This window comes from Ktedonobacter sp. SOSP1-85, assembly GCF_016587415.1.
Classification (GTDB): domain Bacteria; phylum Chloroflexota; class Ktedonobacteria; order Ktedonobacterales; family Ktedonobacteraceae; genus Ktedonobacter.
In genome coordinates, this window is the sequence record NZ_BNJI01000002.1 from 1326447 (window position 1) to 1556418 (window position 229972).

213 protein-coding genes, 13 pseudogenes and 1 riboswitch (1 of these 227 running past the window's edge) are annotated in these 229972 nt (G+C 51.9%); of the genes and pseudogenes, 101 read left to right on the forward strand and 125 right to left on the reverse strand.

The features are described 5' to 3' along the window. Positions 1–355 precede the first annotated feature (355 nt). The 3 genes from KTE_RS34050 to KTE_RS34060 all read left to right on the forward strand — a co-directional run bounded on the left by KTE_RS34050 (position 356) and on the right by KTE_RS34060 (position 1894). Positions 356–862 carry a hypothetical protein gene (locus KTE_RS34050; protein WP_201389534.1) on the forward strand — a complete coding sequence of 169 codons (507 nt, stop codon included), beginning with the start codon at positions 356–358 and terminating at the stop codon, positions 860–862. A gap of 89 nt (positions 863–951) precedes the next feature. Continuing rightward, positions 952–1461, forward strand: coding sequence for a pyridoxamine 5'-phosphate oxidase family protein (locus tag KTE_RS34055; protein ID WP_201389536.1), 510 nt, complete (start codon positions 952–954; stop codon positions 1459–1461). After that, positions 1451–1894, forward strand: a complete 444-nt coding sequence (locus KTE_RS34060; protein WP_201389538.1) for a hypothetical protein — start codon at positions 1451–1453, stop codon at positions 1892–1894. Before KTE_RS34055 ends, KTE_RS34060 begins: the two co-directional genes overlap by 11 nt. 512 nt (positions 1895–2406) lie before the next feature. Here KTE_RS34060 and KTE_RS34065 read toward each other — a convergent pair. The 6 genes from KTE_RS34065 to KTE_RS34090 all read right to left on the reverse strand — a co-directional run bounded on the left by KTE_RS34065 (position 2407) and on the right by KTE_RS34090 (position 6044). Then, positions 2407–2760, reverse strand: a complete 354-nt coding sequence (locus KTE_RS34065; protein WP_236600788.1) for a hypothetical protein — start codon at positions 2758–2760, stop codon at positions 2407–2409. Between the two features lie 448 nt (positions 2761–3208). After that, on the reverse strand, positions 3209–3400 hold the full coding sequence (locus KTE_RS34070) for a carbon storage regulator (RefSeq protein WP_201389540.1): 192 nt from the start codon (positions 3398–3400) through the stop codon (positions 3209–3211). Between the two features lie 252 nt (positions 3401–3652). Then, positions 3653–3805, reverse strand: a complete 153-nt coding sequence (locus tag KTE_RS34075; RefSeq protein ID WP_201389542.1) for a hypothetical protein — start codon at positions 3803–3805, stop codon at positions 3653–3655. A gap of 1075 nt (positions 3806–4880) precedes the next feature. Next, entirely contained in the window at positions 4881–5261 is a 381-nt protein-coding gene (locus tag KTE_RS34080) for an integrase core domain-containing protein (protein ID WP_201389544.1), read from the reverse strand. Then, positions 5215–5721 carry a hypothetical protein gene (locus KTE_RS34085; protein WP_201389546.1) on the reverse strand — a complete coding sequence of 169 codons (507 nt, stop codon included), beginning with the start codon at positions 5719–5721 and terminating at the stop codon, positions 5215–5217. Before KTE_RS34085 ends, KTE_RS34080 begins: the two co-directional genes overlap by 47 nt. A gap of 14 nt (positions 5722–5735) precedes the next feature. Next, complete coding sequence (locus KTE_RS34090) at positions 5736–6044, reverse strand: transposase (RefSeq protein WP_201377694.1); 309 nt, start codon at positions 6042–6044, stop codon at positions 5736–5738. Positions 6045–6331: 287 nt separating this feature from the next. On the opposite strand from KTE_RS34090, the gene KTE_RS34095 reads away from it, so the two are divergent. Then, a complete protein-coding gene (locus KTE_RS34095; protein WP_201389560.1) occupies positions 6332–7483 on the forward strand; it encodes a PAS domain-containing sensor histidine kinase in 1152 nt (383 codons plus the stop codon). A 102-nt stretch (positions 7484–7585) separates the two neighbouring features. Here KTE_RS34095 and KTE_RS34100 read toward each other — a convergent pair. After that, positions 7586–7978 (reverse strand): annotated as a pseudogene (locus KTE_RS34100) (IS200/IS605 family accessory protein TnpB-related protein); the annotation flags it as partial. Between the two features lie 590 nt (positions 7979–8568). Between KTE_RS34100 and KTE_RS34105 the strand changes: the two are divergent. Then, positions 8569–9732 carry an RNA-guided endonuclease TnpB family protein gene (locus tag KTE_RS34105; protein ID WP_201389562.1) on the forward strand — a complete coding sequence of 388 codons (1164 nt, stop codon included), beginning with the start codon at positions 8569–8571 and terminating at the stop codon, positions 9730–9732. Between the two features lie 335 nt (positions 9733–10067). On the opposite strand, the gene KTE_RS34110 is transcribed toward KTE_RS34105, so the two are convergent. From KTE_RS34110 to KTE_RS34120, 3 genes and pseudogenes are all read right to left on the reverse strand, one after another. Continuing rightward, positions 10068–11723 carry a diguanylate cyclase gene (locus KTE_RS34110; RefSeq protein WP_236600790.1) on the reverse strand — a complete coding sequence of 552 codons (1656 nt, stop codon included), beginning with the start codon at positions 11721–11723 and terminating at the stop codon, positions 10068–10070. A 5-nt stretch (positions 11724–11728) separates the two neighbouring features. Then, on the reverse strand, positions 11729–12808 hold the full coding sequence (locus tag KTE_RS34115) for an APC family permease (RefSeq protein WP_201389574.1): 1080 nt from the start codon (positions 12806–12808) through the stop codon (positions 11729–11731). After that, a pseudogene (locus KTE_RS34120) lies at positions 12769–13065 on the reverse strand (RNA-guided endonuclease InsQ/TnpB family protein); the annotation flags it as partial. The gene KTE_RS34115 and the pseudogene KTE_RS34120, both read right to left, overlap by 40 nt. A 57-nt stretch (positions 13066–13122) precedes the next feature. Between KTE_RS34120 and KTE_RS49075 the strand changes: the two are divergent. Together KTE_RS49075 and KTE_RS49080 are read left to right on the forward strand one after the other, a co-directional pair. Continuing rightward, positions 13123–13629 (forward strand): IS630 family transposase, encoded by a 507-nt coding sequence (locus KTE_RS49075; protein WP_236600299.1) that lies wholly within the window; start codon positions 13123–13125, stop codon positions 13627–13629. Further along, positions 13560–14135, forward strand: a complete 576-nt coding sequence (locus tag KTE_RS49080) for an IS630 family transposase (protein ID WP_236600298.1) — start codon at positions 13560–13562, stop codon at positions 14133–14135. The genes KTE_RS49075 and KTE_RS49080 overlap by 70 nt, the downstream gene beginning before the upstream one ends. Here KTE_RS49080 and KTE_RS34130 read toward each other — a convergent pair. Both KTE_RS34130 and KTE_RS34135 read right to left on the reverse strand, forming a co-directional pair. Continuing rightward, the gene (locus tag KTE_RS34130) at positions 14132–15031 is read right to left on the reverse strand and encodes a transposase (protein WP_236600791.1); all 900 of its coding nucleotides are present in this window, start codon (positions 15029–15031) and stop codon (positions 14132–14134) included. The genes KTE_RS49080 and KTE_RS34130 overlap by 4 nt on opposite strands. Positions 15032–15244: 213 nt before the next feature. Next, the gene (locus tag KTE_RS34135) at positions 15245–15448 is read right to left on the reverse strand and encodes a hypothetical protein (protein ID WP_201389576.1); all 204 of its coding nucleotides are present in this window, start codon (positions 15446–15448) and stop codon (positions 15245–15247) included. 1212 nt (positions 15449–16660) lie between these two features. Here KTE_RS34135 and KTE_RS34140 point away from each other — a divergent pair. Both KTE_RS34140 and KTE_RS34145 read left to right on the forward strand, forming a co-directional pair. Continuing rightward, positions 16661–16979: pseudogene (locus KTE_RS34140) on the forward strand (DDE-type integrase/transposase/recombinase); the annotation flags it as partial. Between the two features lie 402 nt (positions 16980–17381). Next, positions 17382–18440, forward strand: coding sequence for an NAD(P)-dependent alcohol dehydrogenase (locus tag KTE_RS34145; protein ID WP_201389578.1), 1059 nt, complete (start codon positions 17382–17384; stop codon positions 18438–18440). On the opposite strand, the gene KTE_RS49985 is transcribed toward KTE_RS34145, so the two are convergent. From KTE_RS49985 to KTE_RS49990, 3 genes are read right to left on the reverse strand one after another with little or no spacing between them, the layout of a single operon-like run. Beyond that, positions 18365–18718 carry a helix-turn-helix domain-containing protein gene (locus KTE_RS49985; protein WP_374226854.1) on the reverse strand — a complete coding sequence of 118 codons (354 nt, stop codon included), beginning with the start codon at positions 18716–18718 and terminating at the stop codon, positions 18365–18367. The two genes, KTE_RS34145 and KTE_RS49985, sit on opposite strands and share 76 nt — an antisense overlap. A gap of 4 nt (positions 18719–18722) precedes the next feature. Next, positions 18723–19112, reverse strand: a complete 390-nt coding sequence (locus tag KTE_RS34150; RefSeq protein ID WP_201389580.1) for a hypothetical protein — start codon at positions 19110–19112, stop codon at positions 18723–18725. A gap of 41 nt (positions 19113–19153) precedes the next feature. Then, positions 19154–19342: a TIR domain-containing protein gene (locus KTE_RS49990; protein WP_374226855.1), complete on the reverse strand. Its 189-nt coding sequence runs from the start codon at positions 19340–19342 to the stop codon at positions 19154–19156. A gap of 288 nt (positions 19343–19630) precedes the next feature. On the opposite strand from KTE_RS49990, the gene KTE_RS34160 reads away from it, so the two are divergent. Next, on the forward strand, positions 19631–20419 hold the full coding sequence (locus tag KTE_RS34160; RefSeq protein ID WP_201389584.1) for an IS5 family transposase: 789 nt from the start codon (positions 19631–19633) through the stop codon (positions 20417–20419). 779 nt (positions 20420–21198) lie between these two features. Here KTE_RS34160 and KTE_RS34165 read toward each other — a convergent pair. From KTE_RS34165 to KTE_RS48070, 3 genes are all read right to left on the reverse strand, one after another. Further along, entirely contained in the window at positions 21199–22455 is a 1257-nt protein-coding gene (locus KTE_RS34165) for an MFS transporter (RefSeq protein ID WP_201389586.1), read from the reverse strand. 105 nt (positions 22456–22560) lie between these two features. Continuing rightward, complete coding sequence (locus KTE_RS48065; RefSeq protein ID WP_236600253.1) at positions 22561–23139, reverse strand: IS630 family transposase; 579 nt, start codon at positions 23137–23139, stop codon at positions 22561–22563. After that, positions 23076–23567, reverse strand: coding sequence for a winged helix-turn-helix domain-containing protein (locus tag KTE_RS48070; protein WP_236600252.1), 492 nt, complete (start codon positions 23565–23567; stop codon positions 23076–23078). The genes KTE_RS48065 and KTE_RS48070 overlap by 64 nt, the downstream gene beginning before the upstream one ends. A gap of 246 nt (positions 23568–23813) precedes the next feature. Between KTE_RS48070 and KTE_RS34175 the strand changes: the two genes are divergently transcribed. The 5 genes from KTE_RS34175 to KTE_RS34195 all read left to right on the forward strand — a co-directional run bounded on the left by KTE_RS34175 (position 23814) and on the right by KTE_RS34195 (position 28817). After that, entirely contained in the window at positions 23814–25358 is a 1545-nt protein-coding gene (locus KTE_RS34175; protein ID WP_201389588.1) for a DNA-3-methyladenine glycosylase 2 family protein, read from the forward strand. A gap of 300 nt (positions 25359–25658) precedes the next feature. Beyond that, positions 25659–26282 (forward strand): TetR/AcrR family transcriptional regulator, encoded by a 624-nt coding sequence (locus KTE_RS34180; protein ID WP_201389590.1) that lies wholly within the window; start codon positions 25659–25661, stop codon positions 26280–26282. 154 nt (positions 26283–26436) lie between these two features. After that, positions 26437–27231: an ABC transporter ATP-binding protein gene (locus tag KTE_RS34185; RefSeq protein ID WP_201389600.1), complete on the forward strand. Its 795-nt coding sequence runs from the start codon at positions 26437–26439 to the stop codon at positions 27229–27231. After that, the gene (locus tag KTE_RS34190) at positions 27228–28049 is read left to right on the forward strand and encodes an ABC transporter permease (protein ID WP_201389602.1); all 822 of its coding nucleotides are present in this window, start codon (positions 27228–27230) and stop codon (positions 28047–28049) included. Before KTE_RS34185 ends, KTE_RS34190 begins: the two co-directional genes overlap by 4 nt. An 18-nt stretch (positions 28050–28067) precedes the next feature. Then, the gene (locus KTE_RS34195; protein ID WP_201389604.1) at positions 28068–28817 is read left to right on the forward strand and encodes a hypothetical protein; all 750 of its coding nucleotides are present in this window, start codon (positions 28068–28070) and stop codon (positions 28815–28817) included. A 993-nt stretch (positions 28818–29810) separates the two neighbouring features. On the opposite strand, the gene KTE_RS34200 is transcribed toward KTE_RS34195, so the two are convergent. The 5 genes from KTE_RS34200 to KTE_RS34220 form a co-directional block, all read right to left on the reverse strand. Further along, positions 29811–30701, reverse strand: a complete 891-nt coding sequence (locus KTE_RS34200; protein ID WP_201389606.1) for an alpha/beta fold hydrolase — start codon at positions 30699–30701, stop codon at positions 29811–29813. A 569-nt stretch (positions 30702–31270) separates the two neighbouring features. Continuing rightward, positions 31271–31438 (reverse strand): hypothetical protein, encoded by a 168-nt coding sequence (locus tag KTE_RS34205; protein ID WP_201389608.1) that lies wholly within the window; start codon positions 31436–31438, stop codon positions 31271–31273. Continuing rightward, on the reverse strand, positions 31439–31660 hold the full coding sequence (locus KTE_RS34210) for a hypothetical protein (protein ID WP_201389610.1): 222 nt from the start codon (positions 31658–31660) through the stop codon (positions 31439–31441). Between the two features lie 257 nt (positions 31661–31917). Next, positions 31918–32547, reverse strand: coding sequence for a GNAT family N-acetyltransferase (locus tag KTE_RS34215; RefSeq protein WP_201389612.1), 630 nt, complete (start codon positions 32545–32547; stop codon positions 31918–31920). A gap of 458 nt (positions 32548–33005) precedes the next feature. After that, on the reverse strand, positions 33006–34487 hold the full coding sequence (locus tag KTE_RS34220; protein ID WP_201389613.1) for a PD40 domain-containing protein: 1482 nt from the start codon (positions 34485–34487) through the stop codon (positions 33006–33008). A 354-nt stretch (positions 34488–34841) separates the two neighbouring features. Here KTE_RS34220 and KTE_RS34225 point away from each other — a divergent pair, with 354 nt between their 5' ends. Beyond that, positions 34842–35315, forward strand: a complete 474-nt coding sequence (locus tag KTE_RS34225) for a MarR family winged helix-turn-helix transcriptional regulator (RefSeq protein ID WP_374226836.1) — start codon at positions 34842–34844, stop codon at positions 35313–35315. 675 nt (positions 35316–35990) lie between these two features. Next, positions 35991–36695, forward strand: a complete 705-nt coding sequence (locus tag KTE_RS34230; RefSeq protein WP_201389617.1) for a DinB family protein — start codon at positions 35991–35993, stop codon at positions 36693–36695. Positions 36696–36897: 202 nt separating this feature from the next. On the opposite strand, the gene KTE_RS34235 is transcribed toward KTE_RS34230, so the two are convergent. The 3 genes from KTE_RS34235 to KTE_RS34245 all read right to left on the reverse strand — a co-directional run bounded on the left by KTE_RS34235 (position 36898) and on the right by KTE_RS34245 (position 39374). Continuing rightward, positions 36898–37386, reverse strand: coding sequence for a DinB family protein (locus KTE_RS34235; RefSeq protein WP_201389618.1), 489 nt, complete (start codon positions 37384–37386; stop codon positions 36898–36900). A 720-nt stretch (positions 37387–38106) separates the two neighbouring features. Further along, on the reverse strand, positions 38107–38877 hold the full coding sequence (locus KTE_RS34240) for a bifunctional 2-polyprenyl-6-hydroxyphenol methylase/3-demethylubiquinol 3-O-methyltransferase UbiG (protein ID WP_236600792.1): 771 nt from the start codon (positions 38875–38877) through the stop codon (positions 38107–38109). After that, complete coding sequence (locus tag KTE_RS34245; protein WP_201389620.1) at positions 38874–39374, reverse strand: hypothetical protein; 501 nt, start codon at positions 39372–39374, stop codon at positions 38874–38876. The genes KTE_RS34240 and KTE_RS34245 overlap by 4 nt, the downstream gene beginning before the upstream one ends. A gap of 235 nt (positions 39375–39609) precedes the next feature. On the opposite strand from KTE_RS34245, the gene KTE_RS34250 reads away from it, so the two are divergent. Continuing rightward, positions 39610–41217: an ISL3 family transposase gene (locus tag KTE_RS34250; protein ID WP_201389622.1), complete on the forward strand. Its 1608-nt coding sequence runs from the start codon at positions 39610–39612 to the stop codon at positions 41215–41217. A 6-nt stretch (positions 41218–41223) separates the two neighbouring features. On the opposite strand, the gene KTE_RS34255 is transcribed toward KTE_RS34250, so the two are convergent. The 3 genes from KTE_RS34255 to KTE_RS34265 form a co-directional block, all read right to left on the reverse strand. Continuing rightward, a complete protein-coding gene (locus KTE_RS34255; RefSeq protein WP_201389624.1) occupies positions 41224–41742 on the reverse strand; it encodes an NUDIX hydrolase in 519 nt (172 codons plus the stop codon). A gap of 263 nt (positions 41743–42005) precedes the next feature. Further along, on the reverse strand, positions 42006–42389 hold the full coding sequence (locus tag KTE_RS34260) for a nuclear transport factor 2 family protein (RefSeq protein ID WP_201389626.1): 384 nt from the start codon (positions 42387–42389) through the stop codon (positions 42006–42008). 572 nt (positions 42390–42961) lie between these two features. Further along, positions 42962–43861 (reverse strand): LysR family transcriptional regulator, encoded by a 900-nt coding sequence (locus KTE_RS34265; RefSeq protein WP_201389628.1) that lies wholly within the window; start codon positions 43859–43861, stop codon positions 42962–42964. A gap of 167 nt (positions 43862–44028) precedes the next feature. On the opposite strand from KTE_RS34265, the gene KTE_RS34270 reads away from it, so the two are divergent. Then, positions 44029–44973 carry an aldo/keto reductase gene (locus tag KTE_RS34270; RefSeq protein ID WP_201389631.1) on the forward strand — a complete coding sequence of 315 codons (945 nt, stop codon included), beginning with the start codon at positions 44029–44031 and terminating at the stop codon, positions 44971–44973. Between the two features lie 111 nt (positions 44974–45084). Here KTE_RS34270 and tnpB (KTE_RS49995) read toward each other — a convergent pair. After that, a pseudogene (gene tnpB, locus KTE_RS49995) lies at positions 45085–46267 on the reverse strand (IS200/IS605 family element RNA-guided endonuclease TnpB). Between the two features lie 262 nt (positions 46268–46529). Further along, positions 46530–46784: a hypothetical protein gene (locus tag KTE_RS34280; protein ID WP_201389633.1), complete on the reverse strand. Its 255-nt coding sequence runs from the start codon at positions 46782–46784 to the stop codon at positions 46530–46532. Positions 46785–46866: 82 nt separating this feature from the next. On the opposite strand from KTE_RS34280, the gene KTE_RS34285 reads away from it, so the two are divergent. Continuing rightward, positions 46867–47292, forward strand: coding sequence for a hypothetical protein (locus KTE_RS34285; RefSeq protein ID WP_201389635.1), 426 nt, complete (start codon positions 46867–46869; stop codon positions 47290–47292). 86 nt (positions 47293–47378) lie between these two features. Here KTE_RS34285 and KTE_RS34290 read toward each other — a convergent pair whose 3' ends face one another. Continuing rightward, entirely contained in the window at positions 47379–48542 is a 1164-nt protein-coding gene (locus KTE_RS34290; protein WP_201389637.1) for an RNA-guided endonuclease TnpB family protein, read from the reverse strand. A 78-nt stretch (positions 48543–48620) separates the two neighbouring features. On the opposite strand from KTE_RS34290, the gene KTE_RS34295 reads away from it, so the two are divergent. Continuing rightward, entirely contained in the window at positions 48621–49136 is a 516-nt protein-coding gene (locus tag KTE_RS34295) for a DUF6585 family protein (RefSeq protein WP_201389638.1), read from the forward strand. A 78-nt stretch (positions 49137–49214) separates the two neighbouring features. On the opposite strand, the gene KTE_RS34300 is transcribed toward KTE_RS34295, so the two are convergent. After that, positions 49215–49700, reverse strand: coding sequence for a GNAT family N-acetyltransferase (locus KTE_RS34300; protein ID WP_201389640.1), 486 nt, complete (start codon positions 49698–49700; stop codon positions 49215–49217). Positions 49701–49756: 56 nt separating this feature from the next. Between KTE_RS34300 and KTE_RS34305 the strand changes: the two genes are divergently transcribed. Next, the gene (locus tag KTE_RS34305) at positions 49757–50101 is read left to right on the forward strand and encodes a hypothetical protein (protein ID WP_201389642.1); all 345 of its coding nucleotides are present in this window, start codon (positions 49757–49759) and stop codon (positions 50099–50101) included. 572 nt (positions 50102–50673) lie between these two features. On the opposite strand, the gene KTE_RS34310 is transcribed toward KTE_RS34305, so the two are convergent. Both KTE_RS34310 and KTE_RS34315 read right to left on the reverse strand, forming a co-directional pair. Next, entirely contained in the window at positions 50674–51708 is a 1035-nt protein-coding gene (locus tag KTE_RS34310; RefSeq protein ID WP_201389644.1) for a cellulase family glycosylhydrolase, read from the reverse strand. Positions 51709–51994: 286 nt separating this feature from the next. Further along, positions 51995–53029 (reverse strand): LacI family DNA-binding transcriptional regulator, encoded by a 1035-nt coding sequence (locus KTE_RS34315; RefSeq protein WP_201389646.1) that lies wholly within the window; start codon positions 53027–53029, stop codon positions 51995–51997. A gap of 546 nt (positions 53030–53575) precedes the next feature. Here KTE_RS34315 and KTE_RS34320 point away from each other — a divergent pair. The 4 genes and pseudogenes from KTE_RS34320 (at position 53576) to KTE_RS48085 (ending at position 57673) form a co-directional block, all read left to right on the forward strand. Then, positions 53576–54756: pseudogene (locus tag KTE_RS34320) on the forward strand (IS3 family transposase). Between the two features lie 555 nt (positions 54757–55311). After that, positions 55312–56634, forward strand: a complete 1323-nt coding sequence (locus KTE_RS34325) for an IS701 family transposase (RefSeq protein ID WP_201389648.1) — start codon at positions 55312–55314, stop codon at positions 56632–56634. A 56-nt stretch (positions 56635–56690) separates the two neighbouring features. Next, positions 56691–57152, forward strand: a complete 462-nt coding sequence (locus KTE_RS48080; protein WP_236600793.1) for a helix-turn-helix domain-containing protein — start codon at positions 56691–56693, stop codon at positions 57150–57152. Then, positions 57041–57673, forward strand: a complete 633-nt coding sequence (locus KTE_RS48085; protein ID WP_236600794.1) for an IS630 family transposase — start codon at positions 57041–57043, stop codon at positions 57671–57673. The genes KTE_RS48080 and KTE_RS48085 overlap by 112 nt, the downstream gene beginning before the upstream one ends. A gap of 397 nt (positions 57674–58070) precedes the next feature. Here the strand turns inward: KTE_RS48085 and KTE_RS34335 are convergent, their stop codons facing one another. Then, positions 58071–58772, reverse strand: coding sequence for a trypsin-like serine protease (locus KTE_RS34335; protein WP_201389650.1), 702 nt, complete (start codon positions 58770–58772; stop codon positions 58071–58073). A gap of 501 nt (positions 58773–59273) precedes the next feature. Here KTE_RS34335 and KTE_RS34340 point away from each other — a divergent pair. Next, positions 59274–60236: a phosphotransferase family protein gene (locus KTE_RS34340; protein WP_201389652.1), complete on the forward strand. Its 963-nt coding sequence runs from the start codon at positions 59274–59276 to the stop codon at positions 60234–60236. A 281-nt stretch (positions 60237–60517) separates the two neighbouring features. Here the strand turns inward: KTE_RS34340 and KTE_RS50000 are convergent. Next, positions 60518–61696 (reverse strand): annotated as a pseudogene (locus KTE_RS50000) (RNA-guided endonuclease InsQ/TnpB family protein). Between the two features lie 337 nt (positions 61697–62033). Then, positions 62034–62813, reverse strand: a pseudogene (locus tag KTE_RS34350) (TlyA family RNA methyltransferase); the annotation flags it as partial. A gap of 1136 nt (positions 62814–63949) precedes the next feature. On the opposite strand from KTE_RS34350, the gene KTE_RS34355 reads away from it, so the two are divergent. The 6 genes from KTE_RS34355 to KTE_RS34380 all read left to right on the forward strand — a co-directional run bounded on the left by KTE_RS34355 (position 63950) and on the right by KTE_RS34380 (position 68414). Then, positions 63950–64297 carry a hypothetical protein gene (locus KTE_RS34355; RefSeq protein WP_201389654.1) on the forward strand — a complete coding sequence of 116 codons (348 nt, stop codon included), beginning with the start codon at positions 63950–63952 and terminating at the stop codon, positions 64295–64297. Continuing rightward, positions 64294–64749 (forward strand): hypothetical protein, encoded by a 456-nt coding sequence (locus KTE_RS34360; protein WP_201389656.1) that lies wholly within the window; start codon positions 64294–64296, stop codon positions 64747–64749. Before KTE_RS34355 ends, KTE_RS34360 begins: the two co-directional genes overlap by 4 nt. Positions 64750–64915: 166 nt before the next feature. Further along, positions 64916–65737 (forward strand): nucleotidyltransferase domain-containing protein, encoded by an 822-nt coding sequence (locus tag KTE_RS34365; protein ID WP_201389658.1) that lies wholly within the window; start codon positions 64916–64918, stop codon positions 65735–65737. Positions 65738–66188: 451 nt separating this feature from the next. Continuing rightward, on the forward strand, positions 66189–66995 hold the full coding sequence (locus KTE_RS34370; protein ID WP_201389660.1) for a nucleotidyltransferase domain-containing protein: 807 nt from the start codon (positions 66189–66191) through the stop codon (positions 66993–66995). 14 nt (positions 66996–67009) lie between these two features. Then, positions 67010–67552, forward strand: a complete 543-nt coding sequence (locus tag KTE_RS34375) for a GNAT family N-acetyltransferase (RefSeq protein ID WP_201389662.1) — start codon at positions 67010–67012, stop codon at positions 67550–67552. A gap of 478 nt (positions 67553–68030) precedes the next feature. After that, on the forward strand, positions 68031–68414 hold the full coding sequence (locus KTE_RS34380) for a transposase (RefSeq protein WP_201389664.1): 384 nt from the start codon (positions 68031–68033) through the stop codon (positions 68412–68414). A 140-nt stretch (positions 68415–68554) separates the two neighbouring features. Here KTE_RS34380 and KTE_RS34385 read toward each other — a convergent pair whose 3' ends face one another. Both KTE_RS34385 and tnpA (KTE_RS34390) read right to left on the reverse strand, forming a co-directional pair. After that, positions 68555–69775, reverse strand: a complete 1221-nt coding sequence (locus tag KTE_RS34385) for a transposase (protein ID WP_236600798.1) — start codon at positions 69773–69775, stop codon at positions 68555–68557. Continuing rightward, positions 69772–70170: an IS200/IS605 family transposase gene (tnpA, locus tag KTE_RS34390; protein ID WP_201379051.1), complete on the reverse strand. Its 399-nt coding sequence runs from the start codon at positions 70168–70170 to the stop codon at positions 69772–69774. Before tnpA (KTE_RS34390) ends, KTE_RS34385 begins: the two co-directional genes overlap by 4 nt. A 297-nt stretch (positions 70171–70467) precedes the next feature. Here tnpA (KTE_RS34390) and KTE_RS34395 point away from each other — a divergent pair, with 297 nt between their 5' ends. Beyond that, positions 70468–70848 carry a transposase gene (locus KTE_RS34395; RefSeq protein WP_255553047.1) on the forward strand — a complete coding sequence of 127 codons (381 nt, stop codon included), beginning with the start codon at positions 70468–70470 and terminating at the stop codon, positions 70846–70848. 301 nt (positions 70849–71149) lie between these two features. On the opposite strand, the gene KTE_RS34400 is transcribed toward KTE_RS34395, so the two are convergent. The 6 genes from KTE_RS34400 to KTE_RS34425 form a co-directional block, all read right to left on the reverse strand. Then, positions 71150–72235 carry a family 16 glycoside hydrolase gene (locus tag KTE_RS34400; RefSeq protein ID WP_201389665.1) on the reverse strand — a complete coding sequence of 362 codons (1086 nt, stop codon included), beginning with the start codon at positions 72233–72235 and terminating at the stop codon, positions 71150–71152. A gap of 42 nt (positions 72236–72277) precedes the next feature. Continuing rightward, positions 72278–73195, reverse strand: a complete 918-nt coding sequence (locus KTE_RS34405) for a hypothetical protein (protein ID WP_201389667.1) — start codon at positions 73193–73195, stop codon at positions 72278–72280. Positions 73196–73523: 328 nt separating this feature from the next. Beyond that, positions 73524–73952 (reverse strand): sugar phosphate isomerase/epimerase, encoded by a 429-nt coding sequence (locus tag KTE_RS34410; protein WP_201389669.1) that lies wholly within the window; start codon positions 73950–73952, stop codon positions 73524–73526. A 364-nt stretch (positions 73953–74316) separates the two neighbouring features. Continuing rightward, entirely contained in the window at positions 74317–75282 is a 966-nt protein-coding gene (locus KTE_RS34415; protein ID WP_201389670.1) for a HEAT repeat domain-containing protein, read from the reverse strand. A 112-nt stretch (positions 75283–75394) separates the two neighbouring features. Further along, entirely contained in the window at positions 75395–76387 is a 993-nt protein-coding gene (locus tag KTE_RS34420) for a HEAT repeat domain-containing protein (RefSeq protein ID WP_201389672.1), read from the reverse strand. 55 nt (positions 76388–76442) lie between these two features. Beyond that, entirely contained in the window at positions 76443–77168 is a 726-nt protein-coding gene (locus KTE_RS34425; protein ID WP_374226837.1) for a tyrosine-type recombinase/integrase, read from the reverse strand. A 171-nt stretch (positions 77169–77339) separates the two neighbouring features. Between KTE_RS34425 and KTE_RS34430 the strand changes: the two genes are divergently transcribed. Both KTE_RS34430 and KTE_RS34435 read left to right on the forward strand, forming a co-directional pair. Then, complete coding sequence (locus KTE_RS34430; RefSeq protein ID WP_201389684.1) at positions 77340–78557, forward strand: RNA-guided endonuclease TnpB family protein; 1218 nt, start codon at positions 77340–77342, stop codon at positions 78555–78557. Between the two features lie 197 nt (positions 78558–78754). Next, a complete protein-coding gene (locus KTE_RS34435; protein ID WP_201389686.1) occupies positions 78755–79150 on the forward strand; it encodes a DUF1801 domain-containing protein in 396 nt (131 codons plus the stop codon). A 25-nt stretch (positions 79151–79175) separates the two neighbouring features. On the opposite strand, the gene KTE_RS50005 is transcribed toward KTE_RS34435, so the two are convergent. From KTE_RS50005 to KTE_RS34450, 3 genes are all read right to left on the reverse strand, one after another. Then, on the reverse strand, positions 79176–79496 hold the full coding sequence (locus KTE_RS50005; RefSeq protein ID WP_374226838.1) for a YdeI/OmpD-associated family protein: 321 nt from the start codon (positions 79494–79496) through the stop codon (positions 79176–79178). Positions 79497–79909: 413 nt separating this feature from the next. Beyond that, positions 79910–80410: a GNAT family N-acetyltransferase gene (locus KTE_RS34445; RefSeq protein ID WP_201389690.1), complete on the reverse strand. Its 501-nt coding sequence runs from the start codon at positions 80408–80410 to the stop codon at positions 79910–79912. Positions 80411–81582: 1172 nt separating this feature from the next. Continuing rightward, positions 81583–82836 (reverse strand): RNA-guided endonuclease TnpB family protein, encoded by a 1254-nt coding sequence (locus KTE_RS34450; protein WP_201389692.1) that lies wholly within the window; start codon positions 82834–82836, stop codon positions 81583–81585. A 284-nt stretch (positions 82837–83120) separates the two neighbouring features. On the opposite strand from KTE_RS34450, the gene KTE_RS34455 reads away from it, so the two are divergent. Then, positions 83121–83510 carry a hypothetical protein gene (locus KTE_RS34455; protein WP_201389694.1) on the forward strand — a complete coding sequence of 130 codons (390 nt, stop codon included), beginning with the start codon at positions 83121–83123 and terminating at the stop codon, positions 83508–83510. Positions 83511–83749: 239 nt separating this feature from the next. Then, positions 83750–84922, forward strand: a complete 1173-nt coding sequence (locus KTE_RS34460) for an RNA-guided endonuclease TnpB family protein (protein WP_201389696.1) — start codon at positions 83750–83752, stop codon at positions 84920–84922. Positions 84923–85083: 161 nt separating this feature from the next. Here the strand turns inward: KTE_RS34460 and KTE_RS34465 are convergent, their stop codons facing one another. After that, the gene (locus KTE_RS34465; protein ID WP_201389705.1) at positions 85084–85584 is read right to left on the reverse strand and encodes a dual specificity protein phosphatase family protein; all 501 of its coding nucleotides are present in this window, start codon (positions 85582–85584) and stop codon (positions 85084–85086) included. 55 nt (positions 85585–85639) lie between these two features. Next, positions 85640–85948, reverse strand: a complete 309-nt coding sequence (locus tag KTE_RS34470) for a hypothetical protein (protein WP_201389707.1) — start codon at positions 85946–85948, stop codon at positions 85640–85642. An 804-nt stretch (positions 85949–86752) separates the two neighbouring features. Here KTE_RS34470 and KTE_RS48110 point away from each other — a divergent pair. Beyond that, positions 86753–86917 (forward strand): hypothetical protein, encoded by a 165-nt coding sequence (locus tag KTE_RS48110; protein WP_236600800.1) that lies wholly within the window; start codon positions 86753–86755, stop codon positions 86915–86917. Positions 86918–86926: 9 nt separating this feature from the next. Next, positions 86927–87937 carry an IS256 family transposase gene (locus KTE_RS34475; RefSeq protein WP_236600886.1) on the forward strand — a complete coding sequence of 337 codons (1011 nt, stop codon included), beginning with the start codon at positions 86927–86929 and terminating at the stop codon, positions 87935–87937. A gap of 150 nt (positions 87938–88087) precedes the next feature. Here the strand turns inward: KTE_RS34475 and KTE_RS34480 are convergent, their stop codons facing one another. Further along, positions 88088–88600 (reverse strand): DinB family protein, encoded by a 513-nt coding sequence (locus KTE_RS34480; RefSeq protein ID WP_201389716.1) that lies wholly within the window; start codon positions 88598–88600, stop codon positions 88088–88090. 1236 nt (positions 88601–89836) lie between these two features. Then, positions 89837–91762, reverse strand: a complete 1926-nt coding sequence (locus tag KTE_RS34490; protein ID WP_236600801.1) for a hypothetical protein — start codon at positions 91760–91762, stop codon at positions 89837–89839. A gap of 1569 nt (positions 91763–93331) precedes the next feature. Between KTE_RS34490 and KTE_RS34495 the strand changes: the two genes are divergently transcribed. From KTE_RS34495 to KTE_RS34505, 3 genes are all read left to right on the forward strand, one after another. Further along, entirely contained in the window at positions 93332–93682 is a 351-nt protein-coding gene (locus tag KTE_RS34495) for a YciI family protein (protein WP_201389720.1), read from the forward strand. A 16-nt stretch (positions 93683–93698) separates the two neighbouring features. After that, positions 93699–94883 carry an RNA polymerase sigma factor gene (locus tag KTE_RS34500; protein WP_201389722.1) on the forward strand — a complete coding sequence of 395 codons (1185 nt, stop codon included), beginning with the start codon at positions 93699–93701 and terminating at the stop codon, positions 94881–94883. Between the two features lie 154 nt (positions 94884–95037). Continuing rightward, complete coding sequence (locus KTE_RS34505) at positions 95038–96468, forward strand: IS701 family transposase (protein WP_201379600.1); 1431 nt, start codon at positions 95038–95040, stop codon at positions 96466–96468. A gap of 90 nt (positions 96469–96558) precedes the next feature. On the opposite strand, the gene KTE_RS48115 is transcribed toward KTE_RS34505, so the two are convergent. Genes KTE_RS48115 through tnpA (KTE_RS34520) form a run of 4 tightly spaced genes read right to left on the reverse strand, consistent with a single transcriptional unit; the run spans position 96559 to position 99173 of the window. After that, on the reverse strand, positions 96559–97152 hold the full coding sequence (locus KTE_RS48115) for an IS630 family transposase (protein ID WP_236600802.1): 594 nt from the start codon (positions 97150–97152) through the stop codon (positions 96559–96561). Next, positions 97047–97508 (reverse strand): hypothetical protein, encoded by a 462-nt coding sequence (locus tag KTE_RS48120; protein WP_236600803.1) that lies wholly within the window; start codon positions 97506–97508, stop codon positions 97047–97049. Before KTE_RS48120 ends, KTE_RS48115 begins: the two co-directional genes overlap by 106 nt. Before the next feature lie 49 nt (positions 97509–97557). Next, positions 97558–98778, reverse strand: coding sequence for a transposase (locus KTE_RS34515; protein WP_236600798.1), 1221 nt, complete (start codon positions 98776–98778; stop codon positions 97558–97560). Then, a complete protein-coding gene (gene tnpA, locus KTE_RS34520; protein WP_201379051.1) occupies positions 98775–99173 on the reverse strand; it encodes an IS200/IS605 family transposase in 399 nt (132 codons plus the stop codon). The genes KTE_RS34515 and tnpA (KTE_RS34520) overlap by 4 nt, the downstream gene beginning before the upstream one ends. 132 nt (positions 99174–99305) lie before the next feature. Between tnpA (KTE_RS34520) and KTE_RS34525 the strand changes: the two genes are divergently transcribed. Then, on the forward strand, positions 99306–99815 hold the full coding sequence (locus KTE_RS34525; RefSeq protein WP_201389724.1) for a hypothetical protein: 510 nt from the start codon (positions 99306–99308) through the stop codon (positions 99813–99815). A 55-nt stretch (positions 99816–99870) separates the two neighbouring features. Here KTE_RS34525 and KTE_RS34530 read toward each other — a convergent pair whose 3' ends face one another. Beyond that, positions 99871–101337, reverse strand: coding sequence for an IS66 family transposase (locus tag KTE_RS34530; protein WP_201389734.1), 1467 nt, complete (start codon positions 101335–101337; stop codon positions 99871–99873). 76 nt (positions 101338–101413) lie between these two features. On the opposite strand from KTE_RS34530, the gene KTE_RS34535 reads away from it, so the two are divergent. Next, complete coding sequence (locus KTE_RS34535) at positions 101414–103018, forward strand: ISL3 family transposase (protein WP_201389735.1); 1605 nt, start codon at positions 101414–101416, stop codon at positions 103016–103018. A gap of 82 nt (positions 103019–103100) precedes the next feature. Here KTE_RS34535 and KTE_RS34540 read toward each other — a convergent pair whose 3' ends face one another. The 3 genes from KTE_RS34540 to KTE_RS34550 all read right to left on the reverse strand — a co-directional run bounded on the left by KTE_RS34540 (position 103101) and on the right by KTE_RS34550 (position 106727). After that, positions 103101–103922, reverse strand: coding sequence for an IS3 family transposase (locus KTE_RS34540; protein ID WP_201389737.1), 822 nt, complete (start codon positions 103920–103922; stop codon positions 103101–103103). After that, positions 103919–104218 carry a transposase gene (locus tag KTE_RS34545; protein WP_201389740.1) on the reverse strand — a complete coding sequence of 100 codons (300 nt, stop codon included), beginning with the start codon at positions 104216–104218 and terminating at the stop codon, positions 103919–103921. Before KTE_RS34545 ends, KTE_RS34540 begins: the two co-directional genes overlap by 4 nt. 613 nt (positions 104219–104831) lie before the next feature. Next, the gene (locus KTE_RS34550) at positions 104832–106727 is read right to left on the reverse strand and encodes a PAS domain-containing sensor histidine kinase (protein ID WP_201389742.1); all 1896 of its coding nucleotides are present in this window, start codon (positions 106725–106727) and stop codon (positions 104832–104834) included. Between the two features lie 331 nt (positions 106728–107058). On the opposite strand from KTE_RS34550, the gene KTE_RS48125 reads away from it, so the two are divergent. Further along, the gene (locus tag KTE_RS48125) at positions 107059–107226 is read left to right on the forward strand and encodes a hypothetical protein (RefSeq protein WP_236600804.1); all 168 of its coding nucleotides are present in this window, start codon (positions 107059–107061) and stop codon (positions 107224–107226) included. Between the two features lie 63 nt (positions 107227–107289). Here the strand turns inward: KTE_RS48125 and KTE_RS34555 are convergent, their stop codons facing one another. Beyond that, a complete protein-coding gene (locus KTE_RS34555; protein ID WP_236600805.1) occupies positions 107290–107583 on the reverse strand; it encodes a hypothetical protein in 294 nt (97 codons plus the stop codon). A gap of 346 nt (positions 107584–107929) precedes the next feature. On the opposite strand from KTE_RS34555, the gene KTE_RS48130 reads away from it, so the two are divergent. The 10 genes and pseudogenes from KTE_RS48130 to thiE all read left to right on the forward strand — a co-directional run bounded on the left by KTE_RS48130 (position 107930) and on the right by thiE (position 118407). After that, on the forward strand, positions 107930–108385 hold the full coding sequence (locus tag KTE_RS48130; RefSeq protein WP_236600806.1) for an alpha/beta fold hydrolase: 456 nt from the start codon (positions 107930–107932) through the stop codon (positions 108383–108385). 462 nt (positions 108386–108847) lie between these two features. Then, positions 108848–110098 carry a thioester reductase gene (locus KTE_RS34565; protein WP_201389744.1) on the forward strand — a complete coding sequence of 417 codons (1251 nt, stop codon included), beginning with the start codon at positions 108848–108850 and terminating at the stop codon, positions 110096–110098. 137 nt (positions 110099–110235) lie between these two features. Further along, complete coding sequence (locus tag KTE_RS34570) at positions 110236–112002, forward strand: MFS transporter (RefSeq protein WP_201389746.1); 1767 nt, start codon at positions 110236–110238, stop codon at positions 112000–112002. Between the two features lie 495 nt (positions 112003–112497). Beyond that, positions 112498–112986: pseudogene (locus tag KTE_RS34575) on the forward strand (zinc ribbon domain-containing protein); the annotation flags it as partial. Between the two features lie 654 nt (positions 112987–113640). Beyond that, positions 113641–113874, forward strand: a complete 234-nt coding sequence (locus tag KTE_RS34580; protein WP_236600807.1) for a transcriptional regulator — start codon at positions 113641–113643, stop codon at positions 113872–113874. Positions 113875–114016: 142 nt separating this feature from the next. Continuing rightward, positions 114017–114889, forward strand: a complete 873-nt coding sequence (locus KTE_RS34585) for an LLM class flavin-dependent oxidoreductase (RefSeq protein ID WP_201389750.1) — start codon at positions 114017–114019, stop codon at positions 114887–114889. A gap of 217 nt (positions 114890–115106) precedes the next feature. Next, a riboswitch (TPP riboswitch) is annotated at positions 115107–115220 on the forward strand. Between the two features lie 109 nt (positions 115221–115329). Next, positions 115330–116043, forward strand: coding sequence for a thiaminase II (gene tenA / locus KTE_RS34590; protein ID WP_201389759.1), 714 nt, complete (start codon positions 115330–115332; stop codon positions 116041–116043). Further along, positions 116043–116894, forward strand: coding sequence for a bifunctional hydroxymethylpyrimidine kinase/phosphomethylpyrimidine kinase (thiD, locus tag KTE_RS34595; RefSeq protein WP_201389767.1), 852 nt, complete (start codon positions 116043–116045; stop codon positions 116892–116894). The genes tenA and thiD overlap by 1 nt, the downstream gene beginning before the upstream one ends. A 38-nt stretch (positions 116895–116932) precedes the next feature. Continuing rightward, positions 116933–117736: a hydroxyethylthiazole kinase gene (gene thiM / locus KTE_RS34600; RefSeq protein WP_374226856.1), complete on the forward strand. Its 804-nt coding sequence runs from the start codon at positions 116933–116935 to the stop codon at positions 117734–117736. After that, a complete protein-coding gene (gene thiE, locus KTE_RS34605; RefSeq protein WP_374226857.1) occupies positions 117736–118407 on the forward strand; it encodes a thiamine phosphate synthase in 672 nt (223 codons plus the stop codon). Before thiM ends, thiE begins: the two co-directional genes overlap by 1 nt. 215 nt (positions 118408–118622) lie before the next feature. On the opposite strand, the gene KTE_RS34610 is transcribed toward thiE, so the two are convergent. Then, entirely contained in the window at positions 118623–118886 is a 264-nt protein-coding gene (locus tag KTE_RS34610) for a DUF2278 family protein (protein ID WP_374226858.1), read from the reverse strand. A 31-nt stretch (positions 118887–118917) separates the two neighbouring features. Here KTE_RS34610 and tnpA (KTE_RS50010) point away from each other — a divergent pair. After that, positions 118918–119163 (forward strand): annotated as a pseudogene (tnpA, locus tag KTE_RS50010) (IS200/IS605 family transposase); the annotation flags it as partial. Here tnpA (KTE_RS50010) and KTE_RS50015 read toward each other — a convergent pair. Further along, positions 119136–119411 carry a helix-turn-helix domain-containing protein gene (locus tag KTE_RS50015; RefSeq protein ID WP_201391069.1) on the reverse strand — a complete coding sequence of 92 codons (276 nt, stop codon included), beginning with the start codon at positions 119409–119411 and terminating at the stop codon, positions 119136–119138. The pseudogene tnpA (KTE_RS50010) and the gene KTE_RS50015 overlap by 28 nt on opposite strands. A gap of 125 nt (positions 119412–119536) precedes the next feature. On the opposite strand from KTE_RS50015, the gene KTE_RS34625 reads away from it, so the two are divergent. Further along, on the forward strand, positions 119537–120898 hold the full coding sequence (locus KTE_RS34625) for an RNA-guided endonuclease TnpB family protein (protein WP_201389777.1): 1362 nt from the start codon (positions 119537–119539) through the stop codon (positions 120896–120898). On the opposite strand, the gene KTE_RS34630 is transcribed toward KTE_RS34625, so the two are convergent. After that, complete coding sequence (locus KTE_RS34630) at positions 120783–121406, reverse strand: DUF2278 family protein (protein WP_201389779.1); 624 nt, start codon at positions 121404–121406, stop codon at positions 120783–120785. The genes KTE_RS34625 and KTE_RS34630 overlap by 116 nt on opposite strands. 448 nt (positions 121407–121854) lie before the next feature. Between KTE_RS34630 and KTE_RS34635 the strand changes: the two genes are divergently transcribed. Both KTE_RS34635 and KTE_RS34640 read left to right on the forward strand, forming a co-directional pair. Beyond that, positions 121855–122235 (forward strand): VOC family protein, encoded by a 381-nt coding sequence (locus KTE_RS34635; RefSeq protein ID WP_201389789.1) that lies wholly within the window; start codon positions 121855–121857, stop codon positions 122233–122235. A gap of 469 nt (positions 122236–122704) precedes the next feature. After that, positions 122705–123940 (forward strand): RNA-guided endonuclease TnpB family protein, encoded by a 1236-nt coding sequence (locus KTE_RS34640; protein ID WP_201389791.1) that lies wholly within the window; start codon positions 122705–122707, stop codon positions 123938–123940. A gap of 32 nt (positions 123941–123972) precedes the next feature. On the opposite strand, the gene KTE_RS48135 is transcribed toward KTE_RS34640, so the two are convergent. Together KTE_RS48135 and KTE_RS34650 are read right to left on the reverse strand one after the other, a co-directional pair. Further along, a complete protein-coding gene (locus KTE_RS48135; RefSeq protein ID WP_236600808.1) occupies positions 123973–124743 on the reverse strand; it encodes a hypothetical protein in 771 nt (256 codons plus the stop codon). Positions 124744–125680: 937 nt separating this feature from the next. Beyond that, positions 125681–125941: a hypothetical protein gene (locus tag KTE_RS34650; protein ID WP_201389793.1), complete on the reverse strand. Its 261-nt coding sequence runs from the start codon at positions 125939–125941 to the stop codon at positions 125681–125683. A gap of 227 nt (positions 125942–126168) precedes the next feature. On the opposite strand from KTE_RS34650, the gene KTE_RS34655 reads away from it, so the two are divergent. After that, on the forward strand, positions 126169–126684 hold the full coding sequence (locus tag KTE_RS34655; protein WP_201389795.1) for an SMI1/KNR4 family protein: 516 nt from the start codon (positions 126169–126171) through the stop codon (positions 126682–126684). A 116-nt stretch (positions 126685–126800) separates the two neighbouring features. Here the strand turns inward: KTE_RS34655 and KTE_RS34660 are convergent, their stop codons facing one another. The 6 genes from KTE_RS34660 to KTE_RS34685 form a co-directional block, all read right to left on the reverse strand. Then, the gene (locus KTE_RS34660) at positions 126801–127565 is read right to left on the reverse strand and encodes a winged helix-turn-helix domain-containing protein (RefSeq protein ID WP_201389798.1); all 765 of its coding nucleotides are present in this window, start codon (positions 127563–127565) and stop codon (positions 126801–126803) included. 101 nt (positions 127566–127666) lie between these two features. Further along, positions 127667–128248, reverse strand: coding sequence for a hypothetical protein (locus KTE_RS34665; protein WP_201389800.1), 582 nt, complete (start codon positions 128246–128248; stop codon positions 127667–127669). 41 nt (positions 128249–128289) lie between these two features. Continuing rightward, complete coding sequence (locus tag KTE_RS34670; protein WP_201389802.1) at positions 128290–129486, reverse strand: class I SAM-dependent methyltransferase; 1197 nt, start codon at positions 129484–129486, stop codon at positions 128290–128292. Then, on the reverse strand, positions 129483–130421 hold the full coding sequence (locus KTE_RS34675) for a class I SAM-dependent methyltransferase (RefSeq protein WP_201389804.1): 939 nt from the start codon (positions 130419–130421) through the stop codon (positions 129483–129485). Before KTE_RS34675 ends, KTE_RS34670 begins: the two co-directional genes overlap by 4 nt. A 63-nt stretch (positions 130422–130484) precedes the next feature. Then, entirely contained in the window at positions 130485–131390 is a 906-nt protein-coding gene (locus tag KTE_RS34680) for a phospholipase D-like domain-containing protein (RefSeq protein ID WP_201389806.1), read from the reverse strand. Positions 131391–131435: 45 nt separating this feature from the next. Further along, positions 131436–131933, reverse strand: coding sequence for a hypothetical protein (locus KTE_RS34685; protein WP_201389808.1), 498 nt, complete (start codon positions 131931–131933; stop codon positions 131436–131438). A gap of 355 nt (positions 131934–132288) precedes the next feature. On the opposite strand from KTE_RS34685, the gene KTE_RS34690 reads away from it, so the two are divergent. From KTE_RS34690 to KTE_RS34700, 3 genes are read left to right on the forward strand one after another with little or no spacing between them, the layout of a single operon-like run. Next, positions 132289–132618 carry a helix-turn-helix domain-containing protein gene (locus KTE_RS34690; RefSeq protein WP_201389811.1) on the forward strand — a complete coding sequence of 110 codons (330 nt, stop codon included), beginning with the start codon at positions 132289–132291 and terminating at the stop codon, positions 132616–132618. Continuing rightward, positions 132615–133844, forward strand: a complete 1230-nt coding sequence (locus tag KTE_RS34695; RefSeq protein WP_201389813.1) for a hypothetical protein — start codon at positions 132615–132617, stop codon at positions 133842–133844. Before KTE_RS34690 ends, KTE_RS34695 begins: the two co-directional genes overlap by 4 nt. 12 nt (positions 133845–133856) lie before the next feature. Then, entirely contained in the window at positions 133857–134399 is a 543-nt protein-coding gene (locus KTE_RS34700) for an NUDIX domain-containing protein (RefSeq protein WP_201389815.1), read from the forward strand. A gap of 287 nt (positions 134400–134686) precedes the next feature. Here KTE_RS34700 and KTE_RS34705 read toward each other — a convergent pair whose 3' ends face one another. The 6 genes from KTE_RS34705 to KTE_RS50020 all read right to left on the reverse strand — a co-directional run bounded on the left by KTE_RS34705 (position 134687) and on the right by KTE_RS50020 (position 140518). Continuing rightward, complete coding sequence (locus KTE_RS34705) at positions 134687–135361, reverse strand: hypothetical protein (RefSeq protein WP_201389817.1); 675 nt, start codon at positions 135359–135361, stop codon at positions 134687–134689. Between the two features lie 376 nt (positions 135362–135737). Beyond that, a complete protein-coding gene (locus KTE_RS34710) occupies positions 135738–136751 on the reverse strand; it encodes a hypothetical protein (RefSeq protein ID WP_201391124.1) in 1014 nt (337 codons plus the stop codon). Positions 136752–136973: 222 nt separating this feature from the next. After that, a complete protein-coding gene (locus KTE_RS34715) occupies positions 136974–137285 on the reverse strand; it encodes a hypothetical protein (RefSeq protein ID WP_201389819.1) in 312 nt (103 codons plus the stop codon). A 168-nt stretch (positions 137286–137453) separates the two neighbouring features. Beyond that, the gene (locus KTE_RS34720) at positions 137454–138428 is read right to left on the reverse strand and encodes a hypothetical protein (protein ID WP_201389821.1); all 975 of its coding nucleotides are present in this window, start codon (positions 138426–138428) and stop codon (positions 137454–137456) included. A gap of 212 nt (positions 138429–138640) precedes the next feature. Beyond that, positions 138641–139363 (reverse strand): SDR family oxidoreductase, encoded by a 723-nt coding sequence (locus tag KTE_RS34725; protein ID WP_201389823.1) that lies wholly within the window; start codon positions 139361–139363, stop codon positions 138641–138643. Positions 139364–139570: 207 nt separating this feature from the next. Further along, positions 139571–140518: an alpha/beta hydrolase family protein gene (locus KTE_RS50020; protein WP_374226859.1), complete on the reverse strand. Its 948-nt coding sequence runs from the start codon at positions 140516–140518 to the stop codon at positions 139571–139573. A gap of 138 nt (positions 140519–140656) precedes the next feature. On the opposite strand from KTE_RS50020, the gene KTE_RS34735 reads away from it, so the two are divergent. From KTE_RS34735 to KTE_RS34750, 4 genes are all read left to right on the forward strand, one after another. Further along, positions 140657–141268: a TetR/AcrR family transcriptional regulator gene (locus KTE_RS34735; protein WP_201389826.1), complete on the forward strand. Its 612-nt coding sequence runs from the start codon at positions 140657–140659 to the stop codon at positions 141266–141268. A 415-nt stretch (positions 141269–141683) separates the two neighbouring features. Beyond that, on the forward strand, positions 141684–142334 hold the full coding sequence (locus KTE_RS34740; protein WP_201389828.1) for an IS607 family transposase: 651 nt from the start codon (positions 141684–141686) through the stop codon (positions 142332–142334). After that, positions 142294–143457 carry an RNA-guided endonuclease TnpB family protein gene (locus KTE_RS34745; protein ID WP_201389830.1) on the forward strand — a complete coding sequence of 388 codons (1164 nt, stop codon included), beginning with the start codon at positions 142294–142296 and terminating at the stop codon, positions 143455–143457. Before KTE_RS34740 ends, KTE_RS34745 begins: the two co-directional genes overlap by 41 nt. A gap of 1075 nt (positions 143458–144532) precedes the next feature. Then, entirely contained in the window at positions 144533–145834 is a 1302-nt protein-coding gene (locus KTE_RS34750; protein ID WP_201389833.1) for a WD40 repeat domain-containing protein, read from the forward strand. 135 nt (positions 145835–145969) lie between these two features. On the opposite strand, the gene KTE_RS34755 is transcribed toward KTE_RS34750, so the two are convergent. Next, a complete protein-coding gene (locus tag KTE_RS34755) occupies positions 145970–147097 on the reverse strand; it encodes an RNA-guided endonuclease TnpB family protein (RefSeq protein ID WP_201389835.1) in 1128 nt (375 codons plus the stop codon). 74 nt (positions 147098–147171) lie between these two features. On the opposite strand from KTE_RS34755, the gene KTE_RS34760 reads away from it, so the two are divergent. The 6 genes and pseudogenes from KTE_RS34760 to KTE_RS34785 all read left to right on the forward strand — a co-directional run bounded on the left by KTE_RS34760 (position 147172) and on the right by KTE_RS34785 (position 153624). Further along, positions 147172–147363, forward strand: a complete 192-nt coding sequence (locus tag KTE_RS34760; RefSeq protein WP_201389837.1) for a ribbon-helix-helix domain-containing protein — start codon at positions 147172–147174, stop codon at positions 147361–147363. Positions 147364–147554: 191 nt separating this feature from the next. Next, positions 147555–150107 (forward strand): carbohydrate-binding protein, encoded by a 2553-nt coding sequence (locus KTE_RS34765; RefSeq protein ID WP_201389839.1) that lies wholly within the window; start codon positions 147555–147557, stop codon positions 150105–150107. Positions 150108–150271: 164 nt separating this feature from the next. Next, positions 150272–151138: pseudogene (locus tag KTE_RS34770) on the forward strand (RNA-guided endonuclease InsQ/TnpB family protein); the annotation flags it as partial. A gap of 397 nt (positions 151139–151535) precedes the next feature. Beyond that, complete coding sequence (locus KTE_RS34775; protein WP_201389841.1) at positions 151536–151691, forward strand: hypothetical protein; 156 nt, start codon at positions 151536–151538, stop codon at positions 151689–151691. Next, positions 151684–152853 (forward strand): RNA-guided endonuclease TnpB family protein, encoded by a 1170-nt coding sequence (locus KTE_RS34780; RefSeq protein ID WP_201389843.1) that lies wholly within the window; start codon positions 151684–151686, stop codon positions 152851–152853. The genes KTE_RS34775 and KTE_RS34780 overlap by 8 nt, the downstream gene beginning before the upstream one ends. Before the next feature lie 162 nt (positions 152854–153015). Beyond that, entirely contained in the window at positions 153016–153624 is a 609-nt protein-coding gene (locus KTE_RS34785; RefSeq protein WP_236600812.1) for a plasmid pRiA4b ORF-3 family protein, read from the forward strand. A 196-nt stretch (positions 153625–153820) separates the two neighbouring features. Here the strand turns inward: KTE_RS34785 and KTE_RS48160 are convergent. The 5 genes and pseudogenes from KTE_RS48160 to iscB all read right to left on the reverse strand — a co-directional run. Beyond that, a pseudogene (locus tag KTE_RS48160) lies at positions 153821–153988 on the reverse strand (IS3 family transposase); the annotation flags it as partial. A gap of 193 nt (positions 153989–154181) precedes the next feature. Further along, the gene (locus KTE_RS34790) at positions 154182–155201 is read right to left on the reverse strand and encodes a LacI family DNA-binding transcriptional regulator (RefSeq protein WP_201389847.1); all 1020 of its coding nucleotides are present in this window, start codon (positions 155199–155201) and stop codon (positions 154182–154184) included. 71 nt (positions 155202–155272) lie between these two features. Then, complete coding sequence (locus KTE_RS50025; RefSeq protein ID WP_374226860.1) at positions 155273–155410, reverse strand: transposase; 138 nt, start codon at positions 155408–155410, stop codon at positions 155273–155275. Continuing rightward, positions 155346–155669, reverse strand: a complete 324-nt coding sequence (locus KTE_RS34800) for a transposase (protein ID WP_201389864.1) — start codon at positions 155667–155669, stop codon at positions 155346–155348. Before KTE_RS34800 ends, KTE_RS50025 begins: the two co-directional genes overlap by 65 nt. Next, positions 155618–156883, reverse strand: coding sequence for an RNA-guided endonuclease IscB (iscB, locus tag KTE_RS34805; protein WP_201391073.1), 1266 nt, complete (start codon positions 156881–156883; stop codon positions 155618–155620). The genes KTE_RS34800 and iscB overlap by 52 nt, the downstream gene beginning before the upstream one ends. 622 nt (positions 156884–157505) lie before the next feature. On the opposite strand from iscB, the gene KTE_RS34810 reads away from it, so the two are divergent. From KTE_RS34810 to KTE_RS34830, 5 genes are all read left to right on the forward strand, one after another. Continuing rightward, positions 157506–159323, forward strand: coding sequence for a sulfatase (locus tag KTE_RS34810; protein ID WP_201389865.1), 1818 nt, complete (start codon positions 157506–157508; stop codon positions 159321–159323). A gap of 155 nt (positions 159324–159478) precedes the next feature. Further along, positions 159479–160873, forward strand: coding sequence for an MFS transporter (locus KTE_RS34815; protein WP_201389867.1), 1395 nt, complete (start codon positions 159479–159481; stop codon positions 160871–160873). Between the two features lie 86 nt (positions 160874–160959). Then, the gene (locus KTE_RS34820) at positions 160960–162108 is read left to right on the forward strand and encodes an anaerobic sulfatase maturase (protein ID WP_201391075.1); all 1149 of its coding nucleotides are present in this window, start codon (positions 160960–160962) and stop codon (positions 162106–162108) included. Between the two features lie 143 nt (positions 162109–162251). After that, the gene (locus KTE_RS34825; RefSeq protein ID WP_201389869.1) at positions 162252–164729 is read left to right on the forward strand and encodes a glycoside hydrolase family 3 C-terminal domain-containing protein; all 2478 of its coding nucleotides are present in this window, start codon (positions 162252–162254) and stop codon (positions 164727–164729) included. An 808-nt stretch (positions 164730–165537) separates the two neighbouring features. After that, positions 165538–166140: a plasmid pRiA4b ORF-3 family protein gene (locus KTE_RS34830; RefSeq protein WP_201389871.1), complete on the forward strand. Its 603-nt coding sequence runs from the start codon at positions 165538–165540 to the stop codon at positions 166138–166140. Here KTE_RS34830 and KTE_RS34835 read toward each other — a convergent pair. The 11 genes from KTE_RS34835 to KTE_RS34885 all read right to left on the reverse strand — a co-directional run bounded on the left by KTE_RS34835 (position 166117) and on the right by KTE_RS34885 (position 175283). Further along, a complete protein-coding gene (locus KTE_RS34835; protein ID WP_201389874.1) occupies positions 166117–166479 on the reverse strand; it encodes a hypothetical protein in 363 nt (120 codons plus the stop codon). The two genes, KTE_RS34830 and KTE_RS34835, sit on opposite strands and share 24 nt — an antisense overlap. A 206-nt stretch (positions 166480–166685) precedes the next feature. Beyond that, positions 166686–168323 (reverse strand): zinc ribbon domain-containing protein, encoded by a 1638-nt coding sequence (locus tag KTE_RS34840; RefSeq protein ID WP_201389876.1) that lies wholly within the window; start codon positions 168321–168323, stop codon positions 166686–166688. Between the two features lie 229 nt (positions 168324–168552). After that, positions 168553–168993: a YdeI/OmpD-associated family protein gene (locus tag KTE_RS34845; protein ID WP_201389878.1), complete on the reverse strand. Its 441-nt coding sequence runs from the start codon at positions 168991–168993 to the stop codon at positions 168553–168555. Between the two features lie 53 nt (positions 168994–169046). After that, entirely contained in the window at positions 169047–169859 is an 813-nt protein-coding gene (locus tag KTE_RS34850) for an alpha/beta fold hydrolase (RefSeq protein ID WP_201389880.1), read from the reverse strand. Between the two features lie 12 nt (positions 169860–169871). Then, the gene (locus KTE_RS34855) at positions 169872–170372 is read right to left on the reverse strand and encodes an SRPBCC domain-containing protein (RefSeq protein WP_201389887.1); all 501 of its coding nucleotides are present in this window, start codon (positions 170370–170372) and stop codon (positions 169872–169874) included. Beyond that, positions 170365–170715: a helix-turn-helix transcriptional regulator gene (locus tag KTE_RS34860; protein WP_201372757.1), complete on the reverse strand. Its 351-nt coding sequence runs from the start codon at positions 170713–170715 to the stop codon at positions 170365–170367. Before KTE_RS34860 ends, KTE_RS34855 begins: the two co-directional genes overlap by 8 nt. 296 nt (positions 170716–171011) lie before the next feature. Continuing rightward, the gene (locus KTE_RS34865) at positions 171012–172106 is read right to left on the reverse strand and encodes an RNA-guided endonuclease TnpB family protein (protein WP_201389890.1); all 1095 of its coding nucleotides are present in this window, start codon (positions 172104–172106) and stop codon (positions 171012–171014) included. Continuing rightward, positions 172103–172501 carry an IS200/IS605 family transposase gene (tnpA, locus tag KTE_RS34870; protein WP_201389891.1) on the reverse strand — a complete coding sequence of 133 codons (399 nt, stop codon included), beginning with the start codon at positions 172499–172501 and terminating at the stop codon, positions 172103–172105. The genes KTE_RS34865 and tnpA (KTE_RS34870) overlap by 4 nt, the downstream gene beginning before the upstream one ends. 80 nt (positions 172502–172581) lie before the next feature. Next, positions 172582–173328 (reverse strand): hypothetical protein, encoded by a 747-nt coding sequence (locus KTE_RS34875; RefSeq protein WP_201389907.1) that lies wholly within the window; start codon positions 173326–173328, stop codon positions 172582–172584. A 26-nt stretch (positions 173329–173354) separates the two neighbouring features. Next, positions 173355–174053, reverse strand: a complete 699-nt coding sequence (locus KTE_RS34880; protein WP_201389909.1) for a CHAP domain-containing protein — start codon at positions 174051–174053, stop codon at positions 173355–173357. 21 nt (positions 174054–174074) lie between these two features. Next, positions 174075–175283: a hypothetical protein gene (locus tag KTE_RS34885; protein ID WP_236600816.1), complete on the reverse strand. Its 1209-nt coding sequence runs from the start codon at positions 175281–175283 to the stop codon at positions 174075–174077. Positions 175284–175663: 380 nt separating this feature from the next. On the opposite strand from KTE_RS34885, the gene KTE_RS34890 reads away from it, so the two are divergent. The 3 genes from KTE_RS34890 (at position 175664) to KTE_RS34900 (ending at position 178018) form a co-directional block, all read left to right on the forward strand. Next, complete coding sequence (locus KTE_RS34890; protein ID WP_201389912.1) at positions 175664–176452, forward strand: SDR family oxidoreductase; 789 nt, start codon at positions 175664–175666, stop codon at positions 176450–176452. Positions 176453–176483: 31 nt separating this feature from the next. Next, on the forward strand, positions 176484–176903 hold the full coding sequence (locus KTE_RS34895) for a hypothetical protein (RefSeq protein WP_201389914.1): 420 nt from the start codon (positions 176484–176486) through the stop codon (positions 176901–176903). Between the two features lie 233 nt (positions 176904–177136). Next, positions 177137–178018, forward strand: a complete 882-nt coding sequence (locus KTE_RS34900) for an RNA polymerase sigma-70 factor (protein WP_201389916.1) — start codon at positions 177137–177139, stop codon at positions 178016–178018. A 118-nt stretch (positions 178019–178136) separates the two neighbouring features. Here the strand turns inward: KTE_RS34900 and KTE_RS34905 are convergent, their stop codons facing one another. The 3 genes from KTE_RS34905 to KTE_RS34915 form a co-directional block, all read right to left on the reverse strand. Then, positions 178137–178730: a dihydrofolate reductase family protein gene (locus KTE_RS34905; RefSeq protein ID WP_201389918.1), complete on the reverse strand. Its 594-nt coding sequence runs from the start codon at positions 178728–178730 to the stop codon at positions 178137–178139. Between the two features lie 45 nt (positions 178731–178775). Continuing rightward, a complete protein-coding gene (locus KTE_RS34910; protein ID WP_201389920.1) occupies positions 178776–179489 on the reverse strand; it encodes a helix-turn-helix domain-containing protein in 714 nt (237 codons plus the stop codon). Between the two features lie 564 nt (positions 179490–180053). Further along, positions 180054–180353 (reverse strand): hypothetical protein, encoded by a 300-nt coding sequence (locus tag KTE_RS34915; RefSeq protein WP_236600817.1) that lies wholly within the window; start codon positions 180351–180353, stop codon positions 180054–180056. 116 nt (positions 180354–180469) lie between these two features. Here KTE_RS34915 and KTE_RS34920 point away from each other — a divergent pair, with 116 nt between their 5' ends. Next, on the forward strand, positions 180470–181144 hold the full coding sequence (locus tag KTE_RS34920; protein WP_236600818.1) for a class II aldolase/adducin family protein: 675 nt from the start codon (positions 180470–180472) through the stop codon (positions 181142–181144). 229 nt (positions 181145–181373) lie between these two features. Here KTE_RS34920 and KTE_RS34925 read toward each other — a convergent pair whose 3' ends face one another. From KTE_RS34925 to KTE_RS34935, 3 genes are all read right to left on the reverse strand, one after another. Further along, positions 181374–181892 (reverse strand): HIT family protein, encoded by a 519-nt coding sequence (locus KTE_RS34925; RefSeq protein WP_201389922.1) that lies wholly within the window; start codon positions 181890–181892, stop codon positions 181374–181376. Between the two features lie 882 nt (positions 181893–182774). Then, positions 182775–183725 carry an SDR family NAD(P)-dependent oxidoreductase gene (locus KTE_RS34930; protein WP_201389924.1) on the reverse strand — a complete coding sequence of 317 codons (951 nt, stop codon included), beginning with the start codon at positions 183723–183725 and terminating at the stop codon, positions 182775–182777. 903 nt (positions 183726–184628) lie between these two features. Further along, positions 184629–185276, reverse strand: coding sequence for a hypothetical protein (locus KTE_RS34935; RefSeq protein ID WP_201389926.1), 648 nt, complete (start codon positions 185274–185276; stop codon positions 184629–184631). Here KTE_RS34935 and KTE_RS34940 point away from each other — a divergent pair. Next, positions 185275–188076, forward strand: coding sequence for a LuxR C-terminal-related transcriptional regulator (locus KTE_RS34940; protein WP_201389928.1), 2802 nt, complete (start codon positions 185275–185277; stop codon positions 188074–188076). The genes KTE_RS34935 and KTE_RS34940 overlap by 2 nt on opposite strands. 202 nt (positions 188077–188278) lie before the next feature. On the opposite strand, the pseudogene KTE_RS34945 reads toward KTE_RS34940, so the two are convergent. The 3 genes and pseudogenes from KTE_RS34945 to KTE_RS34955 all read right to left on the reverse strand — a co-directional run. After that, positions 188279–188983: pseudogene (locus KTE_RS34945) on the reverse strand (transposase); the annotation flags it as partial. A 188-nt stretch (positions 188984–189171) separates the two neighbouring features. After that, positions 189172–189642, reverse strand: a pseudogene (locus KTE_RS49335) (polysaccharide deacetylase family protein); the annotation flags it as partial. Continuing rightward, positions 189639–190766 carry an RNA-guided endonuclease TnpB family protein gene (locus tag KTE_RS34955; protein WP_201389932.1) on the reverse strand — a complete coding sequence of 376 codons (1128 nt, stop codon included), beginning with the start codon at positions 190764–190766 and terminating at the stop codon, positions 189639–189641. The gene KTE_RS34955 and the pseudogene KTE_RS49335, both read right to left, overlap by 4 nt. A gap of 80 nt (positions 190767–190846) precedes the next feature. Between KTE_RS34955 and KTE_RS34960 the strand changes: the two genes are divergently transcribed. The 3 genes from KTE_RS34960 (at position 190847) to KTE_RS50030 (ending at position 193721) form a co-directional block, all read left to right on the forward strand. Then, a complete protein-coding gene (locus KTE_RS34960; protein WP_201378309.1) occupies positions 190847–191044 on the forward strand; it encodes a ribbon-helix-helix domain-containing protein in 198 nt (65 codons plus the stop codon). A 609-nt stretch (positions 191045–191653) separates the two neighbouring features. Next, the gene (gene tnpB / locus KTE_RS34965) at positions 191654–192835 is read left to right on the forward strand and encodes an IS200/IS605 family element RNA-guided endonuclease TnpB (protein WP_201389934.1); all 1182 of its coding nucleotides are present in this window, start codon (positions 191654–191656) and stop codon (positions 192833–192835) included. A 313-nt stretch (positions 192836–193148) separates the two neighbouring features. After that, positions 193149–193721: a DinB family protein gene (locus KTE_RS50030; RefSeq protein WP_201389936.1), complete on the forward strand. Its 573-nt coding sequence runs from the start codon at positions 193149–193151 to the stop codon at positions 193719–193721. Here the strand turns inward: KTE_RS50030 and KTE_RS34975 are convergent. Then, entirely contained in the window at positions 193625–193978 is a 354-nt protein-coding gene (locus tag KTE_RS34975) for a winged helix-turn-helix domain-containing protein (protein WP_236600821.1), read from the reverse strand. The two genes, KTE_RS50030 and KTE_RS34975, sit on opposite strands and share 97 nt — an antisense overlap. A 316-nt stretch (positions 193979–194294) precedes the next feature. Between KTE_RS34975 and KTE_RS34980 the strand changes: the two genes are divergently transcribed. Next, positions 194295–195194 carry a hypothetical protein gene (locus KTE_RS34980; protein WP_201389938.1) on the forward strand — a complete coding sequence of 300 codons (900 nt, stop codon included), beginning with the start codon at positions 194295–194297 and terminating at the stop codon, positions 195192–195194. Between the two features lie 175 nt (positions 195195–195369). Here the strand turns inward: KTE_RS34980 and KTE_RS50035 are convergent, their stop codons facing one another. Continuing rightward, entirely contained in the window at positions 195370–195636 is a 267-nt protein-coding gene (locus KTE_RS50035) for a GNAT family N-acetyltransferase (protein WP_201391081.1), read from the reverse strand. A 773-nt stretch (positions 195637–196409) separates the two neighbouring features. Here KTE_RS50035 and fes point away from each other — a divergent pair. Both fes and KTE_RS34995 read left to right on the forward strand, forming a co-directional pair. Then, positions 196410–197663 carry an enterochelin esterase gene (gene fes / locus KTE_RS34990; protein ID WP_201389941.1) on the forward strand — a complete coding sequence of 418 codons (1254 nt, stop codon included), beginning with the start codon at positions 196410–196412 and terminating at the stop codon, positions 197661–197663. 172 nt (positions 197664–197835) lie between these two features. Continuing rightward, entirely contained in the window at positions 197836–197991 is a 156-nt protein-coding gene (locus KTE_RS34995; protein WP_201389943.1) for a hypothetical protein, read from the forward strand. Positions 197992–198376: 385 nt separating this feature from the next. Here the strand turns inward: KTE_RS34995 and KTE_RS35000 are convergent, their stop codons facing one another. The 3 genes from KTE_RS35000 to KTE_RS35010 all read right to left on the reverse strand — a co-directional run bounded on the left by KTE_RS35000 (position 198377) and on the right by KTE_RS35010 (position 203456). After that, complete coding sequence (locus tag KTE_RS35000; RefSeq protein WP_201389945.1) at positions 198377–199456, reverse strand: hypothetical protein; 1080 nt, start codon at positions 199454–199456, stop codon at positions 198377–198379. A 157-nt stretch (positions 199457–199613) separates the two neighbouring features. Beyond that, entirely contained in the window at positions 199614–201881 is a 2268-nt protein-coding gene (locus KTE_RS35005) for a hypothetical protein (protein WP_201389947.1), read from the reverse strand. A gap of 387 nt (positions 201882–202268) precedes the next feature. Further along, positions 202269–203456 (reverse strand): DUF2252 domain-containing protein, encoded by a 1188-nt coding sequence (locus KTE_RS35010; protein WP_201389949.1) that lies wholly within the window; start codon positions 203454–203456, stop codon positions 202269–202271. Positions 203457–204298: 842 nt separating this feature from the next. On the opposite strand from KTE_RS35010, the gene KTE_RS35015 reads away from it, so the two are divergent. From KTE_RS35015 to KTE_RS35025, 3 genes are all read left to right on the forward strand, one after another. Continuing rightward, on the forward strand, positions 204299–205723 hold the full coding sequence (locus KTE_RS35015) for a hypothetical protein (protein WP_201389951.1): 1425 nt from the start codon (positions 204299–204301) through the stop codon (positions 205721–205723). Positions 205724–206578: 855 nt separating this feature from the next. Next, positions 206579–207451, forward strand: coding sequence for a pentapeptide repeat-containing protein (locus KTE_RS35020; protein WP_201389953.1), 873 nt, complete (start codon positions 206579–206581; stop codon positions 207449–207451). A gap of 1213 nt (positions 207452–208664) precedes the next feature. Next, positions 208665–210218 (forward strand): class I adenylate-forming enzyme family protein, encoded by a 1554-nt coding sequence (locus KTE_RS35025; RefSeq protein ID WP_201389955.1) that lies wholly within the window; start codon positions 208665–208667, stop codon positions 210216–210218. 47 nt (positions 210219–210265) lie between these two features. Here the strand turns inward: KTE_RS35025 and KTE_RS35030 are convergent, their stop codons facing one another. After that, a complete protein-coding gene (locus tag KTE_RS35030; protein WP_201389956.1) occupies positions 210266–210604 on the reverse strand; it encodes a hypothetical protein in 339 nt (112 codons plus the stop codon). Positions 210605–210903: 299 nt separating this feature from the next. Here KTE_RS35030 and KTE_RS35035 point away from each other — a divergent pair, with 299 nt between their 5' ends. The 6 genes from KTE_RS35035 (at position 210904) to KTE_RS35060 (ending at position 214342) form a co-directional block, all read left to right on the forward strand. Continuing rightward, positions 210904–211401: a DinB family protein gene (locus KTE_RS35035; protein ID WP_201389959.1), complete on the forward strand. Its 498-nt coding sequence runs from the start codon at positions 210904–210906 to the stop codon at positions 211399–211401. 32 nt (positions 211402–211433) lie between these two features. Continuing rightward, positions 211434–211601, forward strand: coding sequence for a hypothetical protein (locus KTE_RS35040; RefSeq protein ID WP_201389961.1), 168 nt, complete (start codon positions 211434–211436; stop codon positions 211599–211601). A 419-nt stretch (positions 211602–212020) separates the two neighbouring features. Next, positions 212021–212383 (forward strand): hypothetical protein, encoded by a 363-nt coding sequence (locus KTE_RS35045; protein WP_201389963.1) that lies wholly within the window; start codon positions 212021–212023, stop codon positions 212381–212383. 590 nt (positions 212384–212973) lie between these two features. Further along, entirely contained in the window at positions 212974–213351 is a 378-nt protein-coding gene (locus tag KTE_RS35050) for a VCBS repeat-containing protein (RefSeq protein ID WP_201389964.1), read from the forward strand. 278 nt (positions 213352–213629) lie between these two features. Further along, positions 213630–213914 (forward strand): hypothetical protein, encoded by a 285-nt coding sequence (locus KTE_RS35055; protein ID WP_201389966.1) that lies wholly within the window; start codon positions 213630–213632, stop codon positions 213912–213914. A gap of 143 nt (positions 213915–214057) precedes the next feature. Then, positions 214058–214342: a hypothetical protein gene (locus KTE_RS35060; RefSeq protein WP_201389968.1), complete on the forward strand. Its 285-nt coding sequence runs from the start codon at positions 214058–214060 to the stop codon at positions 214340–214342. Positions 214343–214469: 127 nt separating this feature from the next. On the opposite strand, the gene KTE_RS35065 is transcribed toward KTE_RS35060, so the two are convergent. From KTE_RS35065 to KTE_RS35080, 4 genes are all read right to left on the reverse strand, one after another. Further along, on the reverse strand, positions 214470–216176 hold the full coding sequence (locus KTE_RS35065; protein WP_201387523.1) for a recombinase family protein: 1707 nt from the start codon (positions 216174–216176) through the stop codon (positions 214470–214472). Next, complete coding sequence (locus KTE_RS35070) at positions 216115–216327, reverse strand: hypothetical protein (RefSeq protein ID WP_201387525.1); 213 nt, start codon at positions 216325–216327, stop codon at positions 216115–216117. The genes KTE_RS35065 and KTE_RS35070 overlap by 62 nt, the downstream gene beginning before the upstream one ends. A gap of 270 nt (positions 216328–216597) precedes the next feature. Beyond that, the gene (locus KTE_RS35075) at positions 216598–217074 is read right to left on the reverse strand and encodes a transposase (RefSeq protein WP_201389970.1); all 477 of its coding nucleotides are present in this window, start codon (positions 217072–217074) and stop codon (positions 216598–216600) included. A gap of 483 nt (positions 217075–217557) precedes the next feature. Continuing rightward, positions 217558–218457, reverse strand: coding sequence for a proline iminopeptidase-family hydrolase (locus KTE_RS35080; RefSeq protein WP_236600822.1), 900 nt, complete (start codon positions 218455–218457; stop codon positions 217558–217560). Between the two features lie 326 nt (positions 218458–218783). On the opposite strand from KTE_RS35080, the gene KTE_RS35085 reads away from it, so the two are divergent. Then, a complete protein-coding gene (locus KTE_RS35085) occupies positions 218784–219029 on the forward strand; it encodes a hypothetical protein (protein WP_201389974.1) in 246 nt (81 codons plus the stop codon). Between the two features lie 773 nt (positions 219030–219802). On the opposite strand, the gene KTE_RS35090 is transcribed toward KTE_RS35085, so the two are convergent. The 5 genes from KTE_RS35090 to KTE_RS50040 form a co-directional block, all read right to left on the reverse strand. Beyond that, positions 219803–220300, reverse strand: coding sequence for a hypothetical protein (locus tag KTE_RS35090; protein ID WP_201389976.1), 498 nt, complete (start codon positions 220298–220300; stop codon positions 219803–219805). 582 nt (positions 220301–220882) lie between these two features. After that, complete coding sequence (locus KTE_RS35095; protein WP_201389978.1) at positions 220883–221383, reverse strand: protein-tyrosine phosphatase family protein; 501 nt, start codon at positions 221381–221383, stop codon at positions 220883–220885. A 55-nt stretch (positions 221384–221438) separates the two neighbouring features. Next, positions 221439–221747, reverse strand: coding sequence for a hypothetical protein (locus KTE_RS35100; protein WP_201389980.1), 309 nt, complete (start codon positions 221745–221747; stop codon positions 221439–221441). A gap of 82 nt (positions 221748–221829) precedes the next feature. Beyond that, a complete protein-coding gene (locus KTE_RS35105; RefSeq protein WP_201389982.1) occupies positions 221830–222372 on the reverse strand; it encodes a hypothetical protein in 543 nt (180 codons plus the stop codon). Positions 222373–222617: 245 nt separating this feature from the next. Beyond that, positions 222618–223034, reverse strand: a complete 417-nt coding sequence (locus KTE_RS50040; protein WP_201389984.1) for an SMI1/KNR4 family protein — start codon at positions 223032–223034, stop codon at positions 222618–222620. An 89-nt stretch (positions 223035–223123) separates the two neighbouring features. On the opposite strand from KTE_RS50040, the gene KTE_RS35115 reads away from it, so the two are divergent. After that, positions 223124–224335, forward strand: a complete 1212-nt coding sequence (locus KTE_RS35115) for an IS256 family transposase (RefSeq protein WP_201385495.1) — start codon at positions 223124–223126, stop codon at positions 224333–224335. A 345-nt stretch (positions 224336–224680) separates the two neighbouring features. On the opposite strand, the gene KTE_RS35120 is transcribed toward KTE_RS35115, so the two are convergent. From KTE_RS35120 to KTE_RS35140, 5 genes are all read right to left on the reverse strand, one after another. Next, a complete protein-coding gene (locus tag KTE_RS35120; protein WP_201389986.1) occupies positions 224681–225277 on the reverse strand; it encodes a hypothetical protein in 597 nt (198 codons plus the stop codon). Positions 225278–225717: 440 nt separating this feature from the next. Continuing rightward, entirely contained in the window at positions 225718–226206 is a 489-nt protein-coding gene (locus KTE_RS35125) for a transposase (RefSeq protein ID WP_236600823.1), read from the reverse strand. Between the two features lie 253 nt (positions 226207–226459). Continuing rightward, on the reverse strand, positions 226460–227575 hold the full coding sequence (locus KTE_RS35130; protein ID WP_201389988.1) for a hypothetical protein: 1116 nt from the start codon (positions 227573–227575) through the stop codon (positions 226460–226462). A gap of 101 nt (positions 227576–227676) precedes the next feature. Further along, entirely contained in the window at positions 227677–228198 is a 522-nt protein-coding gene (locus KTE_RS35135; protein WP_201389990.1) for a DUF488 family protein, read from the reverse strand. A gap of 590 nt (positions 228199–228788) precedes the next feature. Further along, a protein-coding gene (locus KTE_RS35140) for a GTP-binding protein (protein WP_201389998.1) crosses the window boundary here: on the reverse strand, positions 228789–229972 show its 3' portion. It continues 58 nt past the right edge of the window; the window shows 1184 of its 1242 coding nt (coding positions 59–1242); its start codon lies beyond the right edge, outside the window; the stop codon is at positions 228789–228791.

Here is a 229972-nt window from a genome sequence, read left to right on the forward strand (position 1 = left end):
CATATCATGGACAAGTTTTGCCACATTATGCTTCAACGTTCACCGTGTTTTGGCAACTCATTTTGTATTCTTTACCTTTCCTTTTTCATACCTTATTTAAAGCAAGTCTCAGTTTGAAGAGATATGTCTAGTAAACGATTGCTAGTGTTGGAGCAAAGGAATCTTATGAATAATCTTGCTCTCCCTCGCATAGCCTTTTTTCTTTCTAAGATTGTTTAGGGATCAATAGTAATGTATAGTACTGTTAGCCTTTTGTGTGGTGATTTGCTATACAAACTTTATCTCTCTTTTCTTTACAGAAGAGCCTGCTTAGAGAGACTCTGCATATTTTGCATAGATGCATAGAGGAAAATCTATGTTGCTTCTTTACGTTATCCAGTGGTTACATGTCCTGTGCGCGATCTTCTGGCTAGGGGGAGCGCTCTATGGCAACTTTGTCGTTATTCCAGCGATAGGGAGTTTGCCGTTGGAGCTCCAACGAAAAGTGGCAAAGCCATTAGGGTCACTGGGCAACAAGGCGATGATATCAACAGCTTTACTGGTAATTGTGTTTGGGCTGTTGCGTGGAACACTATTTGGGCCGGTCCAAAGCCTGAGTTTTTTAGTAGGGACAGCCTATGGAATCACGTTTTTGATCTCGTTTGTGGTGGCTCTGGGCACATTGGCCTGGGGAGTCTTTGTAATGGGTCGAACGTTTGAGCGTTTGAACAACATTCCTCTGGAGGAAATGCTCCTGGCCGATGGGACCCTTTCACCCTCCAGCGCGGCCCTTGTTCAGCAGGCCAAACTCTTTGCGCTCCTGGAGCTCTTAGGGTTTCTGGTCGTCTTCTCCTGTATGATACTGATGCGCTTCGGCCTATAGTGAATAGAAAAGTTTGTGATCGGCCATACTTTTGGTATGCAATCTGAAGTCTCTGACCCGATGTCAGCAGTTTTACCATTGGGAGTTCTATGCTTGAGTTATCATTACCATCTGAGGTTACCGCTGTCTTTGAAAGCTTTCGGTGTTGCGAATTTACAACCTTGAATAAACAAGGCATGCCTGTAACCTGGCCTGTATCTGCGGTCTACTTTCCTGAACGTGGACAGTTTCTGATTACCACATCGATTAGTTTTCCCCAAAAGGTGTGGAATATTCGCAGAAATCCCAAAGTATCGCTTTTTTTCTCTGATCCGACCGGGAGCGGGCTAACCCATCCTCCCACCGTTTTGGTGCAAGGAGACGCAGCAGTCTCTGATGAGATCGTGGTGCTAAATGAAGATATGGAAAAGTTCTGGAGAGAACTCTATCAACGCCAGCCTTCCAGCAAAAGCTATAACAGCAACGCGTTGACGCGTAAACTCATGAGTTGGTACTATATTCGCTGGTGCATCTTTATCACTCCACATTCTATCCATTGGTATCATGAAGGCGATACTCAGCAAGCAAGTCAGACAATTGAGGTGAAGCATGGAGAATAACAAGCTTAAGGAATATCTACATTCTTTTCGTGATGCAGTCCTCACAGGTCTCAATGCTCAGGGATATCCTGTGAGTGTGCGTTGCCAGCCAGAGATTGATGAGACTGAACATACGTTACAGATACACCTGCCTGCGGATATCCAGATCGTGCCAGGTCCTGCTGGACTCCTCTGCCATTCTCATGATGAAAAGCTCTGGCATCTCAAAAGTTTTGCACTCCAAGGCACATTGGAGCACCAGGAAGATATTTCTCTTTTTCATGTTCAACGATTTTTGCCTGGTATAAATATGGCAGGAGCTCCAGGGCCAATTACTACCCTCATCCGTGCCAGGCGTACAATGAAACAGGCCTTGCAGAAGCGAGGCCTCCCCCAGCCTTCTATTCCTTGGACCCGGATGAAGCAATTAGCCGATCCGTCAGAGCATCTATAACACCCATCAGTGTCAATTTGACGATAGGATAATATGTGCCTCAAGCCACATTCTCATGAGTATGGTTGGCGCGTGTATGCGCGCCAACCATACTCATTTTCCCCCAAAGCGTGATGTCGCGCTGCGACATGAAAGCGAATGAAAATGGACTATACTGATTGGGGTGATGAGCGTCAGTGATCGGTGCTCATATTGTAGTAAATTGGGTCAAACTCATGCGGCTTTTTGGGTGAAACCAAGGAAATCGGCATGAAACTAAGGAATTGACCATTAGAACTTGGTAAAACTGCTCCAGAAGCAGATTGTTGGACTCCATTTTTGTCAATTCGGATAGTCAGCACCACAAGTATCTCGTGCTTTACCTGTATCAGCCCATGCATGAAAGGAGTCTGAAGGTTCGACATTTGGCACACATGCTTTCTCTTTCGGCTAGAAAAGACGGGAATTCCCCGATCACCAGACCTGTGAATTTACAGACAATGAGTGCCATGAGCCGCCTCCAGAGCCATAGTTCAACTTGCATTGTGGATGATTCCTGGGTTTCGCGCTGATTTCCTCGGTTTCACCCAAAAATCGGTCGGAGTTTCATCCAATTTACTAGCTGAGGCTAGCTCGTCTGCACGCTGGTCGACGTCGACCAGGCGTTTTGTACCATAGTTTGCTCGGCACCAGCGCAAAAAGCGCATCACCATGTCCTGGTAGGTGGCCCGCGTCTGATAGGAGTGCATCTTCCCATCAGAGAACGACCAGAAATGTTCACCCTGCGCTCGGGCCTGTGCTTTGGCATCAGCACGGCTTTGTCCAAGGGCCATCAAGCCATCAAGCCGTTGAAGGGCTTCGTAGAGCAGTCTGGGTCGTTTTCCCATAGCGTGCACATCCTGCTTCGGTCGAAAAAGGCAACGTGCTCCCTGGGGGTGGGAGATGTTCGTTCAGTACTTCCGAAGCTGTAGGCAGGTGCCTTGGGGCACCGTGCCAGGCGGGATGAAGACAGGGAGATACTCCGTTCTCTCTCGAACATCCTCTTTGTCTGTTTATTCTTCCATTCAGAAGAGGCCCAGCCAACAAGGTGCTTCTGTCTCCATGTGGATGTGCTGCCAGAGAGCAGGGCTACAACCTGGTGCACGTGCAGCGCCAGGAGGTCCCGGGCGAATGGAGCGACTCAACATCCACTCAGGGATCTCCCTTCTTATGCGCTGCGGTTCTCACGAATGAGAACATGTGTTCTCCTGTAATACGGGTGAGAACATGTTGTGGTTACATGTTTTGCCTCACTTTCTCAAAACATGGCTTTTCCTTGAAAAGGGAACAAGCACCTCACTCTGGTTTGGTCACAGGAGGCTTCAGCAGGGGTGGTTGCCGCTGCAGTAATTCCTCGCGCACGATAGTGACCTCGGGAGGAGCGGTAATCCCGAGTTTGACCCTCCCCTCATCTACCTCAAGCACTTCAATGAGAATATTTCCTGAAAGGAGGATTCGCTCCCCTTTCTTGCGTCGTATGACTAGCATGATCAGGGTTTCGCTCCAGTAGATATCCTGCGCATCTAGAAGTAGATAGCACAATCAGGCTGTCTACTTCTAGATGCGTAGTAGCAAGTTGTGGCGCGAGATCCTGCTTATACCTTTTGGCAATGTCGCCAATTGAGTCCTTCGGATACACGAGAAGGAGAGGTTACCTGGCTGGTAACCCCTCCTCCTGGGTGAGATCAATAGCGAACTGCTACTCACCTACATGAGATCAGTAGCGAGCTGCTGATCACCTCACCACTTGGTGACCTGCTTGCCGCAGCAGCAGACACCCTCTCCCCTGACGAGGTTCTTGCAATTCACGCAGTCCATCCCGCCCTTGCGGCACTTTGCGCACTTCGCCTTGTTGGCGGCCTTGACGGCCTTCTGGTCCTTGTTCTTGAACATGGCGCCCTTCCCTTGAAACCAGACCGATACGTGAGTATCGGCACTCCGACGCTCTGTCGAAGCGATCTCCCCTCTCTGATAGAGAGAAGACATCTCCTGACAGAGAAGCCGTGAGAAAGAACGTGAGCGGGGGATTGGGGCCGCTCGTCGTGACACGGCTCCCAATCCCAGCCTCACTCACACCGTCAAGGTGCTACTCCTCGACCTCGCCAGTGCAGACGCGGCACTCGCTGCTGTAGGCCACACCTTCCCTCTGGTGCTTCCTGTGCAGCTTTCGCGCCTTCGCTGCCTCAGCGGGACTGACCACGAGCATCACCAACCATCTGGGTAATAGGGATAACTATTGCTGGGCATCGGCCCACGTCTGGAACACAGGCCTCTGCATTCCAGCCTTGACATGCTTCCATCTTTGAAGAGATGTTGCATGACAAGCTTTTGTGCCATAAAGGCAGAATATTCTCGTCCATCATCGGTTCTGCGAGCCTGTTCAAGAAGAAAGGCGCGATCCTTTGTTGGAGGGAACAATGCTCTCATCAATCACTGGTTCTGCGAGCCTGTTCAAGAAGAAAGGCGCGATCCGAATGCATCAATAAGAGAAAAAGGGATACTTAGAGTGTATATGATATACTGCGAATGGACAAGGGGAAAATAGGGACAAATGTGGCAGTAAATCGGAGTAGCGCTGTGTATGCAGTAGTAAGCGCTACTACAAGCAGTGTGCAAGCGCCTCTGGAGACGAGTTATAGTGATCCTAGCCCTATCTCACCATAGATGCGGTTAGTGCCGATGCATCATGTTCTGATGTGCTCGTTGAGCGCTCTCCATCGCGTTCTGATGCGCTCGTTGAGCGTTCTCCATTGCGTGCCGTCCATGATCAGAAAATCCGCTTCTCGTATGGTAGTGAGAAGAAGCATGCGACGAACCACCAAAGATTGAACGAAGAACTTTTAGGACGAGCATTGCAAGGACAAAGGTGATAACGACCGCGCAGAGGAATTGATATTCTGGCTGAACGCCAAGGCTGTTCAGGGTTCACAGTACGAATGACCATGTAAAGTCCTTGAAATCCTAGACATCAAAACAGGGTAATAGAAGGAACAGCGGGTAAACCGTGCTCCTGAGCGAATTGATCGGGTGAACGATACTCCAGGCTCTCATGAGGCCGGACGGTATTGTAGAACTGGACCCACTCCTGGGCTGCCCGCAGAAACTCTCCCAAGGTCTGATAGCGGCAGCGTTCAGCCACGGCGAGCTTGAACAGGCCGACGAAGCGTTCCGCATAGCCGTTGTCAGTCGGGGTACCAGCCCGGCTCATCGAGATCTGGAAGCCTTTCTCCAGCAAGAGCTGGCGTGTGGCTTCTGCTCCAAACTGCTTGCCCTGATCGCTGTGGAAAATGAGGTCAGGCACGTCAAAGGCCAGGGTTTGCAACGCAGCAGTTACTAACTCGGCACGCATGTGATACTCGCGCGTCCAGGCCCAGAATATGCCGGGTCCGCTTCCAGAGCGTGAAGCAGCCTCGCACTTTTGTCCTATCCGCTAGTTTAACCTCAAAAATGTCGGAGAAGACGACTTCGGCCAGGCTCTCCGGGTCCAACTCGCGGACCAGATTGGGAGCAACCTGGCTCGCTTTGCCGGGATAGACGTACCTTTTCTGCTTGCGCCGAGCAGTGATCCCATATTTGTGCATGACGCGGCGGACACGATCCTTGCTCATCTTGAGGAGAGTCGCGAGCTTGCGATGGCCCAGCGTATCATCGACCTCATGCCACTGTTCAATGGCGACCGCGACCTGCTTATCCTTTGTCGCCTGCTTGCTGGGCCAATACAGCGTCGCTCGGCCGATGCCCAGAGCGCGGGCGATCTGGCTTTTGGGATACGGGCCGTTGGGTACACACAACTGGTAAGCCACTTCCACCAGTTGGCGCGGTCTTACTTTCCCCCCAGCAGCCGCGAAGCTTTTTTTAAGATCTCGTTCTGCACCGTCAGTTCGCCAATGATCTTTTTGAGGTCATCGGGCGACTCTCCTGGCTCGTAGCCTTGACTGATGGCTTTCTGCTTCGGGTTGCGTTTGTCCACAAACAGGTCCGGCGCTTTCTCCTGGAATTCCTGCCGCCAACGGATCAGTTGGGAGCGCGAGACGCCAAGCTTCTGACAGACCGCCTCCAAGGTGGTGTCTCGTTGCAAGCTTTCCAGCACAGCTTTCACTTTGAACTCGGCAGTATAGGTCTTCTTTTCCATGAGGCCCATTCCTTTCATGGTTTCATCTTCCTCTGCCTAGGATACCACATACCGGACAAACATCTGTAAGAGGCAAAAGCGAAACCCAACGCATCAGTAAGTGTGCACCAACCATAATGTTCGCTCTCGTTGAAGCCAGGCATCCATGCTGGAATGGTCTCCTTTTTGGAGCGTCTGTTCAGCTTGGATGGAACTCCTATAGTACTAAGGAAAGAGATGCATCTTACAATGGGGAAGAGATTGATGGAGACAGAAGCGCTTCCCTTTTTATCCAGGAAGGTAGTTGCATGCAGCATGAACCATATGGGGAAAGCCAGCAACCTTTCGGACGTCTTAATGGTCTTTTTGCCAAGAACCCGGAAGCTCGTGACTTTCTTGCCCAGGCTATTTTAGACTCAATGACGGTCATGATGGCAGTTCTGGATACCAACGGAAGAGTTCACATTGTCAATGAAGCATGGAGACGCCAGGCGCGAGAATCCTGTTCACCTGACCAATTGGCACGTACCGGGATAGGGATGAATTACCTGGACGTGTGTAAACACGCACAGGGAGCATCTGCTGAAGAGGCTCCAGAAGCTTTCGCAGGTATTGAGGCGGTCCTGGGAGGAAGACAATCCTCATTTACTTTAGAATATCCCTGTTTTTCGCCAGCGCGGCAGAGTTGGTATCTGATGAGCGCCACCCCTCTTCCAGGAAATGCAGGGGCGGTGGTTGCCCATATCGATATTACCGAGCGCAAACAGCTCGAGCAGCAAAAAGATATCTTCATCGGTATGGCAAGTCATGAGTTGCGAGCGCCATTGACTGCCTTGAAAGGTTTAACGCAACTTGAGAAAAAGAAAAGTGAAAAGCGCGGTTTAAGCGAGTCTCTCCGTTTTCTGGCAAAGATGGAGAGACATATTGATCAATTGACAAAGCTTGTCACTGAGTTATTCGATGTGGCAAAAATGCAGGCAGGGAGATTGGACTATGTCAAAGAACCTCTTGATCTGGATGCGTTGATCAACGAGATTGTTGAAACGGCACAACTGACGAGCCCAGGTCATAGGTTAACGATTCATGGAGCCTCGCATGCGACAATTAGTGGGGACCGGGACAAACTTGGACAGGCCTTTACCAACCTGTTGAGCAACGCCATCAAATATTCCCCTCAGGCAGACTATGTGGATATCTCCCTGGAGACTGTGCAAGATGGAGCTTTTGTGCGCATCCAAGATGTTGGGATTGGTATTCCCAAGGAGCGCCAGGACCGACTCTTTGAGCGTTTCTATCGTGTTGATACCTCCAAGCAGAACTATGTTCCCGGACTCGGTCTGGGCTTATACATTGCACATGAGATCATCAAGCATCATGGAGGAGAAATCACGGTGAGCAGTGAGGAGGGGAAAGGATCAATCTTCTCAGTTTCGCTTCCTTTGCACGTATCCGCCACGTAGGAGACCATTCCAGCATGGGTGCCTACTTCAACAAGCCAGATGCGCTCTACTTTCTATCGGTAGAGAACTCCTACAGTTCACCTGAACAATGACAAGCATTGCTCAGTTTGTGGGAGCACCCACTGGACGGACTGCCACGCCCTCTATCCCTTGCCCGAAGGAGTTGGGGATTGCTTTTCGGATGATATTGAGGCTCCCGTTCACATCCGCATTGATACGTTTCCCGTTGCTGGCACGAAATAAGCCTCGTTTGATCCGCTTCCCCACATAACGCTCATGATGGCAAATGGGTTCTAGGTCAAGAAAGCTGCACTTGCTCGTGTGGCTTTCTTCTTGCAAAATGACGCCTATCCCAACCATCTCGGCTTTGTAGGTAAGCATGTCGATGAAGCGAGCAAAAGGAATCTGCACAAACTGTTGATTATTCCGCTTCCCCATGTTGATCTCTTGCTTCCATCCATCATTTTTGCCAATGACGAGTGTTCCAATGGTTTCAATATCCTGTCTCTGGGAAGTGCAGCGGCGTAACAGTGCCAGGCGATAGGGTTGATTTTGGTATGAGGTATCCCGAAATCCGGCTTCTCTCCGAAGAAATATCGACGCGGCTGGCGCAAAGGCCCCTGTAACCTCTTGAGTGAACGGTAATTTGAGTTTGAGAACCACAGGAGCCGAGAGTACGAACTCCTTCATACCTTGATCAGCTTTCCAAGCGGCTTGAGGATGATCGTTACTACCGAGTGAGTGTGGTTGTGCTTTCCATTGACATCATTTGAGACATTCATAACTGGATGTCATTTGTTCTGTTTGAGAGCAGGAAGTGCAGAATATGCGTCAGAAGAAGATCTTCAGGAGAATGAAGAGACACGTTGCGAGGAAGAAGCTCTGCTTCCAGGCATCTTCAATGCGTGCTTCTCTGTATTTTTCGTTGCAGAAAGTAAAAAAGAGAATTTGACAGTTCTCAAAAATGTATGAAAACGGGGAAAAATACTGGCAAGGATAAGACATTTTTCTTTCATTGGCACCCCAGAAGAAATGTTCTAAAATAGAGCGAAGAAGGTGTTAGCATATTTCAGAAGTAATGGGCAATGATTCGCGCACATAAAATTCGCTTGCATCCCACACCGGAACAAGCCAACTATTTTGCCAGAGCCGCAGGAACCAGTCGCTTTGTCTGGAACTGGGCGCTTGCAGAATGGGAGCGACAGTACGCAGCCGGGGAAAAACCAACCGCGCTCAAGCTCAAGAAGCAGTTCAACGCGATCAGGCGCGAAGAGTTCCCCTGGACGTGGGAGGTCACGAAGAACGCCTCTGATCAGCCCTTTCTGGACCTGGGGAAAGCGTTTACCGCCTTCTTTGAAGGCAAGGCCCGTCGCCCTCGCTTCAAGAGCAAAAAGCGAAGCAAACCAAGCTTTTATCTAGCCAACGATCAACTGGAATTGAAGGACCACCATATCTGGATTCCCAAGCTCGGGTGGGTCAATATGGCAGAGAACCTGCGCTTCAAAGGGAAGGTGGCAGGCGCACGCATCACGAACATCGTCGATTGGTGGTTCATCAGTATTACCGTCGAAGTCGCCGATCGACTCCCAGACCCAAGGAAAGCAGCCGTAGGGATCGATGTTGGCTTGAATCGACTGGCCACCTTGAGTACCGGGAAGGGATACGAGAACCAAGCATTCCTCAAAACGGCGCTCAAGAAGCTGCGTCAGGCCAACAAGCGACTGCATCGCCGCAGAACGGGGTCAAAGAACCGCGAGAAAGCGCGCAGACACGTGGCACGTTTGCATTACCAAATTGCGTGCATGCGCGACGATGTGCTTCACAAGCTGACCACCAGGCTAGCTAACTGTTATGGGATCATTGGCATTGAAGACCTTCACCTGCATGGGCTCCTCAAGAATCGGCGATTGTCCCGCTCGTTCTCGGATGCTGCGCTTGGGAAACTCTTGAACCTTTTGACGAGCAAGGTGCAGCAACGTGGCGGACAGGTCATGAAGGTGGGGCGCTTCTTTCCCTCAAGCAAGACCTGCCATAGTTGTGGGTGGAAATGGGAAAGCATGGAGTTGTCTGATCGCCTCTTTCTTTGTCAAAACCCCACCTGTGCCTATTATCAGTTGCCACAAGATCGTGATCACAACGCTGGCCTCAACATTCTGGCGGAAGCCCTTCGCTTGATCGGGCTCATTGATCAAGTCGTCACCGGTATTGGCTCAGACGATGACGTAAACTTGGCTGTGGACGCGGGGTAAGACCAAAAAGGCCTTGGAGGTCTTGAGGCACCTACGGATGAAGCAGCAACAACAAAAGATGGATGAGAACTATGCTTGCATACGTTTTCCTACATTAATTGGAGCAGGCTGATGCCCTCCTAGCCTCCTTTCCGCGCTAATAGTTCAAAGAATTTCTTCCATCATCGCTCTCTATGCTGCGGTCATATTATCGTATCATCATCAAGCCAGGAGAGCCTACAAGAACGTTACCATTGTGATCTCATAGCGTAGCTGTGCGTCTTGGTTTGCTTTCACTCAAAGAAGAGGGAATATGGGGGAGTTGGCTTGCTTCGAAGCGTTTCTTGCCTCATGGACTATTCTTGCTCAATGGATGCCCTTAGCCGAGGTTGCTGTTGTCTCTGGCGCTGACGGAGAGACCAGACATCCAAAAAGGCTTGCACAACGTTCGGATCATATCGTGTTCCTGCTCCCTGTATGAGTTGTGCACAGGCATCTCCCTCTCCTCTTGCCTCGCGATCTGCGCTTGGCGAGGTCATTTCATCGAAGGCATCGATGACCGCTACAATGCGCGCGAGGAACGGTATGCTCTCGCGTTGCAGTCCTCTCGGATGGCCACTCCCATCCCAGTGCTCATGGTGGGCGGCAACAATAGGAGCAAGGAGGGAGAAGATGCCACCTGCCTGAACCAGAATAGCGTGTCCAATGGTGGGATGAGCCTGTATTGCATCCTGCTCCTCTGCGGTGAGTGGTCCCGTTTGGGAAAGAAGCTCCTCAGATACCCCCACTTTCCCCAGGTCACGCAAGAGAGCCGCAAGACGTACCATTGCCACCTCTTTGGCACTACACTTCATCCGCTTCGCTATTGCCTCTGTCAGCCCTGCCATCCGTTGCCCGTGTGTATATGCCTGGGAATCTCGTGCTTGTAAGAGGGCCAACAACGCTTGCTCCGTCATCGTCTCCATCGAGGTCAGCCCTTCTGTCTGCCCTTCCCCGCTGGTTGTCCATTGCCCTTGCGTGCCAGCGATACAGACGCGATTGCCCCCGTGTTGCTTCGCTTGATACATGGCCTGATCTCCCCGATGAATCAGGTCCTGATATCTGGTGGCATGGATTGGGTACACCGCCATACCAATACTCGCTGTCACACGTACGCTCACAGGAGATGACAGGTGTTCGTCTCTCCACACGAGCACTTCTTGTTCAATGCGAGCGCGGAGTTGGTTGGCAATGTGTGCCGCCTCCTGGGCGTTCACGGCAAACAAGAGCACCATAAATTCCTCGCCTCCATAGCGTCCAGCGACATGGTTCGTATCAAGCTCTGCCATACATTGCTGTATGCTCTTGCCTATCTGATGGAGGAGGGCATCCCCAGCGCGGTGCCCCCACATATCATTGATCTGTTTGAAATGATCCAGATCAAGGAACAGCACCGCACAGCCTGCTCCTTCCTCCCGGCACCTGGTGAGCAAATGTTCCAGTGCGCTCATCAATGTGCGGTGGTTACAGAGCCCTGTGAGGGCATCACGTTCTGCTCGTGTTACCTGCTCCCGGTATAGCCTGTCTCGTTCTTGCAACAATTCCTGTTGCCGTTGCACCAGATGCTGTTGGCGCATATATGCTTGGGTTACTTGTGCTCGCAGGGCATTGTTCTGACGTATTTCCTGACTCAGATCATGTGCCAAGCGTCCCTGGTGAGAGACTTCTGTGCAAAGCCATCCAATCCCCACCAACGATCCAGTGCTCACCACGAGTGCCAGGCTCCATTGAGGGGTGGAGAGCCATCGTGATGCCCAGGAGGTGGTGAGCACCAGGGCAGTGCTCACCAGGGTGACAACGAATCCCAGCAGTGTCATTCCCAGAGCGAGATGTGTGCTCCGCCGACCTGGGGGACTATGGCGGACAATCCTGCTCCAAGCCAGTGAATGTCTGCTTATGAGCATCCAAATGACGCATCCAAAGAGGATCAGTGTGGCTATCGACCAGACAAGAGCCTCAAGTGCTTGCAGCACAAGATTCACAGGCTCGCTGAGAGGGAGTACCCCAAGAGGGGAAGGAGGAAGGCCATGACGGTAAAGAGCAGCGTGCAACAAAGTGCTTGTGTCACTATCCCAATGAGAGGCACATGGTGGCGAGAGAGGCGGGGCAGCGCGAAAGGAAACAAGCGATCCTGTGCCATGGCGATGAGAAGACGGGAGAAGATCAGCAGAATCACAACAGAGGTGGCAATCTGGTTGAGGATAAGCATGACCAAGACCACATTACTGCATGTTGGTCCCCAGACCGTACGTGTCGCAATCACCATCGCCGTCATGGAGGTTGCCTTTTCTGGAGGAACGACCACCATGACGCCGAAGGTGGCGGCAAGATAAGCCAGCAAGATACAGGCGCAGCCCCACCAGAGGAAGCGCCCGGCCCGTTGTCGTGCGACCTCATCACCACGCACTTCATTGCCCATGATGAAGGGCCAATCTATGCCCATAAATGCCCATGCCACGATGCCAAAGATCCCTATGTTTCGCGGAGAGGGCAACCAGGCATGCCAGCTCTGCCATATGTGGAGACCGATGACTGGAGCATGCCCTTGCATAAGCCACCATCCCCCGGCCAGGCCCACCAGAAAAAACGTTGCGACAGGCAAACCAGCGGCTGCAAATAAGAGATGTTTCAAAGAGTGCAATGGGATCAGGGCGAGCATGGTTGTGACGAGCAAGAGGCACATTTCTCCTCCATAGGAGATAAGAGGAGAGCGAAACCATGCTGGGAGGAGCAAGAGTGCTGCTTGAAGGGTCGTTACAATGATGGTCATTCCAAATAACCAGGTACAGACGCCTGTCAGTTCCGCTAGGCGTCCTCCTACGATCTGTTTGATCCAGATGTAATGTCCGCCATAGAAAGAGAGCCACCGAGAGAGCCAACGCACCACTACCGCCATCGGAATCAAGAAGAAGAGGCCAAGCACCCAATAGAGCAAGGTAGCCGGACCGGCAAGTTGAACGCCACTGATGCACGTGAAGAAGAGAGTGACGACTCCCCACGGCTCAAGCCGGGGGCTTCTCAGGAGGCTTGCGCTTCCTGATGGCTCCGTCCGAGCCAAAGAGCTTTTATGTTGAGAGCGGCGTTGTGGTCTCTATCTCGTTCACAGCCACACTCACAAGAATGCCAACGTTCTGAGAGTGTCTTCTTGCGAACCGTGCCACAACTGCTGCACACTTGACTGGTATATTTGGGGTCAACTAACACCACCTGCACCGTACCAGCGTTCTCAGCTTTGTACTGACAAAAGGCGATGAATTGATTCCAACCAGCGTCCAATATACTTTTATTCAAGCCAGATTTCGCACTGGCACCATTATTGACCTGAGCATGAGGATCTAAAGTGAAGCACGATGCGAGCCGATGAACGGAGGTATGAGCAAGAAAGAACCCCTTCCCAAAGATTGGCGCGAAGGTCGACGACTGCGTGCCTGGCAACTGTATCAGCAAGGCTGGAAACAGAAAGACATCGCCGAGGCCTTGGGAGTCACTGAAGGTGCGGTGAGTCAATGGATGAGTCGAGCGAAGCAAGATGGTCCTGATGGGCTGCGCCACCAGCCACCACCAGGTCCCCAACCTAAACTGACTGAGGAACAACGCGCCCAGTTGCCTGACCTGCTGGCCAAAGGATCCGAGCACTATGGATTTCGCGGTGAGGCCTGGACCACGGCTCGGGTGGCAGTGCTGATCAAGCAGCAATTTGGTGTCAGGTATCATCCAGCCCATTGTAGCCGCCTCCTTCGCGCAGCCAAGCAGAGTGTGCAAAAACCGATTGAACTGGCCACCCAAAGGAATGAAGAGGCCATCAAGGCATGGAAAGAAGAGCGCTGGCCTGCCCTCAAAAAAAAGCAGAGCAAGAAAAGCGGCAGATCGTTTTTGTAGACGAGGCGGGCTTTTATCTCTTGCCGATGGCGGTACGCACGTATGCTCCTGTGGGCCAAACGCCGGTCCTGCGCGTGCCGCTGACGTATGACCACATCTCGGCTATTGGTGCGCTGACTCCCGAGGGGCGTCTCTTTATGCAGACCCAAGAACGCTCTTACAAGGGACCAGATGTGGTGGGGTTTCTGCGACTGCTGTTGCGCGAGATCCCAGGCAAGTTGCTCGTCATCTGGGACGGTTCCACCATCCATCGCTGCCAGGCCGTCAAAGATTTCCTGGCGCAAGGCGCTGCTGCACGCATTCACCTGGAACGTTTGCCTGCCTATGCACCCGAGTTCAATCCCCAGGAAGGAGTCTGGAATCTGCTTAAACGTCGTGAACTCAAGAATCGCTGTTGCAAGGATCTGTCTGAGCTTGAGCATGAACTGCTGCTCGCCCGTGCAAGGCTCAGGCATCGCAAGCAGGCTCTGCGTCACTGTTTTGCTCATGCCGGCTACTCTCTTTAGGTTTTTATGCTCAGATCAATAGGAAGATACTTACCTGTCTCTGCGTCTTGCTTGGGCTTGGCTCGTTTGGAGAGGTTAGAAGGCGCGATATCCTCAAAAACGATGGTTTCGTAGGTGTTGACCAAACGACGCGACCACTGATGCAGATAGTCTTGCCTCTGATTGCGAACCTTCCTATGCAGCTTTGCTACACGCTGTATAACCTTCTTACGACGCTTAGAACCCCGTTTCTTTCTCGACAGACCTTGTTGAGCTTTGGCGAGCTTCTTCTCTGCTTTGCGAGAGTGGCGTGGGTTTTCAATCACGTCGCCAGTGGAGAGGGTTGCCAACTTCGAGACCCCAAGATCAATACCCACGGCATCATCGATGTAGGGCGTGCGTGGGCAAGCTTGCACTTCACAGGCCAAACACACGTACCAGCATTGCCCCTCTCGCTTGATGGTACATGTCTTCACAGTGCCAAGCACCTCACGGTGTAGCTTGAGCTTCACATGCCCAATTTTGGAAAGCTCAATCCGCCCATTCTTGAGGGAGAAGCCGGCTTGTGGGTACGTAAAGCTATCGTAGTGATTGCGCCCCTGAAAGCGTGGGAATCCTGGGGTCTCATGGTTGTTCACACGTCGAAAGAAGTCTTTAAACGCTTTCTCTACCCTCTTCAGCACATCCTGCAACACCTGAGAGTGGATGTCCTTGTACTCTTCCCTGATCTCCTTGATTTGAGGGAGTTGATTGGCTTGCGCATTGTAGTTTGTGCCCTTGCCAGTGTACTTATACATCTCTCGACGCTCTTGTAAAGCGGCATTGTACAGCTCGCAACATCTAGCAAGAGTCCAATCTAGCTTCTCACGCTGATTCTTGGTGGGGTAAAGGCGAAACTTAAAGGTCTTGAGAGCCATGCGGTTTCACCTGCTCTTTCTTGAGGGCTTCACCTACTAAGCGATCAAGCACTTCTACCATGCTTTTCTTTTGCAGAGCCGCAAGAAGTCTCAAGCTGTCGTGTGTTTTGACCCACATCTTGATAGTCGTTTGTTCTTCTCTATGTCTCTTCATGGTTGTAATTATACAACATTGTGAGCATAAATACAAGTGTAGCGTTCTCCCCTACCACCCTATCCACCCACAAAAGGAACGGCCCTCATATCCCTATGGCTAAAGCCAAGGGTTTTACGGGCCGGTTTGATAAACAACAGCAGGAGGCTGGTGAGATCTCGCATCCCCAGTTCTTGAGGAAACCCCTCACTCCTTAGAGCCACCACGGTGGCTCTTGCCGCATCGGCTTCTGCTGCTGACGTAGTCTCCGTGTTCTCTTCCATTGGCCTACTAACTTCATGGTTCATTGCTGGAGGGTGTGCTGATCGTCCTTGCTGTCTTGTGACCAGAGAGGGTGGGAAGGCTGATGGAGCGGTGATAGGCTTCCTCCCTTCCAGCCGCTGATGAGATCCCCTGAGAGTTCTCGTTCACCCTTGATAGCTAGGTCTTCCTTTGTTCCTCTCTCCCGCTATTATTATGCCTCTTCTTTCCTATTTTATTTTTGCCTTTTGTGTTTGAGACTCACCAGAGCTGAGAGCATGAACCCTTTTGCCCTTTGATCAGTTTTTCGCGCAGCCTGGAGATGATCTTTTTGGCAGATGGTAGACTTTCTCTCTCTCCAATTGGTAGGCTTTTGCGAAATTGGTAGACTCTTCAGTGGAAGGTAGACTTTTCGTATATACATGGTAGACTTTTCAGCGAATGGTAGGTGCTGCCATAATATGCCTCTGGACCATCAATTTGCTCTGGTTTCATGGGAACAAGAACACGCGAAATGATGGCTAATGGATGGCACAACCAGAGATTTTAGTCGCATCGAAGGAGGTGTGATGCATTGGCTTGAGGCGCTAGCTTATGAGGATGTTGCTGAGAAGAAGAGGGAGACAACTGACAGCTCAATCGTTTTTTTTGAGTATGACAGCCAAACTGACAGCTAAGCCGGTAGACAACCACAGACATCCAGATAAAAGCGTAGAGAATGTGGCTTGAAATGAGCACGCAGTAGACAGTGATGGACGTTGGTAGACAGCTACCCTGCAATTCTGCTCCTGCGGCTCGCGCCAGATCGGGCACGTCGAAAGGGAAGAGGGTTCGTATCTGCTCTAGCGTTGGTTTTTTCTTTCGATCAATCATCGTTCTACCTACCTGCTTTTGAGTGAGTTTTGCATTCCAAGTTCTTGTTGTATTCCTAGTCCCTCTTTTGTCAGAACGGGAGGGAGGCGTGAAAGCCGTTCATGAAGGAAATGAGCGTGGCAAAGCCGGAGTGGAGATCAGGGATGTCGAAGACCATCAGCCAAGGCAAGAGCAAGCAGTAGAAGACGTAGGCTGGAGAATGAGTCGCAGGTTGTTCAGCAGGTTTTTCCATCCCTGCGCCTGATCCCACCACACATGCTCATTGAAGGAAGCGATACAAGCAGTCTCCTAATATAAGACAATAATATCTCTGCCTTTGCCGTTCCCTGGTAGGCTTCTGTGTTTTCAGTTCTGACACAACCCCTCGTGTCATCATCACTGATAAGCTCAGAAGTTATGGTGCGGCGAAACGCGAGATCCTGCCTGGTGTGGAGCATCGTCAGCACAAACACTTGAACAATAGAGCAGAAAACTCACACTAACCCACCCGACTGCGTGAAAGGAAAATGCGGCGCTTCAAATCAACCCGCACAGGCCCAACGCTTTCTCTCCACCTTTGGCCCCATTGCTGGGCATTTTCAACCGCGACGGCACCGTTTGCGTGCTGGAGAATATCGTACCATTTCCCAGGACCGCTTCCAGCAATGGAATGAGGTGGCTGGAGTCAAGCAGGCTGCATAACGATCTATCTTCCCCAATTTCACTGCCTTGCTGTATTTTTCTTCTTTATAGCTCAACAATACACTGCATTCCTACAAGCAAGTTGACAATACCGGTGCAGTTGCTCCTGCCAGGCGGCAATCTCATTCCACATAGCTCCTCCTTGTTATCGGCATAGCTACATTATCGGCGCAGTTTTTCGGGAGATCGCGTCCACAACTCTGCCGATAATATACCACGGGGAAGAGGAAACTGTGCCGATAAGCCCCCTTTGCGGTCCAGTTGGAGGCAAGAGATAACCGCTCGTGTTTGTTTATGTGCGTATACAAATCGTAGGAAGACGCCATGAAACTCAGCCAATCAGAACAAGAACAAGAACAAACGCATCTGAATGCAAAAAGGACATATCCCAAGGAGAACACGATGTCCAAAATCCATGCGTGGGCTGCTCATGGTCCCGGACAACCCCTCGTTCCCTACGAATACGAGGCTGGAACGCTTGGTCCAGAGGAAGTTGAAATCGCGGTAGAATCCTGTGGACTCTGCCATTCTGATCTTTCCATCCGCAACAATGATTGGGGCATATCAACCTATCCCTGCATTCCTGGTCACGAAGTCATCGGTCGCGTGGTCGCCTTAGAGGAGCATGCCAAAGGGCTGACCATTGGTCAGCATGTTGGACTTGGGTGGTCTGCCCAGAGTTGTTTGCACTGTCACGAGTGTCTTTCAGGCAATCACCATCTCTGCAGCCAGGTTGTCCCTACGATCGTTGGCCACTACGGCGGCTTTGCTGAACGGGTACGCGCTCAGTGGACCTGGGCCATTCCATTACCTGATGCATTAGATACAAGCGCAGCAGGTCCTCTCCTGTGCGGTGGTATCACGGTCCTCTCACCTTTCCTCACCCATGATATCAAACCCACTCAGCGCGTTGGGGTCGTCGGCATTGGCGGACTCGGTCATCTGGCCCTGAAGTTTGCAACCGCCTGGGGCTGTGAAGTGACCGCTTTGACCTCTAGTGAGTCTAAATATGAAGAAGCAAGATCCTTTGGTGCTCACCGGGTTCTCTCTAGCCGGAACTCGGAAGAGATTCGTGCCCTGGCTGGTGCTCTCGACCACGTGATCGTCGCAGTGAATGTCCCGCTCGATTGGTCGGCGTTGATCGCCACGCTTGCGCCTCAGGGACAGTTACACATTGTTGGTGCCGTGCTGGAAGCAATTCCAGTTGCAGCCTTCGACCTGATAAATGGTCAGCGGAGCGTTTCAGGATCTCCCACTGGCTCACCGGTCGCTATTGCGGATATGTTGAACTTTGCTGCGCGTCATCACATCGTACCACTAGTTGAGCATTTTAAGATGAGTGATGTGAATGAGGCTTTTGCCCGCCTGGAATCAGGCAAAGCGCATTACCGTATTGTGCTCGACGCGGACTTTGGAAGCACGGGAATTGCGCCCACTGATCGAAGGAAAATCCTGGGTTGAGGGTGGAGTGTCAATCCCAACATTATCCTGGCGGGCAGGCTGGGATTGACCCGATTTTGAAGAGTATCTGAAGCGAAGGGGAGAAGGGCGAGTATCTCTTGTCTCGGGGAGGAATCACTAACAGCACAAAAACCTTGATTGTTATCTGCACGGGTGGTGACTTCCTTACTCACAATTGCTATAAAGGCGGATATGGGTGTGAGCTTTCCCTGTTGCACCAGGTCTTGCACCCATCCTACTGATACTTGCAGATACTTTGCCACCTGCTGTATCGTCATTCTCTCATTTTCCGCTAGTGGCTTCGTTGGCTGTTTCACTTTTCTGCCTCCTCCTCCTCTTCTCCTTCAGCTTGGTCACATAATATTCATGATGGTAAACAGATCGTGTATTCTCTGGATTGTAGGTCCTGGTCTTGCTCTGACCTACTTGATCTAAACGATACTCAAACTTGTCCACCTGGACGCGAGGGAAGTACAATCGTTTCCCTTGAGAGGGACCTTCTTTGAGTATCAACTTACCCGTCTCGTTGTCGCGCATATAGGCAGTCAACCTTCCATCATTAATGTAATGGGGAAGTGACGTCAAAGGACAGCCGATTTTATCTGCCGCCTCTCGCGACGTATATGCATCTTCTAATTTGAGTTCCTTGGCAGCTTCATCAAATCCGCTCACTAACCAATTCTCCTCTGTAATTGACGAACATTTTCTTGCTATTAGGCTGGGCGTAATATAATAGGTAAAATAGTGGCTCTACTGTGCTTCTGCCTTTCCAAGGATTTTTGTATTTTTACGCTGTAACAATAGTTTGATGCTATAAAATCTGGGCTGATGAGTAATAGAGTGATATCAACAGTATTAATTTGTGTGTTGGTTTCCGATTCCCAATTCATGCCTGGCTCAATTTCACGATTGTATCAATCCTGAATGCTTCAAGGGTCGTAAATAAATATCAAGTTTTTCTCGCAGGCCTTTATCTTTGCGTGAGTAACAGTAAAAAAACTCTTACTGCTTTATTCTATTTTGCAAACTCCATTTGTCAAATCCGCCTTATTTGTTACATCTTTCTTTAATTTAGTAGAAAGTTATGTAGCTGTCAATAAGGCCTGCTTTTTATATCATTCTGTCTGGTATTCGCTTTGTTAGAGCCTGTTTGAAAAGGGGCAACCAGTCAGGTGAGATACACTTGAGAGATGAAAACAAACCAAATCTATCCCACAGATCTGACGGATGCCCAATGGTATTGTATCAAAGACCTGATCCCACCAGCCAAACCGGGAGGGCGACCCAGAACCTTGCAGATGCGAGCCGTGATCAACGCGATCCTCTCTGTGGTTGTCACAGGATGCCAATGGCGGATGCTCCCCAAAGAGTATCCCGCCTGGCAAAGCGTGTATGCGTACTTTCGTGCGTTTCGCCGCGATGGGACGTGGCAGCGCATTCACGAGACGTTGCGTGCGCAGGTTCGTCGACGCCTTGGTCGTCACAAGCACCCAACGGCAGGATCTCTCGATAGTCAAAGTATGAAAACGGCTCAGGGACCCGGCATTCGTGGCTATGATGCAGGAAAACATGTCAATGGCCGCAAGCGCCATATACTGGTCGATACGTTAGGCTTGCTCATGGCCGTTGTGGTCACGGCAGCCTCAATTTCTGATGCGGCGGGAGCCAAGCTGCTGCTCAAGCGCCTGGGTGGAGCGTGCAAACAGCTCCGCCGGATCTGGGTCGATGGTGGCTATCGCGGCCAGTTGCTTGAATGGGTGATCCTGCATTTTCACTTTGTTCTCCAACCAGTGCTACGTAGCGATGATCAGAAAGGCTTTGTTGTCCTGCCCAGACGCTGGGTCGTCGAACGAACCTTTGCCTGGATTACCCAATGTCGTCGCTTGGGAAAGGATTACGAGACATTGACAGAAAGCAGCGAAGCTATGATCTACATTGCTATGACTCGCTTGATGATCAGACGCTTGGCGAGAAAATGACCTTTTCAAACAAGCTCTGAGCTCGACTTTGTACAAAATTTTCTTTGGCCAACGAGTGCCTTGAGGCTCTCCCCATCGAAAAGAGCTTCTGAAGAGCCCTGGGAAGCCTGCAGCAGGGAAAACGCGGGACCAGTTGCCTTTTTCAACGTCACCTGCACCAGCCTGATGTGGAAAAAGTCGACGAGCAGAGAAGCACTCTGTATTCCGTATCATACACAGACGGCTTGAGAGGCCTGCTGATACATTCACTGTCGGAAGCTGACCTCGGCGGGACTCGCAAAAAATGTACAAAGTCGAGCTCAGCTCGACTTTGTACATTTTTTTGGAAATGGCAGATCAGCATTGCTCACAGATGCCATTGCCTCCCAAGCCTTGAGAAGGGTATTTGCAGGCTCTCAAGCTGTGTGCGCATCAGTTCTTCAGCATTGGGAAACATCCCAACCAGAGGCTGATGTTGGAAAACTCCTGGCCAGAACGAACACCTGAAGAAGCAAATAGGCGAGGCGTAGCCTGGGAAGCCAAACTGACACATGTTTCCGAGAGCAACTTGTTCTCTTTCATTCGCTCAAAATGTACAAAGTCAAGCTGAGAACATGCATTTCTGGCAGATCTAACGGCACGACTATTCCCTCTCCTCTGAGGGCTTCTTTTGTGGTATGCTGCTGCGTTGGCAAGACTTGTTTCCCTTGAAGTCGCTGTTTATGGGATCAGCATATCAAAACCCAAAAACGCTACGTTCAGCTTTGGATGTGTTGACCCCAGAACGCTCTCGTGAATGGTCAGAGCTTTCCTTCCTCTGCCTCCAAGGATGGTCTTGCTGGCGAACGAAGCTGCTTGATGGCAGACCCAAACATGCCAGGAAGCCCTACCAGGGCTGCCGAGAAGCCTATCATCGCTGGTATCCCTAAAACCGAAAACAGCACCCCGGCTCCTCCGCTAGCCAGTGGACCAGTGCTTTGCATCAATGTGCGTAAGAGGGCGAAGGTACGTCCGCGTAGCCGCTCAGGAATAATCTGCATTCGCAGCGTCTGTGCCCAGATGGTGAGTGGTGCGCTGAAAAAACCAAGAAAGGTCAGTCCAGCTATGGTTCCTCCGATCCCTGGTGAGAGAAGCAAGAGGACGAGAGATACGCCTGAGAGGACTTGTGCCAGGCAAATCAACAGGCCCAGGGAGAGCGGTAACACGAGACTGCCTGCTAGAATGGAACCAATGACCTCACCGCCTGCCAGCACACCCAGTAACAGGCCGTACAGGTCAGGCCCACCTTGTAGCGTCTGAACTGAAAAGAGCGGAAGCCACACCGAGAGAAAGCCTTCTCCTACATTAAACAACATAAACATCAGGGTTGTAGAGAGAAGCACCTGGTTTTGCAACAGGAGGGAGACGGCATCACGGAACCGGTAGGTTGCATCAACCACCTGCGCTCGTGTGTTGTGCTCGACTTTGACATTCACTCTCGTCAAGGCCAGAGCAAAGGCCACGTAGGAGAGTGCATCAATCACGATCACCGAAGGCGCGCCGAATCTGGCAATCAGTAAGCCCGCGACTGGTGGGCCAATCACGCCACTTAACGTATAGCTCAGGGTTTCCAACGCATTCGCGGTCGCTAATTGAGACTGGGAGACGAGGCCAGGAATGAGAGAAGGTCCGCCGGCCAATGAGATCATCATGAAACATCCGTATACACCTGCAACCAGGTAGATGTGCCAGAGGACAAGATGACCGGAGAAGTAGAGAACGGGAATTGAGGCAACAACAACCCCTCGAAACACATTATCGGTCAGCATGACTATCCGCCGGTCAAAGCGGTCTAAAAGCGCCCCGGCAAATAATCCACCAACTACTACCGGGCCGGTATAACAGAGGAGCAATATGCCAATCGCCCGGGGTGAGTCAGTTGATTGATACACAAACCAGATCAGTGCGATCCGGGTCATCGCATCCCCAACCGCCGAGAAGGTAAAACCAAACCAGAACCTGCGAAAAGACTCGTTTTGGAAAAGAGTACGATAGTTTTCCACTTGCCATCGTGACATAGAAGAACCTCCAGAGATTGTATTATTGGTGATCCTGTGGCCTCAAGCCGCTCTCCTGGAGGGCCATTAGCCGATCAGCCTCCTTATTGACCTCGTGAGAAACAACTAAACCTCATCAAGAGCATAGGCAAAGCAGTGTTGAAGAATGGTTCGTCGATGGCGAAGACGCTCTTTGGCACGCACGAGTTCCTGACGCAGGTGAGCCAGATCCCGACAACACAGATTCTTGAGTTCGCGACGTTTGAGCAGGTTCCACACCTGTTCCTGCGGATTCACCTCAGGGGCGTAGCCAGGCAAGCGTTCCAGATGCACCCGTTTGCCCATCGGACTTGAAAGAAACTGCTTGACCACCTCTGCGCGGTGGATGGGAGATCCATCCCAAATGACCAGGAGTGGGCCCGAGATCTTGCGCAACAACATCCGCAAAAAACGCACGACATCCTCGGCGTTGTATGCCCGCTCTTGCATCTGCATGAAGAGCCGTCCGGTCTTTGTGATCCCTCCAATGGCGGAGAGATGATCGCGCGTCAGCCTCACACGCAGCACTGGTGTCTGCCCTCGCAGAGCATAGGTTCGCACGACCATCGGCAACAGATAAAAGCCCGCTTCATCGACAAAGACTATCGTGCGGCGTTCCTGCTCGGCTTTTTTTTTAGATGGGGCCAGCGCTGCGTTTTCCAGCACTTGATCGCTTGCTCATCGCGTTGGGTGGCTCGTTCGACCGGTTTCTGCATGCTGTAACCCAGCTTACGTACCAGATACCCACAATGATCGGGGTGATAGCTCACTCCAAACTCTCGTTTGATCGCCACCGCCAGTCTCCGGCTATTCCAGATATCCCCGCGAAATCCATAGGCTGACGCTCCTTTCGCCAGCACGGCTGGGATTTGGGCTTGCTGCTCTGCCGTCAAGCGGGGCGTGGCTCCTTTCGCCGGATGCGCTTTAAGCGCTTCTTCCCCTCCTTCTCTTCCACTTGTCATCCACTGGCTCACCGCTCCCTCCGTGACCCCCAGAGCTCCTGCGATATCTTTTTGTTTCCATCCTTGTCGTTTCAGTTCCCAGGCGCGTTTGCGCCTCTCTTCTCGCCAATCGGCTTTCTTTGGTGCTCCCATGCCTCCTTTAATCGGCTCGATCCGCTCAAACTTTAGCTCTCTCTCACGAGGTCAATAGTTTACATGGAACACTGAGGAAGAGCTGGCAACTTTCAGCCATGTTCACTTTTCAAACGCACCTCTCGACCAGATCTCAGTAGGGGTAACTTTTGCGCACGAAGAAACCACCTGCTTTCTCCATGGGTTGCGCACAAGCATGTCCGAAACGTGCTAGTTTCTTCACTGCCCCTGGGGTACCATACCAGTATGGAAACACCACACCTCATCGCTGACTTCGATCTCTGTTATAAAGCTATGCGCAGTCGTGATACTCGCTTTGATGGACAGTTTTTCGTAGCAGTGATCACAACCGGGATCTATTGTCGGCCCATTTGCCCGGCACCGATGCCCGCAGCCCAGCATGTTCGCTTCTATTCCTGCGCAGCTGCGGCAGAGGCCGCCGGGTTTCGAGCGTGTCGTCGATGTCACCCTGAAGCCAGTCCGGGCTCTCCCGAATGGAACCTGCGGGCAGACCTGGTTGCACGAGCGTTGCACCTGATCGCTGAGGGCGTGGTGGATGGGGAGGGCGTTCCCGGACTGGCACGGCACCTTGCGGTGAGCGAGCGCCATTTGCATCGAGAACTGCTGGCTACAGTAGGCGTTGGCCCGCTCGCTTTGGCGCGGACCCGCCGCGCTCAGACCGCACGCCTGTTGATAGATCAAACCGATCTGTCGCTGACAACCATAGCCTTTACAGCCGGGTTCTCCAGTATCCGACAATTTAACGAGACCATGCAGGCTACGTTTGGATGTCCGCCCTCATCTTTTCGTCGCAAGATTTTCCCTCCCCAGAGCGGCGAAGGAAAGCTCACGTTGCGTTTGCCGTATCGCCCCCCCTTTGAGAGCGCGACCTTGTTAGCCTATCTGGAGAGCAGGGCGCTGCCGGGAGTCGAGGAAGTCACCAACGGATGCTACCGACGAACCATTGTGCTTCCACAATCCCACGGGATCATTGAATTGGAGCCGAAAGAAGCAGCCAATGTGGTCTTGCTTCGCCTCCAACTCTCTGATTTGAGCGATCTGAGTCTGCTTGTGCAGCGATGTCGGCAGTTCTTCGATCTAGATGCCGACCCCGCGATGATCGCTGAGGTGTTAGGAACGGACTCTCTCCTGGCCCCGCTGGTCAATGCTCGTCCCGGATTGCGCCTTCCTGGAGCCATAGATGGATTTGAACTTGCTGCCCGTGCGATTATCGATCAGTGGATGCCGGTCATCAGTGCCCAAACCGTGTCAAGGTGGCTGGTAAGGGGGCTTGGGGTACCTCTAGACAAGCCAGTTGGAACGCTCTCATACTTCTTTCCATCTCCACAACTTGTGTCAGGAGCCAACTTGCAAGAGATCGGTCTCCCCGGAAAGTTGGTGAATGCTCTGCAAGCACTTGCTCGTGAGGTCGTTGAGGAGAAGTTGGTCCTATCCCGAGACGCGGACCGCGAGCAAACCGTGACCCGGCTGCTGCGTCTTCCGGGGATGGAGCCCTGGACAGTCTCCTTCATTGCCATGCGAGCCCTGGGCGACCCGGACGCGTATCCACCTGGCGATCTCGGTCTCCAACGTGCATTCGCACATCACAGGCTACCTGTAGATACACGTACTCTCAAGAGACACTCTGAGGCATGGCGCCCATGGCGTGCGTATGCACTTCACCATTTGTGGGCGAACCTTCCACCTTTTCAATCAGACGAGCGAGCGGCGCAACAATGCCAGTCTTCCTCTTTTCCCCTTGTTGCGGATGCTCTGCCAGGAGACTCTTAGTCTCATAATGGTGCTGATTTGCACAACAGAGAGGAAGGCGACCGTTACCCGCCAGGGGTTAGCTCATTCAAACCGTGGTGTGCCGCTCTCGCCTTTGTATGTGCTGCCCCCTTTCTGTTCTTACCCGCTTCAACGAAAGGCAAGCCTCTTCCTCCCTTTCTTTGATCCATTTTTCTTCAAATTCCCCCGGAAGGACGGAGAGCCCCATTTTTCTCCTCCTTGACAGCATTTCTGTGCCTGTGCTATTCTCTCGGTAGAACTTACTGATCGTTTAGTAATTTGCTGAGGAGCCGTGCCATCATGGAACAACCGGTGAAGCAACAGGTGGAGCCTGCATCCTCCCCTGTGGACCAGGAAACCCGGCGGCAGATTTTGACCAAAGCGGCAGATCTGTTTCTGGCGAAAGGCTATAAAGGCGTGTCCATGAAAGAGATTGCCGAAGCCGTCGAGGTCACATCCGCCGCCTTGTATTACCATTTTCCTAAAGGTAAGGAAGATCTCTTCACCACGATGATCCAGGCCGTGTTTGTGGACGAGGGCGTGGCCGGGATCGATCGGGCTCTTGCCGCGACCCAGGATGTCCGAGAACGGTTGACGTTGCTCACCGCTGCGTTGCTCTCCCTTCCCCTTGACGAGCGCTTGAGCATGCTGTTACGCGATGCCAGGGAACATCTCAAGGACCCGGAACACCAGCAGGTAATCCTGTCCTTGCTTGACCGGATCAGACAGCAGGTCACGGGTCTTTTTCAAGCTGCCCACGATGCGGGAGTGATTCGCTCTGATCTGCCAGTTAACGTCCTGGTTGGTCTCTACATGGGCATGCTGCGGGAGGCGAAGAGACTGCCAGGGACGCATCCGGCGGCCTCCCTGGTCAGTGTGCTGTTCGATGGCATCGCGGAGCGGGAGCAACGGCCTCTGCCCTGATATATTTTTCGCAGCAACTTACTAAACGATAAGTAATCTCTCGACACGCGCATCTGGTCGAGAGAGTCTCTTCTTCCAGAAAGGAATGATTGCACCATGAGATCCCATGGTTTCTCCGTCCTCCCAGGTGGGAGGCCAACACAAGGAGGTGCCTATGTCCCTTTCTCCTGATCGACTTCCGGCATCCCAGACGCGACCTTCCACGGGTTCGGCTCCAGACAGCGCCTCGGGCGCCTTCGCCATTGAGACGCATGGCTTGAGCAAGCATTTTGGGAAGCTGACCGCCGTCGATGGACTCACCATCAGCGTTCCTGCAGGAACCATCGCTGGTTTTATCGGTCCCAATGGGGCCGGGAAAACGACCACCATTCGCCTGCTGCTCAGACTGGTCCGACCAGACGCAGGAAGTGCAACGATTTTGGGCCAGCCGCTGAGCAATTCGCTTGGCTATCTCCCGCGTGTTGGGGCACTGATCGAAGCGCCTGCCTTCTATCCGAGTCTCTCCGGGCAGGCCAATCTGGAAGTACTTGCCCGCCTTGGCGGCTACCCCAGTTCCCGCGTGCGTGAGGTGCTCGACCTGGTGGAGCTTGCTGATCGAGCGCGTGACCGTGTTGGGAGCTATTCTTTGGGCATGAAGCAGCGGCTCGGGGTCGCTATGGCGCTGCTTCCCGATCCCGACCTGTTGATCCTGGGTGAACCGGCCAATGGCCTCGATCCCCTGGGCATCATCGCGACCCGCGATCTGTTGCGCCGTCTGCGCGAGCAGGGCAAGACCATCTTCCTCAGCAGCCACTTGCTGGGAGAACTGGAGCAGGTCGCGGATTGGTTGGTCATGCTCCATCAAGGCAAGGCGCTCTACAATGGCCCCGCCCGCGCTTTCCTGGACCAGCATCACGGGGCCAGTTTTGAAGAGCGTTTCCTGGCGCTGGTGAAAGGAGAACACCAATGACCCTTCTAACTCCCATCGTGCGCGTGTTTCGCAGTGAGCTGCTCAAGTGTCGCCGCTGGAGTATGTTCGCCGGGGCAGGGATCATGCTTGTTCCCAGCGCCTTTTTTGCCTACCTGACCTTCCATCAAATCACCTCTGGCGCCACTGGATCGGAGGTAGCACCTCTCGCCCAGGCGTTTCCCACCTCGCTGGGGCTGATTACGATGGTGGGACAGGCGCGCTCATTCATCATTGTCGTCTCGCTGATCATGGTCACGGTGAATCTTGCTGCTGAGTGGTCCCAGGGCACCTGGCGCAACTTGCTGGTGCGCGAGCCTCGCCGCCTGCCTCTGCTCGTCGGCAAAATGCTGGCATTGCTGCTCTTTGTGCTCTGTTCCATGACGCTGACCCTGGTTGCAAGTAGCGTCCTTGTTCTCGTCACAGCAGGCGCACAAGGAGTCCAGACCGCTGCCTGGACCTCGTCGGCAGGGCTGAGTGCCTGGCTTGCCTTCTTTGGCAACGAGGTGCTCTGTCTCGTCGGGGTTTGCCTGTTGGGCATGCTGATCGCGGTCCTGACGCGCTCAACAGGCATAGCAGTTGGAGTCTCCCTGGCCTACGTCCTGGTCCCGGAGGGCATCATTGCGATGGTGTGGAATGAGGGATCGAGGTGGTTCCCGATCCGCACCTTCAACTTTTTGCCCGGCTCGGTGTTTCCCACCGACGTTGGTCCCATCCCTCCCCAGGGCTATGCCGCTGCCTTGCTGGTCGCGGCTCTGTGGATGACGGTCTTTGTCGTGGGCAGTTTCGTGGCCTTCCGACGGCAAGATATCAATGCATAGCAGAGGAAAAGAAGCGTCATGCCTGCACACATACCTGGAAACGAGTTCCCTGAGCATACATCCGCAGCGATGCATCTGGAGCACAAGGATGAGGAAAAGCATGTGGGGGTGATCGGCAATGAGCGGCTCACGGCGCTGGTCAGCCTCGTACTCCTGGTGCTGATCATCGTGGAACTGGTGACGTCAGCGTTCCTACGCATCTGGCTTCCCGCCCATACCGTTGTCGGAGTCCTGCTTGTTGGCCCGCTCCTGGTGAAGATGGGCTCAACGGGCTGGCGTTTTCTGCGCTACTACACCAGGACACCCGCCTACGTACGCCGGGGACCGCCGCCCCTGGTCCTGCGCGTGCTCGGTCCGATGCTGCTCGTCACCACCCTGGTGATGGTTGGCAGTGGGATTGGACTTGTCGTAACCGGCCCGACCCAGCCGTTCCTTCTGGCACATGTGTTTAGCGCACTGCCCTGGCTTCCGTTGATGGCGGTCCATAGCCTCGCGCACCTTCAGCAGGTTAAGAGGCGCCTCGCCGATGACTGGAGCACCCAGCAAGGTCCTCGTTCCCAGATTGGACGCGGACTGAGGCTGGGCGTGAACCTTGGTGTATTGTTGCTCGGCGTCATCGGGGCATGGCTCCTGTTCCCTGCGGCGATCCCGTTGTTTGCGTGGAGTCAGGCGAATGTAATTGGCGTGGGTCCGTTCCTCGTGGGCATGGGTGCTGCTCTCCTGGTGGGGCTGATCACCCAGCCGTGGAAAATGGAGAAGGTTGGTTAAGGGGGCGTAGAGGCGGGCGCTCTCAGTGCGTCGGGTCTGCTCAAAGGGATGCAGACTCGACGCGCCATCGCTGTCTTTTTGTTCCGTCTCATTTCTTTGCAGGAGCCAGGTGATGAAGGCATATTCTCAGGATTTCCGCGAGCATGTGTTGCAAGCGGTGGATTCCGGCTATCCCAGGGTTGAGATTATTCCCACGACTTGCGCAACGAGCTGCTAACCAGTAATTAGGAGGGACACCCCATACCCCGGCAGGAGGGTTTCCGGTAGTGTTGCAAAAAAATTAAAGCTCAGCAAATGGAAGTGCACACGACATATTTCATGAGGAAAAAGGTGCAGAATGCTCACCCTTTCTCTACGAAAATGATTCTTGTACCGTAATTACTTACTTCATTTTCTCGGTTCTAAATTTTTTGCAACACTACCGTTTTCGATGGCTTTTCTTCCCCTGGATTGGCTCTCCTTTTTCACTCACAGACTTTTGCGAAGTTTTGTTTTTGCTTCTACCGGTTATGGGCGTTCCTTGCAAACAATACGCCCCGACCAAAAACTCCTGAGAAGCTGGTGGTAAATAAGGCCAAGAGTGGTCAAGTTTTGAGGCCACGGGTGATCAATTAGCGCGAAGAGTGATCAACATAATCATTGCCGTTTGAAAAAGCGCTTCCTATCTAGCTTCTGCCCTCGGTATCTTGTAAATGAAGAACTAAGGTACGAGCGCAGCACGGCGTTCCAGCTCGCTCAAGTACGCAGTTGGTAAATGCCTGCCAAGTAAGCAAGGTTAGTAGTAAATTGGGTCAAACTCACACAGATTTTAGGGCGAAACCAAGGAAATCGGCGCGAAACCGAGGAATTGACCATTCATCGCCTGAGAACGCCGCTTCTGAAGCAGCTTGTTGTACGCTGTTTCTGTAAATTCGGGAGACCAGCATGTAAATTACGGGATTGTGATAGCGGAATTATACAAATTCCGCTATCACAATCCCGTAATTTACAGATTTATCGATCCGCATCGATGCTGTTGAAGAATTCGAGAAGAGCATCTGCCACCTTCTCGGGTGCCTCCAGAGCTGCATAGTGGCCAACGCCATCGAGGGAGACCGACCGGACTTGGCCCGATGCTACCTGGCTCATCGTTGCGAAGGTGAACTCACCGCCTCTGGCTCCGATTGCCAGCACAGGCATGCTCAGTTTGTGAGTGGCGACGAGAGCTGCAATGTCTGCGCCCTCCTGGAGCATCGACTGGTAGAGGCCAATCGCTCCGCGCCAGCCTGCGGGGCGGGAGTAGGTGCGTACGAACTCGTCGATGTCAGCTTCGGTGATCGCTCCTGGTGTCACGCTCATGGCTGGGAATACGAATTGTCCAAAGAACTCGCGCTCGCGGCCAGTGAGCAGCATCTCGGGAATATGCGGAGCGACAAGAACGCCGATGTACCAGGTACCCCCGTGTGTGACATCGGCCAGCCTCTCCGCGCCGAACCCGGGCAGGCCCGTCTCGATCGCGGTAAAGCTGAGCACGTCTTTCGGGTGGGTGGCCGCGAGGCGGAAGACGGTCGCCCCACTGATGTCCTGGCCTGTGAGATGTACTGGACCAACGCTGAGCTCTTCGATGAGAAGGTGCAGGTCTTCGGCAGAGGTCTTGCTGTCGTACGTACCAGGCCCGTTATCAGAGTCACCGAAACCACGCAGGTCGACAGCGAAGACACGGTGATTCTCGGCTAGCAGTGGAAGAAGTTTGCGAAAAGTCCACCACGTTTCAGGAAAGCCATGCACGAGTAAGACTGGAGAGCCAGTAGTCCCTGCTGATACGTAGTGAAGCTGTGTTCCGTTCACTTTTGCGTGATGATGCGAGATACCAGTCAGCGCAGCACCTATTTTATTGTCACTCATAAATCTCCCCTATAGTTTAATTCGACAACCAGGTTGTCTATTATCTATTGTCTATAATAGACAACCCGGTTGTCTTTGTCAAGCAGCATTGCCACGAGATACTAAACACTCAGCTTCAAAACTTCTGGTGAAGGAATAGAGCTTCAACGATACATGCTCACGTGATGAGAGATCTGATAGACGACACTATGCTGAAACGATATGTCAGGAAGTCCATGAAGCAACAAGCCTCGTTGCAACAAATAGCTGGTAAATTCCCTACAAAGTGAGCCAGTTTGGCCCTCAAACGTGGAATATTGCCCTCAATCTTGAGCATCAGGACACGCGTCCCCTGAACAAACTGCTTCTCATCTTGAGTATCAGCATGAAGTATTGAAAATACATCATCTGCGAGTTTTTCGATAGGGAGAACCTTCTTGCTGCCAGAACACGTGGAGACGCAGCCCATTGGCACTAGCGACAAGCGGCACGGATCTTGCCCGCGAGGTGTCCTTCTTGCCACGGAAGGTGCTGAGTCTCCTGGAGGTGTCCATTGGATCAAACTGGACGAGCATTGAGAAAACGCTGCATTACGCCCGGTTGGGACCGTACCAGAACGATGCCTCTGGTGCGACGAGCAGAGCAATCAGCACATACATGATGGAAACAAGCAGGAGGAACGTAGCTTCAGGAGCACCAAAAAAGGCCCCCCAAAATCCAAAGAAACCTAGCGCCCCACTGATGAGCGTGAGGCCCATCTACGCCCATTTCCGCTGGCTGATTTGTGTGGCGAAAAGAACGGTCCAGGCCGCAAAACCGAGCATAAAGCCGAGAAGAAAAAGCGGAAACCATACATAGAGGAGTGGGGGAGTGGGCCAGCCCGACCCAAAACAGTGGCCATCACACTCCGCCGAGACAATCGCTTGAAAGTACGCGCCGGGGAGGCCGAGCCCCATACTGAAGACCGTAAGGATCACCATGTTTTTTTTTGCGCATTGGAGGTATTCCTTTCACAGAGAGAATTCAGAGAAACAACATTGGCGATAATTGGTAAATACCCCACGAAGTGGACGGATTTGGCACGCAAACCTGAAACATTGCCCCGAATCTTGAGCACCGGGACAAACGTTCCTGGACCAACCCGCTTCTCGTCTGGCTTCTTTCACTGAGATTTTGTAAATTGGGGCGAAACAAGAGCTCGTGATCTGACGGTTAGTCATGCGGCGAGTGCGTTGCGTCACCGGAGCTCGCAGATGTAGGACCTGGCTGGCTTGCCGTTGAGCGTGAGCGAACCTCCAGCGACGAATCCGTTGTGTTCAAGTACTTTGCGCGAGGCCGGATTGTCCAGCGTGACCCTCGCACGCAGCCTGCTGAGTCTGTACTCTGTGGCGGCGAGCTCGCGCACCTTACGCACCACCGCTGTGGCCAGTCCTTGCCCCGCGGCCTTTTGCGCGATCCGGTACCCGAGTTCCGCCGACCCGTCTGCCACTTTGAACAGGTTCACCCGCCCCACCACCTCGCCGCCCTCGGCCACCAGCAGGTAGAAGTAATCCGTCCCAGCGGTCTGCGACGCGAGCAGTTGCGCATGCCGCGCGTCGAACTCGGCGAAGAACTCGTCCCCCCGATCCGGTATCACCGCCGCGAAGTAGGCCCGATTCTCCCGCTCGAACGCAAGCAGGGCAGGCGCGTGGTCGAGGCGGACCAACTGAAGGTCTGGCATGGGTCGTTGGAGGCGCGGCGTCGATTCCGACCCGGTTCCCTTATCCTCCTTCGATTCCGTGTGGGCGGGTTTCCCGCCCACGGCCTGCCTATCGATAAAGGAACATTCACCGACTTCTGGCGTGTCTCGTTCGTCTCGTTCTTTCATCTGTTTCTCCCTTTGTTCAATTTCTTCAATTTGGCCCTAGCGCGACGCGCGATGAACGACAATTATCCTCTAACCACGCTCCAGTCCGTTTTTCCAGTGGCTGACCAGCGCTCTTAGGGTCAATCAGTTCGTGATGCACGAACGCAATTTACAACTCCTCCAGGGAGGATATCAGATGAGAAGCGGGTTGGTCCAGGAACGTTTGTCCCGGTGCTCAAGATTCGGGGCAATGTTTCAGGTTTGCGGGCCAAATCCGTCCACTTCGTGGGGTATTTACCAATAGCGAAAGGATTTGAGAGGGGCAATTTGGAATACAGGGCAATCGCATCTAAATTCACAGCCCCAAAACCCGCTGAAGATAGTCCGTGCTCAAAGCCGCCTTGAGCCGCTTCGCTTTGATGCCGAGGCTAGCCGACTGCTCCTGTATCTTCGCATTTCCAGACGACCATGTCCCTTATTCACCGTCTGGTGAAACTGATGCTGCACGTGGGCGAAGCCTCTGCTTGGGCGAGGGCAAAGGTCTTTTTGACCTCCTGGTAAAGCGTGCCCTGATTCTTCTTCAGCGCCAGGGTATAGTCGCCTTCTTGATCGATGGTCTGCGCCGCAATCTCCGTTTGTGTGCCTATTACATCGATGGTGACTATGCATCTGACTATGAGTCGATTGTATAGACCCATAGCCCCATGGTATTGTTCGTTGCGGTATAAGCAGCTAATTGCCCCCCCATTGGGCGACCAGAGTAGATGCTCTAACATACGAGAAGGCTCTATGGACGCTAGTTCGACGCCATTGGCAGCGTCGTACCAATGAATTGCAGACGCCTGTGGACTCAGATCACTATCTCGCCGGGTATAATTCATTGCAGCCAGGAAGCGGCCATCGGGTGACCAGGTCAAGGTATTCGGATCATCCAATGAGCACGTGTAGATGACCTTGTCCGTTTCGAAATCTCTTACCTGAATAGTTGTTCTATCCAGAAAGACAAAATCTTCTTTTTGAAATAAGGCAAAACGCTGTGAATCTGGCGACCAAGTTGCCGGTAACCCGAGAACAAATACCTTGCTCTCCAACTTCGTTTTTCTGATGGGAAGATTATACATCCACATCTGTCTACTGTTCCCAAAACCTAGGTATTTGCTGTTGGGTGACCATTGGAGCCAATCATACCCTTCCACAAGCGGTTGCAAAACCTCTACGGTATTGAAAGTAGCCGCATGCCAGATGTGTAATGAATGGGTGTTAATCGGGGTGATACTCCCAGCCGATGCAAGAAAGGTGCCATCTGGAGACCACACCATCGTAAAACCTTCGACTGAGATGCTATCTCCTGATTGTTCCTGCTCATGCCTGTGATATGCTCCAACCAACATCCGTTTCTGGATATCATAGAGGTAGATCGTCCGGCCTGCTGTATACGCGAGCGTTCTGCCATCTGGAGACCAGGCAAGCGTAGATCGAAAATCCTGGGAAACAACGGCTGACCTCTTCTCTTTCTCTATCATCTGGACCTCGGCAAGCTTGCCACCCTGCCGACTCCAAAGACGTATTCCATCAGATGAAGCAAGAGCGAGCCATTTTCCGTCTGGCGACCAGGCCAAAGACTGATTCACGGCATTCGACCAAGCTGGTGATTGGTTGAGAGGGAATGAAGTATTCAGGATCATTGTATGTCCTTGTATATCCCAAACACGCACATCCTCCTGCTCGCCTGATTGCGTTAATGCGGCCAGAAACTGGCTATCAGGTGACCACCCTAATTGCTTGGGTGTTTGTGAGGGGAGATCAAAGGAGAAGCGCTCTTTAACTGATCTAAGAGATGGATGGGAGTTCTTCTGCTGAAGTACCATCCTCAGCATATTGCGCCCTACCACCCCTCCACCGAGAAATACGCTGCCTGTAACCAATCCTGCGATCACTATGTTTCTGCGTTTTTTGTCCATCAACATATTCCTGCTTTTCGTCAAACAATGGCTGTTTAGAGACGTTATACCATACGAAACGTGACTGGTCAGCCCATCATCGCATTTTTGAACATTACCAGTACAAGCTAGCTAGGGCTAGGGTGGTGTAACCGGACAAACAAGCCCTGAAAAGCCGCGCTCAACGAAGCAGAGGTCGGCCACAGTGAGGTCCATGTGGTATATTTATTCCTTTGCCTCTATCCATTCCCTGGCTCCCCGTTTTTGGCTCCTATTCTACCACCTCCTTTTTCAAAAAATTTTAGATGCGATTGCCCTGATTTGGAATATGGTAGCCTTGACGATCTCCGTTAGCTATGTTACTATCGGTAAACTATGTCTCGTTCAGGTGCTACTCTCACTATGCTTTTAATTGGCGGTTATCGTTCACTGGTGGACGCCGCGCACGTTGAGCTTGCCGCCCGCGGCTACGAGGATGTTCGTCCCGTTCACGATTTCGCAATTCGGGCTATTGCCTCGGGTGCTGACAACGCTTCAGAGCTAAGTCGGCGTCTAGCGGTCTCAAAACAAGCGGCGGCGAAAACCATTGGGGTACTTGAAAGGCGCGGATACGTTGTGCGTGAAGTAGATCCAGTAGACGCTCGCCGCAAACGCCTTTGTGTCACCGCACGCGGATTCGACATGCTGCGAGAAGCTGAAGAGATCTTTGATGAGTTACGCAATACATGGGCTCGGCAGATCGGTACCACCCAGCTCGAGGAAATAGAGAAACATCTGGCAGAGCTGGTTGGCACTGATCCCCTTCGCCTCGATACCTCAGGGTGGCTTGCACAAGACCTCGGCGAGTAGGTCTAGCGTGTAAAACGTTCTGAATACCACACACTTCCTGTACGAGGTCATAAAGGTCTTTGGATATGAACGGCTTATGCGATCCTTTAAACCTTTTTCCACTGCCTTCTGGATATTCAGGCCCCCAACATTTTTACTCCTCGTTTTCCCCACTAAGCATTGGCAAGAGAGCAGTGCGTATTGTCCGCCCTAGAAGCATGATGAGGAGTTATGTTTTTCTACATATAAAACTAACCGATGGGCTGTCAGCACCATTCCTGCTCATTCTCCATGTTCGGCTGCTATCTGATGCTGCTTCATCCAGTGGCTCAGATTTCGACGCGTAGTCCCATATTTCTTGGCAATCCAGGTCTTCGTCGCTCCGTTTGAGGAGTGCCGTGATTTCCACCTGATGCGCGTCCAGCTTGCTTTTGCCGACACCTCTGGGGCGGCCCAGCGGCATCCCTTGCTGTTTGCGAGCAGCTAGCGCCTCCGTGGTACGTTGGGAAATCAAGTCACGCTCAATTTCAGCGGCCATGGCAAAGGCTGTAAATTACGGGATTGTGATAGCGGAATTTGTATAATTCCGCTATCACAATCCCGTAATTTACACAAAGCGGGCCAAAATTGTCCTGTTACTGTGAGATACTTCTGGTAAGAGAAATGTATTGTTGCGAGACAAGAAAGGGTATTTCAATGATCTCACAGAATTTTAAGGCTATTGTCCTCGACCTTTTGCGGCAGGGGCGGCTCGATGAAGAAGCGTTTTGGCAGGGGATGAGCGAGACTGAGCGCGATGCGGATGGGACGTGGGAACGCTGGTCCGCTAAAGATCACATCGCTCATAGGACATTCTGGCGTCAGAACCTCATCCGGAAGTTGACGGCCCTTCTACAGCATCAGGACATACCATCGAGCGATGAGGATGAAGAACACCTGAACGCGACGACGTATGGGAAGCAACAGAAGCGCTCCGCGTCAGAGATTCAGGCGGACTCTGAGCGGACCTACGCCGAACTCTTTGCTTTGACCGAGCAACTGAGCGAAGACGATCTGACCTCCACGCGCTTCCCCAAAATTTCTGGAGAACATCCGCTGTATACAACCTTCCTTGGTGCTCTCTACGAGCACGAACAAGAGCATCTCGCACAGTACTATCTCGACCATAATGATCTCCCGAAGGCGATTGAGGTCCGTGAGAGGTGTGCTAGCAGAATCCTTCAGGCTCAGGTACCGCAATGGGTGAAAGGGTGGTTTCTCTATAATCTGGCCAGCTTCTACACGCAGCAGAACCAGTTGGAGAAAGCTCACGCTCTTCTCCTGGAAGCGTTGACATCCGCTCCCGAACTCGAAGAGCGCTCAAAGAGCGATCCCGACCTGGCTGCGTTACGCGGTAAATAGGGGTTTCTCCTGAGGATGCCCATGCTGACCTTTCGGATGTATATGAGCAGGGCGCATTGCCCACTTAACGCGAAGAGTCGAAATTGACCATCCAGCCCTGGAGAAATCGCTCCTCATCTGGTTTCTTTCCTCTTCATTCTGTTCATCACGATCTCATAGCTCATGTTCCTTTGCGGTCCTAACCAAAAGCTCTTGGAGGCCCTCACGAAAAGGCTCGGTGTAACTGCTTGAATTGCTTGTAGTGCGAACGCTCATGGGTAGCAAGCCATTCGGCGTAAAATTTTACTGTGCGAACGAGTGGCTTTCCGGCACCCGTTATCGTAGCAGTACGAGACCATGCGACGGCAGATAAGGATTCCAGCAGGGTCAGGAGTTCGGCACGTTGAGCAGTGTACGCCTGCAAGGAGGGCTCAAATTCCAAGGTGGGATAGTCCACCCCTTTGACCCAAGCCGACGGGTGGACGGCACGAAGAGTTGGCTGTTCCTCAACCAAGATTGCATGTATACACTGACCCCACACATCCGCACATGAACGCAGATGGGCCAATACGTCAGTAGCGGACCACGCTCCCCCATGCGGTAATGTGCGCAACTGCGCGGGCGATAGGTCGGAGGTGAGGGCTGCAATCCGTGTTGGCCCTTCGCCCAACAGGGAAAGGATTTTCTCGACAGGCAATTCTGCATGAGGCATGGGAGAGCGTCTCCTTTTTTGAAGAGATTTTATCACAGAATGAGTTCTCATCAAGAGCCAGGGCTAAGACAGTCAACTACGCCTCTCTTTTGGTGTAAATCACGGGATTATGATAGCGGAATTATACAAATTCCGCTATCATAATCCCGTGATTTACAGCATGCACGTTCAATCCTTCGGCCTTCTTCGGTCGAGAAGTGGCGGGAATTTCCCGATCATCTTGCCGTGAATTTACAAATGACGAGTATTGCGAGCCCCTTCTGGAGCCATATGTTCAGACAACCAATGCTCGATTCCTCGATTTCGCGCCGATTTCCTTGGTTTCGCCCTAAAATCCGCAGGAGTTTGGCCCAATTTACTAGTTAGCCCTCCAATGGTGTAAATATTGGAATTCGATGAGGTAATGCGCGACAATTATCTGAGGTAATTCTTCATCAAGAAAAATCGCTTCACAGGCCCTTCGGGCTTTTTCCATGGAAAGATTGCCTCAGAGAGTTCCCAAAAGAGTACCTCATCGAATTCCAATATTTACACCAATGGAAGCACTTGCTTTCCCATGTGAGCACTGAGACATATTGACTTGAGCAAACCGCTTCATACCTGGGGTATGAGGAGAGAAGAGTGGAAATAACGATGGGATCTCCACCCCTTACTCAAGCAGAAGTCAACAAGAGTAAAGTAGCAGCTTACGTAGTACTGGACCTCGTAAGCTTGCTCGTCTCATTGATGAGCAATAAAGACGAACTCTTGGCCGGGGCGGTCGGGGGCATCTCGAACCGCTTCCACCGTTAATTGAGCACGGGAAAGTGTCTCTGTAACTTCTGATTGAGTGCGGAACCGTAACGTTGACTCGGATGTCATTGTGCTCCCGTCCTTATGAAATACGTATATGCTGCGAAAAGAGACGAGCGGTAGCTGCACGTTCACCCAATCCACCCAGGACTCGACCGTGCCGATTTCAGGCGCTTCAATCGTCGTGTAGGTCTGCTCTCGGTTCAAGCCCTTCCATACTTCCTTATCTGGATTCCGCGTCTCAAAGACAAGCCTCCCATGCGGGCGAAGTGCATCGCGACACGCGCGAAGAGTCGCCATCCATTCCTCGTCCGTAACGAATACTTGTGCCACATTGCCAGTCATCGTGATGAGGTCAGCACTCAATCCTTGAAGCTGCTTTGCAGTACCCGTGATCCAACGAACTCGGTCGGCATACGCTTTCCGCTTCGCAACGCTCAACGAGGCGGCAGCCGGATCGATGCCAACGACCTCTTTTCCAAGTGCCGCAAGGCGACAGGCAAGATTCCCAGTTCCGCATCCCAAGTCAATAACAGAATGAGCGTGGAACTCATCTGCCATGGCTAGATATGGAGCAAGGTCTGGTCGATCCAATCCCTCGAAGAGGTCATAGAGTTCGGCAAGTTTAGGCTCGGCAAATACAGCGTCTGGCATTATGGTGACTCTGTTCTTTTGCTCCTTATCTACACGACAGTTCATACGTTTCCTTTATTTAAAAGAGGGACGACTGGTGACAAACGGCGAGCAGCCTCGGCTTTGGCAAGGTTGCGATCACTGCGTTTATCGTCTTCCATGCCCGCCTCGGCAATGAATGGCGTTCCGTCCGAAAGACGGCCTACCACATTGGGCAGATACTCGTGTGGTTTCCCCTCGAACGTGTAGCCAATGGCGAACGGCGCGTGCTTGGGGATCGGCAGTCGATAGGCTGCGGCAAACTGCGGGCCAATATCGCCACGTGCATAGCTGACCACTAGAGGATGGTACTCAAGCCACAAAAGTAATCGTTCTTCGAGCTGGCTACAGAATGGGAGCTTGACCGGTGCCGCCGCGCTGCTCAGCTTGAAGCTGGGAACCCACTCCGAAATGGAGCGGTTCGCGATTTTGAAGAGATCAATGCCTTCTGTAGCTGGCGAGCCTAATGGCGTCCCTCCTGTACGAGCAAAACCATCACCATCAGCTTGATGATACCCAGACACAATTTACAGTGCATGGAGGAAATATACCAGATGGAGAGCGCTTTTCCCAGGGACAAATGTACAGGTGATCACTCTTCGCGCTGATTGATCACCCGTGACCTCAAAACTTGACCACTCTTGGGGTCTTCCGCTGGTTTGGTGAATCCGCTCACTTGCAAAAAGTACATTTGACAGGTAATGATATATTCCTGATGAAAATAATCCTCGTTGTTACCTCATGAGGAGCTTGGTCTTGATGGAAGTGCCATCCTTGCTCTCGCTTCCCGAAGGCTTGTGTATTGAGTGGATACATCCGCAAGGTACTGATCTTTCGGTTGGAGTGGTTTCAGTGCGCCCCTCTTCTTGCTGCCCGCTGTGTGCTCAAGCTTCATCGCAGGTCCACAGCCAGTATCAGCGGACGCTGCGTGATGTCCCTTGCGGAGGGCGCTCAGTTGTCCTTCGCCTCTCTGTCCGCAAGTTCTTCTGCCGTAATCCTGATTGCCCTCGAAGAATCTTTACCGAAAGGCTTCCTCCCTTTGTTCAGCCCCATGCGCAGGTGACGACCCGGCTGTTTGAAGCAGCGCAGGCCATCGGACTTGCTACGAGTGGGGAATTGGGAACACGTCTCGCTGGCCTTATCGGAATACACACGTCACCCACTACCATGCTTCGCCGTATCATGGCCCTTGCCCCATGCTTCACCCCACAGGTTTCCTACTTAGGAATAGACGACTGGTCATTTCGCCGTAGGCGAAAGTATGGGACGATTCTTGTGGACTTAACCACCCACACCATTATTGATCTGCTCCCGGATCGTCGTGTTGAGACATCCGCAGCTTGGATGCGAAGTCACCCAGAAATCGAGATAGTAAGCCGTGACCGAGGTGAAGATTATGCAGCAGCAACTCGACTCGGCGCTCCTCAAGCCACTCAGTGTGCGGATCGGTTTCATGTGCTCAAAAACCTCGGTGAGGATCTGGAGGGAGTTCTGGCACGCCATCTGGCTGCACATCGGACCCGCTTGGCTGAGGAATCAAGAGCCACCCCTCTCGAAACTTTGCACCCCATCCATCCGCCGAAGCTGAAGCCGAAGCAAGCCGAGCTGAGTTGGGCGAAGCGAGAGGAGCGCTTGGCGAAATACGAGCAAATTGTCACCTTACGCCAACAGGGCTTGTCGCAGACCGCTATCGCTGAGCGGGTAGGAGTCGCCCATTCTACCGTCTCGCGGTGGTTGCGTTGTGGCGCATTCCCAGAACAACAACCGCGCCCACGAAAGATGGAGCTGGATTCACACCTGTCCTATCTTCGCCAATGTTGGGAAGCTGGCTGTCACAATATTGCTCAGTTGTATCGAGAACTCGTCGCCCGTGGCTACACTCACTCCTACTGGTCAGTCTATGAGCAGCTGGTCCGTTTCCTTCCAGAGGGAAGAAAGAATCAAGAGACTCCCGAGCAGCTTCCGCATCCTCCGGTACTCGCACGGCAGGCAGTGTTCCTTTTTCTTCGCCGCCCTGACGACCTTGAGGCAGACGAACAAGAAACGCTAGCCCAGCTTCGGTCTCTGCACTCCGAAGTTGATCAGGCGTATGAGTTGGTCCAACAGTTTGCTCAGATGTTGCGGACGCGCACCGGAGAACAGCTCGACGCCTGGCTTGAGAAAGTGAGAGCCAGCCAGATCAGCGAGTTGCAGCGTTTTGTGGCAAGCATCGAACGTGACAAAACGGCAGTCGTCGCAGGGCTGACTCTTCCCCTCAGCAATGGAGTCGTCGAAGGAAAAGTGAACAAACTCAAGCTGATTAAAAGGATGGGATTTGGGAGGACAGGATTCCCACTGCTGCGCCAGCGCGTGCTCCATGCTCTGTAGTGATGCTCAAACGTTGCTTACGATCTTTTGAGTGTAGACCGTTCCGACACCTGCTTCTCCAGAGAGCCATCGACGTAGTGGCTCACAATCATACCAGTCAAGCACGCTCAAAAGTTCAAGCACTTCTTGTTCACCCCTCCACTGGGCTTGCTGCACCAGCCCATCGGGATCTTGTGGGTGTATCTCTCCAGTCACTTCGCAAGAAAAATGAAAGGCGAAACCAGCTTCACGCAGGCCTTGTTCAGTCTCCCGAAACAGTTGAACAACAAAGGCCAAGACAGGCGTTCCTTCGAGCTGCAAACCCGTTTCTTCACGCAATTCTCTTTGCAATGCGTCTACCAGCCCTTCTCCTGCCTCTACCACGCCACCAGGTAACCACCAGGAAAGATGATCACTCCCATGGTGCTTCACTAACAGACATTTTCCATCACGTCTTGCTAATGCCAATGCAGTATGCTGATAAGCCATTGATGGTTCTTCTCCTATACTCTTTTCTTTGTATAGTAGGCCCATTTTGCATTTCAAGCAAACTTTTTTCGTATGAAAGACGAATGGACAGTAAAACTCCCTCTTTCAAGTTGCAAGCTAGTGAGCGGATTCACCAAACCAGCGGAAGACCCGAATGTTCGACAATTTTTAAGGTCAATGATGGGAATTTTGGGCCAATCATGGGAATGAACCATCTCTCAAGATGCAAATCCGCACCAGAAGGGCTGTTACACGCATGCAAGCGCGTAAATTCGCGGAAGAACAGACAGCCATTTTTAGCTCCTCATTGTTTTCCTGAACTATTTCTCCTGATGCTCGACCCACTGAGCTCGCCAGGCAGGTGGCTCGAACGGATCAGCAAAGTACTGTGTCTCGTGGGCAACTTTGCCATCGCAAAACTCCATAATGCTAACGGTTTGCGTTGGCTGCTCGTTATAGCTGAGCACATACTCGGTGATCCAGAGATCGCCGCTGCCAAGGATGCGCCGGATGGTGAAGCCCAGCTTCGCCGGGTGATGTCCGCGAAGGGCCTGAATGTTGTGGCGACCACGGATTCGCTCGCCCGACTGAGGATACTCGACCAGGACATCATCGTGATAGATCTCGTGTTCCGCTTCAATGTCGCCAGCCGCAGAGGCTGCCCAGTGCCGATCCAGGGCTGTCCGAATGTCTTGGTTTTCCATGGTTTTTTCCCTTTCGCTCGTACAAAGCAACATGTATCTCCTGTGAGGATGCCACAGTGCCATATGCGTATGAAGGCTAGAGATATATATCGACATACTTTCTTGTGTGCGTAGTTCAACGACCGTTCTACAGAGGCGCAGGCGAATACCTTGAGGGGCAAGCGTCAGGGCTATTGCATTCTCCCTGAACTCTCTCTAACCATGTTGCCCCTGAAATCACGAACGTTGGAAATGGCCCTACAATGGCGTCAGGTAAGAGCATGGATGGATAACCTCCTCGGTAAGATGGGTTTTGAGCAACTTCTATCTTACTTCAGTGGCTGCTTCATGCCTCCTCTCTTAGCATAAATGTACAAAGTTAAGCTAAGGCCCCGAAGTGGACAAGAGCCCGCAATGTTGGGATGTACACAGCAATCCTCGTGAGGCATGTGAAGCGCTCAAACGGCTTCTCATGCTCATCTCTCTCAGAGAGAAAGAAAAGAGCGCTCATCGTCGTCAGTACGTCTCTCACCAGGAAGCCCGGCGCAGAAGCAGAGGAGAGAGACTGTCTATGCCGTGATGGAAGACACGCATCATGCCAGGGAGAGGCGAGCAAAATAATCAATGACAAACTGGCGGAATTGCAGTGCCGCCATTGAGAGGCGACGATCGGTCAGCCAGGAGAGTCCGATCGTACGCTGACACTTCGGCTCTGAAATCGGCATTTGGATGATGGCTGGATCGACTAATCCGTGCCAGGAAATCGCTGGCGCAAAAGCGATGCCTTGCTCCGCTCTGATCAATCCTCGAATCGTCGAGGGGTCGTCACTTTCAAAAACGATCCTGGGACGAAAGCCAGCCTGTTGGCAGAAACTATCGGTCAGTTCACGCCAGCCGTTCCCTGGCTGCATGTTGATAAAGGCTTCCTGGGCAACCTCCTGCAGACGAATCTGGGAGCGCCGGGCCAACGGGTGGGCTGAGGGAAAAGCAAGCCAAATATCCTCAGTCAGCAGGGGAACGCTGGTGATGCCCGGCTGTTGGAGTGGAGGAGAGGAGATACACAGGTCACATGTTCCCCTGGCAAGGTGCTGCACCAGGCTGGTGACGGAATTGGCCTGATGCCCCGAGAGCAAAAAATGAACGCCCGGGTGATCTTTGCGAAAGGCGCTGAGCAGATCTGGAAGCAGGTGGGTTGCCACATGCATCGCGAGCCCAATCTGTCCTTGCCTGCCATCCGCGAGATCGCTCAGGTCACGCCTGCCCAGTTCAAGTTCCTCGAAGATGCGCTCAACGCGCTGGACATACGCCTGACCAAAGTGATTCAGGCGTATGTTTCGCCCCAGACGGTCAAATAAAGGCACGCCCAACTCTTCCTCCAAGCGAGCAATGGTCTGGCTGAGAGGGGGTTGGGCAATCCCCAACTCATCCGCTGCACGGGTCATGTGCTCCAATCGTGCAACGGTCAGGAAATATTTGAGCTGCAAGAGTTCCACCGTTTCTCTCCTTTTTCATACTATATAATATATGATAGCGATATTATACTATATATTGGACGGTATGAAAAAGCGATGGTATATTCTTCTCAAGAGAAACAAACTTAGAACGTCTCTTCGTCAATTACAGTGCACACGCTCAGTAGCATGCCAGAAAGAAGCTCTAAATGACATTCGATCGCTCTTCTGAACTTCGATTTGAAACAATACCGCTCAACTTCGGAAGCGGAAAGATTCCATCTCTCGGCTTTGGCACATTGATCCCGGACGCGATCGAGACAAGACGTGCGACCAGAAGCGCCTTGGAAGTCGGATTTCGACACTTCGATTGTGCCGAACGATATGGGAATGAGCGAGAGGTAGGCGAAGCATTGCAGGCAAAACTCAAGGCTGACGGAATCACGCGGGAGGATCTTTTTATCACCACAAAGCTATGGAATACCAACCATCGTCCGGAGCGTGTTGAGCGGGCGTTTGAGGCGAGTCGGAACAGGCTCGGAATCAGTTTCATAGATCTCTACCTCGTTCACACTCCATTTGCGTTTCGACCGGGGGACGACTATGACCCACGGGATGAACATGGCAATATCCTTTACGACGAAGGCGTGAGTCTCATCGACACCTGGCGGGCTATGGAAAGTCTCGTTGACGATGGCAAGTGCGGAGCCATTGGATTGTCTGATATCCGTCTCCAAGAACTCGTGCGCATTTACAATTCTGCGAGGATTAAACCTGCCGTTGTTCAGGTTGAATCGCATCCTTATTTTCCACAAACAGAGTTGTTGGAATTCTGCAAACAGAAGGGCATTGTGTTCTTGGCATTTGCTCCCTTAGGTCATGGAACAAGGCCGGGCCCTCTCGATGACCCGGCAATTTTGGCAATCGCAAAGGAAGTCAACCAAACCCCAGCACAGATTCTGCTCGCCTGGGCAATCCAACGTGGCACGGCAGTTCTCACCACTGCGAAGACACCAGCCCGCGCTCAGGAAAACTTCAACATCCGCGCTATTCCAAAGACCGCTTTTGACAAGATCAACCAAATCCAAACTAGACAGAGACTCAATGCGGTAGTGGAGACCGGGATTCCGGGTTTCATTCCGAAGCGAAGCTGAACTATTTGGCCCAGTGCTACGTAAGCTGCTACGAAGTGCAAAGTAGCATGCATCAAGAGCTTGCGATGAATTGACATCCTCCCCATGGCTAAAGCCAGGGGATTCCTCGAGTCACCTCGAGGGGTTCCTGCTTCGCGGAGTCTTGCCCAAACGAGCCAAAACCCGTCCAGGTCTTACGGACTCTCCACAGGCGTTAAGGACCGTGAGCCCCACGGTCACAATATTCTTGGCAGCATTGATGTCGCGGTCATGGTGGACACCACACCCTGGACAGTCCCATTGACGAACATCAAGCGGTAAGGAGGTGAGAATATGCCCACACGCGAAACACCGTTTACTGGAGGGATACCACTTGTCGATCTTGACCACGTTGCGACCGTACCAGTCGGCTTTGTATTCCAGTTGGGACACAAACTCGGACCACCCCACATCACTGATGGCTTTGCTGAGGGTCGGGTGCTTGACCATGTTCTTGACCTGCAAGCTCTCTACGCAGATCGTTTGGTTCTCACGGATCAGGCGAGTCGAGAGCTTGTGCAGAAAGTCACGGCGACGATCAGCGATACGGGCGTGAAGACGTGCGACCTTGAGACGTGCTTTGTCTCGATTCTTCGACCCCTTTTTCTTCCTGGCATGGCGGCGTTGGGCTTTCGCCAACTTCTTCTCATCCTTGTGAAAGAATCTGGGATTGCCCACGACTTCGCCCGTGGAGAGGACGACAAAGGACTTCAAGCCAAGGTCAGCACCAATTGCCTGCTCATTGGCAGGCAATTGGGCAATCTCGTCTTCCACCAGGATGCTGATGCGCGTAGCGGCCAGCACAGTCTTTGGAGATGGTGACACTCGAAGGGGGGGCGTCTTTTGGCAGAGGGCGCGACCAGCGTATATCAAGGGGCTCACTCATCTTGGCAAGGGTGAGACAGCCCTTGCGCCAGGTGAAGGCATTGGCGGTATAGGTCGCGGATTGGGTGTTCCGTTTCTTGTGGAAGGCAGGATATTTGGCACGCCCTTCAAAGAAATTGAGAAACGCTTTGTCCAGGTGACGAAGAGCCTGCTGCAAGGGCACACTAGAAACCTCATTCAACCAGTGGGTCTCTTCTTGCTGTTTCAGCTCAGTCAGCAAGAGGCTCAGATCTTTGTAATAGAGGCGTCGCTGCTCGTTGTAATAGGCATCAGTTTTCTTGCGCAAGGCCCAGTTATAGATGAAGCGACAGCACCCAAAGGTCTGAGCAAGGATCTGCTGTTGTTGTGCTGTGGGGTACACCCGGTACTTGAACGCGCGTTTCTGTTTCATGCATTACATTATAGCATATAAGATGTAAAGATACAACAATGTGCACCACCCTATCCACCTCATAAAAGGAACGCGCCATTCATCCCCATGTTTCAAAAACAGGGGTCTTCTGGCGCGGTTTGATAAGGACATCCCTCAGCAAGGAGTTGGATCTTAATGGTTCGAGTCGAACCACGAAAAGTTCGAGCGTGAGCTTACAACGCTGCTCTGGCCGGGGGCATGTGAGACGATTCGGGCAGGCCAAACGCTGAATTTTGGTTGGCTATCGCTCGATGCGCGAGGTATTCAGGTTGACGAAACACATCAAACATTCTCCCAACCTGCTAAAGTGCCAAACACTCAAACGATAAACCCTGCCATGAGGGTGGCGCTGTACCAACTGGACCGCAAGCAGGTTTTGCGTGGTGTGTGTATCCAGCGTGAGGAACGCTTCCTCCCCTGGAGCGAGCTTGATCTGACCTGGATCGACGAGAGCAAAAGCACCCTCATCATAAGTCGCAGGGGCCAATGTAAGCACTGGGCAATTGCTCCTCTCTATCACATCACTAATGCTGCTCTCTGCTTGCGTTTGATGGACCAACTCATACGTGAGAAAGCACATGAACTTGCTTAACGACAGTGATACTAAGAGAAAGAACGTAAATATGATCGATCACTCTGTACAGCTTAACCTCTCGCAAGCGCATGAGACCGCTCACCTGGGGGCTCTTACGAAAGTCCATGGCATGCGCAAAATGAAGCTCTCGGAGAAAATCGCGTTTGGGAGTTTGAGTGCGCTTTTTCTGGCGTGTGTGGGTGTCATGATTTGGGCTGAATTTTTCCTTTTTCCGGGGTCTGTTGGCGATATGTGGTCGTTTTCGCCATTTGATGCCATGGTATCTCTGGGGTGGCCGTTACTCGTGGTCGGTATCCAGCTTGGTATCCTCTACTTTACTTTGCATGATCATAAAATACTGCTCACACCCCTGCATCAGAGGATAAGCATCCATCTTTACACGGAAGGCTTCCTGCTCCAATTAATGTAGTAAAACGTATGCAAGCATAGCTCTACGACACCTTTTGTTGTTCCTGTTTCATCCGTAGGAGCCTCAAGGCTGAAGCCTTTTTGGTCTTACCCCGCGTCCGCAGGCAAGTTTACGTCCTCGTCTGAGCCAATACCGGTGACGACTTGGTCAATGAGCCCGATCAAGTGAAGGGCTTCCCGCAGGATATTCTGGCTCACATTATGATCGCGATCTTGCGGGAACTGAAAATAGGGGCATGATGGATTCTGGCAGACAAAGGTGCGATCTTTGAGCGTCATCGCTTCCCACTTCCAGCCGCAGCAGTGGCAGATCTTACTCGAAGGAAAGAAGCGTCCCACCTTGATCACCTGTCCACCCCGCTGCTCTCCCTTCGCCCCGAGCAGGGAGAGCAGATTGCCCAATGCTGCGTCAGAGAACGAACGAGACAGCCGCCGATTCTTGAGCAGTCCCTTGAGGTTGAGGTCTTCGATGCCAATGCTTCCATAGCAATTGGCAAGCTTGGTGGTGAGCTTGTGGAGCACATCATCTCTCAGAGAGGTAATACGATAATGGAGTCGTGCCACCTGTCTACGCGCTTTCTCGCGGTTTTTTGATCCCGGTTTGCGGCGATGCAGTCGCTTATTGGCCTGACGCAATTTTTTGAGCGCCGTTTTGAGGAAGGCTTGGTTCTCGACTCCCTCTCCTGTACTCAAGGTGGCCAATCGGTTCAGTCCGACATCGATACCAACAGCGGCTGGTTTCTTCGTCGGGATCGCATCTGGGAGTTCGACCTGGAGAGACACAAACCACCAGTCTGCTGTTTTCGTGATGCGTGCTCCGGTCACGCGACCTTTGAAGCGTAGATTTTCCGCCATGTTGACCCATCCGAGCTTAGGAACCCACAGGCGGTGATCCCCCACCTCGAATTGATCGTTGGCAAGGTAAAAGGAGGCTTTGTTTTGTTTCTTGCTCTTGAACTTGGGGCGTTTGGCTTTGCCTTCAAAAAACGCGGTGAAGGCTTTTCCTAGATCGAGAAAGGGCTGATCTGAGGCGTTCTTCGTCACCTCCCATGTCCAGGGGAATTGCACCCGCCGGATCGCGTTGAATTGCTTCTTGAGTTTCAAGGCAGTGGGTTTCTCCCCGGCTTCGTATTGGCGGTTCCATTCGGCCAGCGCCCAATTCCACACAAAGCGAGCAACGCCTGCGGCACGAGCAAGGGCGTTGGCCTGCTCAGGTGCGGGATGCAGTCTGATCTTATGGGCGCGAATCATGCAGTTCTGCTCTTTCTCTTGCCTACTATTTTTTCAAGTATAGGACAAACGTTCTCATCTGTCAAGAAGCTCGAAAGTGTGGCGTCTTGCCCATGGTTGATCCCTTTTTCCCACTTTTTGGGGAACAGTTGCATTCTCTATCGAGAGGGACGCAAGCGACAGATCGTTGCCTGGGAGCAGGTCAGGTTTATCCAGAGACAGGTCGCATACATATGGGGAAAGCCGCAGGGCTTTTATCTGGTGCAACTTGTAGATGGCTCACAGATAGCGCCAGGGTTGCTTATCGCGGATATTGAAGAGCTGGGTGACGCGATTGAGCAAGAGATGACTCGACTGTTTCTGCCCACATTCCTGGCTGACTATGAGGCGGGTAAACCCCTTGTCTTTCCAGGGCTCTGCATTACCAATCAGTATATAAGTAGCAGCGAGGAGAAAATTCCTTGGATCCAGGTAGAGCAGTTCGAGGTGAGCAGCGAGAAGTTAGTTATCAGTGAGCGAGGCTCATCTCAAGCCCGGCTTTCGCTCCCGGTTCAGCAGATCCCCAACCTCTGCGTCCTGCTTGCGCTGTTAGAGCATATTGGGAAGCATGTTTGAGTCTTTTGGGAAGGTGCGCCAGCACCTCCCTGATCCTTTCGAAGAGAGCGTTTTTATTGGGGAGTTCGCTCGCGCCATTCATGCACGAGCAGAGAATAGGTGGCCGGCCATATCGATCAGCTGGCCTTCATGCTCCCAGCTTTTGCGACGGACGCCTTCAAAGGTAAAGCCCAAGCGCTCTGCAACGGCACGTGAGCGGCTGTTGCGCACATCAGCTTGGAGACCTACGCGATTGACGTGGAGGAGATCAAAGGCATAGTGCAGCATAGCTTTAAGTGCCCGCGTCATCAAACCTCGCCCTGTGGCACCTTGACCGAGCCAGTAACCAACCTCGGTTGAGCGGATGTGAGGATCGATAGGAAAAAAGAGAATACCACCAACCATACGCCCATTGAGCCAGATCCCCACCCAGGGAATACCGTCATCGCAGAAGCGTATGAGGCCGCGTTTGATGAAATTCTGCGCATCCTCCAAGGTCCGTATAGTTGTGCCCCAGCCCAGCCATTCAGCAAGGTAAACACGATTCTCAGCAACAAATGCAAGAAACTCAGGAGCATGACGCATCTCAAGAATTTGCAGGGACGCTCCATCACCTAATCCCTCTTTTGTCAGGGGAAGTCATGGAAGAGGCTGGTCTGGATCTGCACCAGGCTCAGGAAGTACGTTTTGCCGGACTGGTTAGCTGGCCGGTCTCGACGGATCTCACCGGAGCACGTATGGGCATGTACGCCTTTCTGGCGCGCCTGACTCCTGATTATCCGCTCTGGCCTGATCGTGTCACAGAGGAAGGCGTCCTGTCCTGGAAGGTGTTAGACTGGGTGTGTGATCAGAATAATCCCCTGGTTGTGAATAATATCCCCCACTTTTTGCCCATGATGCTGGCTGAGCAACAATCGCAGGAGTACTGCTGCTCTGCTCACAATGGGCGTGTGCAAATGGTGATCAGTGCTTTATCGACGCAGTGATCACCACTGATCTGCGCCAAAGCAACAGGTTTCAGCTACGCTCTGCGTTCTGGGCAGGAGCCTGGCGATCCCCTTTTCACAGAGACGCGGAGCGACCTTCAGTTACCATTCATCCCTGAGAGCCCAGACAAGCTCTTCTACAATCTCATTGCGCATGTCGTGGGCAGGGGAAACCCCTGCGCCCCCTTTCCCTAACACCTCTTGTTTTTCTGCACTAGCCATCGATATGCCCACGGGATGCGCAACGAGGTGGATCTTCAGCTGAGGTGGCTTCGCAGGCCAATTTAATGTTCTCACTTTTGCTGGTAAGGACTCAACAATACTTCTGCCTTAGAGAAATAACGAAGCAATGAGAGACGCTTTCAAGCCAGTTTACGGCTGAGGTAAAACTCGTTGCGCATCCCGTGGGATATGAGTAATATTCGTGATCAGAAAACGAGGAAGCTAAAAAGAAAGAGCAGCCATTGAAAACAGCCTTGTCTGTTAAAAATATGTAACCTCTGTTCGTAGAACAGAGGTTACATATCCTGATATTGCCGAGCACTATTTCTGCGGGAGAACCAGTAGGATTATTAGAGACCGTAAGAGTGTTTGAGGCGACTCACGCCTGAAGCATTATTGTTAGTAAGCGTGAGATCGGTACCGCTACCATTGAGCGTTTCCATGCTATAGCCATCGCCATTGCGCAGTCCGGGCCAGTACACCGAGCCCAGATGCCAGGAGCGCATGAGGTCCGTGCCAGCCTGAACATAGGCGATATAGCCGTTATTATTGATCGGACCATTGTAGTCCCATCCTGAAGTCATTGGAGCTCCCCACTCATCAACGACGGTACGATAGGCGCAGGAGCCAATACGGGCCTTGAAATCATTGATCCAGGCGTCGTAGCTTATCTGGTTAGGATTCCAGAAGCCATAGTTGTGGAGAGAGACGAAGGTACCGTCTAAGCGGCTGTCCGCGCAGACAGAGGTAACATGGTCATTATAGCCAGCGCCGCTCACAAAGATCTGGCTTCTGGAGACTAAGGGATAAGTGTTGATCCACTGAACGACGATGTTGGTCCATTCGCTATCGCTGTAGCCATGTGGCTCGTTCATCGGCTCGTAGTAGACCAGTTTGTTGCTATGATACTTGTTGGTGACCGTTTTCCACATTTGCCAGAAGGTTGTTAGATCGTCAATCTTGCCGTCCTGGAACGAGCCAGTGCCCTCCCAGTAGCTCAAGATCACCTTGAAGCCCTGGTCTGTAGCGGCTTTGATCGCGCCAGTATACGCATTCCAGAACTGGCCGTTCACGCTATATGGATTGATCGGCAGTCTCACCGTGTTCGCGCTGAGATTCGTCGCGAACCCTTTGATAATCGCGCGCGCTTTTGCATAAGTCACAGCATAATTGTCCGAGGCCGAGAGGCCTGAAGGGACCACCGCATCATTGGCGAAGTTATCTCGTGGGTCAGCCCAGTTCACGCCATGAAACTGGTCAGGTGTAACGACATTGCCTGTAGACGCATGTGCGGTTGGCATGTTGATCGCCTGCGTTATGAAAAGCATAGCCATCATCAGGGCTGCTCCCACACACGCGAGTCGCATTTTACGCTGCTGAAACATACTATTCATACTCCTTGTAGATCAGACACCATCAATGTGTCCTGTAGACTGAAGATATATCAAAATATCTCCTTCACTCCTTGAAATCAGTCCATCTATCAGCTCATCATAGAGCGCATAGATTGGGAAAGTAATGAAATTTTATGTACTGAAAACCTGCTAGAGGCCTATGCAGCAAAAAACTTACCTATTTGTGGCGATCAACATCCTCCTTTCAAAACAAACACCAGAGCATGGTTGTGTGCGTAGCCACCCGCCTCTAAACATGTGGCTCCATCCCACACGATTACCTGGTGGCAGGTGGAGCGGACGAATTCCTGATGATCAAGCTCGTCGAGAGAACCGTGCGGCACTCAACAGCCGGGGCTCCACCAATCAAAGCGGTCAGATTACGAACCGCCTGCATGCTGATCTCCAGGATCGGTTGATGAACCGTCGTCAAGCCACCCGCAATCAGATCTGCATGAGCGATATCATCGAATCCCACCAGTGAGATGTCATCGGGAATACGCCAATGCAGCGCATGCAGGATACTCGCCACAGCGCCAGCCGTCATATCATTGGGCGTGAAAATCGCGGTGACGGCATCTGGTAGCTGCAACAACCGCTCAATCTTCTCCTGCTCGATACCAATCACATGCCATTCAGGCCGGAACATCGCCTGAGCCTCGCGCAACGCCTGCTCATAGCCCTGGAAACGAGCCAGGAAATGTGGATGCTCAAATACCGGTGATGGTTCCACATACGCAATACGCCGATGACCAAGATCCAACAGATGCCGAACCGCTTGATAAGCGCCCGCGCGATGATCCACATCAACAAAGCCAACGGTATCTGGAACCTCCTGCGTCCACACCGCCACCACTGGAAGTGGAGAGCGTGCGAGCAGGCTCAACAAAAGTTCTTCATGGTGTGGCGTAGACGAGCGCACCAGCAGACCCTCAATGCGTCCATCCAGATAGCGAGCCACATCCGCGATCGAACTGCTCCTCTCTCGTGGATAGACAACCATTCCCGGCAGATCATACGTGGCCACCGCCTCCATCAGCCCGATCAGAAAAGCTCCATCTAAAGTCAGCGCCGCCGCCGCCGGATACGTCTCCTGGCCCAACACAATCCCAATCTCACGAGTGCGCTGAGTACGCAAATTACGAGCAACGGCATTTGGAATATAGCCAAGCTGTGAAGCCGAACGCCGCACACGCTCAATCGTGTGTGTCGGAATCTGATGAGCCGCGGCACTGCCACTCAGAATCTTCGAGACTGTCGAGATACTAACGCCAGCATGAGCCGCCACATCTCGCATCCTCACAATGGCCATTTCACGCTCCTCGTGAGCAAAAAATATTGGGAAATCGATTGCGTAACTCTATTGTACAAGATTACTTAGAAATAATAAGTATGTCAAGGCTATTCTTTTGAAGATCCAACTACTGGAATTAAAACCAGCACCCCTAGTATTCCATCTACCCCTCATAGAGGTATGGCAACAACATCCTGTTGTATTGAAGAGGTTGAGGACACGGAGATGAATGATGGCTGAGAGCGTGTTTGCTTCTCATGAAAGCGGCATTCTCCTATGTATGCAAACGTAGAGCGAGAAGATGAAAGCGGCAACTGATCTCATCAATCTCTGCAGTTCATATGATAGAGCACGCTGTTACAGTGACTTTCGCTCTGGCGGCTGGCGTAATGATGAGAAGCAAACACGCTCTCAGGTGCGCGCAACTGTTATTGCCAGGTACTGGCTTCCTTGAACAGTGCGGAGGCAAGCAGGGAACTACGCCTGGCCGTCTGATCTTGCCCCGATTTGAAAGAGTCCCTAAAGCTGAGATATACTCGAAGCAGATCAGAAAGGGGCTTAGCCATGGGAAAAATCCAAAAGGTCTATACAAAAGAATTCAAAGAGGAAGCCGTGCGGTTGGTGGAAACCTCAGGCAAGCCAATTGCGCAAATCGCTCGTGAGCTGGGCATCTCCGACAGTGCGATTCATAATTGGCGCAAAGAATTGGCAGAACATGGGAAAGAAGCCTTTCCAGGCAAGGGGCATCAAACAGCACTCGAAGAGGAAAATCGTCGATTGAAACGTGAAGTCGAGAGGCTTCAACAGGAGCGTGATATCCTAAAAAAAGCAGTGAGCATCTTCTCACGGGAATCCAAATGAAATATCAGTTTATTAAGCAACACAAGGACGAATTTCCCATTGTTGTCATGTGCAGTGTGCTTGGAATCTCGGAAAGTGGCTTTTATGCCTGGCGCAAACGTTCAACTTGCCAGCGCAAACGAGAAGATGCTCAGTTAAAGCAAAAGATACGGCAGGTGTTTGTCGCGCATCAAGGACGATACGGAAGCCCACGCATCCTGAGGGAACTGCGTGATGAAGGGACCAACTGCTCGCGGAAACGAATTGCCAGGCTCATGAATCAGGAGAACCTTTCTGCGAGGCGCAAGCGACGACGGGTTATCACCACCACACGAGATCCAAGGCATCCAGTTGCTCCCAACCTCTTAGATCGGGATTTTCATGCGGAAGCCCCCAACAAAAAATGGGTCACAGACATCACGTATATTCCCACTCGGCAAGGGTGGCTGTATCTTGCAGTGATATTGGATCTCTATTCTCGAATGGTTGTTGGATGGTCGATGTCGAGCACATGTGATGAGCAGTTAGTAGAACGGGCACTTACTCAAGCCCTGGCCCGCCGTCATCCTCAAGCTGGATTACTGCATCACAGTGATAGAGGGAGTCAATACACTTCAAGAGCGTATCAGGCGTGTTTAGAACGATGCGGTATCCAAGCAAGTATGTCGCGGAAAGGCAATTGTTGGGATAATGCTGCGATGGAAAGTTTTTTCGGAACCTTAAAAGATGAATGTGTAGGAACGCTTGTCTATTCAACTCACGATGAAGCACGATTAGCGCTCTTTACCTATCTGGAAACGTATTACAATCGAGTTCGTCGACATTCTACACTTGGATATGTGAGCCCACTCACGTATGAACAGATGGCGAAGAAATATCGTAAAGTAACGTTAGATAACGTTTGACGTATTACCATTTTTATGTTAGAATACAAGCTCAAACGTTACGTTGCGTTACGTAAAAACGTTCTTCACTCTCCTCATCTCAAACCTCTAGAGACTCTATGAAATCGGGGCAAGCTCACTCTCCTTTGGCGTGTAGGGTCTTCCCTGCTCAAGCCATCAGGTGATGGCTTCCACCAACATCGTGGGCACCAGGGCTGGATATAGTATTTCAAACTGACGAAGTAACTCACACCCATGCAGATAACAATCACAGTTTTTTTGTCCAGTTTGTGGTTCCTCTGAGAAAGAAGAGAGGCGCGTCCTTCTCTCTTTCACTTCAGGTACTCTTCCAAAGTGGGTCAATCCCAAACCGCGTTGCCTGGATAAAACATACTCTCATCCTTTCTAGGCCATCATACATGTAAAGAAATGAGCAAATCTTCAAAAAAGGAACGTCTTTTTCGGAGAAATGGACAATCATTGTCCACCGACAACATCCTAACCCTCTTTTGTCAGGGAGGGATAGACTGAGAGGAGAAGGAGAAAAGGTATCGGAGCAGAAAGAGGAGATGCACCATGACCTTGGCAAGACAAGCAACCCCCACAGTGGCCTTTGTGGACGAGTATTGCACGTGCTATGAGGACCTTTTTCCCGACGTGCGCAGCTTTGAGTACTTTAAATACATTCATGTGGGATTGTTGTCGGAGATGAAACGCAAGACCTTGCCAGCCATCGCGAGAAGCTGTGGGGACATTGATGCCCAAGGGCTCCACCATTTTGTGGCCAATACTCCCTGGGACGTGGAAGCGATACGAACCAGACGACTCCAACTCTTGCGCCAAGCTCTCGATGGCAGGTCATTCGTCCTCTGTATTGATGAGACAGGCGACAAGAAAAAAGGGAAGACAACCGATTATGTGGCCTCGCAATACATCGGCAACCTGGGCAAAATCGAGAATGGCATCGTCTCGGTCAATGCCTATGGGGTCCTCGATCGGATGACCTTTCCGTTGCTCTTTCGCGTGTTCAAACCTGACAAGCGCCTCAAGGGAGAGGAGCAGTACAAGACCAAACCGGAGTTGGCGGTCGAGATCATCGAGGAGCTGCAAGCCTGGGGCTTTCAGTTTGATGTCGTGTTGGCAGATAGCTTATATGGCGAAAGTACCCAGTTTGTGCGGGAACTGGAAAAGCGGCACCTCACCTACGTCCTGGCCATTCGCGACGATCACGGCATGTGGCTCCCGCCTGGTCAGCGCATCCGTTACACCACCTGGCTTCCCTTCGAGCGGACCTTTTCCAATGGGAAGTCGCAAACCCGCTTCATCCGCGAGGTGATCTATGGCCAACGCTTGAGCGTCCGTTTCTATCTGCTCACGACCGATCCCAAGACGATGCCGACGCAAAGCACGTCGTATGTGATGACCAATCTGCAAGGGAACCTGCGAAAAACGCTTGGCGACACCTATGGGTTGCGGACCTGGATTGAGTATGGCTTCAAGCAGACGAAGAATGAACTGGGCTGGGCGGATTACCGGGTCACCGATTATGCCTCGATCGAGCGCTGGTGGGAATTGGTGTACTGCGCCTACCTGCTCGTGAGCCTCTACAGTCCTGTCTTCCAGCACCAAACGGGTGAATGGCTTGAGCCGCTTTCTCAAGCGAGTTCCAAGGAGGCTGCTCCAGAGGCTGCATCTGACCGCTTCTCCGAGCATGTGTGGTGGGATCAGGGGCAGGGATGGAAGAACCTGCTGAACAACCTGAGGCTCGTTCTCCAACCCTACGTCTTCTACTCCCTCATTTTGCCCTGGCTGATGGTCTTCGATATCCCTGATCTCCACTCCGGCTTTGCCGCACTCGTTTCCATCATGAACGGTTTTCACGCTCCCCTCCCATTCTGACAGAAGAGGGCTAAAGCGGTACGCATAAGTTTTGAGCCAAAGAGTAGGCTAGAAAGATGAAAGCCTATTCAAATGACTTACGAGAACGAGTGGTGCATGCCGTCGAAGAAGGACGCCCTCGTGAGGAAATTGTCCACCTCTTTGGGGTCTCTCGCGCAACCGTCAAACGTTACGCAAAACAATACCGAGAAACGGGAGATCTAGCTCCTCAAGCGATTCCTGGTCGTCCGGCAGTCAAAGGAGCTTCCTTGCGATCAGGCTTGTGGAGCCAGTTAGAAGCCAATCGGGACGCGACGCTAGAAGAACACCGCCGCATCTGGGAAGCCACGCATGGGCAACAGGTGAGTGCAGCGACCATGGGGCGCGCCATCAAGAAACTAGGCTGGACACGAAAAAAAAGACGCTGGTGGCCACCGAACAGGACGAGGAGGCACGAGCCGCCTGGCGAGTCCACATTGGACAGGACCAGTGGGAGGACTGGGTATTTGTCGATGAATGTGGAACGCACATTGCTCTGACACCTCTGTACGCCCGCTCCCCTCAAGGGACGCGAGCCTACGGCCACGTGCCCCGCAATCATGGAAGCAATACCACCTTGATCGCCTCGCTTTCCGTGAATGGGATGGGTGAGGCGTTCATCCTGGATGGAGCCGTGGATGCTCGTGCGTTTGAAATCTACGTCGAGCAGATCCTGGCTCCCGGCTTACAGCCAGGGCAAACCGTGGTCATAGATAATTTGCGTGCGCACCAAGGCCCACGTGTTCGTGAGGCCATTGAAGCCAAAGGATGCCATCTCTTGTACTTGCCAGCCTATTCGCCTGATCTCTCGCCGATTGAGCAGGCATTTTCTAAAGTGAAAACCTATTTACGGCGTAAGGGGGCTCGGACACGGGAGGCACTCCAAGCGGCGATTGCCGAAGCTCTGGAAACCATTACCACTCAGGATGCCCGTGGCTGGTTTGCTCACTGTGGGTATCTCGCCCATGAGGGCGAAGTCATCTTTACAGAAGCACAGCAGTTTGAGGCTCAAGCCTTTTGATTACTGCTCTAGCTCGTTGACCCTTTAACAGCCCAACGTTTTGAAGTCAGGAGGGTCTGTCTTTTGCGAGTCTTGTCTGGTGGAAAGCGGATAACACCCTGCTTGGGGAGAGCGAACGCATTCTTCTACAATCAGGACGTTCCACGACTACTGAGGAGTCTGCAGGACACAATTTACATTCTTTACAAGAAGAAGAATACCAGATGAGAAGCAGTTTTTCAGGGACATCTGTACCATTGATCACTCTTCGCGCCGATTAATCACTCTTCGCCCTAAAATTTGTCAAATCTTCGCTTTTACTATAAATACATATTGTTAACATCCTTTGCAACAAAAACGTGCTCAGCTAACAAAAAGCAGAGGAGATATGTTCAGGGAGCCAAAAGACTCGTAAGAACTAAAGGTTACAGGTACTCCGTATCCAGTCAACAAAACAAGAAACACGGCTATAGTGTTCAATGCATCCATATGTCCCCAAAGGACGATCTCCCAATTGCTGCCAAGAACTCACTCCAGCGATAAAGAATTGCGAATTGCGCTCAATCAAGGCAGGTCCTCCGCTGTCTCCATTCCCGCCAACACCTTCAAGGTAGGTGCCAAGAGGCGGTGGATCAAAACGAAATTGTATCCAGTAATCATCAACTGCATCAATCTGATTGGTTACTCGACGCAGGTGGCGATCAGATCCGAGTGCCCCTCGTTTCCCGTTGCCACACTCACCTGCTCCAAGCAGCGTGATCTCTTGTCCCTGTTCATCAGATTGCTCGTAGAGCTTGAAAGGCTCTATTCCTTCTACTGGCATTTCTAATTCAACAACAGCCAGATCAATCGTATCAACCGCTCTGTCCTTTTCGTAGTCCCATTCCTTACGAAAGTCTGGATGGCGAATGATCCGAGCGATCGGATACCGTTTCCCAGCAAATTCGACACTGAGATGCAGATCTGGAGGGATAAGATTAACGACGTGGGCAGCAGTCAAGAGCCACGTGGGAGCAATGAGGGATGCTGCCCCATGTCCTCGAAAGAAACTGGTGATGCCTGGCCATTGAGTGCTATCAACAAGCGTTTCTCGATCTAATCGATCATGCCTGATAATCATTTTATCGCTTTCCTTTTCAAGGTGAGAGCTCAAAATATTGAAGAGCGCAAATACATCAGAGGCTTGAAGTTTGTGAAAACGAAAAGTTTGAATCTATATATGATATTTTCGTGCAGTATATACAGATGTCGCACTAAAGGCAAGGTGACGTTTTATACCCAAAGCATCATTGGCTCCTTCTCGCCTTTGACATAGAGCAATGGAACTCTTAGTTCACGAGTTTTTGTTGTAAGGAATGTTAATAAGATGTATCAAGCATCCCTTAAGCCGGTTTGAACGAGACACTGAAGGATAATTTTGTATATGTGATAACATATATTACGCGAATCTTTGCACAAATTTCATCAAGATATGCCTAGCAGTTAGTCCAATTTGGTTTTTATGGTACACTGAGGAAAAACAAATGGGACGAGCCGCTCCAGAGAATAAGGGTGACTTCTCACTCAATTGGACAGTTTTTGGTCGCTTCCATGATACTATACCTAACAAATTGGATATCTTATGAATAATCAACAAAAACAGTTACAGCACATTCATACAACAAATATAAACATCATAAACGAGATCGTGCAGAAAGCAATAGGCACCCGCATCGAGCAGATGACTCGTATCAACAAGGGACAGTCTAATGAAGTGTATTTCATCGACCTCAAGGATGGATCATTTGTCCTTCGCATTGCGAAAGGATTTGACTACGATATCTTTGCCATTGAACGATGGGCCATGCAGGAAGTGAGCCAGCGTGGGGTTCCTATTGCTGCTATTTTGGCACAGGGCTCGGTGGTTGAGAGGGATGAAGTGATCTCCTACCAGGTTCAAGAGAAATTGCCAGGCGAACCGCTGGATAGCCTGCTGGCACAAGGGAAGGTTGGACGAGATCGATCTGAAAGACTGACTGAGCAGGCTGGCGAACTCCTTGCAGCTATTCATTCAGTGTCACCGTTTGGGTGGGGAAGAATCACCAAACCACATCAGGGGATCTATGCGTCTTTTGAAAAGTGGATAATTACCTTTCAAGAACGCTCGGAGAGATTCAACAAAGCTCTCGCTCAGTTCACCTCTCTTGGAGTTCCTCGATTTGAAGAAGTGTGGCAGAAATTGCGTTCTCTTGAAACATGTGCAATCCATAAACCCGTTTTATTGCATTACGACTTATCACCAGACCATATTTTTGTTGATAGCGATGATAGAATTACCGGCGTTATTGACTGGGGAGCCGTTCATAGTGGCGATCCAGTACGAGATCTCGTTCGCTGGAATTATTGGGACACGTATGAATTCTCAATAGACTGGCTCGCCTCCACCTACGGTCAATCACTCGTGAAGAGTAAAGGCTTTGAAGAACGTCTGAAACTGGCAAGAATCATTGATGCATTACTTTTATTGGACAGCTCTACCTATAAAATTCCAGATGCTGCCGACGCTGAACATGCCGCACTAGTGATCAGAGACCAGATCAATTGACATCCTCCCCATGGCTAAAGCCTGTCACTTATACACAAATCTGAAAGTTTGCAGAAGATCCTCAGCATGATGCAAGGGAAAGGTGTTGAAAAAACGCCCCTTGATGCACAATGATGTGCTTTCAGCCTGGCGAGACAAGCGACGTTTTCACCAAAAGGGTGTCACCTCTCGTGTAAGGGAAAACGAGGCACCTGCAGCGCATCACTTCCGTGTTCTTTCTCAAGATCACATATTTGTGTATAAGTGTCAGGGCTAAAGCCAGGGGATTCCTCGAGTCGCCTCTAGGGTTTCCTGCTTCGCTGAGTTTTGCCTGAACGAGACAAAGCCCGTCCAGGTCTTACAGACTCTCCACAGGCGTTAAGGACCGTGAGCCCCACGGTCACAATGTTCTTTGCAGCGTTGATATCGCGGTCATGATGGACGCCACATTCTGGGCAGTCCCATTGACGGACATCAAGTGGTAAGGAGTCGAGGAGATGACCGCAATCGAAACAGCGCTTACTGGAAGGATACCATTTGTCAATCTTGACCACGTTTCGACCATACCAGTTGGCCTTGTATTCGAGTTGGGACACAAACTCGCTCCATCCCACATCGCTGATCGCTTTGCTGAGGGTTGGGTGCTTGACCATGTTCTTGACTGCCAACGACTCGACACACACCACTTGGTTCTCGCGTATGAGTCGGGTCGAAAGTTTGTGCAGGCGCGTCACGGCGGCGATCAGCGATACGGGCATGAATGCGTGCTACGTTGAGACGTGCCTTGTCTCGGTTTTTCGAGCCCTTTTTCTTCCTGGCATGACAACGTTGGGCTTTGCCCAGTTTCTTTTCATCCTTGTGGAAGAACCTGGGATTGCCCACCACTTCGCCTGTCGAGAGGACCACAAAGGACTTTAAACCAAGATCAGCTCCAATCGCCTGCTCATTGGCAGGCACATGCTCAATCTCGTCTTCCACAAGGATGCTGATGCGCGTAGCGGGCAGCACAGTCTTTGGAGATGGTCACACTCGAAGGGGTTACATCTTTTGGCAGAGGGCGCGACCAGCGTATATCAAGGGGTTCGTTCATCTTGGCGAGGGTGAGAGCTCCATTGTGCCAGGTAAAAGCGTTGGCGGTATAGGTGGCGGATTGCTTGTTGCGTTTTTTGTGGAAGGTGGGGTACTTGGCACGCCCTTCAAAGAAGTTGAGAAACGCTTTGTCCAGGTGACGAAGAGCTTGCTGCAAGGGCACGCTAGAAACGACATTCAACCAGTGTGTCTCTTCTTGCTTTTTCACGTCAGTCAACAGGAGACTCAACTCTTTGTAATAGAGTCGCTGATGGTCGTTGTAATAGGCATCGGTTTTCTTGCGCAATGCCCAGTTATAGACGCGCGCGACAGCACCCAAAGGTTTGAGCAAGGATCTGCTGTTGTTCTGGCGTGGGATACACGCGGTACTTGAAAGCGCGTTTCTGTTTCATAGGCTACATTATAGCAGTTACGGTGTAAAAAGGCAACAATTTGCACTGCCCTATCCACCCCAAGAAAGGAGCGCGCCATTCATCCCCATGTTTGCGCAACAGGGGTCTTCTGGCGCGGTTAGATAAGGTGGAGGCAAGCCGTGTCTGCTCGTAATAGTCAGTCCAGTTTGAAGGAGGGATAAAGCTCATACATCTGAGCTGCTCGTCCCATCAGATCTTCTCCCATTTTCTCTCAGCATGCATAAGTTTCAAAGTGGACTGACTATTAGCATGTTCGACGGCCACATAAATGGAGAGATGGAGCAAAGCTCCATCTCTCCAGCAATGAAAAATGCGGCTATTCTTCTTGCGCCTCACCAACACCTGGTCCTTGAATCATATCAAGCAGTGAGTGCTCATCATACTGCCAATCAAGCATACCAGGACGGTGAGCAAATGAAGCAAAGAATTCGTGAACGCCATGGCGGGGTTTGAGTGCCAGCTTGACAATGCGCTGTATGCTCAGCCCACACGTCCTTCCTGCTTCCAATACCTGTTGAAGCGCTTCAACCAGCAACGTGACATCGTCAATGTGTCCCGTCCGCCTCGCATGAGCACTTTCAACCTCGAAGAGCGGCTTCACAAGTACCAAGATCTGCCCCTGGGGGGCAAGCAACGCTGTTGCAACAGGCAATGCTTTGGTGAGAGAAAGGTAAGAAAGGTCTAGTGTGATCAACGTCGGTGGAGGAAGTAACATATCCAATGTCAGATCACTCAGATTGGTTCGCTCAAAATTTCGCACCCGAGGATTAACGCGTAGACGACCAAGGAGTTGGCCGTAGCCGGCATCAACTGCATAGATCAATGTTGCTCCTCGTTGCAAAAGGCAATCAGTAAATCCTCCAGTGGAAGCGCCACAGTCAAGAGCTATCTGCCCAGTCGCATTGATATCAAATGCATCCAAGGCTGCTTCCAATTTGTATCCAGCTCGACTTGCGTAGCGTGATCTTCCACGCACGTGAATACGTACATCACGAGGAACAAGCATCCCTGGCTTGTCCAAACGCTGATCGTTCACCAAAACCTTTCCAGCCATGGCCCATCGACGTGCCTCTTCAATGTGTACAAAGAACCCTCGCTCTACGAGCGTGTAGCAAGAGGAAGCCGGCGTTTATGAGATACGCCTCTCGCTTGCTTGGCTTTGTAATCATTCGCTTGATGATCTGAAAATGAAGACATCCTTTTTCCTTTTTTCTTTTTGCATGGGAAATGTAAAAATTTGCCAAAAGTAAAGAAAAAGGAAAAGGGAGGACCACGGCCATATGGAAGTTGTGGACAACACAAAAAGATCCAGTCGCAAGAGGCGAGGATCAGCCAAGAAGCACAAGTTGTACGGAGATGAAGATATTACTTTGAGACCAACGCAACATCAAGGAGCATCAGGAGATGTTATCTCCTGTGTCTATTTCCAGAGCGAGCGCTCTTGGTTCGTCAGTAATAAATCACCCAGTTCCAGCTACTAGCTTGTCTACAAATAGGCATAGGGAAAAGAAACAGAATTTTTTGGGAAACGCTTTGCGGAATCATCGTTCTCATCCAATCTAGAGCCAAAATGAACTCATGCGTTGCGATCTTTCCAGGATACTAGATGCGTAGCAGCCATGTCAATCAATGGATAGCATAATATAGGGTCCCGACATAAAAACCTTTCTAGATTCCGGTAAGAGCTATCTTGCCCCTAGCAGATTCTAGAGCTTTTTATGTCGGGATCCCAATTAAACGAAGGAGACTCAAATGTAGCAGAAACATCCAATTTGACTTTATTCGTTCATATTTGTTAAAATAGATCTCGATACTTTATAGATACAAAATTTTCCCCAAAGGAGCTTTCTATGCCGGGTCATTGCTAATGTGTGCCAGAGATAGCAGGAGAAAAGCTACACTATTGCTGTAGGGCAACAGGATTTTCTTTTGCGTCTCAATGATAGGATGGCATCACATTAGCAGCTTCATCGCAAGGATCGGCATCGCTCACCTCTCGCTGTCTCGTAATCCTCTGAAGTTGCCTCCCGTTGCTAAACAGCACGTGGATGCTTTTTGTGCATATCTCTGGCACCTCATCTTTTCTCCTTCTCTCCCGTAAAAGTGTGTGTACAACCCATGCTTAGCATATGAATTCTCACATTGTAGAAACCGTGAGAGCGCCGCAGGCGCGACACCGGGCTGGAAGCGGGAGCATTACAAACGGATTCACAAAGATAGGAAAGGAACATTATGTCATCATATTCGCGTCGAGACTATGCCCGCAACAGAGATGAATACTTGGAGCAGATTCTTGCCTTTTTACGCAACGATGAGCGTTTCGTCGCAGCCTGGCTCACTGGCAGCATTGGGCGAAACGAAGGGGATGAGCTGAGCGATTTTGACCTGCGCATCGTGGTCGCCGACGCTTACGCGGAACAGTTATGCGCTTGTAGTCCACAGCAGGTGGGAACCGTTACCAGCGCCGAGCGACTTGCTCTCTATAAGCAGTTTGGTCAACCGCTGGTCCTGTGTGAGGCTCCTGGCTTTCCGCCAACGGGGGATGTTTCAATCACGTCGTCTATCGCGAGACGGCCATGACGGTTGACTGGGTGCTGATTCCGCAAAAAGACGCGCAAATCCCACAACAAGAGTGCCGCCTGCTGCTCGATAAAGTTGGCCTTCCCAGCGCGCCGCCAGCCTCAGAATCCACAGAAGAGCGTCTCCGGCTCGCGTCACGCGATGTAAGCACCTTCTGGATGATGACATCTATCAGTATGAAGTATGTTCTGCGCGGAGACCTCATCATGGGAGATCGCTTCATATTTGGCAATGCTTACTTGTTGCAGGACGTGAAACAGCGCGTTGCAGGAGAGACGCTGCACTGGCAGCGTTTGAACATGCCCTTTGCCACGACGCGAGCGGAGCAGGTGGCACTGATCAGGCAGCTTTGCACGGAAATGCAGGAGGAGATGAGGAAGCTCGTAGCCCAGAGGGGCCAGGTCCCCGATGATCCGATGTCAATCATCGAGGTCTGGCTCTCGATTGAGTGACCTTTTAGAGTGACCCTCTGGGTTCCCGCCATATTTGCCTCTCTAGATCTCGCTAGGAGCAGGGGCGCTCTTACCGGAATTGAGAAGGGCTTTTATGTCGGGACCTCCATTTCCCTCAGATAGTGTTGTAATAGTTCTCCATTTTCTTAAGGAAAGAGATTTTTGCATGTCACATACCAGGCAATATACAGCTGCACGCGACGCCCTTCTCGACCAGGTTACCAGAGCACTACAAGAAGATGAGCGTTTTCTTGCGGCATGGCTCGCTGGCAGCTTTGGGCGCGGCACACAGAACCAGTTCAGCGATCTTGATCTGCACGTCGTCGTCGCCGATGCTTACAGCGAAGCGCTTTGTGCGAGTTCCTGGAGAGAAAGCGGGCGTACAACGGATAAGCGACTGGCACTCTTCAAGCAATTTGGCACTCCTTCGGTAATCTATGATGCACATCAGAACGCACCAGCAGGAGGAGCATTTACCTATGTGCTTTACGCCGAATCAGCCATCAATATTGATTGGATGCTGATTCCAGAAGTTGGAGCACAACGAGAACATGACTCCTTACTCCTTTTTGATAAAGTTGGTATTCCGCTGGAAAAACCAGAGGAGCCGGAGACACAAGAGGAGAGGGTTGAGCGGATGAGCAAAAATGTAAGTGGTTTCTGGATGTTCGCCACAGCCGGCATCTCGAACCTCGTCCGTCACGATTTCTTACACTTTCACTGGTGCCTTCTCATCATGAATCTCTCCATCCTTGATGTTCGAGCAGCACTTCAAGGGGAGAAGCTGAAGTATCTGGGCAAACGCTATTCCGTATCTTATGCTACCTGGCAGGAACAGGCTACAGCCTTGCTCCGCCTCTGCGATGAGATGGAGGAACTGATGCCTGCTGTAGTAGAGATGGGGGGCTATGTGCCTTTCTCTCCTAGAACTGCTGTGGAGACACGGTTAGCAATAGTAAAAGAGGCAATGGATATCACCCAAAGATAGCAGCGCAATGTAAGGCTCCTGAGTAGTAACGAATCGGTGCGATCCGTTACTACTCAAAGGCCAAGTAGAGTTCTCTCAATCGTGAGTTTCTCAATTCCCAGATTTATGGGATCGGAAAACGCTCCATTGCCTGCTCATACACCGGCTGTGCCTCTCCTAAAGAGAGGAGCGAGTAGATTCCCAGCGATTGCCGACTTTCATGCCCTGAGTACGGTTGGATCGGGGCATCGTCAATTCCTTGGGCTTTGAGCCAGATAATAAAGAAAATGCCTCCATTTGTAGATGTGGAGTGGTGAAGGTTACTGTCATCAGGGGCAGGACATCGGGCACGAAATGCATTAGTGAAAAGCATCGTGAGAATTTTTTGTTTTTGCTTTAAGAACGCCTGTCGTAGTACAACCACCATTGAGGTTTGAGATTGTTTTTTCTAGGGAAGAGGTTTTGAAAGATCATGTCAAGGAAAAGAACTGCCTTTGTCCATGCACGGGAGCGCCTGTTGGCAGAGATTTCGGAGCGTCTGCGTCATGATGAACGTTTTGTGGCTGCCTGGTTAGCGGGTAGCTATGGGCGCGGTAAGCAAACCTGGTTGAGTGATCTGGATATTCACGTAGTGGTTGCTGATGCGTACAGTGAGCATCTGTGTGCCACCCCTTGGCCGGATGGAGCAAGGACGACGCCTGAGCGCCTAGCCCTGTTCAGTCAGTTCGGCACCCCTGGGATCATGTATGATGCGCATAGGAACAATATCATGGGAGGGACATTCACCTATGTTGCTTATCAGGAGTCGGGGCAGAACGTGGATTGGATGCTAATTCCCCAGGCAAAAGCACATAAGGAATATCCATGCCACTTACTCTTTGACAAAGTGGATCTTCCTAAGCCGCCCGCTCTAGAACCCGAAAGCGTTGAGGAGTGTATCCAACGGGCTTCGATGCATGTTGGCTTCTTTTGGATGATTGCTGCGGGCAATGCCAAGAACCTGCTCAAGAACCACCCGACTCAATTCCATACCTTGTTGATCTGGCTTGAGGACAGTATACGTGAAGCGCAAGCCGCCCTGAAAGGCGAACGTGCCCAATTTACAAAAGCTTCACGTATTGAGCTCTACACGACGCAAGAAGAGCAGATCGCAGCCCTCCGTCGCTTGTGTGATGAGATGGAGGAACTGATGCCAATCGTTGAGAAGAAGGGTGGTTATCTTCCATCAGATCCACATGCCATTGTCGAGAAACGTCTTGAATTGCTGGCGGAGCAGTAAGGAAGAAATTGTAAATGAGCAAACAAGTAATTGAAACGGCAAGACTAATACTTTGCCCTTTAGTACAAGAAGAGCTAACAACCTTCAGACCACTCTGGCAGAATGAACTAGTACAACAATTTGAAGGAGGTGTATTTTCATCAGAAGCAATCTCGAAACGCCTTACATCACTTTTGCATCACTGGGAACAGCATGGTTTCGGATTGTGGAGTGTCCATAAAAGGGAAACAAAAGAGGTACTTGGACTTTGCGGGCTTGAGGTACACGAAGCAGTGGAATTAGTCTATAGACTAGATCCAAAATTTTGGAGTTATGGATATGCAACTGAGGCTGCAACTGCTTGCCTCTTCTATGGCTTTCAGATTCTTCACCTTGATTCAATTGTAGGTATCACGCAAGAAGCGAATCGAGCCTCACAACGTGTTCTTGAGAAAGTAGGATTGCAATATGTATGCTCTTTTCGAAAGTGGAATGCCTTACAGCGTAGATACGAACTCACACAAGCACAATGGTTAACTGAGCTACGCTCAGGCCTACCAAAGACCGGTAATTTGTAAAAATAAAATATTTGTAACTATTCAGATGGGTGGCGTAAAAAGATTTATTACGTGCAAATGCTGTTATGTTCGCAGCCATATCAAGCTCAAAAACGAAAGCGCGTGCATGCTTTGTCTCTTATGCATGAAGCTACTGAATAGATACAAATTTCTTCTGCTTTCATTTTGACGAGCAAGATAAATTAAATTTCCACCTCAGACGGAAACATGTTTTGTCTGGAAGATGATCCCATAGAGGGGTGATAACATATTTTCGTGCCATTTTTCCCGCTCATTTAATAGGGACAGTGTTCCAGGATGGCAGCGAGATTGTTTTCCCGCTTGCGACATTGATCGCGTGGCGCGAGAGTAATCCCTGACATTCTCGGCACGGCGGCAGCCTGAACCGTATCATGTGGCTCTGACCACGTATCATGAGCGTAGATGACAGCCTGCCAGGAACGATACAATCAGGTCGAGCGTACGAAAGGAGAGTACCATGCAGGCGCGTGAACATGTTGTTGAGTATCAGCTTTTCGTTGGTGTGGATATTGCAGCCCTTACCGCGACCATTGCTTGGCAAGCTCCAAAACAGAAGCCAAGCAAACCTATCACCATTGAACAGACTCCTGAAGGATTCTCTTCTTTGCATCAGCGACTTCTCAGGACGGGAGCTCAGCCAGATCGCATGCTTGTCGTCATGGAAGCCACAGGGATCTACTGGTTGTCTCTGGCGACCTTCCTGGCGCGCCTTGGATACGTGGTCAGTATCGTGAACTCTGCCCAGGCACATCATTTTGCCCGCGTCCCTCCTCAAACGGGCGAAAACGGATGCCATCGATGCTCAAACGCTCACCCAGCTCGCATCTCTTCTTCAACCTGATGTGTGGACGCCTCCTCCCACAATCTACGAGGAGTTGGAACAGCGGCTGACCCAAAGAGATAGTCTACTCGTGATGCGTGGCCAGGTGCGCAACCAACTTCATGCTCGTGAACGTACCTCCCCATAGAATGGAGAGGCTTCTACGCAGTTGCCCGCGTTGGCCGCGTCCCGACCGAAAGCTGTTTTCGTCCGATATCGAGGATGACCTTCGCTGAGGCCGTATCCCGATCCAGTTCACACCCACACGTACAAGAATGCCACCGCTCTTCTAACGTCTTCTTGCGTACATTCCCGCAATTCGGGCAAATCTGGCTGGTGTACTTAGGATCAACTTGTACGAGAGTACGCCCGGCCCATGCTGCCTTGTACGTACACATTCCCACAAATTGACTCCAACCAGCGTCGGCTATTGATTTGTTTAATCCCGCTTTGGCTGCCGCCCCATTAGGCAAATACTGTCCTGTCTCTTCGTCCTGCTTCGGCTTGGGCTGTTTCACCAGATTGGCCATGGTGAGATCCTCAAGCACGATCACTTGATAGCGATTGACGAGCTTTCTTGAGGCTTTGTGAGCGAAGTCGGCACGCTGATTGCGGACCTTACGATGGGCCTTTGCCACGCGCTTCACTGCCTTCGCTCTGCGATGACTGCCGCGCTTCTTGCGAGACAAGGACTCTTGTAGCTTCTTGAGCTTGTTCTCTGCTCTCCGATAATGGCGCGGGTTCTCAAGGAATTCACCATTGGACAAGGCGGCAAAGTGAGTCACACCCAGGTCTATCCCTACATCCTCATAGCTGGTAGGCAAGGCTTCCGGCTTGTCCACTTCGCAGCTAAAACAGGCATACCAATGCTCTCCCTCGCGCTTGATGGTCAAGGTTTTGACTTTGCCTATCATGTCTCGATGCAGGTGCAGTTTCACTGTTCCAATCTTCGTCAATTTCAGATTGACTCTGACCATGCCCTTCTTATCAGGCGGGCGTGTTTGTTGATCCAATTTCCAGCCAGCGCCGTCCGGGTAGGTAAACGAGTTATAGCGGTTACGACCCTGAAAACGCGGGTATCCTGGTTTCTGGCCTTTGGCACAGCGATCAAAAAACCGTTGAAATGCCTTGTCCAGTCGTTTTAACACATCTTGCAGGACATGAGCAGCGATATCCTGATACTCTTCTCTGATCTTTGCCTTGATCTCTGGAAGGACATTTTGTTGATCATAGTAGGTGATCGATTTGCCCGCCATACGGTAAGCATCCTTCCTCTCGGAAAGACCCGCATTGTAGAGTTCTCGACAACGTGCCAGAACCCAATGGAGTTTGTTCTCCACCGTCTTATTGGGAGCTAAACGGTACTTGTACGTTTTTCTCATGTCCCTTGTCCCAACTCGATATATTTTTTGACGGTTTCCTCGGTCATGTCTCCGACGGTGCCAACGTAGTAACTGCGAGACCAGAAATTCCCACCCCACAGTTGTTTTTTGACTTCGGGATGCTGCTTAAAGACTTGTCTCGCAGTAATCCCTTTGAGGGTATTAACAATGAGAGAGGGCGCAATAGCGGGTGGCGCACTCAAAAAGAGGTGAACGTGGTCTTCCTGTACATTGAGTGCGCCGATCTCCCAAGTATTCGCCTCACATAATCGCCTGATTTCTTCCTCAATAAACGTGGCGATATTCCCCACCAGAATAGTCTTGCGATACTTGGGACACCATACAAAATGGTATGCTATTTTATATATGGCATGCTTCGTATGTTGTTCTCTCATACGCTCTATTCTAGCATGGTATGCCATACCATGCTAGAATAGAGCGAGAGGGGCCGCCTAACCCCTGCCTGAAGGCGAGGGGAATGCGGCGGCCCGGCCTTCAACACAATCCGGTCGTGGTTCCCCACGTCCGCCAACGAATGGAGGCCCTGGATCAAACCCTCACCGCCCAGATTGCCCAGATAGAAGCAGAGCTGGCCACCGTGCTGCCATCAGCGCAGGAGGAGCAACCCCCCTCCTGGAGAAGACAACACGCATGCCCGGGCGTGGGCAAAGAATATTGCCAGGCTTCAAACGATTCCAGGTATTGGGCTCATCACAGCCACATGGATCGTGGTCGCTACCATGAATTTTACGCTCTGTGCCGACGCCTCGAAGGCAGTCGCCTATGCAGGTTTAGCTCCTATGCCGAGAGCATCAGGAACCAGTGTGCATCAACGCCCCTGTATCGGCCATAGCGGGAATGGGCGCCTGAGAACAGCACTCTACCTCGCGACGTTGTCGGCAGCCCGCTTCAATCCTGTTATCAAAACCTTCTATGACCGGCTGAGAGCAGGAGGGAAGCCAACAAAAGTTGCCCGTTGTGCAGCCGCGCGCAAACTCTTGCATCTGGCTTCTGCGCTTGTCACTCATCAGAAAGACTTTGATCCGCTCTGTAGACAACAGGATGCCGCCTAAACACTCGAGCACGTCCTGGTCGCGTTCTCCAATACCCGAGTCTTTTTGTCTTTTGACAAGCTGAGCTATTTCTCCTCTTGACAATCAATACCGTATCCAAGCAGGCAGCAATACCTGTATAAGAAGATAAAAAAGTATTTCAAGATATATACTGAGATAGCCACGAATTCAAGCTCAACACCATCACCGAAGAGGAGATCGACCTGGCGCAACTCAGGGAGGCCGCGCAACGCTATATCGGTTCCGAGGCTCTGCCCTGGTACTTTAGCTATAAAGTCCGCATCGGCATTAAATAGCAGCCCTACAAAATCCAGATTCTGGCGTGTGCATAGCTAACCTCGGTTGGCTGTGCCTGGCTATGCGCATAAAGTCCTATATCGCCACCATCGATTGTAAGGTTGGTGCAGGTGTACAGAAATGTGCCATTCACATAGAAATGCACGGTCGACCCCTGAACGATAAGCGTAATAATGTTCTTTTGTCCCAGGCCAGCTTTGAAAGCCCTGTTCGCCAGGTTGGATTGCAGGATTTTCTGTGTACCGCTCGCGTCATAGCCCTGGAGTTCGCTATTGCCCTGGCCATCAAATACAAAAATATATTTTGATTGATCGTTGCTGCCATGGCTGGTGCGAAAAACGATGCCTGCTCGATCACCTTGCAGGATTGTGGCATCTACCTGGAGGGCAAAGTCATAATAAAATTGGGCTGTACCACAGTAATACCAGTGGTCAGATTGATTCTCAGACACATGATAGCTGCCGTCTTGAAAACGGCAACTCTCCATTGTGCGCTCATAGGCATTCCAGTGCCCAACGCCAGTCCCATCAAAATCGTCTGTATAGGTCGGCTTCTTGCTCATGATCTGGGTATAAAGTGCCCTGGGATCATTCTGGCTTGTCTGTGCGCTCGTACCGGGCATGTTCCCTTGTTGTAGGAGCGAGAAGACGAGCAGACCGCTCCCGCCGCATATGACCAGGCACACCAGGGCGATGGCACCGCCAATAATCATCCATTTCTTGCCATGCGCGCGGCCTTGTGCTGTAGAGGGAGGAGATGTTTGCTCGCCAGATACGCGGTAAGGGGGATATGGCGGAGGCGCGATTAGCGCTGGCATAGGTGGAGCAACTGGTACTGGTGGCACCGGCATAACGGGTGGCAGCGTTGGCATCACTGCCGCGCCATCGCCAGTACCAGTCAGGGGCAGCGCTGCTGAGTGAGAAGGCGCCTGCGTAGGCGCGCTATACTCCTGGTATATCGACTTCTCCGGCAGTTCGTCATAGATAATGCGCTCAGAGGGAGCGGGTGCCTCCTCGACCACTGGCGCCCCGCAATTGAAACAGAAGGCCGCCCCCGCCGCAAACTCAGTCTGACATTGATGACATTTCATGCTTGCACCTCTAGACTCTTACTCAATGTAAGGTAAGGGTTGTCATAAGTTCCAGATCTTGAGATTGGAGTAGCTCACCTCTGTGATCTGTCCTTGTTCAAATGCGGTTAAACCGAGCGCACCTTTAGTATAGTCGCTATCAGTTATGTGCGTGAGGAATTGTCCATTGGCATAAAAATAGAGCTCGTTATCCTGGGCAATGGCCGTCACAACATTTTTTTGGTTGTATCCAGTCTCAATGCTCGCATCATATGCGTTCTGTTCAATATAGCTTGAATGATCTCCATCTCGCTTCATAATCTTGTAAGAGCCATCCTGACCTATGAAAATGGCGTAGTAAGAAGGATCAAGCGTATTAATGCGTAACACAATCCCTCCAGCGTACCCGCTGAGTATCGACATATCGATTTGAACCGCGAAATTCGCGTGGACATCGGCATCTGAGCAGTAGTAATAGCGATTAGGATCATTTATTGTGATGTGATAGCCACCATCTTTGTAATGACAGGAGGAGGTTCCATTGGTGCTATCATAATTTAGCCAGTCGCTCTCTCCCAGGGTTGATAGTGATGTGCTGGTGGTAGGCGTCTTGCTTATCACCTGCTGGTAGAGCGCCTCGGCATGAGCTTGATTCTGTTGTGAGGGCAAAGCAAGGTTACTAGGAGGAAGCCCGCGTAAGAAGTTGAGAGAAAACAAGCCGCAGCCGCCTAAGATGATCACTCCCGCGAGCACGGAGACGAGCACTATTACCAGCGTTTTGCGGCTATTCTTTGGCTTAGGTTGAGGTGCCAGGGGAGGATACGGGAAAGGCGCATAGGGAAATGGTGGTGGATAGGCTCCAGGCTGAGGTGGATACGGCGGCGGGTAGGGCGGATTACCCGGTACGGCATAGGCAGGTGGTGCCGCATACTCTATATAAGGCGCGGACTCGCCCGCCACCTCTCCTTGAACATTTGCCATGGCATTCTCCACTATGGAGGCATGGCACACTGGGCAAGAGGGCGCGTCCTGCGGCACCTCGGCCCTACAAATACGACATTGCATAGATGTTCTGTTCCTCGGTCATTTTAAATAAAATAGAAACTCATCTATACATTATCCCATATTGCTGGTCGCTTGAATAGGAGTAAAGGCCGAAAAGTACTTTCCCTATCTCATTACGTTATAGACAGACAATCCCTGCTATGCTCGTTTCCCCCGCAAATTTTGTCTTTCGACCCGCTTAGACCGGGGCGCTTTGATTCACGCCCCACTCCCGTCCATGGGCGAGAGTGGAGCGTGGGGGAAATTAAGCGTACAGCCAGTCCATGGCCTGGAGCATGCTCTGCAAGGCCTGAGAGGCGCGGCGGAAGAGATCCGGCCCGCTGAAACCCTTGTACCTGCTGGCGTTGGCCAGGTGAGGCTCCAGTGAGAGGAAGCCATCATAGCCGTCGGCCCGCAGGCGCTGCAAGAGTTCAGGCCAGCACGCTACGCCTTCACCGGCGGGCGTGACCTTGCCCTCGGCGTCCGCATCTTTCACATGGACGTAATTGAGCCAGGGGCGGGTCGCCTCATAGGCATTGGGATAAGGTGTTTGCCCACATTGGATGTAATTCGCGGGATCCAGAATTGAGCGGAACGCTTTGTCGTCGCAGCTCTGGAAGAGATCGACACAACGCGCTATGGAGGTAGTGGTAAATAAGCTGAAACTTCGACGGATTTTAAGGGTCTTGCTCACTTTCGGTGTAGGGGTAGCGCTACGTAAGCTTTTTAACCATTGGCATTCAACGTAACGTAAACGTCAGTGGCTAGCGTACTGAGCTATGAACTACCAGAGCATACTGTCACTCCAGTGATGCGTACGGCGTAACGTAAACGTTTAACGTCCCTAAGCACTACCAGTTTATAGCTGCGGAGGCTTCTCAAGGGCATTTACGTAACGTTAGCGCAAAGGCGTTTACTGATCTGTCACCAGCCGCAAGGTAGCGGGTAGAAGCAGCATATAAAGCACAAGGATCACCTCTCTGTTCTTCTCTTGGATCGGGAAGCGCTCCATGGCTTGATTGGAAAAGGTGAAAGAACTCTTCCTAAGAAGTCACGAATTAGAAAGGCCCCATCAAATCATCAAAGATTTCGAAGCGCTCCTTATATCCGGGAGTATTGTATGGGTAGCATTCATCATATCGCTCGGCTCTTGCTCGCTTGACTTGATGAAGGAAGGCAATCTGTTCTTCCTGAGAAAAATGGAAGTGCGTTTCAAGTGCCTGGAGGACGTGAGGAAGGGGTATGTGAGGGATTTCTAATGTCCCGTCATTTTGTTCTCGAACAGGAGGCCAAACAAAGGTTGGGTATGAGTGAGATCCTGGAATATGCAAGGTTCCAAAGAGAAAGTAGATTTGTACATATGACCAGTGGGCAGGGGGGAGGGAGAGGGTTGTGAGTGCGTCATGAACTTTGAGGCACCCAAGGGCAAAAGCCAATCTGTCTAACAACAATAAATAGTCTTCAAGACAGAGTCTATAATCTTGTAGGATGTCCGATGACTCTCCCCAATAGGTATCCGGGTCTACTTCATACGCCCGACATTGCTGAATGGCCTCACAGAGAACTGGAATAGCGGTTGGGTTTCCCCAATCACCAAGCAGCAGGGCGATGTCATAACGACGTCCCATATGCCAGTAGTGATCAAAATAGGACGCATCTTTATAAGCCCTAGGATTAAGTAGATCTTCGAGAAGTAGCCGTTGGAGCAGAGGGAATGCAGCCGGCTCTTTGAGGAGGGCCAACGCGATTGTACTCACCCAGCGCTCGGCCCGGTTGGGTGAGTGAAGGAATGGGCGTAAAAGAGCAGGCGCTTCTGGAAAAGCAAGGTACGCAAGGATTGCAAGGGCGAAGACTCTATCACTGAGGAAGACTTTTTCCGTTTTTTGAAGAATACGCGCGATAATCTCTGGTGTTGCTCCTTTCCATTCTTGATAAAAAACTCTGGCAGTATTGTCTATATCTTCATCAAGATGAACAAGGATCGCTGCCTGTATAAAGGCATCTGGTATGTCTATCTGAGGCATGATAGATTTCCTTTCTTCTCTAATTTAAAAGAGCACACGTACCGTGTCACTTGTATTGGGTCGGAAAGTGCTTCATTGCTTGTTTGAATACAGTCAACGTATCTTTAAATCATCAGTAAATAAAAGGACCCAGGTCTCCCAGGTCCGGGGAGCAAAAACGTTCCTCATAGTCAGGAGAGTTGCGCGGATAGTACTCATACATTGTCTGACGGTATGCAATCAAGGTCTGATGAAGAAATGCTGTTTGTTCCTCCGTAGAGAGATGAAAACAACGTTGCAGTGTCTGTATCACCTGGTCAAGAGGATAGTAGCGTGTCCTTATGGTACCATCGGTCTGCTGAACAACGAGCCTCTCAATAAAGAGGCGCGACCACCGCTCCTGTAATAAATTTCTGTCCTTTATTTCCTTTAAAGCTCCATACACAAAATATAATTTTGCAATGTGCAAATGTGCGGGCGGTAAGATGAGCATCTCAAGTACTTCCTGTGCGTCTAGTCGACCAAGCGCATAAGCCAGGCTATTCATAAAGGGACTCCACCATCCCAAATAAGAGGTGTAATACCAATAAATTGATGATGGCGAATCGCCAAAATAAACGTCTGGATTGGCTGCCATGGCCCAACATTGCCGAAGAGCTTCGCATAATGAAGCAATGGCATCCGTATTTTCCCAATTTCCAAGGAGGGTTGCTATCTCAAGTCGGCGTGACATATACCAATCATAATCATCAAAAGCTTCATTCTCGAGAGCCTTAGGATTGAGCAACTCTTCTAGAAGCATGGGTTGAAGGAGAGGAAACACTATCGGCTCTTTGAGTTGACCCAAAGAAAGCGTACTTATCCATCGCTCACTTCGTTTGTGTGAGTGCACGAAAGGGAGCAGAAGAGCACAGGCTTCTGGAGGGGCCAAGTATCCGAGTACCGAGAGCACGAACAGTTTATCATGCATGTCTTCTTTTGTTTCTTGAAGCACATGGGCGAGAATGTCTGGTGTGAAGCCCTTCCACCGTTGGAGAAAATCTTTGATGATGACTTCCTTGTCTTTATCACCATAGATAGTCCAGGACGCATATTTGAATGCATCAGGTGTGTTTGTTTGAGACATCAATACATTGCCTTTCTTCTCGAATAAGTGAGAACATACGTGTCTACCGGCTCTTCTACTGGATCGGGAAGCGCTCCATGGTTTGATTGTAAGACGGTTGAGCGTCAGCCAGAGAAAGTCTGGAGTAGACCTCGAGTGATTGACGTGTGGCATGCCCTGAATAGGGCTGAATCAGGGCATCGTTAATGCCCTCTTTTTTGAGCCAGGTGAAAAGGAAGTGCCGCCATTTGTGTGGAGACATCGAACGTGTAATGCCCGCTTGGGTCGCGTAGCGGGTCAACATTTTGCGCACCCCTCGATCTGTGTATCTGCGTCTGCGCACGGATTCGAACAGGTATACGGCCCCACGGGCCTGCACCTGTTCCATGTGCAGCGCGAGCAGCTCGCGAAAGGAGCGCGGAAAGGGAACCTGGCGGTCCTTGCTCCCTTTCCCTTTGGTAATGCGAATTTGGCAACGCTCGACATCGACCTCATCGAGGCGTATTGCCACCAGCTCGCTGACTCGGATACCTGTATAGAATAAGGTTTTGATGAGCACCATATCCGCAAAATTTCGGCAGTTCCATACTGCCTGATAGAAGCGGCGAATGTCGTCCTCCGTGGGGACATCTGGGAGCCGCGCCTCTTTGCGAGGGATCGCGATCTCCAGATCCTCACGTAACGCACGGAAGACGCTTTTGAGATAGGGATAATCGGGCCGCTCTGCCTGAAGCAGCTTTGCCAATTCTTTTGCCTTTTTCTTTGGAGCATAAGAACAGCAATCAAAACGATGCGCAAACATGATCAAACGTGCGCTTGTTGCACACATTCGTATACGTTGACAGAGAGACGATAGTATCGTATGATACACCCATCAAATAAGAAAGAATGTTCTACATCAGGGCATCTTCTGTTTCTGGCAAGAGAAGATGTTTTCCGCCTTTCGGGGTGGTGTTGAAAGAGAAGGGGTTTCATGCTCCTGTGCAAAAAGATCAAGCTTGACCTTAGCGAGCAGGACACGGCCACCCTTGAGTTCATGCAAGGCAAATGCAGAGGCCTCTACAATTGGTGGGTCATGAGGCTCAGAGACGGAGAGACGTGGCGCTTCAACGCCTGCAAGAAAACGCTGGCCGAGAGTCGTGCCTATGATCCTGAACTCAATCAGGTGTATGGCAAGTTGCTTGCCGAAGTCTACTATCGCCTGGATGCAGCCATGAAAGCCTTCTTTCGTCGGGTCGCCAATGGGGAAACCCCAGGCTTTCCCCGCGTGCGACCTCGCCATGGCTTCTTTACCCTGTGTTATCCGGCGATGTATCTCACGCGTGAGGGAAACACGCTCATCTTGCCCACAGGAGGCAAGGGCAAGCACAAACGCTTTCCTGCCATCCGTGCCGCACTCACGGAACTGCCTCCCGAAGGCTTTGGAGAGGTGGCCATCAGTCGCGATGGCAGGGGCAACTACTACGCCTCTTTCAGCTACCGACAGCCCGAGCAAGCCAAACGCGATGGTGACACCGTGGCTTTCGATCTGGGCATCAAGACGCTGGCAACTGGCGTCACGCAAGAGGGCCGGATCTATCACATCGGTGGGTTCAAAGGCTCGCGTTGGTACAACAGACAACGAGATAAGCTACGTTCGAAACGTAGCAAGTGCAAGAAGAAATCCCGTCGCTCTCTTCATCTGAGCAAGGTGTACAAGCGCGTGTCACAGAGGAAGCGCAACAAACAGCGCGATAGCCTGCACAAGGCGTCGCATCTCATCGCACGGCGATTGGTTGAGAGAACTGTCGTCGTGGGGGATCTCTCTCAACGGCAAATGGTCATGAAAGAGCATCAGGAGCGCAACAAGGCGCTCAATCGGGCAGTCTATAACGACTGGGGCTTGTCTGCCTTTGTCCAGATGCTCACCTACAAATGCCAGCTGTATGGGAAAGAGCTTCAGTTCGTAGATGAGCGCAACACGTCCAAGCAGTGTAGTGGCTGTGGAAATCTGCACGCCATGCCCCTGTGGAAAAGAACGTATCAGTGCGCGGAATGTGGACTCAGCATGGATCGAGACGACAATAGCGCCGTCAACATCTTGATGAGGTTCCTTGCCCGGCGAGGGCCACACACTCGGCTTACCGAGTGCGGTGTGCTGCAGGCGACCCAAAGCGGCGTAGATGCCATGGAGGCATCCTGTGAGGGGTAAGTGCAGCAATTGGATCTATTCGAATGGGCTTCGCGCACATTTGAGTAGATTTAGAAAGGCAGGAAAGGAAGGTACCGATCCCGCATCCCGGATCGGGTTCGCCAGTTCGCCAACCCCATGAGCCCGGTCTCTTTCAAACCACAAAGAAAGATGGTAATGATAGAATGCTGTAGCAACCATAAGAGAAAGAGGTGCATATGGAAGACACGTCTGCTGCTCAGCAGATAAACATCATAGTCAAAAAGTATGACGATTGGCGGGGTGAGATGTTGTCACGGCTGCGCGCTTTAATCAAGCAAGCTGATCCTGCCTTAGTTGAAGAAGTGAAGTGGAAAAAGCCTTCAAGACCCGAGGGAGTCCCCGTGTGGTCTCATGATGGAATACTCTGCTTTTGCGATACTCTCAAGAACGCCGTAAGGTTAACATTCCCCAAGGGTGCTCAGATGAAAGATCCGCAAAAGCTCTTTAACACGCGCCTAGATAGCAAAACAGTTCGTGCAATCGACTTTCACGAAGGTGACACCATCAATGAAGCCGCGTTAAAAGCACTCATTCTGGAAGCTGTGGTGCTGAACAAGTCAAAAGCAAAATGAGCCCTTATTCTATAAAAGTCATCATTTATGATGACTTTTTAGATTGTTTATCGAGCACCCACTGCACCGACGGGCTTATTGACTTGTCCGTGCGGTGAATACAGCCCATCCAACAACAAGGTCGGCGCATGCCCTCTTTGAGTTGCGTGCGCACCCTTTCAACGTGCTGCCTTCTGGTTTCTGGTTTTTTCACGGAGATCGTCCAGCATATCCATTCATTGCGCGCAAGAGGCGTAAGATCCTCCCATGAGGCTCTCGCCTCCGCGTCAGAAGCGAGGATTTCTCGTAAGTCCTCTGGCAATTCGTGGACAATACCACCGGAGATTTCATTGTTAGTCATAGTCATACGTCTATACTACAACAAAATAGCCTTCTCTCGCAAAGATTGCTGGCGCTAACAGTATCTTCAATTTGCCTGTCTTCTCCTGTGCCAAATTGACAAAATGGTGTGCATATGTTCGCTTGTGGAGCGGCTTGATATGCCGCTAATGGCTGTGCTGCTCAAGATTGAGGGCAAACTGACCGCTCAGAGGGCAAAGATGAAAACCCATGCTTCTGTCGCAAATAGCAAGCAACCTAAATCACCAAGAGTGAGCCAGATCCGAAACCTTGCCCGATTTTGCTCTCAAATGTGAGCATTTGCCCCCAAGCTTGAGCACTGGTAGGAATATGCCTGGGCAAGCCGCTTCACATCTAGCTTCTTCCATTGATACGTTGTAAATTCGTACCGTTGTCATTGGCGTTGAAATACGTCCACTTCTACAAGGCTTGATAATACCGAACTATTGGTAAAGCAGTATATCCGGCTTTTTCATAGGTTCTTCTGGCGGGTGCATGGCCTGGATCTCCACCAGTCCCCACAATAGCAAGCTTTATGCCGCTTTCTTTCATCTTTTCGAGCGCAAAATGGTTCAATGCCGTCCCTATTCCCTGGTTTTGATACTCAGGGTGCACAGCAAGCAAATCTACTTCCCCTGTATCATCCTGACCATTTTCCTGACTATTTAAGGTGCAGGCGATAAATCCGGTAATCATTCCATGTGTTTCTGCAACCCAAACAAGCGTCTTCTCGTGCTCTTGACAAATCTTTTCAACGACGGCCCTCTGGGTTTCTTTCCAATCGGGCCACACGAGGGAATAGGTTTTGCTCCCCAGCACTTGCTCGAATGAGTGAAAAACGGGAGCCCACGCTAACAGTGATAATTGAACCACGTCTTCCAGATCATCAGGAGAGAAAGGTCGAATAAACAAATTCATCATATTCCTCTTTTACATGTAAATAATCTCTCGAAACCATTATCAAGTCGAAATTTGAGCCACGAAAGAAGTCGGCGAACTGAAGAACAAGCCCTATGAGTTGGTGACCAAAAAGGATTTCTGATACTTACAAGCAAGGCCCTTTCAGAGCAGACTTTCACTCACTCTTCAATGAGATTGCGGAGATTTTTCTCAAAACACAAACCTAGCAGTTTTCAGGTCATCAAGCCTGTTGCAGAGAATCTTAGTTTACCATTCTCAATGCAAGTATGCCAGATTGGGAGCCGTTTTCCCAGGGCTTTCCTATTCTAATTTTCTCCTCCTCTTTTAGGCCTGGAAAGCCTTGATTGTTTGATCTCAACACTGGAATATTTGCTCCTTTTATACTACACTTTATATACATCCAGTCTAATAAACAGCAGATATCCTTTAAGGCTGTTTTCCTTTTACTCATAGTCAAACATCAGCACTTCATTTCAAACGAGTACCTACCAGTTTGGGGGAACTCAGGAGCGTTTAGTGTGCATATTAACTCCGTCTATACATCTTCTTTTGTGCTGCCCGATTTTCCACTGGTTGAAAACCTTCTCTTCACCTCACTCTGTCCAGGGTCAGATGGTCGTTTCGGCTTTGTCGTTTGTCTGATGCCGCACAATTATGGAACTTTTGCGGGCCAGATTATGGATTTTCCCCTTGCTATGCTCATCATCGATGTAGAAAATGCTCAAGTCGAAGAACATCGTGTTTCATTCGCATATAAAGCTTTCTACAATATCAATCTGAACTATTATGCAGAACAATCAGCCTGGTTACTGGCTGTCGATGCCACACGCGATGGCGGTCCCATCGTTCAAAAGCTGCTCGATTTTTACGTTGTCGATTCATCCACTTCCCCACACTGGGAGTTGGTCAGAAGGATCAAGCAAACATGGGAGAGATGTATTGATGAGAGTGACGACGTAGAAAGAATATTTATAGACTGGGAACCATGGTTTGGTACATTTATAGAACAGAGGCACCTGTTCACTACACTTGTTAAAGGTCGTGTGGGCGATGATGGGTTGGCGGAACACAATGTACAATTGGTCCATGCTCAGACACTAGAACACTTCACTCAATACGAGTTGCGAAGGGGACATCGTAGTATCTGCCATTCTAAATCTACTCAAATGTGTTTATACACTATCGAACAGGTTCAATTGCTGCACGTGCCCCTCACGGGAAGCCCCCATGACTCCTACGCCGCTTTGGGTCGTCTGCAGCACACCGCACTCAGGACGAGCCTGAGTGTGTGGCCCTCGCCGGGCAAGGAACCTCATCAAGATGTTGACGGCGCTATTGTCGTCTCGATCCATGACGAGTCCGCATTCCGCGCACCGATACGTCCTCTTGCGCAGTGGCATGGCTTGCAGATTGCCACAGCCACTACACTGCTTGGAGGTGTTGCGCTCATCTAGAACGTGAAGCTCTTTCCCATACACCTGACATTTGTAGGTGAGCATCTGGACAAAGGCGTACAGGCCCCAGTCGTTGTAGACCGCCCGATTGAGGGCCTTCTTGCGCTCCTGATGCTCTTTCATGACCATTTGCCGCTGGGAAAGGTCCCCCACGACGACAGTTCTCTCAACCAATCGTCGTGCAATGAGATGCGATGCCTTATGCAGGCTATCGCGCTGTTTGTTGCGCTTCTTCTGCGATACGCGCTTATAGACCTTGCTCAGATGAAGAAAGCGGCGGGATTTCTTTTTACACTTGCTGCGTTTGGAGCGCAGTGTATCAAGCTGTTTGTTGTACCAACGCGAGCCTTTGAACCCACCGATGTGATAGAAGCGGCCCTCTTCCGTGACGCCCGTTGCCAGCGTCTTGATGCCCAGATCGAAGGCCACAGTATCACCGTCGCGTTTGGCTTGCTCGGGCTGTCGATAGCCGAAGGAAGCGTAGTAGTTTCCCCTGCCATCGCGACTGATGGCCACCTCTCCAAAGCCTTCGGGAGGCTCTTCGGTGAGTGCGGCACGGATAGCGGGATACTGTTTGTGCTTGCCCTTGCCCCCTGTGGGCAGAATGAGGGTGTTTCCCTCGAGCGTGAGATACATCGCCGGATAACAGAGGGTAAAGAAGCCATGGCGAGGGCGCACGCGAGGAAAGCCCGGCGTTTCCCCATTGGCGAGGCGACGAAAGAAGGCTTGCATGGCTGCATCCAGGCGATAGTAGACTTCGGCAAGCAGTTTCCCATACACCTGATTGAGTTCAGGATCATAGGCACGGCTCTCAGCCAGCGTCTTCTTGCAGGCGTTGAAGCGCCACTTCTCTCCGTCTCGCAGTTTCATCACCCACCAATTGTAGAGGCCTCTGCATTTGCCTTGCATGAACTCAAGGGTGGCCATGTCTTGCTCGCTGAGGTCCAGTTTGATCTTTTTGCACAGGATCATGAAGACCTTCTTTCCTTTCACCCCCATCTCTCCTGATGAGGAGAGATCCCCTTTCGCGAGAGACGTGAACTGTTTTGTATTAGAACATTTTTTCTTGATTGGTGCGTGTATCATACCATGATAGCGTTTGCATGTCAATGCGGAGAAATGTGTGCTTGTTGCGCACATTTGATCATGATTGCGCATCTATTTGATTACTGTTCTTTTGCTCCTTTGTTTTTGATACCTCCATTGTGCTGTTTTTTTGCGAATGTCCTGTCGAGACATCTGCCTGGAATATTTGTATGTCTGTCTTTGATTTTGATGGTAAACCGATTGCACTAAAGGATATTACCACTGTTTCTTATCCAGCACGTTGGGAGAAGCTTTGGGTCGCTGATGATCTTGAGGATTGGTTGTGGCCTACGATGTCAGCTATTCACGGTCCCTTCTATGGAGGACAGACCTGCATTGCTGCGCTTCAACTGCGTGATCAGCCAGAAAAAGGGCATAGTTTCCGTCGGGGGAAACTTCTGTATGCAAAGGAACAATTGCCGAAAGTACAGGGCGGGCTTTTTTGTATAGATCCTAGAGGACAGATCCTGGTACGGCAAGAATGCTTACTTGGCGAATCTCTCCGCATGTGTTTATCAAACCGGCCCGTAAAACCCTTGGCTTTAGCCATAGGGATATGAGGGCCGTTCCTTTTGTGGGTGGATAGGGTGGTAGGGGAGAACGCTACACTTGTATTTATGCTCACAATGTTGTATAATTACAACCATGAAGAGACATAGAGAAGAACAAACGACTATCAAGATGTGGGTCAAAACACACGACAGCTTGAGACTTCTTGCGGCTCTGCAAAAGAAAAGCATGGTAGAAGTGCTTGATCGCTTAGTAGGTGAAGCCCTCAAGAAAGAGCAGGTGAAACCGCATGGCTCTCAAGACCTTTAAGTTTCGCCTTTACCCCACCAAGAATCAGCGTGAGAAGCTAGATTGGACCCTTGCTAGATGTTGCGAGCTGTACAATGCCGCTTTACAAGAGCGTCGAGAGATGTATAAGTACACTGGCAAGGGCACAAACTACAATGCGCAAGCCAATCAACTCCCTCAAATCAAGGAGATCAGGGAAGAGTACAAGGACATCCACTCTCAGGTGTTGCAGGATGTGCTGAAGAGGGTAGAGAAAGCGTTTAAAGACTTCTTTCGACGTGTGAACAACCATGAGACCCCAGGATTCCCACGCTTTCAGGGGCGCAATCACTACGATAGCTTTACGTACCCACAAGCCGGCTTCTCCCTCAAGAATGGGCGGATTGAGCTTTCCAAAATTGGGCATGTGAAGCTCAAGCTACACCGTGAGGTGCTTGGCACTGTGAAGACATGTACCATCAAGCGAGAGGGGCAATGCTGGTACGTGTGTTTGGCCTGTGAAGTGCAAGCTTGCCCACGCACGCCCTACATCGATGATGCCGTGGGTATTGATCTTGGGGTCTCGAAGTTGGCAACCCTCTCCACTGGCGACGTGATTGAAAACCCACGCCACTCTCGCAAAGCAGAGAAGAAGCTCGCCAAAGCTCAACAAGGTCTGTCGAGAAAGAAACGGGGTTCTAAGCGTCGTAAGAAGGTTATACAGCGTGTAGCAAAGCTGCATAGGAAGGTTCGCAATCAGAGGCAAGACTATCTGCATCAGTGGTCGCGTCGTTTGGTCAACACCTACGAAACCATCGTTTTTGAGGATATCGCGCCTTCTAACCTCTCCAAACGAGCCAAGCCCAAGCAAGACGCAGAGACAGGTAAGTATCTTCCTAATGGTGCCAGTGCGAAATCTGGCTTGAATAAAAGTATATTGGACGCTGGTTGGAATCAATTCATCGCCTTTTGTCAGTACAAAGCTGAGAACGCTGGTACGGTGCAGGTGGTGTTAGTTGACCCCAAATATACCAGTCAAGTGTGCAGCAGTTGTGGCACGGTTCGCAAGAAGACACTCTCAGAACGTTGGCATTCTTGTGAGTGTGGCTGTGAACGAGATAGAGACCACAACGCCGCTCTCAACATAAAAGCTCTTTGGCTCGGACGGAGCCATCAGGAAGCGCAAGCCTCCTGAGAAGCCCCCGGCTTGAGCCGTGGGGAGTCGTCACAGGCAAGGTCTCTGCGTACCTGTACCCGCTCCATACCAGGGAGCATAAAAGCAACTGTTTCAGACATAGCTCATCCTTTCGTCATAGAAGCATCATGGAAGCTGGTAATGTGTGAAAGTTGCATCACTTACTCAATGAAGTACCTGGTCGCAAAAGACGCCACCCAGGCTCGCTGCTCCTCGGTCTCCGGCACTGGGTAGCCTCTGACCCTGCTCAATTGCTCGAATGCTTTCTCAGTCGACCAGCCAGCGACCACGAGCAGACTTGCCGCCATTAACGCGGCCCGCCCAAGCCCTTGCCGACAGTGGAGAGCAATGTGCTTCCCCTGCATGCGCTGTTCATCAAGCTGTTGTAAGAGTGCCAGTGTGCGATCATTGAGAGGCGGCACGCTACGATCGATGATGGGGAAGGAAAAGAAGAGTATGTCCTGGGTTTTGCAGAATGCAGCTTCCTCTGCAAGCTCGAACTCCTCGACCTCCAGAGAGGTGAGCAGGGAGACCCATACATGGACGCCTGCCTCGTGCTGGGCGGTAACCTCATCAAGCAGCCAGTCACCACCGCGTGGACGGGCTATAATGCTGACGCACCCGACAGGCAGTTCGCGAAGAGAATACAATTGTGCACGCATACTGGATCTCCCTCTCAGATGAGACATGATTGAAGCCTATGACGAACTGTTTGGGTTACCCCCAACGCTTCTCGCGCGCTCGCTGCTGACGAGCCTCGCGCCGCCGATGAAGACGTTTCAGTTTCTTTTGGCTATCAAGCACCTCTCTGCGAATCCACGCATGACGATCAAAGCGGCGATACGCGATCTCGATGTCGTCCCATGAACCAATAAAGAGTGTCTGGTCGGGACGCTTCATGTGCGAGGGTGGGTGATACTGTGGGTCATACCAGGCTCGTCTATCGGCCTTGGCACCATACCATTCGCGAATTATGCCGACGCTACGGATACGGCGAAAGTAACGGGGAAGATACGGAAATTTCAAGCGACTCCTCCATTCTGCACGAAACATTCGTGCTAAGGAGGATGTCTACTTTCAATCATAGAGGCCTTCTTTCTCTATCTGATCAACTCCTCTGCATGACCCACTCAAGACCCTGCTCGATAATGAACGGCCTCCTGCTTTGCTCTGGCTTCCAACCCGCTTCTAAAGCCTTTTGAATGATCCAAGCCGCATATTTGGGCTGATGAAAATTGGCTCTCCATGATTCTGCGAATATCTTTTCACGATCAAGCGGAGCCCCCGTTCGCAGTGGACCCAATGATGGGATTTTCCCAGGTACGAAAAAAGATGCGCAAAGGACCGGCTTTTGTCTGGGACAGATAGGCAGTAAAACAATCCTGACACTGCCATGGATTCGTTGGATCACTAGTCGCTTCATAGCCTGGAGTAAACTCCCAGAGGTAGGTTTGGCTTTGCACGATAATCCGCCTGAGCTTCTTTTTCACTTCGCACCTCCCCTCAAAAACTAACATATTCTGGAGTCTCTGTCTACATGCTCTCATCATCTCTGGCGCGAGACCCAGTAGACGCGTCATGACTTGACGAATATCCAGAAAGGCGACGTTAAGCGGAGGCTAGGCAAGGCCCTTTCCTACCGGGTTTGTATCCTGTTTGATAAAAGTGGTCTGCACCTGGACAAAGGCGAGCCCCATGCGCTAAGCCGCGGACGCCATACCGATTGTTGTGTAAAGCCCAACCTGTTCAAAGATGGGCATTTGAGATGATACTACAGGCATAGGGTGTCCTTTGAAGACACAGAACTCATTTCCAGAAAAGGAGAAGACTATGCCTGTATCCAAGAAAAAGCCTACCACATCGACTTCGGAAGGTTCAACTCGGCAATCCTCATCACCGACGCTGCCAGAGCAGGACGAGTTTCGTCAGCATCTGCGCCACCTGGCCGTAAGCGCGGTCCAAGTGTTGATTGAACAGGTAATGCGTGAAGAGTGAGAGCAGTGTATTGGAGCCTCGTGGGGAGAAGTCACTCCAGAGCGTCGTGGCTATCGCAATGGCTCCTACACCCGCGATTTGGTTACCTCGACTGGACGTATTGAAGACCTGAAGGTCCCCAGAGATCGAGAAGGAGTGTTTCACAGCCAGGTGTTCGAGCGTTACAACCGTTATGAACCAGAGGTGGCCGAAGCGCTCACCCAGATGTTTGTCAGCGGCACCAGCACCCATAAAGTCGGAGAGGTTGCTGCCACCTTGATGGGAGTGGGCCCAAGTGCAAGCAGTGTGAGCCGGTTGAACCAGACCTTGACTGAGCAATATGAAACGTGGCGAAAGCGCCCTTTGTTGGCCCATTACCACATCCTGTACCTCGATGGCATCCATTTCAGCGTGCGGCATGGAACTCAAACCGACTCGACCATCATCTTAACTGCGCTCGGTGTGGACCTGGAAGGAAACAAAGATGTGCTCGCATTGCGAGCCTGTGCAGAGGAAGACAAAGATGGATGGAGTTGTCTTTTGCAAGATATCCGCACCCGTGGGGCCACGCAGATAGACCTGATTGTGACTGATGGGCATGAGGGTCTTCTCGCTGCTGTCTCTGCTCTCTTTACTGCGACGCCACGACAACGCTGTGTCGTGCATAAACAACGCAATATACTCAATGCCATTCCTCATCGGGAGCGCAAGGAGGTCAGTACAGAACTCGCGGGGATCTTCAAACAGGAGAAGAAAGAGGATGCGCTGCTCAATTTGGCCGCCTTCAAAGCCAAATATCAGAAGCGCTATCCCGAAGCCATCCGCAGTCTCTACGAGGATGAAGAACATCTCCTGACGTTTTATACGTTTCCACCAGTGATGCACCGCTATATTCGGAGTACCAACGCCATTGAAAGCTTCTTTAGCAATGTTCGCCAGCGAACCGATCAAATTGATGCCTTCACCACAGAAACCAGTTGTCTGACCATCGTCTGGGCGGTCATGCAGGATAGACACTTGCCCAGGATACCTGTCTCGTAAGCGAGGCTTTGGATCGAGGTCCGTGCCAAACAACCAGCCTCCATTGCTGGGCCAGGGAGAGCTTGTTTGGACGCATGATCCTGTGTAACACGAGCACACGTTCAAGAGATTTTTCTGCTCATCTCTGGCCGCTTTCCGTACGAATAGACCTTATTGCTTGATTTCCCCGTATCCCAACGCTGCCTCATTATATGCCCAGACATCCAGCTCCGGCGACTGAATGCCGAGCTGGGTGAGGGCTGTGCAGATCTGGGTGCGGTGGTCGATGCCGTGATCAACGAACTGGATGACCGTGACCAGGAGCGGCGCCCTGTAGGTGCCTTCGTCCAGGAGCTGGATCACCTGGAGTTGTTCCGGCGTGACCTGCTCGGTGAAGGCGATCATGGCCGAGCTTGCGCGACGGGCGCGCTCGCGCAGTTCGGCGAAGGAGCGCGGGTCTCCCTCATCCTCGCGCAGAGGCGGCGTGGTTGGGAAGCCACCCACCGATCTGGCCGCATAGCCTTCCTCAGCGCCCAGCATATGCTTGAGGGTGACGCGGATGCTGCCATAGGTGCCAGGGAAAACGGCATCGAGCTGGGCATCAGTAAGCTGTTCACAGGTGTCGAGCAGACGCAGGTTGGCCCAGAGGTTGTATTTGAAGAAGTCAGAAAGTCCGGTTGCCATGAGTATACGTTACCTTCCAGTGTTGAATTACTACTTTCATCTCACAACGACATAATCGCGCATCAGTAGCATGTGAGTGATGGCGATCTGCGCGATTTTACATCTGTATTTCCAGCATGAGTAGGATGAAGTTAGTACACCACTGGCGTCATGGTCGGACAATCCCCCTTTGCGATGATGTCATCGGCACTTATTATAGCTTGACAAGAGGCGATTGTCAAAGCTTCAGTGCTGTCCAATCGTTTTGACTATCTTCAAAATCGATGCCAGTTAAGAGGACATCTAACCAGCAAATACATCCCACACATCTTTCCTCGCTTGTTCCCCACTGATCTTTACACAACAATCGGTATGGCACCGGAAATTGCCCTTTCTCAGGCACGAGTCTTGCCATTACTCCAGCTCAATTGCAGCAATCTGGGGTAGCAAAAGTCCAATGTCCAGAATGCGGTGCGATTTGGACAGCACGCATCAAAGGAGAGAACGTCTTCTTCCCAACCCATCAGACCATTACCAGAAAACGTGCACAGAATATTGCTCACTGGATCAAACAAAGCATGAACTGGGTACTTATGCAAGCTAAGAAGTAGAACTTAATGAACTACAACAACCTATTGAACCATATCTTGTCCAAATTGGTCAAAATCAATGGCAAATCACACTTGCTGTTCTTTTTGAGCGATTGGCAAACGTGGTAGTAAGTGCGAAGAGTGGTCAGATTTTAGGGCTCTTGTTCATTTTCGGTGGAAAAGCTCATCATCAATTGAAAAGAGAGAACTTGGGTGGCTTCTGCAGTGATCTTTTGCTGTGTTTTTCCACCGAAAGTGAGCAAGACCCGATTTTAGGGTGAAGAGTGATCAAGCGGTGCGAAGAGTGATCAGCCCCCCTTCGCCATTGAAGAAACCGCTCCACATCTAAAGTATCAGGAGGAAATAGTGTAAATTGTAAATCCCAACATTATCAGGTTCTGGCCCACTTTTGGTGAGGGATGAGCTTATCTTCATTTCTCATTCTTGTTTCTTAAGCTCGGAGAAGTATCCTATGACGCCAATATTGAAGAGCTTATCACCAAGAGTGGGCCAGAACCCACGGGATGCGCAACGAGGTTGCAGCAAGCGAGTAAAAAGAGAAAAAGATCGAGTGTGAAAATGGACAAAGGATTACTGCCCTCGTACTCTGCTCAGAGGGAGATTGTTCGCTTTTGAGACACGTTACTCTCTCCTCATCCCTCCTTCGTTACTTCACTGCCAGAAAAGCGGGAACACCTGCGACAGTGACTCGCATCACCGCTGGGCCCCACCAAGCGTTACGCCCAAGTCGATCATACCAACTCCAGCGATGATGCGAGCGGACGGCACGCGGTGAGCGCTGTGGAGGGGAAATGTTCTTTGGAATGTCAGGCAGTGGAACGATCTCGACATGTTGTCTGCGCCAGTGGGTCATCCATGTTCGACGAAGCATCCGCCCCGCGACATCCACCCATTGCGTTGCTGCTAGGATTCCAGACGTGGGTTCTACGCATGAAGGTGCAGGCAAAAGACGACGAACAGCACTGACGCGACGAGCACGATTCCCTTTGGCTTTTCGAGCCAGACATTGCTCACGCAGAGGGCAGCACAAGCAATCTTCTTGGAGGGCTACATAGACAGCTCGTTGAGAGAAGGCGTTCTCCTGGCGCACTTCGCTCAACCAGAGAGATTTTCCTGCAGGACATTGCAGCATCCCGTTCTCTTGTAAGGTGAAGGCATCTGCTCCGAAACCACCACGCGCCCATCCCCCACCTTTCGCCTGCTGCCAAGGGCCATATTCTTCAGAGAGACGTTCCGACACCACTATGTGTGCTGGAGGTTCCTTCGAGGAGGTCCACTCAATTTCGCGCATTTGTTGTCCCTGCATGGCATGTCCGAGCACGAGCCGAAGGTTCCATATCCATTGGCACGCGATTTGCCAGAGTTCTTGCCCACACTCTGAGTAGCAACACCAGCGATCCGGGTCGTTTTCGACATCTTCATCTGCGAGCACCGCTTCAAACGCCCCACGTCCATGATACAGGTCCAGCACGTCCTCCACCAGAAATCTTTCGACATCAAGGGTCGTCATGAAGAGTTCATAGACCCACTCATTGATGCGCTTTCCCACCGAAATCGACTTTTCAGGTGCAGGAGCTTGATGTCGGGCAACAATCACGCGAACTTGAGGGAAGTCTTCCCCTGGTTGAAGCCAGCCTCCATCAAAGAGCTCAACGACCTCACCCGTGTTTCTGCTCGTCATGTTTGCCGTTGGTGCATGAACCAGGACACCTTGAATCTGGGGATGCTCCAAGATCTGATATCCTCTCCCTCGTGTCACGAGGTGCACACCAGCCAGGATGATTTGCGCGATCACCGCCGCGTCGCCATATTGCCCATCGAGACGGACTAAGGCCACCTCTGATGTGAGCGCAAAAGTTTTCACGTAGGAGGTGATCGCCTGAAGTGCTGAAGCAAGTTGGTCACGATAGTCACCATTCCCTTTCCCTGAATATGTCCCGATCCATTGACGAGTATGTATTTGAAGAGCGGTGGTACGTGTACGTACCACCTCACCTCGCTTGCGCCCTTTGTAACCAGGCGCACAGACCGCATCAAGACGGCGTCGCGTAGCGGGAAGTTCAGGACCACAAGGTAACGCTCGTTGCCGTGCGGCCTGACGCGTGGCATCTACATCAAAAACAATGCAGCGGTGCCCCTGGCGATCCCACAATCCGCCGATACTCTCCAAGGTCCAGCCATCAGTGAAAGCATGGTGCTGGAAGAGTGCGCGGAAGGCCTCCAAGCAAGGACGATCTACATCGGCTAAGAAGCGACTCAAGCTAGAACGATGAGGAAGACATCTGCGCCCAAACAATGCCATGAACTCCGTCTCGAAAGGCTCTATGCGCTCAAAGAAGTCTGCTAACGTCCGCTCGCCGCTGATTGCATAACCTATCAGCAAGGCAAGAAAATCGATGGGTTCATAGCTGCCAAAACGTCCGCGCACCAAACGCACCTCATGAGCAAACACATCAAGCAGACCACTCGCTGCGAGGTGCTGAACAATGATGACCACTTCAGCGAACCAGACTGGTACCGAGGGGCGATCTACAGGAGATGTGTGGACTTGAATGCAAGCGTTGGGTATCATAGGTAGAGAGACCTCCTTCTGAGAGAAGATTTTGTTCCTTCTCATTAGAGATCTCTTTTTCTTTCTGCTGCTAGCTTGCTATAATCTCGTTGCGCATCCCGTGGGCAGAACCGTTTAATATTGGGATTTACACTGAGGGGCACCCAACTCGCATTGACATTTGAGGCTAATGGGACGCAAGGATAAAGAAAGCTGCTCATCCAGATGGATTTGTGGGAGCATATATACGGTGTCAGCAACCAGCATCACATGCATGCTTTGAACAATTTATGCGCTCCGTCTTTCCGCTTGACAACTATGCAGTTGAGAGGGAAGGGGAGTTACTCAAGGTGACATAACTCCCCTTCTAACTCGATAGACGCTAGGGACGGGGAGTCTCGTTCCGAGCTAGACTCGGAACGAGACTCCATCACTCACTTACCGCCGTTGCACTTGTGGACGCCGCAAGGCATCCCCATGCAGCAGGCGGCACAGGCAGAGTGCCCACAGGGGGGATTGTTTGCCATTGTCGCCTGACGCATGAGCGTGCGGATCAGACGCTGGACCATGTTGTTCACCTCCTCACGATCTTCCTCTATCGGTTGATAGGGATTCGGGAAACCAACATACAGTCCCCGAAGACTTGTCTGACACGCATATACACGTGCGTCAGCTAACTCTACGAGGCCCGATTCCCAGTATGCGTCTTATCAAGGATATCTCTCAGCATAAAGTAATCACCGATGGAGCACGTAAATATATCCAAAAATCGCGCGTGTAGCAGCAGATTAACGGATAGAGAGTACCGCTATCAACATCAGTGAGAGCATCATTTCCCAAAGATGCTCATTTACTCTGCCTTGTTTCCTTCAGCAATCCAAAAGGAGCGAGAGAAAGGTAGGCAGACAAGCTTTTTTAAGTATAGGATACGTGGCAGATAAAGGAAAGAGGAAAATAAGGACAATTTAAAATCAGAAGATGATGGAGCAAAATCAGCATGCCCCTCGCTCTTACAGGCTGTTCAACGTCCTTTATTCAGTGCCGGCAGCACCTCATGAGAGAGCGTCTCCAATGTGGTGAGATCGGTGCAATTCGCAATTTTGAACAGATCAATGCCGTCGACAGCCGGTGTAACCATCAGTATCCTTCCGACAAGAGGAGTCTGCAGGACGCAATTTACACTCGTCACAAGAAGCATACCAGATGAGAAGCGGCTTTTCCAGGGACATCTGTACCATTGATCACTCTTCGCACCGCTTGATCACTCTTCACCCTAAAATCGGCTCTTGTTCATTTTCGGTGGAAAAGCTCATCAACAGTTGAAAAGAAAGAGCTTGAGTGGCTTCTGCCGTGATCTTTTGTTGTGTTTTTCCACCGAAAGTGACCAAGACCCCAAAACCATCGAATTTTCACATTTACACACTGACTCTTTTTGCGAGAACCAGGGAAAACAAAAAATCAGTTTGCAAAAATTTAGTGCAATCTGTTGCTAAAAATGTCGATTTCGTCGCCTCCCATTCGTTGCTCTGTTGAAGGACAACATGAATCGTCCTCGAACTATAATAGGAACAACAATACATAGGAGGAAACATGCGTTATCTACTCTTGATCTACCAAAATGAGGTCGACCATACAAAATTCAGCCAGGAAGAATTGAACGAAGAATATGAAGCCTATATGGCCTTTGGCAAAGAAGCCGAACAGCAGGGCGTGCTTGTCAGCAGTGAGGCTCTTCTCCCTACCAATACCGCGACCACGGTACGGGTACGAGGCGGCAAAACCCTGCACACAGATGGCCCCTTTGCCGAGACCAAAGAGCAGCTTGGTGGATTCTACCTGCTAAACTGCAAGGATCTTGACGAGGCCATTGAGTTTGCGGCCAAGGTCCCTGCCGCTACGGATGGCTCTATTGAGATTCGCCCCATCATGGAATTTGAGTAGTAAAGTGAGAGCATAAATGCTGCCAGCACACCGGATGGTCGCCCATACCTTTTACCAGGAGGCAGATCGTATCCTTGCCAGCTTAATTAGCACCCTACGGGACTTCGAGCTAGCCGAGGATGCCCTCCAGGATGCCCTGCTCATCGCGCTTGAGCGCTGGCCCATAGAAGGTATTCCGCCCAATCCGGGTGCCTGGATCACAACGACCGCGCGGCGCAAAGCCATCGATCGTTTGCGCCGCGCCAGTACGTTGGCACGCAAGCACGAGATCCTGCAAGAGCTACTTCAAAAGGAAGAGCAACAAGGAACTGGAGCAAGAGAAGCCGAGGCAATCCCCGATGAGCGGCTCAAGCTGATATTTACCTGCTGCCACCCGGCGCTGGCACTGGAAGCACAGGTCGCACTCACGCTGCAAACGCTCGGTGGTCTCTCCACCGCTGAGATCGCAAGCGCTTTCCTGGTTCCGCTCCCAACTATGGCCCAGCGCCTGGTACGTGCCAAACGCAAAATCAGGGATGCCGGTATCCCCTACCAGGTACCCCCAATTGAGACCATTGGAGAGCGTATGGACGCGGTGTTCTCCGTCCTTTACCTCATCTTCAATGAAGGCTACAGCGTCAGCAGCGGCAATATGTTGCTACGCACTGAACTCTGTGATGAAGCGATACATCTCGCGCGAGTCCTCCTCCAGCTCCTAACACAAGAATCCCTGCTTGATACGCTCCCAGAAGCATTGGGCCTGCTAGCACTCATGCTTTTACACGACGCCCGGCGTAACGCGCGCCTGGGACCAGAGCAAGAACTTGTCCTGCTCGAAGAACAGGATCGCTCTCTGTGGAACCAGGACAAAATTCAAGAGGGGCAGGCTCTCCTGGAACAAGCATTGCATATGCGACGCTCGGGCCCCTACCAGGTACAGGCCGCTATAAGCGCCTTACACGTTGAGGCCAAACGTTTCGAGGAGACCGATTGGATGCAGATTGCGGCTCTCTACGGCATACTGATGCGCATGACCCCTTCTCCTGTAATCGAACTCAACCGTGTTGTCGCTGTGGCGATGGCGGACAATCCCTTACATGGGCTATCACTACTTGACAGGCCAGAAATGCAAAAAGCTCTCTCCAACTATCACCCCTTCCACGCCGCACGCGCCGATCTACTACGGCGAGTTGGCCGACCCCAGCAGGCCCTTGAAGCATAAGCATACATCCAAGCGCTCAAGCTTTGCCAAAACGAGGTTGAACGCTCTTTTCTCCAACGCCGCCTCGCGGAACTCTCTTACCGGTACTTTGTTGACGAGGATGGAAGGGGGAGTAGAATGAAAGGAGAAGAAGAGAGAAAGAGGAGAGAAGAAGATGACGAAACGCATCGAGGTCGCCGCAGCTCCAGGGCCACTGGAGGACTATGCGAGGCACTTTGACCCCATCTTTGGCAAGAGCAATCAGCGCGAAGGGTTCCGCCGCTATCTCGAGGGGCTCTTGCTGCCAAGCGAGCGGAACAAGACCCTCACAGGGCTGGTCAACACCGAGCCACTGGTGGGAGCGCACCAGCCACGAGCGCAAGCCTTACAATGGTTTCTCTCCGAGTCGGACTGGGATGAGCGCAAGGTGCAAGCCGAGCGGCTCACCATCTTGCGCGAGGACCCCAGCACAATGCCGACCAAGGACGGGGTCCTGGTCATCGATGAGACAGGGGATCGCAAGGATGGGCACAAAACGGCTCACGTGAGCCGCCAGTACCTGGCCAATGTGGGCAAGATTGACAATGGCGTGGTCTCCGTCAGCAGTCTGTGGGCCGACGAGCGCGTCTACTACCCGCTGGATGTCGAACCCTACACGCCGGCGCTCTATTTTGCCAAGGGGGAAAAAGATCCAGCCTTCCGCACCAAGCTCAAGATTGCCCTGCAACTCGTGCAACGAGCCGTGCAGCAGGCACTCCCTTTTCGAGCGGTGGTGGCCGATTCCTTCTATGGCGAGGATCGCGGCTTTCGAAGCGGTTTAGCCGATCTACAGGTCCCGTATGTGCTGGCCCTCAAGCCTTCCCACGCCTGGTGGCATCCAGAAGAAGAGGCCGGAACCTTGCAAGAGGTCGCCCACGAGGCTGGATGGAAGGGGAGTGAGCATCCGGGCAAGTGGGTGAATATCACCAGGACCTTCCGCGATGGGCATCAAGAGGACTGGTGGGCGGTGGAGATCGTGGCGGGGCCATTTGGCCCAGATCAGAAGGAACGGGCCCTGGTGGTGACGACCGACCCGCAGGAACTGCCTGACCTCACCACCTCGTACCTGGTCACGAACCTGCCTGCCTCGGCAACGTCCTCTGAAACGGAATCCTCATGGCCTGCAGCCACGGTGGAAGAAGTGATGAGGCTCTATGGGTTGCGCATGTGGATTGAACAGAGCTACAAACACGTCAAACACGCCCTGGGCTGGTCACAGTATCAGGTGAGAAGCGACACAGCGATCCGCCGGCATTGGCAATTAGTCTGTTGCGCGTTCTCCTTTTGCTGGTACCATCTCCGTCATCCGAGCATGTGCACGGCCCAAGCGCTCAGCCAGCCGCCTGAACCAGCAACCGCTGCCGCCACCAGTGCCTCGGCCGCAACAGCCGACGCGGGGGAAAAAAATCACCACGGCCCACGAGAGACGGCCGCAGGTGTCGTGGCCAGCAGCCCTTCGAGCCGTGCGGGGATGGCTCGAGCCCTGGATCATGCTCAGGCGCTATTGGAGCGGTTGGTCATCACTGCCCCCGCCTCCTGCCGTGCAACGCCTCTTTCAAGGGCTTGAGCGGGGGCAGGGCCTCGCTCTCTACAGTTCCGCTTAACCTTCGTCAACAAAGTACCGTTACAGCGGGGAGCCAAAAGATTGAGCTTTCATTTAACCCTTCCTTTCTTGATCAGGAAGAAGGTACCCGCAATGTTGGAACCAGCCTTGCGCATCCTGCGCGGTGATGGTAAGTAATGCTTGGCCGATAGCTTCTTCCAGCGCTTCTCTCGTTCTGGCTCCTGCTCGTCGTAAGGCGGTTTTGAGCTTAGAGAAGGCTTCTTCGATCGGAGAGAGGTCGGGTGAATATCCCGGGAGGAAGAGGAGTTGACAGCCTTTCGCTTCAATAGCCAGCCGGACCCGTGCGCTTTTGTGTGTCTGGAGATTGTCCATCACCACAATTTGCCCCACCTGGAGGCTGGGCGCCAGAACCCGTTCAACATACAACTCGAAGGCGATCGTGTTGGCTGATCCTTCCAAGATCATCGCGGCTCCCATGCCAGAAAGAGAGAGGGACGCGATTAGCGTGGTATTTTTGCCACGATTCCGCGGCACCGTTCCTCCCGCTCGTTCCCCCTTTGGCGCACGCGCATACAGGGGCCTCAAGGCAATATTGGAGCCGGTTTCATCAAGAAACACCAATGCATTCGTTGGAAGGCTTCTCGCCTTCTTTCGCCAGGCGGCTCGCTCTTCCTCATTGCGCTCCATTGCCCTGAGCGACTTTTTTTTCGCGTCCAGCCGAGCCTCTTGATCGCCCGGCTCATGGTCCACCGGCTCACGCGTTCACCGTGAGTCTGCTCCCACATGGCGCAATGGTGCTCCAGCGTGGCGTCGTTGTGCTCCTGTAATTGAGGCGTCAGCCCTGCCTCCAGTTGTGCCTGCTTCTTCGGAAGGCGACCAGGAATCGCTCTGGGGCGTACATGCCCCTTCTCTCGCTGTTGCTTGCTGTACCGTTTGAGGGTGGCCAACGAGATACCAAAGAGTTGCACAATCTCGGCTCTGGGGCGACCTAGGTCCACGGCTCGCAGAACACGCTCGCGGAAATCTTGTGAGTATGCTTTCATGGATTCCCCGCCTTTCGTGAACGTACCTCCCCATAGAATGGAGAGGCTTCTACGCAGTTGCCCGCGTTGGCCGCGTCCCGACCGAAAGCTGTTTTCGTCCGATATCGAGGATGACCTTCGCTGAGGCCGTATCCCGATCCAGTTCACACCCACACGTACAAGAATGCCACCGCTCTTCTAACGTCTTCTTGCGTACATTCCCGCAATTCGGGCAAATCTGGCTGGTGTACTTAGGATCAACTTGTACGAGAGTACGCCCGGCCCATGCTGCCTTGTACGTACACATTCCCACAAATTGACTCCAACCAGCGTCGGCTATTGATTTGTTTAATCCCGCTTTGGCTGCCGCCCCATTAGGCAAATACTGTCCTGTCTCTTCGTCCTGCTTCGGCTTTGGCTGTTTCACCAGATTGGCCATGGTGAGATCCTCAAGCACGATCACTTGATAGCGATTGACGAGCTTTCTTGAGGCTTTGTGAGCGAAGTCGGCACGCTGATTGCGGACCTTACGATGGGCCTTTGCCACGCGCTTCACTGCCTTCGCTCTGCGATGACTGCCGCGCTTCTTGCGAGACAAGGACTCTTGTAGCTTCTTGAGCTTGTTCTCTGCTCTCCGATAATGGCGCGGGTTCTCAAGGAATTCACCATTGGACAAGGCGGCAAAGTGAGTCACACCCAGGTCTATCCCTACATCCTCATAGCTGGTAGGCAAGGCTTCCGGCTTGTCCACTTCGCAGCTAAAACAGGCATACCAATGCTCTCCCTCGCGCTTGATGGTCAAGGTTTTGACTTTGCCTATCATGTCTCGATGCAGGTGCAGTTTCACTGTTCCAATCTTCGTCAATTTCAGATTGACTCTGACCATGCCCTTCTTATCAGGCGGGCGTGTTTGTTGATCCAATTTCCAGCCAGCGCCGTCCGGGTAGGTAAACGAGTTATAGCGGTTACGACCCTGAAAACGCGGGTATCCTGGTTTCTGGCCTTTGGCACAGCGATCAAAAAACCGTTGAAATGCCTTGTCCAGTCGTTTTAACACATCTTGCAGGACATGAGCAGCGATATCCTGATACTCTTCTCTGATCTTTGCCTTGATCTCTGGAAGGACATTTTGTTGATCATAGTAGGTGATCGATTTGCCCGCCATACGGTAAGCATCCTTCCTCTCGGAAAGACCCGCATTGTAGAGTTCTCGACAACGTGCCAGAACCCAATGGAGTTTGTTCTCCACCGTCTTATTGGGAGCTAAACGGTACTTGTACGTTTTTCTCATGTCCCTTGTCCCAACTCGATATATTTTTTGACGGTTTCCTCGGTCATGTCTCCGACGGTGCCAACGTAGTAACTGCGAGACCAGAAATTCCCACCCCACAGTTGTTTTTTGACTTCGGGATGCTGCTTAAAGACTTGTCTCGCAGTAATCCCTTTGAGGGTATTAACAATGAGAGAGGGCGCAATAGCGGGTGGCGCACTCAAAAAGAGGTGAACGTGGTCTTCCTGTACATTGAGTGCGCCGATCTCCCAAGTATTCGCCTCACATAATCGCCTGATTTCTTCCTCAATAAACGTGGCGATATTCCCCACCAGAATAGTCTTGCGATACTTGGGACACCATACAAAATGGTATGCTATTTTATATATGGCATGCTTCGTATGTTGTTCTCTCATACGCTCTATTCTAGCATGGTATGCCATACCATGCTAGAATAGAGCGAGAGGGGCCGCCTAACCCCTGCCTGAAGGCGAGGGGAATGCGGCGGCCCGGCCTTCAATACACGCTTGAAAGAGGAGAAATGAGCTATGCAACCTCAACAGAAGGCTCTTCCAGGCAATTATTATGCCAAATTGATCGGCTGTATTATCCTTTGCATCCTTACTTTTGCAATGCTCTGCATAGAGATTTTCGATAGCCTCCATCTGATGCCGATAACAATAGACATGGTGCCAATTAATACGGCTACCCACCTCGCACGTACCATTTTCATAGGTCTGGCCTTTATTTGTTTATGCGTCCTATTCAGGTACGGCATGCGCTTCGAGCGAGCCAAGGCATTGGGAATGGCTCTTGATGCCCCCAGGTGGTTCCTCTTCCTGGATCAATGGCCGTTAAAATGGACGTTGAAAAATGCCGTCAGCTTCTTTCTCCTCTGGTTTACTGGCTCTGTGATCTTTCAAATTCTCTTTCCTGCCACAGCGCCGCTCGATATAGCATGGATAGTTATCAGTGCGTCTCTTTACGCGAGCCTTGTAACATTCGTAAGGTGGATTGGGCATCGGCGTCGGGTGAAGCCTGAAATCTTTGTCCGTTGAGATGTGGAATTTTCTGAGGCCTTTTCTCCCAGCAATAATTCACAGGCTCTGCTACTCAGGTGCCTGGTTCCCAGGCAATGGGAAACGGGATTCCCTCAAAGACCGCCGTCAGAGCGGCCAGCATGGAACGGCCCTGTTTCCTCATCGTCGAAAGATAGCTGCGAATGACGCAGAAAGCCGTGGCTCCCTCGGCACTGCGAAATGTCCCAGAAATCTTTTGCTGCACTTTGATCATTCTGAGATCTCTTTCCGCCTGGTTGTTGCTAAAAGGCACCGCCAGATCGTCCAGGAAAGCGAGGACCTGCTCGGCCCTCGCAAGAAGGGCATCCAGGAGATTTTTGGCGTCGTCTTGTTTGCGGCGACCGGGTTTTTTGGGAGCGCAAGCGTCTGGTGGGGGAGCCAGGGTCCGATGAGCAGCAAAGCCCTGTTGGAGGATCTCAAAATACTGGAGGACCAAGGCATCGCGCTCCTCTGGAGGAAGCCGATCCGCCCCCGCCGCGCGCAAACGGGCGGTGGTGTGGCTCATGCGCTCCAACAAATCATGCATCTGCTGCGCCCACGGCTGGCAATCCCGCTCAGCGATCAACAAGCAATCGCGTAAGAGGTGCGCGCCACACACGCTATGGACACACCCATAGTGGTCGTAGCTGCTCAATCGATCATGGATCGCTCGCCCCGTATACTCCGGCAAAATCCCAATGGCATCCATTGCCTTCTGTCCTCGTTGGCGATGCCAATGGTAGAGCGTCAACCACTGGGTGGCGTTGACGTGAAACCAATGCAGCAAGCCTTTGACTCGCCCGCCCGTCTCATCCACATGGTCCAGCTTTTGTGCCAGGAGCAAGCGTTTGAGCAGGAGCATCGTTGGGCCAAGTGTGCGAGCTGCCTCCTGGATCCAACTTGCCAACGTTCCCTCGGACAACCGACAGGTGAGCAGATCCTCAAAGACCTCGCCAATGCGCTCCATCGGCAGCAATTGATACTGGGAGAAATAGACCGCCAGGGCCTGCACTCCGGGTCCATACTGGGCAGGTGCTTGCACCTCGCTCGGAAAGGTGCCCGCGTTCTGATGCTGACACCTCGGACAGGTGAGGGCTTCCACTCGATGTTCCGTGACGACGAGACGCATGACGGGGAGATCATGGATTTGCCGACGTTCTTTGACCTGCCCCACCACCGCTCCCAGTTCACCGTGGCACGCCTCGCAATGACTGGGACGATGGATCACCACCCGGTCGGGCGTCTCCACCCGCTGAAGGGTGTGTCCTGCGTGACCTGCTTGTCCTCCTTTTGCTTTGCTGCTCGCCGGACGTTTTTTCCCTTTGCGTTTGAAGCCATCACTCGACGGCGGCTTGCTGCTGTTGTGACTATCTTTTGCCAGTCGTCGCTCTAGCTCTTCAATGCAGAGAAGCGCACTCATCAGCCGTCCTTCCAGATCCTCGATTCTCCGATCTTTCTGGGTAGCTTCTTCTTTGAGTTCCGTGTTCTCTTTTCTCAGCTGTCTCGCTTCTTCTTCCGTCATGCTCGTAGTTTATCAGCCTTGTCCAGTCTCTTCCAGGGTACCTGAGTAGTTACCTTTAGACACGGCTTAAACGGATTTGATATTACCTGATGCAACTCAACTTGAGCTCACGAATATTACCATTGACCATATCACCCATGAGATCACGGCCATAGCCACAACGAGAGCAATGGAGGCTCTCTGTCCTCTTTGTCACCTGCCTTCCAGACGGGTTCACTCTCGCTACAAGAGGCAATGGGCAGATCTTCCTTGTTGTGGTCAACCTGTCCGTTGGATCGTCGAAGTTCGTCGTTTTCGCTGCCAAAATCCAGATTGTAGCCGCAATATCTTTTGTGAGCGTCTTCCCACCTGTGCTGTTGCCTACGCTCGGCGAACGGTGAGAGCAGCACGGGTGTTGACAGCTATCTCCTTTGCTCTGGGAGGTCGAGCTGGAGCCCACTTGGCGGAAGACCTTTCAATGCAGATCAGCCATGATACACTTTTACGCCTCATACGGAGGGAGGCCAACCCCGCAGCTCAATTGGTGCGTATCCTAGGGGTAGATGATTGGAGTTATCGCCGAGGCAAGCGCTATGGAACGCTTCTGTTGAATCTGGAAACACACCGCCCAATCGATGTTCTGCCTGATCGCACTGCTGCGACCCTTGCCAAATGGCTGGCAAATCACCCTGAAATTCTGGTCATCAGCCGCGATCGCGGCGGCGAATATGCTTTGGGATCTCGTCAAGGGGCTCCTCAAGCAGTTCAAGTCGCAGATCGTTTCCATGTCGTGCGTAATCTGGCAGAAGTGCTGGAGCGCAGTTTTCATCGCCATCGCCGACTTCTCAAACAAATTCGTGTTCCTGTTCCCGACGTGAATGCGATGCCTCTTACAGTTCGCTATGCCCGACCAGATCGGGAGTACCGGAAGGGACAGGCAAGAGACAAACGTGTTGAGCGTTACGAGGCTGTACAACATTTTGTGAAACAAGGTATGAGTCATCGCGAAATTGCACGGCGATTACATATGCATCGAGAATCAGTTATTCGTTATGCGAAAGCAGAGAGCTTTCCTGAAAAGCCTTCCCGCTCGCCCAAGCCTGGCATTCTCACTCCCTATGAACCCTATCTGAGAGCTCGTTATCAAGAAGGATACCGAAATGAATTGGGACTGTGGCGAGAACTTGTGGCGCAAGGGTTTACCGGTACACGCATGACTGTGGTGCGCTACGTGTTGGGCTTACGCCAACTGGAACAACAGGGAGGTGTTCTCCCTCCCATATCACAGACAACTGAACTCACTCCAAGTCGTTTCATTGGCCTGCTCTTGCGACACGATGAGGAATTGAGTCAAGAGGAAGTGCAAGCCTTGGTCCAGGCAAAGAAACTCCACCCTGAGTTGGAGCGGAGCGCATCGCTGTTCCAACTGTTTCTCCAGATGGTACGAGAGCGCCGGGGAGAAGAACTCGATCTGTGGTTCTATGCAGCGTTTCACAGTGGTATTCCTGAATTCCGCTCGTTTGTCGTCAAGTTGCGCCAGGATCAGGAAGCAGTGCAAGCTGGACTCATTTTTTCTTGGAACAATGGTGTTGTGGAAGGGCATGTTCATCGTTTGAAGTATCTTAAGCGGCAGATGTATGGTAGAGCGAATTTTGACCTCCTGCGCCAGCGCGTTCTTCACGGTTCAATGGATTCATCATGATCATCAAAAATGCGTCAGACCCCTTTTGTCGGACATACAAAGAAGTCAACTTCCGGCCACAGAGGCATAGGCTGCCTCAAACTCAGCAGGTGGAAGATACCCCAAGCTCGAATGCAATCGTTTGGTATTGTACACCTGCTCGATGAATTCCTCTCGCATTGGCTTCTGCATCGGCAAATGACTCGTACTCTTTGAGATACACTTCCTCCATTTTTAACGTCTTAAAGAAACTTTCGGCTTTGGCATTGTCGTAGGGATTGCCTACGGCAGACATACTGATGTGCGCGCCAATCGCCTGTAACTGCTCCACATAGTCGTGACTCGCATATTGGACGCCACGATCACTGTGATGGATCAGCCCAGGAGCTGGGTGACGTTGGGTAATAGCCTGATTCAAGGCGGCCAGGGTCAGCTGAGTCGTCATCTCCCGCGAGAGGAACCACCCCACGCACCGGCGTGAGAACGCATCCAGGATACAAGCCAGGTACACAAACGCTCCCCGCAGGCGGATGTAGGTGAGATCAGCCACCCACGCCTGATCGGGTGCCGTCAGCACTTTACCGGCCAGTACATTAGGATAGACCGGGAATCGATGCCGCGAGTCAGTCGTCGTAACCACAAACCGTTTTTTCAGATGACACAACAAGGATTCTTCCTGCATGATCCGCAAGACTCGTTTATGATTGACCTTCCAACCTGCTCGTGCCAGAGCACGGGTGACACGACGATAGCCATAGCCGGGAAACTCCAAAATGATTTGCTCGATGTGATCGCGCAACTGCGTTTCGCTCTCATTTCCCTGTTCGTGCTTGGCTTCATAGTACCAACTGCGACTCACGGAGAATAATTCACACAACCGCAACACTGAGAGCTCCGGGTGGTCTTGATGAGCCTGGAGAATCATGGCGTGACGTTCCCCAACCCTCTGCTCTGCAAGGCTTTTTTTAACACCTGATTCTCCAACGCCAATTGTCCACAAAAACGCTCTAATTCGGCTACCCGTGAGGCTTCCGTGGCCGGTCCTGACTCGGTGGACAAAAAAGCCGACTCTCCGCGCTCCTGATACTCCTTGCGCCACCGCGAGAGGACACTTGCAGCCAGCCCATATTCGCGGCAGACTTGGGCTGGTCGTTTCTGGCCGGTACTCACCTGACGGACGACATCCAGTTTAAATTCTCGGCTGTGTTGTCGCTTGTGCATCGTTTCTTCTCCTTCGCATCTTTTCAGTGTACGATATTTTCGCGAAGTTGACTTCGATCACTGTCCGGGAAAATGGGTGCAGTCCATTCATAGACCCTTCCTATAAATAGATGAGAGAACAAGCGCCCCGTTTGTCTTCTCCTTCTTTAACCACAACACCACACTGGGTCAACTCCAAGATGTCTCAGATGAGCACATGGGGACACAAGACCCTATCATCGTAGAGATGTCTTTTTGATGATATCCCAAGAAATACATGCAATTCTGTTTATGTTCGTATTATAATAGAATATGTGACCCACAGTAATTCCAACCCTATCTAGAGCTATTAAGAACCCCATAGGCATTCGCTCTATGGGGTTCCTCCCTTACAGAAACAGCCATGGGGAATGTGCAGGCATGCCTGATGTCACACGTGATGTCATATGGGATCACCTCCACGCATGTTGACAAAAAAACACATGCATTCTCCCAGTTTCTGGAGAGGACTGAGAATGATGAGGTTGGAAGCGCTTCTCTCGTTTGCCTCTCTAACTCAATACTTTGAGGTATATTGCCGCATGAGATAGGGATAGATTTCCTCGCGTATATGCAGCCGAAGAGGGTGCCTGTCTCATTCCTTCTCTTTTGGAGCAATGGGCAACGTGAACCAGAAGGTCGCCCCCTGATCAGGTGCACTCTGCACACCAACGCTGCCCGCTTGATGCTCTATGAACGCTCGGCAAAGATAGAGCCCTAACCCTAAGCTCAAGTCCAATTCATGCTGGACCGCATATCCCTTCGCACGGTAGAAGCGTTCCCAGAGATGCTTTTGCTCTTCGTGAGGGATGCCTGGTCCTTCATTGTGGACCGAAACTTGCGCGACTGAATCTTCAACCGCCAATTGCACCGTCACAGGGGCGCGCGCAGATGAATAGGCGAGGGCATTCGTCAGGTATGTATTGAAAACCTGGGCAACCCGCTCAGCGTCAGCGAGGACGAAGACCTCTTGAGCCGTTGTTTTCCTGTCAAGAGCAAGCACATGCTCGGGTGTTATTTGTTGTTGTGTGTCTACAACCGCTTTCAGCAACGCAAGCAGGTTACACCGTTTCAGCTGTACCTCAAGTTGATTCGCCTGGATGCGCGCATCATCGATGATGTCGTTAATCATACGCTGCTGTAGTCGGGCGCTCTGTGCCGCGGAGGCTAAGGGTTGCTGGGCCTGCGCAACATACTCGCCGACGTGTTCAGCCTGGAATGCGATCTGACGAGAAAGCGTCTCTAACCGGCGTTGGGCTAATTGAAGATTGCCTAAGATCCCGGTGAGAGGGGTGCGCAGTTCGTGACTGGCGAGAATCAAGAAGTCTTTGCTCAGTTGATGCATTTCCTGGAGCGCACGTTCTCTGGTGTGAGCCTCTACCTGCTCATGCACATGGCCGAGATATTCGATCACTAACAGCGCCTGTGCTGCGAGCGCTTTCACCAGGGCAATCTCTTCCGATGTATAGACACTCGTCACCCCCACTTTCGTGATAATAAGTATCCCAGCCAGTTGGTTCTCAAGAAACAAAGGGGTCAGCAGGAGACTTTCGGAGGAAAAATCGGGGGCGTCAGGCAGGTAAGGCATGCGATCACCACGAAGGGTGACCTCCTTCTTCTCGAAGAGACGGGCCAATACGGTTTCCTCAAAGATATCGGAGAGCGTGTGAAGTCCGCCTATCGCTCGCTCAGGGCTCTCTTGTTCAGGCGTGAAACCACTGCCCGTAACATAGTGAACATATCCCTCTGGCCATCGCACCGCTTTCAACATCACCCGGTGGCAATCCATTACCTGATGAATCACGTTCACCAACTGCTGGGCAATGAAGACAACTGGAGGCGAGAGAAGCAGAGATCCTTCAGGCAATGCGTCAGCAATTTGCTGAGGAATACGCTCAGGGAGGTGAGCAATTGCTTGTGTCAGGGTCAGCACCGCCTCGTGGACGCGTTGGAGGTGGAGAGCGTGTTGATACCGCTGCGAAATCTCATGGAAAACAATCACCATCCCACTGACCTGCTTCTGCTCATCATACAGAGGTGAGCAGGAGAGAGTCACCGCGACTCTTCGCCCGGAAGGAAGCTCAAGCGTGATAAATGTTTCTGGTGGACTGCATATGACCTCTTGCTGGGTCATGGCGTACATGATCCATTGTTTTGCGGAGAACAGTCGTTGTTGTTCGTCATACATTCCATAGGGTTCAAGAAACGCCTGAACGGTTTTTCCTCGCCACTGGGTCTCAGAATGGATGTCAAAAAGCTTCAGGGCTGCTGTATTGATGCGAAGGATTTTCCCCTTCTGATCACAGACAATGGCGCTATCTGATAAAAATGTAAAGATCGTTTCACGTTGCTTCGCAAGCGCTGTCAGGGGAGGCACATCGACTGGTTGTGCTTCTGTGTTCAATGAGGGAGATCGGGGAACATGCTTCCTTGCAGATATCACATCGGGTCTCCGCTTCTTTTGCATACCATGTTGCCGGTTTTTACCCATCGTGTTCTTCTTTACGAAACTAAGGAATGCCCAACAGTTCCACGATTGACGAGAAACAGCAAGAGGACAGAGGTATTGTATATGTTGTTGGGACCCATAGCAATCTCATCTCTCCTGCAAAGCCCACGGGTTGCGCACCAATGTGTCTACTTGTCAAATGCCTTGAAAGGGGCGAGCCGCAGGCTCATCAAGCATCCTTGCGAGCTTGAGGCTTGGAAGCGGTGCTGAAATGCCGGTTTCAGCCAGGTGCGTGGAGCAAGCGATCCCGAGAGTATCGACCCTTGACTGGAGTGGGAAGACTCCGAGACGGGAGAGCGAGCGGAAGAGAAAGATGCCTCAATGCAGGACCCCGCTCGCTCTCGGCGCACAGCGCTCGCCCACTCCAGTCAAGGGCGGGATCGCCCACGCACCTGGCTGGAAGGACCGCTACGGGATGGTTGGTCAACCACTCCCAGGGCCAAAAAACGGTACAAACTGCCCACCAGTCAAGGTGGGGTGAACCGTGCGCATACCCATGCGGTCTCACCTTGACGGGGAAAAGCAGCAAGATGAACCACCCTGCTCATCCTCTCTGTTGGGTCGCTCGAAGCTGCTTCTGCCGCGCAGAAAGTCGATAGGTCGAGCCGTGGTAGTTGACCTGCTCGACCTCTTCACTCAAACCCAGCTGATCAAGATAGTCATACAAGAGCAGGAGCCGGTCGCGTTTCTTGCCGGGGGTGGTTCCCGTGTAACTAATCCAGTTCAGCAATTTGCGGGTGACGGCCTCGACTTGTGTCTGGCATGGGATGACCCAACGTATTCTCCCATGCCCCCCACCCCAAACAAGGAAGAGCCATTCATCCCCTGAATAAATCACAGGGGCTTTCTGGCTCGTTTCCTGTAAACGCCTGGGGCATTGCTCACATGGATAGCACTTCGCCCAGAATTGGGAATTACTTCGTCCACTATTGGGTGGTTTTCATCTTCCCTTGTCTCCTTTGCTTCAGGTACACTTAGTCACGTACTTCACGATGTTGACCGGAGCACCCTGGACCATGTTGGTGGTAGTGATGATGGCTGACTGAGTGCCAGGAATGGATCAGGGATTGCTTCATCATCTAACGCTTTCATAGCAACGGTTTACACGCTAAAGGCATGTCCACAGAACAATAGTATGTCTAGTCAAATTACAAAATTTTGGTAAAATCGGAGGATTTTTCGCGATGGGAACATCCCTTTTACCTTGCTCTGATCAGCATGTTCCTCTTCACTCAGTCGGACGACGAATATGGTGCCGTTTCGCAGGCACCCCTGAGAACCCACCATTGCTTTTGCTTCATGGCGAGTGGCAAAGTAGTGCCGTGTTTACCCCCTACTTTGAATCTCTTTCTCGCCACTACTACGTTGTGGCGCCGGATCTCCTTGGGCACGGTTTTTCTTCCAAACCAGCGGAACAGTCTGCTTATACCATTTCCGCCTGGGTTGAGGACCTGGCGAGCCTGTGCGATACCACTCTTCATTTGGACGATATACACGTGGTCGCAGTAGGCCGGTTTGGCCTGTGTGTGCTCGATGCGCTTCAGTGGCACGTGGTTATGGCAGAGCGTCTACGGGGATTCGCTCTTCTTCCCTTCCCATGCGCTTATCCTCTCTCTCCTGAAGCACCTGGCCTCAACTGATGTCGACATTTCCTATAACGCTGCTCAAGAGCTCACAATGGTGCTGTTCCCTCTTTTTCCACAGGATGGAGTAGGCGTAGAGCGTGCACATGGAGAACTCCTGTCACAGATTCGACTGGTGCATCCTCAAGCCAATCATGTCCTCTGTCACCTGGTTGAACATATGGAGACGGAGTACACACGTTGGCAAACGCCGCTCATGATTCTTCAGACGCTCAAGGATCTCTCCTGCCTTGTACCGCAGAGTGATGTGGTCCCTTGCCGCGGAAACCGATTCTCAGGAGGAGAGCCATCTGGCAGATACTGTGCCTTTCTCGCTTCCATGTGTTCCTGATCTGTCCTGTTGACGATAGTTGTGCGTTCATAAACGCCCCAGAGGATAGGCAGTTTTCTATCGCGGTTTTGTTTGTCTGGCAATGACAACAGAAGGACATGTTGTCTATAAAGAGAAGAAATGAGAGTATGATGCATACAGTTTCCCACTCCATCCATCCGCAGGAAACATCGCCACGGTCTCAAGGTGAGCAGCAGTGGTTCCCGCTTTCCCATGTGCTCCTTGAGAACGTGCTCACACAACGCGAGGCTCCCCTTGATGCTGTAGCGCTTCATTGTCTTCCTCCTCTTGAAGAGGAGGAGGCCTTGCTCCTGCGGTTCTGGCACCAGGGACGCCCTACACTCACGAACATTGTGACAACGCCACTTGGGCGTGTAGGAAATATGTTTCTGCCCATAGCGATCTCGCACGCTGATGACGACGAGCAGCGACAGAAGCTGATTCAGCAGGCCTGCCAGGCGGTAGCCATTGCTCGGTCCTGTGGTGCCAGAAGTGTTTCCCTCTCTACTCCTCTTGCCTCTGTCACGCATGAAGGGCAGCTGATCCAGGAGTACCAGGTTTTGCGGGCAGATGATCGGCCAAGGCTCACCACTGCAGATGCAACTACCAGCACTGCAGCGGTGCTCACGCTTGAATGGATACTTGCTCGCGTCGCCCGTGATCTGCGCCGTGAACAGATTGTGGCAGTAGGATCTGACCCTCTTGCCAGCACGTTCCTTCGCCTTTTGCTTGTAACTTTGCCCCATCCTGCATCCGTAATTCTCTGTTCTCAGCCGGGTCAGCAGGCACAGATTGAGCGGCTTGTGAGAGAACTACGCGCCTCTGGCTTTGAGGGGGAAATACTGCTTATCGACACGCTGCAAGAAGGCGAAAGCGCTCCAGATGCTGTGTACGAGGCAACGCTTCTGCTTGGGACAGGGAGTTTTCTTGAACGGCTCAACATCGATCGCATTCGCGCTGGTACGATCGTCTTCAGGTTTTCCGGGCCCTCGCCTCTTGTTGCAGAGCCGCTTTTGGCTCGGGTAAGAGCACACGAGGACATCCTTGTCCCCCTGGTAGATGAGCTGACATTCCCCACAGCAGTACAGGCGCACCGGGGGGTTGAAAAAGGGTCGATGCTAGATCTGCTCTTACAAGCTGAAGAAAGGTGGGGAGGACGCACTCCATACCAGATCAAAAGCTCCTTGCTAGCCGGGCTTGCTGTGGCAACACTCGATGTTCCCTCGGCCCTTGGATGGGTCGACACAAAAACGGCACAAAACCACTACCTTGCGCTCAGGCGGGCCGGGGCCCGAGGAATTGCGCCTCATCTGGGCGTACAGGACGCCCCATCGGCATGCCTTATGGAGTTTCGAGCTCGCTTTCGCAACCGTGTGTGAGGGGGTTCTACCAGGGAGTGTTCTCTCTGCTTGCCTCTGTAGAGCAAAGAAGGAGGGTTGTGGTACACACCCACCATGTTGTTTGCACGAAGAATATGCTTCATTGGATGTGATGACTCTGAAGGATTGGTGAAGAGATGATGTTTGACCCCACGCTTTTCTTAAGGATATGCTTTTCTATCCTTACTGGTATGGCGCTTTTACTCTATGGTGTCCGATCGTTGCTGATCCACGGAGGACGAGATACGACGGTTAACCCCCAGGAACTGGAACGGCTGGTTGCGGCTGCGCCTGATTCTACTGAACACTGGCAGGTGTCAAGGGCAGAGCACTGTCGGGCGTATTTCGCGGATCGTCAGGCGTATCGCACACGGTTTCTGACGTTCTTTGAGCGTGCTTTACGCCCGGTTCCCAACCCCATGACGATCTCTCAGAAAGATCGACAGCAAACACGTTCGCGACGGACTGTTCTGCCTGCAGAATCGCGCGCCCTGATGGAAGAACAGGATGCGCCCAAACAGGAAATCCCTGCGGCACATCGAAAGCGAACCATGTTTCATGCTTTCGCGATGTTCACGGGATATCCCCGAGCCTACTGGTACCTGCTGTTTGGGACATTGATCAATGGAACGGCCACCTTTGTCCTCCCGTTTGAATCGCTCTACCTGGTCTCAGTCCGACATCTTCTGGTAAGCCAGGCGTCGGCCATTGTCGCACTCTATGGGATTGGCTCGTGCGTCTCGGCACTGCTTGGAGGAGTGCTAGCCGATAGGATTGGACGTCGCCCCACCATTCTTTCTGGCCTGGTGGGCCTGACCGCGACGACCTTTGCCCTGGCCTTTATTCAGGAGACCTGGTTGATTGCACTGCTCACATTCCTGATGGGCTTCTGGATCTCGTGGTATCGCCCCGCGTCGAATGCGGTGCTGGCCGATCTCATTCCACAAGCGCGCCAGGCCCAGGCCAATAGCCTGGTGTATTGGGCCTATAATCTGGGCATGGCCGCATCTCCCCTGTTGGCAAGTATCATCGTCCCATATATTGGCTATACCATCCTGTTTTGCGCCGATGGCATCGGGACCGCACTCTTTTGTCTGCTGATTTTCCTCGGTCTACCGGAAACACGTCCAACCGCGACCAGATCCTCCATGCATTCAGTGCCTCAGCTCAAACAGGAGGCGAGTACGTCCGGAATCTGGCGGAATGGTCGCTTCCTGCTCTATACTGGTCTGTCTTTCTTCCTGACAAGCATATACTTTCAATACTCTTCCACGCTGCCAGCAGATATGCAGCTCCATGGGCTGGATGCCGCGCATTATGGCCTCGTAATCTCCATCAACGGGATCGTGGTGGTCCTGCTTGGCCTGCCGCTCTCCCATCTGCTGACGCGTTTTGCCCCTTTCAAGGCCCTCGCGGTATCGGTCTTGCTCCTGGGGGCGGGATTCGGCCTGACCGCTCTCGCTGACTCCCTGTTTTCGCTTCCTCTGTATGCTGGCTCGGTTCTGGTGTGGACGATCGGGGAAATCATCTTTGTCCCCGTCTCAGCCACGATTGTTGCTCTGCTTTCTCCCACTACTGAGCGTGGGCTGTACCAGGGGGTGGCACGCATGTCCTGGGGCCTCTCTGCCTTTGCTGGTCCTCTGTTGGGAGGCCTGGTCCTTCAGCAATGGGGATTCGCCTTATGGATCGGTTGTGCGGTGCTGGGAACTGGACTGGCGTGGAGTTTCCTCCTGCTCGGGCGCGTGAAGAACCGCGCTCAGCTCAACGAAGAAGCCCTGCCTTCATCTGCGAATGCTTTAGCTTCAAAGCTGGTGCCTTCGCCCGAAATGGAGATGTACCTGGCAAAATGTGGGAAGAGTGTCCTCACTGACGGCAAGCGGAAGGCAAAAACGGCTGCTTCGTAGAAAACTAAGGGAGGCTCTCCTCTGTTCTGCCACGTCTCCCTGAAGGTTAGTCACCAGACTCCACGGCTAAAGCCGGGGGCTTGTATCTCTCCTCACGCTGACCCGTGGATCAGGGAAGGATACGTTAGCCTTCAGGACAAGCCTGAACACCACTAGGACGGGTGACAAGCGGTTCAACCAACCGCCACTTCCTGGAGGAAGTCGCCCCACACGGAAAAGGGTACACAGGTTGAGCTAGCGTACAGGGCGTTGGCCCTCATGCCGATCCGTGCATGCTGAACAGTTCGACCGATGCAGGTATCCATGCATCACAAACAGTTTCTCTTGAGTCAGAGGAGTGCCTTTGTGCTGACCTGTTCGCGAACATATACACATCTCTTCTTAGGCAACACAGGAAAACCGGAAAGGAGAGGGCAGGCCCCGCCACCCATGCGCCTGAAAAGGACTCGGCATTCCTCCCCGCGCATGAATGCGGGGGTCTCCTGCCTCGATTTGATGAAAGGGCGCATCTTCAAGTACGCAAAGTACAAGGCGTGGAACGTAGGGGGAATCATCACGTGCCGCGTCAATCCGCGCAATACGAGCCGGGAATGCCATCGCTGTCACGCGCCTGTCATGCGCTACAATGAGGGCGAGTCGGTTGAGGGATACACGCCCGGGGCGCCACTTTGTCTGTGTCCACGATGCCAGATGCACACCCATGCTGACCGCAATGCCAGTCTGAGAATCGGGCAGCGCTTGATTGAGCGCACGCAAGAACCGTTGAAGGAAAAGCCACATGCTCGTTCGCGACGTGCGACGAGGGGGTCGAAAGACCCAGGTGTTGGGATCTCCCAGGATGCCGAAGGCGAAGGGCAACCATCTATTGCTCAAGCCAGGCAAGGGGATCACGCCAACGGGCCTGGCACCGCCCAGAGGGGATTGCGCCGGATGGGTGCGCGCCCCTCAGATATGGCTACCACACTACGCCTCCATTTTGAGTAGTCCCTACGGGATATGTCTCACGGAGGCGCTTACGGAGCCGTGTCAGAAGCTGCTGGGCTTTAGCCCATGCGGAGTGTCACAGGAGAGTTGCCAGTAAATGACGGTGTGAATCAATCCAATATTGGAGCGGTTTCTCCAGATTCTCGATGGTCGATTCCTCTGTTTCGCGCCAGATTCCCATTTCCTCTTCCCCCAACACCACAAGTTCGTTTAGGAGAGCGACAACCAGTGCGCCATGAGGTGGCTTCGGTCAAGACCATTGGCAAGTCACAATTCCTAAATGCCCTTTTTCTAAAATTACTGCGGATTCCGACCTTTTTTCTAATTTTAGAGCGATTTTTTCTAAAGTTAGAGAGCCTAAAATAGCCCTCTTTGTGCTCATTCTATTCTAGAATTATTGTGGACGGCACAGGAGATGCAGGTTTTCACGTGTTGATCCCCAGCGGCTCTTCCTCTCGACGTGGCGTGGAAACCTCGGTGGTTCGCTGAAATCTCTTCCCTTTTGCTCACTGAACAGAGCCGTCGCGTGATCTGGGGCTGAATTCTTGCCATTGCTGCTAGTCGTGGGTTTGTGCCGAGGAAAAGGAGAGTCAGGCGAGGCGTCGAATGCGGTACAATAAGGGGGGTATGGAACAAGGAGGGCTCATGAGGTTGATGAAGAGGCAAGAGGGAGTGACAGTCCACATTTCCTTGCCATGGGAGATTGAGTATTTGGCATCTCTGTCCGAGCAAGGAAGAGAATGGGTCCCTCTCTCAAGTACTGGAGATAATGCCCAGGTAGTGGGTATGATCAATAGCCAGTCGTACGAAATCCAACTCCATCCAGGAGTGGAGATTGTCGATCGGCAAGTGGTGGTCCTTTCGCCACCAACGTCTTCCAAAGGCTAAGTGGGAGATTGCCAGGGGAGGGATGCAGGGCATCCTCGAGGATGCCCTGCATCCCTCCCCTGGTTTTTGCTGTATGCTCTGGCAATTCGATACAGATAACAGTACGTTTTCGCTTAAGAGAGCGGAAAGGAAACAACTTCATATGCGATTTGGTCTGGCGCTGCCCAATGTCGGCAGATATAGTGATATTGCTACGCTGGTTGACCTGGCGTTTCTGGCGGAAAGCGATGGCTGGGATGGTATCTTTCTCTGGGACACACTCCACTACCAGGCCGATAGCCAGGAGGTATGTGACCCTTGGATAGCGCTAACGGCTCTCGCGCTGAACACCGAGCGCATTCACATTGGTACCATGGTTACGGCTCTGACGCGCCGCCGACCCTGGAAGGTCGCGCGCGAAACGGCCACGTTGGATCGCCTGTCTGGTGGCCGCTTGATTCTTGGCGTGGGTGCTGGCGACGAGGGTGATAAGGGCTTTACCCATTTTGGTGAGGAGCAAGACAGTCGCACACGTGCCAAATTGCTCGACGAAAGCCTGGATATCCTGAATGGTTTATGGAGCGGAGAGCCGTTTAGCTACAGGGGCGAACATTACCAGGTGCAGGAGATCACCTTCCTACCCACTCCTCTCCAGCAGCCGCGCATTCCAGTCTGGATAGCTGGAACCTGGCCGCGAAAGGGACCTATGCTCCGTGCCGCGCGTTGGGATGGTGTGAATGCCTTTGCCCAACGCGAAGATGGAACCTTTGGAGAAATCTTGCCAGAAGAGGTTGTCCAGTTGCGTGCCTTTATGGATGAGCACCGCGAATCCGATCTACCACTGGATATAGTCGTGAGCAGCAATGTCTTTGCCGCATATGATGATGAGGATGCTCAGGCGCTTTTAATCGACTACAAGGACGCGGGCGTGAGCTGGTGCCTGCAAAGCGTCTGGCCTGAGACCGATCCAGAAGATGTGCGAACTGGCCTCCAGCGAGGACGCGACACCTGGTACAAATGCGCACTCCGCGATTGACATCCGGTGAATTTTGTTGTGGAATGGAAATAAAAAGTCGAGCTTCGTTGAAGAGTCCGCACAAGCGCCACAAACGCATCAATAACACGAAGCCTTGCAATTGTTGTGTCGCAGGCTCTCGCGGTAAAAACGGGAACACCAAAAAAACTGTTTGAGAGCTGTGGTTGTTGCTACAACACATATTTGTAATGATATAATTAGAAGCGATCACTTCTATATCGTCTGCAAGGGGAGCTTGGTTCAGCTAGGCTGAGAACGTTGCCGCAATGTGTGACGGACCCTGGACCTGATCTGGATAATACCAGCGGAGGGAATGCATCGATGGCTTCAAAGGCTTCAATACCTTCTTGTAAGGTTTCTTCCCCGACTTTTTGCCATGCCTTGCGCGCCTCCTCTTCTTTCCAGCGTTCCCCCTTGCGTATGACCACTGGAGGGACGACATGGCATCTGATTCCTCTGTTTGTCACGGGGAGAGCCTGGGCGAAGTCAGGTTAACTGAGCGCATGCGCAGGCATGTCTTACCGTTATGGCAGCGACAGTTGATGCATCCGTTTGTCGTTGCGTTGGGCAATGGTTCTTTGCCCAGAGAGAGCTTTGAGTTTTACATTCGCCAGGACGCGGTCTTTCTGGATGTCCTGACCAAGGCTTTTGCCTATGCCGTGAGCAAAACCAATGATCATGAAGAGATGGAGCAGTTTGGCAAGTATATTTTAAACACGCTTCTCGTCGAGTCCGACCTTCATCGTCGCTATGGTGAACGCTTCGGACTCACTCCAGCCGAGATGGCTGCGACCCCGATGGCTCCAACGAATTATGCCTATACGCGGCATCTCCTGGCGACCGCGACAACAGGAACCCTTCCCGAGTTGCTTACCGCAGTCCTGCCCTGTGCCTGGATCTATGCTGAGATAGGGCGACATCTGGTGGCAACGTATCCGCTACATGAAGAGCATCCCTACGCTCATTGGCTCGCGACCTACGCCTCGCCAGATTTTGACGCAGTCGCACTCTGGCTGCGTCGTCGTCTCGACTCATACAACATCCCCCCGGCATCTTGTGAAGAAACGCGTCTCCTGAATATCTTTCGTATCAGCACCTGCTATGAATGGGCCTTCTGGGAGATGGCCTGGCAACGGGAGGAGTGGACATATTGATGCGTAAAGATTCTCTTACTGCGCCGGGGAGTGGTAGACGACCATGCGCCTTGACGATTGCTGGCTCGGATTCAGGCGCGGGAGCGGGTATCCAGGCGGATCTCAAAACCTTTGCCGCGCTGGGGGTGTATGGGGTCTCGGCTCTGACGGCGGTGACGGCCCAGAATACATGGGAAGTGCGCGCCATCGCGGCTCTCGCACCCGAGATGGTGCAGGCCCAGATTGAGGCCGTGCTTGAAGATATGGGGGCCAGTGCAGTCAAAACTGGTATGCTCGCCAATACCGCTATCATCCAGGCAGTCGCGCGCTGTATGACGCATTGGCAATTGCCCCTGGTTGTGGACCCGGTCATGGTGGCCAAGGGTGGCGATCATCTCCTGGAGCCAGAGGCGGTAGCGGCGTTGAGGGCTATGTTGCTTCCTCTCGCTCTCGTGGTGACGCCGAACCTGCCTGAGGCCGAGGTGCTCTCAGGTCTGCGCGTGCGGACTCTGGAGGAGATGCGTGAGGCCGCGCGAGCTCTACACGCGCTTGGGCCTCGCTATGTCGTCATCAAGGGGGGGCACGCGAGTGGAAAGCCTGTTGATGTCTGTTTTGATGGCGAGGGCTTTATAGAGCTGAGCGCAGAACGTGTGCAGACATCGCATACACATGGAACGGGCTGTACCTTCTCCGCGGCCATCGCGGCTTTTCTGGCCCGTGGTCAAGGAGTTGAGGAGGCGCTTCGCAATGCAAAGGAGTATATTACTGGTGCGCTACAACACGCTCCTGGCATCGGACGGGGTCATGGGCCAGTCGAACATTTCTGGCAATGGCAGCCATCGTTGAAGTATTCACCCAAGAACGCGAAGTGAAAAGCGGGAAGGACCATATGATGGAGCATAATGAGCAAATGCAAGTCGCAGATGGTATGACAACGTTGCTGAGGCGCGTGCGCGAGCGTCATCCCCTGATACATCACATTACGAACCTTGTAGTCATGAACGATACCGCGAATGTAACGCTGGCCATTGGTGCCTCGCCAGTCATGGCACATGCCCTGGAAGAGGTGGAGGAGATGGTCAACCTGGCCGATTGTCTCCTACTCAATATCGGCACGCTCACTGTGGAGCAGGTAGAGGCGATGGTGCGCGCGGGGAAACGCGCGAATGAGCGTGGTATACCGATTGTGCTCGATCCGGTAGGGGCGGGCGCTACAAGCATGCGTACGGAGAGTGCGCTACGGCTGCTGCGAGAGTTACGTATCGCAGTGATTCGTGGGAATGCTTCCGAGATTGGCGCGCTTATTGGAGTTGAGGCTCAGACGAGGGGCGTCGATGCCCATACTCTGGGGGAAGAGCGTGAGGTGGTTGTCAGGCGAGCAGCGCAGGCCTTTGGGTGTAGTGTGGCCATGACGGGCACGCGTGATCTGGTCAGCGATGGCACGCGCCTGGCCTCGGTTGATAATGGGCATTCCTTCCTGGCGGCCATAACGGGGAGCGGATGTATGTCGACAACGATGGTCGCGGCCTTCCTGGCGATCGAGGTAGATGCCTGCTTAGCCAGTATCGTGGCCCTGAGCGCCTTTGGTATCGCAGGCGAGATTGCCGCGGAGAGAGCAGGAGGTCCAGGCACCTTTCGCTCGCACCTGCTGGATGCAATTGCGGCGCTTGATGAAGCGACGATGATCGAGCGGCAGAAAGTGAGCACCAAATGATGGGCTTCTCAGCTCACTCGGAGAATAGTCCTCGACGCGAGCTTACCCGGAGACTGCGCTTACAGGTTCTGACCGACCGGGGCTGGGCGCGGGGACGCGATATGGCTCTCCTGGCTAGCGCGGCCCTGGAGGGAGGAACGACGGCGATACAACTGCGTGATAAGGTGGCGAGCACACGTGTGTTGATCGAGGAAGGGCAGAGGCTGCGTGTTCTCACATGCCAGCATGGAGCGTTGTTGATTGTGAACGACCGGCTTGATATTGCGCTGGCTGTAGAGGCGGATGGCCTGCACGTGGGGCAGGAGGATATGCCAATCTCCCTTGCCCGGCGCCTGCTGGGGCCAGCATATCTTCTCGGCGTTTCAGTCGCCACGCTCGCCGAGGCCGAGCAGGCCATCAGCGAGGGCGCGGACTATCTCAGCGTCAGCCCGGTTTTCTCGACTCAAAGTAAGGTCGATGCGGGCGAAGGGGTGGGCCTGCCAGTGCTGGGTGAGATTGCCAGGCAGAGTCCTTTGCCTGTTATCGCAATTGGGGGCATAGGGGAGGAGAATATTGCCTCGATCATTCGCGCGGGCGCCTGTGGCGTGGCGGTCATCTCTGCAGTCATGGGAGCTGAAGATGTCACCACCGCTGCGCGCCGCCTACATATGGCCATAGAGGCAGCTTTCTGAAGCTATCCATCTACTGTGTATGAACTGGAATGTTTGATCACCTATGCCGATCTGGCCATGTAGGAGGCTAAGCAACTCAGGTGCAATCAAACAGATATAGCAAAACGAAAGTGACCTGCTCTGAGTTGGGTGCATCTGTGCGAGCAGATAGCTACATAGTGCTCAAGCCTTTGACACAGCCACTACCCAAAAAGCTGTGTCAAAGGCCAGGCTCTTTAACGGCTGTATCCATAATCATCGGTTGGGAGTTGTTGCGATTGGACCATCAAGAAGATCGCTGTCCAGTGTTGCCCTTGCTGAATGAAGAGTGCGCCATCCTGCCAGGTACCATCTTCAGATGCATGGCTGCTATCGTTGCCCTGATTCATGATAGGCCGCCGGATACCCCTACGATTCATAGAGGGGTAAGGCGGCCCGACGTGGCTCTTCCAGAGAGTGAGAACACATGTGAGAATGCAGTGTATGGATGCACAGCACACCAAACACGTTCCGTAGAAGCTAGCTTCCCATTTTGTCTGGTGTCCTCAATATCGCAAGAAGCTTCTTATTGGGAAACTGGCTCCATTTCTCGAACAGGAAATTCAGCGTCTCTGTGAAGCCAATGCCTGGATGATAGGTGCGCTTTCCGTGCAAGCCGATCACGTGCATCTCTTTCTGAGCGCTCCTCCGTCTGTTTCTCCTTCACAGATTGCTCATCCCCTGAAAGGTACAACCGCCCGTAGCGTGTTTCAGTCCTTTCCTGAAGTCAAGAAATAGCTTTGGGGCGGTGCCTTCTGGTCCCGGTCATACGACGTGGGCAGTGTCGGGGATATGAGCATAGATACCGTGTGAACATAGATCGAGTTGGGACAGGATGAAGAACTATCATCGTCCTGTATCGTTTCACGCTTGCGGAGAAACTCATGTACGTCAGAGCGCCGGATGCGATATCCCCCTCTTCGCCCTGAATTCACAGCTTGCAACTGCTTTTCTCGAATCCATTGTCGGACAGTTTCTCTATGGATGCCAAGTTCCTCATCGTCACATTACCGGAAGTAGCAAGCACAGCAAGAATAGCGTTGTAGCGTGTACCAGCAGAGGATGACAGGGGGACGGGAAGCGGTCCCGTCCCCCTGTCAAAGGGAAGAGTATGCAGCAGATCATCACCGCTAAACTCAAGCTCACGGCCACAAAAGAGCAGTTTGAGGCATTGCGCCAGACTCAACTGGCATACCGTGATGCGCTCAACGCGGTGAGTCGTTATGCCTTCGAGCAGGGCAAAACCAGCCATGTGACCCGACTGCACAAAGGCATGTATGCTGAACTACGCACTCGGTATCATCTTCCTTCACAAATGGCCTGTAGCGTGGAACGGCAGGTCTCGGCAACGTACAAGGGGCTCTGGACGAAACTCAAGAAGAATGTGGAGCATTGTCGGAAAAAGATCACGAAAAAACGCTTTAAAGGTCTGGACCAGCCTCCCACGTACAGTTCTCCAACCGTCCAGTACACCTATGAGCGGGATTACACCTTTCAGTGCGACAGTCGGGTCAGTGTCGGGACGCTGGGCGGACGGATCAGCATCCCCTATCAGGGCTACAATGAGCATCTTGCACTTCTTCGGCAGGACGCGACCATCGGGGATGCCAAGCTCTGGTATGACAAGCAAAAGAAGACGTTCTATCTGCTTGTTTCCCTCTCCATTGACGTAGCAGAGCCAACCTATGAGCAATTCACCGAGGTGGTAGGGGTAGACGTGGGTATTCGCTATCTGGCGGTCACTTCCACCTCAACAGGCAAAGCGAGCTTTCATCCAGGAAAACGTACACGACACAAAGCCAATCATTACGCGCGATTGCGCAAACGCTTGCAGCAGAAAGGCACTCGCGGTGCGAAACGCCGATTACGGCGCATCGAGCAGCGAGAGAGACGGTTAAAAGCTCAGGCAAACCATCGCATCGCCAAACAGATTATCGAGCAGCATCCACACGCGCTTATCGGGCTGGAAAATCTCACTGATATCCGGGAGCGCACTAAGCGCAAGAAACGCAAGCGCAAGAAGAACGGCAAGGGTGCGGAAAAAGTCTCGCCCAAAGCCCGCAAAGCCAACCGGGTCTATTCGCAATGGTCCTTTGCCGAACTTCAGGCGTTTATCAGCTACAAGGCTGCGCTTGCGGGATCGCTTGCCATCAAGGTAGATGCTGATTACACGTCAAAGGCGTGCCCTATGTGCGGGCTGACTTCCGATGAGAATCGCCCCCGCAAAGGGTTACTCTTTGTGTGCCAGAACCCGACGTGTGGTTACACGCTCCACGCTGATCTGATTGGCGCGAGGAATGTGACCTTGAGGACGCTCTTGATCCGGCAGGACTGGATCAAGACGGGATGTGTGTCAATCATCCCTGATGCCTCGGACAAAGAAGCCAAAGCTGCACGCCTGCAAAGGTATGCAGAGTTGCGGTGGAGTCCAGAGGTAACAACAAGCCTCCGGCTAGAAGCCGGAGGTCATTGACATGAATGTTGTGAATACCATTTCCAGGCTCGAAGCCGAAGACCTGATCTGGTTTCCCAGGTTCATACCAGCCAGATCCAAAGGCATACAGCACCACGCTCTGGTCTTGCTGATTGATTGCTGGTAATAATTGCTCATCGAGAATGGTATTCAATGCGTCTTCAGATTCAATGATAAACATCTGTTTTATTTGCCCTGGCGGTATGTGGGTCTGGTTCACAAGGTCTCCACGCTGAAAGTCCAGGGCCAGCCCACCTGGCGCGCTGTCCAGGGCGGTAAAACCAGAGAGGTGCTGTTGAGTGAGCTGGTCTGTGAAAGGATGATGAAGATCTGGAATATGGAGATACAGCAGTTCAGATGGTTCGACTTGAGATTTCACATTAACCGCGATACGATATTCGATCTCATTGTCATCAACGACAAGAATTTGATAATGGGGACTTCCTACTGTGCCCCGTAGCCGCTTCCGCGGATATCCCTTCAAAACCCCATAATTCACTACTGGCATACACTGCTCCTTGAGTAATAGAAACATACAATGTTCCCTACTTACATTTTACTTCTGAATTGCAACTGCCTCTTGATTTCTTCTAGAAGAGCCCACTCGTCAAGAGATGTTAGTATCGAAGTCCTTTATCAGGGTTTCAGCCATTTGAGAAAGAGGGCGCGACTAGACTGCTCTCACGATCCACTTGCTTCCGCTTTTTCGAGTCTGCGAAAGAATACCCCAAAGAAATCTTGAGAGTGCACACCATGCGCGTGGCAGAAGAACATGACTCATCTCGAATTGTTGAACACCGGGAGAGGGCTGATGCGGCGAGCAGGACTTGCGCGCTCTGTTTGCCAGGGAAGCCAGACTCTCGGGCCAGCTCCGAGAAGTGAGGTGAGAGACGGTGCAAGACCACCGTCATCACGCTACCCAAGCGTGAAATGACAGAAAGAGAGAGCAGAAACACATGCGATTAGGAAAGTTTTCACTCTGTCTGAACGTGAAAGACCTTCATACCTCCAGGTTTTTTTACGAAACGCTGGGCTTTGAAGTTCAAGCCGGCAATGAAGCAGACCATTGGCTCCTGATGACCAATGGAGAGGCCAACATCGGCTTGATGCAAGGCATGTTTGAGAAGAACATGCTCACCTTCATTCCCAACCAGGACCACAATGGCCAGCAATTACAAACGTTTACTGACATCCGCGACATTCAAAAACAGCTCAAAGAAGCCGGTATTTCATTTGAACAAGAAGCACAGGATGGGACTGGACCTGCAAGTTTTCTCATTCTTGACCCTGATGGGAATCCGATTCTGGTCGACCAACATGTAGCAAGCTCCCAATAAGGCTCATCCGAAGTGCGCTGGAAGTCGAACATGGTGGTGTTCTTCACCCCTAGCGATGAGGAATTCCCCTTCGTGCTCTGTCAATTTTATTTTGCTCAGTGGCGACTGAGCAGCTCTCGGCCTATCAAGTTGGTTCTTATGGGCATTCACTGATCAATCTTTGTTTGACAGAGCACTCAGTACCGACGTGTATCTCATCCACTCTGCTTGGGGAAGTTTACCCGAGTGGGAACAAGCGCGGCAGTACTTGGTCAGAGCCTTTTTGCTGGCTTTCGAGGAACGCGTTCGAGGGGGAAACTTCGAGCTGGCATCGGGGTGTTAAAAACGTTTCCAAGCAAGGATGCCAGATGTTGACAAATGGAGACGTCTCTGGTAGAGTTCTGTTGGAAAGAATGTTCTTCTATGAAACGACAAAAGATTGGCACATCGACTCGAAGGACGTGGTGTTGGAAAGGTAGGAGGCCACCTGATGCAGTTGGTTGAACGACATCTCATTCGTCATCATGATGCACGCTTTGCCGCCATTGACCAGGCGGCCTTTGCCTCCAAAAACCTCTATAACCAGGCCAATTACCACGTTCGGCAGGCCTTCATTCACGAGGGAACCTATCTGCCCTATGCAGCCATCTTTCATCGCTTGAAACACCATGAGGCCTATTGTGCCCTGCCTCGCAAAGTCAGTAACGCCATCCTGATTCAGCTCCACCACAATTGGAGCGGCTTTTTTGAAGGCATGGAGGCTTACCGCGAAGACCCCTCTGCCTTCACGGGACGCCCCAAGATCCCTGGCTATCTCGACAAAACCAAGGGCCGTTTCCTGCTCATCTACGAGAAAAAAGCCTTGGGCAAGAGAGCCTTCAAGCGCACAGGCAAGCTCGTCCCATCAGGATTGCCCATCGAGATCGCGACCCAGATCACCTGGGAAGCCATCAGGCAGGTACGCATCGTTCCGCGCGCCGATGGCTACATGCTGGAGGTCGTCTATGAGCAGGAGATCCAACCAGCTGCGGTCAACCCCCAGCTTCGAGCAGCCGTGGATGTGGGCGTCAATGTGCTGGCAGCCATCACCAGCGACAAACCTGGTTTTGTGCCTCGTCTGGTGAGTGGTAAACCCCTCAAAAGCCTCAATCAGTGCTACAATAAACACCGTGCCAAGCAGCAGCAACGCCTCGCGCATGAGAACCGATACACCTCACGTCAGCTGGATCGTGTGACGACGAAGCGCAATCGCCGTGTGGATGCCTATCTGCACACGGCCAGCCGTCGCATCATTGATCTCTTGGTGAGCGAAGGCATCGGGACGTTGGTGCTTGGCAAGAACCCCTTGTGGAAACAAGAGGTGAGCATGGGGCGCAAGAACAACCAGCAGTTTGTGCAGCTTCCCCATGCTCGTTTCCTTGAGCAGTTGACCTACAAGGCGCACCTGGTGGGGATCAGCGTCATCCTTCAGGAAGAAAGCTACACCAGCAAGGCCAGTTTTCTGGACGGCGACTCCATCCCAACCTATGAGGCAAAAGCAGCTGAGAAGCCGGTGTTTTCAGGCAAGCGTGTGGCTCGCAGTTGGTATCGTGCCAGGGATGGACGCCTCATTCATGCCGATATCAACGGAGCGTATAACATTTTACGCAAAAGTAGCTCTGACCCTTTGCAAGTGGGGCGAGGAGTAGTGGGAGCCGCAGTTCTCCCCAGACGGCTGGCCGTCTGAACGGATGGCACATAGGCATATGTGTCTTCATTTTAAGATACTGTACTCCCAGATGAGCGAGACATATGGAGGATGAGCAGCCGACCATCAGATAACGTTGGTTGGAGTTCGTTCACCCTTTGGCAGACAGCAAGCAGATCACGGTTCAGTTGACGATTGTTGAAAGGCCACAGTTCAATGGAGACTGCCTCCCGACCCGCCAGCACGTGGCCTGGTAAGCGAAAAAAGGGCAGCAAACGCTGCCAGGTTGCATGCGCATAGGTAGAGGGAAAGAAACGGTCACGGATCCACATCGCCAGGTTTGCCAGTGCGAGCTTGCACACGGTCATGATTTGATCTTTGCGGTTATCCAGTTCGTACATCATCCGCTCCCTGGCCGCCAGATCTTCTAGAACGCGTAAGAGGTCCCGCTGCTCGCGACAATACCGTTCGTGCTTAGTACTCTCCTGATGGCTTTTCTCCTGGACTCGAGACACGCGCTGCCACAACGGCTCCAACCGGGCGTCCACTTCAGCTTTCAATTTCTTGCGTTCGGCTCGGTAGGTTCCCTCCGAGACCCCTTGCGCTTCCAACGCCTGTAACTGCTCATTAAGCACGCGATACAACACTTCTCCATGCGCTTTCGTCTGTTCCCACAGTTTCGTCGCCAATTTGCTTGCCCGATGCGCTTTCTCCCGGGCTGCCTCACGAAAACGTTGGACATTGGCACACCGCTTCTCTAACACCTCTCGTTTTTTGGCCACCTCCGAGTTGATCACTGGCGTCTTCGCACAACCGTGATTCGTGTCCAAACCGAGAGGCACGAGAAAATCTTTGATCACATTCTCTTGCGCTGACCAGCGATGAATGTAGGTTTGGGCGCGTTGTCTGCGATGTTCCCATTAGGCGAGGATGACGAAGCAAGGGAGTAGCAGGAGTTGTCACAGAATGAATCTGCTTCAATTCTTTCCAGTGATGTTGGAGCACACGCTCGGTTGCTTCTGAGAGATTGCAGTGGGATGTGAAGCCGATGGGGTATCACTGAGAAGTGACCCTTCTTCGACCCTCTTTCCCCAAAAAACATCGTGCAGCTTTCACTGTAATAGGCTTGCCAGTATCATCTTTTACGTGAACTAAACATGGGCTTTCGTCTCATTGGTCTTCCATAGCTTTTCTCCTAGCTCAATCGCTAGCGTCAGATCGTGATGCGACGGAAATATTTGGCCCACACCTACGATGCCTTTCTGCATGAGGAGATTGGGATGCGAAAACGTTGAGGGCACGATTTAAGCTTAAGCTGTCTTGGGCTTAAAAGGCCGGAATAATCGCCATCCTGTAATAAAAAGGAGGATTACTATCAATATGATAGTAACAACGAATTGACTTTGGCATCTTTGGATAGCAGCACGATAGGTCTCGTTAATAGATAGCTCGTAAACAATAAGGCCATGAGTTGGGGCATGATGAACAATATTATTCCACTGCTGATAAAAGTTGAAAGCAACCACGAGAGACCAGATGCTTATGATAAGCTCAAGAAAAAACAGACTATCTTGCCACCATATGTTTTTACGTCTGGTGAGATCGGCTAGCAGAAAGAAGCTTGTTCCTATGATGAGTGAACTAGCACTTATTGTTGTGAGAATTGACCAAGTATGCAACTCTGCAAAGATCACGTCATTAAAGAACATGTTCATCTCTTGTATGTCCTTCCCAACAGAGGAAGAGCATAGGTCTTCCTCTGCTATTGCGAAAAATCTGTTAACTTGCTCTATACCAAGTTACACGATAGTCTGTTCCATTGCTAATAGGACCAACACCCGCCATGAGTTGACCCGAATTATTATTCAAGACGTCATAATCATGGTTAAGGTTCCCAATACCACTGGTATTGATCTGGCAATTAGAGAAAGCGACATAATTAAAGTTTGCCAAGGTGATCAGATTTCCATATGAATCATGTGAGCGCTCTACCATACATTCACCAGCATCGCCAACAGAGAGCGGCCATGACTCTGACATGGAAACGTTAAGACCTCCTCCATTAACAATGTAGTAATCAACCCCATTTCCGTTATAATTTGAGTCGACTTCAATATACATTGTGTTGCCACAACGGGAATTTGGCATAGCAAATGTCTGACCGTAATCAAATCCTGATCCTGTAGATTCAATCCATCCGTAAAAACAATTAAATATCTGCTCTAACTGCTTTTTTTATTAAACACGACGAAGGAAGGGAGACTATTATGCTCTCTATACAAGAGTTAGTTGAGAAGATTCGTATAACCCCTGATTGCTTTGTTGCTACCCCATGTGGCTTGCCACAAATTTCCAAAGAGCATCAATGTCCCGATGATGTACGTGAATTTTATGAAATTTGTGGAGGCGTCTCTCTCTTTGTGAATGCAGAAGTATATCGTGTGTCTATTGTGCCTCCAGCAGAAGTAATTTTGGCTAATCCTGTTATTGTCGGCTCTAGAAATTATTCCGAGGAAGCACTAAAAGATATATCATGGAGTTGGTATACTATCGCCAAAGATGATAACAACGAGTATTTAACAATTGATTTTAGTAAGCAACGATTGGGCCGCTGCTATAACAGTTTCTTCGATGTTCATGCAGTAGCGGGCTCATGCCCTATTATCGCTCGGTCATTCACAGAGTTACTCAATTATCTTTATGAGGGCCAGGGGGATGATCCATATTGGGAGTTGCCTGATTTTGTGTCGTTGGGGGATGCTTATGACAACGTTCAAAATTGACACTCATCTGCATACATATAGGATAAGTGTCAATTTTAGGAAGGTTTAACACAAGAAGGTCGTTTCACATTGTGAAAATGCCCTTGAGTGAGAACTGAGACGATTGCAACTCCCACTTAAGGGGACATTGAAGTGCATAGTTGACGAAATCGATACCCAACACCAGTGATGGTTTCAAGATAGGTAGGGCACCTGGGATCATCTTCCAGTTTAAGGCGTAGGGTATGCAGGTAGACGCGAATGTAATCTACTTCCTCATGATACCCTTGACCCCAGACAGCGTGGAGCAATGACTGATGGGAGAGCACCTTGCCTCCATCGCGCATGAGGGTGAGCAGCAAGGTGCATTCGATGGGTGTCAGACGAAGCACCTGCTCATGAACAACGACACATCGCTCTGTGCATAATAAGCGAATCTGCTGATCCTCGCTTTCAAGCACAGAGCAAGGACCAGCCCGCCTTGAGGCATCACAAGAGGACGCGAGAGACGCTCGATACCGCCTGGCATGCCCGTGTAAGCGGGCATGCAGTTCCTGTTTGCCGCAGGAAAAGAAGACATAGTCGTCAGCGCCAGCATCAAGCATCCGGACGATGTGTGCTTCCTCTGTCGTCTCGGAATAGATCACCAACGGTGTATGCGGCGTTACCTGACGAATCTGTTGAACATCACGTGGACATGTACAGCAAGCAAGCCAGACGTCGTGTTGCATCACCCGCACGGTCATGGTGGATGTGCTACTTCCCAGATGCATTAGGTGCGTGACCCTGAAATGGCCTCCTCGCAGCCGTGGACGCAGCATGCGCGCTTCTTCCTGCGTCCCCAGCAGGAGGATGTGAGGAGGGTGTGGTTGCACCGTCTCTACGGAATATTGTGCGTTCATAGCCTCTTTTTCGTTCCTTTCTTTGATGAGGCATGGTCTCGGGAGCGAGATGAGCAAGCGGAAAACGCCTGTGCACACGATGTGAAGAGCAATGCATCGGCTCAGGATGCTCTCGCCTGCCAGGTCGTCAGTTTGCGCCTATAGAGGATCTGGATGACGCGCTCGACCTCCTCAAGCGGTAACCGCAGTACATGGGCAATGTCCTCAAGGGTCCGTTGCCCATTACTGAGCAAAAAGACATGACGAACACGGACCGGAAGTGAGGTGAGAGACACTTGCTCGACGGGCACCGCATGGAGGGGAACGCGCACGGGAGCTTCCGTGTGGTTGCTGGAGATTATCGCCGATACAGGCGTTGTTTCTGCTTCAGAATTGTGCTGTTGGGGGCGAACAATCTGCCAGGAAAGTACGCCGAGAGTGTGGAGCACCTGCAAGGCTTCACCTTGTTGCAGAAGTCCTCGCCCACTTGTACGGAGAGAAAGCTGGCAACGTGTGATCCTTCCCTGTTCAAAGGAGAGCTCAGCGACCATGTTCTGTCCTTCAGAGAGAGTGGCAACAGGCGCTAAAGGCGGAACACTGGCAGAGAGTGAGAGACTTGCTTGCGTCGCGTGCATCTGCTCATATAAGGCAACGAGGGGTAGGTGAAAGACGTGTGCTGTGTGTGTCGGATGGATGTGCTGCATATGAATCCTCTCCTTGTGATATGACTTGTTCTTTGTGCTGATCAGTCTTCTCTGTTGTCGGCCTCTTCGCTTGGCACCTGTTCGTGTTGTTGGGCTTCTTCCTGCATGGTGAGAAGGGAGCATGGCTGCAAGCGTATGTGCGAGGATAGTTGCCCTCTATGCATACTTGCGATCGGTCGCGAGAGGCGTCCCGATGGCTTGTAACCTCGGATGATGCAGAGGTGCCAGTACCCACGAAAGGTCGTCTCAAGCAACTCCAATTGCATCTCGTGATAGGCCCGTTGGTAGTCCTCAAGAGAAAGAGGCGCAGTGTGGTGAGTGCAGAGAGGTGCAACGAGCTGAAAAAAGTCATCGGCCTGGTCGCGGAGCGTGCCATGAAAGGGCGTCCCGGCAGAAAAGTCGAGCAGGCTCTCCTGCTGCTCAACTGCGATAAAGCCTGTCTTTGCAAGGCGGGTAGGGAGGTGTTCAGGTTGAAAGGCGCGGACGGTTCGTGCTCCTGGGATAGACGGACGTGACGCGTTGCGTCGCAATTCCAGGGAGTGTCTGTAGGCGGCGCACAGGGCGCCTGCGGCAGCGCTGGTACTTTCTCCTCGTCCACATTCAAGCAGGTGGAGGACTCCTCCTGGCCGAAGGAGCCGAAAGCACTCTTCAAGAAGAAGCGGCCAGAGATGCTCAGGAAGGCTCGCATAGATGAAACTGCCATGGATCAGATTCAGACTCTCCGCCGGGAAGGGAAGAGGTAGGGAGAGTGGGCACACCTGGACATGCATGTTGTGGCATCTCTGGACGGCGGCAAAGAAAGTGGCTTGCCTGGCATACATCTGCTGTGACGTGATGCCAATGACGTGTGTGTCTGGCTTCAAGGACGCAACCTGTCGTAGCCACTCACCATGAGGGTCAATGCTGAGTTCCAGGATCCGTGCCATGGGGACGCTTTCGTGGTGTTCGGGAAGTGGCGCGTGAAAATGCTGCAAGAGCATGCGCGCCTGCTGGGTGCGCCGCCGCCATTCAAGGGGATGCACTGGCGATACCAACACCTCCTCGTCAACCACCAAGGGGTCGGAGGGAGTGTAGAAGGGGTAGAGTGTTCCCTCTGACGCCAGAGGGGACGGGTATCCCATGTCCTCGTGGAATAGCGGGACGAGGGTGCGGGATACCCTGGAGGGAGTCAGGGGCTCGTTCTTGTCCAAGTAGTGCAGGCCTTGTCCCGATTGCTTACGTAAGAGCTGTGATGTCATTGTGCGCCTCCTGCTGGTTTAGAGGCATGCACACGAGAGAGGGTCCAGAACCCCTTGAAGGTGGGGGCGCTCATTTCGGCGCGCATCTGCTCGAAGAGGTCCTCGAACCTCGCCGGGGTGAGGTCGGTGGTCTGATAGAAGCGCGGGGCAAGCTGGTAAAAGAATGACTCGGCATTGGTGCGCATACTGGCTTGATAGAGGGTGCCCGCCGAGAAGTCGAGGATGATCCGTTGTTCTTTCATGGCACAGTACCCGATGTCGTGCAGGAGTTCGAAGAGGGACGTGTGTTGCAACAGTATGCTGGTAAGGTCTGAGCCCTCCTGGCTTTCTTTGTGCTGAGAGAGGAGGGTCTGTGCCCGCGCAGCAAGGGCCTGCTCATAGTAATGGGTCAGCGTTTCACAGGCCGGGCTATTGGAGAAGGCGGCGATACATTCCGTGAGGCGAAGCAGTCCTCCGGGCCGTAACACACGGAAGCACTCCCGGAGCAGCTGGGGCCAGCCCGCGTCTGTGAGGAAGGTGCGTAAGAAGCGACCATTGATGAGCGTGAAGAAGTTGGCAGGGCAGCAGAGCTCCCTGGCAAAGTCCATCTGGAGAAATTGGACCCGTGTCTGGGCCTGCATCTGGCAAAAGGTCGTGGCTTGCCGGACGTAAGGGGCAAGAGCCGAGACGCCAAAGACCAGGCAGAAGGGATCGTCAAAGGCCACATCACAGGCCCATGTCCCTCCTGGCCCACACCCCAGATCCAGGATGAGGTGAGGTGAGGTGGACGTCGTGAAGGCCATCTTTTCCAGTTCGGGTAAGGGTTCCTTGAGAGCTGAGGTGAACATATGATACTGCGTGATCACGCGAGCTTGCTCGGCGGAGGCCAGTGGATCAAGCAGCAGGGGACCATGTGTGCTGATTTCTGCGTAAATACGGTTGGAGGCGTGAAACATCTTTCCCTTCCTCTTCTTCTCTACTGTCAACCTGACAAAGTGACAAGCATATCTCTCTTTGCATCAATCGTGTTGGTACTGCGTATAGTCATGCTCTGCCCACGTTTCTTCGCGAAGGGTGTCTGAGAGGGGAGCAGAGCCATTCTTCTTGTGTGGTGATTGCGCTTCCTCTGGTGCTCCATCAGGCTGATCACGTTGCTTGAGAGGCGCACCATAGTACTGTGCCTTATGTGCTTGCAGGCGGGCGATGAGGCGGTCTTTGCCGTCGGTGGCGTGCTCCCAGTTGTGGGCAAACCAGGCGGCCAGGTGTTCCAGGAGCAGGAGGGTAGGGAGCCGGGCAGCGAGCAGACGCTGCTCCTGAGAACATCGCAACAGGAGAGTGCGTTCCTCTCGCTCTAGGAGTCCTCGGAGGCGCTTGAACGAGATGTTCTCGTGGGTGAGGTGGGCGCGATGTACGATGTTGAGTTCGGCGTTGGAGAAGAGCCCTGCTCGGGTGAGATCGGATGAGCCGACGATGGCAGTCTGTGGTGCGATGCGCGCGCTATCTTGGTCGGCGTAGAAGAGAAAGCATCGGGCATGAAGGCGGGCGTGCTCGGCAAGGCGGACCTTCACATGTTCTTGCTGCAAGAAGGCGATCAGAGCTTCGATCTGCGTGAGTTGTTTCTCCTGAGGGGCTTTGGAGCGCTGATTGCCTGACTGATGGGAAGTGAGTGTGACGTGCATGTCCTCTAGAGGCTCATCCTCAATGGTGGTGAGGGTCTCAGGATGAAGGAGGAGGCGAAGGTTTCCTACCTGTTGGAGCCCTTCACGTAGAAGTGTCCATCCTTCAGGGGTGAGACGTGTCGTACAGATATCAAGGGCTTGCCCCGTGTGGTGAGCCAGAAGATGGTGTAAGGCCTCGTTGAGTGTGGCATGTTGGTTGTCAAGCAGCAGTGGGCGCGCTATGCTGGGCGGCTGGATGGTGTTCATGGTGAAAGTAGGTCATCCTTTCCACATTGATGGTTGTCACTTTGGTCAAAATGGGTAGGGGAGTGCTTCTGTGCACACCAGTTCATCAGGGCAAATACCTGGCACACGCAGAGGCCCAATCTGAAAGCCGTTTGGGCACGGGGTGAAGGTGTGATTGGAAAGATGGGGATGTTGGGCAAGCCAGGTTTGAGCACGAAACTGTGCTTCTAGCTCGTCACGGGCATAGACGAAATGGTAGGCATCGGTGCCTCCTCCTTCCCATCCTTCCTGCTGTTGTGCTGAGGCGGAGGTCCGGAGAAGCCAGAGGGTCAGATATTCTTCCCAGAGCACTATATCGACGTTCTCCAGGATCAGTGTGAGCCTGGTGTGGTTGGAGAGCGCCTGAATGATCTTTTCCGTATCCTGGCGATGGATGGGGCGCTGAAGTAATGCCTGATAGACAATACTGGTTTCTACTCTTGCGGCTCGCGCAAGATCGGACACGTCGAAGGGGAAGAGGGTTCGTATCTGTTCCAGTGTTGGCTTTGTCTTTCTGTCGTGCATTTCCTGATATCCAATCTTGAATGCATTTTCTGTTCTAACATAGTAAGTGCAGATATGATGTTCTAAGGGGAATTCCTTTGGTATTCTTCAAGCAGCCGTGTGACTTCACTTTTATTGGTTTTGTTCACATATCCCTCAATGAGATCATCAGTCCAGAAACGTTGAGCCGCTTTCTCTGGGTGGACAAGCATGCCTAGTGCTATGACACAGGACTCACTCTATCACAGAGACAGTAGCCATTAATACAGGTGAGAGACATACTGAAATTTGAGGTGCGTTTTTCGAATTGCATGGGGATAGCATCTTTTGTATACTCTTGGTAAGAAAACGTACCAGAGAAGGATAGGCATGCACGATGGAAAGTGTTGATTGGGCACGTTTCGGACTTCTCTCTCCAGTCGAGATGGGAACGGACGGATTCCCGCGCCCTGGCAGAACTGCACGCTGGTATCGAGAACAAAAAAAGCATACTGATGCGACCTGGACACAGAAGCGCCTGGCACAGGAGTTAGGTCTGACGGAACGGGCGGTGTGTTACCTGGAGAGCCACGATGTTGGACTCGACTCGATTTCTCTTCGTCGCAGACTGGCACTGTTGTTTAACATCCCCCCATTCTCTTCGGGCTGGCTTCCATTGAAGATGAAACAGATCCTGGACAGACCGCCAGGTTACATCGTAAGATGAAGCAAAAAGAACACCCCTTGCGCAGCCAAAAAGGACTTGCACGAGCGCTCAGCATGACAGAGAAAGCCATACGAGACATGGAAAAAAGGAATATCGGGCTAGACTCCATTGCGCGCCGCCGCGTGCTGGCTTTGTTGCTCGATATTCCACCAGTCGCATTAGGCATTGTCACCCTTGAGGAAATTCTGCTCCAACAGTACCAGGATGTATCGATCACGCCACATGCTGGAGAAACAAGAGAAAAAGATGCAACTTTCGATCTGGCAGTCTACACAGATCGTCTCAAAACCCTCTGGAATCGCAACCATACAGGCACTGCGCAAGACCGCCTGACCCAGATTGCCGCTGCTATGGCAGATCTCACGACTGAGTTACCCTACGTTAGTGGAGACGATGAGAAAGAGGTACGGGCAGTACTGTGTCGCTATCACCATCTTTATGCACATATCTTGCGCGATCAGGGTCAATATGATGCGTCAATCGTAGAATTAGAAAAAGCAGCTATTTTAGCTGAAAGGGCTGGCCGTCCTCATCTGCTCGCGGTGACGCTGCTTCGGATTGGTAGTGTGCTCCGCGATAGAGGAACGGTATTCGAAGCTCAAGCAAAAATGGAGGCTGCAAGAGAGAATATCACAGGTGAGAATCAAAAAAGAAGACAAGCGAATACTGATTATCTGGCAGCCATTGACTGTTATGCCAGGATACGCAATCTTGAGCGGCTTCCCGAAGCGTTACACGGCGTGGTGTTATTCGATGAGGGATACGCAAAGGCGCACCTGACACAAGGAAATCGGGAGGCAAAACGAACTGCGCTGGCTCACCTCAAGGCTGGTGGGAAAATAATAGCAGAGACAAGAGATATCCTTGAGGAGGAGTTCTCAATTAGAATCACCGAGCGAACCTATCGTAATACAAAAGTAGCCGCAATGCTGGAAGCAGGTTGGCCCCGCGAAGCCCTCCAGGAACTTACGGATCTGATGGATCTTCCAGAAGAAAGGGACATGACACGGCAAAATGCCTATACTGATTATCTTTGGGCGCAAGCCTACGCTAATCTGAGATTGATTGATGCCGCAGCTACTCCAGCACAAGATGCGTTAGTCAGAATGAAGCAAATAAAGTCTCGTATCCACATCATGCGCATTGCCGGATTACAAGGACAACTGAGCCAGCTCGATAGCAAAAACATCGAGGTCATTCGATTAGGGGTGATGGTTTATTCATAAAGGGAGAGGACAATGTATCGCCAACCTGTGAGAGAGTATCCAAATCATCAGTATGTGACGGGAGAGCAACAAAAACCAGGAACGTTCCTGCCGGACTCAACCTACGCAGCAGCATTGGATGCGCTTGTAATTTGTTGCGCTGATGCTGCTCTCTTGCATCAAGGGATGTGGTTGATTGCCAAGCGAGCATGGGAACCCCATCCCGACTGGTGGGTTATAGGAGGACGGATGCGCAAAGGTGAACGTATTGAGCAGGCATTACGGCGGAATTTGCGACGAGAATTGCACCTTGATATTCCTGAAGACCGTCTCCGAAATATTATTGGCTACTATAGTCAGATCTGGGATACAAGAGCATGGGAGCCAACAACGAACGGATGCCATATGTTCTCAATCACAACAGCTGTCAACCTGACTGATGAAGAAAAAGCGAGTGTTCAGCTTAATGAGGAGTATGCCGATTCTCAATGGGTCAATCCTCTACACGTGATAGAGAATGCTGACCACTTTCATCCATGCCTTATTCAAATAGCACGGGATATCATCTCAAAATAACAGGATCTTCCCACGAGACGCTCATGTAGGACTCGCTAGAAGAAGCATATTTCTGGAAATGTGTTTTGGATGCTTGCATGCTCACCATAGGCTGTTTTTGCTCAAGAGAAAGGATAGACGCTGGCGCTAGCGCTTCATTCGCATCGTCGCGTTTTGGTCTTATCGCCTCATGCGGAGTTCAGTCCGACGCCATTTTTGGCTTGCTATATCAGTCCAGTCACTTTTGAACAACAGAAGAGGAAATCTTCATCTTGAAGACCTCCACGAAGGTGAGCTAACGTCATCGGTCATACGTTTGGGGAGTGCGTTTGGGTAGGGGCATTATACCCATTGTGAGTGGGCAATGACTTTTCGGTAGAAAGAATAGCACGTTGCCTAATAATCTCACTAATGACACGCTCTTCGTTCTGAGAAACTGACGAACTGGCAATAATAAGTGAGAGTTGTGCGCAGGTACGCTCCTTGTCTGCAGGTGCTAATCCCTGGCAAATACTGTTAGCGAGCATATAGTTTTGTAAGCGCTCAAGGCTTTTGTGAAACGTCTGAAGTTGAGTAGATGCTCGGTTATACAAAGAGAAGTTGATACCAGAAATTACTTGAACAAGACCTCCTGCAATGGTACTGATAACAGTGGTTGTAATACTTGTAGATAGACCAAACACCATAAAAATAAGCGTGCTAAAGAAGAAAAAAGTGCCAAGAGCGGCGAAAAAAAGCGCAACAATAAAACTCAGGTTCGCTCGAAACAGAACGTTTTTGTGGTACTGCTTTCCCATCTCCATTTGCAGGACGAGCATCTCTTTGACGTCGTCTATCGCCGCCTGTTTGAATCCTTCCTTAATCTGGTCGCAAACTCTAATTGTCTCATTCGTATGAGAACGTATGATGAAGACACTGAAGATGACAATAGCAACTAAGCCGAAAAGAGCCGCTCCTATCAAGATAACAACTGTAAACACCATCGTTTCACCTCCAAAAGCAATACTGTACTATACAGGTAACGAGAAATATTTTAATTTTTTGCTGCTAGATTCTGGTAAAAAATACGAATGGATGAGGGATAGCATATCACGTTTTAACCATTTAATGAAAAGGTACTAGGTGTAAAAAATAACAATAAGAGCAAAAATACACGCCTAGTTAGATTGGGCTCTGCTTTCCCTGGTGGGAACGACGAAAATTAAGAGCAGTGTTTCTCTTTTTTATGTTTTTCTACAGGTAGATATGTCCCCAGAATCTAGAGATAAGGGAAAGGAAAACGTTGAATTGAACTGTTCTTAGGAGTTCGGTTCAGGTAGTAGTCTCCCCGTGAAGATGATGAAACGCAATAAATGTACTTCACACTCTGGTAAAGTCGCGAAAGCACATGAGAAAGGCATACAGCGATGGTTGATGCCAAGGCGGACTCACACTATCGCTACACATCGTGGAGGCCTGCGAATCAGTGATCTCTTTGTTGCGTTCAAACTCTGCCTGATTGGTGCAAGCCCTGTCCCTCGTGAGTGACCACATAGAGAGCCGGGCGAGGTGGTGCTTCTGCCCAAATGCCAGCAAGGTATGTGCGTCATCGAGGGTAAAGATTTGATCCCCGACATCATTGCGCCCAATCATTGGGGTGATGCCGAGCATTCCCCAGGCGTGTTGTGCCGCTTCACGATCTGTTGATGGGAAGAAGAGGGTTTGCAGCCATGCGTGGATGGAGGTTGCTGCACGCAGGGCATCCTGACCCATGTTGCGGTGGCGTGGGTAGTCTCCATAGTCCATCGTCATGAAATTGACGGTGGCAAGGTGCAGATGTGGATCTTGTGCATCTTTGAGGAGGCGTTTGACCTGGGCGAAGTTTTCCTCATCAGGAACGGCGGGATCATCCAGCCCGTAAGGGTCTATGGGGAGAGTATAAGAGATCGCGATGCCTTTGTTGCGAGGATTGCGCTGGAGGGCTGCCAGAGCGTGATTGCGCTTCTCGATAGAATCATTGTGGGCAAGGAGGGCCTCCCCTTCGATATCCAGGTCGATGGCGGTGGCATGATAGGTATCGATAACGGCCTGGTACTGCGCCTCAAGCTCTGACTCAGTGCCGTGTTGCGCAAACTCGGTGTCGCTTCCTCCCCCAAAGGCAAGAATTACGCCTCCCCGGGTCGGCCCTCTCCGCAGCGTTTCAATCTCCTGACGTAGAAAGCCTGTTGTCGCAGCAATACCAGTTGTTCCCCAGACCGCATGACAATTCCCTTCGTCCATAAGAAAACCAAGCGTAACTATCACAAGCAGAACAATCCCTCCCCATCTCGTGAGTATGACATACGGTCTTCTTGTCATGAGCGAGAGTAAAGCGCGAGTAAACAGGTGAGACATCGAGTAGCTCCTTCTTCGTTGTTGATCTATTCACGTGTCAGGGGTAAGTGTACTCAACGAGGGTATGAAATGGGAAGAGGAAAACCACCCAATAGTGGCGAAGTTCTTCCCAGTTTCGGGCGAAGTCAGAGCCACATGGGTGCGAGGTATGCCTGTATATTCGCTCGAGGCGCACGTTGAGGCCGATACATCGGGAGGGGTGTAGGAAAAAGTTGTAGGTCATCAAACCGCCTCACGGCAAGCTTGCCAGGACTGATCAAACTCCTGGTTGAGTGCAGCGGTGCGCAAAGCGAGAATGGCATCAAGGCCCTGGGGAGTCCAACGCATCCCAGAACGTTTGGTTCGCGTGGCGACCACGGTTTTGCACGCCGCCTCCGCGATCCCGCTGCCCAGATGGATGCCTTGCGCTCGAAAAACCGGGTAGCGCATGCGAGACATGTTCGTGCGGAAATAGTCAGCTTCTGTTTCCCGAAGGCTGCGGGTTTTGCCTGGTTCAGGCGCCAGAGGAGGCAACTGTTCGATGGCCGCAATCACCTGTTCGACCTTTCCCTCACTGAGGTGGTCGATGGCGGCTTGTGCCCAGGAGTCGGGCAGATCAGGTTCAGCCGCGAAGGCAGCCCGCGCGACATCCCGGACATGCTCACGGGCATGATATTCATCGACGATCTGGAGGGCTCCAGGAAACTGCTCCTCGGCCAGGTTTCAGATCCATTTGGCCCCGTCGCCCAGAATGACGACTTGCCGCGCCCGCGAGAGGCCGTGGTGGCGAGCCAGCGCATACAGCTGAGGTGCAAACTCCTCTGCCGTCGTTCGTCGGGCCACATACTTGATGCTCACCGGACGATCGATCAAGACTCCTGGAACCAGGTCTGAGCGCTCCGGTCCTGGCTCGCCCACAAACACGGCTCCCACTTTCACTTCGCGATACGCATCTCCCTCACGCTGCTGTTCGTGCGCTTCCATCGGCACACTTCCCCGGCGGAGTCGGGCCATCACCCCATCCATTTCGACATACAGCCGCCGGATTGGCTCTCCGTGTTCTTCCTGGCGTTCTTTTCCACTCTGGTGTTTTTCTGCTCCTTGCGTGAGCAGCTTCTGCACCTGCTGGTCTTTAAACTGCCGAAATGCTTCGCCAGCAGGCTGGATCACGTGGCCCACTTGCCGGGCGGAGATCGCCAGGGGAAACAGCCGAGCCAGCGTTTCGGCCACTTCTTCGTGCGTCAGGCGGGCGGATAGAAAGCTCACCAGACGGCGCACTCCCGGACTGCTTCGGCGCCCGACGAGCCCCCACCGCTGATCAAAGGGGGCGACTCCGGGGCAGGCCGGCAACGGGTTCTGTCTCCCAGCAAGGCGCTTGGGTTCCTGACAATGGTAATAGGCTCGTCGGATGGTCAGAGGTCCCATGACAGTGTTCACTTGCTTCTCTCGGTAGCTCACCAGCCGTAGCGTATGCCCACAGCTTCCTTCGGTCGGGCTGGCGGCTTCCTCTTCACGAGCTTTCTGCCTGAGGAGTTCCTCCAGGGCTGTTCGCCCAAACTCCATGATCGCTTTGAACACCGTTTGCTCTAACTGATCCAGATCCCCCTCTTTCAGGTCTTCGATGTGACCCACCAGCTCCTCGACCGCTTTCTCTGCCAGGTCCAACAACGCCTCTTTGATCTCTTCATTCGTTTTCATCCTGAGAGCATCCTTCTCGTGTTTTTGAGTTGAGTTGAGTGTAGATCACGGCGCTTTGTGGGCCCAAATTGGATAATTAAATGGGTGGCAAGACAGGTAAAAGAGGTATATTCAGCACTTAAAAAAGAACTCATCTCGCTCTACTGGCCGTTTCAGTCGCCTGGGCACACACCCATCGAATTGTCCAATTTTGGCCCACAAAGCAAATTTATTTACACTTGACGATCCATATATTGCTCGTGCGGCTCATTGCGTGCCGCCTCGAGAATCTTCTGGGCCACAGCTTCAGCACTATCGGGTTCTGGTCCGCCTTGTGGTGGGCGCAGCTGATTTGTCTTTGGAGTTGCTAAGCTATTTTTGCCGAAATTCGTTGCCGTTGCACGAGGCAACATCGTTGTGATGCGAATATTCTCTGAAGCTAATTCCTCTCGTGCAGTATCAGAGATCATATTAAGGGCGGCCTTTGTCGCGGCGTATGCACTAATGGCGGGCAGGTGCATTTTTGTAACAATCGAACTGACATTGATGATCAGACCTCCGCCGTTTTGACGCATCTTTGGGATGATAGCCTGCATCGCTTCTACAGGGCCAAGCACATTGAGCTCAAAAACCTGGCGAAACTGATCGATATCTACATCAGCCACATTGCCAAGCACGGTTTGTCCCGCATTATTGATGAGAATATCAATTTGTCCATACTGCTGAAAAACGCTGTCCACCAGAGCCTCAATCGCATCCTTATTGCGCATATCGGTGGGAACCGCGATAGCCTCACGATGTTGCTCATGAAGCTCATTGACAATGGTAGTAAGGGTATCGGCAGAACGTGCCGCAAGTGCGACCTTTGCTCCGGCCTCCGCAAAGAGACGTGCGGTAGCCAGGCCAATGCCTTCGGATGCGCCTGTAATAATCACGACTTTATCCTGAATATCCATAAGAAGAAATCTCCTTTCTCTTTAACAAGAAGCTTGTCCGGTAGTAGTTCGCTAAGCTATAAGCCTTGTGGGGCGAAGCTGCCAAGCTTCCCCACCCATGTCCCAGACGCCGTCGCGGGACGGCTAACGCCTCGCCAAGGGTCCGACGACCTCGGAGGTTGTCCGCGACCGAATCGATCAGAAATTGCGACTGCGCTTCTGAGAGCTTCACTTGGATTCAATTCGACCCAGTGGATTGGGACTCTCCACCAAAGCCGTGCGCGCTGCCGGCCAGGCGGGGTCTCCGGGGTAGAGCGCGGTGCGGAGGTAGGCCCAGGTAAGCCGCTGGACCGCAGCCAGTCGCTCTGGGTTCTCGTCGGTCGTCTCAGCCGCGTCGTACCCCGCAATTCCGCCAAGCCCATGCTTTGCGCCAAACAACGTAAGCAAGCACTTGGGGCCGGGACTCAGGAAGTACGGATCAGCATGCCAGTCCGCGCCCCGGACCGTCAGATGGGGCGAGACATCTTTATCGCCCGTGACCACGAGGGCCGGCGTCGTCATCTCAGCAAAGCTGGAGTGCAAGAAGAATGAATAATGCTCAGCCGCGAACACGCTGAGATCAGCACCGCCCCTGCCAGGCGCGGCAAGCAGCACACCCGCTTTAATCCGGGAATCGGCCATATCCACTTCCGTTCCGTCATTGGGATCGGTAAGCCGCGCGCCCAACAGCATACTTGTCGTGTGCCCGCCCATTGAATGCCCAGCCGCGGCGATCCGGCTTCGGTCCAGGCGCCCGCTGAGTTGCGGCACGGAAGCCTCGATAAGGTCAAGCTGGTCGAGGATGAGCTTCATGTCCTCTACGCGGGACCGCCAGAACAAGGGTCCTCCGGGAGCGTCTCTGAGGCCTAGCTCCCTTGAGTCGAGATGGGTGGGCTGGAGCACGACGAAGCCGTGAGCAGCCCAGAAATCGGCGAGTGGGCCGTAGCCGTGCAACGAGGAAAGATACCACGAGTTTCCGTGGCCGTGCGAGAAGAGGATGATGGGGAGATCGCGCCCGGTCACGGGGGCGGAAACTCGCATCTGCAAATCCACGCCGCGCCCCGGAGCTGACAACACCACCGGACTGACAGAGACGACAGGAGTAGGCGCACTCATGGCCACGGATGTCGCCGCCATGTCTGATTCGTTCATAGAAAGCTCTTCCTTCCAACTCTTTTGCGTATGGTATAATATTAGCGGAGCAATGCTCCGCTAATATTATACGGAACAAGGTTCCGCTTTGTCAAGTGATTGTTTGAGGGAAGGAATAAAGCGATGACCACCAGCGACGAGGGAACGGGACAATTAGCCCAGCAGAAACCAGCCCGAAAGATTCGGGCCGACGCGCAACGCAACGAGCAGGCGTTGCTCGCCGCCGCCGCCGCCGTGTTCGTCACGTCCGGTGTCGAGGCGCCAGTGCGTGACATCGCGGCTGCGGCTGGCGTCGGGATGGGGACGATTTACCGCCACTTCCCGACGCGAGCGGATCTTGTGGTGGCCGTGTACCGCCATCAGGTCGAGGCCTGCGCTGAGGCTGGTCCGGTTCTGCTGGCCAATGCTAGCTCACCGTACGTTGCACTTGGTCAGTGGGTTAACCTCTTCGTTGATTTCCTGGTCACCAAGCATGGACTTGCCACGGTCCTACAACCCGGCAGCGTCGGCTTCGACGCGCTGCATACCTACTTCATTGACCGTCTCCGACCCGTTTGTGCTCAGTTGCTCGAGGCCTGCGCCCAGGCTGGCGAGATCCGCGCCGATATGGATGCCTACCAACTGATGCGTGGCATTGGCAACCTCTGCGTTGGCGCTGACAACGACCCGCGCTACGATGCCCGCCGCATGGTCGAACCGCTCGTCGCGGGACTCCTCCAATCGCGCTCGACCTGATCCTGCTGATCCAGAGAAGGAGCACCTGCAGGACACCTCGCCGAAACAGTAAAGATAGGCGTCAGTACTCGAACAAATGCACCTCATACTCATCCTGCATCTACTGTAGATCACAGCGCTTTGTGGGCCCAAATTGGATAATTAAATGGGTGGCAAGACAGGTAAAAGAGGTATATTCAGCACTTAAAAAAGAACTCATCTCGCTCTACTGGCCGTTTCAGTCGCCCGGGCACACACCCATCGAATTGTCCAATTTTGGCCCACGAAGCAAATTTATTTACAAGTTGAGGATACTCTCTTTTTGCCCCCTTGCCTACAACTTTTTCCTACACCCCATCGGGAGCAACTCCTTGCCAGCAGCGAAAGAGCCTTCAGCAGTATTGAAAAAGCAGGGAAGTTGTATTAGAATGTATGTATGGAGCATACATATTCACCAAAACAATTTGGAAAACTGATTGGAAAATCCGTCAATACCTTGCAAAAATGGGATCGCAAGGGGATTTTACCTGCGTTTCGGAGTCCGACAAATCGGCGCTACTACACACATGAACAATACTTGCAGTATCGTGGGCTGATTTCCTCCGAGCAGGGATTGGTGATCGCGTATGCTCGTGTGTCTTCCCCCTCGCAGAAAAAAGACCTGGCTCTCCAAAAAGAAGCTCTGCGCGCCTACTGCCTGGAACATGGGATCAACGTCGATCAGTGGATCGAAGACATTGGCTCCGCGCTCAACTACAAACGCAAAGGCTTCAATCAGGTCATCGAGCACATTGAATTAGGACAGGTGGCGCGGCTCATTATCGGCCATGAGGATCGGTTCGTGCGCTTTGGCTATGACTGGTTTGAGCAGTTTTGTGAACGGCATGGAACCCAGATCACGGTGGTGAACGGCGAAACCTTCTCGCCCGAAGAAGAACAGGTGCGGGACTTGATGGCCATCGTGACGGTGTTTTCTGCGCGGCTTCTTGGCCTGCGTTCGCTCAGAAACCTGATTCGAGCGGCAGCTCTGGGAAAGGATATCAAGGATGATCAAGACACACAAGATCAGACTGCATCCCACGCCTGAGCAAGTCAATTACTTTGCAAGAGCCGCAGGAACCAGCCGGTTCGTGTGGAATTGGGCACTTGCCGAGTGGAATCGGCAGTATGAGGCCGGAGAAAAACCCACTGCCTTGAAACTCAAGAAGCAATTCAACGAGATTCGGCGGGTCCAATTCCCCTGGACATGGGAGGTCACCAAAAACGCCTCAGATCAGCCCTTTCTCGATCTGGGAAAAGCCTTCACCGCGTTTTTTGAAGGGCGTGCCCGCCGTCCCCAGTTCAAGAGCAAGAAAACAAGCAAACCCTCCTTTTACCTTGCCAACGATCAATTCGCGTTGGGGGATCATCGCATGTGGATCCCCAAGCTCGGATGGGTCAATCTGGCTGAGAAGCTGCGGTTTGTGGGCCGCGTGAAAGGGGCACGCATCACCAAAACAGCGGATTGGTGGTTTGTTTCCATCCAGGTTGAGATCCCTGATACCATCGCGGTGAAGAAACCAGCCGCCGTGGGAATTGATGTGGGGCTCAACCGCCTGGCCACCTTGAGTACAGGAGAGGAAGTCGAAAACCAAGCCTTCCTCAAAACCGCCCTCAAGAAGTTACGCCAGGCCAACAAACGGCTGCATCGCCGAAAACTGGGATCAAAGAATCGGGAGAAAGCGCGCCGACAGGTTGCCCGTCTGCATTATCGCATCACCTGCCTGCGCCAGGATGTCCTTCAGAAGCTCACAACCAGGCTGGCCGACAGTTACGGGATCATCGGGGTGGAAGATCTCCACCTCAAGGGACTGCTCAAGAATCGCCGTCTCGCTCGCTCGTTCGCCGATGCCTCGCTGGGCACCCTCAGGCGTCTGCTCGAGGCAAAAGCGGCGCAACGTGGGGGACTGGTAATCAAGGTGGACCGTTTCTTTCCTTCCAGCAAGACCTGTCATTGCTGCGGTTGGACGTGGGAAGCGATGAGGCTCAAGGATCGCATCTTTGTGTGTCAGAATCCTGCTTGCCCGTATGATCAGTTTCCGCAGGATCGAGATCACAACGCAGGTCAGAATGTGTTACGGGAAGCCCTTCGCTTGATCGGGCTCATTGATCAAGCCGTCTCCGGTACTGGCTCGGACGAAGACGCAAACTTGCCTGCGGACGCGGGGTAAGACCAAAGGGCTTCGGCCCGGAGGCACCTACGGATGAAACAGGAACAACGAAATTCGGTGCAAACGTGTGCTTGCATACGTTTGCATAGGAAAATCGGAGCAGTATTCGTATCTGTTCCAGTGTTGGCTTTGTCTTTCTGTCGTGCATTTCCTGATGTCCAATCTTGAATGCATTTTCTGTGCTAACATAGTAAGTGCAGATATGATGTCCTAAAGGGCATTCCTTTGGTATTCCTCAAGCAGTCGTGTGATTTCACTTTTATTGGTTTTGTTCATACCATCCCTCAATGAGATCATCAGTCCAGAAACGTTGAGTCGCATTCTCTAAGTGGACAAGCATGCCTCGTGCTATGACACAGGACTCACTCTATCACAGAAGCAGTAGCCAGCAATACAAGTGAACATATTACAAACCCGATGATCGCGTACGTGAACGAAGGCTGTATGCTGCTCCCGACTCTTTCCCGGATGCGAATTTACCAAAATTTTGTATTGTATAAATAGTGGAATGTTCGCTCAAATAAAGACCCTGTCGTGAACGAATGCTTTCCCGCGCCACGGTGGAGCTGATGACCTCAGATTACCTCATCCTGAGCAGCGAGCAGGCCCGGGCATCTTTTTCGGGACGCATTCCAGTTGGGGGTTGGCATGGCGGTAGACATTCGGCGTAACGATATCTTCCATACTCCAGGCCGATTCGGCTGGACTGGCGGTTTAGGCACGACGGCATACATTGTTCCTGCGGAGGGCATGATCGGTATCCTCTTCACTCAGCGCATGATGGATTCGCCGGAACCACCGAAAGTCTTCTCTGACTTCTGGCCACTGTCGTATGGCGCAATGGAATGGGCAATGGGCAACGGATAGCGTCTAGAGAAGAGGCAGATCACTTGTGTGGGCTGTGATCACACCACATTTACAGAGAACGTGGGGAGAAAGCTCCAGTCATTGATGCACGGGGCTTTCTCCCCACGTTCTCTGTAGCCCGCCACATCGAGGCATAGAAAATGCTATGATGTACCTGTGAATACGCAAGGTCATGAAGCGCTTCCGCTTCCTTCGAGGAGGAGATTGTGTGACGTCAAAAGCTACTTGCTTGTCCTGCCGACATTGCCCGTTAGAAATACTGCCCGAATCCGACGCAAAGATCACTTTCTACCGCTGTCCTACCTGTCATCGCCACTTTGCCCAACTCCCAGGTCGATCGCTCACCGAAAGATGGGGAGGATCTCTCAGCCTGGTCTTATACGGCACGATCTTCTCTCAAAAGCCCCAGGTAGATGCCCGGCGTATTGCCAGCATGTTCCGCAACCGAGAGAGCCGGGAGCAATTGACTCACATCGTTGCCGACATTCGACAAGAACTCGCATATCCGAGCCAGCCCGTTCGTGACATCCATGGTCAATCCGCTTCCGAAGAGGATCTGAGAGCATTTTTAACCCTGGTCGCGGATCTCTTGACGGAGGAAGTGAAAGAAGATGCGGTCGTGCAGGCGCTCAAGGGGCATGCGAGTTGGGTGCGTTGCCTTGCCTTCCGTCCCGATGGGCAGATTCTTGCCAGTGGCAGTATCGATGGCTCCATCAAGCTTTGGGATCCTTCGCGCGGCCACTTGCTGCACACCCTCACGGGTCATGTCGGCGGCGTGTTCGCTCTCGCCTGGAGTCCGAGCGGAGGGCTTCTGGTCAGTGGTGGACAGGACAGCGCGATCAAACTTTGGGATCCTCAGAGCGGGAAACTCTTGCGCCCTCTTGAAGGCCATGGCAATGCAGTGCGCTCTCTTGCGCTCAGCACTGACGGACAAACCCTTGTCAGCGCGAGCACCGACCAGACTGTCAGACTCTGGGACCTGCAGACTGGACGGCTTCTGCTGCCCTTCATCGACCATCCAAGCCCTCTTTACAGCGTTGCTATGAGTCCCAATCACCAGATCATTGCGAGTGGAGACGAGGTCGGCGTGATCCGCTTATGGCACGCTCGCACTCGAAAACTCCTTCGTACTCTCAGAGGCCACAGTGGGAAAGTGTTGTCTTTGACCATGGTGGAGGACGGGCAATTTCCCATCAACTCAACGATGCTGCTGAGTGGGAGTGCAGATAGGACCATGAAATGGTGGGGGGCCGACGAGGGGAGGCTCATTTCCACTTTCACGGGTCACGCCGGGCCTGTCCGTTCAGTCGCGTTTCATCCTGCATGGCAAACGGTCATCAGTAGTAGCGAAGACAAAACCATCAAGGAATGGAATCTTTACGGCTCTCAAGAAACTATTCGCACCTTGCCGGGCCATGCAGGTCCTGTCTACAGCCTTGCCATCAGTCCCGATAGTCGGTTCATTGCCAGCGGCAGTCTGTCAATTAAGATTTGGGGGAAAAAACGTTGATCCTTGATCATTCAGGCTGCTCTCGAATTCCTTGACACTCCCCCGGATAAATCACGGGGGATTCTTCTCTCATCCAGGTTGCTTGCAGCGTCGCATTGCTGAGACGTTGTAGAGGCCATCCTGTCCAGAAGCGTTTCATGCACTCACAGGTGCATCAGTTCCCGTATGCCCTACGGTACTGAGCGCTTTTTGCAAAATGTTCAACGCCGCATTCTGATCCCTGTCTAAGACCACTCCACAGGCAGTACAGATATGGGTACGCACGCTCAAGCTCTTTTTGACCAGCGTGCCACAGACTGAACAGTTCTGACTGGTGAACTGTGGCGAGACGGCGATGACAGGGACGTGATGCAAGGCAGCATAGTAGTTGACCCAAGCCAGAAACCGACCCCATCCGGCATCGCTGATGCTCTTAGAGAGATGCCGGTTCCTCACCATATTGCGGATCTGCAGGTCTTCAAAGGCAATCAGGTCGTGAGACGAGACGAGCGCATTCGCCTGCTTTCTGGCGAAATCTTCACGCTGCCTTTGGACTTTTAAATGGGCTTTGGCGACGGCTTGACGAGCTTTCTTCCGGTTGGCTGATTGCTTCTGTTTCTTGGAGAGGCGATGTTGCAACCGCTTGAGGCGCTTTTCCGCCTTTCGGTAGTGGCGTGGATTCTCGACGGCTTGCCCTTCAGAGTCAGTGTAGAAGGCTTTCAAACCAACATCGATGCCAATCTGTTTGTCCGTAGGAAGATGATCAATCTGCCTCTCTGCCTGCACACAAAATTGCGCATAGTAGCCATCTGCACGTCTGACAAGACGCACACGTTTGATGTGCTTCACAGGGAAGGTTTCAATATCTCGCGTGCCAACCAGGCGAAGACGACCGATGCCACAGCCATCAGTGAAGGTGATATGCCTCCCGTCAGGCTCAAGCTTCCATCCTGTTGCTTTATACTCCACAGAACGGTTATGTTTCTGAAAACGGGGATATCCCTTCTTTCCTGGTTTCCTCTGGTTGCACTTGTCATAAAAGCGAGCAATAGCAGACCATGCTCGGTCAGCACTGGCTTGACGTGCCTGGGAATTGAGAGAGGAAGCAAAGGGGAATGCTTTGGCAAGGACGGCGCAATAGCATTGCAAGTCATTTTTGGTGGCATGTTCATCCATCCACAAACGCAAACACTTGTTACGAATGAACTGGACAATGCGAATGGCTTCATCAATCGCCGCGTATTGTGCTTTCGTGCCATCCAGCTTATATTCATATATCAGCATTGCGCCCTTGCTCCTTTTCTCTTTATATGCTAGAGTATACAGCATATATTGCTGTATGTCAAATGAGGGAGAACATGAAACGAACCAATTTGTATTTAACAGAGAAGCAAATGGAACGCCTTCGTCAGCGTTCCGAACAAGAAGGGGTGGCTATAGCGGAATTAGTACGACGTGCGGTGGATAGTTTTTTAGCATGGGATGACCCAACCTATCGACCCATGCCTCCTACACCCCAAACAGGGAAGAGCCATTCATCCCCCGGATAAATCACGGGGGCTTTCTGGCTCGCTCTCTGTAAACAGCATCTCGTTTGGGCAATGATGCGGTCAAGATGCGTTGGAAAGGAGGGAAACACCCAGATTCTCGCCTGACACCATATGGTACCTGCAACGAAGCACATACTGTCTACAGGTGCATAGGATGTATTCCTGTAGAGGAACCAAAGGAGGGATTCTTTATGCTACGGCACATTGCTGTCATTCGTCGCGTGATTCCCGTACTGGCTATACTCATCTGTTGTGCTCTCTTCTTACCGCTCCCCTTCTTTTCCCATCCGGATGTAGCGCATGCTTCCTCCAATGGATTGGGTCAGAAGCCATATATGGGTTGGAGTAGCTGGAGCCTGGAGTCAACGAATTATAGCGGCTACAATACCCCCTGGCTCACTGCCGATCACGTCAAATCCCAGGCCGATGTGTTGCATCAGCAACTCCAACCACATGGCTACCAGTACATAAACATCGACGCGGGTTGGTGGATGGATTCGAACTGGAAGGCTACGTTTGATGGTTATGGGCGGCCTTCCCCTTATCCTGGCCGGTTCCCTGCCGGCATCAGCGACGTAGCGAACTATGTCCACAATTATGGGTTAAAGTTGGGAATCTACTACGTTGCCGGCCTCGACCAGACCGTCTACAACCAGAATTATCCTATCTACGGCACCAGTTGCCACGCCCAGGATATCGCGATCAAGCCGTTACAGATGACGAACGGTTGGCGAGGAAACTATGCCATTGACTATAGCAATAGCTGCGCGCAGGCCTATATCAACTCCATCGCGAATCAGTTCGCCTCCTGGGGGGTGGATTTCCTCAAACTCGATGGGGTAACCCCTGGTTCTGGCATCTATGATCTGAGCACCGATAACCGGCCCGATGTGCAGGCGTGGTCACAGGCCCTGGCGCAGAGTGGACGTTCGATCTGGTTTGAGCTCTCCTGGGCCCTGGATCATCGCTATATCAGTTTCTGGCAGCAGCAGGCCAATGGTTGGCGCATTGACACTGACGTCGAATGCTATTGTGGGACATTGGTGACGTGGGATAACTCGGTCAAAGCACGCTTCAATGATGTCGTTCCCTGGACGCAGAACGCTGGTCCGGGTGGGTGGAATGACCTTGACTCCCTTGACGTTGGCAGCGCAACACTGGATGGGATTTCCCAGGACGAGCGTCAAAGTTATATGACGCTGTGGGCAATCGAGGCGGCCCCGCTTTTCTCCGGCGATGATCTCACCAAGCTGGACAGCTATGGACTCTCGTTATTGACGAATGATGAAGTCATTGCAGTTGATCAATCCGGTCATCCTGCCCGTCCGCTCTCACAGCTCAACAACCAGCAAGTATGGTACGCAGACAATGGCGATGGCACCTATACAGTGGCACTCTTCAATCTGGATAGTGAGAACGCCCCCGTCACGGTGAACTGGAGTGATCTCGGGATAAGTGGCGCCCCTATGGTGCGTGACCTCTGGAGCCATACAAACCTGGGCGCGATAGCCGATCATTTTAGTGCTTCCTTAAACGGCCATGCTTCACGCCTGTTGAAGGTGACACCAGCAGGCGGAAACGCGGGCAAGATCTACGAAGCCGAAGCGCTTGCAAATACGCTCACTGGCAGCGCCTCTGTCGTCTCCTGCACGGCCTGTTCTGGCGGTCAAAAGATCGGCAACATTGGTAATGGCGCCTCCCTTACCTTCAACAGCATTTCCGTTAGTGCCAGTGGGACCTACCCCGTGACCATTTCGTATGTAGACGGAGATGCCGGGCGTTCAATGCAGCTCAGTGTCAATGGCGGCTCCGCAACCACGCAGAACTTCCATGGGACCAACGATAATAACTGGAATGCCGTACAGACTACCACAATTTTGGTGAACCTGAATGCGGGGAACAACACGATCCAGTTCTCCTCGCCATCCTCAGGCTGGAGTCCTGATCTCGATCGACTCATTGTCGGCAGCCTGATACCCGCTTCATATGAAGCCGAAGTCGCGGGTAATACACTGACTGGAAGCGCCTCCATCGTCTCTTGCTCGGCGTGCTCTGGTGGTCAGAAGGTCGGCAACATTGGCAACGGCGCCTCTCTCACCTTTAACAACGTCCAGGCCAGCACAACCGGCAGGACCACGTTGACCATCGCTTACATCGATGGCGATAGCGGACGTTCGGCGCAAATAAGCATTAATGGGGGTTCCCCCCTCACCATCAATTTCCACGGCACCAACAACAACAACTGGAACACAGTTCAGACACTGACGATGACCATAAGTTTGAATGCGGGAAGCAACACCGTCAAACTCTACTCGGGTTCCAACTGGGCTCCGGACATCGACCGTGTCACGTTGGGCGGCAACAACACCACCGAGGCTGAGGCCGTGGGCAATACGCTGACTGGGAGCGCCTCCATCGTCTCCTGCTCGGCGTGCTCTGGTGGTCAGAAGGTCGGCAACATTGGTAACGGAGCCTCTCTCTCGTTCAATCAAGTGCTGGTCAGCAATACAGGGAGTTATACTTTAACAATCCAGTATATCGATGGTGATAGCGGGCGTTCAGTCCAATTAAGTGTCAACGGTGGAGCGGCAAGTACGCTCACTTTCCATGGCACCAATGATAATAACTGGAACGCGGTGCAAACAACCAGTGTCGTGGTGAATTTCAATGCGGGCTACAATAGCATTCAATTCTCTAGCGGCTCTGGCTGGGCACCGGATATCGATTGTATTAGCATCAGCTAGCTCTTTGTATCCCGGCTCTCACGAGCCGGGATTTCTTTGAAACAATCCCACGAAGAACAGGCATGTACGCGTATATTAAATTGAGCAACAAAATAAGTAATATTGCTTCTCATATTATGTATTGATTCTCCTGTATTTATATCCTGTTAGTAGGCAAGTAGTATAAGCATGTGGCATTGATCCAGCGTGGTACGGAGATTGGTGCATCGAAACTCTGGTATGACAAAGCCAAGAAGCAGTTTTACCTCCTTGTCTCCCTGGAAGTGGAGACGGCTGATCCTACCCCAGAAACACACAAGCAGGTCGTTGGTGTGGATGTGGGGATGCGATACCTTGCCGTCACGGCGACGATGCAAGGCGATTGCACCTTCCATGCTGACCCCTCCATTGTTGCTAGATCCCATCACTCTGCACGACTGAGAAAGCGTCTGCAAAAGAAAGGCACTCGTTCTGCAACGAGAAGGCTCGTTGCCATCAGTGGACGAGAGAGACGGTTGAAAGCAAACGCCAATCATGTCGTGAGTAAACGGATTGTGAAGCAATATCCTCAAAGCTTGATTGGACTGGAGCATCTGACAGACATTCGCGAGCAGACCACACGACGGAAAGGCAAGCGAGCCAGTGCCAAACAGCGCAAAGCCAATCGTGCCTTTTCCAAATGGTCCTTTGCAGAGTTGCACAGTATGATCGCTTATAAAGCGCTCTTGCATCGAAGTATGGCGATCAAGGTGGATGCCAACTACACCTCGCAGGCCTGCCCCAAATGTGGGTATACCTGCAAAGAGAATCGTCCTCACAAGGGCTTGCTCTTTGTCTGTCAGAATTGTCAGTACACGCTCCATGCCGATCTGGTTGGTGCAAGAAACATTGCGATGCGAACGCTTCTTATCCGGCAAGACTGGATAGGAACGGGCCTCTTGTCAGTACGCCCTGATGTGTCGGACGATGAAGCCAAAGCAGCACGCCTGAAAAGGTATGCTGAATTGCGGTGGAGTTCAGACACAACTCCAAGCCCTCGGCTTTCGCCGTAGGGTACTGACAGAATGCTTTTGCAGACATTGGGAGGTGGCATCAATCATTCAGAGCGCAATGACAGATAGAGCGGTTGGAGAGTATCTTTTTTGCCACTCTAACTCAATCTTTTCTGCGCTTATCGAAACGCGCCGTAAAACCCCTGGCTTTAGCCCTGTCTCTTACCCACATCTTTTTGGAGGGGCTTCACAAGCCCATCGCTATACATGTGTTTGTGAAACGCTCAACAGGGGGAGTTGGCCTCCTGTGCTGTTCCACAAAATCTAATTGTTAAATGTGGGTAAAAGACAGGGCTTTAGCCAGGGGGATAGAAGGCGCGTTCCTTGTTGGGTAGATAGGGTGGCGAGAGAACGCAGACGCTTTTCTTTCATGTATGCAAAGTGATACAATGCATACATGGAAGAAAAGCAAACAGTTACCATACGCATTCTCAAACAAACGCATACGCTCTTGAAGGTGATCGCGGCATTGTCGCAAGAAAGTATGCAACAGACATTGCATCGCCTTGTTGAGCAGGAGTACAAGCGATTGCAAGGGAAAAAGGATGCTTAAAACCTACAAATTTCGCTTGTATCCCACAAAAGCGCAAGCCGAGAAGCTTGAATGGACACTTGCCAGATGTTGCGAGTTGTACAATGCTGCGCTGCAAGAGCGTCGAGAGATGTACACATACACAGGTAAGGGAACCAACTACAATGCGCAAGCCATGCAACTGCCTGAGATCAAGGAGATCAGAGAGGAATACAAGGACATCCACTCTCAGGTGTTGCAGGATGTTTTGCGCCGGGTGGAGAAGACTTTCAAAGACTTTTTCAAGCGGGTCAAGGCAGGCAAGATACCCGGCTATCCCCGATACCAGGGACGCAACCACTATGACTCCTTCTGCTATCCACAAGCGGGCTTCTCCATCAAGAACGGGCGTCTTGAGCTGTCCAAGATTGGGCATGTGAAGATCAGGTTACATCGCAAGGTGCTTGGCACCATCAAGACATGTACGCTCAAGCGAGAGGGTGCGTGTTGGTATGCGTGCCTTGCCTGTGAAGTGGAGCAGGTGGTACGCACCCCCTACACGGATGAGTGTGTTGGGATTGATTTGGGCGTCTCCAAGCTGGCAACGCTCTCCACTGGTGACGTGATCGAGAATCCTCGTTACTATCGCAAAGCAGCGAGGAAGCTTGAGAAAGCACAGCAAGCTCTGTCAAGAAAGAAGCGCGGGAGCAAGCGACGTAAGAAGGCTGCTCAGCGTGTGGCAAAGCTTCACAGGAAGGTGCGCAATCAGAGACAGGATTACCTTCACCAGTGGTCACGCCGTCTGGTGAATACCTACGAAACCATCGTCTTTGAGGATATTGCCCCTGCGAACCTCTCCAAACGAGCGAAACCCAAACAGGATGAGGAAACGGGGCAGTATCTTCCTAACGGAGCCAGTGCCAAATCTGGCCTGAATACATCAATTTTAGATGCTGGTTGGCGTCAATTCATCGCGTTCTGCGAGTACAAAGCGGCGGAGGCTGGTACGGTGCAGGTCGTGTTGGTTGATCCGAAATATACCAGCCAAGTGTGCAGTAGTTGCGGCACGGTTCGCAAGAAGACGCTCTCAGAGCGTTGGCACTCGTGTGAGTGTGGCTGTGAACTGGACAGGGATCACAATGCCGCACGCAACATCAAAGCTCTTTGGCTCGGACGGAGCCTTCAGGAAGCGCAAGCCTCCTGAGAAGCCCCCGGCTTGAGCCGTGGGGAGTCGTCACGTCTTGTATTCTGAGAGGGAAGAGCGTTGCTTCTTCCTTCAACGGATATCTCTGGCCTCAATGGCGTATTGGGCACATGACCATGTCGTGTATGGTTACACTAGAAAACAACATATGTAGAAGAGGAGATGCACTTGGGAAGTTATCAGTCAGAGAGCTGCTATTACCTGCACGTCCAATTGACTGGTATTGAGCCACCGATTTGGCGCCAAATGGTCGTGCCTGGTGCCATCAGTCTTCATACTCTCCATAAAATGCTTCAGGTGGTCATGGGGTGGGAAAACGCTCATCTCTATTTGTTCAGGTTAACCATCAATAAGAAAACAATGGTGTATGGTCTTCCTAATCCTGATGGGGAAAGTGCAGATATGCGCATCAGGGATAGCCGACGCACAAAACTTGATGCAACTGTCTGGGCCGAGTGGCTGACGTTGACCTATGAATATGACCTGGGAGATAGCTGGATGCACCAGATTACGATTGAAAAGATCGAGCATCTCCAAGATGAAAACAGAAATGAGGATTCTTTTTGGATGACTCCTCGCTGTCTCGCCGGTGAACGGGCATGCCCTCCAGAGGATGTCGGTGGGATAGGTGGATACACTTCTTTCCTTGAGGCATTGCAGAATCCCAAGCATCCTGAACATACACGTCTGCGCCAGTGGCTTGGCGCGCCTTACAATGCTGAGCTCTTTTCTGTCCAGCAAGCCAATTCGGCGCTGGCGATCTTGGACTGAGAGCATCTCTCAATTTGCTTTGAATTGGCCTGTTACTGAATCGCAAGAAGCCGGGAAACGAAGGGTATTCTCCACAGAAATTCTCACCTATGAGAAGATTTTGGGAGATATCAAGTTTTTATAGCATAGGGTTAAGAAACTTTATCATCACTGGTTGGAAATGGCTCATGGCTTCCGCTGCCCACTCTCGTAGTGCTGTAAAGATATTGTCAAGCGCACGACCCTTGCTATCCATGCTGATGCGCACGTCATGCGCCAGTAACAACTGGGTGTACTGCGGGCTGGTAAACTAACTGCCTTGATCGCTATTACAAATCTGTGGCCTGGCTTGTGTCAGCGCTCGTTGCAACGCCTTAATGACAAAGGCGATCTGCATCTTCTATCCTGCTCTCTTTTCTCATTGATGGCATCGCATGAGCATACGTGTTCATGGTCATGACAGAGAAGCACCTGCCTCACCGCTGGGACTGCAAGCCCTGCGTGCGGTAAGGCGAGTTCTTCTCTGTCAACGATTTTTTTCGGATTAAAACTGCGGAATGTGGGGTCCTGAAAAGCGTTTAACTGGATTCACGGGGCACAAGCACAGGCGGTTCTACCAATTCTAACTGAAACTCTACTTCTCCATTAGCAAGCCGATCAACGCAGTCTATAAGATTTCTACCAATTCCTTTCACATCGAAGCGGACAGAGGTAAGACTGGGTGTGCTCAACTCACAGAAAGAGGTATCGTCCGCACCAACAAGCGCGATATCTTCTGGCACGCGGAGTCCCTGTTCACGCAAAGCGCGTAAAAGGTGGAAACAATACTCATCATTAAAGCCGTAGATGGCGGTAGGGCGCGAGGGAGCTTGTGCCAGTTGTTCGGCAACTCTACGGGCCTCTGCCAACGTCGTATCTGCAATAGGAAGGATTTGTAAGTTATGCGCATGCACATTCTCGAATACAGAGCGCATACCTGCAAGGCGCCTGGGAACCGAATAAGCCTGATGGACATTCTGCGGTGCAATGACACCAATATGTCGATGCCCACGTTCTAGCAAATGCTGAGCTATCAAGCGACCAATCTCAACAGCCCCAAATTGCACTGATGGAGCATATTTGACTCCCCAATCACTTACAAAAACACAGGGGCCTGCTCCCCGGCTTTTTGCATGTTCCAGGTCTTCTTCAGTTATACTGCCGGGAAAAGCAATAATACCTAAAGGCCTCTGGGAGAAGAGGCGCCAGAGAAACGCGCGCCGATCCTCTTCTGATGAGGCATTGTTGAAGTACACCGCCAATGTATATCCCTTCTCCTGGGCACGCAATTGTAACTCACTGGTAAGGGTGCTAAGGAAAAGGGTCATAGAATGGTCAAGGATAAAATATATATCGTCGTTTTGCCCTTTACGCAACGCCCGCGCCGAAGGGTGCACGTAGTAGTTCAATTCATGCGCAGCCGCCAGCACACGCTCGCGCGTCTCTGGACTAATTCGCTGATTGGGCGTTCCGTTTAGTACATATGAGACCGTCGTTCGGGATACTCCAGCCCGTCGAGCTACATCCACGCTCGTTGGTGGGCGATGATTAGCTGTCATTGATTTTATACGGGGAGTGGCGAGAAAACCACGAGGTCTTCAGCCTCGTGGATGAACGCCGCTCCTTCCTCCTATGTCTGGTTTTCAATGTACTGGCGAATAGTCTCCTGGCTTGTATTCCCGATGGTGCAGCAGAAGTACCCATCACGCCAGAATGTCCTCTCTTTCCAAAATTGCCTTTTTAACGCATGAAAATGCCTTTGCCACAGTTGCATGATCGAGATGTGTTTCCGTCTGCGGACGATGGCCAGCGGTGCGCATCCGAGGTTCGCTTTTCACCAAACAGTAAATGTGATCTTGATCCACTTCAAGTGCCTCAAAAGAAACATCTGAGCGAGCTGCAATTTCCTCGAATCCTTGTTTCACCTCATTTCCATACAAGATAAGCAGCTTGTTCCGGTATGTGCACACGAAAATCAGATGATAGAGCATGAGGGACTTGGCATGATTCTTTGGCTGATCATCCATGAAGATCGAGCACTCACTTTCCGCATCCTGGCAAACTTGGGAATTGGTTTCAAATCCGCTTTTTTGCCGGAAAAATCCATCAGGATCGCGTATCCTGTAGACATACGCCCTTTGACGATGTAGTTCTGCCCCTGGTAGCGCACTTGATCGAATTTGCGCAATCCCCCGATTTTTCCTGTCGTGAGACGTTGCTCGCTTCGCTTTCCTTTGGTTTGCTGATACTCTCCATCTGGAATGCATTTCTTGACAAGCACCGTTTGTATCTGGAAAACAGGCCCATTTCCGCGTGTCGCAATCATGGCCGCGTCAAAACAATGTTCTTTGGGCAAACCCGCAAGCAATCGATGTTCTTTGGTCACGAATCCCCACGTTTCTTCCGCCTCAACCAGTTTCAACAATTGCACGCGGATGCTATTCATCTGGGTCGCGTGCAGCAAATCCCCTTTTTTCTTCCCGGTGTGTTTGAGCGGAATCATTCCCGCGTGAAGGGCATCATGACAGGTCTTGCAGAGCGTCAAGAGATTGCTTTCCTCATCGCTTCCGTGTTGGCTACGAAAGATGATGTGATGCACTTCGAGCCGTTGATCCTTTGATTTCCCCTTGCAGTGTTGACAGGTGTAGCCATCCCGTGTCAGCACATAGGCTTTGGTATTGGCAAAGCCGTAATTGATGCCCTTCTGATAGAGCCACTTCTTTCGCAATACCTCCGGGTTTTTGAGCGCATGCGGGTCAAAGGTTCCTGTTTCCAGCACGATGGACGTGATTGGCAACAAGGATTGCACAAAGTGGATTTCTCGTAGATGAGCGTCGATCTTGCTTCTCATTGTCGGGGAGAAGCGTCCAGTCTTGATGGAATTCCTTCGATGTAACCAGCGCGCAGGCCGATACCTGGTTTTGCGTTGACGACGATTGCGACGATGGGTGGCTCGCTCTTTCATCGTCGTGGCAATATCATTGCGCACTTCCACTTCAGAAAGATACCAGATGTTACCCTGTTCATCCGCGACAGCCGAACCAATCACCGTACTGCCTGTATCCACTCCCAAGGTCAAGGGTTGTGTGTAGGTACGCTCTGGCTGTGCGTACAACTTGATCGTAAACGGCGTTCTGCGGACGACTTTGGCCTTTCCCTCTTTGAGCAACAAACGGGCAATCGCAGCAGAGCAGGGCATCAATGGTATCTTCTCTGATGAGAGGACATAGACCATATTCAGACGATTCCTTTCGGAAAAATGCTCCGGCAAGCGCCGGGTGATGCGTATCCCTGCACTGTGACCATGCAGGGAATCCGACCTCATCTCGACAGTGTTCAAAAGGCTTTTTGCACCTGGATCACCGGGCCTTACCTCAGCCCTACTTAAACCCAGGCGACAGAGCAGCGGTCTGATGCGTCAACCGCAGGTGTCATGACCTTTCAAACGGTCTCACCATTTCTGATGAGGAGTCTGGTGAACTTGAGCTTCCGAAAAAGCTACCAAACCGCAGACCCGACGACTTCCGAAGAAGCCGCTGCGTCTTCAGCTCAGTGGTAGTTCACTTCCTCTTAAGGTTTGCCCTACCAGGTAATTGTAGCATACGTCTCTTTTTAGCACCAAGATGTGCCCGCAGCCTGCTATAGCCTCCATCACCCTCTTTTTCTCCTTCTTCTGCGAATAAGTACGTCCTCACAGTTGTCGCCCATCCAGTTATCTTCTCCTCTGCCTGGCTACCATGCCCATGCGATTTTTTTTGTGTAGATTTCGGAATTACCTTGACAATGAATTTTGAATCCAGGTATACTTTGCTTACTGACACGTGTCACCAAAGTACCGGGGCACGTATTGAAAGGTTAGCTCAATGAAAGCGATCTTTGTTTGTTTTGACACTTTGAATCGTCACATGCTTCCACCTTATGGTGGCGACATGGTGCATGCGCCGAATTTTAGTCGATTGGCGCAGCGTTCAGTGACATTCGATAACGCGTATGTTGGCAGCATGCCCTGCATGCCCGCGCGACGCGAGCTGCATACCGGGCGCTACAATTTTCTGCACCGCAGTTGGGGACCCCTGGAGCCATTCGATGAATCCATGCCAGAAATCCTCACGCAGCATGGGGTCTACACTCATCTTGTCAGTGATCATGGGCACTACTGGGAAGATGGTGGCGCTACCTACCACACCCGCTACCGTACCTGGGAAATCGTGCGTGGTCAGGAAGGTGATCCCTGGAAAGGGCATGTAGCTGACGCTGAAATCCCGGAGAGCCCCCGCAAAATGCGCGGCGAACTCTGGCGGCAGGACTGGGTCAATCGCCAGTATCTGCAAGAAGAAGAGGGCATGCCTCAGGCACAGGTCTTCCAACACGGCCTTGAGTTTATCCGGACAAACGTTGATCAGGACAACTGGTTCCTGCAAATTGAGACCTTTGATCCACATGAGCCTTTTTATACGCAGGAACATTATAAAAAGCTTTATCCACACCACTACACTGGCCCTCACTTCGACTGGCCTGACTATGGCAGAATCAGTGAATTGCCTGAGCAGGTGGAGCACATACGTTACGAGTATGCCGCTCTGGTCAGCATGTGCGATCACTATCTCGGCAAAGTGCTCGACATTATGGATGAGTTAAATATGTGGGATGACACCTTGCTCATCGTCGGCACAGATCATGGCTTCCTGCTTGGAGAGCATGATTGGTGGGCAAAAACCGTCCAACCCTGGTACAACGAGGTGGCTCACATTCCACTCTTCATTTGGGACCCACGCAGTCGTCAGCAGAATGAGCGCCGCAATAGCCTGGTGCAGTGGATCGATTTCGCGCCTACACTATTGGAGTATTTCAATGTCTCAATTCCTGAGACGATGCAGGGCACTCCGCTACGTGAAAGGATTGCTAACGACCAATCCGCGCGACCGACAGGTTTGTTTGGCGTCTTTGGTGGGCATGTCAATGTTACTGATGGCCGCTATGTCTATATGCGCGCTCCTGTACAACCCGACAATACACCACTCTTTGAGTATACATTGATGCCAACGCATATGCGTGGTCGCTTTAATGTCGCTGAACTCCAAAATATGAGCCTGGCAGAGCCTTTCACCTTCACCAAAGGAGTTCGTCCCCTGAAGATTCCTGGCAGATTCTTTGTGAATGCGCATACCTTTGGCACCATGCTCTTCGATCTCGCGACCGATCCTGAGCAAAAACAGCCCATTGTGGATGATGCCATTGAATTGCGCCTGATACATCTCATGCTGGAGTGGATGCGCTGGAATGACGCGCCCACTGAACAATACGAGCGTCTGGGCTTACCTCTGGAGGGCGAGGCTCAGAGCGAGCACCTCCTCTGCGCACGCCAGCATGAGCTTGTTCAGCAGGCATGCAAGAAGCAGGATACGCTCGCGGCGTACGCAGGCCCTGGCGCTGAGTATCTTAAAAAGCCTTTAAAAGAGGTTGCCGCCCTTCCAGGAGCCGAGGCACTCCTGCGTCGACACTTTGCCGCCATGATGGATAATCTGCAGTCCCAGCAGATCATGGAGCAGCTTTCTCTGCAACAGGTTGCAGGCTTTGCCCCCAATGCCTTCTCTTTTGAAAAGCTGACGGCGTTTGCCACCGAGCTCGCCGAATTGGGCACAACGCAGCCGGCTCTAGCAGCAGAGGGTGAGAGCTACTAGCATATTTTCCAGCGAGCAAGATCTAGCACTACCGGGGGACACATTGATAGTGCCAAACCAGCAGGTAGAACAGCGGGATCTCTGCTCAACACGTTATCACACAGTGAAACAATACAAAAACTCGTTCGACATTGAAGTCAGAAAAGGAGTGAGCCGTGTCTCAAGAACATACCTCTCGCATCCTCGACGGCGTGGACGCCACCATGAACCCCATCAGTGCTGAAATTTCGTCTCAGACGATGAACACAGCAGGCGCTGCTGTTACCCCGATCAAGCGGCGCTGGCTCAGTAATTTTATTCTAACATTTACTCTCTTTGCAGATAGTAACGAATCAGGCATTGTTAGTACCCTGTTTGCCCTCATCAGTAAGGACCTGGGCCTGGGTTTAGCTACCCTTGGTATTCTCACCGCCCTGGGCAAAATCATCTCGGCTCTCTTCGGGCCATTGTGGGCTGTTCTCGCACGACGTTTTAACCGCAAACTTGTTTTAGTCATTGCGACCGTCGTCTTTGGCCTGTGGACGGTAGCCATTGGTTTTGCACAAAACTTTACACAATTCTTGCTCCTCTTTATCGTTGCAACCATAGGTACCGTTGCCGCTCAACCTATCATTACTGAGATGCTAGGCGATCTCTTTGCAGATAACGAGCGCGGTCGTGCAACAGGTATGATGTATGGAACACTGACACTGATTGGAGCATTTACGACACCCCTGATAGGCCAACTCTCCACTATCCCTCACGGCTGGCGCACAGCCTACTACATTGTTGGTGGCGTGATGGGCCTGACGGGACTCCTCGTCCTGGTTGCCGTCCATGACCCAGGTCGAGGTGCCACCGAAGCCTCTCGTGAGCAGGCCAGCATTCAACATACGCACACACAAGCATTGAAGTGGAGCGACATAAAGCAGCTCTTCACCATTCCCACCTATGTGCTGATGCTCGTCTCGCGCCTGCTCAGTGGGCACCTGCTCATATCTTCTTTCGGCGTCATCTACATGATCACGGTCCTCCATTTTACGACCGCCCAGGCGACACTTGTCTTTGGACTAGCGAACCTTGGTTATGTCGCTGGCAGCGTTGCGGGAGGCTTTGTTGTTGACCGGGCAAGCAAGAACAGCCCTCGTTATGGACGTGTGCTTATGCTGCAACTGGCCCAGGTGCTATTCGCGATTGTGGCCTTCTTTGGCACCCAGTTTCTCTGGAGCAACCTCGGCGTGGTCATCGCGTTCTTCTTCCTAATGTTCTTCTTCCAGGGTGTTAACCCCGGCATCAACCGCCCGATAGTCTATGCAGTCGTTCCACCAGCGTTACGTGGCGCTGCTTTCGCGGTGATGATCTCTATCGTAGAATCCATTGGCTGGGCCATCTATAATCTGCTGGCAGGTTTCCTGGGACAGAAATTCGGCCTGCAGCCGGTATTCCTCGTCGTTCTGGTGGTTCTCATGCTCATCAATGCCGCTGTGATCTTTGCCCTCTATAAAACCTACTGGCCTGATGTGCGGAAACTTCAGGGAGTGGAGGCAAGCGCCAACGTAAAAGGAGCGTAAATAACGTGAGAGCATTGAATTTCAATGAAGAGCCCCTGGACGAGAAGCACATCTCCTCCGTCTCTATTCCAACGGCCTTTCAGGTCATGGTCAAACCGCGTGGCTCCATTTGTAACCTGGATTGCACCTATTGCTTCTACCTGGCAAAAGAGCGACTGTATCCTGAGGCCAGTTTTCGCATGAGCGATGAGCTACTGGAAGACTATATCCGCCAGTACATCGCAGCGCAACGCACTCCCGACGTTGTCTTTGCCTGGCAGGGTGGTGAGCCAACGTTGATAGGACTAGACTTTTATCGCAAGGCAGTGGCGCTACAACAGAAGTATCGCCGACCGGGGACACGCATCCTCAATGCTCTCCAGACCAATGGCACACGCCTGGATGATGAATGGTGCGCCTTCTTTCGTGAGCACCATTTCCTCATCGGGCTGAGCCTGGATGGCCCACGTGCCATGCATGATGCCTATCGCGTCGACAAGGGCGGGCGGCCTACCTTTGATAAGGTCATGGCTGGACTGGCGCTACTGAAGCGTCACCGGGTCGATTTCAACATCCTGACCTGCGTTCATGCGGCCAACGGTGATCACCCGCTTGAAGTGTACCACTTCCTGCGTGACGAGGTTGGCACAGATTACATGCAATTTATCCCTATCGTTGAGCGAGAACACCCGCTACGTTTTCAGGAAGGGGCACAGATCAGCCCGCGTTCAGTGACTGGGGAGGCCTATGGACGCTTTCTGAATACCATCTTTGATGAGTGGATTCGGCAAGATGTCGGGCACACCTTTGTACAAATGTTTGACGTGGCCCTGGCAACCTGGTTAGGAGAGCCAGCGGGTCTGTGCATCTTTGATGAGACCTGTGGTCATGGCCTGGCGATGGAACACAATGGCGACGTCTACTCCTGCGATCACTTTGTCGAGCCGCGTCATAAGCTGGGCAATATGCAGGTGATCCCGCTGGCGGAACTGGCCGGCTCAGCCAAACAGCGCCGTTTCGGCCTTGCTAAATGCGACACGCTACCACAGTACTGCCGCGAATGCCCTGTGCGCTTTGCCTGTAATGGAGGTTGCCCCAAAGATCGCTTTCTTCAGACGCCTGCTGGTGAACCAGGCCTCAACTACCTATGCGCGGGTTATAGAGCATTCTTTACCCATGTGGATAAACCCATGAGAGAGATGGCGCGCCTGGTACGCGAGGGTCGCCCGACATCCGACATTATGGCACGTGTCTAGCGGACCAGGCGCGAAAGCGGTCGGGGACTTTTCGTGAGCCTTTAACCTTCTGCGCACGCGGCGCTCAGGGAACAAACATGCAACCACATGTTATGGCGCGATACACGATGTAAATGCACATATTTCACCGAAAGGGATGGAAAATGTCCGAGAACATTGAGAAGCTGCTGCTGCAAATGACGCTTCAGGAGAAAGTCGCCATGCTCGCTGGAGCCGATACGTGGCACACGGTTGCCAATGAGCGGCTGGGTATTCCCGCGCTGAAAGTCAGCGATGGTCCTAATGGCGCTCGTGGTGGCACCATGCAGGGAGGTGTGACCGCGGCCTGCTTTCCTTGCGGGGCCAATCTCGCCGCGACATGGGATACCACTCTTGTCGAGCGCGTCGGGCAGGCGCTGGCGCAGGAGACGAAGACCAAAGGGGCACGCGTCCTGCTCGCACCTACAGTAAACATTCACCGTTCGCCCGTTGGTGGACGCAACTTCGAAAGCTTCTCCGAGGACCCCCACCTCACAGCGCGAATGGCGGTCGCCTATATTCGCGGCGTCCAGAGCCAGGGCGTTGGCGCGACCATCAAACACTACGCCGGTAATGAGTCCGAGTTCGAGCGCTACAGCATCAGTACCGAGGTCGATGAGCGCACGCTACGCGAAATCTACCTTCCACCCTTTGAGGCTGCCGTACGTGAGGCGAACACCTGGGCAGTGATGGCCTCCTACAACCTCGTCAATGGTGTCCCGGCGAGCGAGCATCCGGAACTCTTGCAAAAGATCTTGCGCGATGAGTGGGGCTTTGATGGCATCGTGATGTCCGACTGGTTCATGTCGGTCAAAAGCACAGCCGCTTCAGTGAACGCGGGGCTTGATCTGGAGATGCCCGGCCCCGGGCTATGGCGCGGTGAGAAACTGCTCCAGGCCATTCAGGATGGCGAAGTCACGGAAGAGACGATCGATAAGAGCGTCAGCCGCCTCCTGGACTTGCTGGAGAAGGCAGGCAAATTTGCCCAGCCTGAGGAGGAGCCGGAGCAAGCGATCGACACGCCCGAGCATCGCGCGCTGATTCGCGAGGCCGCCGCTGAGGGTATGGTTCTGCTGAAGAACGAGCACAATGTACTGCCACTCCAACGCGAAACTTTGTCTTCCATTGCGATTATCGGTCCGAACGCCAAAGCGGCGCAGATTATGGGCGGCGGTAGTGCCCAGGTCAATCCCCACTACATGGTCACGCCTATCGAAGGTATTCTTGCCAAGGTAGGCGAGCAGACAAAGGTAGACTATGAGCAGGGCTGCACCAGTCACAAACTGCTTCCTCTCCTCGATCCTCAACTCCTTGTCAATGAGGAAGGGGCGGCGCACGGTTTCTCTCTTGCTTATTTCAACGCGGCGGCTCCGGAGGGCATGCCTGTCCACCAAGAGCAGATCGAGGCAAGCGAGCGTGTGTGGTTTGGGCCGCTCCCCGAGGACGTCAATCCCCAGCAATTCGCCGTTCGCGCCACGGGGCGCTTCGTGCCCCAGGAGACGGGCACTTATACCTTCAGTCTCGTCAGCGCGGGGTTGAGCCGCCTCTTCATCGATGGAGAAGAGGTCATCGATAACTGGACCAGCCCGACTCCCGGTGATACCTACTTTGGCATGGGAAGCTCCGAAGTACGGCACTGCATAGAGATGCAAGCGGGACGCCCATATGGTCTCGTGCTCGAGTACGGGAAAAGCGCGAATCTCCTGGCGGCTGCGGTACGCGTGGGCTGCCTGCCACCACTTCCAGAGAACATGATTGCGCGGGCCGCTACCCTGGCCGCTCAAGCGGATGTCGCGCTTGTATTCGCTGGTCTCAATGGCGAGTGGGAGAGCGAGGGCTTTGATCGCGTCGATATGGGACTGCCAGGCGATCAACATGCGTTGATCGCGAAGGTCGCGGAGGCCAATCCCAATACTATCGTGGTGCTCAACTCTGGTACACCTATCGCCATGCCCTGGCTAGAGAAGGTCGCGGCAGTCGTACAGGCCTGGTATCCGGGTCAGGAGTGTGGCAATGCCATTGCCGACGTCCTCTTTGGCGATGTAAATCCCTCGGGCAAGTTGGCACAAACCTTCCCTGTATGCCTGGAGGACAACCCTGCCTATATCAACTATCCCGGGGAGAATGGGAAGGTGCGTTATGGTGAAGGACTCTTCGTTGGCTATCGCTATTATGACAAGAAGAAGGTCGCGCCCCTGTTCCCGTTCGGCTTTGGCCTCTCCTACACCAGCTTTGCCTACGGTCCACTGAGCACAAACGCCAGGGAAATAGGCGCCAACGGAACCATCCAGGTCTCGCTGGATATTACCAATACAGGTGAACGAGCCGGTAAAGAGATCGTACAGTTCTATGTGCGCGATGTTAAAGCGAGCCTGCATCGCCCCGAAAAAGAGCTTAAGGCATTCACCAAAGTCGTGCTCAACACGGGTGAGACCCAAACCGTCGCCCTGGAGATCGGGCGCGAGGCCCTGGCCTACTTTGATGACAAGGCGCATCAATGGGTGGCCGAGGCTGGCACCTTTGAGATCCTGGTCGGCACGTCCTCGCAGGATATCCGTGGCACAACCACCTTCGAACTGACAGATACGAGCCGCTGGTTATGAGGTGTGCGTAAGGAACTCGAAGGGTGAGCGGCTTCGGCGCGATTGCCTGGAGAAGTCGCTCCGCATCCGGCGTTTTCCATCAATACCTTGGAAAGGGAAGAGCAAGATGCGAGCTTTCGATCACCCCATGGTATCCTTTCAGGTCTTAAGATGCGGGGCTTCCTTATTGCAAACCCTGTGAACATGGACGTGAACGAAGGCCGCACGCTGCTTCCGGCCCTTTCGGGATGCGAATTTACCAAAATTTTGTATTCTATTATTTGTAGAATGGCTTGCTCGAATAAAGACGCCTGGAGGAATGTGGTAGTGCTGTAAGGAACATCTGCATATGCACGGGTCTCTCTCATCTTTTCTGGAGAGTGAGAGGCATGCTGTTGGTAAGGGTATGGTTTTTGCCAGGTACTTTACCAGTTAGTTGGATACGCTCACTTGATCATGAACGTGTTTCTGCTAATTGCGATTAGTTGAAATTATGCCACATCCTCAATGAGGAGCTTTTGTTCATAAACATTCTGGGGAACGCCGGCTGTTTCTCAGATACTGGGATAGTGGTGGAGGATATGTTGAGCAGGAAGAGATGCTCTACGGCGGATTGCGTCGAGAAATAGTCGAAGAAACGGAGTCGCAACTCACAAGTATTATCGCCATTTGGGTCAGTTCGACTCAGCGTTTAATGAGGCTCTACTGAGGAAACAAAAGAGTCTCCTTTGGGGATTGTAAATAGCCCTATAGAAACGCTTTGTTTTCTTGATTTTTCTGTGCTTATCTGCTTTACTAGGAAATAATACATGTAGAAGAGGAGACGCACATGGGAAGCTATCAGTCAGAGAGCCGCTATTACCTGCACGTCCAGTTGGCCGGCATTGAGCCACCTATTTGGCGCCAAATGGTGGTGCCTGGTGCCATCAGTCTTCACACTCTCCATAAAATGCTTCAGGTGGTTATGGGGTGGGAGAACTCCCATCTCTATTTGTTCAGGTTAACCATCAATAAGAAAACAATGGTGTATGGTCTTCCTGATCCTGATTGGGATAATGCAGGTATGCGCATCAGGGATAGCCGACGCACAAAGCTCGATGCAACTGTCTGGGCTGAGTGGCTGACGTTGACCTACGAATATGACCTGGGAGATAGCTGGATGCACCAGATTACGATTGAAAAAATAGAGCATCTCGCCGATGAAAACAGAAATGAGGATGCTCTCTGGATCACGCCTCGTTGCCTTGCTGGTAAACGGGCATGTCCCCCAGAGGATGCTGGTGGGATAGGTGGATACACTGCCTTCCTTGAGGCATTGCGGAATCCCAAGCATCCTGAGCATACACGTCTGCGCCAGTGGCTTGGCGCGTCTTACGATGCTGAGCTCTTTTCTGTCCAGCAGGCCAATTCAGCGCTGGCGATCCTGGATTGACACAAGCTGCCACACCATCATTTCGGTATAGGTTACCTGTGTCGGCATTGTCCCTGCCAGGACAACTAACCCGGCAGTCTTCAGACTACTATTATCACCCTGAATTTTGACGAGCTGGTTCTTATTCACATAGAACCGGAACATGTTGCCTTGTACCTGAAGCGTCACGATATTGCTTTTCCCTATCCCCTGGTGGATCGCGCCAGTGCTATCATGTTGCGAAAATATAACCTTCACTGTTGCTTCGTTCCCTGTGCCCTCATATTTGCGTAGTGCATAGAGCCCATCAGAGCAGACGAGAAATTCATAGCCGTTTTCTGACCCGCCACGAAATCTCACGCCTCCGCAATCCCCTTGGAGGATGCTCATCTGTACTTGCAATGCGAAATTTTCGGGCGGATCTTGTATTGCACACCCATAAGCGTGATGGGTTTTGTCTTCTATGACATGTTCTCCGTCTGGCTTCATATAGCACGTCCCCCCGCATTTGCATCGGTGAAAGGAACGCTCCACATCCCCGACATTGCCACTGAGAGCTCCCCGTGCTAAAGCAGTGGGGGTTCCAGAGGTTCGGCCCACGCTTCCAGTCCTTCTCGCTTCAGCAAGAAAGCTGGCTCTAGTGGTGGTCCCCCTGAACTTTCGGGCAGACGCGCTCTCGCACGAGTCAAACCCATGCTTCGGGGCAAGCTCTGCCCCTCATTCGCGCGTTGGTGAAGACGCTCGTGTGCTGCCCGCAGGCGCGCTTCCGCACCTTCCCAATACGGCTGGTATCGGGCACACGAGGGAATGGGGTCTGCTGGATCAAGGTAGGCGGCTAAAAACGCAGAATACAGGTCACGTTGCACGGGACCCACGCCACACTCACAGTGATGCCAACGCTGCGAAAGCGGCTTCTTGAGCTTCTTGCCACAGCCATGACACCACTGGCTCAGCGCCGTGGTTTGTGTGGGAACTTCTACCAGGATGCCGCCCGTGCTTGCAACGGTGCGTCTCAACATGTCCACAAACATCCCCGGTGTTCGCAGTCCCACACTCTTGCCAAACTGCTTTTGCCATGCCTTGTAGGAAATCTTTTCGATGATGATGGTGTTGCCCAGCTTGTGCACTTCATGCACCTTGCGCCCATGCAGGCTCTTGCGGTGCGCGGCCAGCTTGCGCTCTCTGGTCGCCTTGCGCCGCCGCGTGATCTGGTAGCGCTTGCTCTGCTTCCAACGCAGCTTCTTGTTGCCCTGCTTCTTGATGCGCCCCTTCTCGTCGTAGTTCTCAGGATTGGTTGCCCTTCGTTGCCGATCCATCTGCCGTTGCAAGCGACGAATGGCTCTGGCGTCAGGAGCCAGTTGTGCACAGAACACCTCCAAGCTTGCCTCTCCTTCCTGAGGGAAGAGGGCCAGGGTGGAGGGACCAAGGTCACCGCCAACAATACTCGTGCTAACTGGGTGTTTTTTCTTTCGGTGGGGCTTGCCCTCCAGTGCCAGTTGCACGACATAGCGATAGCCCTCTTCATCGGCGCCCGCCGCTCTGGGACTGCTGGCAGGACGCTGGATGAGGCGGGCATACTTGATGCGGTGCCTGAGCCCATGGGTCACCACTTCATCCTTCCAATCGATGAGGGCAGGAAGCTGATCTCCGTTCCAGAGCAGGAACCCTGCGTTTCCCTTCTCGAGTGGCTGCAGGACAAAGCGCAGGCCGGTATCATTGCGCTTGTTCTCGATGCTGGAGAAACCACGCCCTCGGCTCTTGAAGCGCACGCGTTTGGCCTGGCCCAGGCAGACGCGGTTGAGGGCGCGGTAGGCACGGGTCGCCAGAGTTTGGGCGAGCACGGCATCAATGTGCTCGGCAATCCATCCCACGCGCAAGCCTTTGACGGCTTCATGCAAGGCCGCCTCGGTGAACCCGTACTGCTTGCGCAAGGCGGAGAAGGCGACTGCTCGTTGGGTCTTCTGCGTGCGAGGAAGATCGCGAGCCGCTTGCCAGGCAGCGTCAGCTCGCATGCGGCGCAGGCATTTCTGCCCCTGGGAGAGGATGGCGTTGTAGAGTTGGCGAGCGGCTTCCAGGTGAGCGCGCAGGCGAGTGGCTTGTCCTGGGTCGACGACGAGGGGCAGTTCGAGCAGAAAGGTAGGCGTTGCCGGTCGTTTCTCCTTGGGATGTTTTGGCTTCTGCTGTCTCTGGCGTTGTCCAGGCATGTTGGCTCCTTCTCTCCATCCCCACCGATGAATCGTGCTGATATGCCTATTCTACCAGAACGAGCAGAAGAACACAAGTTCTATTTGAGAAAAATACGCTGTTCTATTCGCGCACGAGAGCGGATGTGGCGATTCATCCCTGGCATCAATGACCAGGGCTTTCTCGCCACGTTCTCTGTAAGAGCTTGCTTGGCAGATCACAATCGCTGTATGAATGTCTGCGCCAGGCTCATCCCTCGCGTAGTTCGCTGATGGCCTTAGTGATGCGCCGTTGCCTTGTCTCGGCGGTTTTGGCTCCTTCGATGGAGAATATGATGCGTTGCTTCGCGCTTTTTGATAGTCCGTCGAAGATGCGCCCGGCATCTGCGTGGACGTCAAGGGCTTCCTTGAAATCGAGGGGTATTGCCACCTCGCGCGGCTCGGTATCCAATGCGATCTCTACATCCACCTCGTCGCCTGCCTTCACACCAGCCTGTTCACGGTTCTCGGCGCTGACGGGAAGCAGGAACTTGCCCCCCATGGGGGCGACTGTGCTGCGGTAGGTGTAGTTGTTGATCGTGACGCGAACCGGTGGGCGCTTGCCCGACTTGAGGCTCTCAACGATATCGGGTGGGACCTGAATACCTGTTGCTGTCTTCCCGTGTCGTTCTATTTGTGCACGAAATTGCACGCGTGAGCTTCCTTTCTCAGTTCTTCTTAGAGATATCAGGCGGTTTAGAGATATCAGGCGGTCAAGAACTCGATCAGGATGGGAACAAGGGCTTCTGCCTTGACCATGTGGGTTTGCCCTTCCAGGGTGCGGTAGTTCGCATTAGGGAGCGTCTGGGCCAGTGCGTGCATTGCATGTCGCATCCATGTCGGACTTTTTCCCCCATCCATGACCAGGATTGGGGCGTTGATATTGGACCCCAGCGTAGACGGCAATGGTTTGCCCGACCCGTAAGCGACAATGGTGCTGATGTCGTACGGCAAGGTATGCGCCACAGCGGTCAATTTCGACCACATAGGGAAGAGCGGCATAATGGCAAGCATAAAACCGGGCGTTCCGACCTGTTTCATGAACATTTTGACCGCTTTCGAGCGCTGGTTCTGCGCGACCGCCTCTTTGAGCCTGGCTAAGAATGCCTGCGTTACCGGTTTGCCTGTCTCATCGACAACAAATGGCGCCTCATACAGAGCCAGTTTTGTGATCCCTGGTAGCTGATTCGCCGCTTCCATGGCAAGCGCTGCCCCTGAGGATTGCCCGGCCACATACGCTGTTCCACCTACGGCCTCAATGAGGGCCGCAAGATCCTCGACTTCGCGTTCAACCGCATATGGCTGAGTATCACCGCTTTCACCACGCCCCCGGCGGTCATAGGTGATGACGGTGAAATGAGGAGCTAGCTTCGCCGCCAGGTCCTGGGACGGCCCGAATTGCCGGTAGCAGAGCGCCCCATCTACCAGGATGAGAGCCGGCCCTTGACCAATCTGAGAGTACGCGATAGTGGTGCCGTCTTTGGACGTAACGGTATGCTGCGCGATGGCTGTGAACATGGACCTTCTCCTTTACTTTGCTTGTATTGTTTGCACATACTCGACCAGGTAATCCCAGGTCATGTTCATTCCCTGCTGCATTCCCATATCGAGAGCGACTTTGAGAGCCTCGGCATTCTCGAACTGAACATGCGCAGTCACTCTCGTTTTCCCACCCTCTTCAGTGAAAATGATAGTGGTCAGATGTTCAGGAATGCCTTCAATTGGGTTAGCATGTTCGTCGGCAAAGGTCGAGGTGTAGACCAGCTTCTCCGGGGGGATGATTTCGCTGTATACGCTACGCGACCAGTGCTCCTGCCCCTCTGGCGAACGCATCGCGTAGTGCCAGATGCCCCCCGGTCGTAGGTCGATGGTGCAGGTGGGCACGGTGTAGGGCTGAGGTGCCCACCAACGCTTGAGATGCTCAGGCTGGGTGAATACCTGAAACACTAGTGCGCGGGGGGCAGCAAATTGCCGTTCTACGGTAAATTCTTGCTCGCCAGCACGGGAACTCAGAGAGTGATACTCAAACATCGTTTTCCTCAATTCGATTACTTGTCCGTTGCTCGGTGCCTTGTATTTCCAGGAGGTAGTCATCCAGGCGGTCGAAGCGTTCTTCCCAGAGGTGACGAAAGGAGTAAAGCCAGGATTCCAGTTCCTGGAATGGCTCACGCCTCAGCCGATAAATCCGTCGGTTGGCCTGCGGCTGTACCTCAACGATGCCTGCCTCGCTCAAAACCTTGAGATGCTTCGACACTTGCGGCTGCTGCAATCCCAGCCGATCCGTGATTTCTCCTACCGTCAGGGGGCCATCGCGCAACAGTTCAATAATGTGTAAGCGATTTGGCTCCGTCAGAGCAGTCCACAGTGTTTTCATACCCAAATTATACCTCAAGAGGAATATTCTTGTCAAGGAATATTCTTTTCGGGGAATGCTGTAACTTATCGGGTGATAAATACAGGTGTGAGTGAAACGGAGAGATGCACCTGACCAGCACGCACTTCTGTTGGTATTTCCCGGACAAATACATGAGAGCGGCAAACCTTCAGATTTGACACTCCCCCGGATAAATCCAGGGGGATTCTGATCGGCTCCCCATCAGTCCATTTCTGTTTCAGGATCAATGCTTCACAGTTCGGGGCGTGTCAAGCGCCCCATCCGTAGGCCGGGCCTCATGCCCCTACGGCACTCTGCCTCTTACCAGCAGAGCCAGCCCTTCGGCTAATATTGATGGCTCCCACTTTGTCACGGTGCCCCATCCAGCCACAGTCAGCACAGACGTAGGTTCTGTCCTGAGCTTTGTTTCTTGCGCGACAAGCAGGACACTCTTGGCTCGTGTGGGCAGGATCAATCTGCTCCACCTGGATACCGAGTCGCTCTGCCTTGTAGGTCAGAAATTGTGTGAGCTGGTAGAAGGACCATGTAGCCATCATACGATTGTTTTTGCGTGCATGAGCACCACGGCTTGTGCGTGCCGTGTTGTGTCGGATACCAGCAAGGGCCTCCACACGGATGATGCCAACCCCTTGCTCTTTGGCGTGATTGACGACCTGCCGAGAAAGCTGATGGTTGATGTTTTTCATCCAACGGGCTTCTTTGCCCTGGCTTTTCTTGACGGCTCTGGTTTTCTTGGCTTTTTGCAGCTTCTTGCGTCGAGCGTAGAAGCGACGGCGCATGGAGCGTTGATAGCGACCATTGCCAAAGAAGCGCGTCCCTTTGCCCACCACATAGACCACAGCAGGAACTTTGATGCCAAGGTCAACACCCATTACCCCATCTTGTTCTGAGGGCAGAGACCTCTCAATGGTGAGTGTCAGATCAGCGACCCACTTCCCACGCTTCTTCTTGATGCGCAAGATGCCAGGAACACCAGCATAGACTATGCCCTCACAAGGAATATGTACCTGTTGTGTTTTGCCATCAACACACATGGGAAGGGTGAGCATGTTTCCAAAGAGTCGCCAGTTCTGGTTATTCCACTGGGCAATAGGCTTTTTGAGCACCGGAATACGCCCAAGCTCAAACGAACGCTTGAAGACAGAATGAGCATCACGCAAGGCTTGATTCTTAACAGCGCTGGGCAGGTTGGAAACAAAGTCTTTCGTACTCGTTTTTTCAGGCAAAATCCCAGCATCGAGCGCAGCCACCAACACATTGACGGTACTGATGTACTCAAGGCAGTGCGCCATGAGCAAGCGTGATTGTTCCGATGTGGGATACAAACGGACTTGAAGGGTCGTCTGCAATCCCTTGGCTGATCGGCTCATGTGGTACTCTGCCTTTCAATGTATTTTTGAATGGTATCAGCGCTAACATGCCCCGCCGTACTGTAGAACGTCGAACGCGTCCAGAGCGAGGGCATGCGCATCAGGTGGGAAAACTCTTCACGCAACATGTGCGAACTTCGCCCCTTGATGAGGCGAGCGATGTCCGTAGGCATTGTGTAGGGATTGGCCTGAATGAACAGATGCACATAGTCAGGCTGAATTGCCAACGCCACGATGGCCCAATGGTGCTCAGCCGCAACCTGCTCAATAATCTGCTGAAGGCGATCATGCACAGGACCAACAAGCACCTTGCGCCGTCGCTTTGGGCAAAAAATGATGTGGTACAAAATGTGATGAACGCTCTGTTGTTCGTGAATATATTTTTCTTGGCTCATGTAGATAGTATATTCAATAACAACGTATACTGTCTACATCTAGCCCTGCCCTATCAACCCCAAAAACAGGGAAGAGCGATTCATCTCCGGCTTAAAAGACCGGAGCTTTCTCGCTCGCTTCCTGTAATCGTTCCCTCGCCCATTTTGCCTCTTGCAGAACACATTGGATTAGGGCAAAATTGCTTCGATGTGTCCATTGTGATCCTGCCCCGAATTTGTGGAGTCCCCAAAGAGGTGACCCTACCCCAGTTTAGTGGAGTGTCCAGCCGTGAAAGCTGAACTATTGTGAAAACGTCAATGGGATCGTTTTGAGGATCTTTCTCGTAGGCCAACGGACGCGCTTCCTGGCAATAGAGCAGAGCATTTACATAGAATGAGGCATGGCCGCATTCCCGTGCTCCGCGTAGATACGCTACTCCCAGAGACATGAAAGCCATCGCCAGCACGTACTGATCTTCTTTCAGGATCTGGGCATAAATGGAGGTTTTCTGGCACAACTGGATGGCTCGCATCGTCTCGTTGCGCAACGAGAAGCAGTGCGCTAGCGTCAGGAGGCACTGATTGCCACTTTTAAGTGTCTGCCCCTGTTCACGTTGCGCCATCTCCCAATCTTGTTGAAAATCCGGTTCCGCTTGTTGTAGAGAGCACGCGTGTTTCCACCGGGTGGTCGCACACAAGGGGTCAGGCGAAGGGCGTCTTGGTGCTGAGAGGGGATGGGGAATGGGAGGGTCAGCCAGCCAGCCCACAAGGTGAAGCGTGGGCTGGCCTCCCAGGACCCGCACCACGGTGGTAGCGAGCACCGGGTGCCAGTAAATCATGGTAATCATTGTTATTCGCTCCTTTTCGTTCGTTGTTAGGAAAGGGTGAGGGGGTGGAGGTAGCCCACCACCTCAAAGGCATTCCAGTACCCGTTGTGAGTATTGACAGATCCATCCGGGTTGAGAGGAAGTGTTTGAACCGGGAACTCGCCATTGGCCTGGGCAAAGGTGATGGCAGTATGGTGAGGGTCAACGCCAAGGACAATACTTACATGTCCGTAGGCCCCTCCATTCCTGGCCATAATATCGCCAGGTTGTGGGAGGTTCCCACGCGCAGAGAGGCGTTGCCAACCCTGCTCACTGGCAAAGTGCTCCCAGTACTGATTGGCATTCTGGCCCTGGACGGGGAGTGGCTGGACATAGGCATAGGCGGCGATGACGAACACCACGCACTGAAAGGTGTCTGGCTGCCAGGAGGCACACCCGGGGCAGTGCGCGTTGGCCCACGCGATGATCTCAGGCGGGAAACCCGCGTCATAGTAGTGGTCAGCGCCACTGCCCTGGCAATCGGTAGGAAGGCGAGCAGGGGTGCAATGCAGATGGGCTGCCATCTTGAGCGCCCATTGCACCACTTCGCCGCGTTTTCCCGAGCCCGAAGTATCAATGGTTGAGAGACCTGGATTCGTTGTCTGAGGGGCTCCCTGAGCCTGTGCATCCATCGCCACGGTCATGCTTGTGCCAAACATCCCAAACACAACAAGCACCATGCCGCCAAGAAGGAGGAACTTGAGCATCCTTTCTCACCTACCTTTCGCTTAGAGGGCTGCGATGGCTCGGATAGCCATCGACTCGACCTGGGTCGTGACTTGCGATTGAACAGAGTCGGCTTGCTGTTGCGCCTGCAAGATCGGGCGCAGGGCATAGTTCTGGATCATGGAGGGCAGACGTGGGACCAGGTAGAACACGGCCCCACTCAGAAGGAGTGCCACAATCTGCTGGATGATCGTGTCGAGTCCTGCGACGGGGCCTGTGCTGATCTGAATGCTGGCGCTATAGCTCACCAGGAGCCCGCCTAGGCTGAGCGCGGTGATCTGAAGGAACTGGATCATGACGGTGGAGACAAAGGCGGAGAGCCAGATCTGGCCCCAGCGCTGGGTTTGCAGGAGAGCCAGGCACAGCAGGCCCAGGGGGGAGAGGGCTGTCAGCAAGGCGACCACGGCGAGGCGGACGAGCATCTGCCAGGCGAGCCAGAGCATGTGCCAGAAGAGAAAGACCACAAACCAGACGCGCAGCAAGAACCCGATGGCCACCTGGTCGGGCGTTTGCCCTACGAAATTGATCATCAGGGAGAGGGTGTCTTTGAGAAAAGAGTGAAGAAATAGCTCATCGACACCCAGGCAGAGGGCGTTATTGAAATCAATAATGAGCCGACACACATACAGGCTGATGTGGGCGGCAAGAAAGGCCACGCAGAGCCGCGGGAGGGCTTCATGCAAGGAGGGCATGGGCACGCCGATGCTTCGTCCAATGAGCACATTGTAGGCCAGGAAGCCAACTAGGACCACCACAGCCGTATCCAGAAAGCTCAGTTCCCACTGCACCATCTGCTGAATCTGACTGTTGTCATAGGTGGCGAGCGCGGGTGTCTGGGACAGAAAATTGAAGGGATTCTGCATGAAGAGTTCGATGATGGGACGCACGATGTTCCAGATCTGCTCGGTCAGGTTGGCCAGAAACTCATTGCTGTAGCAGGTAACATCCCCAATGCCACAGGCAAAGGTTTGCTGTGAAGAGGATGGGCTGAGAGGCATGCCTGTGTCTTCACCTCCACCTGCCTGGGTGACGGGAGGAGCAGAAAGCGAGGTCCCCTGAACGGCGGGAGATGCGCCATAGGGAGCAGGCGGATGAACAGTGAGCAGCATCCCCGCTATCACAAGCAGAACAATCCCTCCCCGTCTCATGAGTATGACATACGGTCTTCTTGTCATGAGTGAGAGTAAGGCACGAATAAACAGGCGAGACATCGAGTAGCTCCTTCTTCGTTGTTGATCTCTCTGTGTCAGGGGTAAGTGTACTCAACAAGGGCAGTAAATGGGAAGAGGAAAACCACCCAATGTCGGGCGAAGTTCTTCCCAGTTTTGAGCGAAGTGGGAGTGGTGACGCAAATACAGGAGGGGAAGGGAGAAAGGTTGTCACAAACACGACGTGTCTTTCGTCTCGTGTACGAAGCTGGATGGATGCCTTCTCTGTCAGACGACAGAGAAGGCATCCAAGCTCTTTACGCATGAGAAAATGGAGGGGCTTGGATCTCAACCTGGGCAACTCATGGATCAGGGGAGAAGCTATGAGTCACCTTCTGGCAAGCTCTTTCTTTTTCTTTGTGATGCTCTCTGGAGACCTTTCTATGACAACAATACTTGTTACCGGCGGCTCAGGTGCATTGGGGCGTGAACTCGTGGGACGCCTGGTAAATATGAGTTATAACGTGCGGATCATGAGCCGCAATCCCGAACGACATGCTCCTCAAGCATCTGCTACTCTAGAATGGGCGCAGGGCAATCTTGAAACGGGTCGGGGACTCGCTCAGGCCGTTGCAGGTGTGGATGTCATCATCCATGCAGCAAGCGATCCGATGCACGCTCGTCAAATAGATGTCCATGGCACCCAACTCCTGCTCACAAAAGCACGCGAAGCAGGCGTATCCCATTTCATCTACATCTCTATTGTTGGTATTGACCGCATCAAGTATGGGTATTACCAATCCAAATTGGAGGCCGAAGAATGTATCAAACAGAGCGGTATTCCCTGGTCCATACTCAGAGCCACCCAGTTTCACACGTTGATTGATACCGTATTGCAAGCCGCTACAAAGCTACCTTTGATACTCCTTCCCACTGATTTGCAATTTCAAGTCCTGGATCCTGGTGAAGCTGCGAACCGCCTCTGCAAGATTGTTGCTGCGGGTCCGAGTGGCCGTGTCCCTGATCTTGGTGGGCCAGAGGTGTTAACTGGCAAGCAATTGTTGCGTGTATGGCTCAAGCAGCGCGGTATGCATCGCCTTGTCATCCAACTCTGGCTTCCGGGCAAAGCTGCTGACGGCTTCCGTCACGGCTACAATACCTGCCTCTCAGAACCGCGGAGAGGCACGATCACCTGGAGCCAATGGGTTCAAAAAAAATATGGGAAGCAGTAAGAAGCAGTAAAAGGAAATGGAGGCACTACGAATGAAACGCACTACGCTCATGAGCGCAACCTGGGTCGTCGCACTCAACGCAATTGTTTTGCTTGCCCACTCTGTGGCACACTTTGGTCTACATGTACTTCCAATGACACTCTTTGACTATCTGTTTATCGGTATCGTCATTATGATCTTGCCATTGCTTGCCCTGTTCATGATGTACAACACTCGCCTCTCCCGCTGGGGAATGTGGTTGCTCTTGCTCTCTCTGCTCAGCTCGCTTCTCTATGGTCTGATCTACCACTTTCTGCTACCAGGCATGGATAACGTCACGAATGTTGGAGCAGAGCCCTGGCATCTCCTTTTCGTGATCACCAGTTATGTGCAATTTCCTCTGCAAGCCGCTGGCGTAATTGTTGGCATTTGGGCCTTGCTCTCCAGAGAGCAGGCACAAACACAAGCATAAAGCCAGGGGTGATACATTTCGCATCTCCTTGCCTGCTGATTTGCGGTTGCCCATCACCGGGCGCGGTCCGCTGTTCCCGCCCCAGGCAATGTTGTAGTGGCAGAAGAGGAGGCGGGGAACAGCAGACCGAGGCATGCTTTGCGAATGCGAGGAGAATGGTTTGTAGGATCGTGTGACTCTCGCAGCCAGACTTTGCTATAGTACATGAAAGGAATATCTCAAAGGACAACACTATGCAGCAGGAAGACGTTTTTCAAACGTATAAACCGCTACTCTTTTCCATTGCCTATAACATGCTGGGGAACATCATGGATGCCGAGGATTGTGTACAAGAGGCATTGTTGCGCTGGTATCAAGCCAGCAACAACGGCGAGAGAGAAGCTGTGCGCTCTCCCAAATCCTACCTCAGCATGATTGTGACGCACCTTTGCATTGATCAACTGCGCTCAGCACGTGTACAGCGTGAACGCTATATCGGGGTTTGGCTACCTGAACCCCTGGTGGTCGTAGATGAAAGCAGCGTGACTGATATGGTGGAACTGTCAGAGACGCTCTCCGTCGCATTTTTGCATCTTTTAGAAAAGCTGTCACCAATCGAGCGCGCCGTGTTCCTGTTGCGCCAAGTCTTCGATTATGAATATGCCGAAATTGCTGCAATCGTCCAGAAGAGTGAGGACAACTGTCGCCAGATCGTGCGCCGGGCGCGCCAACACCTGGGAGCGCATCGTCCAGGATATCATGCTTCAAAGGAAGAGCAGGATACTATCCTGCACCAATTTATCCACGCCTGCATCCATGGTGATATGGACGGTCTCCTGACTCTGCTCACCAACGATATCGTGAGCTATGCTGATAGTGGTGGTAAAGTTCCCTCGGCACGCAATCCTCTCCATGGCGCGGACAGAGTCGCGCGGTATCTCCTTGGCCTGTTGCAGAAAGCACCAGAAGACTACCACTTCCGTATAGCCCGCATCAATAGTCAGCCCGGAATTATCAGTTATATCAATGGTGTGCCTTTTTCTCTTCTGACATTGGATATTCTCGATGGACGTATTCGGGAGATTGATGTGATTGTTAACCCGGATAAATTGCGAGGTGTTCCAACATATCGGTGATGCCATCAACATCGCTTTAGACGCGAATCTAGAAAAAGCTCCAGAGAGGAAGGTTTCTCTGGAGCTTTTTCTAGCAAGTGTGTAGGGAGCCTGGCTCGGTTCGCTGAGTGTGTGTTTTTCACTGGGTGGAGTCGCGCTTCTCTCTTGGTTGGTAGGAAAGGACCATGACGCCAGAAGGATGTGTTTTGCTGTTGACGAGTTTTAACTTCACCCGATCCTTGAGGTTTTGGAAGAGAGCCTTGCCACCGCCTAAGATGACCGGATGGACTAAAAGCTGATATTCATCGATCAAACCTAGATCGGTCAGGGTTGATACGAGACTGGCGCTTCCGTAGATCAGCATGTCACGTCCCGGCTCCTGTTTCAGGTGCTCAATTTCTTCTGGAATGACCTCTTTTACCAGGCGTGAATTGTTCCATTCAGCGGTGGGTAGTGTCCTGGAAAAGACTATTTTGTGCATCGCATTCAACTTGCGGGCATATTCTTTCTCTCCCTCCGAGGCTTGAGGATTGTCAGGAACATAGGGCCAGGACCCAGCAAAACTTTGATATGTCACTCGCCCAAACAAGAGCATATCTGCAGAACTGACCAGATCATCTTCATATTTGCCCATGGCTTGGTCGTAGACCTCCCCAACCCAATCCATTTCTCCGTTTGCTCCCGCAATAAAGCCGTCAAGGGTGATCCACGTGGTGCTAATAATTTTTCTCATTCTCTCCTCCTTTTGTTGGGTATCGGACAGAGATAGTATAGCTTTTCAAAAGAGTGTCGTCTTGTACAAAAACGACATTTGCTCGGGGCGACTCTTCTCTCGGATCTGGGCAGGTGTTTGTCCAATGAGATGCTTCAGCGAGCGGGTCAGGTGCGGCTGATCGAAATAGCCCGCCTGCTCAACGGTATCCAGGATCGAGACGCCCTCCTGCAAGAGGTACATGGCGTAGCGAGCACGTTCGATTTGACGAATAGCGTTCTGTGTCAGCCCGGTAGCCCGCAAGAAGCGACGCTGGATGGTGCGAATATCCCGGGTCTGCACATGTCCCTGTAAAGCAGCATCGACGACCGGATCACGCGCCAGCAGGCCTTTGCGCATCAGTCGGTCAGCAAACGTGTCGGCATTGTCATAGTCAGGAAATTGCCAGACGGAGCTATCAAACAAAAAGGAATCCCTCGAAGTGGTGGGCAGGTCTATCCCTGTATCGACCAGTATGCTGGTGGAGAGAGGCGGCAGAAACGTGCCCAGCTTCAAGAGAATGCCAAGCCATTCCCCCTCCCCAGGGCAGTCTTCCACTGGTATCGCTCTGGTTTCAGGCCCGCGTACCGTCATGACGACCTTGCCCTCAAATCTGCCCACTACCAGCTCGCAGCGGCTCGCGGCAATAGAGGCAAAAGGAGCTGCGCCCTCGCTATGACAGCGCCAGACCCTTTCGACAAAAGGTGAGTCGGATGGTCGATCCTCATCAAAAATAAGCATGGTATGCTCCCTGCATGAGATGACGTCGTTTCATCCCATCATTTCCCAATTGAGGGTATCCTGAAATAGGGAATCAGGAAGAGGTGGAAGGCTCTCATAGGGAGTATAGCAATAGGTGGTACGACATGGGCGATATGATCCCAATCCAGATGAATACCATCCTGACCGAAATGGAGGAAGGCTTACCTCTTTGGGAGCCATGAAGTGTATTCTCCTCTCATAAGTTGGACGAAGATAAAAACGTCTTTGTTATAATTGGAGTTTAGATAAATTTAGGCCGAGCTGGCTTTTAGAGCGGGCTGAAGTCATTCTCTTAGAACATGTCTCAAGTGACCTCTAGCCTGGCTTCGTAAGAATTTTATCTAAACTCCAATTGTAAAGCGTGAGCTATTGTTGTCTCTTGTTAGATTTCTTTTATTGCATTCAAGAAGAGGAAATAGAAGTTCTTGATGGCCACATTGAGTGGCATTTTTGTAGTGCTGCTGTCATTGCAAAGAACAGAAGACCTTTCCAGAGAAAAGCCTGATCACGACAAGCACCTGCTCAAAACATAGGACGATTTTCTCACCATTCCACTGGCTTGAGAGGCGCATTGGTCACCGTCACTGCCGGGATTTGTAAACCATCCGTAGCGAGGTCTCTCACAAGAGGACGCGAGAGACGCTCGATACCGCCTGGCATGCCCGTGTAAGCGGGCATGCAGTTCCTGTTTGCCACAGGAAAAGATGACATAATCATCGGCTCTGGGCTGACGATGTGCGCTTCCTGTTCCTTCTGGGAACAGATCACTACTGGCGTGCGAGGCGTGATCTGACGAATCTGTTGTATAATCACGTGAACAAGTACAGCAGGCAAGCCAGACATCGGGTTGCATCAGCCGTACGGTCATAGCTGATGCACTACTCCCAGATGAACCAGATGCGTGTCAACCAGATCACATCCAGTCTGAGTAGCCATCACAACTTGAATAGTGAGGTATTATGATGACATTGAGTTATCACCAGCAACGTGAGCAACTGGTACAGGCCGCACATCGCCTTGGTCAGGCAGGCGTGATGTCGCATAGCGGCCATGGCAATATGAGCATGAGGTTGCCCGAGCCAGGGTTGATGCTGCTGACATCGGTAAGTCACTTGACGCACCTGACCCCAGAGCAACTGGTGGTCGTGACCTTCGACGAAGAGGTGATAGAAGGCACCCTTGATGCCACCACACTCGAAATCGTGGGGATGCACTCCTGCGTCTTTCGCGAGCGCAATGAGGTCAATGCCGTTATTCATACGCACTCGCCACGGGCCACAAGTTTCGCACTGGCCCACCAGCCCCTGCCGTGTGTCTACGAGGCCTTCTTGCGTTTCGGAATAACAGAAGACATCCCGGTCGCGGATTGGGCGCCGCGTGGATCGTCAGAATCCGTTCGCTACATTGTAGAGCAGTTACAGAAGCATCCAACAACACCCGCGGTCCTCTTAGCGAACCACGGGCTCTTGGCCTTTAGTAGCGATCCACTTGCGACAGCACAGCTCATCATCATTATGGAAGAAGCAGCGCAACTCACGCTTGACGCCCGCTCCCTTGGTGGTGCCCAGCCCTTCCCCTCTGGTGCGCTCGAACACGAGCGTCAACATATGCAACGATTTGGTTCGACCCAGTAGTTCAGTATTCTGTTCTCCAGTCAGGGAGGACAAGCCTGCTGGAGAGCAGGACGGCAATACGCTTCGGCAGAGAACACAACCTGGATTACACCTACTTGTTCTATGGACTGACGATTATGGCAATGAAAGACGACGCTAGGTGAGCTTCCTTATTCCCACGCGATGCGCAACGAGCAAAGCTCAAGAAATTGGACGGAGAAGCCCCAGGACGCGATGTGAACCAGAGGAATCAGTTCGAGGGAGGGGGTGCTGAGGAGAGACTGAGCTGTTCCATAGCCTGGCGAATGGAGCGAGCAAGTGAGGCCATGTCCTCGTCTGGAATGGCGAGCACTCCTTTTGAGAGGTCAAGAGCGGCGGTTTGCTGGAGTTCATAGGGAACGCCTGGAGGCAAGGGAGCAAGGTGCCAATGCACATGGCGATTTCCTTGTTGACTGCCAAGCGTTAAAATGTAGAGCCGTTCAGTCTGAACCACCTGTCTGATCGCTTCAGCAACCTGATAAATGAGCCGCTGAATCTGCAGGTACTCCTCCAGAGTAAAGTCCCCAGTGGCTTGTTCGCGGTGTTCTCGTGGAGCGACCAGCGTGTAGCCATAGAGAACGGGGTATTTGTTCAAAAAGACAATGGCAGTCTGATCCTCATAGATCAGATGGTGAGGATTGGTGCCAGCCACGAGTTCACAGAGAAAACAGGGACCTTCTTGCACGCGTTTTTCGTAGGCGCCGAGATCAACAGGGTGCTTCTCACTCATGCTCTGTCTCCTGAATGGGTCATGAACGGCCTTGTCACGTGGCTTCATTGTACCCGCCTCAGCCATTTCTTGCAAGAAGGCCCAGCGATGACGCTCCCAGGTGAGCCCCTGAGAAGCGTGTGCGTTCTACCACCCGTCAGGCCAAGCCAGCTGGCAAAGGCTTCGGGGATGCCGAAGAGTTTGAACGCGAGCTGGCTAGCCGTTTTACTGCGGGCGTTCACACATGTGGAGTCTTCTGCAAAGTAAACGGCTAGAGGTGATGTTCTGTGGGGTTGGATATTGGTGGCGTCCCGTATGGAGGCGTGCGACGGGTAGCAACTCTCGTTCAGCAGCGCCAGCCCCCAAGCTCAATGATACTTCATATGGAAAAGTGTGATGTTAATGAGCGCGCACCCTTGCCCTCTGTGATCTCGAAATTTGTATAATTAATTCATCTATACCTATTAAGGAGATCCTCTGCTGCTTATGTTGAAATTGTCACGCGTAATAACCTATGCAATAATATGAACAGGCAAAAGTTTGTGTGGCTTCTTCACAAGAAGCCAATTCTGAACAAGAGCATGATCTCGATAAGCTCATCCTTGATATAAATGGAAGGAGAGCTGCTCCGATTTTCCTATGCAAACGGGTAGTGTTGCAAAAAATTTAGAACCGAGAAAATGAAGTAAGTAATTATGGTACAAGAATCATTTCCGTAGAGAAAGGGTGAGCATTCTGCACCTTTTTCCTCATGAAATATGTCGTGTGCGCTTCCATTTGCTGAGCTTTAATTTTTTTTGCAACACTACCGTTTACGTAGCGCTATCCCCTACTTCAAGGTCTGGATCAGCAATCGACGCCACCCCTCCTGGGTTCCCTATAGTAGGAGGGAGGCAATCTGTGTCATTGGGCTTCGTTGAGCATGTTCTGGGATATCTTCCATAATCGTACCGCGTTCTCAGGGTCAATGGCATATGCCGCTACCCCTCGACGAATACCGGGCTGATGTGGCCCAGCCTCGTTGCAGTCTTCAAAGTAGCGACCGCTGACGCCCTCGACGAGCGGTGAGGCGGCCAGCAAAACAGAGGTCGCCGCGCCTTGCTCAATATTTTTCATCGATACCCCTGTGCTTGCTGGGCCTGACTGTGCGGGGTTCACCGGTGCATTTTTCATGTGGCGCCCAAGATTGGTACTGGCGATTCGACCAGGGTTCAGTGCATTGGCAACGATACCATCACTTGCCCAGCGCCTGGCCGCTTCTACTGCAAACAGGATGTTGGCCGTCTTGGATTGTCCATAGGCAACCCATGCGTCATAGGGGCGATGGTGAAAGTCGATGTCATCAAAATCTATCTCGCCATTGATATGACCCACCGAACTGACCGACACGATACGCGCATGGCCTGTCGCTGCCATAGCGTCGTGCAAACCAAGCGCCAGCGCAAAGTGCCCGAGATGGTTCGTAGCGAATTGCATCTCATGTCCTTGTGCACTGACCTCTCGCTGTGGAATGGCCATGACGCCGGCGTTGTTGACAAGGATATCAAGTGAACCCTCCCAGCCTCTCACAAACGCACGTACCGAATTCAGGTCTGACAAGTCGAGCTGTCCGACGTGAATATGCTGGTTGCCTGTCGTCTGCCTGATATTTTCGGCTATCTGTTCACCTGTAGCAGCATTACGGACGGCGAGCATCACTTCGGCACCAGCTTGTGCCAGAGCGCGAGCTGTTTCCACTCCGATACCGCTCGCGCCACCTGTAACGATGGCCCGTTTTCCACGTAAATCGATCCCTTCAATGACTTCCATTGCGGTTGTTGTCGCACCGAATGGTGTTGTGATTAATTCTGCCATTTGCTTCCCTTTCGTGGTTATCTTAAATCCTTCACAATACGCTCATACTCTTGAGCGATGCGCGCAGCTTCGTCCATATCACCACGGGCACGGGCATCCCAGTAAGTGACTTTAAACGAGAGGTAGCGTTGACGTATTCGCAGCCGCGCGATCTGCTTCTCCACTTCTTCGGCATGTGCCTGAAAAAGGTCTCGCTTTTCAATGGCTGTCTGATGTCTTCTTCATGTCCGTAGTATAAAAAACCTCAAGCGCTTGAGGTCAAGAGCGTTCAGTGTTTCTCTTGAACGTTGTGAGCTGTAACCAAAACAGTGTAAGAGCTAGATTTCAGGGCATTTTTTCTGAAAGCCATCAAAATAGATGACTTTCATCCAGGGTGGTGCGCCTTTGGCGCATGGCTCTTACCAAGTGGGTCAAATCAACCAAAATTCTCACATCTACGCTCCTTTTTTTGTCCATGCCTTTCGTGCTGATCCCCATGAAAACTACGCCGCGTTCCTCTGGCTTTCGGGAGTTGTCTTCGCTTGTTGCCGTTCACGTCTTTCTCCATTGTTCCTTTTCTCCAATACAGTTGAGCCTCTCCTAGATCAATCAATCCTAATTGCCTAACGATTGCCTGCAACTGTTTTTTTGTTGTCATAGCCTCTCCCGTTTCATCTCCTCTTGCTGTATGCATCCGTTCTCGTGTGGTCTGCTATCTCTCTTCTGAACGATGGTCTTCGTGAGAGCCATGGTTGTGAGATACTGACCTTCGCTGTACAGCTCATTCTCTTGTTTTACCAGGAGCCTCTTTTTGGTTCCTCTTTTTCGCCTTGATGGTTTTGTACCGCTTTGGTCAGTATGTGTGATTTCTTTGCCTGCGTGCTTCATATTGCCGGCGTAAATCAAGCCCGACAAACGCTTGGATCACCTCTTCATAGGTGTGCTGGGTTCCGGGAATACACGCATAGACACCATATTCCAGCTGCGCGTGTTGCAAACGCTGCACTTCTTGACGATCGCTTTCAATAGATCTAAAGGTTGGATAATAGCAGTGTAGAGGTTCCATCTCTTCGACCCTCCCATGTCTTGCTCTGCAACGGCTACATCTCTTTTATGAAGGAAATCTGCTATGCTACGAGCGACTCTGCGTACTTTTTTCTTCGGTTGTAGAAACCACGCCGCAATTTCCCTTTCACATACCTCATCCCTAATGAAGAATCTCTCCTGCCCCGAGTGAGCAAAAGCGTCATCCATCACATTTCGCCAGCGTCTCTCCTGGCGGTTGATGTGCTGACCATCGGAGTATACTTCAAAGAAGAAGGGGAAATCATGTGTAGAAAGAGACATTTTCAGGGAGCAATGACCACCGAGGACTGTTACGAAAGTTGTAGCGTCCTGCTGGCCTTCTTTTGGCCGCAGAACCGAATGCACAGGGGGATATTCCGACAGAGGAAGATGCTCCTGTGGCAAGGAGCAGGGGCCTCCCTGTGTGGCGGCAAAGCGTTTGCTCAAAAGATTGACATGCTCGCTCACAAAAGGCAAAGGAAGATGCAGAAAGGGAAGAACGGTCATGGGCCAGAACAACCATGAACGCCAGAGCAACGCGCCCGAGCCCATCCCACGCTCGTCTCCTGATGCTCTGCTTGCGACCAAGTTCCTTCTCCCGGCATCTTCCCATGAGATCATTGCCCGCCCTCACCTCCTGTCCCTGCTCAATGCTGGACTCCACCAACACGTCATCCTCCTCTCCGCCGCCGCGGGCTTTGGAAAGACCACGCTGCTCACAAGCTGGGTTCGTTCCTTTGCTCCAGGTCATCCGCCAGTAGCCTGGGTGTCGCTTGACGCGAGCGACAACGTTCCCTTTCAGTTCTGGACCTATGTGCTGACGGCACTGGAACAGTGCCAGCCCGGGCTCTCGCCGCTTCCCTTGGCGGCACTCCACGATACCCCGCAATCTTCCTGGCAAGCAATGCTCACTGCTCTGATCAATGGCCTGGCCCAGCTGAGCGAACCTCTGGTGCTCGTGCTGGACAATTATGAGGACATTACCGAGCCCGCGATCCATGCCCTGCTTGCCTCGCTGCTCAAGCACCTGCCACCTACCCTGTGTGTGGTGCTGGCGACACGGACGGATCCCCCTTTTTCCCTGGCCCGGCTGCGCGCTCGGGGACACATCCTGGAATTACGCACCGAGCTGCTGCGTGCAACCAGAGAGGAGATGACCGCCTTTCTGCGCGACGTGATGAATCTTCGGCTTTCCGAGCAGGACATCCAGGACGTGGACGCACGCATACAGGGTTGGTGGACGGCCATGCAACTGGCGGCGCTCGCCTTCAAAGGGCAGGCACCCCCGAAAGATCTGCTCCGGGCGTTCCAGGGGAAGCAGCCCGCTCTGTTCGAGTACCTGGTGCAGGAGGTGCTGAACCGCCAGCCAGAGCAGGTACAGACCTTCCTCCTGCGAACGTCCGTCCTCTCCCGCCTGTGCTCCTCCCTGTGCAATGCGGTCCTCCAGCAGCAAGATAGCCTGCTCTTCCTGGAGGAAGTAGAACGGTCCAATCTCTTTCTCAACCCGCTTGATGAGCAGCGCCAATGGTATGCCTATCATCCCCTCTTTGCCGAGGCACTGCGTGCTCGGTTGGAGCAGATCGCTCCCGCAGAGGTACCACTTCTGCATCTGCGGGCCAGTCAGTGGTATGCGGCACAGCAGATGCGCAGCGAAGCCATCCAGCACGCGCTGCAGGCGCACGAGTGGTCCTGGACCGCGTGGCTTCTGGAACAGATCCCCAGTCAGCACATCTGGAGTCGGTTCAGGGACGCGTCGCTCCTCTCCTGGATTGAGCAACTTCCCCGTGAGGTTGTGCGTGAGCGACCGCGTTTATGCCTGGCCAAGGCCCAGAGCCTGTTCTGGATTGCATCGCCAGGGGTTACCGAAAACTGGTTGCGCGATGCCAGAAGCGCCTGGACACGAACTCATCAGCGAGAAGAACAGACAGGCCGAGTGCGAGGCAGACACGAACCAGCGGCCCCCACGTCGCTCCTGGGCGAAATCGCCGCCTTGCAGGCCACGATTGCGGGTTTCTATCATGGGGATGCAGGAGCCACCCAGGCCTTCTGTCAGGATGCGCTGACCCATCTGGAGGAGCAACAATGGGCCGCACGGCTCCAGGTGGCGTTTGCCCAGGCTCGGGCAAATATCTCTGAGGGGGATTTCAAGCGTGCGATGCAGCAAGTGCAGGCCGCATTGAGCCGGATCAAAGCGGAAGGTGAGCATGTGCTCGAGAGCGTCTACTTGTGTGAGGCTATATGGGAAAGCCTGATGGCGGGGAAATTGCACCAGGCCTGGCAATGGAGCCAGCAGGCGATCCACGCGCTCCATACCGTTGAGGGGCACCAGCCCGCTCTGTTGTGCTGGCCCTATACCTATCAAGCAAAGATCTTGCATGAATGGAACCGATTAGAGGAAGCCCAACACCTTGCCGAACAGGCGATCCGGCTGGGCGAACAGACCGAGATGTTGGCGTTTTTACCGTTCGGCTATACCATCTTGTTGCAGCTCGCCCTCTCACAAGAGCGATGGGATGAGGCCGAAAACGTCTCGCAACAATTAGCATACGTCGGGCGCATCATGGCATCACCCTATCGCACAGCGCTCTGGAGCTGTGTTGATCAGATGCGTTTCTGGCTGGCATGTGGCGATCTGGAGCAGGCACGACACTGGGCGAGGGGTCTGCAGCGGGAAGCGCCATTGGTTTCTTCTCTGGCGCGGGAAAAACAGAGCGTTGCGTTCGCCCGCCTGCTGCTTGCCGAATCCCAGCCGGAATATGCCTTGCACTTGCTTCTCCCCCTGGTAGAACGGGCAATAGGCACGCAGCGGTGGTACAATGTGCTGGAAATGTGGCTCTTGCAGGTGCGGGCGTACCATATGCTCCAGCAACAGCGAGAGGCCTTGACACGGCTTTCGCGGGCGGTGCATTTAGGCGCATCCGAAGGCTACATCCGTCGCTTTGTGGACGAAGGACCACGCATAGCGAATTTGCTCTCCCAACTCAGAGAACAGGAGCATCAGGAGGAAGATCTCCCGTATCTGGAGACACTCTTGCGCGCGTTCAAACAACAGCCGGAAGCCCAACCAGGCCATCTAAAAAGCGAACCACCCCCGACACTGATAGACCCGTTGAGCGCGCGTGAACAGGAAGTGTTGCACCTGCTCACACACGGTGCCTCGAACCAGGAGATTGCGGAAACCTTGGTGGTCACAACAGGCACGATTAAACGTCATGTCAGTAATATTCTCAGCAAACTCGACGTCGCTAATCGCACCCAGGCGGTTGCACGAGCGCGAACCCTTGGTCTTCTTTCCACCAGGGAGTAAGCCGATCTCGCCTGCAAAAAACGCATCCTCCTCACACGAATGCCTACGACCTTGCCGACGAGGAGGAACGCTTCAACGTCGAAAGAGTTACATATTACCACATTTTCAAAAAGATTTGTCGTTTAGACAAAAAGACCATGACAGAACTTCCACAAAGTTCAGTTGAACACCAAGCATTCTGATTGAAAGGCTGGTTATGCGATTACGATGGAACAAGGTGAGGCAGCTTTGGCCTTTTGCGAATGACGGCAAAGCGCTCGGCCTTCTTCACCCGCTCCCCTTTTTGACGGCCTTTCGATTTTCCGCGTGGTTGAGGGGCACAAGCAGGAGTCCCCAGGGTGCGCAACAATTTGTCCATGCCGCGTCTGATCTGCTGAGGCGTCGGCTGCCGCTCTCGGTTTTCCCAGGGACGCAACTGGGGTTGCACCAAGCCACGTGCCAAGACCAGCTGATTGTGGGCAATGGCAACCACCTGGCTCCAGCGCTCGAATTGCTCAGGAGTGCGCAAACGAGCTTGCTCCCACAAGAGCGCCTGTTTGTCAAAGCGATAGCCATGCTCCTGGCCAAAGTGCAGCACATAGCCCAAGGCAATCTGCACCACATCGGCTTCTTGATCCCCGATCCAGACAAACCAACTGCTACGGGGATCGCGTTCCTTGTTGCTGGCATGAGGCCGCACCACACGGATCACGGTCAGTTGCAGCCAGCGAGCGGCTTTCACATGCATGTGCTTCCAGAAGGTGACTTGCACCGGGCGCCCCTTGGCATCGGTACCGCTAAAGACCCCATCGGGATGTCCATGCGTACTCGTGTCTTTGGGTTGGAGCTTGTCTCCATCTTTGCGTGGGGCTCCTCTTTTCCCCGTTGGTGGGGGAGCCTCCCGATATAAACAACGGTAAATGTAAAGCCACGTTGTAATAAGCCTGTGATGATAAGAGGTAGGGCCTGCACTGTTTGAGAACGATTTCCACCACCGTCATGCATTAAGATAATGCAGCCGTTGGTTGCCTGCGTAAGTACTGTATGTACAATCTGCTTTACGCCTGGTCGTTGCCAGTCCCTTGTGTCGATAGTCCACAATATTTGCTGTAAGCCAAGCTGACTTGCCACGCGGCGTACCTGTGCATTTGTTGAGCCATAGGGAGGCCGGAAAAAGAGAGGTGAGGCACCCGTTGTCCGTTGAATCACGACAGACGTTGCTTGTAGTTGTGTGTGAATGGCCTGAGGAGTGAGCCTCGTCAGATCAGGGTGATTCCAAGAATGGTTACCAACGACATCTCCTTGCTGATGTTCCCGTCGTACGAGTGATGGATAGGATTGTACTTGCCTTCCGATGGTGAAGAAGGTGGCGTGGATGTGGTATCGTGCCAGTATTTGAAGTAAAAGAGGAGTATAGATTGGATTTGGTCCATCATCAAAGGTGAATTCAATAGAAACAGGGGGTCCATGATGTGTGAATTGACACTCCCCCGGATAAATCGCGGGGGATTCTTCCTTCATCCAGGCGGCTTGCTGTCTCCCATTGCTGAGAGACAGTAGTGGCTCTCCTGTCCAGAAGCGTTTCATGCACTCAGAGATGCATCAGTTCCCATATGCCCTATGGTACTGAGAGCTTTTTGCAAAATGTTCAACGCCGCATTGTGATCCCTGTCTAACACCACGCCACAACTCGTACAGATATGTGTGCGCACACTCAGGCTTTTCTTGACAAGCGCGCCACAGGTTGAACAGTTCTGACTCGTGAACTGTGGCGAGACGGCAACCACAGGGATGTGATGCAATGCGGCGTAGGAGTTTACCCACAGGAGAAACCGTCCCCAGCCAGCATCGTGAATACTCTTGGAGAGGTGGCGGTTTTTGACCATATTGCGAATCTGCAAGTCTTCAAAGGCAATCAGGTCGTGAGACGAGACGAGCGTGTTCGCTGCCTTGCGAGCGAAATCTTCACGCTGCCTTTGAACTTTCAAATGCGCTTTGGCAACCGCTTGACGAGCTTTCTTACGATTGGCTGACTTCTTCTGTTTCTTAGAGAGACGGCGTTGCAGCCGCTTGAGGCGCTTCTCTGCCTTGCGGTAGTGGCGCGGATTCTCGACGGTTGCTCCCTCAGAGTCGGTGTAGAAGGCTTTCAAACCAACGTCGATACCAACCTGCTTGCCAGTGGGGGCGTGTTCAATCTGCCGCTCTGTCTGTACTGCAAACTGGACATAGTAGCCATCGGCACGACGAATGATGCGTACTCGTTTGATCTGTTTCACAGGGAAGGTTTCAATGTCGCGTGTGCCAGTCAGGCGAAGACGACCGATGCCGCACCCATCTGTGAAGGTGATATGCCTGCCATCAGGGTCTAGCTTCCATCCGGTTGTTTTGTACTCTACCGAGCGGTTGTCTTTCTGGAACTTGGGATAGCCTTTCTTCCCTGGCTTTTTCGCTTTGCAGTTGTCATAAAAGCGCTGAATGGCAAACCACGCTCGGTCGGCACTGGCTTGACGAGCCTGAGAATTGAGAGAGGAAGCAAAGGGGAACGCTTTGGCAAGGACGGCACAATAGCACTGCAAGTCATTCTTGGTGGCGTGCTCATCCATCCACAAACGCAAACACTTATTGCGAATGAACTGCACAATACGAATCGCTTCGTCAATGGCGGCATATTGTGCTTTGTTCCCATCAAGTTTGTACTCGTAGATGAGCATCCTTGCACCCTTGCCTTTCGTTGTTCTTTTTGATATTATACACCTTAATAGAGTTGTATGTCAACAAAAGAGAGAAGTGTATGCCAAAAGAACGAACGAATATCTACATCACAGAACGACAAAAACGACAACTTGAAAAGAGAAGCCAGGAGGAAGATTTGCCAATGGCAGAGATCATACGCCGAGCCTTAGATGCCTATCTGGCATGGGATGACCCAACGTACCGGCCCGACCCAATCCACCCCAAAACAAGGAAGAGCGATTCATCCCCGGCATGAATGACCGGGGCTTTCTCGCTCGCTTTCTGTAATGAGCATTTGTCCACGAAGATACCTTGCCGCTGTCATCTCTCCCCAGGGGGGTAGATGAAATGGCAGCCTGAAACGTGGCGGCATGAACCACCCTTGAAGTGTGTGTGAGTATGCTTAGCGCGCTAAGCATAAAGAGCAGGTTGCATAGTAAAATGCAGTAGAGCAACTTTCGCATCCTCAACTCCAGAAGTTTTCTTGGCCTTCTTCTTATAGTATAGTCCTTTTTCAGTAGGATGTATTGTAAATCCCAATAGTAAACGGCTCTTCCTCACTTTGCGTGAAAGCTCTTGTATTCATCAGGGAGAAGCATGCTGCGAGAGGCTTGAGCAGTGCTTCCTCTCAATGCAAGTCTTCTTTCCCCCTTTGGGCTTCACGCAAAGTGCGGAGGGGCTAAATTTCTAGGGCTATTATACTTGGTTGTCCCCGTTAATCAGAAGTAAGAAATTGAATTTATCAAACCGCGCCAGAAGACCCCTGTTTTTGAAACATGGGGATGAATGGCGCGTTCCTTTTATGGGGTGGATCGGGTGGAAAGATATCTTGCCTTTTTACACTGTATATACTACAATATAAGGTATGAAACAGAAACGCGCCTTTAAGTACCGGGTGTATCCCACACAACAACAGCAGCAGATCCTCGCTCAGACCTTTGGGTGTTGCCGCTTCGTCTACAATTGGGCCTTGCGCAAGAAAACCGATGCCTATTACAACGAGCAGCGACGCCTCTATTACAAAGAGTTGAGCGCCTTGCTGACTGAACTGAAACAGCAAGAAGAGACCCACTGGCTCAACGAGGTTTCCAGTGTGCCCTTACAGCAAGCTCTTCGCCACCTGGACAAAGCGTTTCTCAACTTCTTTGAAGGACGTGCCAGCTACCCCACCTTCCACAAAAAACGACACGCGCAATCCGCGACCTATACCACCAATGCCTTCACCTGGCGCAACGGCTCTCTCACGCTTGCCAAGATGAGCGAACCGCTCCAGATTGTGTGGTCACGTCCTCTGCCCCAAGGGGGTATCCCTTCGAGTGTCACCATCTCCAAAGATGGTGCTGGTCGCTACTTCCTCTCCATCCTGGTGGAAGAAGAGATTGCCCATTTGCCCTCCAATGAGCAGGCGATCGGCGCTGACCTTGGCTTGACGTCCTTTGTTGCCCTCTCGACGGGCGAAGTGGTGGGCAATCCCAGATTCTTCCACAAGGACGAGAAGAAACTGGCGAAAGCCCAACGCCGCCATGCCAGGAAGAAAAAAGGCTCGAAGAATCGGGACAAGGCGCGTCTGAAGGTGGCGCGCCTTCACGCCCGTATCGCTGATCGTCGCCGTGACTTCTTGCACAAGCTCTCGACCCACCTGATCCGTGAAAACCAAACGATCTGCGTGGAGAGCTTGCAGGTCAAGAACATGGTCAAGCATCCGACGCTGAGCAAAGCCATCAGCGATGTGGGATGGAGCGCGTTTGTGTCCCAACTCGAATACAAAGCCGACTGGTACGGTCGAAACCTGGTCAAGATCGACAAATGGTATCCCTCCAGTAAGCGCTGTTTCGCGTGTGGTCATCTCCTCACCTCCTTAGCGCTTGATGTCCGTCAGTGGGACTGCCCAGGGTGTGGCGCCCACCATGACCGCGATCTCAACGCGGCAAAGAACATTGTGGCCGTGGGGCTCACGGTCCTCAACGCCTGTGGAGAGTCCGTAAGACCTGGACGAGTGTTGGCTCGTTTGGGCAAGACTCCGCGAAGCAGGAACCCCTCGAGGTGACTCGAGGAATCCCCTGGCTTTAGCCATGGGGAGGATGTCAAGTCTCTACCGATGTAGCACTCTCGACCCAGGTGCTACCCAGGGCAGATCGCCAAGGAGGGGACCTTGGCCTTATTGCAGTGGCGGGCATCATACCGCAGTTGCTCCTGCCGCTCGTTGTCAGTATTGCACTCGGGCTATTCCATAGTTACACAGCCCTTTTCACCATCGCAGCCATAGCGGCAACACTCGGAGCCATCTGTATCATACCAGTCAAAGGTGTCCGATAACGTTCCTGAGTATACTGCATCACGTAGAAGTATTGGAGGTGAACATGCCAACGCGCGCAGAAATTCGCGATGCCCTTCGTCGTTCACACGAGCAACTCTTCACTCACTTCCGGGCATTGACCCCCGAAGAGTTGGAATGCCCGTGTACAGAGAATGAGTTCCCTGGTGGCCTGCCCTGGCGACCTAAAGATCATCTTGCGCATCTCGCGTTTATCGAGCGACAGTTTCAAGGGATGATCCGTCGAACCATCGAGGGAGATCCAGACCCACTTGGCTTCAACACCAGGATAGGCACAACGAAGCGGGACGAAGTGCTTGCCTGGGTTCATCGACAGAACCAGGCTTACGCCAAAGAACACGCTGATGACAGCCTGGAAGAGATCTTTGCCGACCTGTCTGCCACGCGCCAGCAAAGCCTGGAACTGCTTGAGCAACTCACCGACGAGCAGCTTGCACAGCCCGTCCCTGGGGCCCCCTGGGCCGATGGAACCATTGGCGGAGTGTTGATTACCAATGCCACTCATGCAACCATACATACCTCCTGGACTGAGGAAGGACTCCACCGACAGGCAGAACAAGGGACACGTGGGCTGAACAGGGGTTCCGTTTCGAGATAGATCGGATGCCTGGGATCGTCTTCGAGTTTGAGGCGCAGGGTATGCAGGGAGACACGGATATAGTCGACTTCCTCATGATACCCTGCGCCCCAGACGGCATGGAGCAATGACTGATGGGTGAGTACCTTCCCCCCTTCACGCATGAGGGTCAGCAGCAAGGTGCACTCGATGGGCGTCAAACGCAGCATTTGTCCACGAACGACGACATATCGCTCAACGCAGAGCAAGCGAATCTGTTGATTCTCGCTTTCAAGCACAGAACAAGAATCAACATGCTTTATGCTCTTCCAGGAGGATGCGAGAGGCCACCTCTTGGCGAGAGAAAAGGACGTAGGCCTAAAATGCAAAAATTTTGTATTTTAGTGATAGAAGAGCAAATAGAGCTTTTCTTGTAAACACATTGATTGTTGATTGGCAATCTCTCCGCGGTTGGCACTTCTGCGCTCACACAAAAACCTCTCCTGCGATGTAGGTCATAGCAAAAGGCAGAGCATATGGGTATTCTTTTGTTGTACAAGTTGGGATCAAGCGGTGGCTGGCCATCTCGCCGCCTGTAGTGTATGATGGAGTGTCATGATGACCACCTCCCCATTCGAGAATACCAATAACCCCTCTGGACAGGGGTTTCTCCCTCCAACCAATTCTTCTCGTGCACGCTTGTATGTGCGGCCAATGGTGCTGCTCGTCCTCATGAGCGTGATCGCTGTCTTGCTCTTTGAAGGGCTGCTGGGGTTTCCTGGCCTGTTCTTCTGGTTCATCGGCGGTGACCTGATGCAGCTCTGGTTCCTTGTCCTGGTGGTGCTGGGATTGCTCTATCGAGGGTCCCTCGCCCGTCTGTGGAGAAGAGGGGCGGAAAAAAGAGGAATGCTGATGAAGCGCTATCAGGCGTTCTCGCCTGAGTATCCTGCCGGTGAATGGCCTGCACTGGCACAAGAACGTTCCTCCGGCAAGTTCCTCCAGGGACTTCTTCATGTGCCCCTGGTGCTGTTGGTGGTATTTCTGGTGTATTACTTCTTCATTGTGGGCTATACCTTTCACGCTGGACCCCATCCGACGGTCACTGGCGACTGTAACGGGGGAACGATCACCGTTGAGGGAAAGACAGGCAGCGATATGGTCTCCCTGAAAGCAGGGCTGCTGACAATTGAGGGCTCTGGGAACTACGATAGCTCCAACCATGTGCTCACTCTCAATAGTAACCTATGTGGTTTTACGCTGGAGGTGCCTGCAACCACCAATCTGCATCTTTCAGGCAATGACGCAACGATCTCGGTCAGAGGGGTCTCAGGGAAGATAGAGCTTGACAATAACGCGGGCGATATCACTATTGATGGGAGCGCTCTGCTGGCTGGATCGGTTGTCAGCAATAACGCCGGGAAGATCACGATCAGCAATTCGTGCCTTATGCCTGGGGTGAAAGTAGGAAGCAATGACAGCCCTATCACTCGCAGTCAGGTGAAACCCTGCAACTGAACAGTGAGGCAATCAAAGCTCATCCTTAACCTTGCTAGTGGTGACGAAAGCAAAAATTGAGCTTGCGATGAGAGACAACAACTCTGCGAGGCTTCCCTGCCTCAGCAAAAAGACAACGAGGGGTGTTTCCCGTGAGAGCTGGCCGGTTGGTTATTGATGCCTGTATACCGTTACTTCACGCGCCTGTGCGCAACACCTTTTTCAGGAGAAGATATTCGCGTGTTTTACGCATGCCGGCACGTTGATAAAGCCTTGTCGCACCAGTGAGATTTTGTGCATCAACGGAAAGACTGGCTCGTTGCAAACCGCGGCGAGCAAATTCGCCAAAGGCATGTTGCAGAAGTGCCAGTCCAACCCCTCTTCCTCGCCATTCACGGGCAACAGCCAGGGTATTGACCCAACCGACTGGACCTGCACTACATAGGGTAGTGTTGCAAAAAATTTAGAACCGAGAAAATGAAGTAAGTAATTACGGTACAAGAATCATTTTCATAGAGAAAGGGTGAGCATTCTGCACCTTTTTCCTCATGAAATATATCGTGTGCACTTCCATTTGCTGAGCTTTAATTTTTTTGCAACACTACCTGCTCGAGGGCGTTCATCTTGCTTCTCGTCTCTCTTTGTAAAATGTGGGTAAACGCTTCAACAATTCGACAATGTAATACAAGAGATGGCTGGGAACGCATCAGCGATTGAAGACAAGGTCAGAGTCTACGAGGTTGGGACATCCTTTCTTCAAGAGATTCCAACGGTGAGGAAGCGGTACCTTTCTTATATTTGAGAGTAATGTCTGCTCTTCCTGCTCGTTGTGCCACTCCTTACGGCAACACTTTGGGGCAATCATTGCAAATTAAACAGGAATAGCGTATGCTTACATGGAGAAAAAGCGAGTTATCCGTATTTAGTAGCCAGGAGAGGGATATGCCTGACCAGCGCTAACACCTGCTAGTGAATGTGACTGAAGAGCAATACTGTTGCATCCAGACAACAGTTCTCTTGCTTTGTCCAGCATTCTGAGTAGCGTGTTAGCAACGTCACGATGAAGGCGTATCATCTCTTACGATCCTCATTCCCCTCCACATGTCGTGAGCCTTTTTCCTGCACGTTGTCTCTCCTGCCTTCTCATGCAATGCATGCGCTTTTCTGTTCATGTCTCTGGCATCTGACGTGCTTCATGATCAATCGATGCAGAGCAGTACAGTGAAAGGATTTTGTATGGAAGCTCAACAAACACAGATCAGTCCGCGTATTACCTCGTTACAGCAGCAGATTCTCTCGGGAAATACTGCTGCGCTTCTCGCATTTTGGCAAGAAATGACGCAGCAGGGGATGCCTCTGATGGAAGCCATTGAAGGAGATGATACGCATGCTCTGGTCACGTTTCTCTGGCGAGACAACGGAGACACACACAACGTCATGATCTGGGGTGGGCCAGCAGGATTGGACCACCCCGAGGATCATCAGATGACGCGCTTGTTGAATACTGATCTCTGGTACAAAACGTACCGGCTTCAAACCGATTTGCGCGGGGTCTATACGTTCTCCATCAATGATTCTTTGACCAATCAGGAGCGTGGAGGTTTCGGCACACGTTTTCTCCCTGATCCTCTCAATCCCAAGCAGTTTGTGGCTCACAAAGACGAAGGGAAACCTGATTCACAAGAGATAGTCTTCTCTGTTCTTGAGTTACCCAATGCTCCTGCTCAGACCTGGATTGTGCCTCACTCTGATGGAGCGAAGGGCAAGCTTTATGCCCATCGATTGCGCAGCCAGATCCTCGATAATGAACGCCGCATCTGGGTTTATACTCCTGCCGATTACACAGAGAGGAGCGAACCATACCGTCTCTTGCTTCTCTTTGACGGATGGATCTACATTGACCTCATCCCGACGCCAACCATTCTGGACAATCTCGTGAGAGAAGAGAAGATCTCCCCGTTGGTCGCGGTCTTCATTGATAACCCAGATGAAGAGACGCGGAACCGCGAGTTGCCCTGTCATCAGCCTTTTGTCGATTTTCTCACCCAGGAACTGATGCCGTGGGTTCATGAACACTATCATGTTACTGCTGATTCCGCCCAGACGATTGTTGGCGGCTGTAGCTATGGCGGATTAGCAGCCGCTTTCGCCGGGTTACGCGCCTCAGAAACCTTTGGCAATGTGCTTTCGCAATCTGGCTCGTTCTGGTGGGATAAAGATCCCGACGACGGTATTCAACAAGAGTGGATTATCCAACAGTTTATCGCGAGTCCTCGCCTCCCTCTTCGTTTCTATCTGGAGGTTGGCTTGAAGGAGGATTGGGGATGGATTTACATGGTCGGCTGCAATCGGCATTTGCGCGATGTGTTACGCCTCAAAGGGTATGAGGTACATTATGCCGAGTTTAACGGGTATCACCATAACGTTTCCCATCGCGGCTCACTAGCAGATGGATTGTTAGCATTTGTGGGTGTAATTGACCCGATTTGAAAGAGCACCTAAGTTGAAAGAGAGAAGGATGAAAGTCTCTTCTTTCACAGAAGAAGAATCACGAATAGTATCAAAATCTCGATTGTTTCACGCAGGGGTGAGGGTTACTTCGTCAGTTTGACATGCTATAGGTGTGCAATTACCTGAGGCAATTGCAGAAGTGGCTCTCGTTATGCAGATACCGTCTCATTCTCTCCAGACTGCGGAAGAGATGCTGTACGCGCTCCAATGTCGGCTGTATGGCGGACTTGAGCAGCCCTTGTCCTGGGACATCAAGCGTCAGGTGATTGAGACCCTGGTCAAGCAGATTCATCTGGAGACGCTGTAGGAGTAGATGGGAAGAATGTGGTGTGTGTCTCCGTGACCTATCGCTTTGGCGAGAGCATGGTGCTCTGTAAGACCTTTCCCTCACCGAAGTCGTTGCAAGAGCAACAGGAGGGGCAAGAGCAGGTTCTACTCGGCAGGGTATGAAAGGGGCTGGGCAGAAGCAAAAATAAACATATTGAAGCCGACCTCAAGCATGCTAGCAATATGAGTGAAGCATACTTGAGGTCGGCTTCAAGCAGGTGGCAAGAAATGAGATTGCGCTTCACTTGAAGCACCCCACGAAAACGATCAACCGCATTTATCCTCTCGTATCACTCAAGGGCTCGTTGGAAAAACGACGGACTGCAAAGCAATCTCCTGAATAGCCTCTACGATTGTTCGTGAACTTACCTGAGTGCAACCTGGCCGCTGGCCTTTGGGGGTTGCTCATGAACGTGTTGAATTATGTCGATGACGTTGTGCGCGACAAGGGGGCTATGCCAATATTTTCCATGGGCGCTACGCCCTAGAAACACGGTTTCTCCTGTTTGAAGCAGGTCGCTGCAAGAGGTGTATATTCGATTGATGCGCCCTGTTCCACGGTATCGCAGGTCTGCTATGGCTTTGAGTATGGGACTTATTGGAGAGGGCAGCGGAATATCATGAACACGAAGGGCTGTCTGCTCCGAGGGTCTTGGTTGGTGATTGTTCTCTACAATGGAGGGAAGAACTGTTTCAAGAGGAGAGGCAACGGGATCCTCTGGATGGATGTAGTTGTACCAGGGAAGGTATCCTTGAGGAAGATGATCAAGGAGTCTGGCAAGACCTGGAAGAATATCATGGGTGGCAGGGATATGTTCTTGTTCAGGGATGTTATGGGGGGAAAGAGTAGCCTTGCCTGTTGAGAGCATGAGCGTGAAGAGACTGATGGGAGAGCCCATGGTATGAATGCTGGAGAGCCGGATTCCGTTCTCGGGATTGGGCTCTAGCCCGTAGACCAGTTTTCGTATTTCCTCAACTCCCCTGTAGCCACCAGCATACCTTGGTTCCCAGCGTCTGCTAAAGAGGATATCAAAAAGAATAACGGTGCCCATACTGTGGGTAACAAGATGAAAACAGTCATCTTGATCATAGGGGGCAGACTCAAATGCCGCCAACAACTGCGCACGAAGCCTTTCGACCACGCGAATGCCTGCACGGCGACTAATATAGAGCGCACCATCGCCAGTAAACTGGAGCAGTTGCTTTTCTCGTATATTCTGAAAGCCAAGTTTGTCCCAGGAGGACGATTGCTCCCATTGCTCGCGCAGTTCCAACTCGAGATCTTCGTACACATCTCCCCAGTAGAGGGGGATCATCTCCAGATCCAGGTGTGTTTTTTGTTGTTTGCTTCTGAGCAGCTCTATGAGCGGATCAGCATAGGTTGGATATTCTTTCCAATCACGTGTGTTAACGCCATGGAGAAAAATGATGAAGTCTTTGGCCACGGCTTTCCTCCTTCTTGTCCTTGGATGCGGAAGCGCTTCTCGCCTCTGCTTTGTTCTTTTTCTTGCGGTATGAAGTGTTCTGGGCTTGGATCATCCACTTCAAGGCAAAGAGGTGGATGATCCAGATGTTTTCTCGTATTTCGCCTAGATGTATTTGTTATCTCCGGATATGGGCTCCTGCAGGGACAGCGATTTCGAGTGCTTGTGCAAACTGTGGATCCTGAAGACGATATGATGACGCAACTTCGGGATCAGAGTACAATTGCTGGAGTGTCTCTGGCGCAATGGCGGAAAGGTCTTGCACTGGGATGTTTTGCTCTCCTGTTCCTTCCTGCCAGGCTGATTCCCAGATGCAGGCGAGCATGCTTGCTCCATTGGCAAGAAGTTGCTCTGTTTTTTCTCCCAGCTGGTCCCACATGTAGGCAAGATGATCGTTCATTTGCATGCTGGTGATGTAGGTCTCAATGATCTCTTCCGGGGAGAGAAAGGCAAGACTGTCTCGCATTAACTTGACAATAGCCAACCCCGCTGCTTTCCCTCCTGAAACTGTCTGGGGACGTGGTGTGTTCTGTACCTTCTCATTGACCCCATTAATGAGTTCTGAGGTAAAGCGATTGAGCATCGCAGACTCATAGGTGCTATGGACGCCCTTGCCTCTTTGGGTGTCAGGATCCCCATCGTGCAGCCTGGAGACATGCAGTGGCTGGCAAGCATCGCCAATATAGTGAGCCAGAACTCCCGCAGTACACACAAAGTGGGCAATATCCTGCTGTTTGACTGCATCGACCATCTCATCGTAGAGTTGCCAGACGCGAAATGGGAGCGCCCCTCGTTTATCGTTGATATTTAGACTACTATAAAACTGATTCCAGACGTCAATGTCCAGGTTGTCAGGATCCTTGCAGAGGTCGAGCAAGGTTTTTCCTTGAAATTGGCCTTGTCCCTCTTGATCCATGTCTGCAAAGTGGTTGGCTGCATCTTGATGACGCGTCATGCGCCAGACGATGTCTGCCACATCGGCCAGCGGAACAAATGCGTGGTTCCCATGAGAGTGGAAGGTTCCCTGCGCCAGTTCGTCGTCCCCATAGGCAATATTGCTCTTGTTGTTGGCAAAGAGGGTGTGTAGATGTGGCGATTGCACCAGGTCGCAGGCGCTCGCCGCGATCTTAAAGTGACCGACCTCACCCCAGTATTCGCGATGTCCTATGTTCCAACTTGGGAGGAGATCAACATCCAGTTCACGACATACGGTACTCAAACAGGTGGAGAGCGCAAAACGCAGCGGGGCTTTGCCATGTTCCGTTTGGATGACATGACCACCCCATTGCAGGGCGAGTGGGCGCAGACGTGGAGCAAGGTTCTTGGCTTGTTTGCGTTTCCCGTTCCCATGAGCAGTGTGGCCTGTGGTGGCATGGTTCTCCAGAAGATCAAGGCACCAGATCGTTCCCGAGTCTCCTGGCATGGTTTGTAAAGGTGTTTCTCCTGTGCGTGAGCCGATGAGCAGATCGCTGATATAATCGACACCTCCTATGGATTTGTAGCGGTAAAAGAGGGCCTGGATCTCTCCAATCATTTTTCCCGAAGCGGCACCAAAGGCACAGACGTGCTTGCCGATGAGATCAAGGGTGATCGTATCGGTATGCAGATTGACAATGTCTCCTAGTTCTCCAAGACCAAAGACCTGTGCTGTCCAGCGATTGATATCTGCAATTCGGATAAGGCCGGCATCGAGGTTGATATGGGACGAGGTCTCGGACCAGGCAGGATAGACCTGGGCGAAGGAGCGTTTCCCGAGTTGCCGTTGGTCTGCTTTGCCGATCACTTGCCGTTGACCGTCCGCAACGGTAAACACATCATTTGTTGGATCCCCACAGACATGTTTGTTAGTCAAGGCATAGACGGCATTGCCATCGTAGACCAGGCATCCTGTTGAACCGATGTGCTCCTGCCCCTGGATATCTGTTAGCAGAGGATAGCCGCCACCAAGGAGATCATGAGGAAAGGAAGCGTCACGCAGCGGCGGAGGTGTTTGCTCCTGTTCCTGAGCAAGCACAACACAGGTAGGAACGACACGGCCATCAGACAGGTAGAGGAAATGTGGGACGACATAATCAGGATTAATCTGCGCGAGCTCTTCTTGTGTTTGCCATTGCTTGACAAAGATGAGGACACAAGGCCAGGACCAGGGCTGAACAACTGTGTTTTCCAGTGTGCGCTCTGGCGATTTTGTTCGAGACCGCCACTTTTCTCGTGGAAGAGGTTTATCAGCATCCGGATCATCAGTACGAATGCGATAGAGACCAATGGCGGTAGCGATGACGTTACTCATGTTGGCCAGATGCACATGATAGGCTTCACGTGCATCAAGCAGATCATGAACTGATAGAGACTTGAAGTCTCGTGTGGGCTGGATATCTTGTTTCACAATAGACCTCCTGGTGAAAACAAGCCTGAGGAGAAACGTTGCTGTATCAGTAACAAAACAACAATTTTGTTGGTGATACAGCTGAAATGATGAACATTACGGCTTTTCATAAACATCTTAGTTGCTTGTTCAAAGTCATCGATGGCGTAATTTCTGCATTGGAAATTCAGGTGCATATGGATGTCGTTTATGTGCGAATAGAGAAGGAACCCGCTGAGTAATTGATCAAGGGGGAGGAAGTAGGGGTGTGTAAGCTTGTTACTCTATGTAACTACTGCTTGCTGAGGGATCTTCGGTGGGAATAGGGCAGCAACACATGTCTCCCTAATGCTTCGGAATAGTAAGAGAGATCTGGTATCTATTTGCATGATTGCTCTTATTGCTGTCTCACAAGCTCGTATCCTGGCAAAATGCTTGATAGTCTTCTTCAACTTTAAGGGCATAGGAGCGGGCATATTGAAGAAGTAGTGCAGACCAGTGAGGGTTCTGAGCAAACAGCTTTAGCTGGTCGATAGATGCAGAACCAGAGTGTCCTGCGCTCTGAAGGTGTCCCCAGGCGACCACTTTAGCGATGACCTTGATGATCTTTGCGAACTGCTTCGAGTTGTTTTGTAGGTTTTGTAGATCGATCTTATCTTCTATTGGCTGGAGCTCGCGCAAAACAAAGGATGTGTTTTGCTCTGGCACAGAGGCAAGTCGTCGAGGCGGTGACGGCTGTGTCCAGCATTGCACAGAGACTATCCGTTCAGCCTGGTTGCCCCACTGTGGCTGCGCTGATTGGAGAGAGGGGTGCAATGACGAAGATGCGGCCTCTTTGAGGTCAAGCAGGTAGTTCTGATCAGGAGAACCTTTTCCTTCAACGAGCACAACATAGCGCCGGAGACCAAGGCTTCCTATCCCAGCGATGCGACGAGCACTGTCAAGGACAGTGAAAAAGGCCGGATCTGGTTGTGTGGTTCGCCACGTATCAATGAGAGCAGTAATATATGTTTGCTCCTGCGAAGTAGCAGCAAGAAAGTGTTTCCCATCCAGGTGAAGTTGCCTGGTTTTTCCTGCCTGTGTGGTTCGTGCATCGAGAAAAACCTTGCGATGCCGGTTTTTGACTCCAAAGAGAAGTTGCTGGAGATGACCTGGTGCATCTTGTTCTTCCAGTGTACCGGCGCGACCGTTTGCGAGCGTTTCCTGGTAGGTTTTGAGGAAAGAGGTACAGCATTGATCTGCCTCTGTTGGCTGGATCGCGAGGAGGGGCGCACTCACCTGTATGCAGGTAAGCATGCGTGCGAGATCCCAGGCGCAGGGAGCAAGAGTCGCCTCATCAAAGTCATTGACCGTAAAGTACACCTGATGATCATCCGCTTTATAGCAGCCCAGGTTTTGTAGGTGGAGATCACCACATACCCAGGTGGCTGGAGCGGCATTCAAAGGGGATGAGGCAGGCCAGTCCTCATAAAAGAGGTGACAGGTACCACGGAAGAAGGCAAAGGCATCTGTACGCATTGCCTGATATTTGCGTGCGAGGAGGTCAGGATCACGGCCTTGATTATAGTGTTGTATACGCTCGGTCACCGTGCTCATAGTTCACCTCATTCTTGGTTGACTTCTCTTAGTCTACCACAGCGATAAAACAGTCCGAATCATCATTAGGCACTGCGCCAACGAGAATAAAGGTCCCGCCTGGGAATGAGCAGATAACCTGGTGATGTATAAAGGATTGCTCCTTCTTCATTCAAAGTATAGAAGCGTCTTCATCGGATGCTCTAGCATACACATCTGGCGAAGCGGCGAAGAGGAATGTGTTTTCCCTTGTAAGCAACATAAAGATAATCGAGATAATCTGTAAGGCAATTCGCTCTTCGCTTAAACAGGAAGTCTGCATAGACAAGAAGCCTCCATCGGGTACCAGCAATTTCCTTCTGTTTGTCGTATTGAGTAATTTGAAACAGAGTAATAGCCAGTACTCATTCGTTGAAGGCTTTATTACATGAACAAGGGTTCTATGGATAGCTACACGCATCCAAATTGCAACCCCAGAAAATTCTCTCGCCTTACGGAAGGCGCCAGTAATGCCTTTAGGCGCATTGATGAGTATGGGCCTGTTTGGATCCCTGAAGAAAGTATGTCGTATGTTGTGTGTTGACATGAGTTAGCTTTGCGTAGTTATCGAGAAGGGAAAAAACAATTTGCCGCGGATCATACAAGAAATCCCACTTAGTGAAGAAGAAAGAACTGGCGGCGGTTGAGGCTGGAGTCGAGGCAATGGAAAGGATGCGTCAACAACGTGCACATGAGCCCACTCCTGCTGACCCAACACCGAGCTACTTGACAACAAGAGATCAGGAAAAACAGCCTATCATCCCTATTAAGCAAGGACGTCGAAAACGGCAGAACAGGGATACGGAAAGGCAGAAATGGCTCCAATGTCTGAAACGGCTTATGTTCTTACAAAAGAGCAACGAAAAGAACAGATTCTTAGTGCTGCGGCGCTAGGTTGGTCGCTTGTTGAACTCTTAGGACGCTGCTTCTCATTAGAACTGCCTACCCCCGAACATGAAGCTGAGCGGAATTGGGCGAAAAAGGAGGGGGCGGGGACACATATGATCATCATTCCTCCCACTATTACCTCCCAAAAGGGCTTGCATGCTTTAGTCTGTTTCATCCAGGCTCTTGTACGAAAATTGCCTCTACCTATTCTCGACGATTGTAGTTATATCCAATACTTGGATGCCGTAATTGACAGGCTTTGTCAATTAGATGAAAAAGCAGGCAATGAGTACCACAGGTCTCTCACTTGCATTAATGAGCAGCTCTTCGAATGGGATAAGAAGATCCGAGAGCACTTACAAAGTATGTCTGGGCAATTTGAGAATACCTATGACTGCGTGAATGCGTACATGGTCGGGAAAAGTTTTGCGGCTCTTCGTTGGTATCTGCCAGAAACGCGAGATGCAACAAATGGGGCTCATAACGGAGCAGATAAACGAAAAGAGGATTCTCGTCCTTTTGGAGGATTGGGGAAAGCGCTTTTTGCGATGTCATCTCGCGTTCCATCAGGGGAGGTAGCCCCTGCACATCGCCTTCTGGCGGAAGAGTGGAGAACCCAAAAAGAGACGAGAGGTCAAATGCGTGATGCGACCCAACTGCCTTTTGAAGAAGGCAGCCCTCAGCTTGAGCAGCATGTACCGTTTCAATTTGATGCAAGATACTTTTCCATGCTGGAAGAACGTATGCAACTTATGGCGCCATATGTGCATGAATTCACCCCTTTGGCCCTCGTGAAGACGCTTGAACATTGGAAAAGCCCTATCTTGAAGCGGAAGATATACTCTTCTAAAGACTCCGAAGTATCGCTTCAGCTACAAGAACAGGCTGATGTGTGGTATGTCTTATTAACGGCATCTCGTGATCCCACCACCTATGTGATGCCTTCTCGTATCGCATGGCATTACATGCTGCGTGTAATAGTGTTTTCCCTGCCTTATGTTGGGTTGGGAATACTACTCGCCGGGATCATTACCCTTATGGTTGTAGGGATAATCGGATTCGTTGCCTTCCTGATAGGCGTTTTTTGGCCGTCCGTTGCTCACTTTCTCCACACAAATCCCATAGTAACAACAGTAGGAGCAGGCTTTGCACTACTTACAGGGATCGGCACGGCTCTGCCAACCGTAACAACGCTCTTACAATTGGGAATTCGAAACGTACACTCGAGGGCAGAGCCAAATGCAGAAAAAGAGTTGCGTCAGGCTAGAAGATCATGTGCAAATATGCTTTGGGAAGCAGCCCAACAGAAAGCAATCAATGAAAAGGTAGTGGTCAAATACAAGCGCAGAACGCAAAAATGACACAATCCCAGCTAACAACAGGCATATCAGAGGGTTCTGTCAGAACTGGGAACACAGAAATGGTGCTGGCAATGTTCTTGGAGAAGCACTTTTCGCCACTCATGATGAGGCTGTTTGTATCAACGCTTGCAGCGTGAGCTATCTCAGCCAGTATATGACCTGGGAGTCCCACTATTCTTAAAACATGTTGCAAATCAGATGGACGGGTTTTAAGAATAGCAGGACTCCCCTATTTATGCATATACTCGTAGAATAAGCCCCTAAGAGTTAGCTGTCGCCTTGCAATGCTGGCGCCTAATACATTCAGTGCGCTGCTATGAACATATTCGTATCGAATGTATCTGTTTATCATCTCCCATATAATTTTGCCAGTGGCACTTGTCGTGTTTCTGGATCTTTAGTGCTGACACTGGTGCTGTCATTACACCCATCAGGAGCATGACTAGGAGAAAACTGAGCAGAAGAAGGCGCATGCTTTTCATGGCAGAAGCAAAGCTCATCTGATTTTCCTTTCTCTTAACATCCCTGATTTCTGCTTGATCCTTATTTGTTACCTGGAAACACTATGTAAGGATAGGCTAATGGGAAACTCTACAAGAAGGGTCTTTGTTCACTCAATATAAATTATGCAATAGAAAATGGCAAACTCATAGATAAGTTGAAGGCTATGGCTGAATTGTGAAAACTTGTAAATCTGCTGTGGTGGCAAAACAACTCTTCTGGCAAAAAGAAGGAATTTTCCCCGCTATCCAAAAAAGATTTCCAGGAATTTAAGCTAGCGTTTGGTTGGATGTTTTTACTAATAGAAAAACGCCGTACAAGATTGAATGTTTTTGATGAACTAAGGGGAAATTGATGACATCGAAGCAAGATCCCAGACTATCGCCCGCCTCTCCAAAGGGTTTGTCACAAGTGAAACATCATTTGAGGCAACAAGGACGTGCTACAATACGTGGGTTGAAAAAGGCAACAATTCGAGATTGGATGCAAGCTATTGCTATTCCCATCAGTGTCGCGCTGCTCGCCTTTTTTGGAAATATGATAACCACCATGTTTAACCAGGCGCAGTATGCTAATAGCCAGCGACAACATCAAGGTGATGTGGAAATCGCCAAAGATCAGCAGCGGGAGACAACTCTTCAGACATATTTCGACCGGATGTCGGACCTTATTCTCAATGACCACCTGAAAACAACAAAAGATTATGACATACGAAACGTCGCGCGTACCAGAACATTGGAGGTTCTACCACAATTAGATCCCCACAGAAAAGGAGAAATAGTGCAATTTTTGCACGATACAGGCCTTATTAACACTGGTTCTGTGATTGTTAATCTGAGCCAGGCCGATCTGAACCAGGCTTATCTGAAAGGGAGCGATCTAAGTAATGCTGATCTCGAGAATGCCTCTTTGGTGGGTGCCAACCTGCGACTTGCCCAGATGAATGCGGCTGACCTCAGTGGTGCCAATTTGATGGGTACCAACCTGAGTAGCGCCAGACTGATGAAGACTAACCTGAGTAGTGCCGATCTGAATGGCGCTAATCTGCAATTTGCCCAGATGGGTGCGGCTGATCTGGGGGGAGCAGACTTGGGCAAGATCAATCAGAACTATGCCCATCTAAGCGGAGCTAATCTGAGTCATGTAACAGGCGTGACAACAGCGCAACTTCGTAGAGCAAAATCCCTTCAAGGAACCATTATGCCTGATGGATCAAGGCATCCTTAAATGCTCGAATTCAGGGTGTCACGCTAAAAAAGAAAATCTGTTGCAAATCAGATGTGCAGGTTTTTAAGAATAGTGTGACTCCCTGCTGATATTCTCTCACGTTTTTCCGTGAGCGCTCAACACAGCCGCACCTGTTTTTTCAGTAAGCTATTGGCGTGGGACGCACTCCATATTCCGAAGCGATCTATTCGCTGTTTTCTGGGCTCGAATGGCTTCCAGTGCTACTCAGGCTTTGAAGTCGGCGCTGGCTGTATCGTTTGCGTTGTCCTGCCATTAGATTCCTCCTGCCTGGCACTTTTCCTCAATACAGCTATTTTATCTCATCGCTCTGTCCAGTTTTGGGTTCATGCACACAACATGCACACCTGCATGCTCTGGAGCATATTTCCTCTCTTTCCCTTCTTTGACCCACATTCCGCAGTTTGGAAATTGAGTTTTCAGAATTATTGTAAAATGCCCTCACTCATGCCTATTTTGCCTGTCTTACTCTTTTTGGGCTGAGCAACAAAACCAGGGTTTTCAAACGCAAGTGCAAAAACTAGATCGTACGCTCTTTTTCTAGTACTTTTAGTCATTGTGATGATCAAACAAAACAGGCAGGAAGAGCAATAGTAAATATCTAAAAAAAGCGTTTTTCAAACTGCGGAATGTGGGCTTTGACCGCCTAAAGCATCAGATACTTGACAGAGGATGCCTATAACCAAGCGCATGAACTTGAGTGATAATAGACGCATTACGCCGACCATACTTGTAAGTGGTGCGAATACTCCTTGAGTTCATTACGATAGAGCAACCAGACCATATCAGCATCTGGGATTGACCCGATTTGGAAGAGTATTTGCAGTGGAGGAGAGAAGGGCGAATATCTCTTATTTCGCAGAGGAACCACGAACAGCACAAAAAAATCTCGATTGTTATATGCAGGGGTGCCGTTTGTCTCTAAAAGACGACAAACGGCACAAATCGCTCTCTGTAGGTGCTTTCCACCAGGACAGTGAAATTGTTGAGTACGGAAGTTACGAATGAACCAGACAAACGGGACCACGATATATCGCCAGTGATGACGAACTCTGTGTACTTTGGGCCTTTGTCTTACATTGCTATTTGACAGGATACTCAGCGATCGTGTACAAATAAAAAGAGTGATAAACGTAATTGTGCTATTGCTCTTTAAACGCCCGTACACTCAATGAAGCAAGTGAGCAGGTAACTTATGAATGTAAGAGATTTCATTCGTCGTGGAGCAAACGCTTATCCTCATCGGATCGCAGTGATATATGGTGAGCAGCGCCTTACCTTTGCGGAAGTCTATCACCATGCGAACGCTCTGGCTAATGGACTGATAGAATTAGGGCTGCGCAAAGGGGATCGTGTGGCTTTCCTGCTCGCGAACTCGGTACAGAGTATCGAGATCGACTTTGCTATTTTACAAGCGGGATTGGTGCGTGTCCCTCTGAACACGCGTCTCTCCGAAGCTGAACATCGCCACATGCTCCAAGAAACGGATACGAAGGCTCTCCTGTTCAGTGAGGAGTTTGCCAAGCGGGTGGAAGCGCTTCATTCACACGTAACGACTGTCCAATATTTTTGTCAGATGAGTGGGCAGCCGCGTTCTTCCTGGATACAGTCCGTTGCAGATGTTGTTGCCGGCGCCAGCATTGATGAGCCACCAGTATTGTTGCGCGAAGATGACTATGCCACCATTCAATACACCTCGGGCACGACAGGAACGTTGAAGGCCGCCATTCATAGCCAGGGAACGTGGGTTGCCATCGCAACCAATATCTTGACATCGTTACCCATTGAGCAGGATGACATCATGCTGCATGCGGCTCCCCTGACGCATGCTTCGGGGACGCTAGTGCTGCCGCACTGGCTCAGAGGAGCTGCCAATGCGATCCTTCCTGGTTTTCAGCCAGAAGAATATCTGGCGACAGTTGAGTGTTTGCATGCAACCACGTTGAACCTTGTGCCAACAATGATCGTGATGTTGCTCTCCCACGCACGCGTCGAGCAGTACAGCTTTAACTCCGTGAAGCGTATTATTTATGGTGCATCTCCCATGCCACGTGAAGTCTTGCGTCGTGGCCTGGAGCTTTGGGGTCCCAAGTTTATCCAATACTATGGCCAGACAGAAGCTCCGCTTATCCTGACACTCCTCGAAGCTCAGGACCATCTGGGCGATGAGCCGCTGAGACAGGAACGCCTGTTTTCCTGTGGACGTCCGGTGCCAGGTGTCGCATTGCGCATTGTCGATGAAGATGGGCAAGAGGTGCCCCAGGGAACGATCGGCGAAATCACTGTCTCCACGAATCAAGCGATGGTGGGTTACTGGAAATCACCCGAACTTACGAGCGCGACGCTACGCAATGGCTGGGTACATACCAGGGATATGGGCTATATTGATGAGCAAGGCTATGTCTTCCTCGTTGATCGTAAAGCGGACATGATTATTAGTGGTGGCTTCAATATTTATCCGCGTGAGGTCGAGGAGGTTCTCTATCAACATCCTTCGGTACAGGAAGCCGCAGTGATTGGTATTCCCGATGAGGTTTGGGGTGAGTCGGTCAAGGCATTTGTTGTGTGCAAACCTGATCATCCCTCTTCTGAGGAGGAGCTCATCGACTTTTGTAAAGAGCGCCTAGCTTCATATAAGAAGCCGCGTTCTATAGAATTTATGGAAACGCTACCGAAAAATGCTACTGGTAAGGTGGTGAGGCGCGTGTTGCGCGAACCATACTGGAGAGATCGCAAGCGCTCAATTTAACAATAGTCAGAAGCTTCTGGCGAAGTTGCTCCACCTCCGCTAGTACCCTAACAATCCATTATCAAATCCTCTGTCACTGGAGGCCTAGCCTTGAAATCAGACTTTTCTTCTTCTTGGGAAGGTAGCTCAGGATCGGGAAGAGAAGAGGCGGTCGCTTGCCGAGTGAGATGAGGAACTGCGGACACCAACAAATCACTTGCCAGTACTAGGGCATCCTCTGGACTCAGCGAGACAGCAACCTTGAATGAAGCATCGAGGATGTCCTCTTCTGTAGGTGTCTGGTGACGGAGCTGGAGCACAATCTGCTCCAGGTCGCTGTAGAGATGGATGCGATCACCATTTGCGAGTCGCCGGTGCGTGCATTTCATGCCTTTGGGAGTGCTCATATGTCCTCTTTCTATTGCGACAAAGAGTTTTATCTGTGAGATGTTGTATGCCTACAGGCGATAGCAATATCCTCATGCTGCTACTACTATAACTCATCACTCGAAATAATCCTCTTTTGCATAGCATTCGTGACCTCTGTTATCTGACAGAACTGTCGTCTTATTTTGCTGCTGCACCTTAGCTATTTTTATCTCGTTGCGCATCCCGTGGGAAAAGCGGAACGGCCCTGACCGTTTTGCTATGGTAAACTGGCAGCAGGAAACGTCGATCATCAAGAACACGAAGGGGGCATCTCTACATGAGTGACGTACAGGCTATTTCGTTAAACGAGGTGTATAAGGGGTGGAGGGTGTATCAAAACCATCTGCTACAAGCCACCCGACCATTGATGGCGGAGCAGTTGAAGCTGCAGGCGGTGCCGCATCTGCGTTCGATAGGCGACCTCATCGCCCATATCATTGGGTGCCGCGCCAACTGGTATCATTATGTCATGGGCGAGGGAGGGCCGGAGATGAAGCAGATGGGCGACTGGGACCAGGGGCACGCGGGGCCTTTCACGGCGGCGGATCTGGTGCACGGCTTGGAGGTGACGTGGGAGACGATGTGGACGTGCCTTGGGCGCTGGACGGCGACCTCAGTGGATCTAGAGCATGTCTATACCTGGGAGTACGAGGGCAAGACGTATACCTATACGCGGCAGTATATCGTCTGGCACGTGATAGAGCATGACATGCATCACGGTGGCGAGCTTGGCTACTCGCTTGGCATGCACCATCTTGCCGCGCCGGATCTGTAGGTGAGTGCCGGTAGTGTAAATTTGGGAATGAGATGAAAAGACTCATTCCCTGGCTCACCTGTTCTCTGTTCTTCTTGGAGGATCTCGTTATCGGTTGCCTTGAGAAGCGACGTGATGATCTGTTGTCTTCGCATTATGATTTCCCGCAAGTCGCCAGCGGTGCGCTCGCTGGCGGCATCGATCCGAACAATACAGTCTAGGCCGATGACCACGACCTGGCACCACTGCTACCGGCGTGCCACAAGGACACCGATCTGCACGCTCCTTCACAAATGGCTGAGAGAGAGGACGGTGGGAATAGGGGCGTGTGATTGGTGCGCGTGGCAGCTTGCGGAGCGCTTCGTGCTTGATTCGCACCGGTCGCGGCGGGCTCGGGGAAGACATATTGCGTCGTACCCGACACGCCCGCGTCCGGCAGGTATCCGAACAGTAGAGCCTCTTCCGGTGGCCCCGTACATGCACGACCAGCACACCGCAGGACCGGCACACAGATGCCTTTGTTCTGCTTCTCTCCGCATCTGGGGAAGCCTCCGTCCGTTGGTCTTGGGAACAAGCCGATGGAGGCTGTCGAAGGGCCGGATGCCGGACACGAGGTCGTTGGGCGGGAACAGAGGAGGCAGTGGTTGCAGATGAAGCGCACGTGTTCCCAGAGGCAAGTGCCCGCTTCGACTGCGCTGGCGGCGAGGTCGAAGCGGGCGTGGATTGGTGGGAGCGACAGGCAAGCGCTTTCCTCCACATCTCTGACCAGCGATCATTGCAGCCAGCCAGCCGCAGCGCCAGCATGGGATTCACGTTCTTGCGCTCCCAAGGCAACAGGCCTTTTTCAAAGTATAGGTGCAGCGATCTGTACAAGAGCGGCATTCTATTGCCATTTTTCGCAATGATCCTGTTTGAAATGCGCAACGAGCCGAAGGGAAGGCTGGGGAGTATCAAGGAGAATGCCCAGACGCAGCCTGATGGAACGAAGGGATTTGTGGCATGAGCGATACGAACAGGGATCATCCGCCCCAGGACGACATTGGTCTTGAGATGGTACGTCGCGACTGGACGACCTACAATGACCAGACCCGGTGGATCCTGGAGAACATGCTGACCTGATGGTTGCTGCTCCAGCGCGATCGAGGTCACGAGCACGACCACCTCCCCTCCGTTTCAGTGCTGCTTGAACAGAGGGGTTGCCTGGCTTACGAGATGTGCAATGAGCTAAGTGCAAGGAGAGCTTTGTCTTCAGGCCGAGTAAAAACCAGGAGGGATCTGCTGATAGTGCGAAAGAGGCATCTGTTCCTTAACTCCTTCTGCTTCCACCCCCTCTGATTGTGCTCTCTTCTCTCAGCTTTTCTCTCGCCAATCTCAGCCGTTTTGAGGAGGGGACCCCGCCTGGGGAGACGATGACAGAAAGTTGCACACAACGAGATGTATCTATGACTGAAGTGGCCCTCGAACGTCCTTCATTGCTGTTATGCTTTCTGTGAAGAAGTGACATTCCCCCTATTGTCAACAAGCAAATGCTGTGGCCAAGATGGCTTCTGAAGCCGTTTCGCACTCTACCAACTGTGTGCTGCTGCAATCTCGTTGCGCAACCCGTGGGCAACAAAGACCTATAACGTTGGCGCAAATCCTGCGGGCGTGGCTGTGGGAGATTTCGCGAACAATGGCTACCTGGATTTCGTCACTGCGAACATAGAAGATAACACAGTCTCGTTCTTGCTTCGGCCAGTAGTGCCATGGGCACTGAGCACTTCCGTTGGCCCACGGCCCTCGGGTGTAGCCGTGGGCGATTTCACGAACGATGGGAACCTGGGCATCGTCACTGCTAACCAAGATAGCACGGTCTCGGTCTTGCTGACCCCCTTCGGACCCGAATATCCCTATAACGTTGGTCAGGGTCCTATCGCAGTAGCCGTGGGCGATTTGGGGTTTGCCTACAGTTGGAACCAAAACTCGGAATAGGAAGGGAAAGGTAACCAATTTTGTTCGAATTGAGAGAAAAGCGGCAAGACCGACTTTTTGAATGCGATATTCCTCTTGAAATTGCTTCTTTCCGCGCAAGTAGAGGGCATCATCGAGGCTCTCTCCAGGCTGGTTCAGCAGACTATTCCGAGTTTTGGTTCCAATTGTGAGCAAACCCCGTCTTTGCCTACCCTCTATATGCTGTATCTATGAAAGAAGGTTATAGAAGTTGGCGACCGCGTCAGGTTTGCTGGATTTGGTTGTAAGGAGAATTGGAAATGCCCGAAATGCTTGGATACGCAGTAGTTGCTGCTGATGGTGCAATACTTCATAGCCTAGGAGTAAACAATGTAAATCGTACCAGAATAGGGCATTATGAAATTACATTTAACTTTAGCGTAGAAAACGCCTGTGAGGTTGCTACGATCTGTGATAGTGTTGCCCACACTCTATTTATAACAGCTTTTGGTGGTGTAGTTGGTCCAAATGTGGTTAGGGTAATAGTAACTACCCCATCGTTGTTTGCAAGTGACTCAGCATTTCAATTGCTAGTAGTTGAATGACATTACTGATGAGAGAAAGTGCTCTCCTCATCCCGTAGAAGTAGACTCAGGGTATGTATATCGCGTCTATAGAGCATGAAAGAAGGCTATAGATGCTGGTAGCTGTGCAAAGTTTGCTGAACTGGTAGGAAGGAGAATAGGAAATGCCTAGAATACTTGGATACGTAGTAGTTGATGCTGATGGCACAATACTTCACAGTTCGGGATTAGATCATGTAGACCACCCTAGCCAAGGTCAATACGATACCACCTTTACCTTTAGTGTAGCAAACGCCTGTGAGATTGCCTCAATCTGTCAAAGCGACCGTATCAGTGCCTTTATAACAACTTTTGGTGGTGTAGTTAATCAAAATGTAGTCAGGGTAATAACATCGACTCCTGCAGGAGAACGACGAGACTATGCATTCCAATTGCTGGTCGTTGAATAACATTCCTGAGAGGTCCATAGTTACATAAGATTTAATGTAAATCCCAACAGTAAACTGGCTGCTCTAGTATACTTATCCTGGTGGTCACTTTGAGCCTAAAATGGCCTGTTAGGCCCAGGCGCGAAGTTTACAACACTAAGGCGTGAGAGAGCTTCAAACCAAGCAGTACATTGTAGGGTTCGCGTGATCGAACATCACCGATAGGTGCCGTTATCGGCACTGTCCATCGCTCAAGATAGTCCAATCGCAACTGACAAAAACGGACTCGTTCACTTTGGGGCGAGGTGGGGATCACATAGCGGATCTCCACCTCCTCATTCGTTACAACGACGCGGTCGATCAACAACTCGATCAGCATCCGTTTTTCTTCAAAGGTAGCCTCAGCCAGACCGTGCTGAACATGCTGACAAAACGCTTCAATGGACTGAACCATGGCCGCTAGTTCGTCGCGCTGTCCAACGTTGGCTTCTAACTGACGAACTTGCTCAGCCAGAACTTGGAGACGCTGCTCCAGTTCTTTCCGCCGCCGTGCGTACTCCGAGAGGTCGAACACCTGAGCCAGATAGGCGTCGGTAAGCCGTTCCAACTGATGCTCGATGCTCACGCGAGCTTTGCGGAGATTCTCTCGTCGCGCGTGGAGTTCTTGCGGGAGCCACTGCCCACCCCGCGCTCGCTGGAGGGCCGCTGTGATCATGTCAGGATGTGTGAGAACCTGGCAAACATCTTGCCAGACGAGATCATCGAGCTGGCCAGTCGGGATGAAACGCGAAGGACACTTTTCCTGACGGCAGGAGACCAGAGGCTGGTTCTTCCCTCGGCAGGTATAGTAGGCATACCCTGGATGACTGGTGTGACCGATGCACGCGAGATGGCAGATCCCGCAACTCACCAGCGCACGCAAGAGGTACGAATGCGCCGTGTTGTTACGGCGGGCAAATTGCTGGTTCTGAGCTAATCTGGCTTGCACTTGCTCGAATTGCTCCTGGCTGATAATGGCAGGGATCTGAGCGATGGCGGTCCACTCTTCTGCAGGGGTTTGAACATGCCCCGTACGCCCTCGGCCGATGGGCATGACAGGGGACTGTCGCCTCTGGGCAGGGGTTGCGTGTGTCCGACCGATATACACTGTTCCCGTATAGACCGGGTTGGTGAGAATACTACGCACTGACCCTGGATTCCAGCGGGACTTGCCACTAGAGGTGGGCACCTGATGCTCCGTGAGGTGTTTCGCCATCCCGAGCAGCGTCTGCCCACCTTGTGCGTAATGGACAAACATCTCTGTAACTGTGGCCGCTTCTGCTGGCTCCACACGGACTCCTGTTGGATCGCGTGGCCGTGCAGGATCAACGCGATACCCATAGGGAGGACGCGTCCAGGGCAACAGTCCACCAGCTTGATACTTCTGGAGACGGCCACGCCGCATCCGCTCCGCGATCAGACTGCGTTCGTACTCCGCCACGGCTCCCCGGATCTGTAACACCAGTTGATCGTGAGGGTCCTGACTCATGGGACGATCGGTAAATTCGACTTGGCACCCTCCTCGTTCAAGTTCTTCTGTCAAGAGCACCTGATGGATATACTTGCGGGCTAATCGGTCGGGCGCAGTGATCACGACGCGGTCAAACTTGGCTAAACGAACTTGATCGCGTAAACGATCCAATCCTGGTCGCCGCAGATTGGCCCCGCTATAGCCGTCGTCACGAAAAATGTGCTCATCACACCACACCCATCCATGTGTTTGGCTATGCTTCCGAAGTTGTTCTAATTGCTGTTCAATAGTTTGCGCTTGCGCCTGGCGTTGGGTAGACACGCGCACATACATCGCTACGTTCATCCCTTTCCTCCTGATGTGGCGCTTCCTGCAAACGGCCTGGTGGCGCATCCAAGCTCCATCGGACCAGATTCTGATACGCTTGATCCCATCGTTGTTGCGCGTCGGCTGTTGGGACGACGGAACGCCGGACGCTCCACTGACGTGTCTTCATACGTATCCTCCTGAGAATCACATGCCCATTCATGTGCCTCATTAGGATACCTTGTTTGTGGAGTTGCCGAAAGGCGCCTGCGTAATGGCAATCTCCACCAACTGAAATGGAGAGAGCTGATCCGGCTCAGACAGAATTTGTCGTTTGTGATTGTACCATCAAATCGCCTCTATGCTGCTGATAAGATGCAGATTTTGAGGATGATCGATCAGAAAAGACAGTGCCGATAAGATGCACTGGCCGCTAACGTTGTAAATTTCTCCGGCGGGCCTAATAGGCCGTCTTCTGAGCAATCCCTGGCACAGAATCCAATTGCTCGCATGCCGCGTGAATTTCTGGCTGCTGCTGTACCAGCTGGTTTGCACGGGCTTCCAGTTGCCCAATGCGCTGCTCAAGCCAGGCAATATGCTCCTGGATCTCCTGCCTGATCCCGGCATCCAGACGGCTGTTCTCCAGGCGATTCTTCTCCTGCTGACGCATCATGGTGAGATCATCCAAGCGCGCCATGAGAACCTGGATCTGCTGGAGCTCGCTGCAGAGAGGAGTCCAGAGCTCTGGCCGCTTCTGTTCCACAGAGCGTGCCAGCAAGTAGGCGCCTTGTTTGTCGGTTTTCGTTCGAATGCCCTCGCTTTTACGAAAGGCACTCACCCGTGCCGGGTTGATCACACTGACGTGATGAGCATGCTCGTAGAGAAACTGACTGATGCCATCACTGGAGCAACCAGTGGCATCCAGACAGGCATGCACCTGGGGCAGCCCCAGTTCTTGGAGCTAGTGGTGAATCTGCTCATAGCCGTGTTGGCTATTGGGAAACCGCTTGGAGTGTGGACGCGGACCAGTGACCAAACAGACGTCTAAGGTGGCTTTAGATGTGTCAATGCCCAGTGGGGAGAAGGTCTTGTTCATCGCTCTCACTCTCTTTCTCTGTTGAACAGCTAGAGAGATGTGGAGAAGCGCGATCCGATCAACCTTGTGCATACAAGCTCTTCTCCACACCATGACGACAGGAGAAGGCTTTCGATACCGTTCGATCTTTGATCTCTCTGGGTAAAGGAGTCAGAGCTCATCTCACAAGACAAGTTCGCAGCCTTTCGGGCTTTTCCAGCTTCATGACTCCTTCTCTCCATATCTCATTGTTCTCGTGTATCTGCTTCTCTCTTCGTGAAAGATGATACAAGGGCTTTTGATCCCAGTGAGAAAGAACGTACAAATCATCCTTTTCGTTCATTCTTACTGATATGACTGTTCGACTTGCGTGAGAAACTCATTCAGCACAGCAATATAGGTGTCTGTCTCCTCCGCATGTGCAAAGTGGGCACTGTCCTGAAAGACCATATGTTTTGCCTGAGGAATTCCCTGAAAAAGGATATCATCTTGCGTGGGAGACATTCCATCATGGACACCAGAAGTAACCAAGGTTGGTACATGAATTTCACGTAAACGAGGACGAATGTCCCAAGTTCGTAATTCTCCTTGACCTCCTTCCTTGTTTGGTCTCCACATGTTGACATTGACCTCTACATTCATTCTTTTGTTTGCTTGGTCAAGAAAATCAGGCCAGGGTTCGTGACGGATAACATGATGTGTATCAAAATACTTGCGTGCCTGCTGATATTCTGGTTTCTCACTCCAACCCTGTGTCGATAAGATTTCACGTACCTCAAGAGGAAGTCGTTCGTACACCCGTTTTCTCTCTGCATCAATGAGTATCCCGCTAGCGAGTGAACTGGCAAGAACGAGACTCAGTACTCCACTTGGTTGGGTGAGCACATATGCCATGGCCAGCATTCCACCCCAGGAATGTCCAAAGAGATGAATCTGATCTAGCTCTAACTCACGGCGTATCGCAATAAGCTCATCCAGAAAGAACTTCACTGACCAGATGGAAGCATCATCTGGACGGTCAGAATTTCCACATCCGAGCTGATCATAGAATATGATGGCACGCCCAGTTTCAGTAATTTTCTCAAGTGGGATCAGTCCATAATGGGTTGCTCCTGGGCCACCATGAAGCGTTAGCAGTGGAAACATCCCTTTCTTGTTCGCAGAAAGGTCACCAGCAATGCGATACCAGGTACGATATCCTCGAAATGGGATAAAGCCTTCTTGAACGGGCAACGTCGAAGACATAAATAAGTAAGGGTCCTTTCCTCTTCTCGTGAAACGTCGTTTTCACCTGTTCTCTCATCAGAATACAACAGAATCCTTGTCAGTCACATGTTGTTGGCGGCACAACCAGCCCTTATTGCACCTGTTATAGGGCTGGCTTGAGCCTGCAAATACTGTACAATTCACGTGACGATAAGCAAAAGAGATTCGAGGGAGGAAACACTATGGTACGGGGTTTGCCCCCGCTTTCACAACGAAGACAACTACTTCAAGCCGAGTATCGTTAGTTGTATAGTTCACTCATACATATACTGTTTGATGCTGATCCAATGGGATTGAGCTTTGGATTGGACATTGATGAAAATCCAGATGAGTATGAAAGTGAGCTGACAACCATTTTGCCTCGATTGCAAGAAGCCCGATCTTCAACAGAAGTTCGTCGGATTGTTTACGAAGAATTTGATCACTGGTTTGGTGATGCATTAACGAGTCGTTGTCAGCGTCTCCCACAAAGAATGCAAGCGTGTTTTGATACCCTTGCTGAGACAATATGGAAGGAATGGCAACGTTGGTTAGAGGAAAAGTGGGATTGACCCGCTTTAGAAGAGTACTTGAAGCGAAGAGAAGAAGGCGAGTATCTCTTCTTTCACAGTGGAAGCACAAGTCGAACAAAAAACCTTGATTGTTATCTGCACGGGTGTGCATTACTTCGTCAGTTTGACATGCTATAGGTGTGCAATTATCTGAAGCAACTGCAGAAGTGGCTCTCGTTATGCAGATACCGTCTCATTCTCTCCAGACTGCGGAAGAGATGCTGTACGCGCTCCAATGACGGCTGTATGGCGGACTTGAGCAGCCCTTGTCCTGGGATATCAAGCGTCAGGTGATTGAGACCCTGGTCAAGCAGATTCATCTGGAGACGCTGGTAGAAGCAAATGGGAAGAATCGGTGTGCGTTTCGGTGACCTGTCGCTCTAATGATGTTATGGCCCTCTGTAAGACCTATCTATTGCCGAAGTCGTTGCAAGAACATAAAGTAGATATCTCTGTCTTCTACTTTGAAGCTTCTACTAAACGGAGCAAACAAAAAGATCTCAAGAGGAAGTAGAGGCTGTTGCCCAATATGGCTGAACACCACAACCAATATCGCTATGACAGGCGAGAGTAATGCTGGCAAAGCGATGGCAGCTGCAGCACTTGTTGGAGTGTGGGCTTCTGCTTGGGGCAATTCGGACAAAAGATAAATGGATGGTCATCCATATCCGCCAACAAAGCACGTATCCACAATAAATGCTTGCTGTGTCATCACAAAAAAGCCATCCAAGCGCTCTTATGACAGAGCAAGTTCGGATGGCTTCTCTCTTTATCTACTTTCCAGCACCATACTTCTTTTTGAAGGCCTCAAGTGCTTGGTTAAAGTCGGCTATGCTACATGCTTTATATTCGACGGTGGAGATCTTGCCATCCTGGCCAGGGCTGGTAAGAGAAAGAATATTACCCTTGAGTGTGCCAGTGGCGGCAGCTTCCTGCATAAGGTACTTCATGGTCAACGTGACATTCTCGCCGCTGTGGGTTCCGGTGAGCGCTCCATTCTGGTAGACTGGCTGGCCGTTTTGGATTGTGGCCGCGCTCCAGAGTCCATTGATTTGTCCATTCGCTTCAGACCACTTGAGAAAGCGTACACTATCGTCAGTTGTGCGAATGTAGCCATCAGCAGGCTTGGGTGTTGGCGTTGGCGTTGGCGTTGCTTGCTGTTGTTGGGTTGTAGTTGAAACTGGTGTTACAGAGGCCTGGGAGTTGCCCCCACAGCCACTCAAGAGACAAACAAAAAACAGGCAAATAAAAATAACAAGAAACTTTTTCACGACCTATCCTTCTATTTCTGTTTTCATGCTCATAAAAATGAACTATATTTATAAACGTAGATGAAAAAGAAAAGTAGGAGGTGACTTTTCAAAGCAGTTAAGAAGGAACAAGAAGCCTCTGAATGTCATCACCAGAGGCGTCTTGCAGAAGTGGTAGGGATCGCGTGATACCAGAAGCTCAAACCAGTGACATGAATGTCCGGATTTGCAACAGCACGCGATCGTATGCTGTCAGGTATCTGCTTGGCTAGACAACGAAATAGGGAGATGAAAGCGAAATTGGGATTGACCCGCTTTGGAAGTGGACCTGAAGTGAAGGGGAGAAGGACGAGTATCTCTTCTTTCGCAGAGGAACTACGAACAGCACAAAACCTTGATTGTTACATGCATGGGTGCCTGTTGTAGTCTGCTGGCAAAAAGAGGTCCAGCAACCACGCCGCACCCTCACCTGGCTTAGAGTCCAGGGCTCTGCGGACTTGAACTCGCTCCATACCAGGGAGCATAAAAGCAACTGTTTCAGGCATAGCTCATCCTTTTTGTCGTAGAAGCATCATAGAAGTTAGTGATTATAGAGTCCCACCCCTACTCAACAAGGTACCTGGTCGCGAGAGCCACCACCCAGGCTCGTTGCTCCTCGGTCTCCGGCACTGGGTAGCCTCTGACCCTGCTCAATTGCTCGAATGCCTTCTCAGGAGACCAGTCAGCGAGCACGAGCAGACTGGCCGCCATCAACGCAGCCCGTCCAAGCCCTTGCCGACAGTGGAGAGCAATGTGTTTGTCCTGCGCGCGCTGCTCATCAAGCTGCTGTAAGAGGGCTAGGGTGCGATCGTTGAGAGGTGGCACGCTACGATCGATGATGGGGAAGGAAAAGAAGGGTATGTCCTGGGTCTGGCAGCATGCCGCTTCCTCTGCAAGCTCGAACTCATCGACCTCCAGGGGGGTGAGCAGGGAGACCAATATATGGACGCCTGCCTCGCGCAGGGCGGTAACTTTATCCAGCAGCCAGTCGCCACCGCGTGGACGGGCCATAATGCTGATGCACCCGACAGGCAGTTCGCGAAGAGAATACAATTGTGCACGCATACTGGATCTCCCTCTCAGATGAGACATGATTGAAGCCTATGACGAACTGTTTGGGTTACCCCCAACGCTTCTCGCGCGCTCGCTGCTGACGAGCCTCGCGCCGCCGATGAAGACGTTTCAGCTTTTTTCGGCTATCGAGTGTTTCTCTACGAATCCACGCATGACGATCAAAGCGGCGATACGCGATCTCGATGTCGTCCCATGAACCAATAAAGAGTGTCTGGTCGAGACGCTTCATGTGCGAGGGTGGGTGATACTGTGGGTCATACCAGGCTCGTCTATCGGCCTTGGCACCATACCATTCGCGAATTATGCCGACGCTACGGATACGGCGAAAGGAACGGGGAAGATAAGGAAATTTCAAGCGACTCCTCCATTCTGCACGAAACATTCGTGCTAAGGAGGATGTCTACTTTCAACTCATAGAGGCACTTGCAACGAGCAGATTATTCAATGATCTTTCCCGTATGAAGGGAAAGGAGAAATGGTCCTCGTCCAAGTGGATCGTAACAAGGGGGACATTCAGCCAGGACGAGAATGCGATCATCTTGGACGGAAGAGATACTCACCCCATCCATGCTTACCTCTTCTGAATACCAGAGAAGCTGAGTATCGCGATCAAAACACAAAACCTTGCCTATGGAAGTGGCAAGCAAGTACTCACCGGCTGGATAGAGGGTACAAAAATAGACGATGTTCCAGAAAATCTGCTGAGAAGGCTTCTCCAGTGAGAGAAAATAGATGTAGCTTCCGAAGCCAACGACGAGCCATTGGTGCCAGATTCGAGCATCAGCAAAATACGATTGACTTCCATACAAACAGAGGAGGAGGTATGGCTCTTCTTCAAGATACGGTTCTTCCTTATAGGAAACGGTACAGTAGAAAGTCGGCGTCCCAAGGCCCTTTGGGACATTTCCCAGACGCAATGGTTCCATAGTGGTCCACGGTCTCTCTATCGTGCGCTTAATCGCTACCTGATACTCTCTCATGAAGATCCTCCTCTTGAAGAAATGTCTGGCATGATAGCAACATTCTTGGCATTTGACAATCTTTTGTTTGCGTTATATCCAGCCTTTACAGCAGGTGCTATAAAGGCTTTTCCTTTGAGGTGCAATGTAGTCGGAGTATGTAGAACCACGCTATTGGTTTGCTATAGGTCGTTTTTGCAAGTCAACGATTGTCTATTACTAGTGCGAGCTCAAGAGTGCAATTGTTACAAACAAGCCACTGCTGATCATTGTGAAATCCAATGCCAATATTTAGAGCCTTGTGCGACGATTAGGCGATCTAGCCATTGTACAAAACTCTTTGCAATAATATTCTTTTGCCATGTCTTAACAAGGTAACCAGTGTCTCCATCAAGGACATAACATTCATTAGGAAGTGACAAAGAATGCCTGTTAGTATCTAATATAAGTAAATCAGTATCTCCCAGGCATTCTGCGAAAACAAGAAAAGAACTTGACCAATCGTCATATAAACTTTGCCAGCGTGTATTCTTGATAAGAATGTCATTCACTGCATAAAGGGAAAAGCCCCATTGCCCATACCTGTCATCTATAAATAATTCTGCCCCGTTCGAGTAGAGCAAGAATTGCTCATAAGATGATGGTAGCTTCCAATAGCTTTTTAAGCGCTCAAGATCCTCCACAGTTGCAGGTGGAAAAAAGAGGGTGTAAAATATTTTGTGTATGTGACGACAAAAAACGTAGTGGATGAAGAGAGGAAGAAGTACAACAGATGACCATTCGACGTGAATTGATCGATGAGCTGCTCAAAGAATGCACCGACCCCAAGGAACTTCTGGCCGAAGATGGCTTGCTCAAACAACTCACCAAAGCCCTCATTGAGCGTTGCTTGGAAACGGAGATAGAAGAGCACCTGGGCTACCCTAAGCATGCTAAACGCAGCGACACCACACGCAATAGCCGTAATGGTAGCAGCCGCAAGACACTTAAGGGGTCACAAGGCGAGATCACGATAGCGGTTCCACGTGATCGTGAAGCCAGCTTTGAGCCTACCCTGATCCCCAAGCACCAGACCCGATTGGATGGCTTTGAAGATAAGATTCTGGCCCTCTACGCCCGTGGTATGACGACTCGCGATATTCAAGCACAAATCCAAGAGTTGTATGGGGTGGAGATCTCTCCCACCTTTGTCTCCAACATCACCGAGGCGGTGATGGATGAGGTCCGCCAGTGGCAGAACCGTCCACTTGAGCAGGTCTATCCCATTATCTACGTCGATTGTCTGGTGGTGAAAGTGCGTGAGAACCAGCGTATCATTAACAGGGCGCTGTATCTGGCTCTGGGGGTGGATATGGAAGGGCAAAAAGAACTCCTTGGGATGTGGTTAGGCCACAATGAGGGAGCGAAGTTCTGGTTGTCGGTCTTTACCGAGCTGCACAATCGAGGACTCAAGGATATCTTCATTGCCTGCGTGGATGGGCTCATTGGCTTACCAGAGGCCATTGAAACGCTCTACCCACGCACACGTGTCCAGCTCTGTATGGTCCACCTGGTCCGCAATTCGCTCAAATATGTCTCCTACAAACATCGCAAGGAGGTAGCAGCCGACCTGAAATTGATCTACTCCGCAGCGACGGAAAGCGAAGCGCAGCTCTACCTTGACCTGTTCGCCGAGAAATGGGATCAGCAGTACCCCAGTATCAGCAAGATGTGGGCGACCCATTGGAGCCACGTGATGCCGCTATTTGCCTTTCCCGAAGACATCCGCAAGGTCATTTACACGACCAATGCCATTGAGTCGGTCAATATGTCGTTACGCAAGGTCACGCGCAACCACCGCATTTTCCCCTCAGATGAGGCGGTGTACAAGGTCGTGTACCTGGCCATGCACAACATTGCCAAGAAGTGGACCATGCCCATTCGAAACTGGATACCTGCGCTCAACTGTTTTGCCATCGAATTCGGAGAACGTTTCCCTCAATAGACAAAAACACATACATAAAATACTTGACAGACTCGGAAAAAATGAAAAAGAAGCTCTCCAAACATATGCACCTTCGCCAGTAACCTCTAAATGCGAATTATTGCTTAGCTTAGATCTAAGCAGCCCTAATACTTTGATAGGACTAAGCTCATCCATATTGTGCTTTTCCTTCCTTATGACACCTGCTGTAAAGGCTGGTTCTATCGGGCAATATGGTAAGTTTACTGTCTCACTCTGATTTTTTTATGAGGGCGATTTGTTCTAGTACATCGGTGTCAAGCAACGGTCGTGGCTCTTGCTGAACATGTTTCTCCCAGAGAGGCTGGGTTACGAACATATCCGCACCTATCTTGCCAGGTACTGATATAACAAGAGGTTCGATACCATAAAGCACTGTGCCATAGCGAAAAAGCCCTTTTGAGGATGCATGAGAGAAAGAACCGTTTTGTCATCAAAAGATACTTTCCACGCTTTCTCTCCATTGCGGTCAGTCTTTGGCTGAGTAGCCAAGAAAAACACCCGGATTGGTTCGTCGTTTTCTACCGATCCCAATTGCCACTTCAGCCGAACTTGATCCCAAATCTCGTCTTCCCAAATCTCTCTTAAATATTGAGCGATGATGCTTAGCGCTCGGATGTATTCAACCTCTTCGTCTGACCAGTGGGTAGCAGGAAATATAGTGTCTGTTTTCGCCTCCACATCAATGTCCTCGAACTGAAAAGCCCAATAGCTTGTATGGGCACACCAGAGAAGCTGTTGGGTTCTATTGACGATGAGAAGGAAGGCGTTATTAGGATCGGTTTCAGGCTCCTCCTGTAAGCCAGTCCAATGGGTAAGAGCTAACTCACGTTTTACAAACACATCAATATCATCGTAAGGATGGAGGGCACTGTACCAAGAGATGACATAGCTAGCAGCAAGTTCTGGTTCCTTCTGTTCCAAGTTCTTCTCCTTCCCAATAAGGACGCATTCCTTTTGTTGATAGAAAATATACTACATAGGCCCTTATAGCACCAGATGTAAGGGCTTTCCTTGTGAGGTGAGAAAATGAGCATCTCTATCCTGGATAAATACCTTGCTGGTCAGCGCCAACCAACACGGGTTGTCGTCTTCGTGAGTGGTGGGAAGGACAGCATCGCTATGTTGCTCCAGGTGTATTGTTTTCCGACTTTGACTCTCGCAAGAGTACTTGAGATTACAAAAAACAAGCGTCCAAGTAAAAAAGCAAACGTATAAGCACAAGAGCATGAGGGAGAAAGATGAGGACTAGGTCAACCAGAGAGAAAGAAAATCAGGCGAGCAAGCGATGGAGAGAAACGAGCAAGCAGAAAAGCGGACAGCATCACCTTCGACGAAGCAAATCCCGCAAGCAACTACACAGATTATCTAGCTTGGAGATATCGCCGTCGCAGGTTGATCAAGCGTTGTCGTTCCTCTGAACGGGCACGCTCTTGCATCAAGGTAATGTAGTCATCGAGCGGCATCTGTTGGCCTTGCAGCCCTTTGATGGGAAGCTGCTTGATGATGCTCTCATGCTGCAGGACTTCGAAGCAGCGTTCAGCAGCATTGACCCTCAAGGTGATGCGTTGCCCAGCCAGTGCTTGCTTGATGTAATAGTCGGCCCCATCAACGCTCACGCGGCCGTCTGACTTGACGCGTCGCGCATACGTTCGCCCGTGAACCGCTTGCAACCAGGCATCCGGGTCGATTAGGGCTGGAAGTGCTGGTAAAGTGGGCAGAACAGGATGCGCCTGGCTGGGAGGACGATTGCGACAATTGCGCCCCTGATGAGGACGCTGCGTGTTGTAGAAGTGCTCAAAAGCCTCGGTGACCGTGCATACCTCTTCAAGTGTTCCAGGACGATGCACCAACAGACATTCTTCTTTGTAGGTCTGACGTTGACCCTCTTTAGAAGAGTACCTGAAGTGAAGAGAAGAATGAAGCGTATTCATCTTTAGCAGAGGAATAATGAACAGCGCCAAAACCCTGATTGTTATCTGCACGGGTGAAGCTTGGGAGCGGCAGGAACCATCATTGATCTATCCAGAAAGAAGCTGTGAGCAATTGTACAGTGGTTTCGCCCAAGAAGGCTTGATGAGACGCTTCAGAAAGGGGATGCACGTGTTAATTCCAACCCATGGCCTGAGAGGCGATTTGCATGCACCCTTCGCAGAAAAAGAGACTGCGAAACCCATCGCCATATTCACGAAGTGTGGTGGCAACAGTACACACATGAAACATCAATTTTTTGCAGATCGGACAGCAAGGATTCTCATCTAGCCCAAGAGGGGGACCACCCACATCTCCATGAACTCCCTTCGTCAACTGGGTATGGCCATTGCGATACACTAATTGGTCATCATATGGCAAGAGGAGAAGCTCTCCTCTTCCATCGTTTTGATGCTCAATCGCCTGCTCTTGGAGTTGCTCGAGCATCTCCAAATCTTGATCTTCGGATACATGTAGATGTGCCTGCGTATAGAGATTCTGCTGTGAAATAGTGCAAAAGAGCGTCCATCCGCTATGTTGCGGCGGACTTACCAGGTGAATGCGCGAAAACGATGTGGGGGGAAGACCATCAATCCGAGCAAGGTCAAGCGTCAAATAATGCCATGTGATCATGCTTGACGCTGGCTCCCCAGCGATGAAAGATACGGGAAGCCCTACAGGATGGGGGCGCTTCACAAGCTCCTGAAGAGGAAGGGTGGTGTCAATCGGCTGGAAACGCACTGCGCTACGGTGTCGCGTAAAACGAGGTTCAGCACGCTTTCCCTTTCCTGGGAGCCAGAATCCCAGATCTCTGAATACGTTCTGCTTGTGTGTTCTTTCGGCATATTCTGCCATTGCAGCCAGGGCTGTTGGCGTTCCGATGGCAGCAAGCATCGCCTCAAGAATGGATGGGGAACAGTCCTGGTCAGCACGAAGGAGCCTCTGTAGTAACTGCTCGGCACAGCTATCAGGGGCATCGTGGAGGAGATAGAGCCAGGTTGAAAACGAAAAGTGGAAAAAGGTGAGTTGCTCTCCGGAAAGGTTGACTACTTCTTGTTGCAGTGGACGAAAATGCTGTGGGCAAATAGCTCCAATGTAATAGAAATGATCCTCAATATCAGCGCGATAGCGATCCCTTGTGAGGAAACCAGATGTCTGAGAGAGCGCGAGAGCTTTTTCAAATAATGCGCAAACATCAGCCTCGGTTTCAACAGGCATGAGGAGTTTTCCGCCATTGGGTTGTAGGGGCATATCTTACCTCGTTCCATCTTTTGGAGCATCAAAGCTGGACCATTTCATCGTGATGCATATTCTACTCGGTTTCTCTTGTCATTGGCAAGGAATTCCATCGGTCAAAGAGTGGCGGGATAGAGCAACAGTCCATCGTGCACACGAAGAAAAGGTGTCAATCTGTGCAGCTTCGCTGTTTTCTGACTCTGAATATCATAGACCTGCCAGCCCTGGATGGTCAATGCATCCGCGATCAGCGAGCGATGGCAGCGCCAGGGCACGGCCTCAGCGCACATAATGGCTGCTGTGCATTTCGTCGCACATTCTTGCAGTTTTTGCAGGCCCTCCCGAAACGCATCTGTCGCCATGTAGTCGGCGTAGCCCCGAAAGGATGTATTGTGCCAGCCTTGATTGGGTGAATCTTTCGTGGGACGCCGATGGCCTCCTAATACGCCCAGGTGGACGTAACCAATATGAGCCACCTTTAATGCCTTGGCAAGCGTCTCGCCATTGAACTGAGGAGAGCGAGTGGAAGTAGGAGCGATCCGTACATCCACGACGAGGTTGATCGCATATGCACTCAGCAAGGCTAAAAACTGCTCGAATGTTCTTGTTGAATGACCAATGGTATACAGTGTTCGCATAGCATATCTAGTATATCTCCACTATCAGTCCATCCACCAGATACCTGGGAAATGGTCGGGATGTGTGGTGTAGGGTCCAGGCTGGCATCACCTACTGCAACTCATTCAGTCAACGCTGTCGAGAGGTGGCTTGATGCTCTGAAAGGCCTCCCTGTTGCTGAGGAACGCTTGAGCTTGACCCAATTTGGAAGAGTACCTGAAGGGAAGCGGGAACAACGAATATTTCTTTTCTCTTAGAGAAACCACGAACATTGCAGAAAACTCGATTGTTCCATGCAGGAGTGAGAGTTACTTCGTCAGTTTGAAATGCTATATGTTGCGTACCTGGTTAGACGACATCAGCTTGAATCACCAGAGCAAACTTGTGCGTTGCTATACAACAATTCGGTTGGCCTATTTTGCCGTAACCAAATGCCACCTGATGCTGTCGCTTCACTTGTTGAGTGGTTTACTACCAATACTACAAAGCTATCACAACAATGCTGTGCTGTTCCCGACGATGACTATTTCGGCAATGTACATGCCAATATCAAATGGGCTCTAGAGGCCTGCGAAGCCAAAGGGGTCGCAGGCCTGGATTGAGGAGTGACTTATGTTTCTTCCCCTGGAGGGAGAATTTCTGTGCAAATGCCGATGGTGACGACGCGTCCGCCTTCGCGAATGGCAAACCGGGTACCTTTCTCCAATGCGAGGGGCATGGTCAGGCAAATTGTGAGTTCGACGAAGTCGCCGGGATGGACCATCTCCCTGTTAGGTGGTAGGCTAATATTACCAACAATATCTGTGCCGTGGTAGGTATAAATACAGTTGCGATAGCCATTGTAAAAAGGCGTGTGCCGCCCTCCTTCCTCTTTTGTGCGCACATAGGCTAAGCTGCGGAAGTTCCATTGGGGTTTTATGGAGCCGGGTCTGGCTAGAACGTAGCCGCGTCTGACCTCACTGCGCTCCACATCTCTCAAAAAGCAGCCAACACTCTCGTCTGCTCCTGCCTTTTTGAGCTTTTTCTTGTAAATCTCTATTTCGTTGATCACTGTGCTCTGGATGATAGTATCAATGCCGATGATCTCGACGTTTTCGCCCACTTTGATCTGTCCTCGCTCAATACGTCCCACGATAACGGTCCCACGTCCTTTGATGGAAAAAACATCTTCAATTGGCATGAGGAAAGGCTTGTCGATGGTGCTTATGGGCGGAAGAAGAATTGTATTCAGCGCGTCCAGCAGTTGCCAGATACCGTTTGCTGCTGGATCTTGACGCGAGAGGTCGCCCTGGCTGGTGAAGGCCTGGAGGGCCGAGCCCTGAATGATTGGGGAGCTTTCGACTGTGAACTGGTGCTGGGAGAGGAGTTCGCGGATCTCTAGCTCGACCACGGTGAGCAGGTCTTTATCCTCTACCAGGTCGATCTTGTTCAGGAAAACGATGATGTTCGGAATCTCTATTTTGCTTGCAAGCAGAACCTGGTCACGCACCTGGGACATCACGCCGTCAATTGCGCTGACGACGAGAACCGCTCCAGCAAAGGGATGGGATGTTGTAAGCAGGTTTTTTAAGATGTTGTTATGGCTGGGATAGTCTGTCTGAATATATTTATGATTGCCTATTCTGTGGGTGACTTCAACAGAAGTGAGCGGAATGACCTGTTGATGCTCCACGAGCAAGCGCTCAAACTGGTCAACCGTCATACACGCGTTGCGTGCGTCCGCGCTGGACAGGACACGAGTAATGGCTGCCATCAAGGTTGTCTTGCCATGATCCTTATGGCCGAGGGTGCTGA

Bases quoted from the DNA above. Each gene is read 5' to 3' on its own strand.
- KTE_RS34050 (WP_201389534.1), top strand. From the start codon at position 356: ATGTTGCTTCTTTACGTTATCCAGTGGTTACATGTCCTGTGCGCGATC.
- KTE_RS34055 (WP_201389536.1), top strand. From the start codon at position 952: ATGCTTGAGTTATCATTACCATCTGAGGTTACCGCTGTCTTTGAAAGC.
- KTE_RS34060 (WP_201389538.1), top strand. From the start codon at position 1,451: ATGGAGAATAACAAGCTTAAGGAATATCTACATTCTTTTCGTGATGCA.
- KTE_RS34065 (WP_236600788.1), bottom strand. From the start codon at position 2,760: ATGGGAAAACGACCCAGACTGCTCTACGAAGCCCTTCAACGGCTTGAT.
- KTE_RS34070 (WP_201389540.1), bottom strand. From the start codon at position 3,400: ATGCTAGTCATACGACGCAAGAAAGGGGAGCGAATCCTCCTTTCAGGA.
- KTE_RS34075 (WP_201389542.1), bottom strand. From the start codon at position 3,805: ATGTTCAAGAACAAGGACCAGAAGGCCGTCAAGGCCGCCAACAAGGCG.
- KTE_RS34080 (WP_201389544.1), bottom strand. From the start codon at position 5,261: ATGCGTGCCGAGTTAGTAACTGCTGCGTTGCAAACCCTGGCCTTTGAC.
- KTE_RS34090 (WP_201377694.1), bottom strand. From the start codon at position 6,044: ATGGAAAAGAAGACCTATACTGCCGAGTTCAAAGTGAAAGCTGTGCTG.
- KTE_RS34095 (WP_201389560.1), top strand. From the start codon at position 6,332: ATGCAGCATGAACCATATGGGGAAAGCCAGCAACCTTTCGGACGTCTT.
- KTE_RS34105 (WP_201389562.1), top strand. From the start codon at position 8,569: ATGATTCGCGCACATAAAATTCGCTTGCATCCCACACCGGAACAAGCC.
- KTE_RS49075 (WP_236600299.1), top strand. From the start codon at position 13,123: ATGAGCAAGAAAGAACCCCTTCCCAAAGATTGGCGCGAAGGTCGACGA.
- KTE_RS49080 (WP_236600298.1), top strand. From the start codon at position 13,560: ATGGAAAGAAGAGCGCTGGCCTGCCCTCAAAAAAAAGCAGAGCAAGAA.
- KTE_RS34130 (WP_236600791.1), bottom strand. From the start codon at position 15,031: ATGGCTCTCAAGACCTTTAAGTTTCGCCTTTACCCCACCAAGAATCAG.
- KTE_RS34135 (WP_201389576.1), bottom strand. From the start codon at position 15,448: ATGGAAGAGAACACGGAGACTACGTCAGCAGCAGAAGCCGATGCGGCA.
- KTE_RS34145 (WP_201389578.1), top strand. From the start codon at position 17,382: ATGTCCAAAATCCATGCGTGGGCTGCTCATGGTCCCGGACAACCCCTC.
- KTE_RS49985 (WP_374226854.1), bottom strand. From the start codon at position 18,718: ATGACGATACAGCAGGTGGCAAAGTATCTGCAAGTATCAGTAGGATGG.
- KTE_RS34160 (WP_201389584.1), top strand. From the start codon at position 19,631: ATGAAAACAAACCAAATCTATCCCACAGATCTGACGGATGCCCAATGG.
- KTE_RS34165 (WP_201389586.1), bottom strand. From the start codon at position 22,455: ATGTCACGATGGCAAGTGGAAAACTATCGTACTCTTTTCCAAAACGAG.
- KTE_RS48070 (WP_236600252.1), bottom strand. From the start codon at position 23,567: ATGGGAGCACCAAAGAAAGCCGATTGGCGAGAAGAGAGGCGCAAACGC.
- KTE_RS34175 (WP_201389588.1), top strand. From the start codon at position 23,814: ATGGAAACACCACACCTCATCGCTGACTTCGATCTCTGTTATAAAGCT.
- KTE_RS34180 (WP_201389590.1), top strand. From the start codon at position 25,659: ATGGAACAACCGGTGAAGCAACAGGTGGAGCCTGCATCCTCCCCTGTG.
- KTE_RS34185 (WP_201389600.1), top strand. From the start codon at position 26,437: ATGTCCCTTTCTCCTGATCGACTTCCGGCATCCCAGACGCGACCTTCC.
- KTE_RS34190 (WP_201389602.1), top strand. From the start codon at position 27,228: ATGACCCTTCTAACTCCCATCGTGCGCGTGTTTCGCAGTGAGCTGCTC.
- KTE_RS34195 (WP_201389604.1), top strand. From the start codon at position 28,068: ATGCCTGCACACATACCTGGAAACGAGTTCCCTGAGCATACATCCGCA.
- KTE_RS34200 (WP_201389606.1), bottom strand. From the start codon at position 30,701: ATGAGTGACAATAAAATAGGTGCTGCGCTGACTGGTATCTCGCATCAT.
- KTE_RS34205 (WP_201389608.1), bottom strand. From the start codon at position 31,438: ATGGGCCTCACGCTCATCAGTGGGGCGCTAGGTTTCTTTGGATTTTGG.
- KTE_RS34210 (WP_201389610.1), bottom strand. From the start codon at position 31,660: ATGGTGATCCTTACGGTCTTCAGTATGGGGCTCGGCCTCCCCGGCGCG.
- KTE_RS34215 (WP_201389612.1), bottom strand. From the start codon at position 32,547: ATGAAAGAACGAGACGAACGAGACACGCCAGAAGTCGGTGAATGTTCC.
- KTE_RS34220 (WP_201389613.1), bottom strand. From the start codon at position 34,487: ATGGACAAAAAACGCAGAAACATAGTGATCGCAGGATTGGTTACAGGC.
- KTE_RS34225 (WP_374226836.1), top strand. From the start codon at position 34,842: ATGTCTCGTTCAGGTGCTACTCTCACTATGCTTTTAATTGGCGGTTAT.
- KTE_RS34230 (WP_201389617.1), top strand. From the start codon at position 35,991: ATGATCTCACAGAATTTTAAGGCTATTGTCCTCGACCTTTTGCGGCAG.
- KTE_RS34235 (WP_201389618.1), bottom strand. From the start codon at position 37,386: ATGCCTCATGCAGAATTGCCTGTCGAGAAAATCCTTTCCCTGTTGGGC.
- KTE_RS34240 (WP_236600792.1), bottom strand. From the start codon at position 38,877: ATGAACTGTCGTGTAGATAAGGAGCAAAAGAACAGAGTCACCATAATG.
- KTE_RS34250 (WP_201389622.1), top strand. From the start codon at position 39,610: ATGGAAGTGCCATCCTTGCTCTCGCTTCCCGAAGGCTTGTGTATTGAG.
- KTE_RS34260 (WP_201389626.1), bottom strand. From the start codon at position 42,389: ATGGAAAACCAAGACATTCGGACAGCCCTGGATCGGCACTGGGCAGCC.
- KTE_RS34270 (WP_201389631.1), top strand. From the start codon at position 44,029: ATGACATTCGATCGCTCTTCTGAACTTCGATTTGAAACAATACCGCTC.
- KTE_RS34285 (WP_201389635.1), top strand. From the start codon at position 46,867: ATGAACTTGCTTAACGACAGTGATACTAAGAGAAAGAACGTAAATATG.
- KTE_RS34290 (WP_201389637.1), bottom strand. From the start codon at position 48,542: ATGATTCGCGCCCATAAGATCAGACTGCATCCCGCACCTGAGCAGGCC.
- KTE_RS34300 (WP_201389640.1), bottom strand. From the start codon at position 49,700: ATGCGTCATGCTCCTGAGTTTCTTGCATTTGTTGCTGAGAATCGTGTT.
- KTE_RS34305 (WP_201389642.1), top strand. From the start codon at position 49,757: ATGGAAGAGGCTGGTCTGGATCTGCACCAGGCTCAGGAAGTACGTTTT.
- KTE_RS34310 (WP_201389644.1), bottom strand. From the start codon at position 51,708: ATGTTTCAGCAGCGTAAAATGCGACTCGCGTGTGTGGGAGCAGCCCTG.
- KTE_RS34315 (WP_201389646.1), bottom strand. From the start codon at position 53,029: ATGGCCATTGTGAGGATGCGAGATGTGGCGGCTCATGCTGGCGTTAGT.
- KTE_RS34325 (WP_201389648.1), top strand. From the start codon at position 55,312: ATGACCTTGGCAAGACAAGCAACCCCCACAGTGGCCTTTGTGGACGAG.
- KTE_RS48080 (WP_236600793.1), top strand. From the start codon at position 56,691: ATGAAAGCCTATTCAAATGACTTACGAGAACGAGTGGTGCATGCCGTC.
- KTE_RS34335 (WP_201389650.1), bottom strand. From the start codon at position 58,772: ATGATTATCAGGCATGATCGATTAGATCGAGAAACGCTTGTTGATAGC.
- KTE_RS34340 (WP_201389652.1), top strand. From the start codon at position 59,274: ATGAATAATCAACAAAAACAGTTACAGCACATTCATACAACAAATATA.
- KTE_RS34355 (WP_201389654.1), top strand. From the start codon at position 63,950: ATGTCATCATATTCGCGTCGAGACTATGCCCGCAACAGAGATGAATAC.
- KTE_RS34360 (WP_201389656.1), top strand. From the start codon at position 64,294: ATGACGGTTGACTGGGTGCTGATTCCGCAAAAAGACGCGCAAATCCCA.
- KTE_RS34365 (WP_201389658.1), top strand. From the start codon at position 64,916: ATGTCACATACCAGGCAATATACAGCTGCACGCGACGCCCTTCTCGAC.
- KTE_RS34370 (WP_201389660.1), top strand. From the start codon at position 66,189: ATGTCAAGGAAAAGAACTGCCTTTGTCCATGCACGGGAGCGCCTGTTG.
- KTE_RS34375 (WP_201389662.1), top strand. From the start codon at position 67,010: ATGAGCAAACAAGTAATTGAAACGGCAAGACTAATACTTTGCCCTTTA.
- KTE_RS34380 (WP_201389664.1), top strand. From the start codon at position 68,031: ATGCAGGCGCGTGAACATGTTGTTGAGTATCAGCTTTTCGTTGGTGTG.
- KTE_RS34385 (WP_236600798.1), bottom strand. From the start codon at position 69,775: ATGAGAAAAACGTACAAGTACCGTTTAGCTCCCAATAAGACGGTGGAG.
- tnpA (WP_201379051.1), bottom strand. From the start codon at position 70,170: ATGAGAGAACAACATACGAAGCATGCCATATATAAAATAGCATACCAT.
- KTE_RS34400 (WP_201389665.1), bottom strand. From the start codon at position 72,235: ATGAAATGTCATCAATGTCAGACTGAGTTTGCGGCGGGGGCGGCCTTC.
- KTE_RS34405 (WP_201389667.1), bottom strand. From the start codon at position 73,195: ATGGCAAATGTTCAAGGAGAGGTGGCGGGCGAGTCCGCGCCTTATATA.
- KTE_RS34415 (WP_201389670.1), bottom strand. From the start codon at position 75,282: ATGCCTCAGATAGACATACCAGATGCCTTTATACAGGCAGCGATCCTT.
- KTE_RS34420 (WP_201389672.1), bottom strand. From the start codon at position 76,387: ATGTCTCAAACAAACACACCTGATGCATTCAAATATGCGTCCTGGACT.
- KTE_RS34425 (WP_374226837.1), bottom strand. From the start codon at position 77,168: ATGTTTGCGCATCGTTTTGATTGCTGTTCTTATGCTCCAAAGAAAAAG.
- KTE_RS34430 (WP_201389684.1), top strand. From the start codon at position 77,340: ATGCTCCTGTGCAAAAAGATCAAGCTTGACCTTAGCGAGCAGGACACG.
- KTE_RS34435 (WP_201389686.1), top strand. From the start codon at position 78,755: ATGGAAGACACGTCTGCTGCTCAGCAGATAAACATCATAGTCAAAAAG.
- KTE_RS50005 (WP_374226838.1), bottom strand. From the start codon at position 79,496: ATGACTATGACTAACAATGAAATCTCCGGTGGTATTGTCCACGAATTG.
- KTE_RS34445 (WP_201389690.1), bottom strand. From the start codon at position 80,410: ATGATGAATTTGTTTATTCGACCTTTCTCTCCTGATGATCTGGAAGAC.
- KTE_RS34450 (WP_201389692.1), bottom strand. From the start codon at position 82,836: ATGATCCTGTGCAAAAAGATCAAACTGGACCTCAGCGAGCAAGACATG.
- KTE_RS34455 (WP_201389694.1), top strand. From the start codon at position 83,121: ATGTCTGTCTTTGATTTTGATGGTAAACCGATTGCACTAAAGGATATT.
- KTE_RS34460 (WP_201389696.1), top strand. From the start codon at position 83,750: ATGGCTCTCAAGACCTTTAAGTTTCGCCTTTACCCCACCAAGAATCAG.
- KTE_RS34465 (WP_201389705.1), bottom strand. From the start codon at position 85,584: ATGCGTGCACAATTGTATTCTCTTCGCGAACTGCCTGTCGGGTGCGTC.
- KTE_RS48110 (WP_236600800.1), top strand. From the start codon at position 86,753: ATGCCTGTATCCAAGAAAAAGCCTACCACATCGACTTCGGAAGGTTCA.
- KTE_RS34480 (WP_201389716.1), bottom strand. From the start codon at position 88,600: ATGGCAACCGGACTTTCTGACTTCTTCAAATACAACCTCTGGGCCAAC.
- KTE_RS34490 (WP_236600801.1), bottom strand. From the start codon at position 91,762: ATGATACCCAACGCTTGCATTCAAGTCCACACATCTCCTGTAGATCGC.
- KTE_RS34495 (WP_201389720.1), top strand. From the start codon at position 93,332: ATGCGTTATCTACTCTTGATCTACCAAAATGAGGTCGACCATACAAAA.
- KTE_RS34500 (WP_201389722.1), top strand. From the start codon at position 93,699: ATGCTGCCAGCACACCGGATGGTCGCCCATACCTTTTACCAGGAGGCA.
- KTE_RS34505 (WP_201379600.1), top strand. From the start codon at position 95,038: ATGACGAAACGCATCGAGGTCGCCGCAGCTCCAGGGCCACTGGAGGAC.
- KTE_RS48115 (WP_236600802.1), bottom strand. From the start codon at position 97,152: ATGGAGCGCAATGAGGAAGAGCGAGCCGCCTGGCGAAAGAAGGCGAGA.
- KTE_RS48120 (WP_236600803.1), bottom strand. From the start codon at position 97,508: ATGAAAGCATACTCACAAGATTTCCGCGAGCGTGTTCTGCGAGCCGTG.
- KTE_RS34515 (WP_236600798.1), bottom strand. From the start codon at position 98,778: ATGAGAAAAACGTACAAGTACCGTTTAGCTCCCAATAAGACGGTGGAG.
- tnpA (WP_201379051.1), bottom strand. From the start codon at position 99,173: ATGAGAGAACAACATACGAAGCATGCCATATATAAAATAGCATACCAT.
- KTE_RS34525 (WP_201389724.1), top strand. From the start codon at position 99,306: ATGCAACCTCAACAGAAGGCTCTTCCAGGCAATTATTATGCCAAATTG.
- KTE_RS34530 (WP_201389734.1), bottom strand. From the start codon at position 101,337: ATGACGGAAGAAGAAGCGAGACAGCTGAGAAAAGAGAACACGGAACTC.
- KTE_RS34540 (WP_201389737.1), bottom strand. From the start codon at position 103,922: ATGATTCTCCAGGCTCATCAAGACCACCCGGAGCTCTCAGTGTTGCGG.
- KTE_RS34545 (WP_201389740.1), bottom strand. From the start codon at position 104,218: ATGCACAAGCGACAACACAGCCGAGAATTTAAACTGGATGTCGTCCGT.
- KTE_RS34550 (WP_201389742.1), bottom strand. From the start codon at position 106,727: ATGGGTAAAAACCGGCAACATGGTATGCAAAAGAAGCGGAGACCCGAT.
- KTE_RS48125 (WP_236600804.1), top strand. From the start codon at position 107,059: ATGCCTCAATGCAGGACCCCGCTCGCTCTCGGCGCACAGCGCTCGCCC.
- KTE_RS48130 (WP_236600806.1), top strand. From the start codon at position 107,930: ATGGGAACATCCCTTTTACCTTGCTCTGATCAGCATGTTCCTCTTCAC.
- KTE_RS34565 (WP_201389744.1), top strand. From the start codon at position 108,848: ATGATGCATACAGTTTCCCACTCCATCCATCCGCAGGAAACATCGCCA.
- KTE_RS34570 (WP_201389746.1), top strand. From the start codon at position 110,236: ATGATGTTTGACCCCACGCTTTTCTTAAGGATATGCTTTTCTATCCTT.
- KTE_RS34580 (WP_236600807.1), top strand. From the start codon at position 113,641: ATGAAGAGGCAAGAGGGAGTGACAGTCCACATTTCCTTGCCATGGGAG.
- KTE_RS34585 (WP_201389750.1), top strand. From the start codon at position 114,017: ATGCGATTTGGTCTGGCGCTGCCCAATGTCGGCAGATATAGTGATATT.
- tenA (WP_201389759.1), top strand. From the start codon at position 115,330: ATGGCATCTGATTCCTCTGTTTGTCACGGGGAGAGCCTGGGCGAAGTC.
- thiD (WP_201389767.1), top strand. From the start codon at position 116,043: ATGCGTAAAGATTCTCTTACTGCGCCGGGGAGTGGTAGACGACCATGC.
- thiM (WP_374226856.1), top strand. From the start codon at position 116,933: ATGCAAGTCGCAGATGGTATGACAACGTTGCTGAGGCGCGTGCGCGAG.
- thiE (WP_374226857.1), top strand. From the start codon at position 117,736: ATGGGCTTCTCAGCTCACTCGGAGAATAGTCCTCGACGCGAGCTTACC.
- KTE_RS34625 (WP_201389777.1), top strand. From the start codon at position 119,537: ATGCAGCAGATCATCACCGCTAAACTCAAGCTCACGGCCACAAAAGAG.
- KTE_RS34630 (WP_201389779.1), bottom strand. From the start codon at position 121,406: ATGCCAGTAGTGAATTATGGGGTTTTGAAGGGATATCCGCGGAAGCGG.
- KTE_RS34635 (WP_201389789.1), top strand. From the start codon at position 121,855: ATGCGATTAGGAAAGTTTTCACTCTGTCTGAACGTGAAAGACCTTCAT.
- KTE_RS34640 (WP_201389791.1), top strand. From the start codon at position 122,705: ATGCAGTTGGTTGAACGACATCTCATTCGTCATCATGATGCACGCTTT.
- KTE_RS34650 (WP_201389793.1), bottom strand. From the start codon at position 125,941: ATGTCAGAGTCATGGCCGCTCTCTGTTGGCGATGCTGGTGAATGTATG.
- KTE_RS34655 (WP_201389795.1), top strand. From the start codon at position 126,169: ATGCTCTCTATACAAGAGTTAGTTGAGAAGATTCGTATAACCCCTGAT.
- KTE_RS34660 (WP_201389798.1), bottom strand. From the start codon at position 127,565: ATGAACGCACAATATTCCGTAGAGACGGTGCAACCACACCCTCCTCAC.
- KTE_RS34665 (WP_201389800.1), bottom strand. From the start codon at position 128,248: ATGCAGCACATCCATCCGACACACACAGCACACGTCTTTCACCTACCC.
- KTE_RS34670 (WP_201389802.1), bottom strand. From the start codon at position 129,486: ATGACATCACAGCTCTTACGTAAGCAATCGGGACAAGGCCTGCACTAC.
- KTE_RS34675 (WP_201389804.1), bottom strand. From the start codon at position 130,421: ATGTTTCACGCCTCCAACCGTATTTACGCAGAAATCAGCACACATGGT.
- KTE_RS34680 (WP_201389806.1), bottom strand. From the start codon at position 131,390: ATGAACACCATCCAGCCGCCCAGCATAGCGCGCCCACTGCTGCTTGAC.
- KTE_RS34685 (WP_201389808.1), bottom strand. From the start codon at position 131,933: ATGCACGACAGAAAGACAAAGCCAACACTGGAACAGATACGAACCCTC.
- KTE_RS34690 (WP_201389811.1), top strand. From the start codon at position 132,289: ATGGAAAGTGTTGATTGGGCACGTTTCGGACTTCTCTCTCCAGTCGAG.
- KTE_RS34695 (WP_201389813.1), top strand. From the start codon at position 132,615: ATGAAGCAAAAAGAACACCCCTTGCGCAGCCAAAAAGGACTTGCACGA.
- KTE_RS34700 (WP_201389815.1), top strand. From the start codon at position 133,857: ATGTATCGCCAACCTGTGAGAGAGTATCCAAATCATCAGTATGTGACG.
- KTE_RS34705 (WP_201389817.1), bottom strand. From the start codon at position 135,361: ATGGTGTTTACAGTTGTTATCTTGATAGGAGCGGCTCTTTTCGGCTTA.
- KTE_RS34710 (WP_201391124.1), bottom strand. From the start codon at position 136,751: ATGTCTCACCTGTTTACTCGCGCTTTACTCTCGCTCATGACAAGAAGA.
- KTE_RS34720 (WP_201389821.1), bottom strand. From the start codon at position 138,428: ATGAAAACGAATGAAGAGATCAAAGAGGCGTTGTTGGACCTGGCAGAG.
- KTE_RS34725 (WP_201389823.1), bottom strand. From the start codon at position 139,363: ATGGATATTCAGGATAAAGTCGTGATTATTACAGGCGCATCCGAAGGC.
- KTE_RS50020 (WP_374226859.1), bottom strand. From the start codon at position 140,518: ATGGCGGCGACATCCGTGGCCATGAGTGCGCCTACTCCTGTCGTCTCT.
- KTE_RS34735 (WP_201389826.1), top strand. From the start codon at position 140,657: ATGACCACCAGCGACGAGGGAACGGGACAATTAGCCCAGCAGAAACCA.
- KTE_RS34740 (WP_201389828.1), top strand. From the start codon at position 141,684: ATGGAGCATACATATTCACCAAAACAATTTGGAAAACTGATTGGAAAA.
- KTE_RS34745 (WP_201389830.1), top strand. From the start codon at position 142,294: ATGATCAAGACACACAAGATCAGACTGCATCCCACGCCTGAGCAAGTC.
- KTE_RS34755 (WP_201389835.1), bottom strand. From the start codon at position 147,097: ATGCTGATATATGAATATAAGCTGGATGGCACGAAAGCACAATACGCG.
- KTE_RS34760 (WP_201389837.1), top strand. From the start codon at position 147,172: ATGAAACGAACCAATTTGTATTTAACAGAGAAGCAAATGGAACGCCTT.
- KTE_RS34765 (WP_201389839.1), top strand. From the start codon at position 147,555: ATGCTACGGCACATTGCTGTCATTCGTCGCGTGATTCCCGTACTGGCT.
- KTE_RS34775 (WP_201389841.1), top strand. From the start codon at position 151,536: ATGGAAGAAAAGCAAACAGTTACCATACGCATTCTCAAACAAACGCAT.
- KTE_RS34780 (WP_201389843.1), top strand. From the start codon at position 151,684: ATGCTTAAAACCTACAAATTTCGCTTGTATCCCACAAAAGCGCAAGCC.
- KTE_RS34785 (WP_236600812.1), top strand. From the start codon at position 153,016: ATGCACTTGGGAAGTTATCAGTCAGAGAGCTGCTATTACCTGCACGTC.
- KTE_RS34790 (WP_201389847.1), bottom strand. From the start codon at position 155,201: ATGACAGCTAATCATCGCCCACCAACGAGCGTGGATGTAGCTCGACGG.
- KTE_RS34800 (WP_201389864.1), bottom strand. From the start codon at position 155,669: ATGGATGATCAGCCAAAGAATCATGCCAAGTCCCTCATGCTCTATCAT.
- KTE_RS34810 (WP_201389865.1), top strand. From the start codon at position 157,506: ATGAAAGCGATCTTTGTTTGTTTTGACACTTTGAATCGTCACATGCTT.
- KTE_RS34820 (WP_201391075.1), top strand. From the start codon at position 160,960: ATGGTCAAACCGCGTGGCTCCATTTGTAACCTGGATTGCACCTATTGC.
- KTE_RS34825 (WP_201389869.1), top strand. From the start codon at position 162,252: ATGTCCGAGAACATTGAGAAGCTGCTGCTGCAAATGACGCTTCAGGAG.
- KTE_RS34830 (WP_201389871.1), top strand. From the start codon at position 165,538: ATGGGAAGCTATCAGTCAGAGAGCCGCTATTACCTGCACGTCCAGTTG.
- KTE_RS34840 (WP_201389876.1), bottom strand. From the start codon at position 168,323: ATGCCTGGACAACGCCAGAGACAGCAGAAGCCAAAACATCCCAAGGAG.
- KTE_RS34850 (WP_201389880.1), bottom strand. From the start codon at position 169,859: ATGTTCACAGCCATCGCGCAGCATACCGTTACGTCCAAAGACGGCACC.
- KTE_RS34855 (WP_201389887.1), bottom strand. From the start codon at position 170,372: ATGTTTGAGTATCACTCTCTGAGTTCCCGTGCTGGCGAGCAAGAATTT.
- KTE_RS34860 (WP_201372757.1), bottom strand. From the start codon at position 170,715: ATGAAAACACTGTGGACTGCTCTGACGGAGCCAAATCGCTTACACATT.
- KTE_RS34865 (WP_201389890.1), bottom strand. From the start codon at position 172,106: ATGAGCCGATCAGCCAAGGGATTGCAGACGACCCTTCAAGTCCGTTTG.
- tnpA (WP_201389891.1), bottom strand. From the start codon at position 172,501: ATGAGCCAAGAAAAATATATTCACGAACAACAGAGCGTTCATCACATT.
- KTE_RS34875 (WP_201389907.1), bottom strand. From the start codon at position 173,328: ATGATTACCATGATTTACTGGCACCCGGTGCTCGCTACCACCGTGGTG.
- KTE_RS34880 (WP_201389909.1), bottom strand. From the start codon at position 174,053: ATGCTCAAGTTCCTCCTTCTTGGCGGCATGGTGCTTGTTGTGTTTGGG.
- KTE_RS34885 (WP_236600816.1), bottom strand. From the start codon at position 175,283: ATGTCTCGCCTGTTTATTCGTGCCTTACTCTCACTCATGACAAGAAGA.
- KTE_RS34890 (WP_201389912.1), top strand. From the start codon at position 175,664: ATGACAACAATACTTGTTACCGGCGGCTCAGGTGCATTGGGGCGTGAA.
- KTE_RS34895 (WP_201389914.1), top strand. From the start codon at position 176,484: ATGAAACGCACTACGCTCATGAGCGCAACCTGGGTCGTCGCACTCAAC.
- KTE_RS34900 (WP_201389916.1), top strand. From the start codon at position 177,137: ATGCAGCAGGAAGACGTTTTTCAAACGTATAAACCGCTACTCTTTTCC.
- KTE_RS34905 (WP_201389918.1), bottom strand. From the start codon at position 178,730: ATGAGAAAAATTATTAGCACCACGTGGATCACCCTTGACGGCTTTATT.
- KTE_RS34910 (WP_201389920.1), bottom strand. From the start codon at position 179,489: ATGCTTATTTTTGATGAGGATCGACCATCCGACTCACCTTTTGTCGAA.
- KTE_RS34915 (WP_236600817.1), bottom strand. From the start codon at position 180,353: ATGTCTGGCTTGCCTGCTGTACTTGTTCACGTGATTATACAACAGATT.
- KTE_RS34920 (WP_236600818.1), top strand. From the start codon at position 180,470: ATGATGACATTGAGTTATCACCAGCAACGTGAGCAACTGGTACAGGCC.
- KTE_RS34925 (WP_201389922.1), bottom strand. From the start codon at position 181,892: ATGAGTGAGAAGCACCCTGTTGATCTCGGCGCCTACGAAAAACGCGTG.
- KTE_RS34930 (WP_201389924.1), bottom strand. From the start codon at position 183,725: ATGGCAGAATTAATCACAACACCATTCGGTGCGACAACAACCGCAATG.
- KTE_RS34940 (WP_201389928.1), top strand. From the start codon at position 185,275: ATGGGCCAGAACAACCATGAACGCCAGAGCAACGCGCCCGAGCCCATC.
- KTE_RS34935 (WP_201389926.1), bottom strand. From the start codon at position 185,276: ATGACCGTTCTTCCCTTTCTGCATCTTCCTTTGCCTTTTGTGAGCGAG.
- KTE_RS34955 (WP_201389932.1), bottom strand. From the start codon at position 190,766: ATGCTCATCTACGAGTACAAACTTGATGGGAACAAAGCACAATATGCC.
- KTE_RS34960 (WP_201378309.1), top strand. From the start codon at position 190,847: ATGCCAAAAGAACGAACGAATATCTACATCACAGAACGACAAAAACGA.
- tnpB (WP_201389934.1), top strand. From the start codon at position 191,654: ATGAAACAGAAACGCGCCTTTAAGTACCGGGTGTATCCCACACAACAA.
- KTE_RS50030 (WP_201389936.1), top strand. From the start codon at position 193,149: ATGCCAACGCGCGCAGAAATTCGCGATGCCCTTCGTCGTTCACACGAG.
- KTE_RS34980 (WP_201389938.1), top strand. From the start codon at position 194,295: ATGATGACCACCTCCCCATTCGAGAATACCAATAACCCCTCTGGACAG.
- fes (WP_201389941.1), top strand. From the start codon at position 196,410: ATGGAAGCTCAACAAACACAGATCAGTCCGCGTATTACCTCGTTACAG.
- KTE_RS34995 (WP_201389943.1), top strand. From the start codon at position 197,836: ATGCAGATACCGTCTCATTCTCTCCAGACTGCGGAAGAGATGCTGTAC.
- KTE_RS35010 (WP_201389949.1), bottom strand. From the start codon at position 203,456: ATGAGCACGGTGACCGAGCGTATACAACACTATAATCAAGGCCGTGAT.
- KTE_RS35015 (WP_201389951.1), top strand. From the start codon at position 204,299: ATGTCTGAAACGGCTTATGTTCTTACAAAAGAGCAACGAAAAGAACAG.
- KTE_RS35020 (WP_201389953.1), top strand. From the start codon at position 206,579: ATGACATCGAAGCAAGATCCCAGACTATCGCCCGCCTCTCCAAAGGGT.
- KTE_RS35025 (WP_201389955.1), top strand. From the start codon at position 208,665: ATGAATGTAAGAGATTTCATTCGTCGTGGAGCAAACGCTTATCCTCAT.
- KTE_RS35030 (WP_201389956.1), bottom strand. From the start codon at position 210,604: ATGAGCACTCCCAAAGGCATGAAATGCACGCACCGGCGACTCGCAAAT.
- KTE_RS35035 (WP_201389959.1), top strand. From the start codon at position 210,904: ATGAGTGACGTACAGGCTATTTCGTTAAACGAGGTGTATAAGGGGTGG.
- KTE_RS35040 (WP_201389961.1), top strand. From the start codon at position 211,434: ATGAAAAGACTCATTCCCTGGCTCACCTGTTCTCTGTTCTTCTTGGAG.
- KTE_RS35055 (WP_201389966.1), top strand. From the start codon at position 213,630: ATGCCCGAAATGCTTGGATACGCAGTAGTTGCTGCTGATGGTGCAATA.
- KTE_RS35060 (WP_201389968.1), top strand. From the start codon at position 214,058: ATGCCTAGAATACTTGGATACGTAGTAGTTGATGCTGATGGCACAATA.
- KTE_RS35065 (WP_201387523.1), bottom strand. From the start codon at position 216,176: ATGAACGTAGCGATGTATGTGCGCGTGTCTACCCAACGCCAGGCGCAA.
- KTE_RS35070 (WP_201387525.1), bottom strand. From the start codon at position 216,327: ATGAAGACACGTCAGTGGAGCGTCCGGCGTTCCGTCGTCCCAACAGCC.
- KTE_RS35080 (WP_236600822.1), bottom strand. From the start codon at position 218,457: ATGTCTTCGACGTTGCCCGTTCAAGAAGGCTTTATCCCATTTCGAGGA.
- KTE_RS35095 (WP_201389978.1), bottom strand. From the start codon at position 221,383: ATGCGTGCACAATTGTATTCTCTTCGCGAACTGCCTGTCGGGTGCATC.
- KTE_RS35105 (WP_201389982.1), bottom strand. From the start codon at position 222,372: ATGAGAGAGTATCAGGTAGCGATTAAGCGCACGATAGAGAGACCGTGG.
- KTE_RS35115 (WP_201385495.1), top strand. From the start codon at position 223,124: ATGACCATTCGACGTGAATTGATCGATGAGCTGCTCAAAGAATGCACC.
- KTE_RS35130 (WP_201389988.1), bottom strand. From the start codon at position 227,575: ATGCCCCTACAACCCAATGGCGGAAAACTCCTCATGCCTGTTGAAACC.
- KTE_RS35135 (WP_201389990.1), bottom strand. From the start codon at position 228,198: ATGCGAACACTGTATACCATTGGTCATTCAACAAGAACATTCGAGCAG.